208 protein-coding genes, 1 tRNA gene, 1 pseudogene and 1 riboswitch (2 of these 211 cut by a window edge) are annotated in these 223965 nt (G+C 71.0%); of the genes and pseudogenes, 112 read left to right on the top strand and 98 right to left on the bottom strand.

The genetic code is table 11. The features are described 5' to 3' along the window. Together E0493_RS01305 and E0493_RS01300 are read right to left on the bottom strand one after the other, a co-directional pair. Positions 1-925, bottom strand: the 5' portion of a protein-coding gene (locus E0493_RS01305; RefSeq protein WP_160935095.1) for an AAA family ATPase. It extends 8 nt beyond the left edge of the window; 925 of the gene's 933 nt are visible here — the first part of the coding sequence; the start codon lies at positions 923-925; its stop codon lies off the left edge, out of view. A 3-nt stretch (positions 926-928) separates the two neighbouring features. Continuing rightward, positions 929-1672, bottom strand: coding sequence for an SRPBCC family protein (locus tag E0493_RS01300; protein ID WP_160935094.1), 744 nt, complete (start codon positions 1670-1672; stop codon positions 929-931). Positions 1673-1873: 201 nt separating this feature from the next. Between E0493_RS01300 and E0493_RS01295 the strand changes: the two genes are divergently transcribed. The 5 genes from E0493_RS01295 to E0493_RS01275 all read left to right on the top strand — a co-directional run bounded on the left by E0493_RS01295 (position 1874) and on the right by E0493_RS01275 (position 7470). Then, a complete protein-coding gene (locus E0493_RS01295) occupies positions 1874-3328 on the top strand; it encodes a sodium:proton antiporter (RefSeq protein WP_235913521.1) in 1455 nt (484 codons plus the stop codon). Positions 3329-3347: 19 nt separating this feature from the next. Beyond that, on the top strand, positions 3348-4274 hold the full coding sequence (gene prpB / locus E0493_RS01290) for a methylisocitrate lyase (protein ID WP_160935093.1): 927 nt from the start codon (positions 3348-3350) through the stop codon (positions 4272-4274). Between the two features lie 284 nt (positions 4275-4558). After that, positions 4559-5683 carry an ABC transporter substrate-binding protein gene (locus tag E0493_RS01285; protein WP_160935092.1) on the top strand — a complete coding sequence of 375 codons (1125 nt, stop codon included), beginning with the start codon at positions 4559-4561 and terminating at the stop codon, positions 5681-5683. Between the two features lie 3 nt (positions 5684-5686). Continuing rightward, positions 5687-6694: an ABC transporter permease gene (locus E0493_RS01280; RefSeq protein WP_160935091.1), complete on the top strand. Its 1008-nt coding sequence runs from the start codon at positions 5687-5689 to the stop codon at positions 6692-6694. Positions 6695-6726: 32 nt separating this feature from the next. Next, a complete protein-coding gene (locus E0493_RS01275; RefSeq protein ID WP_160935259.1) occupies positions 6727-7470 on the top strand; it encodes an ABC transporter ATP-binding protein in 744 nt (247 codons plus the stop codon). Between the two features lie 39 nt (positions 7471-7509). On the opposite strand, the gene E0493_RS01270 is transcribed toward E0493_RS01275, so the two are convergent. Further along, on the bottom strand, positions 7510-8328 hold the full coding sequence (locus E0493_RS01270) for a glycoside hydrolase family 19 protein (RefSeq protein ID WP_160935090.1): 819 nt from the start codon (positions 8326-8328) through the stop codon (positions 7510-7512). Between the two features lie 209 nt (positions 8329-8537). Here E0493_RS01270 and E0493_RS01265 point away from each other — a divergent pair, with 209 nt between their 5' ends. Next, on the top strand, positions 8538-10253 hold the full coding sequence (locus E0493_RS01265) for a methyl-accepting chemotaxis protein (protein ID WP_160935089.1): 1716 nt from the start codon (positions 8538-8540) through the stop codon (positions 10251-10253). Between the two features lie 25 nt (positions 10254-10278). On the opposite strand, the gene E0493_RS01260 is transcribed toward E0493_RS01265, so the two are convergent. From E0493_RS01260 to E0493_RS01250, 3 genes are all read right to left on the bottom strand, one after another. Further along, complete coding sequence (locus E0493_RS01260) at positions 10279-11280, bottom strand: ABC transporter substrate-binding protein (protein WP_160935088.1); 1002 nt, start codon at positions 11278-11280, stop codon at positions 10279-10281. After that, positions 11277-12035, bottom strand: coding sequence for an ABC transporter permease (locus E0493_RS01255; protein ID WP_160935087.1), 759 nt, complete (start codon positions 12033-12035; stop codon positions 11277-11279). Before E0493_RS01255 ends, E0493_RS01260 begins: the two co-directional genes overlap by 4 nt. Then, positions 12032-12763, bottom strand: coding sequence for an ATP-binding cassette domain-containing protein (locus E0493_RS01250; protein ID WP_202396832.1), 732 nt, complete (start codon positions 12761-12763; stop codon positions 12032-12034). The genes E0493_RS01255 and E0493_RS01250 overlap by 4 nt, the downstream gene beginning before the upstream one ends. Then, positions 12758-12868: riboswitch (TPP riboswitch) on the bottom strand. It overlaps the preceding gene by 6 nt. Before the next feature lie 91 nt (positions 12869-12959). Between E0493_RS01250 and E0493_RS01245 the strand changes: the two genes are divergently transcribed. The 3 genes from E0493_RS01245 to E0493_RS01235 all read left to right on the top strand — a co-directional run bounded on the left by E0493_RS01245 (position 12960) and on the right by E0493_RS01235 (position 15065). Next, positions 12960-14096: an acetoin utilization protein AcuC gene (locus E0493_RS01245; RefSeq protein ID WP_160935085.1), complete on the top strand. Its 1137-nt coding sequence runs from the start codon at positions 12960-12962 to the stop codon at positions 14094-14096. A gap of 8 nt (positions 14097-14104) precedes the next feature. Beyond that, positions 14105-14578 (top strand): DUF192 domain-containing protein, encoded by a 474-nt coding sequence (locus E0493_RS01240; RefSeq protein WP_160935084.1) that lies wholly within the window; start codon positions 14105-14107, stop codon positions 14576-14578. Between the two features lie 112 nt (positions 14579-14690). Continuing rightward, entirely contained in the window at positions 14691-15065 is a 375-nt protein-coding gene (locus E0493_RS01235; RefSeq protein ID WP_160935083.1) for a YciI family protein, read from the top strand. Positions 15066-15343: 278 nt separating this feature from the next. On the opposite strand, the gene E0493_RS01230 is transcribed toward E0493_RS01235, so the two are convergent. Then, positions 15344-16348 (bottom strand): MBL fold metallo-hydrolase, encoded by a 1005-nt coding sequence (locus tag E0493_RS01230; protein ID WP_160935082.1) that lies wholly within the window; start codon positions 16346-16348, stop codon positions 15344-15346. After that, positions 16345-17247 carry an ATP-binding protein gene (locus tag E0493_RS01225; RefSeq protein WP_202396831.1) on the bottom strand — a complete coding sequence of 301 codons (903 nt, stop codon included), beginning with the start codon at positions 17245-17247 and terminating at the stop codon, positions 16345-16347. Before E0493_RS01225 ends, E0493_RS01230 begins: the two co-directional genes overlap by 4 nt. Positions 17248-17365: 118 nt before the next feature. On the opposite strand from E0493_RS01225, the gene yajC reads away from it, so the two are divergent. After that, a complete protein-coding gene (gene yajC, locus E0493_RS01220) occupies positions 17366-17713 on the top strand; it encodes a preprotein translocase subunit YajC (protein WP_160935081.1) in 348 nt (115 codons plus the stop codon). An 82-nt stretch (positions 17714-17795) separates the two neighbouring features. On the opposite strand, the gene E0493_RS01215 is transcribed toward yajC, so the two are convergent. Continuing rightward, positions 17796-18434 (bottom strand): superoxide dismutase, encoded by a 639-nt coding sequence (locus E0493_RS01215; RefSeq protein WP_160935080.1) that lies wholly within the window; start codon positions 18432-18434, stop codon positions 17796-17798. A 156-nt stretch (positions 18435-18590) separates the two neighbouring features. Between E0493_RS01215 and E0493_RS01210 the strand changes: the two genes are divergently transcribed. Then, positions 18591-19430 carry a phytoene/squalene synthase family protein gene (locus E0493_RS01210; RefSeq protein WP_160935079.1) on the top strand — a complete coding sequence of 280 codons (840 nt, stop codon included), beginning with the start codon at positions 18591-18593 and terminating at the stop codon, positions 19428-19430. A 75-nt stretch (positions 19431-19505) separates the two neighbouring features. Here E0493_RS01210 and E0493_RS01205 read toward each other — a convergent pair whose 3' ends face one another. Further along, on the bottom strand, positions 19506-19979 hold the full coding sequence (locus E0493_RS01205) for an Lrp/AsnC family transcriptional regulator (protein ID WP_160935078.1): 474 nt from the start codon (positions 19977-19979) through the stop codon (positions 19506-19508). Between the two features lie 148 nt (positions 19980-20127). Here E0493_RS01205 and E0493_RS01200 point away from each other — a divergent pair, with 148 nt between their 5' ends. Next, on the top strand, positions 20128-21384 hold the full coding sequence (locus E0493_RS01200; RefSeq protein WP_160935077.1) for a D-amino acid dehydrogenase: 1257 nt from the start codon (positions 20128-20130) through the stop codon (positions 21382-21384). A gap of 7 nt (positions 21385-21391) precedes the next feature. Here the strand turns inward: E0493_RS01200 and E0493_RS01195 are convergent, their stop codons facing one another. From E0493_RS01195 to E0493_RS01175, 5 genes are all read right to left on the bottom strand, one after another. Beyond that, positions 21392-22120, bottom strand: coding sequence for a hypothetical protein (locus tag E0493_RS01195; RefSeq protein ID WP_160935076.1), 729 nt, complete (start codon positions 22118-22120; stop codon positions 21392-21394). 148 nt (positions 22121-22268) lie between these two features. After that, entirely contained in the window at positions 22269-23090 is an 822-nt protein-coding gene (locus E0493_RS01190; RefSeq protein ID WP_160935075.1) for a MetQ/NlpA family ABC transporter substrate-binding protein, read from the bottom strand. Positions 23091-23101: 11 nt separating this feature from the next. Further along, entirely contained in the window at positions 23102-23914 is an 813-nt protein-coding gene (locus tag E0493_RS01185; RefSeq protein WP_160935074.1) for a MetQ/NlpA family ABC transporter substrate-binding protein, read from the bottom strand. A gap of 31 nt (positions 23915-23945) precedes the next feature. Further along, the gene (locus tag E0493_RS01180) at positions 23946-24611 is read right to left on the bottom strand and encodes a methionine ABC transporter permease (protein WP_160935073.1); all 666 of its coding nucleotides are present in this window, start codon (positions 24609-24611) and stop codon (positions 23946-23948) included. Positions 24612-24613: 2 nt separating this feature from the next. Next, positions 24614-25702 carry a methionine ABC transporter ATP-binding protein gene (locus tag E0493_RS01175; protein WP_160935072.1) on the bottom strand — a complete coding sequence of 363 codons (1089 nt, stop codon included), beginning with the start codon at positions 25700-25702 and terminating at the stop codon, positions 24614-24616. Between the two features lie 518 nt (positions 25703-26220). On the opposite strand from E0493_RS01175, the gene E0493_RS01170 reads away from it, so the two are divergent. Both E0493_RS01170 and E0493_RS01165 read left to right on the top strand, forming a co-directional pair. Then, the gene (locus E0493_RS01170; RefSeq protein WP_160935071.1) at positions 26221-27894 is read left to right on the top strand and encodes a DEAD/DEAH box helicase; all 1674 of its coding nucleotides are present in this window, start codon (positions 26221-26223) and stop codon (positions 27892-27894) included. 159 nt (positions 27895-28053) lie between these two features. After that, positions 28054-29349, top strand: a complete 1296-nt coding sequence (locus tag E0493_RS01165) for a M20/M25/M40 family metallo-hydrolase (protein WP_160935070.1) — start codon at positions 28054-28056, stop codon at positions 29347-29349. Positions 29350-29362: 13 nt separating this feature from the next. On the opposite strand, the gene E0493_RS01160 is transcribed toward E0493_RS01165, so the two are convergent. Both E0493_RS01160 and E0493_RS01155 read right to left on the bottom strand, forming a co-directional pair. Further along, positions 29363-30133: a FadR/GntR family transcriptional regulator gene (locus E0493_RS01160; RefSeq protein ID WP_160935069.1), complete on the bottom strand. Its 771-nt coding sequence runs from the start codon at positions 30131-30133 to the stop codon at positions 29363-29365. Positions 30134-30292: 159 nt separating this feature from the next. Next, complete coding sequence (locus E0493_RS01155) at positions 30293-31873, bottom strand: ABC transporter substrate-binding protein (protein WP_160935068.1); 1581 nt, start codon at positions 31871-31873, stop codon at positions 30293-30295. A gap of 103 nt (positions 31874-31976) precedes the next feature. Here E0493_RS01155 and E0493_RS01150 point away from each other — a divergent pair, with 103 nt between their 5' ends. Beyond that, positions 31977-33170 carry an amidohydrolase gene (locus E0493_RS01150; protein ID WP_235913520.1) on the top strand — a complete coding sequence of 398 codons (1194 nt, stop codon included), beginning with the start codon at positions 31977-31979 and terminating at the stop codon, positions 33168-33170. Then, positions 33167-34090, top strand: coding sequence for a nucleoside hydrolase (locus tag E0493_RS01145; RefSeq protein WP_160935067.1), 924 nt, complete (start codon positions 33167-33169; stop codon positions 34088-34090). Before E0493_RS01150 ends, E0493_RS01145 begins: the two co-directional genes overlap by 4 nt. 21 nt (positions 34091-34111) lie before the next feature. Here E0493_RS01145 and E0493_RS01140 read toward each other — a convergent pair whose 3' ends face one another. From E0493_RS01140 to E0493_RS01130, 3 genes are read right to left on the bottom strand one after another with little or no spacing between them, the layout of a single operon-like run. Beyond that, the gene (locus tag E0493_RS01140) at positions 34112-37030 is read right to left on the bottom strand and encodes an ATP-binding protein (protein ID WP_160935066.1); all 2919 of its coding nucleotides are present in this window, start codon (positions 37028-37030) and stop codon (positions 34112-34114) included. Position 37031: 1 nt separating this feature from the next. Continuing rightward, positions 37032-38132, bottom strand: a complete 1101-nt coding sequence (locus E0493_RS01135) for a TRAP transporter substrate-binding protein (protein ID WP_160935065.1) — start codon at positions 38130-38132, stop codon at positions 37032-37034. Between the two features lie 51 nt (positions 38133-38183). Beyond that, the gene (locus tag E0493_RS01130) at positions 38184-38447 is read right to left on the bottom strand and encodes a hypothetical protein (protein WP_160935064.1); all 264 of its coding nucleotides are present in this window, start codon (positions 38445-38447) and stop codon (positions 38184-38186) included. A gap of 95 nt (positions 38448-38542) precedes the next feature. Here E0493_RS01130 and E0493_RS01125 point away from each other — a divergent pair, with 95 nt between their 5' ends. Then, positions 38543-39292 (top strand): glycerophosphodiester phosphodiesterase, encoded by a 750-nt coding sequence (locus tag E0493_RS01125; protein WP_160935063.1) that lies wholly within the window; start codon positions 38543-38545, stop codon positions 39290-39292. A 13-nt stretch (positions 39293-39305) separates the two neighbouring features. Here the strand turns inward: E0493_RS01125 and mepA are convergent, their stop codons facing one another. The 6 genes from mepA to E0493_RS01095 all read right to left on the bottom strand — a co-directional run bounded on the left by mepA (position 39306) and on the right by E0493_RS01095 (position 44600). After that, positions 39306-40151, bottom strand: coding sequence for a penicillin-insensitive murein endopeptidase (gene mepA, locus E0493_RS01120; protein WP_160935062.1), 846 nt, complete (start codon positions 40149-40151; stop codon positions 39306-39308). A 12-nt stretch (positions 40152-40163) separates the two neighbouring features. Further along, positions 40164-40460 carry a hypothetical protein gene (locus E0493_RS01115; RefSeq protein WP_160935061.1) on the bottom strand — a complete coding sequence of 99 codons (297 nt, stop codon included), beginning with the start codon at positions 40458-40460 and terminating at the stop codon, positions 40164-40166. An 18-nt stretch (positions 40461-40478) separates the two neighbouring features. Then, positions 40479-41867, bottom strand: coding sequence for an HlyD family type I secretion periplasmic adaptor subunit (locus E0493_RS01110; protein WP_160935060.1), 1389 nt, complete (start codon positions 41865-41867; stop codon positions 40479-40481). After that, positions 41864-43633, bottom strand: a complete 1770-nt coding sequence (locus E0493_RS01105) for a type I secretion system permease/ATPase (protein WP_160935059.1) — start codon at positions 43631-43633, stop codon at positions 41864-41866. Before E0493_RS01105 ends, E0493_RS01110 begins: the two co-directional genes overlap by 4 nt. An 8-nt stretch (positions 43634-43641) precedes the next feature. After that, positions 43642-44070, bottom strand: coding sequence for a hypothetical protein (locus E0493_RS01100; RefSeq protein WP_160935058.1), 429 nt, complete (start codon positions 44068-44070; stop codon positions 43642-43644). Between the two features lie 128 nt (positions 44071-44198). Next, positions 44199-44600, bottom strand: coding sequence for a GtrA family protein (locus E0493_RS01095; RefSeq protein WP_160935057.1), 402 nt, complete (start codon positions 44598-44600; stop codon positions 44199-44201). Positions 44601-44787: 187 nt separating this feature from the next. On the opposite strand from E0493_RS01095, the gene E0493_RS01090 reads away from it, so the two are divergent. The 13 genes from E0493_RS01090 (at position 44788) to E0493_RS01030 (ending at position 60684) form a co-directional block, all read left to right on the top strand. Beyond that, complete coding sequence (locus E0493_RS01090) at positions 44788-46380, top strand: ABC transporter substrate-binding protein (protein WP_160935056.1); 1593 nt, start codon at positions 44788-44790, stop codon at positions 46378-46380. Between the two features lie 578 nt (positions 46381-46958). Continuing rightward, positions 46959-48563 (top strand): ABC transporter substrate-binding protein, encoded by a 1605-nt coding sequence (locus E0493_RS01085; RefSeq protein WP_160935055.1) that lies wholly within the window; start codon positions 46959-46961, stop codon positions 48561-48563. A gap of 8 nt (positions 48564-48571) precedes the next feature. After that, positions 48572-49513, top strand: coding sequence for an ABC transporter permease (locus tag E0493_RS01080; RefSeq protein WP_160935054.1), 942 nt, complete (start codon positions 48572-48574; stop codon positions 49511-49513). Continuing rightward, positions 49510-50436 (top strand): ABC transporter permease, encoded by a 927-nt coding sequence (locus E0493_RS01075; RefSeq protein WP_235913519.1) that lies wholly within the window; start codon positions 49510-49512, stop codon positions 50434-50436. The genes E0493_RS01080 and E0493_RS01075 overlap by 4 nt, the downstream gene beginning before the upstream one ends. A 4-nt stretch (positions 50437-50440) precedes the next feature. Next, the gene (locus E0493_RS01070; RefSeq protein WP_160935053.1) at positions 50441-51433 is read left to right on the top strand and encodes an ABC transporter ATP-binding protein; all 993 of its coding nucleotides are present in this window, start codon (positions 50441-50443) and stop codon (positions 51431-51433) included. Beyond that, positions 51430-52485, top strand: a complete 1056-nt coding sequence (locus E0493_RS01065) for an ABC transporter ATP-binding protein (protein ID WP_160935052.1) — start codon at positions 51430-51432, stop codon at positions 52483-52485. Before E0493_RS01070 ends, E0493_RS01065 begins: the two co-directional genes overlap by 4 nt. Positions 52486-52755: 270 nt before the next feature. Continuing rightward, complete coding sequence (locus tag E0493_RS01060; RefSeq protein ID WP_160935051.1) at positions 52756-53259, top strand: (2Fe-2S)-binding protein; 504 nt, start codon at positions 52756-52758, stop codon at positions 53257-53259. A gap of 82 nt (positions 53260-53341) precedes the next feature. Further along, on the top strand, positions 53342-55747 hold the full coding sequence (locus tag E0493_RS01055) for a xanthine dehydrogenase family protein molybdopterin-binding subunit (RefSeq protein WP_160935050.1): 2406 nt from the start codon (positions 53342-53344) through the stop codon (positions 55745-55747). 13 nt (positions 55748-55760) lie between these two features. Further along, on the top strand, positions 55761-56555 hold the full coding sequence (locus tag E0493_RS01050; RefSeq protein WP_160935049.1) for an FAD binding domain-containing protein: 795 nt from the start codon (positions 55761-55763) through the stop codon (positions 56553-56555). A 90-nt stretch (positions 56556-56645) separates the two neighbouring features. Next, positions 56646-57938, top strand: coding sequence for an NAD(P)/FAD-dependent oxidoreductase (locus E0493_RS01045; RefSeq protein WP_160935048.1), 1293 nt, complete (start codon positions 56646-56648; stop codon positions 57936-57938). A gap of 84 nt (positions 57939-58022) precedes the next feature. Then, on the top strand, positions 58023-58736 hold the full coding sequence (locus E0493_RS01040; protein ID WP_160935047.1) for a cold-shock protein: 714 nt from the start codon (positions 58023-58025) through the stop codon (positions 58734-58736). 154 nt (positions 58737-58890) lie between these two features. After that, positions 58891-59610, top strand: coding sequence for a hypothetical protein (locus E0493_RS01035; protein WP_160935046.1), 720 nt, complete (start codon positions 58891-58893; stop codon positions 59608-59610). Between the two features lie 84 nt (positions 59611-59694). Beyond that, positions 59695-60684, top strand: coding sequence for a Bug family tripartite tricarboxylate transporter substrate binding protein (locus E0493_RS01030; protein WP_160935045.1), 990 nt, complete (start codon positions 59695-59697; stop codon positions 60682-60684). A 90-nt stretch (positions 60685-60774) separates the two neighbouring features. Here the strand turns inward: E0493_RS01030 and E0493_RS01025 are convergent, their stop codons facing one another. Both E0493_RS01025 and E0493_RS01020 read right to left on the bottom strand, forming a co-directional pair. Further along, the gene (locus E0493_RS01025) at positions 60775-61884 is read right to left on the bottom strand and encodes a mandelate racemase/muconate lactonizing enzyme family protein (protein WP_160935044.1); all 1110 of its coding nucleotides are present in this window, start codon (positions 61882-61884) and stop codon (positions 60775-60777) included. A 13-nt stretch (positions 61885-61897) separates the two neighbouring features. Further along, positions 61898-62647, bottom strand: coding sequence for an SDR family oxidoreductase (locus E0493_RS01020; protein WP_202396829.1), 750 nt, complete (start codon positions 62645-62647; stop codon positions 61898-61900). 98 nt (positions 62648-62745) lie between these two features. On the opposite strand from E0493_RS01020, the gene E0493_RS01015 reads away from it, so the two are divergent. Continuing rightward, positions 62746-63357 (top strand): hypothetical protein, encoded by a 612-nt coding sequence (locus E0493_RS01015; RefSeq protein ID WP_160935042.1) that lies wholly within the window; start codon positions 62746-62748, stop codon positions 63355-63357. 4 nt (positions 63358-63361) lie between these two features. On the opposite strand, the gene E0493_RS01010 is transcribed toward E0493_RS01015, so the two are convergent. The 3 genes from E0493_RS01010 to E0493_RS01000 form a co-directional block, all read right to left on the bottom strand. Further along, the gene (locus E0493_RS01010; protein WP_235913518.1) at positions 63362-64438 is read right to left on the bottom strand and encodes a glycosyl hydrolase family 8; all 1077 of its coding nucleotides are present in this window, start codon (positions 64436-64438) and stop codon (positions 63362-63364) included. Positions 64439-64558: 120 nt separating this feature from the next. Further along, complete coding sequence (locus E0493_RS01005; protein WP_160935041.1) at positions 64559-65851, bottom strand: O-antigen ligase family protein; 1293 nt, start codon at positions 65849-65851, stop codon at positions 64559-64561. Further along, positions 65848-67266 carry an aspartate aminotransferase family protein gene (locus E0493_RS01000; protein ID WP_160935040.1) on the bottom strand — a complete coding sequence of 473 codons (1419 nt, stop codon included), beginning with the start codon at positions 67264-67266 and terminating at the stop codon, positions 65848-65850. Before E0493_RS01000 ends, E0493_RS01005 begins: the two co-directional genes overlap by 4 nt. Positions 67267-67724: 458 nt before the next feature. On the opposite strand from E0493_RS01000, the gene E0493_RS00995 reads away from it, so the two are divergent. Both E0493_RS00995 and E0493_RS00990 read left to right on the top strand, forming a co-directional pair. Next, positions 67725-68543 (top strand): UDP-2,3-diacylglucosamine diphosphatase, encoded by an 819-nt coding sequence (locus tag E0493_RS00995; RefSeq protein WP_160935039.1) that lies wholly within the window; start codon positions 67725-67727, stop codon positions 68541-68543. Beyond that, the gene (locus E0493_RS00990) at positions 68543-69553 is read left to right on the top strand and encodes a glycosyltransferase family 4 protein (protein ID WP_160935038.1); all 1011 of its coding nucleotides are present in this window, start codon (positions 68543-68545) and stop codon (positions 69551-69553) included. Before E0493_RS00995 ends, E0493_RS00990 begins: the two co-directional genes overlap by 1 nt. Before the next feature lie 7 nt (positions 69554-69560). Here the strand turns inward: E0493_RS00990 and E0493_RS00985 are convergent, their stop codons facing one another. Continuing rightward, positions 69561-70163 (bottom strand): class I SAM-dependent methyltransferase, encoded by a 603-nt coding sequence (locus E0493_RS00985; protein WP_160935037.1) that lies wholly within the window; start codon positions 70161-70163, stop codon positions 69561-69563. Positions 70164-70398: 235 nt separating this feature from the next. Further along, positions 70399-70620: a NepR family anti-sigma factor gene (locus E0493_RS00980; protein ID WP_160935036.1), complete on the bottom strand. Its 222-nt coding sequence runs from the start codon at positions 70618-70620 to the stop codon at positions 70399-70401. Positions 70621-70782: 162 nt separating this feature from the next. On the opposite strand from E0493_RS00980, the gene E0493_RS00975 reads away from it, so the two are divergent. Next, a complete protein-coding gene (locus E0493_RS00975) occupies positions 70783-71652 on the top strand; it encodes a response regulator (protein ID WP_160935035.1) in 870 nt (289 codons plus the stop codon). A gap of 90 nt (positions 71653-71742) precedes the next feature. Further along, positions 71743-71940: a hypothetical protein gene (locus E0493_RS00970; RefSeq protein ID WP_202396828.1), complete on the top strand. Its 198-nt coding sequence runs from the start codon at positions 71743-71745 to the stop codon at positions 71938-71940. A 30-nt stretch (positions 71941-71970) separates the two neighbouring features. On the opposite strand, the gene E0493_RS00965 is transcribed toward E0493_RS00970, so the two are convergent. Beyond that, positions 71971-73281 (bottom strand): sensor histidine kinase, encoded by a 1311-nt coding sequence (locus E0493_RS00965; protein ID WP_160935034.1) that lies wholly within the window; start codon positions 73279-73281, stop codon positions 71971-71973. 214 nt (positions 73282-73495) lie between these two features. Beyond that, complete coding sequence (locus tag E0493_RS00960; protein ID WP_160935033.1) at positions 73496-74353, bottom strand: glucose 1-dehydrogenase; 858 nt, start codon at positions 74351-74353, stop codon at positions 73496-73498. 285 nt (positions 74354-74638) lie between these two features. Here E0493_RS00960 and pstS point away from each other — a divergent pair, with 285 nt between their 5' ends. The 6 genes from pstS (at position 74639) to phoB (ending at position 80001) form a co-directional block, all read left to right on the top strand. After that, complete coding sequence (gene pstS, locus E0493_RS00955) at positions 74639-75685, top strand: phosphate ABC transporter substrate-binding protein PstS (RefSeq protein ID WP_367614432.1); 1047 nt, start codon at positions 74639-74641, stop codon at positions 75683-75685. Positions 75686-75799: 114 nt separating this feature from the next. After that, the gene (gene pstC / locus E0493_RS00950) at positions 75800-76783 is read left to right on the top strand and encodes a phosphate ABC transporter permease subunit PstC (protein ID WP_160935032.1); all 984 of its coding nucleotides are present in this window, start codon (positions 75800-75802) and stop codon (positions 76781-76783) included. A gap of 4 nt (positions 76784-76787) precedes the next feature. After that, complete coding sequence (gene pstA / locus E0493_RS00945; RefSeq protein WP_160935031.1) at positions 76788-77681, top strand: phosphate ABC transporter permease PstA; 894 nt, start codon at positions 76788-76790, stop codon at positions 77679-77681. Positions 77682-77700: 19 nt separating this feature from the next. Beyond that, complete coding sequence (pstB, locus tag E0493_RS00940) at positions 77701-78525, top strand: phosphate ABC transporter ATP-binding protein PstB (protein ID WP_408888314.1); 825 nt, start codon at positions 77701-77703, stop codon at positions 78523-78525. A 13-nt stretch (positions 78526-78538) separates the two neighbouring features. Further along, complete coding sequence (gene phoU, locus E0493_RS00935; protein WP_160935030.1) at positions 78539-79261, top strand: phosphate signaling complex protein PhoU; 723 nt, start codon at positions 78539-78541, stop codon at positions 79259-79261. A 23-nt stretch (positions 79262-79284) separates the two neighbouring features. After that, the gene (gene phoB / locus E0493_RS00930) at positions 79285-80001 is read left to right on the top strand and encodes a phosphate regulon transcriptional regulator PhoB (RefSeq protein WP_160935029.1); all 717 of its coding nucleotides are present in this window, start codon (positions 79285-79287) and stop codon (positions 79999-80001) included. 45 nt (positions 80002-80046) lie between these two features. Here phoB and E0493_RS00925 read toward each other — a convergent pair whose 3' ends face one another. The 3 genes from E0493_RS00925 to E0493_RS00915 form a co-directional block, all read right to left on the bottom strand. Further along, complete coding sequence (locus E0493_RS00925) at positions 80047-80445, bottom strand: DoxX family protein (RefSeq protein WP_160935028.1); 399 nt, start codon at positions 80443-80445, stop codon at positions 80047-80049. A gap of 88 nt (positions 80446-80533) precedes the next feature. Next, positions 80534-82249 carry an ABC transporter permease gene (locus tag E0493_RS00920; protein WP_235913516.1) on the bottom strand — a complete coding sequence of 572 codons (1716 nt, stop codon included), beginning with the start codon at positions 82247-82249 and terminating at the stop codon, positions 80534-80536. Further along, the gene (locus tag E0493_RS00915) at positions 82236-83240 is read right to left on the bottom strand and encodes an ABC transporter substrate-binding protein (RefSeq protein WP_235913515.1); all 1005 of its coding nucleotides are present in this window, start codon (positions 83238-83240) and stop codon (positions 82236-82238) included. The genes E0493_RS00920 and E0493_RS00915 overlap by 14 nt, the downstream gene beginning before the upstream one ends. Positions 83241-83453: 213 nt before the next feature. Here E0493_RS00915 and E0493_RS00910 point away from each other — a divergent pair, with 213 nt between their 5' ends. Further along, positions 83454-84242 carry an enoyl-CoA hydratase/isomerase family protein gene (locus tag E0493_RS00910; RefSeq protein WP_160935027.1) on the top strand — a complete coding sequence of 263 codons (789 nt, stop codon included), beginning with the start codon at positions 83454-83456 and terminating at the stop codon, positions 84240-84242. 99 nt (positions 84243-84341) lie between these two features. Beyond that, positions 84342-87398, top strand: coding sequence for a D-2-hydroxyglutarate dehydrogenase YdiJ (gene ydiJ / locus E0493_RS00905; protein ID WP_160935026.1), 3057 nt, complete (start codon positions 84342-84344; stop codon positions 87396-87398). Between the two features lie 224 nt (positions 87399-87622). Here the strand turns inward: ydiJ and E0493_RS00900 are convergent, their stop codons facing one another. After that, entirely contained in the window at positions 87623-88507 is an 885-nt protein-coding gene (locus E0493_RS00900) for a LysR substrate-binding domain-containing protein (RefSeq protein ID WP_160935025.1), read from the bottom strand. A 98-nt stretch (positions 88508-88605) separates the two neighbouring features. Here E0493_RS00900 and E0493_RS00895 point away from each other — a divergent pair, with 98 nt between their 5' ends. The 3 genes from E0493_RS00895 to E0493_RS00885 all read left to right on the top strand — a co-directional run bounded on the left by E0493_RS00895 (position 88606) and on the right by E0493_RS00885 (position 91183). Beyond that, entirely contained in the window at positions 88606-89391 is a 786-nt protein-coding gene (locus tag E0493_RS00895; RefSeq protein ID WP_160935024.1) for an SDR family oxidoreductase, read from the top strand. A 23-nt stretch (positions 89392-89414) separates the two neighbouring features. Next, positions 89415-90134 carry a ribonuclease activity regulator RraA gene (locus E0493_RS00890; protein WP_160935023.1) on the top strand — a complete coding sequence of 240 codons (720 nt, stop codon included), beginning with the start codon at positions 89415-89417 and terminating at the stop codon, positions 90132-90134. A 74-nt stretch (positions 90135-90208) separates the two neighbouring features. Next, complete coding sequence (locus tag E0493_RS00885; RefSeq protein ID WP_160935022.1) at positions 90209-91183, top strand: tripartite tricarboxylate transporter substrate binding protein; 975 nt, start codon at positions 90209-90211, stop codon at positions 91181-91183. Positions 91184-91229: 46 nt separating this feature from the next. On the opposite strand, the gene E0493_RS00880 is transcribed toward E0493_RS00885, so the two are convergent. Together E0493_RS00880 and E0493_RS00875 are read right to left on the bottom strand one after the other, a co-directional pair. Then, on the bottom strand, positions 91230-91499 hold the full coding sequence (locus E0493_RS00880) for an HU family DNA-binding protein (RefSeq protein ID WP_160935021.1): 270 nt from the start codon (positions 91497-91499) through the stop codon (positions 91230-91232). 181 nt (positions 91500-91680) lie between these two features. After that, on the bottom strand, positions 91681-92874 hold the full coding sequence (locus E0493_RS00875; protein WP_160935020.1) for an aminotransferase: 1194 nt from the start codon (positions 92872-92874) through the stop codon (positions 91681-91683). 387 nt (positions 92875-93261) lie between these two features. Here E0493_RS00875 and E0493_RS00870 point away from each other — a divergent pair, with 387 nt between their 5' ends. Both E0493_RS00870 and glnA read left to right on the top strand, forming a co-directional pair. Continuing rightward, on the top strand, positions 93262-93600 hold the full coding sequence (locus E0493_RS00870; RefSeq protein ID WP_160935019.1) for a P-II family nitrogen regulator: 339 nt from the start codon (positions 93262-93264) through the stop codon (positions 93598-93600). A gap of 156 nt (positions 93601-93756) precedes the next feature. Further along, positions 93757-95193 carry a type I glutamate--ammonia ligase gene (gene glnA, locus E0493_RS00865; RefSeq protein ID WP_160935018.1) on the top strand — a complete coding sequence of 479 codons (1437 nt, stop codon included), beginning with the start codon at positions 93757-93759 and terminating at the stop codon, positions 95191-95193. On the opposite strand, the gene E0493_RS00860 is transcribed toward glnA, so the two are convergent. Further along, positions 95181-96173 carry a LysR family transcriptional regulator gene (locus tag E0493_RS00860; protein ID WP_160935017.1) on the bottom strand — a complete coding sequence of 331 codons (993 nt, stop codon included), beginning with the start codon at positions 96171-96173 and terminating at the stop codon, positions 95181-95183. The two genes, glnA and E0493_RS00860, sit on opposite strands and share 13 nt — an antisense overlap. A 125-nt stretch (positions 96174-96298) precedes the next feature. Between E0493_RS00860 and E0493_RS00855 the strand changes: the two genes are divergently transcribed. Next, on the top strand, positions 96299-97207 hold the full coding sequence (locus E0493_RS00855; protein WP_160935016.1) for an alpha/beta fold hydrolase: 909 nt from the start codon (positions 96299-96301) through the stop codon (positions 97205-97207). A gap of 84 nt (positions 97208-97291) precedes the next feature. Here E0493_RS00855 and E0493_RS00850 read toward each other — a convergent pair whose 3' ends face one another. The 5 genes from E0493_RS00850 to E0493_RS00830 all read right to left on the bottom strand — a co-directional run bounded on the left by E0493_RS00850 (position 97292) and on the right by E0493_RS00830 (position 101416). After that, positions 97292-97693 (bottom strand): host attachment family protein, encoded by a 402-nt coding sequence (locus tag E0493_RS00850; protein WP_160935015.1) that lies wholly within the window; start codon positions 97691-97693, stop codon positions 97292-97294. Between the two features lie 142 nt (positions 97694-97835). Continuing rightward, positions 97836-98966 carry an enolase C-terminal domain-like protein gene (locus E0493_RS00845; RefSeq protein WP_160935014.1) on the bottom strand — a complete coding sequence of 377 codons (1131 nt, stop codon included), beginning with the start codon at positions 98964-98966 and terminating at the stop codon, positions 97836-97838. 1 nt (position 98967) lies between these two features. Continuing rightward, a complete protein-coding gene (locus E0493_RS00840) occupies positions 98968-99741 on the bottom strand; it encodes an amino acid ABC transporter ATP-binding protein (protein WP_160935013.1) in 774 nt (257 codons plus the stop codon). Positions 99742-99756: 15 nt separating this feature from the next. Continuing rightward, complete coding sequence (locus E0493_RS00835) at positions 99757-100419, bottom strand: amino acid ABC transporter permease (protein ID WP_160935012.1); 663 nt, start codon at positions 100417-100419, stop codon at positions 99757-99759. A 151-nt stretch (positions 100420-100570) separates the two neighbouring features. Continuing rightward, the gene (locus E0493_RS00830; RefSeq protein WP_160935011.1) at positions 100571-101416 is read right to left on the bottom strand and encodes a transporter substrate-binding domain-containing protein; all 846 of its coding nucleotides are present in this window, start codon (positions 101414-101416) and stop codon (positions 100571-100573) included. Between the two features lie 223 nt (positions 101417-101639). On the opposite strand from E0493_RS00830, the gene E0493_RS00825 reads away from it, so the two are divergent. Further along, positions 101640-102929, top strand: coding sequence for an NCS2 family permease (locus E0493_RS00825; RefSeq protein ID WP_160935010.1), 1290 nt, complete (start codon positions 101640-101642; stop codon positions 102927-102929). Between the two features lie 107 nt (positions 102930-103036). On the opposite strand, the gene E0493_RS00820 is transcribed toward E0493_RS00825, so the two are convergent. The 3 genes from E0493_RS00820 to E0493_RS00810 all read right to left on the bottom strand — a co-directional run bounded on the left by E0493_RS00820 (position 103037) and on the right by E0493_RS00810 (position 105053). Next, the gene (locus E0493_RS00820) at positions 103037-103582 is read right to left on the bottom strand and encodes a transglycosylase SLT domain-containing protein (RefSeq protein ID WP_235913514.1); all 546 of its coding nucleotides are present in this window, start codon (positions 103580-103582) and stop codon (positions 103037-103039) included. Positions 103583-103860: 278 nt separating this feature from the next. After that, complete coding sequence (locus E0493_RS00815) at positions 103861-104496, bottom strand: NrsF family protein (RefSeq protein ID WP_160935008.1); 636 nt, start codon at positions 104494-104496, stop codon at positions 103861-103863. Continuing rightward, positions 104493-105053: a sigma-70 family RNA polymerase sigma factor gene (locus E0493_RS00810; protein WP_160935007.1), complete on the bottom strand. Its 561-nt coding sequence runs from the start codon at positions 105051-105053 to the stop codon at positions 104493-104495. Before E0493_RS00810 ends, E0493_RS00815 begins: the two co-directional genes overlap by 4 nt. 184 nt (positions 105054-105237) lie before the next feature. On the opposite strand from E0493_RS00810, the gene E0493_RS00805 reads away from it, so the two are divergent. The 4 genes from E0493_RS00805 to E0493_RS00790 all read left to right on the top strand — a co-directional run bounded on the left by E0493_RS00805 (position 105238) and on the right by E0493_RS00790 (position 107647). Continuing rightward, entirely contained in the window at positions 105238-105519 is a 282-nt protein-coding gene (locus E0493_RS00805) for a BufA1 family periplasmic bufferin-type metallophore (protein WP_160935006.1), read from the top strand. Positions 105520-105582: 63 nt separating this feature from the next. Then, complete coding sequence (bufB, locus tag E0493_RS00800) at positions 105583-106434, top strand: MNIO family bufferin maturase (protein WP_160935005.1); 852 nt, start codon at positions 105583-105585, stop codon at positions 106432-106434. Beyond that, positions 106431-107180 (top strand): HvfC/BufC N-terminal domain-containing protein, encoded by a 750-nt coding sequence (locus E0493_RS00795; RefSeq protein ID WP_160935004.1) that lies wholly within the window; start codon positions 106431-106433, stop codon positions 107178-107180. The genes bufB and E0493_RS00795 overlap by 4 nt, the downstream gene beginning before the upstream one ends. Next, complete coding sequence (locus tag E0493_RS00790; RefSeq protein WP_160935003.1) at positions 107177-107647, top strand: DoxX family membrane protein; 471 nt, start codon at positions 107177-107179, stop codon at positions 107645-107647. The genes E0493_RS00795 and E0493_RS00790 overlap by 4 nt, the downstream gene beginning before the upstream one ends. Before the next feature lie 13 nt (positions 107648-107660). Here the strand turns inward: E0493_RS00790 and E0493_RS00785 are convergent, their stop codons facing one another. Continuing rightward, the gene (locus tag E0493_RS00785) at positions 107661-108344 is read right to left on the bottom strand and encodes a DUF1194 domain-containing protein (RefSeq protein WP_160935002.1); all 684 of its coding nucleotides are present in this window, start codon (positions 108342-108344) and stop codon (positions 107661-107663) included. Between the two features lie 277 nt (positions 108345-108621). On the opposite strand from E0493_RS00785, the gene E0493_RS00780 reads away from it, so the two are divergent. The 8 genes from E0493_RS00780 (at position 108622) to E0493_RS00745 (ending at position 116235) form a co-directional block, all read left to right on the top strand. After that, the gene (locus E0493_RS00780; RefSeq protein ID WP_160935001.1) at positions 108622-110181 is read left to right on the top strand and encodes a circularly permuted type 2 ATP-grasp protein; all 1560 of its coding nucleotides are present in this window, start codon (positions 108622-108624) and stop codon (positions 110179-110181) included. Between the two features lie 4 nt (positions 110182-110185). Beyond that, on the top strand, positions 110186-111136 hold the full coding sequence (locus E0493_RS00775) for an alpha-E domain-containing protein (RefSeq protein ID WP_160935000.1): 951 nt from the start codon (positions 110186-110188) through the stop codon (positions 111134-111136). Further along, positions 111133-111864, top strand: a complete 732-nt coding sequence (locus tag E0493_RS00770; protein ID WP_160934999.1) for a peptidase — start codon at positions 111133-111135, stop codon at positions 111862-111864. Before E0493_RS00775 ends, E0493_RS00770 begins: the two co-directional genes overlap by 4 nt. Before the next feature lie 183 nt (positions 111865-112047). Further along, complete coding sequence (locus E0493_RS00765) at positions 112048-113073, top strand: glycoside hydrolase family 26 protein (protein ID WP_160934998.1); 1026 nt, start codon at positions 112048-112050, stop codon at positions 113071-113073. A gap of 69 nt (positions 113074-113142) precedes the next feature. Beyond that, the gene (locus E0493_RS00760) at positions 113143-114210 is read left to right on the top strand and encodes a ligase-associated DNA damage response exonuclease (protein WP_160934997.1); all 1068 of its coding nucleotides are present in this window, start codon (positions 113143-113145) and stop codon (positions 114208-114210) included. Next, the gene (locus E0493_RS00755; protein WP_202396827.1) at positions 114207-115820 is read left to right on the top strand and encodes a cisplatin damage response ATP-dependent DNA ligase; all 1614 of its coding nucleotides are present in this window, start codon (positions 114207-114209) and stop codon (positions 115818-115820) included. The genes E0493_RS00760 and E0493_RS00755 overlap by 4 nt, the downstream gene beginning before the upstream one ends. A gap of 74 nt (positions 115821-115894) precedes the next feature. Continuing rightward, positions 115895-116068: a DUF1328 domain-containing protein gene (locus E0493_RS00750; protein ID WP_160934996.1), complete on the top strand. Its 174-nt coding sequence runs from the start codon at positions 115895-115897 to the stop codon at positions 116066-116068. Between the two features lie 91 nt (positions 116069-116159). Then, a tRNA-His gene (locus tag E0493_RS00745) sits at positions 116160-116235 on the top strand. Positions 116236-116633: 398 nt separating this feature from the next. On the opposite strand, the gene E0493_RS00740 is transcribed toward E0493_RS00745, so the two are convergent. After that, positions 116634-117800, bottom strand: coding sequence for a benzoate/H(+) symporter BenE family transporter (locus tag E0493_RS00740; protein ID WP_160934995.1), 1167 nt, complete (start codon positions 117798-117800; stop codon positions 116634-116636). Between the two features lie 76 nt (positions 117801-117876). Here E0493_RS00740 and E0493_RS00735 point away from each other — a divergent pair, with 76 nt between their 5' ends. The 6 genes from E0493_RS00735 (at position 117877) to E0493_RS00710 (ending at position 124136) form a co-directional block, all read left to right on the top strand. Further along, on the top strand, positions 117877-118587 hold the full coding sequence (locus E0493_RS00735; protein WP_160934994.1) for a GntR family transcriptional regulator: 711 nt from the start codon (positions 117877-117879) through the stop codon (positions 118585-118587). A gap of 121 nt (positions 118588-118708) precedes the next feature. After that, the gene (locus E0493_RS00730) at positions 118709-120697 is read left to right on the top strand and encodes a PhoX family protein (RefSeq protein ID WP_160934993.1); all 1989 of its coding nucleotides are present in this window, start codon (positions 118709-118711) and stop codon (positions 120695-120697) included. 301 nt (positions 120698-120998) lie between these two features. Further along, a complete protein-coding gene (locus tag E0493_RS00725) occupies positions 120999-121178 on the top strand; it encodes a hypothetical protein (protein ID WP_160934992.1) in 180 nt (59 codons plus the stop codon). Next, positions 121178-121921, top strand: coding sequence for a hypothetical protein (locus tag E0493_RS00720; protein WP_160934991.1), 744 nt, complete (start codon positions 121178-121180; stop codon positions 121919-121921). The genes E0493_RS00725 and E0493_RS00720 overlap by 1 nt, the downstream gene beginning before the upstream one ends. Further along, the gene (locus E0493_RS00715) at positions 121918-122997 is read left to right on the top strand and encodes a toxic anion resistance protein (RefSeq protein ID WP_160934990.1); all 1080 of its coding nucleotides are present in this window, start codon (positions 121918-121920) and stop codon (positions 122995-122997) included. The genes E0493_RS00720 and E0493_RS00715 overlap by 4 nt, the downstream gene beginning before the upstream one ends. Positions 122998-123077: 80 nt before the next feature. After that, positions 123078-124136, top strand: coding sequence for an alcohol dehydrogenase (locus E0493_RS00710; RefSeq protein ID WP_160934989.1), 1059 nt, complete (start codon positions 123078-123080; stop codon positions 124134-124136). Between the two features lie 158 nt (positions 124137-124294). On the opposite strand, the gene E0493_RS00705 is transcribed toward E0493_RS00710, so the two are convergent. Beyond that, positions 124295-125581, bottom strand: a complete 1287-nt coding sequence (locus tag E0493_RS00705; protein ID WP_160934988.1) for an amidase — start codon at positions 125579-125581, stop codon at positions 124295-124297. A gap of 142 nt (positions 125582-125723) precedes the next feature. On the opposite strand from E0493_RS00705, the gene E0493_RS00700 reads away from it, so the two are divergent. Next, positions 125724-126122, top strand: a complete 399-nt coding sequence (locus tag E0493_RS00700) for a polyketide cyclase (RefSeq protein WP_160934987.1) — start codon at positions 125724-125726, stop codon at positions 126120-126122. A 4-nt stretch (positions 126123-126126) separates the two neighbouring features. On the opposite strand, the gene E0493_RS00695 is transcribed toward E0493_RS00700, so the two are convergent. Further along, complete coding sequence (locus E0493_RS00695) at positions 126127-127128, bottom strand: bile acid:sodium symporter family protein (protein WP_160934986.1); 1002 nt, start codon at positions 127126-127128, stop codon at positions 126127-126129. Between the two features lie 108 nt (positions 127129-127236). On the opposite strand from E0493_RS00695, the gene E0493_RS00690 reads away from it, so the two are divergent. From E0493_RS00690 to E0493_RS00650, 9 genes and pseudogenes are all read left to right on the top strand, one after another. After that, positions 127237-128097, top strand: coding sequence for a LysR family transcriptional regulator (locus E0493_RS00690; protein ID WP_160934985.1), 861 nt, complete (start codon positions 127237-127239; stop codon positions 128095-128097). A 97-nt stretch (positions 128098-128194) separates the two neighbouring features. Next, a complete protein-coding gene (locus tag E0493_RS00685) occupies positions 128195-128710 on the top strand; it encodes a hypothetical protein (protein ID WP_235913513.1) in 516 nt (171 codons plus the stop codon). Positions 128711-128786: 76 nt separating this feature from the next. Beyond that, positions 128787-129140: a hypothetical protein gene (locus tag E0493_RS00680; protein WP_160934984.1), complete on the top strand. Its 354-nt coding sequence runs from the start codon at positions 128787-128789 to the stop codon at positions 129138-129140. Next, positions 129061-130380: pseudogene (locus E0493_RS00675) on the top strand (MFS transporter); the annotation flags it as partial. The gene E0493_RS00680 and the pseudogene E0493_RS00675, both read left to right, overlap by 80 nt. A 28-nt stretch (positions 130381-130408) precedes the next feature. Beyond that, a complete protein-coding gene (locus tag E0493_RS00670) occupies positions 130409-131389 on the top strand; it encodes a Gfo/Idh/MocA family protein (protein ID WP_160934983.1) in 981 nt (326 codons plus the stop codon). Positions 131390-131522: 133 nt separating this feature from the next. Further along, positions 131523-131873 (top strand): RidA family protein, encoded by a 351-nt coding sequence (locus tag E0493_RS00665; RefSeq protein ID WP_160934982.1) that lies wholly within the window; start codon positions 131523-131525, stop codon positions 131871-131873. Between the two features lie 442 nt (positions 131874-132315). After that, positions 132316-132942, top strand: coding sequence for a CHAP domain-containing protein (locus E0493_RS00660; RefSeq protein WP_367614431.1), 627 nt, complete (start codon positions 132316-132318; stop codon positions 132940-132942). Between the two features lie 193 nt (positions 132943-133135). Continuing rightward, positions 133136-135439 (top strand): molybdopterin-dependent oxidoreductase, encoded by a 2304-nt coding sequence (locus tag E0493_RS00655; RefSeq protein WP_160934980.1) that lies wholly within the window; start codon positions 133136-133138, stop codon positions 135437-135439. Next, a complete protein-coding gene (locus E0493_RS00650) occupies positions 135436-137031 on the top strand; it encodes a PhoX family protein (RefSeq protein WP_160934979.1) in 1596 nt (531 codons plus the stop codon). The genes E0493_RS00655 and E0493_RS00650 overlap by 4 nt, the downstream gene beginning before the upstream one ends. A gap of 9 nt (positions 137032-137040) precedes the next feature. On the opposite strand, the gene E0493_RS00645 is transcribed toward E0493_RS00650, so the two are convergent. The 8 genes from E0493_RS00645 to E0493_RS00610 all read right to left on the bottom strand — a co-directional run bounded on the left by E0493_RS00645 (position 137041) and on the right by E0493_RS00610 (position 145922). After that, positions 137041-137487 carry a hypothetical protein gene (locus E0493_RS00645; protein ID WP_160934978.1) on the bottom strand — a complete coding sequence of 149 codons (447 nt, stop codon included), beginning with the start codon at positions 137485-137487 and terminating at the stop codon, positions 137041-137043. Between the two features lie 107 nt (positions 137488-137594). Next, positions 137595-138812, bottom strand: a complete 1218-nt coding sequence (gene nhaA, locus E0493_RS00640) for a Na+/H+ antiporter NhaA (protein WP_202396826.1) — start codon at positions 138810-138812, stop codon at positions 137595-137597. Between the two features lie 578 nt (positions 138813-139390). Next, positions 139391-140092, bottom strand: coding sequence for an ABC transporter ATP-binding protein (locus tag E0493_RS00635; protein WP_160934977.1), 702 nt, complete (start codon positions 140090-140092; stop codon positions 139391-139393). Beyond that, positions 140092-140841, bottom strand: coding sequence for an ABC transporter ATP-binding protein (locus E0493_RS00630; protein ID WP_160934976.1), 750 nt, complete (start codon positions 140839-140841; stop codon positions 140092-140094). The genes E0493_RS00635 and E0493_RS00630 overlap by 1 nt, the downstream gene beginning before the upstream one ends. Then, entirely contained in the window at positions 140838-142682 is a 1845-nt protein-coding gene (locus E0493_RS00625; RefSeq protein ID WP_160934975.1) for an ABC transporter permease, read from the bottom strand. Before E0493_RS00625 ends, E0493_RS00630 begins: the two co-directional genes overlap by 4 nt. Positions 142683-142689: 7 nt before the next feature. After that, on the bottom strand, positions 142690-143937 hold the full coding sequence (locus tag E0493_RS00620) for an ABC transporter substrate-binding protein (RefSeq protein ID WP_160934974.1): 1248 nt from the start codon (positions 143935-143937) through the stop codon (positions 142690-142692). 103 nt (positions 143938-144040) lie between these two features. Next, positions 144041-145234 (bottom strand): aminotransferase, encoded by a 1194-nt coding sequence (locus E0493_RS00615; protein WP_367614430.1) that lies wholly within the window; start codon positions 145232-145234, stop codon positions 144041-144043. A 37-nt stretch (positions 145235-145271) separates the two neighbouring features. Continuing rightward, positions 145272-145922, bottom strand: a complete 651-nt coding sequence (locus E0493_RS00610; protein ID WP_160934973.1) for a DNA-3-methyladenine glycosylase family protein — start codon at positions 145920-145922, stop codon at positions 145272-145274. 146 nt (positions 145923-146068) lie between these two features. Here E0493_RS00610 and E0493_RS00605 point away from each other — a divergent pair, with 146 nt between their 5' ends. The 3 genes from E0493_RS00605 to E0493_RS00595 are packed head-to-tail and all read left to right on the top strand — an operon-like array spanning position 146069 to position 149019. Beyond that, positions 146069-146845, top strand: a complete 777-nt coding sequence (locus tag E0493_RS00605; protein WP_160934972.1) for a response regulator — start codon at positions 146069-146071, stop codon at positions 146843-146845. A 7-nt stretch (positions 146846-146852) separates the two neighbouring features. Beyond that, the gene (locus E0493_RS00600) at positions 146853-148205 is read left to right on the top strand and encodes an ATP-binding protein (protein WP_160934971.1); all 1353 of its coding nucleotides are present in this window, start codon (positions 146853-146855) and stop codon (positions 148203-148205) included. A 58-nt stretch (positions 148206-148263) separates the two neighbouring features. Further along, on the top strand, positions 148264-149019 hold the full coding sequence (locus E0493_RS00595) for a hypothetical protein (protein ID WP_160934970.1): 756 nt from the start codon (positions 148264-148266) through the stop codon (positions 149017-149019). A 22-nt stretch (positions 149020-149041) separates the two neighbouring features. Here E0493_RS00595 and E0493_RS00590 read toward each other — a convergent pair whose 3' ends face one another. The 4 genes from E0493_RS00590 to E0493_RS00575 all read right to left on the bottom strand — a co-directional run bounded on the left by E0493_RS00590 (position 149042) and on the right by E0493_RS00575 (position 153282). Beyond that, positions 149042-149815, bottom strand: coding sequence for a DUF6065 family protein (locus tag E0493_RS00590; RefSeq protein WP_160934969.1), 774 nt, complete (start codon positions 149813-149815; stop codon positions 149042-149044). 57 nt (positions 149816-149872) lie between these two features. Next, the gene (locus E0493_RS00585; RefSeq protein ID WP_160934968.1) at positions 149873-150508 is read right to left on the bottom strand and encodes an aspartate/glutamate racemase family protein; all 636 of its coding nucleotides are present in this window, start codon (positions 150506-150508) and stop codon (positions 149873-149875) included. Positions 150509-150645: 137 nt separating this feature from the next. After that, positions 150646-152034 (bottom strand): MFS transporter, encoded by a 1389-nt coding sequence (locus tag E0493_RS00580; protein ID WP_160934967.1) that lies wholly within the window; start codon positions 152032-152034, stop codon positions 150646-150648. Between the two features lie 51 nt (positions 152035-152085). After that, positions 152086-153282 (bottom strand): MFS transporter, encoded by a 1197-nt coding sequence (locus E0493_RS00575; RefSeq protein WP_235913512.1) that lies wholly within the window; start codon positions 153280-153282, stop codon positions 152086-152088. Between the two features lie 304 nt (positions 153283-153586). On the opposite strand from E0493_RS00575, the gene E0493_RS00570 reads away from it, so the two are divergent. Further along, positions 153587-155161, top strand: coding sequence for an ABC transporter substrate-binding protein (locus tag E0493_RS00570; protein ID WP_160934965.1), 1575 nt, complete (start codon positions 153587-153589; stop codon positions 155159-155161). 42 nt (positions 155162-155203) lie between these two features. On the opposite strand, the gene E0493_RS00565 is transcribed toward E0493_RS00570, so the two are convergent. Further along, complete coding sequence (locus tag E0493_RS00565; protein ID WP_160934964.1) at positions 155204-156394, bottom strand: M20 aminoacylase family protein; 1191 nt, start codon at positions 156392-156394, stop codon at positions 155204-155206. A gap of 203 nt (positions 156395-156597) precedes the next feature. Between E0493_RS00565 and E0493_RS00560 the strand changes: the two genes are divergently transcribed. Continuing rightward, positions 156598-157452, top strand: coding sequence for a PhzF family phenazine biosynthesis protein (locus E0493_RS00560; RefSeq protein WP_160934963.1), 855 nt, complete (start codon positions 156598-156600; stop codon positions 157450-157452). 34 nt (positions 157453-157486) lie between these two features. Continuing rightward, positions 157487-157801 (top strand): hypothetical protein, encoded by a 315-nt coding sequence (locus tag E0493_RS00555; protein WP_160934962.1) that lies wholly within the window; start codon positions 157487-157489, stop codon positions 157799-157801. 36 nt (positions 157802-157837) lie between these two features. On the opposite strand, the gene gltX is transcribed toward E0493_RS00555, so the two are convergent. Beyond that, positions 157838-159238 (bottom strand): glutamate--tRNA ligase, encoded by a 1401-nt coding sequence (gltX, locus tag E0493_RS00550; protein ID WP_160934961.1) that lies wholly within the window; start codon positions 159236-159238, stop codon positions 157838-157840. Between the two features lie 78 nt (positions 159239-159316). Between gltX and E0493_RS00545 the strand changes: the two genes are divergently transcribed. After that, a complete protein-coding gene (locus tag E0493_RS00545) occupies positions 159317-161494 on the top strand; it encodes a ComEC/Rec2 family competence protein (RefSeq protein WP_235913511.1) in 2178 nt (725 codons plus the stop codon). Here the strand turns inward: E0493_RS00545 and lexA are convergent. The 7 genes from lexA to E0493_RS00510 all read right to left on the bottom strand — a co-directional run bounded on the left by lexA (position 161488) and on the right by E0493_RS00510 (position 168189). Beyond that, positions 161488-162213, bottom strand: a complete 726-nt coding sequence (gene lexA / locus E0493_RS00540; RefSeq protein ID WP_160934960.1) for a transcriptional repressor LexA — start codon at positions 162211-162213, stop codon at positions 161488-161490. The two genes, E0493_RS00545 and lexA, sit on opposite strands and share 7 nt — an antisense overlap. A gap of 130 nt (positions 162214-162343) precedes the next feature. Then, positions 162344-163549 carry a molybdopterin molybdotransferase MoeA gene (locus E0493_RS00535; RefSeq protein ID WP_160934959.1) on the bottom strand — a complete coding sequence of 402 codons (1206 nt, stop codon included), beginning with the start codon at positions 163547-163549 and terminating at the stop codon, positions 162344-162346. After that, a complete protein-coding gene (moaC, locus tag E0493_RS00530; protein ID WP_160934958.1) occupies positions 163546-164076 on the bottom strand; it encodes a cyclic pyranopterin monophosphate synthase MoaC in 531 nt (176 codons plus the stop codon). Before moaC ends, E0493_RS00535 begins: the two co-directional genes overlap by 4 nt. After that, the gene (gene trpC, locus E0493_RS00525) at positions 164073-164882 is read right to left on the bottom strand and encodes an indole-3-glycerol phosphate synthase TrpC (protein ID WP_160934957.1); all 810 of its coding nucleotides are present in this window, start codon (positions 164880-164882) and stop codon (positions 164073-164075) included. Before trpC ends, moaC begins: the two co-directional genes overlap by 4 nt. A gap of 56 nt (positions 164883-164938) precedes the next feature. After that, a complete protein-coding gene (gene trpD / locus E0493_RS00520) occupies positions 164939-165970 on the bottom strand; it encodes an anthranilate phosphoribosyltransferase (protein WP_202396825.1) in 1032 nt (343 codons plus the stop codon). Beyond that, on the bottom strand, positions 165967-166134 hold the full coding sequence (locus E0493_RS00515) for a hypothetical protein (RefSeq protein WP_160934956.1): 168 nt from the start codon (positions 166132-166134) through the stop codon (positions 165967-165969). The genes trpD and E0493_RS00515 overlap by 4 nt, the downstream gene beginning before the upstream one ends. A 159-nt stretch (positions 166135-166293) precedes the next feature. Next, positions 166294-168189, bottom strand: a complete 1896-nt coding sequence (locus E0493_RS00510) for a peptidylprolyl isomerase (RefSeq protein WP_160934955.1) — start codon at positions 168187-168189, stop codon at positions 166294-166296. Positions 168190-168325: 136 nt separating this feature from the next. On the opposite strand from E0493_RS00510, the gene tpiA reads away from it, so the two are divergent. Beyond that, positions 168326-169063 (top strand): triose-phosphate isomerase, encoded by a 738-nt coding sequence (gene tpiA, locus E0493_RS00505; protein ID WP_367614441.1) that lies wholly within the window; start codon positions 168326-168328, stop codon positions 169061-169063. 18 nt (positions 169064-169081) lie between these two features. On the opposite strand, the gene E0493_RS00500 is transcribed toward tpiA, so the two are convergent. Continuing rightward, complete coding sequence (locus E0493_RS00500; protein WP_160934953.1) at positions 169082-170785, bottom strand: methyl-accepting chemotaxis protein; 1704 nt, start codon at positions 170783-170785, stop codon at positions 169082-169084. Positions 170786-170977: 192 nt separating this feature from the next. Here E0493_RS00500 and E0493_RS00495 point away from each other — a divergent pair, with 192 nt between their 5' ends. Beyond that, on the top strand, positions 170978-172369 hold the full coding sequence (locus E0493_RS00495) for a dipeptidase (protein ID WP_160934952.1): 1392 nt from the start codon (positions 170978-170980) through the stop codon (positions 172367-172369). A 37-nt stretch (positions 172370-172406) separates the two neighbouring features. Here the strand turns inward: E0493_RS00495 and E0493_RS00490 are convergent, their stop codons facing one another. The 9 genes from E0493_RS00490 to pdhA form a co-directional block, all read right to left on the bottom strand. After that, positions 172407-173474: a threonine aldolase family protein gene (locus E0493_RS00490; protein ID WP_160934951.1), complete on the bottom strand. Its 1068-nt coding sequence runs from the start codon at positions 173472-173474 to the stop codon at positions 172407-172409. A 28-nt stretch (positions 173475-173502) separates the two neighbouring features. Beyond that, complete coding sequence (locus E0493_RS00485) at positions 173503-173703, bottom strand: hypothetical protein (RefSeq protein ID WP_160934950.1); 201 nt, start codon at positions 173701-173703, stop codon at positions 173503-173505. 51 nt (positions 173704-173754) lie between these two features. Further along, positions 173755-174246 (bottom strand): type II toxin-antitoxin system RatA family toxin, encoded by a 492-nt coding sequence (locus E0493_RS00480; RefSeq protein WP_160934949.1) that lies wholly within the window; start codon positions 174244-174246, stop codon positions 173755-173757. Next, positions 174246-175253 (bottom strand): lipoyl synthase, encoded by a 1008-nt coding sequence (gene lipA, locus E0493_RS00475; RefSeq protein WP_160934948.1) that lies wholly within the window; start codon positions 175251-175253, stop codon positions 174246-174248. The genes E0493_RS00480 and lipA overlap by 1 nt, the downstream gene beginning before the upstream one ends. 122 nt (positions 175254-175375) lie before the next feature. After that, complete coding sequence (lpdA, locus tag E0493_RS00470) at positions 175376-176770, bottom strand: dihydrolipoyl dehydrogenase (RefSeq protein ID WP_160934947.1); 1395 nt, start codon at positions 176768-176770, stop codon at positions 175376-175378. Between the two features lie 27 nt (positions 176771-176797). Further along, positions 176798-177280 carry a GNAT family N-acetyltransferase gene (locus E0493_RS00465; protein WP_367614429.1) on the bottom strand — a complete coding sequence of 161 codons (483 nt, stop codon included), beginning with the start codon at positions 177278-177280 and terminating at the stop codon, positions 176798-176800. After that, entirely contained in the window at positions 177277-178644 is a 1368-nt protein-coding gene (locus tag E0493_RS00460) for a pyruvate dehydrogenase complex dihydrolipoamide acetyltransferase (protein ID WP_160934945.1), read from the bottom strand. The genes E0493_RS00465 and E0493_RS00460 overlap by 4 nt, the downstream gene beginning before the upstream one ends. Positions 178645-178659: 15 nt before the next feature. Beyond that, positions 178660-180075, bottom strand: a complete 1416-nt coding sequence (locus E0493_RS00455) for a pyruvate dehydrogenase complex E1 component subunit beta (protein ID WP_160934944.1) — start codon at positions 180073-180075, stop codon at positions 178660-178662. A gap of 3 nt (positions 180076-180078) precedes the next feature. Beyond that, positions 180079-181116, bottom strand: a complete 1038-nt coding sequence (gene pdhA, locus E0493_RS00450; protein ID WP_160934943.1) for a pyruvate dehydrogenase (acetyl-transferring) E1 component subunit alpha — start codon at positions 181114-181116, stop codon at positions 180079-180081. Between the two features lie 246 nt (positions 181117-181362). Between pdhA and E0493_RS00445 the strand changes: the two genes are divergently transcribed. Continuing rightward, on the top strand, positions 181363-182559 hold the full coding sequence (locus E0493_RS00445; RefSeq protein WP_160934942.1) for an MFS transporter: 1197 nt from the start codon (positions 181363-181365) through the stop codon (positions 182557-182559). A 3-nt stretch (positions 182560-182562) separates the two neighbouring features. Here E0493_RS00445 and hutI read toward each other — a convergent pair whose 3' ends face one another. The 4 genes from hutI to hutC are packed head-to-tail and all read right to left on the bottom strand — an operon-like array spanning position 182563 to position 187761. Next, complete coding sequence (gene hutI, locus E0493_RS00440) at positions 182563-183768, bottom strand: imidazolonepropionase (protein WP_160934941.1); 1206 nt, start codon at positions 183766-183768, stop codon at positions 182563-182565. Positions 183769-183771: 3 nt separating this feature from the next. After that, on the bottom strand, positions 183772-185274 hold the full coding sequence (gene hutH, locus E0493_RS00435; RefSeq protein WP_160934940.1) for a histidine ammonia-lyase: 1503 nt from the start codon (positions 185272-185274) through the stop codon (positions 183772-183774). Continuing rightward, the gene (gene hutU / locus E0493_RS00430; RefSeq protein WP_160934939.1) at positions 185271-186962 is read right to left on the bottom strand and encodes a urocanate hydratase; all 1692 of its coding nucleotides are present in this window, start codon (positions 186960-186962) and stop codon (positions 185271-185273) included. The genes hutH and hutU overlap by 4 nt, the downstream gene beginning before the upstream one ends. 25 nt (positions 186963-186987) lie before the next feature. Continuing rightward, positions 186988-187761, bottom strand: a complete 774-nt coding sequence (hutC, locus tag E0493_RS00425; protein WP_367614428.1) for a histidine utilization repressor — start codon at positions 187759-187761, stop codon at positions 186988-186990. 45 nt (positions 187762-187806) lie between these two features. Here hutC and E0493_RS00420 point away from each other — a divergent pair, with 45 nt between their 5' ends. After that, the gene (locus E0493_RS00420; RefSeq protein WP_160934938.1) at positions 187807-189186 is read left to right on the top strand and encodes a formimidoylglutamate deiminase; all 1380 of its coding nucleotides are present in this window, start codon (positions 187807-187809) and stop codon (positions 189184-189186) included. Then, positions 189183-190022: a GNAT family N-acetyltransferase gene (locus E0493_RS00415; protein ID WP_160934937.1), complete on the top strand. Its 840-nt coding sequence runs from the start codon at positions 189183-189185 to the stop codon at positions 190020-190022. Before E0493_RS00420 ends, E0493_RS00415 begins: the two co-directional genes overlap by 4 nt. 1 nt (position 190023) lies before the next feature. Here E0493_RS00415 and E0493_RS00410 read toward each other — a convergent pair whose 3' ends face one another. Then, on the bottom strand, positions 190024-191049 hold the full coding sequence (locus E0493_RS00410; RefSeq protein ID WP_160934936.1) for a dipeptidase: 1026 nt from the start codon (positions 191047-191049) through the stop codon (positions 190024-190026). A gap of 254 nt (positions 191050-191303) precedes the next feature. Further along, positions 191304-192389, bottom strand: a complete 1086-nt coding sequence (locus tag E0493_RS00405) for a serine hydrolase domain-containing protein (protein WP_160934935.1) — start codon at positions 192387-192389, stop codon at positions 191304-191306. Positions 192390-192514: 125 nt separating this feature from the next. On the opposite strand from E0493_RS00405, the gene msrA reads away from it, so the two are divergent. Continuing rightward, positions 192515-193072 (top strand): peptide-methionine (S)-S-oxide reductase MsrA, encoded by a 558-nt coding sequence (msrA, locus tag E0493_RS00400; protein ID WP_160934934.1) that lies wholly within the window; start codon positions 192515-192517, stop codon positions 193070-193072. 119 nt (positions 193073-193191) lie between these two features. On the opposite strand, the gene E0493_RS00395 is transcribed toward msrA, so the two are convergent. Next, positions 193192-194676, bottom strand: a complete 1485-nt coding sequence (locus tag E0493_RS00395; RefSeq protein ID WP_160934933.1) for a SulP family inorganic anion transporter — start codon at positions 194674-194676, stop codon at positions 193192-193194. Positions 194677-195230: 554 nt separating this feature from the next. Between E0493_RS00395 and E0493_RS00390 the strand changes: the two genes are divergently transcribed. The 4 genes from E0493_RS00390 to E0493_RS00375 all read left to right on the top strand — a co-directional run bounded on the left by E0493_RS00390 (position 195231) and on the right by E0493_RS00375 (position 198409). Next, the gene (locus E0493_RS00390) at positions 195231-195974 is read left to right on the top strand and encodes a GntR family transcriptional regulator (RefSeq protein WP_160934932.1); all 744 of its coding nucleotides are present in this window, start codon (positions 195231-195233) and stop codon (positions 195972-195974) included. Between the two features lie 114 nt (positions 195975-196088). Further along, positions 196089-196292 (top strand): 50S ribosomal protein L32, encoded by a 204-nt coding sequence (gene rpmF / locus E0493_RS00385; protein ID WP_160934931.1) that lies wholly within the window; start codon positions 196089-196091, stop codon positions 196290-196292. Between the two features lie 110 nt (positions 196293-196402). Then, entirely contained in the window at positions 196403-197425 is a 1023-nt protein-coding gene (gene plsX, locus E0493_RS00380) for a phosphate acyltransferase PlsX (protein WP_235913526.1), read from the top strand. Between the two features lie 24 nt (positions 197426-197449). Continuing rightward, a complete protein-coding gene (locus tag E0493_RS00375) occupies positions 197450-198409 on the top strand; it encodes a beta-ketoacyl-ACP synthase III (protein WP_160934929.1) in 960 nt (319 codons plus the stop codon). Here E0493_RS00375 and E0493_RS23840 read toward each other — a convergent pair. After that, positions 198315-198758 carry a histidine kinase dimerization/phosphoacceptor domain -containing protein gene (locus E0493_RS23840; RefSeq protein ID WP_367614440.1) on the bottom strand — a complete coding sequence of 148 codons (444 nt, stop codon included), beginning with the start codon at positions 198756-198758 and terminating at the stop codon, positions 198315-198317. The two genes, E0493_RS00375 and E0493_RS23840, sit on opposite strands and share 95 nt — an antisense overlap. 826 nt (positions 198759-199584) lie before the next feature. On the opposite strand from E0493_RS23840, the gene E0493_RS00365 reads away from it, so the two are divergent. The 4 genes from E0493_RS00365 (at position 199585) to E0493_RS00350 (ending at position 203252) form a co-directional block, all read left to right on the top strand. Further along, complete coding sequence (locus tag E0493_RS00365) at positions 199585-199776, top strand: hypothetical protein (protein ID WP_160934927.1); 192 nt, start codon at positions 199585-199587, stop codon at positions 199774-199776. A 199-nt stretch (positions 199777-199975) separates the two neighbouring features. After that, positions 199976-200392, top strand: coding sequence for an RNA polymerase-binding protein DksA (gene dksA, locus E0493_RS00360; RefSeq protein WP_160934926.1), 417 nt, complete (start codon positions 199976-199978; stop codon positions 200390-200392). A gap of 422 nt (positions 200393-200814) precedes the next feature. Further along, positions 200815-202902, top strand: coding sequence for an elongation factor G (gene fusA, locus E0493_RS00355; protein WP_160934925.1), 2088 nt, complete (start codon positions 200815-200817; stop codon positions 202900-202902). An 8-nt stretch (positions 202903-202910) separates the two neighbouring features. After that, positions 202911-203252, top strand: coding sequence for a hypothetical protein (locus E0493_RS00350; protein WP_160934924.1), 342 nt, complete (start codon positions 202911-202913; stop codon positions 203250-203252). Here the strand turns inward: E0493_RS00350 and E0493_RS00345 are convergent. Then, positions 203230-203535 carry a hypothetical protein gene (locus tag E0493_RS00345; protein ID WP_160934923.1) on the bottom strand — a complete coding sequence of 102 codons (306 nt, stop codon included), beginning with the start codon at positions 203533-203535 and terminating at the stop codon, positions 203230-203232. The genes E0493_RS00350 and E0493_RS00345 overlap by 23 nt on opposite strands. 78 nt (positions 203536-203613) lie before the next feature. On the opposite strand from E0493_RS00345, the gene E0493_RS00340 reads away from it, so the two are divergent. Continuing rightward, a complete protein-coding gene (locus tag E0493_RS00340) occupies positions 203614-203922 on the top strand; it encodes a hypothetical protein (protein WP_235913510.1) in 309 nt (102 codons plus the stop codon). A 12-nt stretch (positions 203923-203934) separates the two neighbouring features. Here E0493_RS00340 and E0493_RS00335 read toward each other — a convergent pair whose 3' ends face one another. Then, the gene (locus tag E0493_RS00335) at positions 203935-205452 is read right to left on the bottom strand and encodes a YifB family Mg chelatase-like AAA ATPase (protein WP_160934922.1); all 1518 of its coding nucleotides are present in this window, start codon (positions 205450-205452) and stop codon (positions 203935-203937) included. A gap of 56 nt (positions 205453-205508) precedes the next feature. Next, positions 205509-206540: a histone deacetylase family protein gene (locus E0493_RS00330; protein WP_160934921.1), complete on the bottom strand. Its 1032-nt coding sequence runs from the start codon at positions 206538-206540 to the stop codon at positions 205509-205511. Between the two features lie 94 nt (positions 206541-206634). Here E0493_RS00330 and E0493_RS00325 point away from each other — a divergent pair, with 94 nt between their 5' ends. From E0493_RS00325 to E0493_RS00290, 8 genes are read left to right on the top strand one after another with little or no spacing between them, the layout of a single operon-like run. Further along, positions 206635-208221: an ABC transporter substrate-binding protein gene (locus E0493_RS00325; protein ID WP_235913509.1), complete on the top strand. Its 1587-nt coding sequence runs from the start codon at positions 206635-206637 to the stop codon at positions 208219-208221. Between the two features lie 6 nt (positions 208222-208227). Beyond that, on the top strand, positions 208228-209214 hold the full coding sequence (locus E0493_RS00320) for an ABC transporter permease (RefSeq protein ID WP_202396824.1): 987 nt from the start codon (positions 208228-208230) through the stop codon (positions 209212-209214). Further along, entirely contained in the window at positions 209211-210056 is an 846-nt protein-coding gene (locus tag E0493_RS00315) for an ABC transporter permease (protein WP_160934920.1), read from the top strand. Before E0493_RS00320 ends, E0493_RS00315 begins: the two co-directional genes overlap by 4 nt. After that, positions 210053-211666 carry an ABC transporter ATP-binding protein gene (locus tag E0493_RS00310; protein WP_160934919.1) on the top strand — a complete coding sequence of 538 codons (1614 nt, stop codon included), beginning with the start codon at positions 210053-210055 and terminating at the stop codon, positions 211664-211666. Before E0493_RS00315 ends, E0493_RS00310 begins: the two co-directional genes overlap by 4 nt. An 11-nt stretch (positions 211667-211677) precedes the next feature. Further along, positions 211678-212967 (top strand): ArgE/DapE family deacylase, encoded by a 1290-nt coding sequence (locus E0493_RS00305; protein ID WP_160934918.1) that lies wholly within the window; start codon positions 211678-211680, stop codon positions 212965-212967. Continuing rightward, positions 212964-214214: a Zn-dependent hydrolase gene (locus tag E0493_RS00300; protein ID WP_160934917.1), complete on the top strand. Its 1251-nt coding sequence runs from the start codon at positions 212964-212966 to the stop codon at positions 214212-214214. The genes E0493_RS00305 and E0493_RS00300 overlap by 4 nt, the downstream gene beginning before the upstream one ends. Positions 214215-214220: 6 nt before the next feature. After that, the gene (locus E0493_RS00295) at positions 214221-215705 is read left to right on the top strand and encodes a M81 family metallopeptidase (protein ID WP_160934916.1); all 1485 of its coding nucleotides are present in this window, start codon (positions 214221-214223) and stop codon (positions 215703-215705) included. 9 nt (positions 215706-215714) lie between these two features. Further along, positions 215715-216101, top strand: coding sequence for a VOC family protein (locus E0493_RS00290; protein WP_160934915.1), 387 nt, complete (start codon positions 215715-215717; stop codon positions 216099-216101). A gap of 55 nt (positions 216102-216156) precedes the next feature. Here E0493_RS00290 and E0493_RS00285 read toward each other — a convergent pair whose 3' ends face one another. Beyond that, positions 216157-218508 (bottom strand): penicillin acylase family protein, encoded by a 2352-nt coding sequence (locus tag E0493_RS00285; RefSeq protein ID WP_160934914.1) that lies wholly within the window; start codon positions 218506-218508, stop codon positions 216157-216159. Positions 218509-218628: 120 nt separating this feature from the next. Beyond that, positions 218629-219399, bottom strand: a complete 771-nt coding sequence (locus tag E0493_RS00280) for an IclR family transcriptional regulator (protein WP_160934913.1) — start codon at positions 219397-219399, stop codon at positions 218629-218631. Between the two features lie 152 nt (positions 219400-219551). On the opposite strand from E0493_RS00280, the gene E0493_RS00275 reads away from it, so the two are divergent. From E0493_RS00275 to E0493_RS00260, 4 genes are all read left to right on the top strand, one after another. Then, on the top strand, positions 219552-221003 hold the full coding sequence (locus tag E0493_RS00275; RefSeq protein ID WP_160934912.1) for an N-acyl-D-amino-acid deacylase family protein: 1452 nt from the start codon (positions 219552-219554) through the stop codon (positions 221001-221003). A gap of 130 nt (positions 221004-221133) precedes the next feature. Beyond that, positions 221134-222054 carry a Tll0287-like domain-containing protein gene (locus tag E0493_RS00270; protein ID WP_160934911.1) on the top strand — a complete coding sequence of 307 codons (921 nt, stop codon included), beginning with the start codon at positions 221134-221136 and terminating at the stop codon, positions 222052-222054. Beyond that, the gene (locus E0493_RS00265) at positions 222051-223583 is read left to right on the top strand and encodes a mechanosensitive ion channel family protein (protein WP_160934910.1); all 1533 of its coding nucleotides are present in this window, start codon (positions 222051-222053) and stop codon (positions 223581-223583) included. The genes E0493_RS00270 and E0493_RS00265 overlap by 4 nt, the downstream gene beginning before the upstream one ends. A 122-nt stretch (positions 223584-223705) precedes the next feature. Beyond that, positions 223706-223965, top strand: the 5' end (the start) of a protein-coding gene (locus E0493_RS00260; protein ID WP_160934909.1) for a class II 3-deoxy-7-phosphoheptulonate synthase. 1120 nt of this gene lie beyond the right edge of the window; 260 of the gene's 1380 nt are visible here — the first part of the coding sequence; its start codon is at positions 223706-223708; its stop codon lies off the right edge, out of view.

The raw sequence follows: 223965 nt of genomic DNA, 5'->3' as shown, positions 1-223965 counted from the left end.
GCATGGCCGGGCGCGGCGCGGCGGCCTCCTTGGCGGCCTCGACCAGCCGCGCCGCCTCGGCGCCGCGCAGCTTGGCGATGTCGTCCTGGTACTTCAGCAGGGCACCCACCGTCTCATCCACCAGCGCCGGCTCCAGCTCCTTCGCATCCAGCGCGCGCAGGGCGGCGGCCCAGTCGATCGTCTCGGCGACGCCGGGATACTTGAAGAAGTCGCCGGAGCGCAGCGCCTGCACGAAGGCCACCACCTGCGCCGAGAGCGTCTCCGACAGGCCGGGGTGACGGCTGGCCAGGATGGCCCGTTCGCGCGCCGCATCGGGGTAGTCCACCCACTGGTAGAGGCAGCGGCGGCGGATGGCGTCGTGCACCTCGCGCGTGCGGTTGCTGGTCAGCACCACGATGGGCGGGGTGTCGGCGCGGATGGTGCCGAGCTCGGGAATGGTGAGCTGGAAATCGGCCAGGATCTCCAGCAGGAAAGCCTCGAAGGGCTCGTCCGCGCGGTCCAGCTCGTCGATCAGCAGCACCGCCGGCGGGCCGGAAAGGGCGGCCAGCAGCGGCCGCTCCTGCAGGAAGCGGCGGTCGTAGATGCCGCGCTCCAGCGCCGCGCGGCCTTCCGCCGTGTGCGCCTCCCCCGAGGCTTCGGACAGGCGGATCGCCATGAGCTGCTGGGCGTGGTTCCACTCATAGGCGGCGGCCGAGAGGTCCAGCCCGTCATAGCACTGCAGCCGGACCAGCCGCCGCCCCAGCCCGCTGGCCAGCACCTTCGCGATCTCGGTCTTGCCGGTGCCGGGCTCGCCCTCCAGGAAGAGCGGCCGGCCCATGGCGAGCGCGAGATGCACGGTGGTCGCCAGGCTGCGGTCGGCGACATAGCCCCCGGCCGCGAGCAGGCGCTCGGTCTCCTCGACGGTGCGGGGGAGGGTGCCGCTCATGCCTCAGCCCAGCACGAAGAGCAGGAACAGGATCACCAGCCAGACCGCCCCGCCGCCCCAGAACACCACCGGCAGGCCGAAGATGTCCCGCGGCAGCAGCGAGAAGAGCGAGAGCTGCGGCGGCGAGCCGGGAGAGGAGCCGGGCACGGCGGCCGGGGGCGAGGGGCGCGGGCCGGCGGCGGCGTCCACCTTGGCGACCTCGGGGTGCAGCGGGCCGGTCTCGCCCAGCACCTTGTCGCCCATGCGGGGCGCGGAGAGGGTGGCGGCGGCGAAGCGCTCCTCGGCATCGGCCTCGGCGACCGGCTTGACCGCGACGGTCTCGGCGAAGCGGGTGAAGAACTGGTCGGCCATGGACTTGGCGGTGCTGTCGATCAGCCGCGCGCCGAGCTGCGCCATCTTGCCACCCACCTGCGCCTTCACGGCGTAGCGCAAAAGCGTGGCCTGCGGGCCTTCCTCCTCCAGGTTGACGTCGGCGCCGCCCTGGGCGAAGCCCATGGCGCCACCGTTCCCCTCGCCGCCGATGGTGTAGGAGGCGGGCGGGTTGAGGTTGGTGAGCTGCACCTTGCCGGTGAACCGCGCGCTCATCGGCCCGATCTTGACGGCAACGCGCGCCTGGAAGGCATCGTCCCCGACGCGCTCGACCGACTCGCAACCGGGAATCGAGGCGCGCAGAATCTCGGGGTCGTTCAACCCCTCCCAAACGGTTTGGCGGGGCGCCTCGATACGCCGTTCACCGGTCATCTCCATGCGGCATTCTCCCTCTCTGCGGGCTGAAGCTAGGACGTGCGGGCCTCAGGGGGAAGTCCACCCCCCCTTCCCGGCCAGTCTGGCGGGGGCGGGTTGGCGCCCTGGGCTGGGCTGGTGTAGGGCAGGGTGCCGGTTAGCCGGACGGGCCCGCCGCCGCGGCGGCTGCGCTGACGAAGAGGAGAGGCCATGCCAGGAGGCGCGTTGCGGCGATGGGCCGTGTCGCTGGGGGCGATGCTGCCCGTTCTGTTGATCGCCGGACCGGCCCTGGCCGCCACCGGAGCTGCCGCGGGCGAGGAGGCCGCGCTCTCCCTGCTCTGGGGCATTCCCTTCGCCGGCATGCTGCTGTCCATCGCCTTGATGCCGCTGCTGGCCGGCCATCTCTGGCATCACCACTACGGCAAGATCGCGGCAGGGTGGGCGTTGCTGTTCCTGGTGCCCTTCGCCGCGCTGCACGGGCCGGACGCCGCCTGGCACGAGTTCACCCATGTGCTGGTGGGCGAATACCTTCCCTTCATCACCCTGCTCCTGGCCCTCTACACCGCCGGGGGCGGCGTGTTGCTGCGTGGCACGCTGGTGGGCACGCCGGGCGTCAACACCGCGCTGCTCGCAGCCGGCACGCTGCTGGCCAGCATCATGGGCACCACGGGCGCCTCGATGGTGCTGATCCGGCCGCTGCTGCGGGCCAATGCCGGGCGGCGCCGGAAGATGCACAGCTTCATCTTTTTTATCTTCCTGGTGAGCAACATCGGCGGCAGCCTGACGCCGCTCGGCGACCCGCCGCTCTACCTGGGTTTCCTGCAGGGCGTCTCCTTCTTCTGGCCCACCGAGCATATGTTCAGCGAGTTCCTGTTCTGCGCCATCCTGCTGCTCGCGGTGTACTGGCTGATGGACACCTGGCTCTATGCCCGCGAACAGCGCGAGATCGTCGAGGAGGCGGCGGAGGAGGCCGCCGAGCACGACCACGTGGCCGACAGCGACCATGAGCCGCTCGGCATCGCCGGCTGGATCAATGTGGGGCTGCTGGCCCTGGTGGTGGCCGGCGTGCTGATGCAGGGAATCTGGCTGCCGGGCGAGGTGGCGCTGCTTGGCCAGCCGATCGGCCTGGAGCGCATCGCGGCGATGCTGCTCTTCCTGCTGATCACCGCCGCCTCGGTGCTCTGGACCCCGGCCGGCATCCGCGAGACCAACGGCTTCACCTGGGGCGCCATCCTGGAGGTGGCGAAGCTCTTCGCCGCCATCTTCCTGACCATGGCGCCGGTGCTGGCCATGCTGAAGGCGGGGCTGGAGGGGCCGCTGGGCGGACTGGTGGCGATGACCACCGACCCCAACGGCCAGCCGATCCCGGAGGTCTATTTCTGGCTGACGGGCGCGCTCTCCTCCTTTCTCGACAACGCGCCGACCTATCTCGTCTTCTTCAACCTCGCCGGCGGCGATGCCACGCACCTGATGGGCGACGGCGCGCTGACGCTTGCCGCGATCTCCTGCGGCGCGGTGTTCATGGGCGCCAACTCCTATATCGGCAACGCGCCCAACTTCATGGTGAAGGCCATCGTGGAGGAGCAGGGCGAGCGGATGCCAAGCTTCTTCGGCTATTGTGGATGGGCGCTGGTCTTTCTGGTGCCGACCTTCATCCTGGTCACCCTGCTGTTCTTCTGAGGCAAGAAAGGATGCGCCCATGCCCTACGTGATCGCCGACGACCTGCCTGACGCCCCCGCTGGCCAGCGCTTCCGCGCCCTCCTGGAGCGGCCGCAGATCCTGCGCATGCCCGGCGCCCATCTCGGCATCGCCGCGCTGCTGGCGAAGCGCGCGGGCTTCGAGGCGCTCTATATGTCCGGCGCGGCGATGTCCGCCGGCATGGGCCTGCCCGACCTCGGCATGATCACGGTGGATGACGTCGCCTGGCACATCCGGCAGGTGGCGCGCGCCTCGGGCCTGCCGGCCCTGGTGGATGGCGACACCGGCTATGGCGAGGCGCTCAACGTCATGCACATGGTCCGCAGCTTCGAGGAGGCGGGCGCCGGCGCGGTCCACCTGGAGGACCAGCTGCTGCCCAAGAAGTGCGGCCACCTCAACGACAAGAAGCTGGCCGATGCGCGGGACATGGCGGCCAAGGTCGCCGCCGCCCGCAAGGCGCGGCGGCACCTCTACCTGATCGCCCGCACCGACGCTGCGGCCAGCGAGGGCATGGACGGCGCCGTGGCCCGCGCGAAGCTCTACCTGGAGGCTGGGGCGGACGCGATCTTCCCCGAGGCGCTGACCAATGCCGAGATGTTCCGCGAGTTCGCCCGCCGCATGCCAGGGGTGAAGCTGCTGGCCAACATGACCGAGTTCGGCCGCACGCCCTTCTTCACCGCCGAGGAGTTCGAGGCGATGGGCTATGCCATGGTGATCTGGCCGGTCAGCCACCTGCGCGTCGCCGCCAGGTCGATGGAGGAGTTGTACGGCGCCATCAACCGCGACGGCGGCACGCAAAGCATGCTCTCCCGCATGCAGACCCGCGCCGAGCTGTACGACACCATCGGCTACCACGATTACGAGTCGTTGGATTCGACCCTGGTGCGGACCGTGGTGCCACAAGGCATGCCCGACCAGAAGCAGTAAGGCGGCATCCGGCCCGTTCGTTTCCGATAGGGCGGCCAAAGCCCGATCACGCCGCGTTGTTTAGGGAAGCGGCTCCGCCTGTACAGGCGGAGCCGCTTTCGCGTTGAGCAGGCGTCGCCACCCATGCTTCCTTTCCGGTGACGGGGAGTGCCCCCAACACGGAGACCCGTCGTATTTCCCCGATTGACACGTTGAAGATCGTTGTTTCCTATAAACACGAATTCCAACAGTGCTTGACGCGCCGTTCGATCGCTTGTCGCGCGGTGCAGAGCCAGGAGCACATCATGTCCGTCATCGGGAACCCGCAGGACTCCTTGCCTCGCCCGCGGCCGCTGGCTGGCGCCCTGCGCCGCCGCGCCCTGCTCTCCGCCCTTGGCGCCGGAGGGCTGTCGCTCCCGCTGGCGGGCTTCGCGCCGGCCGGGGCCCAGCGCCGCACCTTCGAGGCCTTGCTGGACGCGCCGCCAACCTGCCTGCATCCGATCGCCGCCGCCGTGCCGGCAGGGGAGACGCGCAAGCTGAAGCTGGCCTGGAACGCCACCTCGGTCTGCACTTCGCCGGTCGAGGTGGCGCGGCGCAGCGGCATCCTGGCGAAGCATGGCCTGGAGGTGGAGCTGGTGAATTTCGGCGGCTCGACCGAGATGCTGCTGGAGGCCATCGCCACCCGCAAGGCGGATGCCGGCGTCGGCATGGCGCTGCGCTGGCTGAAGCCGCTGGAGATGGGCTTCGACGTGAAGGTGACCGGCGGCACCCATGGCGGCTGTCTGCGGCTGATCGGCGCCCCCGGCGCCGGCATCACCACCGACATCGAATCCGTCCGCGGCAAGACCATCGCCGTCAGCGACATGGCGGCGGCGGAGAAGAACTTCTTCGCCATGCTGCTGAAGCGCCGCGGCCTCGATCCGGACCGCGACGTGACCTGGCGCGTCTTTCCCGCGCATGTCTTCGCCCTGGCGCTGGAGCGCGGCGAGGCCCAGCTCGTGGCGGCGAACGACCCGATCGCCTGGAAGCTGCGGCGCGACAAGGACCTTGTCGAGGTGGCGACCAACCTCTCAGGCGAGTGGGCCGACCGTGCCTGCTGCATCATCGGCGTCTCCGGCGCGCTGGTGCGGAACGAGCCGCAGGTGGCGGCCGCGCTGACCCGCGCGCTGGCCGAGGCGCAGCACGCCGTGGCCATGAACCCCGAGCTGGCGGCCGATGCCTTCGTCGAATACACGCCGGGCAAGGTGACCCGCGAGGACCTGCTGGAGATCCTCAAGAGCCACACCCACGGCCACAGCCCGACCGGCCCGGACATCCGCCGCGAGATCGAACTTTACGCGGAGGAGCTGAAGTCGGTCGGCGTGCTGCGCGCCAGCACCGATCCCAAGCGCTTTGCCGCGCGCGTCACCGCCGACGTGCTGAGCGCCTGAGCGATGAGTGCCTCCACCGCGCTGAACGCACCGCTGCCCGCCACCGGCGCGGCGGGGCGGCCGGCCGCGCGTCTCTGGGCCGGCGGGCTGCTGGCCGGGGCTGCCTGGATCGGCGCCGCGCTGCTGATCGCGCTGTTGCCGGACGCAATCGAGGTCGGCCGCACCACCGAGTTGGCGGCCTCGGCCGGGCTGATTGGCCTTGCCCTGGCGCTCGGCAGCCTCGCCATGCCGCTGCTCGGGGCTGCCGGGGCGCGGCTGCGGCGGGCCGGCCCCTGGCTGACCGTGCTGCCGCTGGCGCTCGCCGCCTGGGAGCTGGCGACGGCCAAGTTCGCCCTGCTGCCGCTGCCCTTCTTCGCCTCGCCGCAGGGGCTGCTGGAGGTCTATCTGGAGGACTGGCCGCGCCTCGGCGAGAGCACGCTGCGCTCGCTCTGGCTGCTGCTGACCGGCTATCTGCTCGGCGCCGCGGCCGGCTTCGTCGCCGGCGTGGCGCTCGGCTGGTCGCGCGCCGTCGGCTACTGGGTGCATCCGGTGCTGCGGCTGTTGGGGCCGCTGCCGGCCACCGCCTGGCTGCCGGTCGCCTTCTTCGTCTTCCCGACCAGCGGCAGCGCCAGCACCTTCCTGGTCGCGCTGGCCACCTGGTTCCCGGTGACGGTGCTGACCTGGTCGGGCGTCTCCGGCGTCAACAAGGCCTATTACGACATCGCACGCACGCTGGGTGCCAGCCCGACCTTCCTGGTGCTGAAGGTGGCCGTCCCGGCGGCCCTGCCGCAGGTCTTTGTCGGGCTGTTCATGGGCCTCGGCGCCTCCTTCTCCGTGCTGGTCGTGGCCGAGATGCTGGGCGTGAAGGCGGGCCTCGGCTGGTACCTGCAATGGGCGCAGGGCTGGGCGGCCTATGCCAACATGTATGCCGCCCTGCTGGTGATGGCGGTGATGTGCTCCAGCCTCGTGACGCTGCTGTTCAAAGGGCGTGACCGGCTGCTGGCCTGGCAGAAGGGGACCGTCCGGTGGTGAGCGTCGCGCTGCAAGCCACGGCCGCCGCCGGCATGGCGGTGGACATCCGGGGCGTCAGCCACGCCTTCGACCTGGAAGGCCGGCTGCTTCCGGTGCTGGACGGCATCGACCTGCAGGCAGCGCCGGGCGAATTCGTCGCGCTGCTCGGCCCCTCCGGCTGCGGCAAGTCCACCCTGCTGCGGCTGCTGGCCGGGCTGGACCAGCCCAGCGAGGGTGCCGTGCTGGGGGATGGCGCGCCCATCACCCGCCCCGATCCCTCCCGCGTGCTCGTCTTCCAGGACCCGACGCTCTACCCCTGGCGCACGGTGCGGGCGAACGTCGCCCTCGGGCTGGAGGCGCGCGGCCTGCTGAAGCGGCAGGGCCACCGCGCGCAACAGGCGATCGACACGGTCGGCCTGACCGGCTTCGAGCAGGCCTATCCGCACCAGCTCTCCGGCGGCATGGCGCAGCGGGTGGCGCTGGCGCGCGCCCTGGTGAACGACCCGCGCCTGATGTTGCTCGACGAGCCGCTGGGCAAGCTGGACAGCCTCACGCGACTGGCCATGCAGGGCGAGCTGGTGCGGCTCTGGCAACGCTCGGGCATGACGGCGCTGCTGGTGACGCACGACGTCGAGGAGGCGCTGATGCTGGCGCAGCGCGTGGTCATCTTCGGGCCGCGGCCGGCGCGGATCGTCGGTGAGCTGGTGGTGGACCGGCCGCACCCGCGGCACCGCGACGATCCCCACCTCATCGCCCTGCGGCGCGAGGCGCTGGCGCTGCTCGGCCTCTCCGGCTGAGGGGCGCGCGGCGCCGGAACGGGCGCCGCGCCTTTCAACTCACCGCAAACCGAGCGCCTCCATCACGGGGAGGTCCACGCCGCTGCCGTCGGGCAGGTCCTCCTCGGCACGCAGCGTGGCGATCGCCGCCAGGCTGCGGCGGCCAATGATGCCGTCGATCGAGCCGTCATAAAGGCCCCGCGCCCGCAGCGCCGTCTGCACGGCCTTGAGGTCCTTCACCGTCAGGGCGAGCGGGCCGTTCTCCTCCCAGGGGATGCAGCGCTGCGCGCGCTCCAGCCAGGCGAAGCGGTCCTGCAGCCCGACCAGCCCGCCGTTGATGCGGCGCGTGACGGCCGGGAAGTCTCCCTGGTCGCAGAGCGGGTTCAGGCGCTTCCATCGCCAAAAGGCGCAAGCGGCGGCGAGCGCATGGGCGGGGTGGTTGGCGAGGTCCGGCTGCTCCTCCAGCGGCAGGCGCGCGATCTGGCCGACCTGCCGATAGGCATCGCGTCCTGTAAGCTGGATATAGCCACGGCCCCGGTAGCGGAAGCCGTCGCCCGGTCGGTCGTTGCCCATGCGGCCGCCATAGACCGCCTCGGCCAGCTTCTCGGGCGCGCGGGCGAACGGCTCGGCCGCCTCCGGTGTCGGAAAGCGGCCCGGCCAGACCTGCATCAGGCGGGCGGCCGAATAGCTCAAGGCTTCCTCCCGCACCTGCAATCCACAGGACTCGTGGCCGAGCTGGGCGAGAAAGAAGTGGCATCGCTGGCGGGCGGCATCCAGCCTGCTCAGGCGGAACAACGCGGCGGCCTCGGCGGCGAAGGCGGCCAGATGATCCGGGTGGGCGGCGGGATAAAGACGGCGGAGCTGAGAAGCGGACAGCATGGGCGGGGGTTTCCGGGCAGTCAAAGGTAAAAAATCCTATACCGGCGTACGGTACCGCAAGTAAAGGAAAATATTCCGCTTTGGCCGCGGCGCCGGCGCCGCTGGACATGCGCGCGAGCCTGCACGGCGAGCCGTGATCTTCAGCTTTCCTTAGCGCGGCGCAGGCAAGATCAGCGTGATGTCCCGCCCTCACACGCAGGCCAACCGCAATGCTTCACTGGAACCTTCCGGGCCTTAGAAACCAAGGCGTCCTGCAGGCCGCGAATCACTCCCTGGCGATCATCGAGTTCACCCTCGACGGCACGATCGTGCGGGCGAACGACAACTTCCTCCAGGCCATGGGCTACACGCTGGCGGAGGTGCGCGGGAAGAAGCACGCCATGTTCGTAGACCCCGCGGAGGCCGTGAGCGGCCCTTACCGCGCCTTCTGGGAGGAACTGCGGCAAGGCCGCGCCCAGGTGGCGGAGTTTCGCCGCCTGGCCAAGGGCGGGCGCGAGGTCTGGATCCAGGCCTCCTATACGCCCATCCTCGGCCGTGGCGGCAGGCCGGTGGGCGTGGTCAAGTTCGCCACCGACGTGACGCAGGCCAAGCTGCAGGCGATCTCCGACCAGACCCAGGTTGCCTCCATCCGGAGATCGCAGGCCGTCGTCCACTTCGCCATGGACGGGACCATCAAGGATGCCAACGACATTATCCTGCGGATGATGGGCTACGAGCGGAACGAGGTCGTCGGCCGCAACCACCGCATGTGCCTCTTCCCCGAGCAGGCCGCCAGCCGCGAATACGCGAACTTCTGGGAGAGGCTTCGGGGCGGCGAGTACCTGGCGGGGGAGTACAAGCGGTGCGGCAAGAACGGCCGCGAGGTCTGGATCATGGCGACCTACACGCCTGTCCTCGGCCTCGACGGCAAGCCGGTCGAGGTGGTGAAGTTCGCCACCGACATCACCGACAGCAAGCTGCGCAACGCCGACTTCCGCGGGCAGATCGAAGCCATCCACCGGTCGCGGGCGGTGATTGAGTTCACCCTCGATGGCACCGTCCTGACGGCCAACGACAATTTCCTCACAGCCATGGGCTACGACCTGGCGGAGATCCGTGGCCGCCATCACAGCATGTTCGTCGATCCCGACCACGCCGCCACGCCCGACTACAAGACCTTCTGGGCCAAGCTGCGGCGCGGGGAGTTTCACGCGGCCGTCTACAAGCGTCTCGGCAAGGGCGGGCGGGTGGTCTGGATCTCAGCGACCTACAACCCGATCCTCGACCTCGAGGGCAAGCCCTGCAAGGTGGTGAAGTATGCCACGGACGTGACGCTTCGCACCGAGGCGCGCCGCAGGGCTATCAGCTTCGCAGGCGAGACGCTGACCAAGGTCCGCTCCGTCGCCGCCGCGGTCGAGCAGATGAGTGCCTCGTCCACGCAGATCGCGGAAACCATGCGTCAGTCGCAGGGCGTGGTGGAGGAGATCACGCGGCAGACCAGCGACGCCAACCATTCCACGCACCGCCTGCGCTCGGCGGCGAGCGCGATGGACCAGGTGGTGCAGCTCATCCGCTCGATCGCCGCCAACATCAGCCTGCTGTCGCTGAACGCGACCATCGAATCTGCGCGCGCCGGCGAAGCGGGCAAGGGCTTCGCGGTGGTGGCGAACGAAGTGAAGCAGCTCGCCAACCAGACCACCGCCGCGACGCAGCAGGTGGCGCAGGAGATCGAGTCCATGCAGACGGTTTCCGCCGAGGTCGCCAGCGCGCTCGGCGTGATCGGCGCCTCGGTCGAATCCCTGCTCCAGTTCGTCGGGGCCGCCAGCGGCGCGGTGCAGGAGCAAAGCTCGGCGACGCTGGAAATCTCCTCCAACATGCAGGCCGCATCGGATGATGTCGCCGGCATCAACCGCAGCCTGGCCGAGGATTCGGAGAAGGCAGTCTAGGGAGGCCGCCGGCTCCGGGCGGGCCTCAGGCCGGCGGCAGCTCCACCGCGTAGTCCGCTAGGGGCGGCACGCTGCGGATCATCTTCTTCTCCGCCAGGAAGCGGGCGAAGCGCTCGTAGCGGTTGCCGTCGAGCGCCGCCGGGCTCAGCGAGAAGCGGGTCAGCGTGTCCTTGAAGGCGCGCTTGTTCAGCTCGTTGTCCAGCTCCTTGCGCGGGCCCTCGATGAACATCTTCCAGCTTTCCTCGGGGTTGTTGACGAGAAAGGTGGTGGCGCTCTCCAGCGCGTCCATGAAGCGGCGCAGGGCGGCATCCTTGGCGCGGTCACGATGGGCGACGTAGATCAGCTCGTCATAGATCGGGAAGCCGTGCTGCTCCGGGTAGAAGGCGCGGCCGGGGCGGCCCTCCAGCTCCATCTGGTGCAGCTCGAAGTTGCGGAACCCGCCAAGGATGGCGTCCACCTGCCCGGACATCAGCGCCGAGGACAGGCCGAAATTGACGTTCACCAGCGTGACGTCCTTCACCGACAGGCCGACCGTGCCGAGGATGGTGCCGACCGCCACCTCCTCGAAACCGGCCGTGCTGAAGCCGATCTTCTTGCCCTTCAGGTCCTCAAGCCGCTGGATCGGCCCGTCGCGCAGCACGGAGAGGGTGGAAAGCGGCGTCGCCACCAGCGTGCCGACGCGGACCAGCGGCAGGCCCTGGTCCACCGCCAGGTGCAGGCTCTTCTGGTAATAGACGCCGAGGTCGGCCTGCTTCGCCGCCACCAGGCGCGGCGGATCGTTCGGATCGGCGGGCGCGACGATGCGCACGTCGAGCCCCGCGCGGGTGAAGTGCCCGCCCTCGCGCGCGATGATGATGGGCGCGTGGTCCGGGTTGACGAACCAGTCCAGCATCAGGGTCAGCGAGGCCGGCGTGCCGCCGGCGGACTTCGCGGGCGCGGCGGCCTGCGCCCGCGCGGCGGCGGGCAGGGCGAGCGCGGCCAGTGGAAGGGCGAGCGCCGGCAGCGCGCGGCGGGTGAGGCCGGTCATGGGGTTCCTCCGTCGTGTTCGGAAAGGGCGTCGGGCTGCCAGGGCAGCAGCGCCCGCAGCAGCCGGTCGGTGGCGAACCACAGCGCCATGGCCATGGCGGCCAGGATGGCGAGAGCGGCGAACATCATGTCCGTCTGGCTGCGGCCATTGGCCTGCAGCATGACGTAGCCAAGGCCGGAGGAGGCGCCGACCCATTCGCCCACCACGGCGCCGATCGGCGCCACGGCGGCGGCCACGCGCAGCCCGGAGGCCAGCGCCGGCAGCGCGGCGGGCACGCGGATGCGCCAGAGCGCCGCCGTCCGGCTGGCGCCCATGGTGGCGGCGAGGTCGAGCCAGCCCGGCTCGGTGCGGCGCAGCCCGTCATAGAAGGCGGTCGCGACGGGAAAGAAGATGATGATGGTCGCCATGGCGACCTTGCTGGCGGCGCCGAAGCCCAGCCAGAGCGTCAGCAGCGGCGCGATGGCGAAGACCGGGATGGCCTGGCTGGCGATCAGCAGCGGCAGCAGCCAGCGCCGCCCGCCGCGCCAGGCGGTGAGCAGCAGCGCCACGGCGATGCCGAGCAACGTGCCGATCAGCAGGCCGAGCAGGATTTCCGTCGCGGTGGTCACGGCGTGGCCGGCCAGGATGTCCCAGCGCTCCGCCAGCACCGTGGCGACCCGTATCGGCGCCGGCAGCAGGAAGGGCGGCGTGCCGCTCCAGCGGACGAAGCCCTCCCAGGCCAGCAGCAGGCCGAGCGCGGCGAGCAGTGGCCTCATGCGGCCTCCGCCAGCCGTTCGAGCAGCGCCGCCTGGGCCGCCAGCACCGCCGGGTCGTGCGCGGCGCGCAGCGGCGGGGCAGGAGGCATCGGCAGGTCCTCCGGCACCGCGCCCCGCGGACCTGGGCGCAGCACCAGGATGCGATGCGCCAGCCGCAGCGCCTCCAGCGGGTCATGGGTCACCAGCAGCACCGTGCGCCCATGAAGCAATCCGGCGGCGAGGGATTGCAGGCGGTGGCGCGTGGGGGCGTCCACGGCGGAGAAGGGCTCGTCCATCAGCACGAAAGGCCGGTCCTCCATCAGCGTGCGGGCCAGCGCGGCGCGCTGCCGCATGCCGCCCGAGAGTTCCGCCGGGCGCGCGCCCTCGCGCCCCTCCAGCCCGACGGCGGCGATCAGCGCGCGGGCGCGGGGCTGGTCCGGCCGCTCGCCGCGCAGGCGGGCGCCAAGGCAGACATTGTCCAGCAGGGTGAGCCAGGGCAGCAGCAGGTCCTGCTGGCCCATCCATGCGACACGACCAGCAAGCGGGGCGCCGTCAGCGGGCGCGACGCGGGCGCCGGCGGGAAGCGGCAGCAGCCCGGCCAGCAGCCGCAGCAGGGTGGACTTGCCGACGCCGGAGGGGCCGAGCAGCGCCGTCACCTTTCCGCCAGCGAAGTCCAGCGTGGCGGCGCTGAGCACCGCGCGCCCGCCCAGGCGGATTTCAGGGAGCGATACGCCCAGGCCAGGCGCCATGCGGACCTCCGATCCCTTCGCCGGCATGACCCGGATCAGGTTCAAGGGGTCGCGGGGCCCATCCCCGCCTCTCAGCCCACGAATCGGGCTCCCCCCGGACAATGGGCTGCATTAACGACGGGTGGCGGTTCCGCGCAAGATGCGCTCGCACCCCCGCGCCTTGCCGACTTCGCGACCCGCACCCATTCTGCGGGAAATGAGCGCTGCGCCTCTGCTGATCGGGTCCGAGATCTACCGGAACTCCACCTACGGGCCGAAGCACCCCCTGGCGATCCCGCGCGTTTCAACCGCGCTCGACCTGATTCGCGCGCTCGGCTGGCTGGACCCCGCGCGCTATATCGACAGCCCGCGCGCCACGCCGGAGCAGCTCGCGCGCTTCCACCATCCGGAGTATGTCGCCGCCCTGCAGGCCGCCGAGACGGCGCAAAGCGTGCCGCCGGAGCAGCGCGAGCGCTTCCACCTCGGCGCGCGGGGCAACCCGATCTATCGCGAGGTGTTCCGCCGCCCCGCCACCGGCGCCGGCGGGGTGATGCTGGCCGCGCGGCTCACCGCGGAACATGGCGGCATCGTGCATGTGCCCGGCGGAGGCACGCATCATGGCCGGCCGGACCGCGCCAGCGGCTTCTGCTACCTGAACGATGCCGTGCTCGGCCTGCTGCGATGGCTCGACCTGGGCCTCACCAACATCCTCTACCTCGACATCGACGCCCATCACGGCGACGGGGTTCAGGATGCCTTCCAGGGCGATCCGCGCGTCTTCACCCTCTCGATCCACGAGGCCGGGCGCTGGCCCTTCACCGGAGCGCTGGAGGACCGTGCGGGCGGCCATGCCCGCAACATCCCCGTGCCGCCCGGCCTGAACGACAGCGAGTTCAACTATCTCTGGCGGCAGGCGGTGCTGCCGGTGGTCCGCCATCTGCGCCCGCAGGCCATCATGCTGCAATGCGGCGCCGATGCGCTGGAGGAAGACCCGCTGGCCCGTCTCTCGCTCTCCAACAACGCCCACTGGGAGGCGGTCCGCAGCGTCATCGGCCAGGCGCCGCGGCTGATCGTGCTGGGCGGCGGCGGCTACAACCCGTGGTCGGTCGGGCGCTGCTGGGCCGGCGTCTGGGGGGTGCTGAACGGCTACGCCCCGCCCGAGCGCCTGCCGCCCGCAGCGGAGGCGGTGCTGCGTGCCCTGACCTTCCCGCGTGCCGCCGGGCGCAATCCACCGGAGCACTGGTTCACCACCCTGCGCGACCCGCCCAGGCCGGGGCCGGTGCGGGGCGAGCTCCGCCACCTCGCCGCCGCGACGCTGGAAGGGCTGCCGGAACCCTTCCTCGGCGTGGCATAAGGCATGCCATGCACCGCCGATCCCTGCTGGCCCTGCTGGGCCTCGCCGCCATGATCCGCCCCGCCACCGCCCAGGAAAAGGCACAGCCACGCCTGCCCACGGAGCCGCTCACCATCGTCACGCGCGATGGGAAGCGGCACGGTTTCACCGTGGAGATGGCGCTGACGCCCGAGCAGCAGCAGGTCGGGCTGATGTTCCGCCCGGAGGTGAAGCCCAGCGAGGGGATGCTCTTCGACTGGGGCAGCCCGCGCCAGAGCGACATGTGGATGAAGAACACCATCGCCCCGCTGGACATGGTGTTCATCAGCGCCGACGGGCGCATCCACCACATCGCTGAGCGCACCGTGCCGCAGAGCCTGGCGACGGTTGAGAGCCGCGGCCCGGTGCGGGCCACGCTGGAACTGGCGGCCGGCACGGCGGAGCGGCTGAACCTGCGGGTGGGCGACCAGGTCATCCAGCGGATCTTCGGCAACGCCCGCTAGAAGCCCGCGGCCATCCGTGCGGAGATGCCGCCGGGGCGGCCTGCCCTGCGGAGGAGCCTTCCGCAGGCGCCGGGGGCGATCCTGGCCGCCGCCAAGCAAGGGAGGCAATCGGATGCGCGTGATGGTTCTGGTCAAGGCGACAAAGGACAGCGAGGCCGGCCTGATGCCCTCGGCCGAGCTTCTGGAGGCGATGGGCAGGTTCAATGAAGACCTGATCAAGGCAGGCATCATGCGGGCGGGCGAGGGGCTCAGGCCCTCCTCGCAAGGCAAGCGCGTCGCCTTCGATGGCGCGGGCCGCACGGTGACCGACGGACCTTTCCCCGAGACCCGCGAACTGGTCGCCGGGTTCTGGCTGTGGGAGGTCAGGGACATGGCGGAAGCGGTGGAATGGGTCCGGCGCTGCCCCAACCCCATGCCCGGCCCGAGCGAGATCGAGATCCGCCCGCTCTACGAGATGGCCGATTTCGCCGAGCCGCCGCAGCGCTAGAGCGGTTTCCGTTCGCTTTGGCTCACTTCAAGCACTCTAGCCATTTGTTTTGAAGAGCATCTTGACCCGATCGGGTGATTTCACCTGATCGGGATCTGCTTTAGGCGCCGAGGGCGGCTCCAGCCCGCGCGGCGTGTGCGGGCACGGGAGAACGCAGGCAGAACGGGAAGCGGGCGCCACTTATCCCCAGTTTCCGGGGGCAACCCTGTGGATATGCGGGTGGACGGCGCGTTCTTCTCTTTGACTTTGCACGCTCCCTACCTCGCGCCGCCGGCGGGTCAGACAGGCACCAGCACGGTTTCCCCGCAGCCGGGCACGCGGAACTGCGCCTCGGCCAGGCCGGCGGCCTCTCGGGCGGCGCGCAGGGCGATCTCCGGCGCGTCGATCCCTTCCTGGGTCAGCTTGAAGGTGCCGAAATGCATGGCCAGCGCGTGGCTCGCGCGCAGGTCGAGGAAGGTGCGCACCGCCTCCTCCGGGTTCACGTGCACCACCTGCATGAACCAGCGCGGCTCATAGGCGCCGATCGGGATGAGGGCGAGGTCGAAAGGGCCGCAGCGGGCGCCGATCTCCCGGAAATGGTCGCCCCAGGCGGAATCGCCGGTGAAGCAGATGCGGCCACCCTGCGGGCCGGTGATGGCGAAGCCGCCCCAAAGGCTCCGCGCGCGGTCATGCAGGCCACGGGCGGAGAAGTGCCGGGCCGGCGTGTAGCGTAGTGTGCCGCCGCCCGGCAGCGGTGCCTCGTCCCACCAGTCCAGCTCCACCACGTCCCGCATCCCGTGCTTCGCCAGCAGGGGGGCGTTGCCGAGCCCGGTCAGGATGCGGGGGCGGAAGCGGCGGTGCAGCCGCCGCAGGGTGGGGATGTCGCAGTGGTCGTAGTGCTTGTGGCTGAGCAGCACCGCGTCGATCGGCGGCAGGGCGTCGAAGTCGAGCCCCGGCGGGCGCACCCGCTTCGGCCCGGCGAAGCGGAAGGGGCTGCAGCGCTCGCTCCAGATCGGGTCGGTCAGGAGGGTGGGGCCGCCATGGAAGCGGATCAGGAAGCTGGCATGGCCGATGAAGGTGACCGCCGCATGGCCGGGCGGCGGCGGCGCGGGGGGCGGGAAGGCGGGGTTGGCCACCTTCTCCGGCCAGGGCTGGCCCTTGCCCTCCCGCATCATCCGCAGCAGCGCCCGGAAGGGCTGGCCGGGCACCGAGCCGTCCGGGTTGAGGAAGATCTTGCCCCGCCGCTGCGCGCCCTTGGGTGCGGTCAGGGCGGGCTGGCGCGGCTGCGGGGCATGTTCGTTCATCCCGGAAGGGCTACGCCGAGCCGCCCCGCCAGGTCCAGGATGAACTGCCAGGCGACCCGCCCGGAGCGGCCGCCGCGGGTGACGGACCACTCGGTGGCCGCGCGGCGCAGCTCCTCCGCGCCGATCGGCAGCTCAAGCGCCGCCGCGTAGCCCTCCACCATGGCGAAGAAGGTGGGCTGGTCGGCGTTGTGGAAGCCGATCCAGAGGCCGAAGCGGTCGCTGAGGGAAACCTTTTCCTCCACCGCCTCGCCGGGGTTGATGGCGGTGCTGCGCTCGTTCTCGATCATGTCGCGCGGCATCAGGTGGCGGCGGTTGCTGGTGGCGTAGAACAGCACATTGGCCGGGCGGCCCTCGATGCCGCCGTCCAGCACCGACTTCAGCGCCTTGTAGTCCTGGTCCTCGCGCTCGAAGGAGAGGTCGTCGCAGAAGACCAGGCAGCGGCGCCCCCCACGGAGCGGGCCGGACCGGTCCTCGCGCAGGATGTTCAGCAGCTCGGGCAGGGTGCGGATGTCCTCGCGCTGGATCTCGATCAGCGCCAGGCTGCCCGGCCGCTCGGCATTGGCGACGCCATGCGCGGCCTTGACCAGCGAGGACTTGCCCATGCCGCGCGCGCCCCAGAGCATGGCATTGTTGGCTGGCAGCCCCTGCGCGAAGCGCAGCGTATTCTCCAGCAGCAGCGCCTTCTGCCGCTCCACCCCCTGCAGCAGCCCGATCTCCACCGCCGCGACGCGCGCCACCGGGGCCAGCCGCGCCGGCACGCCATGCTCGCCGGGATGCCAGACAAAGGCGTCCGCGCCTTCAAGGCTGGGATGGGCCGGGGGCGGCGGCGCCAGGCGCTCCAGCGCCTCGGCGATGCGTTGCAGGGTGGGCAGGAGCGGGTGGGGGTCGGATGAAGGCAAGGCGGGGACGCTCCAGCAGGGCCGCAGGGGGTTTTACCCCCGTGCAGGGCCGGGTGTTGACGGCAGGGGCCGGGAGGCTAGTTTCGCGCGCCACCCCCGGCAAGACGGAAGCACCGCAATGTTCATCTCGACCGCCTATGCCCAGGATGCCGCAGCCGCCGTTGGCGGCGCCGGCGCCATCGTCATGCAGCTCGCGCCGCTGTTCCTGATCTTCGTTGTCTTCTATTTCCTGCTGATCCGCCCGCAGCAGAAGCGTGCCAAGGAACACCGCGAGATGCTGGGTGCGCTGAAGCGCAACGATCGCGTTGTCACCGCCGGTGGCATCCTCGGCACCGTCACCAAGGTGAAGGAGGGCTCGGAGGAGGTCGAGGTCGAGATCGCGCCGAACATCCGCGTCATGGTGGTCCGCAGCACGATCAGCACGCTGGTGCGCCCGATGGCGGCCAACGACAGCAAGCCGGCCTGACCCGCGCCGCTCCGGCAGCGGGCACGAAAAAGGGCGCCGGGGCCTCAAGCCCCGGCGCCCTTCGCCTATCCGGTGGCCGGGCTTACGCCGACTGGCCGGACTTCATGCCGCCGGCCTCCATCAACGCCTCGACCTGCTCCCAGTTGACCAGCTTGGCCAGGAAGTTGTCGAGATAGCCGGGGCGGACGTTGCGGAAGTCGAGGTAGTAGGAGTGCTCCCACACGTCCACGCCGAGGATCGGGGTGCCCTCGCCGGTGGCGACCGGGTTCGAGCCGTTCGGCGTCTTGGTGACCTTGAGCTTGCCGCTCTGGTCCATGATCAGCCAGGCCCAGCCGGAGCCGAACTGCGTCACGCCGGCCTGCTTGAACTGCTCCTTGAACTGCGCGAGGCCACCGAAGTCCTCGTTGATCTTGGCGCCGATCTTGCCGGGCAGGCTCTCGCCGCCGCCGTTCGGCTTCATCACCTGCCAGAACAGGATGTGGTTGTAGTGCTGGCCGGCCTGGTTCAGCACCGGCAGGCCATCGGCGCCGGCCTTGCCGGCATCGGCGACGATCTGCTCCAGCGACTTGCCGGCCAGGCCCTTGCTCTCGACGAGGCCGTTCAGCGCCGTGACATAGGCCTGGTGGTGCTTGCCATGGTGCAGCTCCAGCGTCTCCTGGCACATGCCGGAACCGGCGAGGGCGGAAGTGTCGTAGGGGAGCGGAGGAAGGCTGAAGGCCATGGGCTGTTCTCCTGAATGGAGTGGAATCGGACGGGCAAGCAACGATCAACGCCGTCACCCGGCGCCACGCGGTCAAACAGCTAGGCGTGCCCCGGGGGAGCGTCAAGCAAGCACCCCCGCTGTCGTTCGGCACGGATCTGTGTTCATAAGCCCGTCATGGCCGATCCCGCCCCGCTTTCTCCGCTCGCCGAGCTGGCCCGCCGCAACGACCCGGACCGCTTCCTCTGCTCGCTCTTCGCGCCCCCCGAGCGGCGCGAGACGCAGTTCCTGCTGATCGCCTTCAACCATGAGCTGGCCCGCGCCCGCGTGGCGGCGAGCAACCCGATGGCGGCGCTGATCCGCCTGCAATGGTGGCGCGAGGCGGTGGAGCAGGCCGGTGCCGGTACGCCGCCGCGCCGGCACGAGGTCGCCGGGCCGCTCGCCATCGCGCTGCGCGAGGGCCGCCTGGAGGCTGCCGACCTGCTCGGCATGATCGACGCGCGCGAGGCGGAGACGGAGGAGGAAATCCCGAGCCGCGGCGCCTTGCTGGCCTATCTTCGTGGTTCGGCCGGCGGCTTCGCCGTGGCATCGGGGCGGGCACTCGGCGCACCGGTGGAAAGCCTGCCGGGCCTGCAGGGAATCGGCGCCGCCTATGGCATGGCCGCGTTGCTGCGCGCCATTCCGGCGCAGGCACGCCAGGAGCGCAGCCTCCTGCCGGCCGACCTGCTGGCCGGACACCAGCTCACCCCGGCCGACGTGGCACGCAACCCGGCGACGGCGGGCGTCGCCGCCGTCGCGCGCAGCCTCGCCGAGGAGGGGCTGGCACTGCTGCGGGAAAGCGAGTCGCGGGTCGGCCGCCTGCCGCGCGGCAGCATCGCCGCGGCACTGCAGGGACAACTGGCACGGCGCGACCTGCGCCGGATGCTGGCCATCGGCTGGGACCCCTCGCAGCCGCCACCGCCGCGCGGGCTGGGGGACCGCCTCGCCGTGATGTGGGCGGGGTGGCGGAGGGGGTAGAAGAACAAGGCCGAGGCGCAGGATCGCCCCTCGGTTCCGGTTCGTTTCTGTTCGCCTGACCTGGCCGATCGCGGCTCAGTCGCCGTTGGCCGCCGGGCGGGGGCGGATCACGGTGCGGATGGCGAAGGCCGACTGGATGCGCGCCACTCCCGGCAGGCGGGAGAGCCGTTCCTTGTGGATGCGCTCGTAATCCGCCGCGTCCCGCGCCTCCACCCGGATCTGGTAGTCCGCCGTGCCGCTCATCAGGTAGCACTCGCAGACCTCAGGGCATTGCCGCACCGCCGCCTCGAAGCGGTTGAAGGCCTCCTCCGTCTGCCGCTCCAGCGTGATCTGCACCATCACCACCGTGCGCCCCTGCAGCGCCGGATCGGCGATCACGGCGGTGTAGCCGCGGATGACGCCGCTTGCCTCCAGCAACCGCAGCCGGCGCAGGCACGCGGAGGGGGAGAGGCCCACGGCGGCGGCCAGCGCCGCATTGCTCATCCGCCCGTCGGACCGCAGCAGGTGCAGGAGCTTGCGGTCGAGCGGATCGAGCACGGGCGGCTGCATTGATGAGACAGCTTTCGCAGAAAATTCGACTTCTGATCGGCGAAATCGCATGTCGTTGCGCGGATCGCAAGCACCTGCCGGTGGTTCACTCCTAGCATGGGGGCTCGCCGCCGCGCTTCGTGCGGCGGCAGGGCGGAGCAGGAAGGCGATGAAGGTTCTCGTTCTCGGCGCCGGCGTGGTGGGCGTCACCTCGGCCTATTACCTCGCACGGGCGGGCCATGAGGTGACGGTGGTTGACCGCCAGCAAGGCGCCGGCCTGGAAACCAGCTTCGCCAACGCCGGCCAGGTCTCCTTCGGCTATTCCTCCCCCTGGGCCGCGCCCGGCATCCCGCAGAAGGCGCTGAGGTGGATGTTCATGCGGCACAGCCCGCTGGTCATCCGCCCCAAGATGGACCCGGTGCAGTGGTCCTGGCTCTGGCAGATGCTGCGCAACTGCACCGAGGCGGCCTACCAGACCAACAAGTCCCGCATGGTGCGGGTGGCCGATTACAGCCGCACCGCCCTGGCCGACCTGCGCGAGGAGACCGGCATCGAATACGACGGGCGGGAGCGCGGTACGCTGCAGCTCTTCCGCACCCAGGCGCAGCTCGACCATGTGGGCGACGACCTGTCCGTGCTGAAGCAGTATGGCGTGCCCTTCGAGGTGCTGGACCGCGCCGGCTGCGTCGCCGCCGAGCCGGCGCTCGGCCGGGTGCGGGAGAAGTTCGTCGGCGGCCTGCGGCTGCCGCAGGACGAGACCGGCGACGCGCACATCTTCACCCAGCGCCTGGCGGCCATTTGCGCCGAGAAGGGCGTCACCTTCCACTACGGCACCCGCATCGAGCGGCTGATGGTGCAGGGCGGGGACATCACCGGCGTCGTCACCAGCGCCGGCGTGCTGACGGCGGACCGCTACCTGCTGGCGCTCGGCAGCTATTCGCCGCATCTCCTGGCGCCGCTCGGACTGAAGGTGCCGGTCTACCCGGTGAAGGGCTATTCCATCACCCTGCCGGTGTTGGACGATGCCGCCGCGCCGGCCTCCACCGTGATGGACGAAACCTACAAAATCGCCATCACCCGGCTGGGCGACCGCATCCGCGTCGGCGGCACGGCGGAGATCGCCGGCTTCGACCTGCACCTGCACGACGAGCGGCGGCAGACGCTGCTGCACTCGGTGATGGACCTCTACCCGCAGGGCGGTGACCCGGCGCGCGCGGTGTTCTGGTGCGGCCTGCGGCCGATGACGCCGGATGGCACGCCCATCATCGGCCCGACCAAGTACCCGAGCCTGTTCCTGAACACCGGCCATGGCACGCTGGGCTGGACCATGTCCTGCGGCAGCGGGAAGCTGGCCGCCGACCTGGTGACCGGGCAGCGGCCCAACATCGAATACGCCGACCTCGCGCTTTCCCGCTACGCGGCCTGAGCGCCGCTCAGACGCCGGGGAGATGGGCGGCGAAGGCCGCCCAGCCCGGCGAGCCGATGGCGAACAGCCGAAACGCCAGGGCGGCGCCGAACAGGCCCGCGCCGAGCGCCGTCGCCCAGTGCAGCCGGCCACGCGTCCGCCAGTCCCACCAGGCGAGCGGCAGGAAGGTGAGCAGGCTGAGCAGGTTCAGCACCGCAAAGGTTTCCACCACCGGCGGCCCGAGCGGCAGGCGGCCGATCGCCGGGTCCATCATCAGCAGTGCGGCGCCCAGCATCAGCCGCTTGTGCGCCTGCGGGTTGCGGCGGTTGCGCCAGCCCAGCCAGACGAGCAGCGCGAAGGGTGGAATGACGAAGAGGGGCACGGCCGTCCAGCCGAGCGGCGTGGCGAACGGCGGCTGGTTGGCGCGCGCCACCTGCCCGACGGAGACCATGTACATCAGCGGCACCAGCAGGAATGCCAGCACCATGCCCGCCTGGCCAAGCCGGATGTGCAGGTCGCGCCTCCCGGCCGAGACCAACAGCGTCTGGGCCAGGAAGATCAGCATCCAGGTGGTGAAGGCCAGCCCGTGCAGCACCACCATGGGCGTCAGCGTCGGGTTGGGGCGGGGAAAGTGGACGTAATCGCGCAGGTAGAAGCTGGGCGCGAAACCGATGAACACGAGCGCCAGCATGAACAGCGCCATGCTCGCGTAGAAACGCCGCTCGGCTGAAAGCCGTGCCTGAACCGCGGTTGTCATTCTGCCTCCGGCACATCCCCGAATGGCAGCTTATAGTCCGTCCGAATTCGAAACGAAAGCGCGGCATTGCGGGGGGCGAAAAGGGCGCCGGGGCAGAAAGGGATGCCGCGGCCGCCCGCGCGAGCCAGCGGCACCCCTTGGCGCCAGCCTAGGCGCCGACGATCACCGCGCCCTTGTACTTCCCGGCGACAAAGTCCTTCACCGCCGGATCCGCATAGGCATGGGCCAGCTTCTGCGCCCACGGCTTGTTCTCGTCGCCCCGGCGCGCCACCACCAGCACGGTGTAGGCGCTATCCTTGTTCTCCACCGCCAGGCCCTCCTTCAGCGGGTTCAGCCCGGCGGGAACGGCGTAGTTGCCGGTGATGGCGGCGGCGTCCACGTCCTCCAGGCTGCGGGCGATCGAGGCCGCCTCCAGTTCCAGAATGCGGATGCCCTTCGGGTTCCCGGCGATATCGGCGACCGTGGCGCGGTAGTCCGCGCCGGGGCGCAGCTTGATCAGGTCAGCCTTGTCCAGCAGCAGCAGGGCGCGGCCGCCATTGGTCGGGTCGTTCGGAATGGCGACGCGGGCGCCCTTCGGCAGCGCCTCCAGCGACTTGTGCTTGCGGCTGAACACGCCCATCACGGTCAGCACGGTTTTGCCGACCGGCACGAAGTCGTAGCCGCGCTGCTGCTTCTGCGCCTCCAGGAAGGGCAGGTGCTGGTAGGTGTTGATGTCGATCTCACCGGCCGCCAACGCCACGTTCGGCTGGATGAAGTCGGAGAACTCCGTGATCTTGACGGCGAAATCCTGCTTCGCCAGCACGTCGCGCACCACTTCCAGCACCTCGGCATGCACGCCGGAGGTGACGCCGACATGCAGCGGGCGCGCGGCGGTGCCGATGGCGGCCGCTTGCGCGAAGGCCGGCACGCGGAGCACGGCCGGCAGCAGCAGCGCGCCGCCGGCGAGGACAAGGGAGCGTCGGGTCAGCATCGTCTGTCTCCTCAGAAGGCGGGAACCACGGAGCCCTGGAAGGTCTCCTTCACGAAGGCCTTGATCTCGTCGTTCTGGTAGGCGGCGACGAGGCGCTTCACCCAGGGGGCATCCTGGTTGTCGCGGTGCACGGCGATGAGGTTGGCATAGGGGCTGTCGGCGCTCTCGATGGCGATGGCGTCGCGCACCGGGTTGAGCCCGGCCGGAATCGCGAAGTTGGTGTTGATCGCCGCCGCGTCCAACTCGTCAAGCGTGCGCGGGATCTGCGCCGCCTCAAGCTCAATGATGCGGATGCGCTTCGGGTTTTCCGTGACGTCCGCGACAGTGGCGCGGAAATCCGCTCCCTCGGTCAACTTGAACGCGCCGTTGGCGGCGAGCAGGGCCAGCGCCCGACCGCCATTGGTCGGGTCGTTCGGGATGGCGATGCGCGCGCCGTTCGGCAACTCGCCGATGGCCTTGAGCTTGCGGGCATAGACGCCCATCGGGAAGACCAGGGTCTTGGCCGCCGCCACCAGCGGCAGGTTGCGGTCCTTCACCATCTGGTCGAGGAAGGGGCGGTGCTGGTAGCTGTTGGCGTCCAGTTCCTTGGCGGCGAGCGCCATGTTGGGCGTGATGTAGTCGGTGAAGGGCACGATCTTCAGCACCAGCCCGTCCCGCGCGGCGATCTCCTGCACCTTCTCCAGCACCTGGCTGTGCGGCCCGGCGGTGCCGCCGATGCGCAGCGGGCGCTCCCTGCTGCCGATTTCCTGCGCGGCGGCGGGCAGGGCGGCGAGGGCGGGAATGGCGAGGGCGCTGCCCAGCAGCGCACGGCGGTTCAGCGACATCGGCGATCTCCTTCTTTCTTCTTCTCTTGGTTCAGCGGCGACGGGCACGGCGGACCAGCCAGTCACCCAGCGACTGCAACCCCTGCACGAACAGGATCAGCACGACGACCACGCTCGCCATCACGTCCGGCATGAAGCGCTGGTAGCCGAAGCGGATGCCGAGATCGCCCAGGCCCCCGCCGCCCACCGCGCCGGCCATGGCGGAGTAGCCGACCAGGCTGACCAGCGTGACGGTGACGGCGGCGATCAGCCCTGGCATGGCCTCGGGCACCAGCACCTTCCACAGGATCTGCATGCGCGTGGCCCCCATGGCACGGGCGGCCTCCACCACGCCGCGGTCCACCTCGCGGAAGGCGGTCTCGAACAGGCGTGCGATGAAGGCGGTGGAGGCCAGCGCCAGCGGCACGATGGCGGCGGTGGTGCCGATCGAGGTGCCGGCCACCAGCCGGGTGAAGGGCACGATGGCCACCATCAGGATGATGAAGGGCGTCGAGCGCACGGCGTTGATGAGCAGGCCAAGCGGACGGTTGACCAGGCCGTTCTGCGCCAGCCCGCCGCGGTCGGTGGCGTGCAGCAGCAGCGCCAGCGGCAGGCCGAGCACCACCGCGATCAGCGCCGCGCCGCCCACCATGGTCAGGGTCTCGATGGCGGCGTCGAGGAAGAGTTGCTGCAGCATGGGGGGAAGCCAGGGGAGCATGGTCAGGCGGCCTCCAGCGTATCGTTGGCGATGGGCGTGACGGCCAGGCCCAGCTCGGCGAACCAGGCGAGGGCGGCCTCGATGCGGTCGGGCGCGCCATAGGCGGCGAGGGCCATGAGGCCGAAGGGCTCGCCGGCGATCTCGTCGATGCGGCCGGAGATGATGTTGAGGTCCAGGCCGAAGCGGCGTGAGGCCTCGCTGATGACCGAGCGCGTGCTGTGCGGCCCGGCGAAGAGCACCTGCAGCAGGCGACGCTCCTCGCCCGCGCCGGCGGCAGGCAGCCGTGCCACCGTGCCGGGCGGGATGGAGTGGCCGATGGTGTCGGCGATGAAGCGGCGCGTGGTTGGATGGGAGGGGCGGGTGAAGACGTCGAAGACACGCCCTTCCTCCACCACCTGGCCCCGCTCCATGACGGCCACGCGGTCGCAGATTTCCTTCACCACCGCCATTTCGTGGGTGATAAGCAGCACCGTCAGGTCGAGCTGGTCGCGCAGGCGGCGGATCAGCGCCAGGATCTCCTGCGTGGTCTCCGGGTCCAGCGCGCTGGTGGCCTCGTCGCAGAGCAGGATGCGCGGGCGCGGGGCGAGCGCGCGGGCGATGCCGACGCGCTGCTTCTGGCCGCCGGAAAGCTGCGCCGGATAGGCCTTCGCCTTTTCCGCCAGCCCGACCAGCGCCAGGACCTCGTCCACCCGCCGCCCGCGCTCGACCGCAGGCATGCCGGCGATCTCCAGCGGAAAGGCGACATTGTCGGCCACGCTGCGGGAGGCGAGCAGGTTGAAGTGCTGGAACACCATGCCGATGCCGCGACGCCGCTCGCGCAGCGCGCTGTCGGAAAGCGCCATCAGCTCCTCGCCGAGCACCCGCACCTCGCCCTCATCCGGGCGCTCCAGCAGGTTCACGCAGCGGATCAGCGTGGACTTGCCGGCGCCGGAGCGGCCGACGATGCCGAAGATCTCGCCCGCCGCCACCTCCAGCGAGACGCCGTCCAGCGCCCGCGTGGCCACGCCGCCCCGTCCGGTGAAGTGACGCTTCAGCCCGTGCAGGCGGATGGCGGCTTCGGCTTGCGCCGAGGCGGCAGGGGAGGCGGACATGGCGGTTCCGTGAATGGGGGTGGCAAGGAAGTGCCGACAAGGCGCGCCGTTCAGGGAGGCGCGGCTCGGCTGAAGCTCAGCAGGGGCACATTCGACAGGGCATGGGCACTCCGTGTTCCCCTCGCGGGGTGATCTCCAACATGGTCGGATGACCCACGAAGCGGCCGGCGGCTGGGGAATGGCTCCCGGCATGCCGCTGCCCGGCTTCCTGGCGCTTTAGCACTTGGTGTCGCGGCGCAAGCTGCATCCGTCAAATCCCCGCGGGAAGGCAAAATCCCCTTCCGCCGCGGAGAATGGGCAAACCACAGCATAGGCGCAAGCATCCAAAGCCTTGAGATATCCATGCGTTTCGCGCATGGCTCTTTCCCGCCTTTCTCTGACTGCTGCAATTTGCGCGCGGAAGCTGTACAACCGGCCCGACCCTGCTGCGCCGGTGCGCTTCGCCGCTCCCGCGCCTTCCAGGCCGTGCCGCCCCGGCGCGCGTGCCATACCCGAGAGTCGCGGAACTTTTCGAACCTATGTCCTTTCCTGTGATGCCCGAAGCGTTGCTGCGCGCCCTGACGGAGCGCGGCTACAGCGAGCCAACAACCGTGCAAGCGGCGGTCCTGGAGCCAGAGACGGCAGACCGCGACCTGTTGGTGTCGGCGCAGACCGGCTCGGGCAAGACGGTTGCCTTCGGCCTGGCCCTGGCTCCCGCGCTGATGGAGGGTGCGGAGCGCCTGCCTCCGGCCAGCCACCCGCTGGCGCTGGTGGTGGCGCCGACGCGGGAACTGGCGCTTCAGGTGCGCACCGAGCTCTCCTGGCTCTATGCTCCGGCCGGTGGCCGGGTGGTGAGCTGCGTCGGCGGCATGGACCCGATGGCCGAGCGCCGTGCCCTGGCCCAGGGCGCGCACATCGTTGTCGGCACCCCCGGCCGCCTCTGCGACCATCTGGACCGTGGCAACCTCCGCCCGCAGGCGCTGCGCGCGGTGGTGCTGGACGAGGCCGACGAGATGCTCGACCTCGGCTTCCGCGAGGAGCTGGAGACCATCCTGAGTGCTGCGCCGGAGGAGCGTCGCACGCTGCTCTTCTCCGCCACCATGCCGCCGGAGATCGCGCGGCTGGCGCGGAGCTTTCAGAAGGACGCGCTGCGGCTGGAGGTGAAGGGAGAGGGCGGCCAGCACGGGGATATCGCGTACCGCGCCGTTATGGTGGCGCCGCACGAGATCGAGCGGGCGGTGGTGAACCTGCTGCGCGTCTCCGACTCTCCGCGCGCCATCGTTTTCTGTTCCACGCGCGCCGGCGTGGCGCGGCTGCACGGCAATCTGGTGGAGCGCGGCTTCTCCGCCGTGGCGCTGTCCGGCGAGCTGTCCCAGGCGGAGCGCAGCCGCGCCCTGCAAGGGCTGCGCGATGGCCGGGCGCAGGTCTGCGTCGCCACCGACGTGGCGGCACGCGGCATCGACCTGCCGGATCTCGGCCTGGTGATCCATGCCGAGTTGCCGAAGGAGCCGGAGACCATGCTGCACCGCTCCGGCCGCACCGGCCGGGCCGGCCGCAAGGGTGTCTCCGTCCTGGTGGTGCCGGTGAACCGGCGCCGCACCGCCGAGCGTCTCCTGACCGCCGCCCGTGTCCAGGCCGAATGGGGCACGCCGCCTTCCGCGGAGGCGATCCGCGCCAAGGATGCCGAGCGGCTCGCCGCACAAGCCGCCGCGCTGCTCGCCGAGGAAGCGTCGCCGGACGACCTGGAGGCCGGGCAGAGCCTGGTCGCCACCGGGGCTCTGCCGGAAGCCATGGCGGCGGCGCTGATCCGCCTGCTGCGCGCGCCGCTGCCGGCGCCGGAGGAGCTGGCGGCTCCCGATGCCACGCGCCGTCCGCAGCGCGAGCGGCCGCCGGGCCTGCGGGACGAGGGCGTGTGGTTCCGCATGAATGTGGGCCGCGATGGCCGCGCCGATCCCCGCTGGGTGCTGCCTTTCCTCTGCCGCCGCGGCCAGGTGGCGCGGGACGAGATCGGCCGTATCCGCATCCTGGGCCGGGAGACGCAGTTCGAGGTCGCGCCGGCGGTGGCGGGTCGCTTCGCCGCCGCGGTGCGTCGCCCGGACGCGGAGGACCCGCATATCCGTGTCGAGCCACTCGCGGAGCAGGGCGCGAGCAACCGCTACCATGCGGGCGGCGAACGTCCACGTCGCTATGCGGCGTCACAACGTTCGGCGTAACATCAGTAGGTTGCAGGGCATTGCCGAGCCACGCTTTCAATAACCTGTTAGCGTGTCAAAACCCGGGCAAGCCCTGGTGCCGAGCAGCAGCAAAGGGTGTAACGGAGGCAGCGTCGCTTGCTGAGTGGCACTGGAGCTGCGTTGAGGAGCCGTTGGGCAATGCCGTGGGATGAGCAGAACACGCTGGAGCGGTTCGACGATTCTCACCTCGACCGGCTGAACATGGCGGCGGCGTTGCTCAACGCCACAGGCTGGATCGACCACCTTGCCCGCCTGGTGGCCATCGACACGGCCTGTCCCTCCGGTGGCGGGCACGCCTCCCTCACCGACGCCCTGCAGGATCTTTTCGCGCCTCTGGGCTTCGCCCTGCGGCAGGCGGAGCCGCAGGAAGGGCTGCGGCACTCCCGGCCTGTTGCCGGCCCCCGCATGGCCCTGGTCGCGAGCCGGCGGACAGGTCGACCGATCTGCACCATCCCCTGCCACATGGACACCGCGCCTCCCGGCCCGGGCTGGACCCGGCCGCCGCTGACGCTGACGCGGCAGGGAAGCCTGCTGTTCGGCCGCGGAACGGTGAACATGAAGGGCGCCATGATCGCGCTCTGGTCAGCCCTTCGCGCGGCTGACGCGGTCGGCCTGCCGCTGCGCTTCGATCCGGTGTTGCTTTTCACCACGGATGGGGGGACCGGCTGCTTTCCCGGTCTCCGTTATCTGGCCGAGCAGCATCGGCTTGAGGGGCACGTGCTCTACCTCAACAGCACCGCCGCGCCCCGCGTCTGGGCGGGGTGCCTCGGAACCTTCGATCTCGAGATCCGTGTCTCGCGCTGCGCCTCGGCGGCGGGCGAACACGGCGCTGCGCGGGCCTTGCGCACGGTTCTTTCGGCGCTGACCGACCTGCAGGCTGAGCTGGCGCAGCGCAGCTCGCGCCTGCCGGCCGAGCCGGAGCGAGGCGGCATGCTGCGCCCAGGCCTCTCCTTCGTTTCCGTCGGCGCGGAGACGGAGCCGGATGGAAAAGAGCCGCTCGGCGTGCTGGTGCTGAAGCGGCGCTTCACCAGCGAGGAGGGCTTCTCCCGGGCCTTGGCGGAACTGCAGGAGCGTGTGGAGCGTGCGGCGCGGGACGCCGGCTTTCCCTGCCTGATCGGTTGCCGCGTGCTGCGGCGGCAGGAGGCGGTGGCCGATCCGGGCGAAGGGCCGAACTGGCCGAGCTGGCAGCGGGCGCTGGGCTGGGGCTTCGGCTTCTCCCCCACGAGCTTCCGGCGGTTGGGCGGCCTCGGCGGAAGGGTTCTGGGGGCGGTGCAGCAGGCTGGCGTCCGCGAGATCCTGCTTGGCGGACTGCTGCGCCCAGGCCAGCGGCCGCATGCTCCCGACGAGCACACGACGGTTGAGGATGTGGAGGCGCTGGCCCGCTCGGTGCTGGCCTACCTCGCCGATCTCCCGGACGTGCCGGACCCCTGCTGAGCGCCGGCTGGTCTCAGCCGCCGGCGTTGACGGCCAGGCGTTCGGCGATCCGCGCATAGCGGTCGCGGCTGGCGGTCAGGTGCCGGCGCATGGCGTTCCGCGCGGCGGAGGGCTGCCCGCCCGCGATGGCGCTGGCGATCCGCGCATGCTCCTCCCGCACCCGCTGAAGGTAGGCGGTGCGGGCTTCCGGCTCCTCCAGATACGGGCGCACCGTCTGGCGCGGGATCAGCATCGGCCCGAGGAACTCCAGGAACCGTGGGAAGAAGCCGTTGCTGGTGGCGGCGAAGATGGCGCGGTGGAACTCGAGGTCCTGGGCCACCGCGTTCTCGCCGGCATCAACGGCCTTGTCGAAGGCCGCCGCGGCCTGCGCGATGCGCTCCATGGCGTCCGGGGTGCGCCGCTCGGCGGCGAGGCCAGCCGCCTCCGTTTCCAGCGCGATTCGCAGTTCGATCACCTGCAGCACGTCGTTGAGCGAGCGCATCTCGCCGGGATCGATCCGCACATGCCCGCGGGTGGAAGGGTCGGCCACGAAGGCGCCGACACCCTGACGGGTCAGCACCAGGCCCTCGGCACGCAGTGCTGCGACCGCCTCGCGCACCACGGTGCGGGAAACGCCGGCCTGGCGCATCAGCGCCTGCTCGGTGGGGAGCCGGTCGCCCGGCCGCAGCCGCCCGGCGCGGATTTCCGCGGCCAGGCGCCGCACCAGCTCGGCGGTGAGGTTGGCTGGTGGCGCCAGCGGCGCCAGTTCGATGCCCGGCACGGGGGCCTCGCTGCGTCCGTCCATGCTTCCGGTGTCTCCTCGCCCGCCCGGCCGCCCCAGCCGTCGGATCACCTGATGAGGTAGGCGTGCAGGCACGCCACCGTCAAGCAGAACGCCGGATGCTGCGCTGCGCACCGCCCGGAGCCGGCGCGGAACGCGCCAGTGCCGGGCAGCGCGCCGCCCTCAGTTCGCGTGGCCGGCGCTGGTCGCCAGCGTCATCTCGTCGGTGCGGGCCTCGTAGGTGATGCCCTTTTTCATCGCCCAGGTGTTCACCGCGAAGTAGAGCGGGATCAGCGCCTGCTGGTCGCGGATGGCGGCGCGGGTCGCCTGCTGCGTCAGCCGCTCGCGCTCGGGGTTGTCCATGGTCTGGCGCGCCTTCTGGATGATGCCGTCGATATCCGCATTGCTGAAGCGGCCACGGTTGGCGGTGCCGAGGCCGAGCGTCGGGTTCCAGCTATGGATCTGCGTCTCCAACATGCCCAGCACCTCGGGGTTGGGCGAGAAGCCGGCGAAATTCACGGAATATTTGAGCTGCGAGGCTTCCGAGAGCCACACGCCACGCGGGCGGGTCTCGACACTGGTCGCCAGGCCGAGGCGGGTCCACATCTGGGCGACTGCCTGCACCACCTGTTCGTCATTGACGAAGCGGTCGTTCGGTCCGTTCACCTGCACGGCGAAGCCCTGCGAATAGCCGGCCTCGGCCAGCAGCTTCTTCGCGCCGTCCAGGTTGTAGGGTTCCGGCTTCAGGTCGGGCGAGGTGCCGAAATAGCCCTCCGGCCCGAGGTCGCCGGCCGGCACGCCCTGGCCCTGCAGAACGCGGCTGGTCAGCGCCTCGCGGTTGATCGCCATGGAGAGCGCCTTGCGCACGCGCCGGTCCCGCAGCGGGTTGGCGATCGGGCTGCCGTCGCGCGCGTGGACATGCGGGCTGCTCTCGCGGTCGCTGTCCAGCGTCAGGAAGAGCAGGCGGTTGGAGGGGCTCTCCGTGACGGTGAAGCTCGGGCTGGCCGAGAACTTCTTGTACTGGTCGGGCGGGACGATCTCGATCAGGTCCACGTCGCCGGCGTCCAGCGCGGCGGTGCGTGAGCCGGCATTGGCCAGCGGGCGGAACTCCACGCGCTTCCAGGCGGGCGCGGGGCCGTGGAAATCCTCGTTGCGCTCGATCACCAGCGGGCTGCCCGGCTGCCAGGAGACGTAGCGGTACGGCCCGGTGCCGACCATCGCCTTGCCCGAGTTGTAGTCCGCCGTGCTCGCCCCCTCTCCATGCTGCCTGGAGACGATCATCACCAGCGAGAGGTAGTTCGGCAGCAGCGGCGTCGGCGCGTTGGTGTGGATGCGGATGGTGGTCGGGTCCAGCGCCTCCACCGACCTGATGGGCCGGGTGTAGACGCGGAAGGAGGAGGGCGAGTTCGGCACGTCGCCCGCCCGGCCGATGGTGAAGGCCACGTCCTCCGCCGTCACCGGCGCGCCGTCATGGAAGCGCGCCTTGGGGTCCAGCTTGAATTCCCAGGTGAGGTCGTCCAGCGCCTTCCATTCGGTGGCGATGGCCGGGCGCAGCACCTGCCGCGCATCTTGCTGCACCAGCGGCTGGAAGACGTGCCGGCTGTAGGCGATGTTGGTGATCAGGCTGGCATAGTGCGGATCCAGGCTGGTCGGGCCGGATTCCATGCCGACCCGCAGCAGGTCCTGCGCCTGCGCGGTGCTGGGGGCGAGCGCGGGCAGGGCGGTGAGGGCGGCGGCGAGCAGGCCGGTGCGCAGGCGCGGCATGGGATAGGCTCCCCTGGTGCGGGTGGTGGTTCGCTGCGTCGCAAACTGGCATGGTGCCCCGCACGCCGCAACGCGGCCGCCATCCGACTGCAACAGGATCGCCATGCCCACGCCCGAGGACCTCGCCCCACTCGCCGCCGCCATGACCGCCTGGCGGCGCGACCTGCACGCGCATCCCGAGCTGGGCTTCGAGGAGCACCGCACCGCCGCCTTCGTCGCCGGCGAGCTGCGCGCCGCCGGCATCGAGACCGTCGAGGGGCTGGCGGGCACGGGCGTGGTCGGCACGCTGCGCGGCACCCGCGCGGGCAACCGCGCCGTCGCCTTGCGCGCCGACATGGACGCGCTGGCCATGCCGGAGATGACCGGCGCGCCCTACGCCTCGTCCGTGCCGGGCAAGATGCACGCCTGCGGGCATGACGGGCACACGGCCATGCTGCTCGGCGCCGCCAAGTGGCTGGCGGCCAACCGCGGCCGCTTCGCCGGCACGGTGCATTTCGTCTTCCAGCCGGCCGAGGAATCGCGCGGCGGCGGGCAGCGCATGGTGGCGGAAGGGCTGTTCGAGCGCTTCCCCGCCGATGCCGTCTATGCCCTGCACAACCTCCCCGGCCTGCCGCTTGGCACCATCGCCGTGCCGAAGGGACCGGTGCTGGCCTCCTCCGACACCTGGGAGACGCTGTTTCGCGGCCGCGGCACGCATGGCGCCAAGCCGCATCTCGGCTCGGACGCGACGCTTGCCGCCGCGCAGTTCATCGCCGCGCTGCACAGCATCATCGCGCGCGAGCTGGACCCGATGGGCGTCGGCGTGGTCAGCGTCGGGCACATGGCGGCGGGCGACCCGGAGGCGCCCAACGTCATTCCCGCCGAGGTGCGGCTGCGCGGCACCGCCCGCGCCCTGGCGTCCGGAACCCGCGACCTGCTGGAGCGGCGGATCGGCGACATCGCGCGCGGCATGGCGGCGACGCATGGCGTGGCGGTGGACTATGCCTATACCCGCCGGCTCGGCCCGACGGTGAACCACCCCGCCCAGGCCGCCGTGATGCACCGCGCCGCCGCCGCGACGGTAGGCGCCGCGCTGGCGCGGGACGACCATCCGCCGATCACAGCGGGCGAGGATTTTTCCGCAATGCTGGAGGTGCGACCCGGTGCCTATGCCTGGCTCGGCACCGGCGAGCCCGCCCATCCCGAGGGCTTCCACCACAACCCGCATTTCGATTTCAACGACGCCGCCCTGCCGCATGGCGCCGCCTTCCTGGCCAGCATCGTCGAGGCCGAGCTGCCGGCGGAGCCCGCGCGGTGAGCCGCCCCGTCCTGCTCGACTGCGACCCCGGCACGGACGACGCCATCGCCCTCTGGCTGGCGGTGGCCTCGCCGGAAATCGACCTGCAGCTCGTCACGGTCGCGGGCGGCAATGTCGGGCTGGAGCTGACCCTGCCCAATGCCCGCGCCGTGCTGGGCCTGGCGGATGCCCGGGTGCCCGTGGTCGGTGGCGCCGACCGGCCGCTGATCGGCGCCTTCCGTTCGGAGACGCGGGTGCATGGCACGGACGGCCTTGGCGGCGTGGCGCTGCCCGAAGGTCCGCCCGCCGCCCCCGGCCTCGCCGCCGATGCCATCCGCGCGCGGTTGCGTGCGGCACCGCCGGACTCGGTCACGCTGGTCGGTATAGGACCGGCCACCAACTTCGCGCTGGCGCTGGCCACCGAGCCGGATCTGGCCGGGCGCGTGGCGGAAATCGTGCTGATGACGGGCGCGGTCGGCGAGGGGAACTGGACTGCCGCCGCGGAGTTCAACGCCGCCATGGACCCGGAGGCGCTGGCGATTCTGCTCGGCTGCGGCAGGCCGGTGACGCTGGCGACGCTTGACCTCACCGCCCAGGCGCTGGTGACGCCGGCGCGCGTGGCGGCGCTGCGGGCGAGGGAAGGCGGTGCCTGCCTGCGCGCCTGCGCCGGCATTCTCGCCGCGCTGCCGCCCTCGCGCCGCTTCGCGCAGCGGGGTGCGCCGCTGCACGACCCCTGCGCGGTGGCGTGGTTGGTGGCGCCCGAGCTGTTCACCCATCGCCCAGCGGTGGCCTCGGTCGTCCGCGACGGACCGGACCGGGGGCGGACCCGCATCGACCGTTGGGGCCGCAGCGGCGCCCCGGCGAATGCCCGCCTGCTGGAAACGCTCGACGCGGACGGCTTTTTCGCGCAGCTCGGTGAGCGGATCGGAGCGCTGCGCTAAGCTCCGGCAGCCAGGCTGCTTCTAGAGACCCGCCCTGGGTTCCACCTGGCCTGCGACCCGCCGCGCCCATGCGCGCAACGGCGGAAGCGTCTCATCCAGGGCCGCCTGTGCGGCGCGGAGCGCGGGCAGCGGCGGCTCGCCGGCAGCGATTGCCTGCTGAAGGGCGTCCAGGGCCTCGGACATCTTCCGCGCCCCCATGGTCCTGGCCACGCCGGCAAGGCGGTGGTTCGCCGCGCGGATCGCCTGCGTATCGGGCGTTGCCAGCAGGGCGGCCAGGCTGTTCCGCCCGTCCTCCAGCTCGGCGACGAACTGCTGCAACACGGCGGGCGCGGCATCGCCCAGATCGGCGATCAGGGCCGCCCCGACAACGGGGTCGAGCGGCACGGCCGGCACCGTGGCCGGCGCGCAGGGCTCGCCGGAGCCGTTCTCGCAGCTCGCGCCGATGCGCTGAACCATGCGCAACAGCGTCTCACGGTCGATCGGCTTCGCGAGATGGCCGTCCATGCCCGCGGCATGGCAGGCTTCCACCTGCTCCGGCATGGCGGAGGCCGTCACGGCGAGCACGGGCACCCGGCTCCGCGGCGCCGGCAGCGCACGGATGCGGCGTGTCGCCTCCAGCCCGTCCATGACAGGCATCTGGAGGTCCATCAGCACCATGTCAAAGGCGTGCTGCTGCACGGCGGTCAGCGCGGCGGCACCGTCCTCGACGCAGGTGACGTGGTGCCCCGCGCTGGTCAGCATGGCGCGCGCGACCAGCCGGTTGGCCGGCACGTCGTCCGCCACCAGGATGCGCAGCGGAACGGTGGTGGCGGGAAGGGGCGGGACGGACGGCCCCTCCTCCTGCGGCGCGGCGAGGCGCCCCGCGGGCGTCGCGGCGGCAAGCGGCAGGTCCACCCAGAACAGGGCGCCCTGGCCAGGCTCGCTGTCACAGCCGATCTGGCCACCCATCAATTCGGCGAGCTGCGCGGCGATGGAGAGTCCGAGGCCGGTGCCGAACGCCATGCCCTCGCTCACCGCGCCCGGTGTCGCGAGCTGGACGAAGTCGCGGAACAGCAGGTGGCGCTGCTCCGCCGGCACGCCCGGGCCGGTATCCTCGACCTCGATGCGAATGCCCACGCCGTCCAGCAGCGGCTTGGCGCGCAGCGTCACCCGGCCGCCTGGAGGCGTGAACTTCACGGCGTTCGAAAGCAGGTTCAGCATCAGCTGGCGGAGCCGGGTGGCGTCGGCCAGCACCACCTCAGGCGTGCCGGGCGCCACCTCCAGGCCGAAGCGCTGCGCCTTCCGCTGCACCTCGGGGGCCAGCAGCGCCGCGCTGCGCTCCAGGAGCGGCAGCAGTGGCGTGGGGGCGGGCCGCAGCTCCAGCCGGCCGGCGGCGATCTTGGAGAGGTCCAGCAGGCCGTTGACCAGTTCCAGCAGGTGGCGCGCCGCCTCATGCAGCGTGCGGAGCTGCTCGCGCTGGTCCGCCGCCAGCCGGGCATCGTTCACCAGCACCTGCGCGAAACCCAGGATGCCGTTCAGCGGCGTGCGCAACTCGTGACTCATGCGTGCCAGGAACTGGCTCTTCGCCTCGCCGGCGGCGGCGGCGGCATCGCGCGCCTCGGCCAGCTCCTGCATGGCGTGCTTCAGCTCGGTGATGTCGGTGCGGATGCCCACCGTGCCGCCGCCAGGCGTGGCGCGCTCCGTCACCAGCATCCAGCGGCCGTCCGGCAGCAGCCGTTCCATGGGGGGGCGGTTGCCACGGTGCCAGTTGCGCATGCCCTGCAGGAAGGCCTCGATATCCTCGCCCGCCTGCGGGTACTGCCCGCGCAGGAAGCCTTCGCGCATGATGTCGTCGAAATGCGCCCCGGGCTGGATGAAAGGGGCGCTCACCCGGTAGAAGTCCTTGTAGCGCGCGTTGCAGGCGACCAGGCGATCGTTCGCGTCCCACATGACGAAACCGTCGGTCATGGAGTCGAGCGCGTTCTCCAGCATCGCGCGCCAGCGGCCGCGCTCGGTCTCGACGCGCTCGCGCTGCCGCAGCGCCAGCATCATCGCAGCCGCCAGCGCCGCCACCAGCAGCGCGAAGCCCGCCGAGACGCTCAGCGCGCGGAACCGCTCCTTCTCCCAGTCCGCAAGGGCGGCCCGGATGGCCGTGCTGGTCGAGATCGCGAGCGTCGGATAAAGCAGGGGGCGCTGCGCCGAAATCACCGGTGACCCGTCGTAGCGGCTGAGGGTTTCCCGCGGAGCGCCGCCGGTTTCCTGCAGCCGCGCGGCGGCGGGCGGAGAAAGGCGAGTGCCGATCAGCGTTTCGTCATGCGGCAGGCTGGCGAGCAGCGTGCCGTCGTCCCGCTCCAGGGTGGTGCGCAGACCGGCGCCGACGCCGCCCGCCGCCAGCAGGGAGCCGAGCACCGGCACCGGCAGCTCGGCCACCGCCAGCAGGGGCCCCAGGTCCGGAAGCGTCACCCGCCGCGCCATGTAGAGCGACCATTCGCCGCTCGCCGGATTGCGGAACGGTCCGCCGATCAGCACCGCGCCTGCCCGCGGAGCGCTGGAGAAGAAGGAGTTGGTGACGGCCGCCGGCAGCCGCCGCCGGCGCGATACCGGCAGCCCGGCCGCGACCGGCATGCCGTCCGCGCCCACCAGCAGCACGTCACGGAAGGTGAAGTTCTGGTTGTTCAGCTCCCGCAGCACCCGGTTGGCCAGGGCCGCGTTCAGCTCGCCGCCGCCGGCGAGCGGGCTGAGGATGGCGGGCAGCCCGGCCAGCATCGCGTCCACCTGGACGAAATTGCGGTTGAGCGACGCCTCCACCGCATGGGCCACGCGCTGCACGGTGCTGGCGGCCGCGGTCAGCGCCGCCTCCCGTGCGCGGCCCACCAGCAGCGAGGTGGCGAACCATTGCGCAAACAGCAGCGCCGCCGCGGCCAGCAGGATGGCGATCCGGATGCGACGGAACTGGTGCATGTCAGGGGCTTTTCGCCATGATGCCCATGGCGGGACCAAGATAGGTGTTCCAGGCGTCGGCGCAGTCCTGGCCGCAGCGGTCGATCCAGCGCGGCAGCACGGTGTCGGTCAGCAGCTTGCGGCGGCGGGCGATATCCTCCGGCGTGACCGGCACGATCGTCATGTTGCCGCGCACGCCGTTGACGCAGGTGGGGCGGCCGGCATTGCAGTCGAGGCCTTCCCAGGTTTCGTGGCCGGCGCCTTCCCAGATCTCGGCCTCCAGCTTGGCGAGGCCGTCGCGGATGGTCTGCCGGATGTCAGGCGGCAGGGCCCTCCAGGCGGCGATGTTGGCGCCGAACACCGAAACCCCCCATGTCACCGCCATGGCATGCACGTGGGTGGTGACCTGGGGCAGGCCGATGTTGTTGCCAGGCAGCGTACCGGTGACGGCGCACTCCACCACCCCGGCCTTCATGGCCGGCACGATCTCGGCGAAAGGGATCACCACCGAGGTGGCGCCAAGCGCCTCGAACATCTCGGCCTGGCCGACCGAGGAGGTGCGGATGCGCCGGCCCGCGAGGTCACCGAGGCTGCCGAAGGGGCGGGTGCACCAGGTAACCTGGGCCGGATAGGTATAGACGGCGAGCAACTCGACATCATAGCGCTCGCGCAGGATTTCGCGCAGGTGAGGGCGATAGAGCCGCACGGTCTCGCGCAGGGTGGCGATGTCGGGGTTCAGGGCCGGCAGGTCGACAGCGTTGAACTCCGGCTCCTCACTCGACACCACCGCGATCAGCGCGGTGCCGAAGGGCGCCACGCCCAGGCGCATGAGCGGCAGCATCTCCTCCGCCCGGAAGCCCGCGCGGTCGAAAGGCTGGATCTCGGCATGCACCCGGCCATGCGTCAGCTCGGTGATGCGGTTGCGCCAGAAGGGCTGTTCGTAGCGTTGGAACTGCGACACGTCGGCCAGGCCGCCGACCACCTTCAGCTCGATGCCGCTTCCGTTTGCGGGGCTCGGCTCCTGTGCCCTTGGGGCGCCGGCCGCAGCAAGCAGCGCCGCGAGCAGGAGCCTGCCGCCAAGGCGCGGCAGCGCCCGCGCGAGCCGTGCGATTCCTTCCGCCATCACTCCTCCCCCCTGGCGCAGCGGCCTTGCCGGCATGTCCGGATCGCAGCCTCACGGCATGCGTGCGCGAATCCACTCTTCAGCATCAGTGGAGAGACCCGCCCAGCTGGCGGTGGTGAGAGGCACGATGAGGAGCGCCCCATCCCGCCCCATACGCCGCAACGCTCCGCGCAGGTGCTCAAGCAGGTATTTCGGCGAAACCGGGCTTTCCACGACCAGCGAGCCCGGCAGGACCAGATGCGATTCCGCAAGCTGCCACACGGCATCCTCGAGTGCCGCTGCACCATCGGGCGCCTGATCGTGGGCGACCAGCAAGAGGGGCATTTCACGACCTCGTGGCGGGGGTTTGCACACTGCGGGTATCGACCAACATTCTTGCGCCACGCTTCGCCCGGAGGCAAGCTTCGCCCATGCCGTTTTCCGCTCGGACCGCCATCGTCAGCCACCGGGGGGGTGCCTTCCTCTGGCCGGAGAACAGCCTCGACGCGTTCCGCGAGAGTCTGGCGCTGCCGATCGAGCAATGCGAGTGCGACGTGCACCTGAGCGCCGACGGCGTTCCTGTGGTGATCCACGACGCGGTGCTGGAGCGGACAACGGAGGGCAAGGGGCCGGTGGGGGCGCAGGATGCCGCGGCGCTTGCCGCACTGCGGCTGCGCGGAGCTTCCGGCAGCCGCCTGCCGCTGCTCAGCGAGGTGGCGGCGCTGTTCCAGGGCCGTCGCCAGCAGTTGCAGGTCGAGGTGAAGACGCTGCGGGATGGCGCGCCGGACCGCGCGCTGGTGCCGCGCACCCTGGCGGCGCTGGACGGTGCCGGCATCCGCGCGCAGTGCCGCATCATCAGCTTCGACGCGCCGCTGGTGGCCGAGGCCGCCGCGGCCGGGGGCCTGGCCGGAACGATCTGGCTGTTCGAGGCCGCGCTGCTGCGCCGCATCGGCGTGGCAGGGGTGATCGGCGTGGCGCGGGCACATGGCTTCGCCATGGTGGAAACCGAGATCGGCACCCTCGACGGAGCTTTGGTCGAGGCGCTGCGGGGTGCGGGGCTGAGCATCGGCGTCTGGGGCGCCAACCACGCCGACAGCATCGGCAAGGCGCTGGCGCTCGGCGTCGATGCCCTGGCGACCGACGATCCGGTCCTGGCCCTGCGCCTGCGCGGCGGCGCCTGAGGGACCCGCAGGGTCAGGGCGCTTCGAGAATGCCGGCACAGGCTGCGGGCATCGGAGGTGGCGGCACGGCGGGTGCCGAGGCGCGCGGAGGCTGACGGGCCTCGGCCGTGAACCACCAGGCGAGGCTGGCATCGCAGCCGTTGCCGGGCGGAACGGCTGCCTGGTCCCGGCATTCCGGCTGACCAGGCGGGCAGCGCAGCCGCACATGCATATGCGAATCGTGCCCGCGCCAGGGTCGCACCCGCCGCAGCCAGGCGGCCTCCGGCTGCGACGCGCACAGCGCCTGCTTGATGGCGGGGTTGACGAAGATGCGGTCCACCGCCGGGTGCTCGGCCGCCAGCCTGATCAGCGCTGCATGGGCGGAGGTGAAGCGGGCGGGGTCCACCGCCATGCCATCAGGCCGCACCACCGAGGCGACCTCGACATGCTCGCGCGCCGCGGCGGCGGAAGGCGGCTTGGGCGAGAGGTCGAGCCAGATGTCGGCATCAAGGCCGATCTGGTGGCTGGCATGGCCCCATGGCAGCGGCCCGCCCCGCGGCTGACCGAGATCGCCGATCCAGAGGGTGGGCAGTCCCGCCGCCCGGCTCCGGCCGGCGAGGTCGCGGAGGTAGGCGACCAGGGCCGGATGGCCCCAGAAGCGGTTGCGCGAGAGGCGGACGACCTGCCAGCCCGGGCCATCCGCCGGCAACATGGCCGCGCCCGCGATGCAGCCAAGGCCATGGGCCCCGACGATGCGCGGAGCGCCGGCCGCCGGGGTGGCGACCGCCGCCCAGGGGCTGGCTTCCGCAGCGCGCGCCGGCCCGGCCAGGACGGCGAGGCCAAGGGCCAGGCCGGCTGCGTGCCAGGGCCGGAGCGGCATGCCGCGCCGGACTCAGCCGGAGAAGCGGAAGGAGCCGGGCGCCGCCTCGGGCGCAGGCTCGGCCGGCGCCGCGGGGGCGGCTCCCTGCTGGGCCTGCTGCGCCTGCTTCACCTTGCTGTCGATCTGCTTCAGCAGCGTCATCAGGCTGTTGGCGAAGGCCGGCAGCTGGACCACGGGAATGACCAGCTGGCCGCAGGGCACCGGCTTTCCATCGCTGCCGCTCTGCGCCAGCGTGATCCGGGTGACACCGTAATGCACGCTGGCTTCCAGCACGCCGTCGGCAAAAAGCACGGAGGAATTCTGGCTCAAGGCAACTCTCCTGAAGTCTTACTGCTCGTGGAAGGCGCGGTGGAAGCTGTCGATGACAGGCTGCATCATGTAGCGGAAGAAGGAACGGGAGCCGATCTGGATCTGCGCCTCAACCGGCATGCCGGCACGCAGCTCCACATTCTCCAGCCGGCGCAACTGGTCCTCGTCCACCGCCACCTGCACGCGATAGTAGCTCGCGCGGGTGCGCTCGTCCTGCGTCACGTCGCTGGCGACATAGGTCACGTGGCCATGCAGGAAGGGAACCAGCCGCTGCTTGAAGGCCGGCAGCCGGATCTCGGATTCGAGGCCCGGATAAACCACGTCGATGTCGTTGGGCGAGAGCTGCACCTCGGCCACGAGGCGGTCGGAGGCGGGCACCAACTCCATCACCGCCTCGCCAGGGCGCACCACCGCGCCTTCGTTGAAGAAGCGGCTGGCGATGATGGTGCCGTTCTCCGGGGCGATGATCTCGCGGCGGGTCTGGGTGTCGCGGGCGGCGCGAAGCTTCTCCTGGGCTTCGTTCAGCTTGGCGCGCACGTCCCGCGCCTCGGTGTTGATCTCGGCCATCCGCTGGTCGCGGGTCTGCCGCATCTGGTTGCGCGCCTCCTCGACCGAGGCCCTGGCGCGCTCGACCTGGCCGTTCAGGTCCACCATGTTGCCCTCAAGCGAGGCGATGTTGCGCTGCAGGCCGAGCAGGCGGGGCATGCGCTCCAGACCCTGCTTCACCAGGGTCTCGACATCCTGCTCCTCGCGCCGGATCAGCGCGAGCTGGCGCCGCTGGCTGTCGATCTGGCCACCCGCCGAGGTGGCGGTAGCCTCGTGCTGGGCGATGCGCGCCTCCAGCACCTGGAGCTGGCTGTTCAGGCTCATCTGCCGGGCGGCGAAGAGGGTGCGCTGCCCGGTCATCGCCTCCAGCGCCCGTGGGTCATCGCTGTTGCGCAGCTCATCGGGAAAGCGGATCTCGGGAGCGCCGGCGGCCTCGGCGGCCAGCCGGGCATCCTGCGCCAGCAGGGCCCAGCGCTGCACCCGCAGGGTTTCGAGCCCGACATCCGACTGCAGGTCGTCCAGGCGCATCAGCACCTGGCCGGCCTTCACCTTGTCGCCGTCGCGGGCCAGGATCTCGCGCACGATGCCGCCCTCCAGGTGCTGGATGGTGCGGCGGTTGCCCTCGCTGCGGATCTGGCCGGGGGCCACGGCCGCCTCGGCGAGAGGCGCCATGACGGACCAAGCGGTGAACCCGCCAACAAAGACGGCGGTGGCCAGCAGGCCGAACACCATGATGCCGCTGGTGCGGGGGCGAGGGCTGTCCAGCAGCGGCTCGGGGGCGGCGAGCGGCGGCAGGCCGGAGCCGCGGACACGATCAACGGCGCCGCTCGTGCCGCTCGGGGGGAGGGTGGTCACGCTCATGCGGCGTCTCCGGACTGGGGCGTATTGAGCCGGGCGGGGGCGGCGGCGGCGACCTGGGCGGGGCGCTGGGAGTTCATCAGGCGCTTGAGAACCTCGGCGCGCGGGCCGAACAGCTCGACCGCGCCGTCCTTCAGCAGCAGCACCTTGTCCACGCCCTGCACCAGGGCCGGGCGATGCGACACCAGCACGACGGTGCAGCCGCGCGCCTTCAGCCCGTCCAGCGCCCGCTGCAGCGCGGCCTCGGAATCACCGTCCAGGTTGGAGTTGGGCTCATCCAGCACCACCAGCTTCGGGTCGCCGAACAGGGCGCGGGCGAGGCCGATCATCTGGCGCTGGCCGCCGGAGAGGTGCTGGCCGCCCTCGCCGATCTCGGTGTCGTATCCGGCGGGAAGGCGCAGGATCATCTCATGGCAGCCGGCCAGCTTGGCGGCGGCGAAGACCTGCTCCGGCTCGGCATTCCCCATGCGGGCGATGTTGCTGAACACCGTGCCGTCGAACAGCTCCACATCCTGCGGCAGATAGCCGAGATGGCGGCCGAAATCCTCCCGCTGCCAAGTGTAGACGTCGGCGCCATCCAGCCGGACCGTGCCGGAGGAGGGGGGCAGGGTGCCGATCAGCAGACGGATCAGCGTCGTCTTGCCGGCGGCGGAGGGGCCGATCACCGCCAGGCTCTCGCCGGCATCCAGGCCGAAGGCGACGCCCTTGATGATGGGCACAGCCTGGCCGGGCAGCGCGTAGGAGACGCGCTCGGCGGTCAGGCGGCCAACCGGCTCGGGCAGCGGCAGGCCGGGCGGGCGCAGGCGCGGCAGGGTCAGGAAGGCCGTCAGCCGCTTCAGCGCCTGCCGGCACTGCACCAGGCCCTTCCAGCCGCCGATCAGCTGCTCCACCGGCGCCAGGGCCCGGCCCATGATGATGGAGCCGGCAATGGAGGCGCCTGAGGTCAGCTCCTGCTGCAGCACCAGGTAGGCGCCGGCGCCGAGAATGGCGAGCTGGACGACAAGGCGCAGGAACTTGGTGACGGAGAGCAGGATGGCGGCGCGCCCGGCCGCCTTCTCCTGCGGTCGCAGGACCTCGGCGGTGGCCTGCCGCCAGCGGCGCATCACCGCCGGGGCCATGCCCATGCTGTCGATCACCTCGGCGTTGCGGCTGATCGTGTCGGCGCGGCGCTGGCCCACCATGGTGGCGGTGTTGGCGCGCTTCAGCAGGTCGGAAGTGGTCAGCTCGTTCAGCAAGGTGAGGCCGAAGAGCAGCACGGCGCCACCGAGGGCGATGAAGCCCATCACGGGGTGCAGCAGGAAGATGGCGGCGAGGTAGATCGGCACCCAGGGCACGTCATAGACGGCCAGCGAGCCGGGCGAGCTGAGCCAAGAGCGGCAGAAGCCCAGGTCGCGCAGCGCCTCCATGCGATAAGGACGACCGCGGAGCTGCGCCTCCAGGGCGCGCTCGAAGCCCTCGGGCGCGACCCGCGTCTCGATCCAGGTGGCGACGCGCTGCATGATGCTGCCGCGCACCGCCTCCAGCAGCGCCAGCAGCAGCAGGGCCGACACGGCGATGACGGTGAGGAAGATCAAGGTGTTGACGTTGCGGGTGGCGAGCACCCGGTCGAACACCTGCATCATGTAGACGGAAACGGTGAGCTGCAGGAGGTTGACGACGCCGCTGAACAGCCCGACCGCAACAAATTCCCGGCGGCAAGCGCCGATCGCCTTGGCCAGGGGGGTGGCCGGGGCGCGGTCGGCGCCAGGAGCTCGGGGGGCGAAGAACATGTTTGAGGTCAGCCTGGCAGTTGCAGATGCAGGTAGGGAAGCAGCCCGAGGCGCAGCGCGCCCCAGGCGATCAGCGCCGCCAACAGCAGCGAGACCAGCCCGGCGAGGACGAGCTTGCCGAAGCCGGGCGGCTGGCGCAGCCCGGCGATCGCCTCGCGGGCGCCTTCGCGGCGCAGCACCTCGGCCTGGTTGTGAAGGTGGCGAAACGCCCACTCCTCCAGCGCACGCTCGGCCTCTGCCCGGCGCGCCGGCGCCTCCTCCGGCCGCGGCGAGCCGGCGGCGGCCGCCAGGCCATAGGCCAGAAGGACGGGAAGCCGGTCTTCCGCACCGGCGGGACGGAAGCCTTCGGGCAGGGTGTCGGCGGAAGCGGGCGGCGGCGCGGCGTCGCTTGCCGCCTCCGCCTCAGCCTCCTTCCGCAGAGATTGCTGTGTCGGCATATCTGGCAGAATACTCCATCAATCGGCCTGAACTCATGACCTCCGGGCGCGGCAACATAGTGCCGACGCGTGGTCAAATAACAGTGTAAACTGCAATATTTTTAAGTAGCATGGTTGTGCCAAACTAATCAGCAGCGAATTTTTTCGATGTTTTCTGCGGAGGGGCGGAAAACATAGCTGCGACTAAGCAGAAAATTGCTCGCCATTCCCGCCACCGAGCCGGCGGCCACGCCGAGCACGGGATGCGCGGCAGCCAGCGGCACGTTCGAGACGAGCACGGCATACGTGCCATAGTTGATAACGAAGCCAAGCAAATTAACCAGAAGAAAAAGCGCCCACTGGCGGCCAGCGGCCTCGCGATGCGCGGTGCGGAAGGTCCAGGCCCGGTTCAGCGCCCAGTTGCCGCTCGCCGCCACAAGATAGGAGAGTGCCCGGCCGGCATAGAGGCCGGCGCCCAGGGCAAGGGCGGCGTAGAGGGTGAGGGTGTCCACCACGAACCCGACGCAGCCCACCACGCCGAAGCGCAGCATCTGGCTGAGCAGCGCGGCCTGCGGGGGGCTGAGCGGGAGGGCGGAAAGCCGGAGGAAGGGCATGCGGCGGTGGATACTGCCCTCTTCCGCCGGCGCCAAGCGTAAGCCTGTGAGATGCCCCCTTGCGCGCCGGGAGGCGCTCGGCTTCCCTCTGGCGCACAGGAAGCCTTCGGGAGAGCAAATCACAATGGACCGACGCCAACTGTTTCGCGGCGCCGCGGGCATCGCGGCCGCGGGTGCGTTGCCGCGCTTCGCGATTGCGCAGGGCAGCACCGCGCGGGTGCTGAAGTTCATCCCGCAGTCGGACCTGGCGGTGGTGGACCCCATCATCACCACCGCCTACGTAACGCGCAACCATGCCTACATGGTCTGGGACACGCTCTACGGCTTCGACGAGAACTACAAGCCGCAGCCGCAGATGGTGCAGGGGCATGTGGTCGAGGAGGGCGGCCGCCGCGTCACCATGACGCTGCGCGAGGGGCTGAAGTTCCACGATGGCGAGCCGGTGCGGGCGCGCGACTGCGTCGCCTCGATCCGCCGCTGGGCGGTGCGCGATGCGCTCGGGCAGGTGATGATGACGGTGCTGGACGAGTTGTCCGCGCCGGACGACAAGACCATCGCCTTCCGCTTCAAGCAGCCCTTCCCGTTGCTGTTCGACGCGCTGGGCAAGCCGGCCACGCCGGTCTGCTTCATGATGCCGGAGCGGCTGGCGAAGACCGACGCGGCGGTGGCGGTGAAGGAGATCATCGGCAGCGGCCCGTTCCGCTGGAACGCCGCCGAGCGGGTGCCGGGCGCACGCGTGGTCTATGACCGCTTCGAAGGCTATGTGCCACGTGCCGACGGCAAGGTGAGCTGGACCGCCGGCCCGAAGCAGGTGCATTTCGACCGCATCGAGTGGAACGTCATGCCGGACGCCGCGACGGCGGCCAACGCGTTGCAGGGCGGGGAGGCCGACTGGTGGGAGCAGCCGCCGGGCGACCTGCAGATCATGCTGCGCCGCAACCGCAACCTGAGCCTGGAAATCCAGGACCCGACCGGGTTGATGGGGATGGCCCGGTTCAACCACCTCCATCCCCCCTTCAACAATCCCGCCATTCGCCGGGCGCTGCTCGGCGCGGTGAACCAGGCCGACTACATGACGGCGGTGATCGGCACCGACAAAAGCCTTTGGCGCGACGGCGTGGGCATCTTCACGCCCGACACCCCGCTGGCCAACGACGCCGGCATGGAAGTGCTGACCAGCCCGCGCGACTACGACAAGGTCAAGCGCGACCTGGCCGCTGCCGGCTACAACGGCGAGAAGGTTGTGCTGATCGCCGCCTCCGACTTCCCATCGCTCAACGCGCTGGCGCAGGTCGGCAACGACATGCTGCAGAAGGCGGGCATGAACGTCGAGTACGTCTCCACCGACTGGGGCACGGTGGTGCAGCGCCGCGCCAGCAAGGAGCCGGTGGACAAGGGGGGGTGGAGCATCTTCTTCACCTTCTGGGCGGGCATCGACATGATGAACCCGGGCGTGCAGCAGGCGCTGCGCGGCAACGGGCAGGCCGCATGGTTCGGCTGGCCGACGGCGCCCAAGCTTGAGGAGCTGCGCAACGCCTGGTTCGAGGCGCCCGATCTGGCCGTGCAGAAGGAGATCGCCCGCAAGATCCAGCTGCAGGCGTTCGAGGAGGTGCCTTATCTGCCCGCGGGCCAGTATTTCCAGGCCTGGGCCTATCGCCGCAACCTGACCGGCGTGCTGAAGGGCCTGCCGATGTTCTGGAACGTGCAACGCAGTTAAGCGGCCTGCCAGCAGGCTGGGCAGGGCAGAGGCGATTGGGCTTGAGCCCGGGTCGTCTCTGCCAGGCCGCAAAAGGTGTGATGGGGCGTTCCCCGACGGAGGGCCAGGCTGGCTAACCTCAGGAGGTTGGCCCAGACCTCCGGGACACAACCCTGGCGCGAAAGTTCCCGCAGGCCAGACGGTTGGAGAGCCTAAGGCCCGCTCTTGCCTTTCAGAAAATTTCTTCGGCGGCATGATTCCCGTTTCGCCGGTCCTGGCGAGGGCGGAAGCCCCTGCCAGGTGGGAGCCTGGCCCCTGCCTCCCCGTGGTCGGCGCTGCCCGTTCCCCGCCTTCCCTTCGTAAATGATTGATCCTCGGGCCCGCGCCGCCTTGAACGCCGCGCGAATCCGCCCGATGCTGCTTCTGGCAACAGGCAACAAGCCGTCACCGAGCCCGGACCATACCGGGCCGGCTGCATTTGCTTCGGCAGTGGCACGCTATGTGCTGGAGCGCCAGCAGGCTCCGCGGAAACAGGGCCGCGGTTTGAACCATGGGCGGCGAGGGCAAGAGCCCCGCCGGGGAGACGAGGGATGACGATAATGGAACGCCGATCCTTCCTGAAGCTTGCGGCAGGGGCAGGCGGCTTTGCCGCCACTGCCGGCGGCCTGGCCGCGCCAGCGCTGGCGCAGGGCGCCGCCGCCCGCACGCTGCGCTTCGTGCCGCAAGCCAATCTTGCCAACTTCGATCCGATCTGGGGCACCCAGTATGTCGTCCGCAACGCGGCGATGATGGTGTGGGACACCCTTTACGGGGTCAATTCCCAGCTCCAGCCGAAGCGGCAGATGGTCGAATCGGAGGAGGTTTCGGACGACGGCCTGGTCTGGACTTTCAAGCTCCGGCCAGGGCTGAAGTTCCACGACGGCGAGCCGGTGTTGGCGAAGGACGCTGTCGCCAGCCTGAATCGCTGGGCCGTGCGCGACCCGATGGGCCAGATGATCCGTGGCATCCAGAACGAGCTGGTGGCAGTGGATGACCGCACCTTCCGCTGGTCGCTGAAGAAGCCCTACCCGAAGATGCTGCTGGCGCTGGCGAAGAACAATTCGCCTTGCAGTTTCGTCATGCCGGAGCGGATCGCCAAGACCGACCCGTTCAAGCAGATCGAGGAACATGTCGGCTCCGGTCCGCTGCGCTTCAAGCGCGACCAGTGGGTGCCAGGCGCGCAGGCGGTTTTCGAAAGGTTCGACGGCTATGTGCCGCGCGAGGAGCCGGCCGACTGGATGGCCGGCGGCAAGCGGGTACTGGTGGACCGTGTCGAGTGGAAGATCATGCCCGATGCGGCGACGGCCTCGGCCGCGCTGCAGTCCGGCGAGATCGACTGGTGGGAAACGCCGTTGCCGGACCTCGTGCCGGTGCTGCGCAACGACCGCCGCATCAAGGTGGATATCGCCGACCCGCTCGGGAACATCGGCAGCTTCCGCATGAACCACCTCTTTCCGCCTTTCGACAACGTCAAGGCGCGCCGGGCGATCCTCATGGCGGCGAGCCAGGAGGACTACATGCGGGCGATCGTCGGCAGCGACGAGAACCTGTTCAAGCTGCTGCCTTCCTTCTTCACGCCGGACACGCCGCTCTACACCGAGGAGGGCGGCGACATCCTGAAGGGCGAGCGGCGGATGGATGCCGCCAAGAAGCTGCTGGCGGAGGCCGGCTACAAGGGCGAGCCGATCACCGTGCTGGTGGCGCAGGACATGGCGATCACCAAGGCGCAGGGCGACGTCACGGCGGATCTGCTGAAGCGGCTCGGGATGAATCTCGACTTTGTCGCCACCGACTGGGGTACCGTCGGTGCGCGCCGGGCGAGCAAGGAGCCGCCTGGCAAGGGCGGGTGGCACATCTTCCACACCTGGCATGCCGGCGCCGACTGCATCAACCCGGCCAGCTACACCGCCATCCGCGCCAATGGCGATCAGGCCTGGTTCGGCTGGCCGAAAAACGAAGAGATCGAGGCGGCGCGCGACGAGTGGTTCGCCGCACCGGATCTCCCGGGGGAGAAAGCTGCCGTGTCTAAGATGAACAAGCTTGCCATGGACTACGGCATGTGGCTTCCAACCGGTTTCTTCCTGTCCTACCAGGCGTGGCGGAGCAACATCACCGGCATCGTGAAGGCGCCGATCCCCTTCGTCTGGAACGTCGCGAAGGCATAAACTGAACCATGTTCGCCTATATCGTCCGTCGTGTCCTGGCGACCATCCCCGTGATGGCGATCGTCGCCTTGTTTGTCTTCAGCCTGCTCTATATCGCCCCCGGCGATCCGGCGGCGGTCATCGCGGGTGACCAGGCCACGCCGGCCGATGTGGAGCGCATCCGCGCCAGCCTTGGCCTTGACCGCCCTTATCTGATCCGGTTCGGGGAATGGGTCTGGCGCATCCTCCAGGGAGATCTCGGCACCTCGATCTTCACCAACCTGCCGGTGACGCGCATGATCGCGCAGCGCATCGAGCCGACGCTCTCACTGATGGTGGTCACCCTGGGGCTGGCGATCGCCATCGCTGTTCCGCTGGGCGTGATCGCTGCTTGGAAGAGCGGCTCCTGGATTGATCGCCTGGTGATGGTCTTCTCGGTGCTGAACTTCTCCGTCCCGGTCTTCGTGGTGGGCTACCTGCTGGCCTACTACTTCGCGCTGCAGCTCGACTGGTTCCCGGTGCAGGGCTACACGCCGATTTCCGAGGGCGTCGGCCGCTGGCTCCAGAACCTCGTGCTGCCGGCGGTTGCACTTGGTGGCGGGTACACCGCGCTGATCGCGCGCATCACCCGTGCCACCATGCTGGAGGTCCTGCAGCAGGACTATATCCGCACCGCACGCGCCAAGGGCGCGGGGCAGCGCACCGTCCTGTTCCTGCACGCGCTGAAGAACGCCGCCGTGCCGATCGTCACCGTCATCGGCATCGGCGTTGCGCTGCTGATCGGCGGCGCGGTGGTGACGGAAAGCGTCTTCGCCATTCCCGGCCTCGGCCGCCTCACGGTTGATGCCATCCTGCGGCGCGACTACCCCGTCATCCAGGGCGTCATCCTGCTCTTCAGCTTCGCCTATGTGCTGGTGAACCTGCTGATCGACCTGAGCTACACCCTGTTCGACCCGAGGATCCGGTATTGAGCACCACCATCCTGCCTCCGGGCGCGGTTTCCCCGAAGAGCGTCGCCAAGGCGGCGCCGATGCCGGACATTCTGGCGACGAGGAGCCCGCCCAAGGGGTTCGTCGGCTATCTGTGGCGCCACCCGACCATCGCGGTCGGCGGCTTCCTGCTGCTGGTGATGCTGTTCATCGCCGTCTTCGCGCCCTGGCTCTGGACCAAGGACCCGACCGCCCTTGCGCCGGTGATGCGTACCCGCAACCCTTCCGCCGCTGCCTGGTTCGGCACCGACATGCTGGGGCGCGACGTGTATTCGCGCGTGCTCTATGGCGCCCGCGTCTCGCTGATCGTGGGCTTCGGCGTCGCCTTCTTCTCCTCGGTCATCGGGCTTTTCATCGGCCTCGTCTCCGGCTTCGTGCGCTGGGCTGACAGCATCATCATGCGCATCATGGACGGGTTGATGTCGATCCCTTCCATCCTGCTCGCGATCGCCCTGATGGCCCTGACGCGCGGCTCGGTCGGCAACGTCATCCTGGCCATCACCGTGGCCGAAATCCCCCGCGTCTCGCGGCTCGTGCGCGGCGTCGTGCTGTCGTTGCGCGAGCAGCCCTATGTCGATGCGGCGATCGCCTCCGGCACGCGCACGCCGGTCATCATCTGGCGGCACATCCTGCCCAACACGCTGGCGCCGATGACCGTGCAGGCGACCTACATCTGCGCCGCCGCGATGATCGCCGAGGCGATCCTCTCCTTCATCGGCGCCGGCACGCCGCCGATCATTCCCTCCTGGGGGAACATCATGGCCGAGGGCCGCGCGCTCTGGCAGGTGAAGCCCTACATCGTGTTCTTTCCCGCCATCTTCCTCTCCATCACCGTGCTGGCGGTGAACCTGCTGGGCGACGGCCTGCGGGATTCGCTCGATCCGCGCCTGGCGAAGCGGGTGTAACCCTATGGCTCTGCTTGAAGTCGAAAACCTCCAGACGCATTTCCGGACCCCCGATGGCGGCGTGAACCGCGCGGTGGACGGGCTGAGCTTCAGCGTCGAGGCCGGCGAGACGGTGGCCATCGTCGGCGAATCAGGCTGCGGCAAGTCCGTGACCTCGATGTCCATCCTGCGGCTCATCCCGGAGCCGCCGGGCAAGATCGCGGGCGCCATCCGCTTCAACGGCCGCGATCTGCTGAAGCTCTCCGACCGCGAGATGCGCGCCATCCGCGGCAACGAGATCAGCATGATCTTCCAGGAGCCGATGACTTCGCTGAACCCGGTGCTGACCATCGGCCAGCAGATCGGCGAGGCGCTGCGGCTGCACCAGGGGATGTCCAGGTCGCAGGCGGAGGCCAAGGCGGTGGAGATGCTGACGCTGGTCGGCATCCCGGCGCCGGCCCGGCGGGTGAAGGAGTATCCGCACCAGCTCTCCGGCGGCATGCGCCAGCGCGTGATGATCGCCATCGCGCTCGCCTGCAATCCGAAGCTGCTGATCGCGGACGAGCCGACCACCGCGCTCGACGTCACCATCCAGGCGCAGATCCTCGACCTGATGCGCGACCTCAAGCGTACGGTCGGCGCCGCCATCGTGCTGATCACGCATGACCTCGGCGTGGTGGCCGAGGTCGCGGAGCGCGTCATCGTCATGTATGCCGGCCGCAAGGTGGAGGAGGCGAAGGTTGAGGAGCTGTTCCGCGCGCCGAAGCACCCCTACACCCAGGGCCTGCTCGGTGCGGTGCCGAAGCTCGGCTCCTCGCTCACCGGCGAGACCGAGCGCCTGGCCGAAATTCCCGGCCTGGTGCCAAGCCTGAAGCAGCGCATCGACTATTGCGTCTTCGCCGGCCGCTGCCCCTATGCGACCGACCTTTGCCGCGAAGTCACGCCCGCCCTGGAGGAGAAGGCGCCTGGCCATGTCGCGGCCTGCCATTATGCGGTGAAGGAGGCCGTGGCGGCATGAGCATGACGATGGGAACCCATCCCCCGCACCGCAGCCATCGCCCGCTGCTGGAGGTGAACGACCTCAAGAAGCACTTCCCGATCCGGGCCGGCTTCTTCGGCGGCACGACCGGCTATGTTTATGCGGTGGACGGCGTCTCCTTCCATATCGAGAAGGGCGAGACGCTTTCTCTGGTCGGCGAATCCGGCTGCGGCAAGTCCACCGTCGGCAAGGCGCTGCTGCGCCTCTTTCCGCCGACCGACGGGCAGGTGGTGCTGGACGGCACGCGCATCGACGACATGTCGCAGGGCCAGCTCCGTCCCCTGCGGCGGCGCATGGGCGTGATTTTCCAGGACCCCTTCAGCAGCCTCAATCCACGCATGCGGGTGAGGGACCTGCTGGCCGAGCCGATCCGCAACTTCGGCCTCGCGAAGAGCAGCGCCGATCTCGACGCGCGCATCGCCAGCCTGATTGATCTCGTGCGCCTGCCGCGGGATTCCGCGAACCGCTGGCCGCACGAGTTCTCGGGCGGGCAGCGGCAGCGCATCTGCATCGCGCGCGCGCTGGCGGGCGAGCCCGACCTGATCATCTGCGACGAGGCCGTCTCCGCCCTCGACGTCTCGGTGAAGGCGCAGATCGTCAACCTGCTGCAGGAGCTGCAGCAGGAACTCGGCCTGGCGATGCTGTTCATCAGCCACGACCTGGCCATCGTCGAGCACATGACGCACCGCGTGGCGGTCATGTATCTCGGCCAGATCGTCGAGATCGCGCCGCGCCGCGCCCTCTTCGGCGCACCGAAGCACCCTTATACCGAGGCGCTGCTTTCCGCGGTGCCGGTGCCGGAGCCGGGGGCCGGCCGGCAGCGCATCGTGCTGAAGGGCGACGTGCCGAGCCCGATCAACCCGCCCAGCGGCTGCCGCTTCCATACCCGCTGCCCCTATGCCTTCGACCGCTGCCGGACGGACGTACCGCGCCTGCAGCAGACGCAGCCCGGCCAGTGGGCGGCCTGTCACCTGCACGACCTGCCGGCCGAGAAGAACCCGCTGGCGCGCAGCCTTCCCGCCGGGGCCTGAAGCTGAATGAAAGCCCGGGGGAGGCGGCTCCTTCGGGCCTTCTGCCACGCGCTCGGGCGGTGATGTGCGCGGAGGCTGTCTGCTCCCCTTGCTTCCAGGCGGAGCAGGTCGCCCGTGTGTTTGCGAACGCATCGCATTCGCGCCATAATGCGCCCCGCTTTTGCCGTCTCGCCGCATCCGCCCGCTTGACGGGCCCTGCCTGCTGGGATGACGTTTGCCGCCAAGGCCGCCGCGCATCGCGGCGGCATTCGCGCATGGGGGAGAAGCGACATGCCGCAAGTCACACTGACGGTGAACGGCAAGTCCCATACGGTGGATGTGGAAGGGCGCACGCTGCTGGTCGAGCTGCTGCGCGAGAAGCTGCGCCTGACCGGTACCCATGTCGGCTGCGACACCAGCCAGTGCGGCGCCTGTGTCGTGCATATGGGCGGGGACAGCGTGAAGGCCTGCACGATCCTCGCGGTTCAGTGCGAGGGCGCGGAGATCGCCACCATCGAGGGTCTCGCCGCCGCTGACGGCACGCTGCACCCGATGCAGGAAGCCTTCCGCGAGTATCACGCCCTGCAATGCGGCTTCTGCACGCCGGGCATGGTGATGAGCGCCATCGACCTGGTGAAGAAGCATCCCTCCGGCCTCTCCGAGCAGGAGATCCGCGACGGGCTCGAGGGCAACATCTGCCGCTGCACCGGCTATCACAACATCGTCAAGGCGATCGCCGCCGCCGCCGAGGTGATGAACGGCAAGCGCAGCGAGCTGGCCCGCGCCGCGGAGTGATCCCGGCCCCCGTGGGATGCGACGACCGGCCGTCATAAGGCCGGCGTGACATGTGCAAGAACGCCTTTGGGAGGCGATTTCCATGAACGTCACGATTCCCTTCGAGGGCATCGGGGCCAGTGTGAGGCGGAAGGAGGATCTCCGCTTCCTCACCGGCCGCGGCCAGTACACGGACGACCTGAACCGCCCGGGCCAGCTCCACGCCTGGGTCCTGCGCAGCCCCCATGCCCATGCGCGGATCGAGCGCATCGACACGGCCGCCGCGGCGGCCATGCCGGGCGTGCAGGCGATCTATACCGGCCAGGACCTCGCGGCGGCGGGGCTGGGTGGGGTGCCCTGCGGCTGGCAGGTCACCGGCAAGGGCGGCAAGGTGATGGCCGAGCCGGCGCATCCCGTGCTTGCCCTCGGCAAGGTGCGGCATGTCGGCGACCCTGTGGCGCTGGTGGTGGCGGAAACCCGCTCCCAGGCGCGTGACGCGGCCGAGGCGATCCTGGTGGACTACGCGCCGCTCGCGGCGGCGACGACCATCGAGGCCGCCATCGCGCCCGGCGCCGCCGCGCTGCATGACGAGGCGCCGGGCAACATCTGCTTCGACTGGGAGATCGGCGACGCCGCCGCGACGGATGCGGCCTTCGCGCGGGCGCACAAGGTGGTGCGGTTCGACACCACCAACAACCGGCTGGTGCCGAACGCCATGGAGCCGCGCGCCGCGCTCGGCGAGTATGACCCCAACAGCGGCGAGCACACGCTCTGGACCACCAGCCAGAACCCGCATGTGATCCGCCTGCTGATGGGCGCCTTCGTGCTGAAGGTGCCGGAGCACAAGCTGCGGGTGGTGGCGCCGGATGTCGGTGGCGGCTTCGGCAGCAAGATCTACCACTATGCCGAGGAGGCGCTGGTCACCTGGTCGGCGGCGCAGTTGAAGCGCCCGGTGAAATGGACCGCCGAGCGCACGGAGAGCTTCATCTCCGACGCGCATGGCCGCGACCACGTCACCCATGCCGAACTGGCCCTCGACGAAGAAGGGCGCTTCCTCGGGCTGCGGGTCTCCACCCTGGCCAATATGGGCGCTTATCTCTCCACCTTCGCGCCGGCGGTGCCGACCTATCTCAGCGCAACGCTGCTGGCCGGCGTCTACACCACGCCGGCGATCCATGGGCAGGTGAAGGCGGTGTTCACCTCCACCGTGCCGGTGGACGCCTATCGCGGTGCCGGGCGTCCGGAGACGACCTACCTGCTGGAGCGGTTGGTGGACGTCGCGGCCCGCGAAATGGGCATGGACCGGACCGAGATCCGCCGCAAGAACTTCATCCGGCCGGACCAGTTCCCGTACCAGACGCCGGTCGCCCTGCAATACGACAGCGGCGACTACGAGGCGACGTTGCGCGTCGCGCTCGAGGCCGCGGACTTCGCCGGCTTCGAGGCGCGGCGAACCGAGGCCAGGGCGCGCGGCAAGCTGCGCGGCATCGGCATCTCCACCTATCTGGAGGCCTGCGGCATCGCGCCCTCCAAGCTGGTCGGCCAGCTCGGCGCGCGCGCCGGGCTCTACGAGGTGGCCAACATCCGCGTTCACCCGACCGGCAGCGTCTCGGTCTTCACCGGCACGCACAGCCACGGGCAGGGGCACGAGACGACCTTCGCCCAGCTCGTCACCGAGAAGCTCGGCGTGCCCTTCGACCAGGTGGAGATCGTGCACGGCGACACCGGCAAGATCCCCTTCGGAATGGGCACCTACGGCTCGCGCTCGCTGGCGGTTGGCGGCACCGCGATGGTCAAGGCGATGGACAAGATCATCGCCAAGGGCAAGAAGATCGCGGCGCACCTGATGGAGGCGGCGGTCGAGGACATCGAGTTCAGCGACGGCCAGTTCCGCGTCGCCGGTACCGACCGCAGCAAGGCCTTTGCCGAGATCAGCATGGCGGCCTACGTGCCGCACGACTACCCGATTGAGGAGCTCGAGCCCGGGCTGGAGGAAACCGCCTTCTACGACCCGAAGAACTTCACCTTCCCCGGTGGCTGCCACATCTGCGAGGTGGAGATCGACCCCGACACCGGCGAGGTGGCGGTGGTGAACTTCACCGCTTGCGACGACGTCGGCCGGGTCATCAACCCGATGATCGTCGAGGGGCAGATCCAGGGCGGGCTGGCGCAGGGCATCGGGCAGGCGCTGATCGAGCACACCGTCTATGACGGGGACGGCCAGCTCCTCTCCGCCAGCTTCAACGACTACGCCATGCCGCGGGCGAAGGACCTGCCGTCCTTCCAGGTCTCGACCAGCACCACGCTCTGCACGCACAACCCGCTCGGCGTGAAGGGCTGCGGCGAGGTGGGCGCCATCGGCTCGCCGCCCGCCGTCATCAACGCCGTGGTGGACGCGCTGCGTGACCATGGCGTGACCCATGTCGAGATGCCGGCGACACCAGCGAAGATCTGGTCCATCATTCATCAGGGCCGCGGCGGGGCAGACCTGCCGGCGGCGGCCGAGTAGGGAGCCCAGCGCGATGTATGATTTCGAGTACCACAAGCCGTCCAGCATCGCGGATGCGGTGAAGCTGCTGGCGGCCGACCCGGAGGCCAAGGCCATCTCCGGTGGCATGACGCTGCTGCCGGCGCTGAAGCACCGGCTCAACAAGCCGAGCTATGTGGTGGACCTCTCCGGCATCGCCGAGCTGCAGGGCGTGCGCAAGGAAGGCGGCAACATCGTCATCGGCGCGCTGACCAGGCACTACGAGATCGCCACCCATCCGCAGATCCTGGCGGCGATCCCGGCCCTGGCGCGCATGGCCTCCACCATCGGCGACACGCAGGTGCGCAACCGCGGCACCCTCGGCGGCAGCATGGCCAACAACGACCCTGCGGCCGACTATCCCGCCGCCGCCCTGGCGCTCGGCGCCACCATCATCACCGACCGTCGCTCCATCCCGGCCGACGCGTTCTTCCTGGGCATGTTCACCACCGCCCTGGAGCCGGACGAGCTGGTCACCGCCGTCTCCTTCCCGGTTCCGGAGAAGGCCGGCTACGCCAAAATGCGCAACCCGGCCAGCCGCTACTCCATGACCGGCGTGTTTGTCGCCAAGGGACCGAGCGGCGTGCGCGTGGGCGTCAACGGCGCCGGGCCCTGCGCCTTCCGGCAGCAGGAGATGGAAGCGGCGCTCACCGCCAACTGGTCGCCCGATGCCGTGGCCAAGGTGAAGCAGGCGCCGGACGAGCTGAACAGCGACATCCATGGCAGCGCCGAGTATCGTGCCAGCCTGGTGACGGTGATGGCCAGGCGCGCGGTGGCGGACGCCGGCTAGGCGGAAATCCGGCGGGCCGGCCCTTCCGCCGGCCCGCCGCTTGCGGCACCCTGTGGCCCTCTGAAGCATGGGTGAGGGCAGAGCGTGCCGATGGACCAGGCCACGAACACAGGCGCCGCGGCGCGCGGCCATGTCGTGGTGATCGGCGCCGGAATCATCGGCGCCACCAGCGCACTTGAGGCGCTGCGCGAAGGCTTCCGCGTCACCATCCTCGATCCCGGCGAGCCGGGCGGCGAGCAGGCCGCCAGCTACGGCAACGGCGCCTGGCTCTCTCCGCAATCCGTGCTGCCGACGGCCGGGCCGGGCACCTGGAGGAAGGTGCCGGGTTTCCTGCGCGACCCGCTCGGGCCGCTTGCGGTGCGCTGGGGCTATCTGCCGCGCGTGGCGCCATGGCTGCTGCGCTTCCTCTGGTCTTCCTGGACGGAGGAGAAGGTGCTGCGCATCGCCCGTGGCCTGCGGCCGCTGCTGCGTGACGCTCCGCTGCTGCACCAGGAACTCGCCGAGCAGGCCGGCGTGCCGGAGCTGATCGCCCGCACGGGGCTGATGTACATCTACCCCGACCGCGCCGCGTATGAGGCCGAGGCGCTGGGCTATCGCGTCCGCAAGGCGGTCGGCCTCAGCTGGCGGGAGATCGCGGCGGAGGAACTGCGCCAGCGCGAGCCCGAACTGGACCGGCGATACACCTTTGGCGCGCTGTTCGAGGAAGCGGGGCATGTCCGCGACCCCGGCGCCTATGTGTCCGCACTGGTGGCGCTGGCGGAGCGGGAAGGGGCGCAGCGCCTGCGCGCCGGCGCCACCGGGTTCCGCATCGAGGGCGGAAGGCTGCGCGCGGTCACCACCAGCCAGGGCGAGGTCGCGGCCGATCGTGCGGTGATCGCCGCCGGTGCCCATTCGAAGCTGCTGGCCGCCATGGTCGGGCACAAGGTGCCGTTGCAGACGGAGCGCGGCTACCACGCGGTGATCGCGAGCCCGGAGGCGGGGCCCCGCATTCCCCTGATGCCCTCGGACGGCAAAATGGCCGTCACCATGACGAACACCGGCCTGAGGGTGGCCGGGCAGGTGGAAATCGCCGCGCTCGGGGCGGCGCCCAACTGGAGGCGCGCCGAAATCCTGCGCGACTACCTGCTGCGCACCTTTCCCGGCCTGCCGCGCGACCTGCCGGCGGAGCGGGTGAAGCTCTGGATGGGCAATCGGCCGAGCCTGCCCGATGCGCTGCCCTGCATCGGCCCCGCCCGCGGCTGCTCCGACGTGGTGCTGGCCTTCGGTCACGCTCATACGGGAATGGTGGCGGCGCCACGCACCGCCCGATTGGTCGGCGCGATCCTGGCAGGGCGCAGGCCGGAGATTCCGATAGAGCCTTACGACCCCTGCCGATTCGGCTAGCTTTCAGGACGCGGGGATGCAAGGATGGAGTCTGCCGGCCCTGCATCCCGTCGGGCCGTGTGTTTTTTACGGATACGAGACGCAGTGTTTCCGGATAACGATTCGCAGGGCGGCACCGGGCCCATCGAGGCCGAAGTCAAGTGGTACAACGCCCGCAAGGGGTTCGGCTTCGTGCTGGGACCCGATGGCCAGGACGTGTTCTTCCACGCGTCCGCCCTGGCGGATGCGAGGATTGAGCCGCCCGAGACCGGTGACAAGCTGGTTTGCGAGATCGGCACCGATCGGCAGGGCCGCCGGCTGGTGACGCGGATCCATGAACGGCAGCCTGGCCCCGGCGCTCCGGCCGGTGGCGACCGCCCGCGCCGTGAGTTCGGTGGCTTTGGCGACCGCCCGCCGCGCCGCGACTTCGGCGACCGCCCGCCGCGCCGTGACTTCGGCGCCGGTGGCTTCGGCGACCGTCCGCCGCGCCGCGACTTCGGCGCCGGTGGCTTCGGCGACCGTCCGCCGCGCCGCGACTTCGGCGCCGGTGGCTTCGGCGACCGTCCGCCGCGCCGTGACTTCGGCGGTGGCCGCGACGAGGGCGGGCCCACCTACGCCGTGAACGGCACGGTGAAGTGGTTCGACCAGGTGCGTGGCTTCGGCTTCGTCACGCCCGATGATGGTGGCCAGGACGTGTTCCTGCACTCCTCCGTGTTGCAGCGCGCCGGCAAGCATGAGGTGCAGCAGGGCGAGAAGGTCAACCTCGAGGTGCGCGACGGCCAGCGCGGCCGCCAGGCCGTGGTGCTGAAGGGCAGCTGAGCCCCGCGCTTCTCCTGGCGAGAAGCAGACCCCAGGAAAGCCCCCGGCGCTCAGCGGCGCCGGGGGTTTTTTATTTGTTTTAGTCAGATCTTTACTCGCTCCCGTTCAAACTCCTTCCCGGTGCCGGCCAGGACCGGCTGAAGGGAAAAATTCCATGGCATTTGGCTCCGCTGCCACGGGCGGACTTTCGCCCGCCCTGCCGCTCTCCACCCTGCCGCTCTCCACCCTGCCGCCCTCCACCCTGCCAGCGACGCCTCCAGGCCTGTTGGCCACCGACAGGCTGCTTGACAGCGCGACCGCCCTTTTCGACCTGGTGCAGCGCCTTCTCGGCACGGTCGTTGGCCGGGTCTGCGGAGCGCGGATCCACATGGAGGCGCTGGCACGCCCTGGCACCGCGCCCGAGGCATGGGCCGAGGCCTTGCTGCGGTACCGGCAGGTGGCCGCCGACATCCAGGCCTCTCTCGTCGCCACGCATGACATCGGCCTGAGCCTTCTGGAGGCGGGGCTGGAGGATGGCTTCGGCCTGGCCGATTCGTTGAGCATGCTGGAGCAGATCGCCACGCAAATGCCGCCTGTTCCTGCCGATGCGGACACAGCACAGGGCAGCCTGGAGGCGCTTGGCGAAATGGTGGCCTCCATCGCCGTGGCGCAGGCGCGCTTCGCCGCGGGCCAACGGCGGGTGGAGGCGCGGATGACCCTCTGGGCCGACGAGGGCGCCGAAATCGAGCCTGGGCCGCTGCTTCTCGGCGGCACCGACCTGCAGAAGGAGGCGGTGCGGCTGCAGGCGCTTCAGGTCCGGCAGCAGCTCGCGGGCCACTCCATCGGCCTCGGCGCGTTGATGCCGCGCTGCCTGCAGGAGCTGGGCGCGGCCTGAAGCGGCATCGTTGCGGTTGCGGGTTCTCGGCGCGTCTGTGGAAAGCTAGCCTAGCCACGAACGCGTCAGAGGACAGACCAGCCGATGCTCATGCGCCGCCTTCTGCTCACCCTCGCCGCCACCTGCCTGCTCACGCCTGCCGCCATGGCCCAGGCGGAGTCCTGGCCCAACCGCCCGATCACCCTGATGGGGGGCTTTCCCAACGGCTCTGGCGTGGACATCTACCAGCGCAAGCTTGCCGAGCCGCTGACCCGCGCCCTGGGCGTGCCCGTGGTGGTGGACAACCGCAGCGGCGCCGGCGGCAACATCGCCAGCGAGTTCGCCGCCAAGGCGCCGGCGGATGGCTACCTGCTCCTGTTCGGCACGGCCGGCACGCATGCCATCAACGCCACCCTCTACCGCAGCCTGCCCTTCGACCCGGTGAAGGACTTCACGCCCGTCACGCATCTGGGCGACGTGCCGAACGTGCTGACCGTCAGTGCCGAGAAGCGCCCGCAGTACAAGACCTGCGCCGACGTCGTCGCGGCGGCCCGCGCCAGACCGGGAGCGCTGAACTATGCCTCGACCGGCAACGGCGCCTCCACGCACCTGGCCGGCGCGCAGTTCATCCAGGCGGCCGGGCTCGACATGGTGCATGTGCCTTATCGCGGGCAGCCCGGCGCGCAGACGGCGCTGCTCTCGGGCGATGTGGACGTGTTCTTCAACCAGTCCGGCCCGGCGATCGGCTATATCGGCCAGGGGCAGGTGACGGGACTGGCTGTCACCACCGCCAAGCGCCTGCCGGCATTGCCCGACGTGCCCACCGTCGCCGAGGCCTGTGGGTTGCCGGGCTTCGACAGCAGTACCTGGTACGGCATCTTCGCGCCGCCGGGCCTTCCGGAAGCGATTCAGGCGCGCATGAACGCCGAGATCCAGCGCGTCATCTCCGCACCCGACTTTCGGAAGTGGCTGATCGAGACGCAGGGCATCACGCCCAGCGCCATCAGCACGCCGGCCGAGTTTCGCGCCGTGCAGGAGCGCGACATCGCCCGCTGGGCCGAGGTGATCCGCCGCTCCGGCGCGCAGGTGGACTGATCGCCCGAGCGGGGGCTGCCGCCCTTCCTGAGGCGCGGCGGGATTGGCGGGGAGGCGTGCCTCCCCACCTGAAGTCCGTGCCGTTGCACACTACCGCACCCCGAAGCGCTCCAGCGCATCCGCCCGCAGGGTCGTGCCCGCGCCGGGCTCCTGCGGCGGACGGTAGAAGCCGCCTTCCACCTCGGCCGGCTCAGTGAAGATCGGCCGCAGCCAGGGAATGTATTCCATGCTGTCGCAGGCCGGGTGGGCGATGGCGGTGTGCAGGTGGATCTGCACCATGTCGCCGGCATGCGACACCACGGGAAGCCGGTGCGCCAGCGCCAGCTCCGCCACCTGCCACCACTCGGTGATGCCGGAGAGCCGCACGGCATCGGGCTGCACGTAGTGGACGGCGCCGGCGGCGATGAAGGCGCGGAAATGGTCGAGCAGGTAAAGCTGCTCGCCGAGCGCGATCGGGGTTGCGATGGCCTCCGCCAGCCGGCGGTGGCCCTCGACGTCGTCGTACCAGATCGGTTCCTCAAACCAGCGCACGTCATGCTCGGCAAGCGCCGGGGCGAGGCGGAGGGCGGTGGGCAGGTCCCATTTGCCGTTGCCGTCCACCATCAGGGCGATCTCCGGCCCGATGGCGCGGCGAACGGCGGCGACACGGCGAGCGTCGGTGCGCCAGTCCTCGCTGCCCACCTTCATCTTCACGCCACGATAGCCGCGCGCCACGGCCTCCCGCATCCCGGCGACGAGCCGGTCGTCCGGGATGGAGAGCCAGCCGTAGTCCGTGTTGTAGGCGGCGATGCGCTTGCTGGAGGAGCCGCCGAGCAACTGCCACAGCGGCTGCCCCGCGGCCTTCGCCTTGATGTCCCAGAGCGCCACGTCCAGGGCGGCGATGGCGAGGTGGGTGATGCCGCCCCGTCCGACCCATTGGGCCGGAGGAAAGCGGCTCATCTTCCACCAGAGGGCGCGCACCTCGCGCGGATCCTCGCCGAGGAGCAGCGGACCATAGGTCTCGCCGATGCAGGAGGCGATCAGCCGGTCGGTCGGCAGGTGGGCATGGGTGCCCGTGTAGCCATAGCCGGTGAGGCCGGCATCCGTGCGCACCACCACCCCCGGCACACCCCAGTGGCTGAGGGTGTGCGTGCTGTCGGCGATGCCATCGCCCGTGACCGGCACATGCAGCACGAAGGGCTCGATGGCGGTGATGCGCATGGCGCGGCCCGCCTCAGCCGCGACCGACGAAGGGCATCTTGGTGGCCATGATGGTCATGGACTGGATGTTGGCATCCAGCGGAAGGGAAGCCATGTGCAGCACCGCCTCGCCGACATGCCGGGCGTCCATCCGCGGCTCCACCATGGTGGTGCCGTTGGCCTGCGGCACGCCCTGGGTCATGCGCTGGGTCATCTCGGTGGCGGCATTGCCGATGTCGAGCTGTCCGCAGGCGATGTTCCACTTGCGCCCGTCCAGGCTGAGCGACTTGGTCAGGCCGGAGATGGCGTGCTTGGTGGCGGTGTAGGGTGCGGAGCCCGGGCGCGGCGCATAGGCGCTGATGGAGCCGTTGTTGATGATGCGGCCGCCCTGCGGGTCCTGCCGCTTCATCATGCGGTAGGCCTCCTGGGCGCAGAGGAAGGCGCCGTTCAGGTTGGCCGCGACCACGCCGAACCAGTCCTCATGCGTGATCTCGTCGAAATCCACGGCAGGGCTGCCGCGCCCTGCGTTGTTGAACAGCAGGTCGCAGCGGCCCCATTTCTCCTTCACGGCGGCGAAGAGGGCGGCGACGGAGGCGGCATCGCTCACATCGGCCGGCACGGCCAGGCAGTTCGCGCCGTTCTCGCCGGCGGCGGCGATGGTGGCCTCCAGCGCGTCGGCGCGGCGGCCCGCCAGCGCCACCTTCCAGCCCCCACCCAGCAGCGCCAGCGCGGCGGCACGGCCGACGCCGCTGCCCGCGCCCGTCACCACGGCGACCTTGTTCATGGACCTCTCCTCCTCAAGTATCTGCTCCATTGCAGCCTGCTTCCGCCCGGGCGGAAGCGCAAGGCATCGCCGCATGGCGCCCCGGCTAAGGAGTTTGCATGAAACGCCTTTCACGCGTGCTGTCCGGACTGCTGGCGCTGGGCGCGCTCTGGACCGCCACTCCCGCCCGGGCCGAACCCGGCCCCGCCCATCTCAGGCCGGTGCGGGATGTGGCGGTGACCTATCGCGTGCAGGGCGGCAACGAAGCGCCGCGGCTGGTGCCGGTGGCCTGGCTTGCGGCCTCCGATCGCATCCGCGCCGAGCCGCCAGGCCTGCCTGGCTGGGTGCTGGTTGACCTGCCACGCAATGAGGCGCTGCTGGTGATCGAGGCGCAGGGCATGGCGGTGCGGCTGCCCGCGGGCAACCTGTTGCCGCTGCTGGGCGGCATTCCACCGGACACGCGTCTCTCCCCCGCGGGCAGCGGCACTGTCGCGGGGCATCGCTGCGAGGTCTGGCAGGTCCGAAGGCAGGATGCCGCTGGCACCGTCTGCCTGACCGAGGATGGCGTGATCCTGCGGGCGGAAGGAGCGCGGGGAGGGAAGCACGGCCGGCTGGAGGCGACCCGCGTCACCTACGGGCGCCAGGACCCGGCACGGTTCCAGCTTCCCGCGGGCGTCCCGGTGGTGAACCTCCCGCCGGCGCTGCTCTCCGGCCTGCTGGGCGGCCGCTGAGTTCTCAGGCCTGCAGGGAGCGCTCGAAGGTGGCGAGGCGCGCCAGCAGGATCAGCGCGGCGTCGTAGTAGTTCTGCGCGTCCCGCACCTTGGGCAGGTCCGTGGGCAGGGCGGCCGGATCCCGCACGAGCTGCGCGATCGCCCGCGTGCCGGAAGCCGCCGGATAGGGGGCGGTGGCGTTGGAAACCAGCTCCGCCCAGGCCGGCATGTCCTGCCGCTGCGTGCTCGCCCAGAACTCCGCCGCCGCCTGCACCGCGGGCTCGTGCGGAAGGCCTGCCCAGGCCAGGTAGAGCGGCACCCGCACGGCGTCGTAGGAGAAGCGGGGCGGCCAGCCCTGGGCCGGCCGCGGAGCCTCGGCAACGCCGTTCGAGGCAAGCTGCAGCCAGTCGGGCGGCAGGCCCCAGCGTCCGAACCGTGCCTGGCGCAACAGGTCGAGCCCATCCCGCTGCAGGCCGAGCCAGTCCCCGCCGGGCATCAGGTTCGCGAACTCGGCGAAGGCGGGAAACACGTAGTAGGACGGGTTCACCACCAGGTAGCCCGGATGCTCGAAACCGAAGGCCGCAGGCAGCAGGAGCCGCTGGCCGCCGACAACGCGCAGGCAGGCCTGCTGCAGGTCCTGAAGGATTCGGAGGCTCAGCTCCCGCAGCTCCGGCCGTCCCCAGCGCCGGGCGGCACGGGCCGCGGCCCAGGCGATGAAGATGTCACCGTCGGTGGCGTTGTTCCGATCCTCGACGTGCACGGGCCGGTCAGGACGCCAGGCCCAGGCGTGCAGGGCGTCGTAGGGGCGGGCAAGCTCGCCCCTGGTCCAGGCCAGGATGCGGTTGAACGAGGCGGCGTCGCCAAAGGCCTCGGCCAGAAGCAGCCCCCAGCCCTGGCCTTCTGAATGTGAGTTGTTCTGGTTCCCGGTGTCCACCACGCGGCCTTCCGGCAGCAGGTAGAGGCGCTTGAACTCTTCCCATTCCTCCACCCCGCTGAGGCAGGGCGAAGGCGAGAACTCCAGGTTGCGTGCGGGAGAGGGGAAGCCGCCGACGAGGGCCGCGCCCAGCGCCATCAGCCCTCGCCGCCTCGTTGTGGCCAACATGGAAGACTCCCGATCGGGCCGGCTTCGAATGCACAGCCACGATGGGAGTGATTTAGCTTCGCCTATAATGCGCGCACAAGTTGAGTAACGGATAATTTACAGTTGCGGAGATCCGTCGGCTCATAGAGCCAGCGTTGTATCGACGCGCCCGTCTGAACGGTCAGGAGGCAGCAGCCCGGCGGCGAAAGCCGCGGCCAGCGCCATTGAGCAAAGCCACCAGCTCTGCCAGACGCCGAAGCTCGCCAGGAAAGTGACGAAGGCCGAGGCAATGGTTCCGCAGGCTGCCGCGGCAGCGGCCAGCCCGCGCGCCGACAGGGCCAGGAGCCATAGGGCAGCGGCGGCCAGCAGGCTGCCCACCCAGCCGAGCTCCAGGCGGATCTGCAGCGGCCCGTTATGCGGGTGCAGCGGCATCAGCTCCAGGTGCGGGGCGGAGAACCAGACCTGAAGGTCCGGCCGGTGCACCCCAAGCCGCGCCAGCCGTTCCGGCTCCGGATGTTCCCTGCCGCCGGGCAGGGCGCGGGCCGCCTCCATACCCCAGCCCCGCAAGGGTTTCTGCGCGGCGGCGTCCAGTCCGAAGTCCCAGATCACCAGGCGGTGGATGGCGGAGGGCGGCAGGCGCTCCACCACCGGCGCCAGATGTGCCAGCACCGCGGGAAGGACGAGCGGAGTGGCCAGCATCGTCACCGCCATCGCCGCGCCGAGCGCTGCGGGCAGGATGCGCGGCCGATGGCGCCAGCCCTCGAGCGAGGCGAGGGCCAGCACCGCGAGCCCTGCCAGCAGGGCGATGGCCGCCGTGTCGCCCGGCAACCAGAGCACGACGGCGGCGCCCAGCACCAGGAATGCCACGCGGAGGCGGGCCGGTAGGAGGGTCCCGGCCAGCAGGGGCAGCAGCAGCGCCAGAACGGAAACGGCCGGCTTCAGGCCAAAGGCCAGTTCGGGAGGGATGGCGCGCAGGCCACGGACGGCCGCGCGCAGACCGGAATTCGTGGCGTGGTCGAGCGCGGCCGCGACAAGCCCGAGCGCGAGGCCGGCCAGCAAGGCCCGGCCAAGCCGGTGGCGATTTCCGGGATGGTCGGCGCCCACGGCGCGCACGGCGGCCCCCGTCAGGAGCACCAGGCCCGCCAGGGAAAGGCCGGAGGTCAGGGCGCGGGACGGTTCCAGCGCCCAGAGGCCGGAGAGCGCCCCCCAGGCGCCCAGCGCCAGCCCTGCCCAGAGGGCGGCGCCCCGCGGCCAGGGCCAGCTTCCCTGCCTGCGCCGCGCCAGCAGCACGGTGGCCATCAGGGCGACCAGCGCCACCGGCGCCATCGCCCTGGATTGCAGGACCGCCGCCAACGGCGCCAGCAGGGCGGCGATGGCGAGCGGCGTCGTCGGCGCGCCCCAGGCGAGGGGCGCGCGCGGCAGGCGATGGGTCAAACGACGGCCAGCCCCTCGCGGCGGAGCTGGGCGGAAAGCGCGTCCACGGCCCGGCCGAACTTCTCCACCATCTCCTCCACCTCGGCCGGGGAGATCACCAGCGGCGGGGAAAAGGCGATGCTGTCGCCCGGCAGGGCGCGCAGGATCAGACCGTTCTCCTCGCCCAGCGCCACCAGGCGCGCGGCGACCTTCCGCCCGGCGTCGTAGTTGCGGCGCGCCGCCTTGTCCTCGACGAGCTCCACCGCGGCGACCAGGCCGACGCCGCGCACCTCGCCGACCAGCGGATGGTCATTCAGGCGCTCGCGCAGGCGGCGCTGCATCAGCGCGCCCACCTCGGCGGCATGCGCCACCAGGTCCTGCTCGTCGTAGATCTTCAGCGTCTCGACCGCGACGGCGGCGGAAACGGGGTGGCCCGAATAGGTGAAGCCATGGCCCCAGGTGCCGATCTGGTGGCTGCCCTCGGCCAGCGCCTCGAAGACGCGCTCGTTCACCATCACCGCCGAGATCGGCAGGAAGGAGGAGGAGAGGGCCTTGGCGCAGGTCAGGATGTCCGGCCGCATCCCCATGGTCTGGCTGCCCCAGTAGTTGCCGGTGCGGCCGAAGCCGCAGATCACCTCGTCGGCCACCAGCAGCACGTCGTGCTTGCGCAGCACGGCCTGGATCTTCTCGAAATAGGTGGCGGGCGGCACGATCACGCCGCCGGCGCCCATCACCGGCTCGGCGAAGAAGGCGGCGACCGTTTCCGGACCTTCCGCGACGATCATCGCGTCCAGTTCCTCGGCCAGGCGGGTGGCGAAATCCTCCTCGGACTCGCCGGGGCGTCCCTCGTGGTAGAAGTGCGGCGTCTCGGTGTGCAGGATGCCGGCGATCGGCAGGTCGAACAGCTTGTGGTTGGCCGGCAGGCCGGTCAGGCTGGCCGAGGCGATGGTCACGCCGTGGTAGCCCTTCTTGCGGGCGATGACCTTCTTCTTCTGCGGCCGCCCCCGCGCGTTGTTGACGTACCAGATCATCTTCAGCGCGCTGTCATTCGCCTCCGAGCCGGAGTTCGCGAAGAACACCTTGCTCATCGGCACCGGCGCGCGCTCGATCAGCATCTCCGCCAGCTCGATCATCGGCATGTGCGAGCGGCCGGTGAAGGCATGGTAGAAGGGCAGCTTGCGCATCTGCTCGGTGGCGGCGCGCACCAGCCGCTCGTTTTCGAAGCCGAGCGAGGCGCACCACAGCCCGGCCACCGTCTCGATGTATTCGCGCCCCGCCTCGTCAGTGACGCGCACGCCCTTGCCGCCCGTGATGATCAGCGGGCCCTTCTCGCGATGGGCCTTCTGGTCCGTATAGGGGTGCAGGACATGGGCGATGTCCCGTGCCGCCGGCGAGTTGGCGCCGTGAGCGGGGGAGGCGGGAGGCGGAGGCGTCATGGTGGAGATCCTGCAGTGACGAGAGATGAACAGACTACGCCTGCGGCAGAGGATCGCAACCATGCCGCGGCGGCCCGGAGGCGAGGACGCGAAACCGGGATCCACGCCGCGCGTCCGGTCATGCTCAGCGGCGCGGCGCGCCTGCGAGGAGCGCCAGGAGCGGCGGCAACAACCGCCAGGCGGCCAGAGCGGCCACGGCGGCGACGCGGCCTGGACCAGCCGGGCATCCTGGAGGCACGGGGCAGGCCTGAGGGCCTGGCGAATGAACCCGCCGCCGCTGGGCGCTGAGGCACGGCGGGGAAGGGCCGCGCGAGGGCCGGCCGGCGAAATTCGTCAAGCGGCTGTCATCCGACGGTCACGGCAGCGTCGCATCCCTCTTCTAAGGGGCAGTCCGGACGCAACCCAACCTGCCGGCGGCAGATTCGCCAAAGGCGGGGGTTCAGCCGAGGGACGCCGGAATGACGCCCAGCCTCGCCCAGCGCCGCTATCGCGCCGTTTTCATCTCCGATACGCATCTCGGCATGCGCGGCTGCCGGGCCGACCTGCTGCTGGACTTCCTCAGCCGGGTGGAGTGCGATCGGCTCTACCTCGTCGGCGACATCGTGGACGGATGGCGCCTTCGCCGCTCCTGGTACTGGGACCCGCTGCATGACCGGGTGATCCGCCGCGTGCTGGAGATGGCCCGCGCCGGCACCCGTGTCACCTACATCCCCGGCAATCATGACGAGGTGTTCCGTGACTGGGCCGGGCCGGAATTCGCGGTGGCGGGCGTCAGTCTGGTGCGGGAGGCGGAGCATGTCGCCGCCGATGGCCGCCGGTTCCTGCTGATCCATGGCGACGAGTTCGACAGCGTGGTGCGCTACGCAACGCTGCTCGCGCATCTCGGCGACTGGGCCTATGACGCCGCGCTCACCGCCAACCGATGGTTCAACGCGGTTCGGCGCCGGCTGGGCTACCCCTACTGGTCGCTGTCCCAATGGCTGAAGCGCCAGGTGAAGGAGGCGGTGAAGGCGATCGATCGCTTCGAGGTCGCGCTGGCGGAGGAGGCCCGCCGCCGCGGCTTCCACGGCGTGATCTGCGGCCATATCCACCATGCGGAGATGCGGGTGGTGAACGGCATCACCTACATGAACGACGGAGACTGGGTGGAAAGCTGCAGCGCCCTCGTCGAACACGCCGATGGCCGCTTCGAGCTGATCGACTGGGCCGCCGAGCAGCGCCGCGGCCATGCCGCGCCGCCGGCGCTGCCGGCCCCCGCCCTGGCCGCGGCGCGCTGATGCGGCTGCTGCTCGCCACCGACGCCTGGGCGCCACAGGTGAACGGCGTGGTGCGCACCCTGACCATGACCACGCAGGCACTGCGCCAGGCCGGCGACGAGGTGCTCGTGCTCGGCCCCGACCGCTTCCCCGGCATGCCGGCTCCAGGGGAGCCCGCCCTGCGGCTCGCCTTCTGCCCGCCCCGCCGGCTGTCCGCCATGGTGGCGGAGTTCGCGCCGGAGGCGGTCCACATCGCCACCGAGGGGCCGCTCGGCTGGGCCATGCGCGGACTTTGCCGGAGGCGCGGCTGGCGCTTCACCACCGCCTTCCATACCCGCTTTCCGGAATACCTCCGGCTGCGCTTCGGCGTGCCGGTGGCGCTTTCCTGGCGGGCGCTGCGCCGCTTCCACGCGCCCGCCGCCGGGACCTTCGTCGCCACCGATGCGCTCCGGCAGGAGCTGGCGGCCCAGGGCTTCGGCCGCCTGCGCCGCTGGTCGCGCGGGGTAGACACGGCGTTGTTCCGGCCCGGCCTGCCGGACGCCTTGCCCGGCCTGCCGCGCCCGATCTTCCTGCAGGCCGGGCGCCTGGCCGCAGAGAAGGGCGTGGAGCGCTTCCTGGCGCTGGACCTGCCCGGCTCCAAGGTGGTGGTGGGCGACGGGCCGGCCCGTGCCGCCCTGCAGCGCCGCTTCCCGCAGGCGCATTTCACCGGCTTCCTGCGCGGCGAGGCGTTGGCGGCCGCCTACGCCTCGGCCGACGTCTTCGTCTTTCCCTCGCGCACCGACACCTTCGGCCTGGTCCTGCTGGAGGCGCTGGCCTGCGGCACGCCGCTTGCCGCGCACCCGCAGCCGGGGCCGCTGGCGGTGACGGCGGACGCCGCCGAGCCGGTCGGTGCGCTGGACGAGGATCTGCGCGCCGCCTGCCTGCGCGCGCTGGAGATCTCCCGCTCCGCCTGTCGCGCCCAGGCGGAGCGCTTCTCCTGGGCGACATGCGCGGCGCAGTTCCGCAGCCAGCTCGTTCCCCTGCGCGGCTGAGCGGCGCTCAAGCCGCGGGCGTGTAGCGCCAGACGCTGGCGGGCGGGATGTTCCAGGGCGTCCAGGCCTCGCGCCTGGCCTGGAGGTTCAGCTTGCGCCAGGGCAGGGGAGAGGTGATGCAATAGCTGTAGAGAAGGAAGCCGCGGCTGCCGGCCACCGACCGCAGGCTGGCCAGGAACCGGCGCTGCCGCTCGAGTGGCAGCAGCACCAGGGGAATGCCGCAGATCACCGTGCCGATCCGCTGCCGTGCCTCCGGCGGCAGGCTGCGGGCAAGGTCGAAGGCATCGCCGCAGACCACCCGCACGCCGGGCAGCGTCTCACGCAGCCAGGCTGCCATGGCGGGCTCGATCTCGACCACGATCAGCCGCTCCGGTGGCACGTGGTGCCGCAGCAGGGCACGGGACAGCACGCCGGTGCCGGCGCCGAGCTCGAGCACGTATTCGTCCGGCCCCCGGGTGACTCGTTCGGCGATGCGCTGGCACAGCACGGGCGAGGAAGGCACAACCGAGCCCATCTGCAGCGGGTTGGCCAACCACCGCCGGAGGAAGAGGGCGGCATTGGCGCCTGGGCGAGGGATCTCCGCCAGAGGGCGGGGCAGGGTATCGCGCATGGCAGGGCTCCCGGGCACGGAAGGCCTTGGTTAGCCGGTGTTCCGAGGCAGGCGCGTGATGGGCCGGTGACGGTCCCGCGAAACGGCGAAGGCGCATCGGCGGCGCGGCGGGAGATGGGTTCCGGCGAGGACGGAAGCCGCCTGGGGAAGCTCGAACCTCAGCGGCGCTGGTGGCGGCCTGACGCTCCTGCGGCGGAAGGCTCGCCGTCCCGCCGGGGCACGCGGCGGCCGGCCTTCAACGGCGCTGGTCGCACAGGCGCCGGATCAAGGCGACCAGGCGCTCTGGCAGGGCTTCACTGGCCGCGTCCTGGTATTGCTCGCGGATGCGCTCATCAAGCCATTGATGGCCGGCTGCCTCCTCCGGCGAGGCCGCCGGGGCGCGCAGCACGGAGGCGGCAGTGCCGGGGCGCTGCGGGCTGTCGTCCGGCGACGGGGGCGGAAAGGCAGGCTTGACCATCGGCGCAATCTTCCAGCGTGGCCACCAGCTTACTGGAACACGCAGCCTCATGACGATGTGAAAAGTGGTCTTCGGGGTAGTCCTTGCCGTTTTGCAGGCACTGTTGCAGGCCTGCTTCAGGACCGGGAAACGGTTGGCGCGATGCGGAAGGGAAGGGTGGCCATGACGCTAAGCCCGCAGGAGGCGGAAGGGCTGCTCGGCGAGCTATGCCGGTTCGCCCGCGCCGCGACGGGCTGCGTGGCGCTGGCGAACCGGGTTGTCGAGGCGGCCTTGCTCGCCCTTCTGGAGAATCGCCCGCGCGCCAGCGACCCTGCGGCCAGACTGCATCTTTTCCGGGCGGTGCAGGATGAGCTCGCCGCGCTGCCGTCGCAGAAGGGAGGGGGGGACGCCTTCGCCGGTCTGGCCGCGCGGCTTCTCGCCGAGGCCTCCGCGCCGCCCCGCAGTCCCGACGCGGCCGGCAGGTTCGCCCATGCGTGGCTCGCACGCCGCCTGGAGAGGCTTTCTCCCCTGCGCCGGACGGTGCTCCTGCTCTATCACATGATGAGGTTCAGCGCGGCCGAGATTGCCTGCATCGTGCGGCGGGACGTCGCCACCGTTGAGGCCATGCTGCGCGCGACCTGGCGGGAACTGGCACCGCCGCGGCAGGCCGAGATCCTGATCATCGAGGACGAGACGCTGATCGCGCTCGATCTCTCGATGCTGATGCGCGACCTGGGCCACCGCGTGCGCGGCATCGCCGCCGACCGCGCGGAAGCGGAGGCGCTGCTGCAGCAGGGCGTACCGGACCTGATCCTCTCCGACCTGCGGCTCGGCCTGCTGCGGGACGAAGGCCGGCGCATCGTGGCCGCACTGGGCGACGAGACCAGCGTGCCGGTCGTCTATGTCACCGCCTGCCCGGAGGATGCGCTGGAGGGGGCGGAGCCCGGGCGCCCCGTCTATGTCGTGCCCAAGCCGTTCTGCAGCTTCCGCCTGAGCCTCGCGGTATGCGACGCCCTGGCCACTGCCGGCCAGCGGAATGGCGGCCTGAACTGAGCCATTCGCCGCTGCAACCCGCTTGGCTTCCAGGGGTTGCTCCTGCATGGCCCGCCTCCCTTCGCCGGGCCCGGTACAGGAGAACGACCAATGTCGGCCATGGAGCCCCGCAACGGCGAACGCGCACCCAGCGAGACGGATGCTGACAAGACGCGGGACAAGAAGAAGACCGAGCAGGAGCACGAGAAGGCGCTGGAGGATACCTTTCCGGCAAGCGATCCGCCGGCCACCTCCGACCCGAGCAGTTCGGTCGGGTGGGATAAGCCGGAAGGCTCCGGCAAAGAGTGAAACCGTGGCCGGCCTCGCGAGGCCGGCCTTCTAGACTTCCGGCTCGATCACGTGCGGAGGAAGGCGGAGTTCGAAGCGCGTCGCCGGCGCCCGCTCGACGACCAGCTCGCCGTCCAGCTGATGCGCGCAGGACTGCACCAGCATCATGCCGAAGCCGGCCGCGCGCATCGGCTCCAGTTCCTCGAAGCCCTTGCCGTCATCCTCCACCCAGAGGCGGAAGCCCTCTCGCACCACCTGGAAGCCCAGCGCGATATGGCCGTCCTCTCCGGGGCGGAAAGCATGTTGTGCCGCGTTGCCGACCAGTTCCACGACCGCCAGGCCCAGTAGCAGCGCGCGGTCGGCCGGCAGCAGGATGCTGTCGTCCTCGACCAACAAGGTGATGGCCGGTCCGCCCTCGTGAAGACGCGCGAGGTGGTCGCGGATCTCACGCAGGTAGCCGCCGAAGGCGATCTGGCCTTCGGTGCCGGCCTGGGAGAGGCTCGCATGCAGCGCGGCCATCCCGTCCATGCGATGGATGGCGCTCTCCAGCACGGGGCGGAGCGCCGGATCGACGCGGCGCGACTGCAGGCGCAGCAGGCTCGCCACAAGCTGGAAGTTGTTTCTCACGCGGTGGGTGAGCTCGCGATAGATCAGCTCCTGGCGCGCCGCCGCGCGGCGAAAGGCTTGTTCCATCCGACGCTGCGGCGTGGTGTCGGTCAGCACCCCGGTGAGGCCGCCGGACTCGTTCTGCGGCAACCCCCGCATCTGCCGCCACTGGGTTTCGCCCTCGGCGGCAGGCACGCGGAACTCCATCGCCAGCGTGGAACGACGGCCGGCGAGGGCAGCGACAACGGTCCCGCGCAGCGCCGCGACGTCGCCGGGATCGAGCATGGTGTAGAACTGCCCGGCGCTCACCGGCTGTGCCTGCGCAGGCTGGCCCAGCATGGCCCAGGCACGCTCCGAGAGCTGCACCGCGCTGCCGTCCGGCAGCCATTCCCACTCGCCGACATCCACAAGCTCGTGGATGCGTTGCAGGCGCTTTCTCAGCGCATGAGCCTCGTCCAGCGCGTGCCGCAGCTCGCCGGCCGCGAAGGCGACCGCCGCACCGGTCACCAGCGAGAGCAGCAGGCCGCAGGCCTCGGCCGGAGCGGAGCCGGTAGCCTGCAGGAGCCAGGCCTGGGTGAGTGCCTCCGCCCCCACCACCGCGAGGCCGGCCGGACGGCCCGCAAGCACGCCGGCCACCAGGACGGCCGGGTAGAACAGCACGAGCCCGGGCGATGGCTGGCAGACATCCAGCAGCGCGGCCCTGCCCAGCAGGCTCGCGCCGGCGCAGGCGAGGGCCACGGCCAAGCCGCCGCACATGGTCGACATTCTGGGAAGCCGAGCGAAGATCTGGATCACGGGTGCTTCACGGTCACAGCGCTCACGAAGGATACCGGGGCAGCGAACGCCGAATGGCGGGAAGCCACCCGGGGCGGCGAGGCCGACAGGTGGCCTAAGCCTATGGCGTAAAATGCGCTCGCCTCCCAGGGAGGCGAGGGATCACGCTTGCGGGACCGTGAAGGTTGCCTGTCCCCTACCCATTCACAACCATGCCGCCATTCGGATGCAGCACCTGGCCGGTCATGTAGGAAGCGTCAGGGCCAGCCAGAAAGATGTAGCAGGGGGCGACCTCGTCCGGCTCGCCGGCGCGGCCGAGAGGCGTGTTCTCGCCGTGCTGGGCCAGCTTCGCCTCGTCATAGCTTGCCGGAATCAGAGGCGTGCGGATCGGGCCGGGCGCAACGGCGTTCACCCGGATGCCGCGCGGCGCCAGCGACAGCGCGAGCGAGCGCGTGAAGCCCACAATGGCCGCCTTGGTCGAGGCATAGTCGATCAGCCTCGGATGGCCCTGGAAGGCGGTCACGGAGGTCGAGTTGATGATCGCCCCGCCCGCGGGGATATGCGTCAGCGCCGCGCGGGTCAGCCAGAACTGCGCCAGGATGTTGGTGCGGAAGGTGCGCTCCACCTGCTCCAGGGGGATGGTGGCGAAGTCGAGATGGACATGCTGCTCGCCTGCATTGTTCACCAGGATGTCGATGCGGCCGAAGCGCGCCACCGTCTCCCGCACCAGCCGCTCGGCCACTCCGGCGTCGCCAAGGTCGCCATGGCAGAGCATGGCCTGACGCCCGGCTGCCTCGATCAGCCGCCCCGTCTCGCGCGCGTCGTCATGCTCCTCGAGATAGGCGATGACCACCTCTGCACCTTCCCGCGCGAAGCCCACCGCCACCGCGCGACCGATGCCGCTGTCGCCACCCGTGACAAGCGCCACCTTGCCCTCCAGCTTGCCGGCGGCGCGGTAGCCCTGCATCGCGGAGCGCGGGGCGGGATCCATCGCCCATTCGCGGCCGGGCTGCCGCGGCTGCACGGCGGGGGGCGGATCCTGCGGCTGGGTCATGGGGTATCCTTCCGGCAAGCCAGCGTCGACGCACCGGTCGCGCCGTGGAAGACGGGTCTGACCAGGAGCGGTGTCGCGGCCGGTGTTTCCGAGAACCCCACCCGCCCCCTGTCGGTTGCAGCCTGTGGCGAATGGTGGTCGCGCCGCATTGGACCCTTGGCCCTGTCATCGAAGCTTCACCGAACTGAAATAGAAGCGTCGCCTCCCTCGCCTAGAAGGCCGCAACCGAGTTCGCCCGCGAGGCCGTGAGCAAGCGGCTGCCGGGCGCAGAAACGGAGAGACACGGTGAGCAATCGGCTTATGGCTTTGGCTGCGGGTGTGGTGGCGACGATCGGCCTCTCGGCCGCCGGGCACGCGCAGCAGGCGAGCATCACCGGCGCGGGTGCCAGCTTCCCGGCTCCGCTTTACCAGAAGTGGGGCGAGGCGGCCCGCGAGCCGACGGGTATCCAGCTGAACTACCAGTCCGTCGGTTCGGGCGCCGGCCAGGCGCAGATCCGCAACCGCACGGTGGATTTCGGCGCCTCGGACGCCCCGATGACCAACGAGCAGCTCGAGGAGAACAAGCTTCTCCAGTTCCCCGCCACCATGGGCAGCCTCGTGGCGGTGGTGAACGTGCCGGGGGTCGAGGACGGCAAGATGCGCCTGACCGGCGAGGTGCTGGCCGACATCTACCTGGGCAAGATCACCAAGTGGAACGACCCCAAGCTGGTCGAGCTGAACAAGGACCTGAAGCTGCCGAACATGGCCATCGCCCCGGTGTACCGGGCTGACGGCTCCGGCACGACCTATGTCTGGATTTCCTACCTCTCGGCCGTCGCGCCCGAGTTCAAGGACAAGGTGGGTGTCGGCACCTCCGTGAAGTGGGCCACCGGCACCGGGGCGCGCGGCAACGAGGGCGTGGCCGGCATGGTGCGGAACGTGCGCGGCGCCATCGGCTACGTCGAATACGCCTACGCCCACCAGAACAAGCTGGTCACCACCCAGCTGCGCAACAAGGCCGGCCAGTTCGTCAGCCCGACCACAGAGGCCTTCGAGGCCGCCGCCTCCCACGCGGACTGGTCGGTGCAGAACTTCGCCGCCAACCTGGTGGACACCCAGGGCGAAAAGTCCTGGCCGATTGTCTCCCCGACCTTCATCCTGCTGCCGATGAACCCGCAGGACGCGGCCCGCGAGCAGAACGTGATGAAGTTCTTCGACTGGGCCTATCGCGAGGGCGACAGCCTGGCCACCCAGCTCGACTACATCCCGCTGCCGCAGGCGGTGGAGGACCAGGTCCGCGCGAAGTGGGCGCAGATCACCGTGGACGGCAAGGCCCTGTGGCCGGCTAAGTAAGATCGGGTAAACACCGGAGCGGCGGACGGGCGGCACCTCACGCGGTGCCGCCCGCTTCGCCCATCCAGGCCGCCGAGGCGGCGCTCGACCATCCCGGCACACGGAGCTCGGACATTGCAGCAGGCCGTACCTGTTCCCGCCCAGGCCCCCCGCGGCCCCACCGCCCTCGGCGGCCGAAGCTCCGGCGCGGCGGGCGACGCCGTCTTCGCCCTGGCCTGCCGCTGCGCGGGCATCTTTGTGCTGCTGCTGCTCGGGGCCATCATCGTCGAGCTGTTCCTGGGCGGGCTGCAGGCCTTCCGCGCCTTCGGCCTCAGCTTCGTCACCTCGACGGAGTGGGACCCGGTGGCGGAAGTGTTCGGCGCCGGCGTCTCGATCTATGGAACCGTGGTCACGGCCGTGCTGGCCTTGATCTTCGCCGTGCCGGTGGCGTTCGGCGTCGCCTTCTACCTGACCGAGCTGGCTCCGGCCTGGCTCCGCCGGCCCGTCGGCATGGCCATCGAGCTGCTGGCCGCCATTCCCTCGATCATCTACGGCATGTGGGGCTTCTTCCTGATCGTGCCGCTGATGTCGATGCACATCCAGCCCTTCTTCATCGACAAGTTCGGCGAGTTGCCGCTGATCGGCGAGCTTTTCGCCGGGCCGCCCTTCGGCACCGGCATCTTCACCGCCGCGCTGATCCTGGCGATCATGGTGCTGCCCTTCATCGCCGCGACGATGCGCGACGTCTTCGAGACCGTGCCCGCGGTGTACAAGGAGAGCGCCTACGGCCTCGGCTGCACGCAGTGGGAGGTGGTGCGCAACGTCGTCCTTCCCTACACGCGCGTCTCTGTGGTGGGCGGCATCATGCTCGGGCTGGGGCGAGCGCTTGGCGAAACCATGGCGGTCACCTTCGTCATCGGCAACGCCAACCGCATTTCCACCAGCCTGTTCGGTCCCGGCAACACCATCGCCTCGGTTGTCGCGCTGGAGTTCGGGGAGGCGCAGCTCGGCAGCCTGAAGCTTTCCGCGCTGCTCGGGCTGGGCTTCATCCTCTTCGTCATCTCCTTCATCGTTCTGGCCGCCTCGCGCTTCCTGCTGCGCACGCGGCTGCGGGGCTGAGCCGATGAGCGCCACCACCTTCTCCCCCGCCACCGGCGGCCCGACCAAGGACGCCAAGGTGGCCGCCGCGCTGGGCCGCCGCCGCCGCCGCGTGGCAGCGGCGGTCAAGGCCGCCTGCTACGCCGCCACGGCAGCCGGCCTGCTGCTGCTGCTCTCGATCCTGGTGACGCTGTTCTGGAATGGCTTCTCGGCGATCTCGCTGAACGTGTTCACCACCGTCACCAAGCCGCCGGGCTCGGGCGGCGGCCTGCTGAACCCGATCATCGGCAGCCTCATCCAGACCGCCATCGGCACCGCCATCGGCACACCGATCGGCCTGCTGGTCGGCACCTACCTGGCCGAATACGCCAAGAACTCGCCGCTCGCGAACGCCGTGCGCTTCGTCTCCGACATCCTGCTTTCGGCTCCCTCGATCCTGATCGGCCTCTTCGTCTACCAGGTTCTGGTGGTGCCCTTCGGCGGCTTCTCCGGCTGGGCGGGCGCGGCGGCGCTGGCGGTGATCGTCATCCCGATCGTCGTCCGTACCACGGAAGACATGCTCCGCCTGCTGCCGGACACGCTGCGCGAGGCTGTGATCGCCCTTGGCGCGCCGAAATGGAAGATGATCACCCTGGTCTGCTGGCGGGCGGCGGCGAGCGGCATCATGACCGGCGTGCTGCTGGCGATCGCACGCGTGGCCGGCGAGACGGCGCCGCTGCTGTTCACCTCGCTCGGCAACCTGAACTGGTCGCTCAGCCTCAGCGCGCCGATGTCGAGCCTGCCGATCACCATCTTCTCCTATGCCGGCTCTCCCTACGAGGACTGGATCGCGCTGGCCTGGGCCGGCGCGCTGATCATCACGCTCGGCGTGCTCGGGCTCAACATCATCGCGCGCCTCGCGCTGCGCGGCAGGAAGTGAGGACACCATGGGCGAGTCCATGACCCGGAACACCCCCACCGACGCCGCCAGCCTCGGTGGCCTGCGCGCCCGCTCCGGCGTGGCACTGAACGATGCGCGCCTTTCCGTGCGCGAGCTGGACTTCTACTACGGTGCCCACAAGGCGCTGAAGAACATCAACCTCGACCTGCCGGACCGGCAGGTGACGGGCATGATCGGCCCCTCCGGCTGCGGCAAGTCCACGCTGCTGCGCGTGCTCAACCGCATGTACAGCCTCTATCCCGGCCAGCGGGCCACCGGGCAGGTGCTGCTGGACGGCAAGAACATCCTCGACGCCGACGTGGACCTGAACGCGCTGCGTTCCCGCATCGGCATGGTGTTCCAGAAGCCGACGCCCTTCCCGATGACCATCTACGAGAACATCGCCTTCGGCATCCGCCTGCACGAGCGGCTTTCCAAGGCGCAGATGGACGAGCGGGTGGAATGGGCGCTGACGCGGGCGGCCATCTGGGGCGAGGTGAAGGACCGGCTCAACACCAGCGCCATGGGCCTCTCGGGGGGCCAGCAGCAGCGCCTCTGCATCGCCCGCACCATCGCGGTGCGGCCGGAGGTCATCCTGCTCGACGAGCCGACCTCGGCGCTCGACCCGATCTCGACGCTGAAGATCGAGGAGCTGATCGACGAGCTGAAGCGCGACTTCAGCATCGTCATCGTCACGCACAACATGCAGCAGGCCGCGCGCTGTGCCGACCAGGTGGCCTTCTTCTATCTGGGCGAGCTGATCGAGGTGGCGCCGGCGGAGCAGATGTTCACGGCGCCGGCGCAGAAGCGCACGCAGGAATACATCACCGGCCGGTTCGGCTGACCGGAGCAGCACCATGGAAAACCCGCAGAGCGAGCATATCGTGCGATCCTATGAGGAACAGCTGAAGCGCCTGCGCGAGCTGGTGGCTCGCATGGGAGGCCTCGCCGAGCGCCAGGTGGCCGATGCGGTCACCGCGCTCATCCGCCGCGACGTCGAGCTGGCCAGCGAGGTGATCGGCCGCGACGGCGAGATCGACGCGCTGGAGGCCGAGATCGAGAACTTCTGCGTCCGCCTTCTGGCGCTCCGCCAGCCGATGGCCGCCGACCTGCGGCTGATCGTCGCCGCGATGAAGATCTCCACCGACATCGAGCGCATCGGCGACTATGCCCGCAACGCGGCCAAGCGCGCCATCGTCGTCGCGCAGCAGCCGCAGCTCGGCAGCCTCAACGGCTTCCAGTGGATGGCGAAGCTGGTGCAGGAGAACCTGAAGGACGCGATGGACGCGCTGGTCAAGGAGGACCCCGCCGTCGCCGAGCGCGTCTGGGGCGCCGACGCGCCCGTGGACGACATCTACAACGGCATCTTCCGCGAGATGCTGACGCACATGATGGAGGATCCGCGCAACATCACCGCGGCCACCCATCTGCTGTTCATCGCCAAGAACCTGGAGCGCATCGGCGACCACGCGACCAACATCGCCGAGACGGTCCATTACGCGCTGCTCGGCAGGAACCTGCCGGAGGACCGCCCGAAGTCGGACGCCTCCGCCTACACCGTCGTCCGGCCGCCGGCCTGAGCGCGCGAGAAAGGCCCGCCCCGATGGCTGAACTGAACACCGGCCTCTCCCGCCCGACCATCCTGGTGGTGGAGGATGAGGCACCGCTGCTGACCCTGCTGCGCTACAACCTGGAGAAGCAGGGTTTCCAGGTGGACGAGGCCGCCGACGGCCAGGAGGCGCTGATGCGCGTGGCCGAGGCGCCGCCCGACCTTGTGCTGCTGGACTGGATGCTGCCGGCGCTCTCCGGCCTGGAGGTCTGCCGCCAGCTTCGCCGCCGGCCCGACACGCGCAGCATGCCGATCATCATGGTCACCGCCCGCACGGAGGATCAGGATGCGGTGCGCGCGCTCGACACCGGCGCCGACGACTACATCGCCAAGCCCTTCGCCATGGAGGCGCTGTTGGCGCGCATCCGCGCCCTGCTGCGCCGTTCCGGCAGCGTCGGTGCCAAGGGCATGCTGAGCTGGCACGACCTGACGATGGACCAGGACGCGCATCGCGTTGCGCGCGACGGGCGCGCACTGCATCTCGGTCCCACCGAGTACCGGCTGCTGGAGTTCTTCTTGCAGCATCCTGGCCGCGTCTTCTCGCGCGAGCAGTTGCTGGACGCGGTCTGGGGGCGTGACATCCATGTGGAGCCACGAACGGTGGACGTGCACATCCGGCGTCTGCGCAAGGCGGTGAACGGGGAGGGCGACGTGGACATCATCCGCACCGTCCGCAGCGCCGGCTACGCGCTCGACCTGGAGGACCGCTGAAGGCGGCGGGGTTGGGCGGGGCGAGCAACCCCGCCCGGCGGCGCCTCAGCGCCGGCGCCCGTCCAGGCTCAGGGCGCCTGGCCCGGCGAAGACCAGGTAAAGAAAGATGAAGCAATACAGGATGGCGGCATCGCCTCCGTTCAGCACGGGAAAGAAGCTGCGCGGCGCGTGCGCCATGAAGTAGGCGACCGCCATTTGCCCCGAGAGCACGAAGGCCACTGGCCGCGTGAACAGGCCCAGCGCCAGAAGCGCTCCACCGGCAAGTTCGAGTACGCCCGCCGTCCAGGCGAGGGTGAAGGCAGCCGGCAGGTTGCCGCCCGGCGGCGGGGCCGGGAAGCCGAGCAGCTTCTGCGTGCCGTGCTCCAGGAACAGCAGGGCGGCGATGATGCGCAACGCGGCCAGCGCATAGGGCGCCAGGCGCTGTGGAACGGGAAACTTCGCCAAAGCGGTGCTCCTTTGGTTCGAAAACGCTTGCGGTCAGGCTAAGAATTGGCTTGGACCGCGAGGAGCACAATGGAGTTCCTCGCGGCGCTCAGGGTCGCCAGGGCAGGGTGCCTGCCGGCAGGCGGCGGCCGAGCAGCGTGGCCGCCCCCATGAGCCCCGCCACCAGCAGCAGGGAGAGGCAGGACACCGCCGCCGCCTGGGGGCTCTGTCCGCCGTCCTGCAGGTTGAACACCAGAACGCCGAGCGTCACCGTCCCGGGGCCGCGCAGCAGGCTGCTGACCGTCACCTCGTTCACCGCCAGCAGCACGACGAGAATGGCACCCGCGGCCAGGGCCGGGGCAAGCGGCGGCAGTTGCACCACCGCCATGCGCAGCAGCGGCCCGGCGCCCATGCCACGCGCGGCGTGCTCCAGCGCCGGGTCGAGCCGGGCCGCCGCGGCAGCCACCGGCCGCAGGGCGAGGGCCTGGAAGCGCGCCAGATAGGCGAAGAGGATCAGCCCCAGCGTGCCGTAGATCGCCCCGCCGCCCGGCAGCCCCAGCACCAGCAGGATGACGGAGACCGCGGTGCAGGCGCCTGGCAAGGCATAGGGCAGGTCCACCCCCAGCGTCGCCCAGCGCACGGGGCGGTGGCGCAGGGAAAGGGCAACCGGCAGTGCCGCGGCGGCGAGCACCAGCGCCGCGCCGCCGGAGAGCAGCAGCGAGTTGCCGAAGGCGGCCCGGGTATGCGCCCCGGGCGCCAGCGTGGCGGCGAAATGGCGCAGCGTCACCGTCGCTGGCGAGACCGGCACGCCCATGGCCGGCACGAGCGAGGAGGTGAGCAGCGAAGCCAGCGGCAGCAGCAGCACCAGCACCAGGTAGAGGCCGAGCGGCACCAGCGCGGCACGGGCCAGGGGGGAGGCTGGAATCGGCTCGAAGGGCCGGCCTGCCGCCCAGCCGGAGCGCCGCGCCGCGACGAACTGCGCCAGCAGGCCGGGGAGGGCGAGCAGCGCCAGCAGCAGTGAAAGCACCGCCACCTGGGAGAGCGCCGCCGGGCCGGTGGCGGAAAGCCGCTGCCAGATGAGCACCGTCAGCAACGTGTAGCGGCCCGGGATGCCAAGCAGCGCGGCAACGCCGAAATTGCCCAGGGCCGCGACGAAGGCGAGTCCCGACCCCGCCAGCACGCCTGGCAGCAGCAGCGGCCAGACCACCCGCCGCAACGCGACGCCGGGGCTGGCGCCCATGCCGCGGGCGGCGGGCAGCAACTCGCCCGGCACGCGCCGCACCAGCGCCGCGATGGCCAGCAGCACCAGCGGGGCGCCCTGGATGCCGAGCAACAGCATCATGCCGCCCGCGCCGTAGAAGGGGTTTGTGGTGCCCAGCGGCGGCGCAAGACCCAGTGCCAGCAGCAGCGGCGAGGAGGGGCCGCCCATCTGGATGAAAGCCAGCGCCAGGATCTGCGCAGGCACCAGCAGAGGCAGGATGCACAGAAAGATCAGCCCGCGCCGCCCGGGCAGGTCGCGCAGCAGGAGCAGCCCGGCCTGGGCGGTGCCGAGCAGCGTGGCCAGCGCGGTGGCGCCGCCGGCGACCAGCAGGCTGCGCCCGGCGGCACGCCAGACGCCCGCATCCCCTGCGAGGCGTGGAAGGGTGGGGCCGGCGGCCTCGGCCAGCAGGCGCAACGCCGGTGCCAACCCCACCAGCGCCAGCCAGAGCAGGGCAAGGGTCGGGAAGAACGGCAGCCGCCAGCGCCGGCGCTGGGCAGCGCCAGGCTGGGCCAGCGGATGCGGGGCCGTCCGCGAGGACGGCGCCGAGGGGTTACTGGCCGACAATCTGGTTGAAGTGGCGCAGGTCCTGCTCCCGGTTCGCCGTCGCCTTGGCCGCGTCGAAGGGCAGCAGCTTGATGGTCTTGGGATCGGGGAAGCCCTCCGGCGGCGCCACGTTCGGGTCGGCCGGCAGGAAGCCCTGGCTGGAGGCCAGTTCCTGGCCCTCCCTGGAGAGCAGGAAGGAGATGAAGGCCGCGGCCGCCTCGGGGTTCTTGCTGGACTTCAGCACCGCCGCCGGCTCGGTGATGGCACTGACGCCCCCCTCGGGAAAGATGAAGCGCACCGGGGCGCCCTTTGCGGCCTCGCGGATCGGCATGTAGTCCACCACCATGCCGAAGGCGCGCTCGCCGCCCGCCACGGCCTGCATCACCGCGCCATTGCCGCCGCGCGGCTGCACCCCTGCCTTGGCCAGCTTCTCCCAGTACTCCCAGCCGAGCGAGGGCGTCTGGGCAACCGCCTGGACATGGATCGCCGCAGCGCCGGAGACGCTGGGCGAGGGCATGGCGGTCATGTTCTGCGCCTCGGGCCGCAGCAGGTCCGCCCAGCTCTTCGGCGTGAAGGGAGCGCGGGTGTTCATCACGATGCCGGTGGTCAGCAGCTTGGTGCCGAAATAGGTGCGGTCCGGGTCGTGGATGCCGGCGGGGGTGTTGCCGGTCTGCACCTCCGGGCTCGGGCGCAGCAGGCCTTCCTGCTTCAGCCCCTCGAAGGTCAGGCTGTCGGCCAGCAGCAGCACGTCCGCCTTGGGCGCGCCGGCGGCGATCTCGGCCCGCAGGCGCGGCATGATCTGGTTGGTGCCGCCGCGGATCCACTCGACCTTCACCTGCGGGTGGCGCTTCTGGAACAGTTCCACCGTCCGGGCGGCGTCCGGCTCAAGCTGGCTGGTGTAGAGCACCAGCGGGCCGGAGGGTTCCGCCTGGGCCATCGCGGCCGTCAGGGGCATGAAGGGGACCGCCAGGGCCGAGAAGCCCAGCAGCAGAAAGCTCGAACGCCGCATCATGGTGTGTCCTTACCCGGGAAGGCGACGTTTCACCTAGCCGTCCTGGCGTGGTTCGGGCAGGGGAAACCGATGAAGTTTCGATGAAGGGCCTACTGTCGAGGCCGGTTTACAGCCGCCAGGGTCGCCCGTAAGAGCGAAGGTGAGGGCGCGGCTTCGCCTGCCCAAGGCGTTGGCCGGTGCGCCCGAGGGAACGGAACCGAGGGAAGCCCGACCATGAGCGACGCCGATGATATCCTGTTCGAGACGCTGGAAGGCGGCATCGCCCGCGTGACCTTCAACCGGCCGCAAGCGCGCAACGCCTTCACCTTCGCCATGTACGAGCGGCTGGGCGCCTTCTGCGAGCAGGTGGCCGACGACAAGTCGGTGCGCGCCATCATCCTGACCGGCGCCGGGGACAAGGCCTTCGCCGCCGGCACCGATATCAACCAGTTCCGCGCCTTCAAGACGCCGGAAGACGCTATCCAGTACGAGGAGCGGATCGGCCGCATCGTCACCAAGCTGGAGTCCTGCCCAAAGCCGATCATCGCCGCCATCAACGGCGCCTGCACCGGCGGCGGCGGGGCCATCGCGGCCTCGTCCGACATCCGTGTCGGCGCGGCCAACGCCCGCTTCGGCTTCCCGATCGCCCGGACGCTGGGCAACATCCTCTCCATGGGCGCCTTCTCGCGGCTGGTGGCGCTGGTCGGCCCCTCCCGCGTCAAGGAGATGATCTTCACCGCCCGCCTCTATGATGCGGAGGAGGCCAAGTCGATGGGCCTGCTGCACGAGGTGGTGCCGGAGGGCGGCGACCTGCAGGCCCGCGCCCTGGAACTGGCCCGCACCATCGCCAACAACGCCCCGCTGACGCTGCGCGCCACCAAGGAGGCGATCGCCCGGCTGCGGCCGCAGATCAGCTCCGAGGAGGGCCGGGACCTGGTGCTGATGTGCTACATGAGCCAGGACTTCCGCGAAGGCATGGATGCCTTCCTGAACAAGCGCACGCCCGTCTGGAAGGGCGAGTGACGCGGGGCGGGGAGGGGGTCTTCCCAGCCTGCCCGCTCCAATCCAGCTTCCGGCAGCCGGCCGCCCTGGCCGGCCGCCCCTGAGAAGGCCGCCTGCCCGATGATTCCGCGCCTCGCCGCATCGCCCGCCCCGGCCACGCCCGCCCTGGCCTTCCTGGACGAGCTGCGGCTGCGGGGCTTCGCCGGCGACATCTCCGCACGCTTCGACGACAGGCTCGTCATGGCGACGGACAATTCCATCTATCAGCGGCAGCCGCAGGCCGTGGTCTTCCCGCGCGACGCCGGGGACCTGGTGCGGATCGCGAAGGTCTCGGCCGACCCGCGCTTCGCCGGGGTGCACTTCGCCCCGCGCGGCGGTGGCACCGGCACCAACGGCCAGTCGCTGACCGATGGCATCGTGGTGGACGTCTCCCGCCACATGAGTGCCATCCTGGAGATCAACCAGGAGGAGGGCTGGGTGCGGGTCCAGCCCGGCGTGGTGAAGGATGCGCTGAACGCGGCGCTGAAGCCGCTCGGCCTGTTCTTCGCGCCGGAATGCTCCACCAGCAACCGCGCGACCCTCGGCGGCATGATTTCCACCGACGCCTGCGGCCAGGGCTCCTGCCTCTACGGCAAGACGCGCGACCATGTGCTGGCGCTGAAGGTCGTGCTGCTCGACGGCACGATCTGGGATTCTGCGCCGCTGGACAAGGCGGCGCTGGCGGAGGCGGCGCGGCGGCAGGACATGGTAGGCGCCATCCACCGCGTCGCCGACGGCATCGCGCGCGAGCAGGCGCAGCTCATCGCCGATCGCTTCCCGGCGCTGAACCGCTGCCTGACCGGCTACGACCTCGCCCATTTGCGCGACGCCGAGGGCCGGTTCAACCTGAACGCGGTGCTCTGCGGCTCCGAGGGCACGCTGGCGATGATCGCCGAGGCGAAGATCCGCGTATTGCCCATCCCGAAGCGCAGCGCGCTGATCAACCTGCGCTACGACGGCTTCGACGCCGCCCTGCGCGACGCGCGCACGCTGATGGCGCTTGGCGCCGCCTCGGTGGAGACGGTGGACAGCAAGGTGCTCGGCCTGGCACGCGGGGACATCGTCTGGGACGGCATCAAGGCGTTCTTTCCGGACGATCCCGAGGGCGCCGCCGCCGGAATCAACCTGATCGAGTTCGTCGGCGACACCGAGGCCGAGGTGCGCGTGAAGCTCGACCCGGTCGAGGCGCTGCTGAAGGCCGAAGGGCGCGCCGCCGGCCGGCGCGGCTACACCATCGCCTGGGACGCCGCGGGCGAGCGCATCCAGACCATGCGCAAGCGGGGCGTCGGCCTGCTCGGCAACATGCAGGGCGAGAAGCGGCCGATCCCCTTCGTCGAGGACACCGCCGTGCCGCCGGAGAACCTGGCGGACTACATCGCCGAGTTCCGCGCCGCGCTGGACCGGCGCGGGCTGGAATACGGCATGTTCGGCCATGTGGATGCCGGCGTGCTGCATGTGCGCCCGGCCATCGACATGAAGGCCGAGGGCGCCGAGCGGATGATCCGCGAGGTCTCCGACGAGGTCTTCGCACTGACCCGCAAGTATGGCGGCCTGCTCTGGGGCGAGCACGGCAAGGGCGTGCGCTCGGAATACGTGCCGGAGGTGTTCGGCCCGCTCTATCCGAGCCTGCAGGCGCTGAAGGCGGCCTTCGACCCGCGCAACCAGCTCAACCCCGGCAAGATCGCGGCGCCAGATGGCGAGGCGCTGCTGGCCATCGACAAGGTGCCGATGCGCGGCCAGCTCGACCGCACCATTCCCGCCCAGGTGCGCGCAGCCTATGACGAGGCGCTGCACTGCAACGGCAACGGGGCCTGCTTCAACTGGGACCCGCTGGACGCGATGTGCCCCTCCTTCAAGGCAACCGGCGACCGCCGGCACTCGCCGAAGGGCCGCGCCAGCCTGTTCCGCGAATGGCTGCGCCAGCTTTCCGACGCTGGCGTGGACCCGGCGGCCGAGGCCGAGCGGCTGCGCGCCGGCACCGCCGAGGGTGGCTTTTGGGCCCGCCTGCGCAACACCCTGGCGCGGGACAAGGGTGAGACGGACTTCTCCAATGAGGTGAAGGAGGCCATGGATGGCTGCCTCGCCTGCAAGTCCTGCTCCGGCCAGTGCCCGATCAAGGTGGATGTGCCGAGCTTCCGCGCGAAGTTCCTGGAACTCTACTACGGCCGCTACCTGCGCCCGCTGAAGGACCATGCCATCGGCGGGCTGGAGCGGCTGCTGCCGGTCGGCGCGCGGATTCCCGGCCTCGCCAACGCGGTGCTCGGCAGCGCGCCCGGGCGGTGGATGTCCGCGAAGCTAGGCGTGGTGGATGCCCCGCTGTTCAGCGGCATCGACCTGATGCGCGAGGCGGCGGCGCGCGGCGTCGCGCTCGCCACGCCTGAGACGCTGGCGAAGGTGCCGGAGGGGGAGCGCGAGGCGCACGTCATTCTCGTGCAGGACGCCTTCACCAGCCACTTCGAAACCGGCCTGGTGCTCGACTTCGCCGAGGCGCTGCGGCGCATGGGCTTCACGCCCTGGCTGGCGCCCTTCCGCCCGAACGGCAAGCCGCTGCACGTGCACGGCTTCCTTGGCGCCTTCCGCCGGCAGGCGCAGGCGAATACCGACATGCTGCGCGAACTGGCGCGGAGCGGCGTGGCGCTGGTCGGCCTCGATCCCTCGATGACGCTGACCTATCGCGGCGAGTATCCCGGCATGGTGCGGGAGGTTCCCCGCGTGCTGCTGCCGCAGGAATTCCTGGCGAAGCGCCTGGACGAGCTGCCGCAGCTTCCGGCGGGCGAAGGCTTCGCGCTGCTGCCGCATTGCACCGAGCGCACCAACGCCGCTGCCTCGATCAAGGACTGGCAGGCGGTCTTCGCCCGGCTGGGCGCGCCGCTGAAGGTGCTGGCCTCCGGTTGCTGCGGCATGGCCGGCACTTACGGCCATGAGGCGGAGCACCAGGAGGTCTCGCGCCAGCTCTATGAGATGGGCTGGCGACAGCATGTGGCGGCGGAGGGCGCGCGCCTGCTGGTCACCGGCTATTCCTGCCGCAGCCAGGTGAAGCGCCTCGAAGGGGTGGCGCTGAGGCATCCGGTTCAGGCGCTGCTGCTGCGCTTACGGGAGGCGTCCGCTGCGATGGAGCCGAGGCGGGCGGCGGCGTAGAGAAGCTCGGGGGAAGGAATTCCCCCGACCCTCCATCTTTTTTCTGGCAGTTCGCGGTCCCGCTGCTTGCAAGGGCTGTCCTGGCGATCGCAGGCGCCGGCGCTGTCGCAGCCCCGGCATGGGCGCATGCAGCCCGCGGGACAGACTGATGAAAAAAGAAAAGGGGGCCTGGGGGAGAATTCATTCTCCCCCAGTTCTGCCCTCCGATGGATCCAAAGGCAGGATCAGGTTTGCGGGAGAACGTCGTTCCCCGGACTTCCCTGTTCGAGAAATGCCCGCACCAGCCTTGCCCGGGCGGCGTTACGCGTCCAGATCAGCCCGAGGCGCCGGGGCGGGAAGGGGCGGGGCAGGCTGTGCTTCGCCAGCACCAGTCCGCTGGGCCAGGGCGGCGCCCAGTCCGGCACCAGCGAGACGCCCAGGCCGCGATCAACCATCACCGCGATGGCGTCCAGCGCGTCCAGCTCGAAGCGGTCGCGCGGGCGGATGCGCGCCTCGCGCAGGTAGCGGTCGGCGAGGCGACCGCCCCACTGGGCGCGGTCGTAGCGGATGAAGGGCTCGTTGCCGAGCAGCGCGTGCGGGTCGGTCTGCGGCAGGGCGGCCGGGGCGAGCACCACCAGGGGCTCTTCGCGCAGCAGGCGCCATTCGCAGCTTTTCGGCGGGGCGAATTCGGGCTGCACGATCAGCGCCGCGTCCAGCTCGCCCAGCAGCACGCGGCGGTAAAGCTCGGTGGAAATTCCTGGAGAGATGTGCATTTCCAACTGCGGGTAGCGCGCCGCCATCCGCGCCAGCATGGCCGGCAGCATGCCGGTCAGGGCGGTCGCGATGGCGCCGAGGCGCAACTCCCCGGCCAGGCCCCCGCCCGTCGCGCTGTCGCGCAGGTCGCGCACCTCCCGCAGCAGCGTGCGGGCGCGATCCAGGATGGCGAGCCCGGCCTCGGAGGCGGCGACGCTGCGGCCGGCGCGTAGCAGCAGCGGAGCCTCCAGCTCGGCCTCCAGCGTGCGGATGCGCTGGGCCAGGGCGGCGGGCGTCAGGTGCAGGCGGCGGGCCGCGGCGGCGATCGAACCCTCCTCGACCACGGCCACGAAGCTCTCCAGGAAGCGCGTGTCCATCGTAGAGGAAAACTATCTTCCGAAAGCGGGAAAGGAAGGGTTTTTCTTTGCCTCGGCCCTCTTCAGACTGGCCGCCGAACCGACTGGGGAGAATGGCCATGGATCTGGGCCTCAAGGGCCGGACGGCGCTGGTGCTGGGCGCCGGCGGTGGTCTGGGCGGCGCCATCGCGAAGGCGCTGGCGGCGGAGGGCGCGAAGCTGGCGCTGGCCGACATCAGCGCCGAGGGGCTGAAGCGCATCGAGGGCGAGGTGAAGGCGCTCGGTGCGGAGGCGATGGCCATCGAATGGGACCTCGCCGACCTCGCCGCCATCGACGGGCACGTGAAGCGGATCGAGGAGAAGCTCGGCCCGGTGCAGGTGCTGGTGAACAACACCGGCGGCCCGCCGCCGACGCCCGCCTCCGGCCAGGACCCGGCGCTCTGGGCCAAGCACTTCAACGCCATGGTGCTCTCCGTCATCGCGCTGACCGACCGCGTGCTGCCGGGCATGAAGGCGGCGAAGTGGGGCCGGATCGTCACCAGCACCTCCTCGGGCGTGGTGGCGCCGATCCCCAACCTCGGCATCTCCAATGCCCTGCGCTCGACGCTGGTGGGCTGGTCCAAGACGCTCTCGCGCGAGGTGGCGCGGGACGGCATCACGGTGAACATCGTGCTGCCCGGACGTGTGGCGACCGACCGCATCAAGTTCCTCGACGAGCAGAAGGCGAAGCGCGAGGGCCGCGCGGTGGAGGAGGTCTCCGCCGAGAGCACCGGCACAATCCCCGCCGGCCGCTACGGCAAGCCGGAGGAGTATGGCGACGTGGTGGCCTTCCTCGCCTCGGCGCGCGCATCCTACGTGAACGGCTCGGTCATCCGCGTGGATGGCGGGCTGATCCCCAGCATCTGAGACTGCAACAGGAACTTCCGACAATGGCCGTGGACGTCCTTCCGCTCGACGCGAAGATCATCGAGATCCTTTCCGGCATCTCCACCGCGACGCTGACGACGGTGCTGCTGAAGAAGGGCCTGCGCAACGTGTGGATGCGTGGCACCCGCCCGCTGAAGCCGGGCCAGCCGCGCCTCGTCGGCCGCGCCTTCACGCTGCGCTTCGTGCCCGCCCGCGAGGATCTGGCGACCCCGGCCTCCTGGTCCAACCCGATCTCCACCCGCTCGGCGATCGAGGCGATGCCGGAGGGCGTCATCGCCATCGCCGACGCCATGGGCGTGACCGATGCCGGCATCTTCGGCGACATCCTTTGCGCGCGCATGGCGAAGCGGAAGGTGGCGGCGCTGATCACCGACGGCGTGGTGCGCGACGGCGCCGGCGTCATCGGCACCGGCCTGCCGGTGTGGTGCCAGGGCAACGCGGCGCCGCCCTCGGTGGCGGGCCTCACCTTCATCAACTGGCAGGAGCCGGTGGGCTGCGGCGGCGTCGCCGTCTTCCCGAACGACGTAGTCGTTGTGGATGACGACGGCGCCGTGCTGATCCCCCAGGCGCTGGTGGACGAGGTGACCGACCTCGCCGCCGAGCAGGAGGCGCAGGAGAGCTGGATCATGGGCGAGGTGGAAGGCGGCGCGGCGTTGCCGGGCCTTTATCCGCCGAACGCCGAGAACAAGGCGCGCTACGAAGCCAGCCGCAAGAAGAGCTGACCCGCACGGCGGCGCCACGCCCTCCGCGAGAGGGGGCGGGCGCCGCCTGGCGCCGGAGGAAAGGAAAAAGAGAGATGAACCTGACGCGTCGCAGCCTCGGGCTGCTGGGCGCCGGCGCGCTGCTGGCCCGGCCGGCGCTCGCCGCCGCCGCCTGGCCCGGCGACCGGCCCATCGTGGTGATCGTGCCCTATCCGCCGGGCGGTGGGGTGGACCAGATGACACGGCTGATCCTGCCCGCCGTGCAGCGGCACCTGCCGGGCGCCACCTTCGTGGTGGAAAACCGGCCGGGCGCCGGCAGCCAGATCGGCATGGAGGCCGCCTTCAATGCGCGGCCGGACGGCTACACGCTGGGTGCCGTTTCCTCCCCTGCGCTGATGACGATCCCCTTCGAGCGCCCCGTGCGCTACAAGGTGGACGAGCTCGCCTACATCGCGAACGTGGTGGACGATCCCGGCGGCCTCTGGGTGAACAAGGATTCCCCCATCAAGGACCTGGCCGACCTGCTGGCGCGTGCGAAGAAGGCGCCGGGCACGCTGAGCCTCGGCACCACCGGCATCGGGTCGGACGACCACCTGCTGATGCTGCTCGTGGAGGAGGCGGTTCCCGGCGCCAGCTTCAGCCATGTGCCGTTCAACGGCGCCGCGCCGCTGCAGACGGCGGTGCTGGGCGGGCATCTCGACATCGGCTGCTTCAACGTCAGTGAGGGGCTGCCCGGCTTCCGCGACGGCCGCTTCCGCTGTCTCGCCCAGGGCGGTGCGGAGCGTGACCCCTCAATGCCGGAGGTGCCGACGCTGAAGGAGCAGGGAGTCGACGTGGTGGCCAGCGCGCAGCGGGGCATCGTCGGGCCGCCGGGCCTGCCGGCGGAGGTGCAGCAGAGGCTGACGGAGGCCTTCTCCGCGGCGCTGGCGGACCCGCAGTTCCTGGCGGATGCGAAGCGGACGCAACTGCCGGTGCAGGGAGCGGTGGGCGCCCGCTACCGCGAGGCGGTGCTGGGCCTGGACGGCAAGCTGAAGGAGATGTGGGCGCGTAAGCCCTGGCGCGACCAGTAGGCCCGCGCGACCGCCGTGGCCGCACTCGCGGCCACGGCAGGCGGGTTCAGACCGCCTTCTTGAGGTTCGGCGACGCCTTGAAGCGCACGGTCCTGCCGGCCTTCACCTTCACCGGCTCGCCGGTGCGCGGGTTGACCGCCTTGCGCGCCTTGGTCTTGCGAACCGAAAAGGTGCCGAAACTCGGCAGCGTGAAGCCGCCGCTCTTCTTCATCTCCTTGATGATCGCCGTGATCAGGTCGCCGGCCGCGCGGTTCGCTGCAACGCCGGTGCAGCCGACGGAATCCTGGATCACCTGGGAAATGAAGGCCTTCGACATGTTCGCGTAACTCTCGTTGCTGGCAGCGGATTTTTCTCGACCGCTGGAATTGTTGGCGGCGGTGCTTAGCAAGTGTCGAAGCCGCTGGCCAGCATTCCCGCGCCGCCGCTGCCGCAAATCCACGGCAGGAGCGGAGGCGAGGGCGGGGTAGGGGCGGGGGCGCACCGGCCCCCGCGCCGCCTCAGCTCGCGGCGGCCAGGCTGCCGGCGCCGCGCGCCGCCTTCCAGGCGCCGAGCCGCGCCAGCGCCTCGTCGAGCACTTCCATGCGCTTGCAGAAGGCGAAGCGCACGAAGTGGCGCGGCGCATCCGCTCCAGCATAAAAGGCGGAGACCGGAATGGCCGTCACCTTCGCCGCCTCGGTGATATGGCGGCAGAAGGCGACGTCGTCGCCGGCGAAGCCGAGTGGCGTGAAGTCGGTGGTGACGAAGTAGCTGCCCTGGCTGGTCAGCACACCGAAGCCGAGCGCCGCCAGCCCGGCGGAGAGCCGGTCGCGCTTCGCCTGCAGGTCGGCGGCGAGATCGGCGAAATAGCCGTCGTCCTTGGCCAGTCCCACGGCCACCGCGCGCTGCAGGTTCGGCGCCGTGGTGAAGGTGAGGTTCTGGTGCGCCTTGGCGACGTTGGGCGCCAGGCTGCGGTCGCAGGTGATGTAGCCGACCTTCCAGCCCGTGAGGTTGAAGGTCTTGCCGGCGGAGCCGATGCGCAGGCAGCGCTCGCGCATGCCGGGCAGGGTCATCAGCGGGATGTGCTTCCAGCCGTCGAAGGTGAGGTGCTCATACACCTCGTCGCACACGGCATAAGCGTCATGCCGCTGGCAAAGCTCGGCGATGAAGGCCAGCTCGGCGGCGGTGAACACCTTGCTGGCCGGGTTCATCGGCGTGTTGAGCAGGATGGCCTTGGTCTTTGGCCCGAAGGCGGCGGCCAGCTCGGCGCGCGGCAGCTCCCACCTGGGCGGCGAGAGGCGCACCAGCCTCGGCACCGCGCCCAGCAGCTTCACCACCGGCAGGTAGGTGTCGTAGAGCGGCTCCAGCAGCACCACCTCGTCGCCCGGGTTCACCACCGCCATCAGGCTGGCGGTGAGCGCCTCGGTGGCGCCGGAGGTCACCACCACCTCCGCGTTCGGGTCGATCTCCAGGCCGTAGAAGCGCCGATTCGCGGCGGCCACGGCCTGGCGCAGCTCCGGCAGGCCGGTCAGCGGCGGGTACTGGTTGCGGTTGTCCAGCAACGCGTCGGCGGCGGCGCGCACCACGTCCTCCGGCCCGTCATAGTCGGGAAAGCCCTGGCCGAGGTTGATCGCGCCGTGCTGCACGGCAAGGGCCGACATCACGGTGAAGACGGTGGTGCCGGTGGCGGAAAGCAGGTCGTTCTGCGGCTTCATCGAAGGATGCACTGTCCCACAAGGCGCCCCGTGGCGGAGAGGCGGGGCTGGCGCGGCCCGACGCTCCGGGGCGGCGAAGCCCCGCGCCCCGGCCTCGGGCGAGGGGCGGATAATGGGTGGCTGAGCCGCGGCATGCAACCATTCCCGGCGCATGGCTGCCACTTCGGCAGGCAGCCTGCCTTTTAGGCAGGCGAAGTCATGTCTCAGCTTCCTCAAAAACCCTTCCCATCCCATTGCCGCGCTGCCCTGCCTCATGCAACACAGCAACTCGAACCGCCCCGGCGCCCGTGACGGTCAAGGAAGGGGCGGCAACCCGGGAGGAGGAAAGGACGGAACGCACCCCGCGGCCGCGACCAGCGGCGGGAGGGACGGGCCGGAACGGAGCCGATGAAGAAGATCGAGGCGATCATCAAGCCCTTCAAGCTCGATGAGGTGAAGGACGCGCTGCACGAGATCGGGCTGCAGGGCCTGACGGTGCTCGAGGCGAAGGGATTCGGCCGCCAGAAGGGTCATACCGAGCTGTACCGCGGCGCGGAATACGTCGTCGACTTCCTGCCCAAGGTGAAGATCGAGGTGGTCTGCTCCGACGACGTGGCCGAGCGCGCCATCGAGGCCATCCAGGCCGCGGCGCGCACCGGCCGGATCGGCGACGGCAAGATCTTCGTCTCCGACGTGCAGGAGGTGATCCGCATCCGCACCGGCGAACGGGGCGAAGACGCCGTCTGACGGCGCGCAGGTTTTTCCGGTCGCCGCCGCCTGGGCGGGCGCGGCCGGCCGAGGCGTTGGCAGGGGAAGCCCCTGTCCATGCCGGAGCGGGGGCGGGGGAGGGCTCCGGTCCCGTGAACTGGTTGAAAGTGTCTTAGGGGAACAGGACCGCACACGATGGCGAAGAAGCCTACCGCTGGTTCCAGCAATGCCGTCTCCAAGGTCATGGAGATGATCAGGGAGAACAGCGTCGAGTACGTGGACTTCCGGTTCACGGACCCGCGCGGCAAGTGGCATCACACCGCCCAGCACGTCTCCACCATGGAGGAGGAGATGTTCACCGACGGCATCATGTTCGACGGCTCCTCGATCGCCGGCTGGAAGGCGATCAACGAGTCCGACATGATCCTGATGCCGGACGCCGCGTCCGCCTGCATGGACCCCTTCGCCGCGAAGCCGCAGCTGATCCTGTTCTGCGACATCATCGAGCCCTCCACCGGCCAGTCCTACAGCCGCGACCCGCGCTCGACCGCCAAGAAGGCCGAGGCCTACCTGGCCTCCACCGGCATCGGCGACACCGCCTTCTTCGGCCCTGAGGCCGAGTTCTTCATCTTCGACAACGTGAAGTTCGGCACCGGCGGCAACTACGGCATCTACCAGCTCGACAGCGTCGAGGGCCCGGGCGCCAGCCTGAAGGACTTCCCCGAGGGCAACATGGGCCACCGCCCGGTGGTCAAGGGCGGCTACTTCCCGGTTCCGCCGGTGGACAGCGAAAGCGACCTGCGCGCCGAGATGCTCTCGACCATGATCGAGATGGGCGTCGCCGGCGAGAAGCACCACCACGAGGTGGCGCAGTCGCAGCATGAACTCGGCACCAAGTTCGGCCCGCTGGTGCAGCAGGCCGACCACATGCAGATCTACAAGTACGTCATCCACAACGTCGCGCACAGCTACGGCAAGACGGCGACCTTCATGCCGAAGCCGGTCTATGGCGACAACGGCTCGGGCATGCACGTGCACCAGTCGATCTGGAAGGGCGGCAAGCCGGTCTTCGCCGGCAACGGCTATGCCGACCTGTCCGACCATGCGCTGTGGTACATCGGCGGCATCATCAAGCACGCCAAGGCGCTGAACGCCTTCACCAACCCGTCCACCAACTCCTACAAGCGCCTGATCCCGGGCTTCGAGGCGCCGGTGCTGCTGGCCTACTCCGCCCGCAACCGCTCCGCCTCCTGCCGCATCCCCTACGCGACGAGCCCGAAGGCGAAGCGCGTCGAGGTCCGCTTCCCCGATCCGACCGCCAACCCCTATCTGGCCTTCGCCGCGATGCTGATGGCGGGGCTCGATGGCATCAAGAACAAGATCCATCCGGGCGAGGCGATGGACAAGGACCTCTACGACCTGCCGCCGGAGGAGCTGAAGGGCATCCCGACGGTCTGCGGCTCGCTGCGCGAGGCGCTGGAGTCGCTCGCCGCCGACCACGAGTTCCTGCTCGCGGGCGACGTGTTCACCCAGGACCAGATCGAGAGCTACATCGAGCTGAAGTGGTCCGAGGTGTACAAGTTCGAGCACACCCCGCACCCGGTCGAGTTCGAGATGTACTACTCCGTCTGATCCCCAGGGGAGTCAGGCGATACGGAAGCGCCTCGGGGGTCTCCCCCGGGGCGTTTTTCGTCCTCGGGCCGCCGCCGGCCGGGGATGTCCCAATAGGGCGGGTCGCCGAAGGCGTCGCGCAGGCAGGCGGCCAGCGCGCGGAGCTTGGCCGAGGGGCGCCGCCCTTCGGCATGCGCGATATAGATGAACTCCGCCTCCGCCTCGGCGCCGACCTCGACCAGGCTCAGCCGGCCGGCCCTGACCTCGGCGCCGACAATGAAGGTCGGCAGCAGGGCGATGCCCAGCCCTGCCACGGCCGCATCCCGCATCATGTCGCCGTTGTTGACCTGCAGGGCGCTGCGCCCCCGCACGATCTGCACGCCGCCCGGCGCCAGGAACCGCCAGTCGGCCACGCCGCGGTTGAGATAAAAGATGCCACGGTGCGTCGCCAGTTCGCCGAGCGTGGCGGGAGCGCCGTATTGGCCGAGATAGCCGGGCGAGGCGACCAGCACGCGCCGGCTGTTCGCCAGCTTCCAGGCCACGAGCCGCGTATCGCCCAGCGGCCCGTGCCGCACCACGGCATCGTAGCCGTGCGCGGCGGCGTCGATCCTGCGGTCGTCCAGGTCCAGCGTGAGCTCGATCTGCCGGTGCGCCGCCAGGAACGGATAGAGCGCCGGGCCCAGATGCATGCGCCCGAAGGTCACCGGCACGGAGAGTCGCAGCGGCCCCGACAATGTGCCGCGGCGCTCCGCCATGTCGGCGGCGGCCTCCTCGACCTCCCGCGCGATGCGCATGGCGCGTTCGAGGAAGGCCGCGCCGTCCTCGGTGAGCGAGAGCCCGCGCGTCGTGCGGTGCACGAGCGGGGTGCCGATGCCATGCTCCAGCTCGGCCAGCCGCTCACTGACCACCGATTTGGCCAGGCGCAGACGCCGCGCCGCCTTGCTGATCGAACCGGCCTGGCTGACGGCCACGAAGGTGGCGATGCCATCGAGCTTCATCATCGTTCGGCAAACCCGGCTTCCGGTTCCGGCATTGGCAGTCTGATGCCATCCGGGAACGAATGCCACTCTTCCCTGGGGAGGGCGAGGGAGCCCGGCGGCGCCTCCTCCCGCAAGGAGACGCATTCATGAAGCCCTTCCTCCCGGGGGCCCTGGCGGCCCTGGCCATGGCGATGCCCGTGATGGCGCAGGCGCCGAGCTTTCCCGCCACCTTCCGCACCGAGGAGATCCAGGTGGAGAATGTGACCCTGCATGCGAGGGTCGGCGGGCAGGGGCCGGCGGTGCTGCTACTGCACGGCTATGGCGAGACGGGCGACATGTGGGCGCCGCTGGCGGCAGAACTCGCCCGCGACCACACCGTGGTGGCGCCCGACCTTCGGGGCATGGGCCTCTCCTCCCGCCCGGAGGAGGGCTACGACAAGAAGACCCAGGGGCAGGACATGGCGCGGCTGCTGGACGCGCTGCGGATCGGGAAGGCCGATGTGGTCGCCCATGACATCGGCAACATGGTCGCCTATGCGCTCGCCGCCCAATACCCGGAGCGGATCACCCGCCTGGTCCTGATGGATGCGCCGCTGCCAGGGATCGGCCCATGGGAGGAGATCCTGAAAAGCCCGCTCCTCTGGCACTTCCGCTTCGGCGGCCCGGACATGGAGCGGCTGGTCGCGGGGCGCGAGCGCATCTATCTCGACCGCTTCTGGAACGAGTTCTCGGCCGACCCGCGCCGCTTCCCCGAGGCCTCGCGCGAGCACTATGCCCTCCTCTATGCCCAGCCTGGCGCCATGCGGGCCGGCTTCGCGCAGTTCCACGCCTTCGACCAGGACGCGGCGGACAACCAGGAATTCCTGGCCAGGGGGCCGCTTGCCATGCCGGTCCTGGCGATCGGCGGCGAGGCTTCCTTCGGGCCAACGATGGAAACCGTGGCGCGGGCGGCAGCGTCCAACGTTCAGGGCGCCATCGTCCCCGCCTCCGGCCACTGGCTGATGGAGGAGCAGCCGGAGGCGACGGTGGCGCTGATCGCCCGCTTCCTTCGCTAGCGCTCAGGCTTCCACCGGGCGGGCGACGCCGTTCAGGACGGCGCCCCCGGCTCCGTCGGCTTGGTCCGCCCGTATCGGTGCCCGCTACTTCGCCAGCACCTTCTCCAGCTCCTGCGTGGAGTGGTTCGTCAGGTCCTTCGGAAGCGTCCGGATGATGCTCGCCTCCACGGTCTTGTGCATCACCGACCGCATCTGGCCCAGGGTCTGCGGATCGGCCGCCAGCACCAGAGCCTCGAAGGCCTGCCGCTCGTGCATCGTGAAGAGGTGCTGCGCGAGTTGCTTCGCGAAGGTGGCCTCGTCGGTCTGGCGGGGCGTCTGGTCCTCGGGGCGCGAACCGGAGGGACCTTCCTCGGCCAGGTTCCTTGGCGACAGGTGGCTCTCCTCGCGCAGCGCGATCTCGCCGTTCCGCCCGGTGTTGCGCAGCAGAACAGCCTTCGCGCCATCGGCAACGACGATCAGCGCATTGTGCGGGATGGTTTCGGACATTGCGGGCATCTCCCCTGACGTGATGGCCGGCGCTCGCGCCCGGCCGTTCCGGTGCAACGCCGGCGGGCCGCGAAAGACACCGGGCCCGGCCAGATAAGTTCCGCGCAGCCGGGGCCATGGGGCGGCGGCGGAACGGGAGGGCTCAGGCCTCCGCGACGTGCTTGGCGCCCGCCCGCAGCGAGGCCTCGGTGACGCGGATGCCGAGGCCCGGCGCGTCCGGCACCACCACCGCGCCGTTCCTGTTCGGAATGCGCTCCTCCAGCACGTCCTCGGTCAGCACGTGGTGCGGCATGTAGAACTCGCAGCCGAGCGAGATGCCGGGCGTCGCGGCGATGAGCTGCGTGCCGGCTGCGAGCGCGATGCCCCCTTCCCACAGCGTGCCGCCATAGCCCGGCAGGCCGGCGGTGTCGGCGATGGCCATCATCGCCTGCGCCTTCAGCAGCCCGCCGCACTTCATCAGCTTCACCGAGATGGCGTCCGCCGCCTGCCGCCGCACCACCTCCAGCAGGTCGGTGGCGTCGAAGCAGCTTTCGTCGGCCAGGATCGGCGTGTCGAGCGCATGGGCGAAGCCGGCCATGGCGTCCAGGTGGCGGCGCGGCACCGGCTGCTCGATGAAGGTGGGGCGGAAGCGGTCCACGTCGCGCAGGATGGTCATGGCGCCGAAGGGCTCCAGCGCCTGGTTGTAGTCCAGCCGCAGATCCACCGTGTCGCCGAAGGCGCCGCGAATGGCCTCCAGATGCGCCATGTCCTCCGCATGCGGCTTCACGCCGGTCTTGACCTTGAACAGCCGCTGCCCGGCGGCAACCATCGCGTGCATGCGCTCCAGGTCAGCGGCGAAATCCGGATCGGCGATGGAGAAGGAGAGGGGGATGGTGTCGCGCACGCGGCCGCCGAGCAGGTCCGCCACGCTCAGTCCGGTGGATTTTCCGAGGATGTCGAGCAGCGCCATCTCCACCGCCACCTTGCTCTCGGGATGGCTGACCAGGGTGCGGTCCATCGCCGCCGTCAGGCTCCGCAGCCGCCGCGCGTCGGCGCCGAGGATCAGCGGCCGCAGGTAGCGGTCGAGCGCCGCGAAGGCGCCCTCCGGCGTGCCGGTGAAGACCTCCCACGGCGCCGCCTCGCCCCAGCCGATGATGCCGTCCCGCGTGGTCAGCTCCAGCAGCACGCGGCGGACGCTGCCCTTCACCGCGCCGACACCCTGCGCGCGGGCCATCCTGATCGGGCTTTCCACCAGGAAGACCCGCATGCGGTCGATGATCGGTGCCTGGCTCATCTCAGCTCTCGCGCTGGCGGTGGAAGTGGGAAAGGAAGGCGCGCGTCGCCTCCTCGCGCGGCGCGTCGATCACCTGCCGCGCCGGGCCGTCCTCGTGGATGACGCCGTCGCGCAGGAAGACCACGCGGTCGGCCACGTCACGCGCGAAGGCGATCTCGTGCGTGACGATCACCATGGTCATGCCCTCGGCGGCGAGCGACTGCATGACGCCAAGCACCTCGCCCACCAGCTCGGGGTCGAGCGCGCTGGTGGCCTCGTCGAACAGCATCACCGCCGGCTCCATGGCCAGGGCCCTGGCGATGGCGACGCGCTGCTTCTGCCCGCCGGAAAGGCGGCTCGGGTATTGCTCCGCCTTGTCCGCCAGCCCGACCTTGGCGAGCAGGCTGCGGGCCAGGGTTTCGGCCTGCGCTCTGGCCATGCGCCGCACGGTCACCGGGCCTTCCATGACGTTGGCCAGCGCCGACATGTGCGGAAACAGGTTGAACTGCTGGAACACCATGCCGGTGGCGGCGCGGAACTTCGCCAGCTCGCCGGCGCCGGGCAGGCTGGCGCTGGCGCCGAAGCGGAAGCTCCGCCCGCCGACCCGCACGGCGCCGCCATCCGGCACCACCAGCAGGTTCAGGCAGCGCAGCAGGGTGGACTTGCCGGAGCCGGAAGGGCCGATCAGCGCGACCACTTCGCCGGGCGCCACCTTCAGGTCCACGCTGCGCAGCACGGTGTGGTCGCCGAAGACCTTCTTCAGCGCCGAAACCTCAATCATCGGAGCGGTGCTCATCGGGGCGGCTCCTTCTCAGTCGGCCCGCGCCAGACGGCGCTCCAGGCGGCCGACCAGCAGCGTCAGCGGGAACAGCACGGCGAAATACAGGACGGCCACCAGCGTGTAGATCTCCAGCGGCCGGTAGCTGTCATGAGCGGCGGCCTGGCCCTGGTAGAGCAGGTCGGGCACCGCCAGCACCGAGACCAGCGAGGTGTTCTTGAGCTGGATGATGGACTGGTTCATCAGCGGCGGCACCATGCGCTTGAGCGCCTGCGGCAGCACGATGCGGCGCATGGCCTGCCCCGGCGTCATGCCGAGGGCGAGGGCCGCCTCGCTCTGTCCCGCCTCGATGGAGGCGATGCCGCCGCGCACGATCTCGGCGTAGAAGGCGCCGCCGTAGAGGGAGAGGGCGAGCACCGCCGCGGTGGTCGCCGTCATCTCGATGCCGGCGAGGATGGGCAGGGCGTAGTAGAACCAGACGAGCTGCACCAGGATCGGCGTGCAGCGGAACACCTCCACATAGGCCTGCGCCACCCAGCGGATGGGCGCGAAGCGCGCGAGGCGCAGCAGGCCCGCGGCCAGCCCGACGATCAGCCCGAGTACCACGATGGCGACGGTGAAGCCGAGAGTGACGAGAAGGCCGTTCCAGAAGAGCCAGCGATAGCTCCAGAGGATCGAGAAGTCCCATTGGTACATCGGGATGGGCGTCCGTCGAACTGCCGGCAGCTTGCGGCACCGGAGCGGCGAACGCGGCTCCGGAACCCTGCCAGGGAATGCAGGGGTCCGGGGAGGCCCAGCCTCCCCGGCGGGGAAGTCCGGAAGGGGCCGCGCCCCTTCTGGCCTCGGCTTAAAGCGTGATGCCCGGCGGGAAATCGGACTCGGAGATGCCGACCAGCTCCATGTTCTTCAGGATCACGGAGCGGACGAAGCCCAGCCCCTTGTTGAACTCGATCCAGGTGTTGACGAAGTCGCGCCAGGTCTTGTCCTGCTCGCGGCGGAACCCGGCGTTGGAGGTGGTGGCGAAGACCGGCTGCGGCACCACGACATGGCCGACATTCGGGTTCTTCTTCACCGCGGTCAGCGCCAGCATCATCACCAGGCACTGCGCGTCCACACGCCCGGCCTGCACGGCCATGGTCGCCTCGTCCACCGATTTGAAGCGGCTGATCTGCGCCTTCGGCAGCAGGCGCGTCGCCACCTGGTCCTGCGAGGAGCCGACATCGGTGGAGATGCGAATCTCCGGCTTGTTCAGCTCGTCCCAGGTCTTGGGCTCGAAGCCCTTCTTGGCGATGAAGCTGAAGGCGTTGCTGAAGCAGGGCACGGAGAAGTCGATCACCAGCGCCCGCTTCGGCGTCGGGTTCAGGCCGAAGAAGATGTCGATCTTGTTGGACTGCAGGTCGAGGACGGCGTTGCCCCAGGTGGTCTCGCTCAGCTCCAGCTCGGCCTCAAGCTCCTCGGCCAGGGCGGTGACGAGGTCGATGTAGAAGCCGCTCCATTTCCCGCTCGCCAGGTCCTTGTGGTAGTAGGGTGCCGCGCCGGCGACCGCGGCGGTGCGCAGCTTCTTGGTGCGGCGGATGCGCTCGAAGGTGGATTCGCCGCCCGCGGCCTGGGCGGCGGCGGGCGTTGTGGCGGCGGAGGCCGCGGCGGCGAGGGCGAAGCCGGCGGCGGTTCCGATCATGCGGCGTGACACCATGGTTCCTGTCTCCTGTTGGGGCGCGCGCCGGGCATTGTGCCGGAGTGTCGCGGCCGGGTCGTGGGGCATCCCTGCTGTTCTGGCGGTGCCGCTTGCGCGGCTTTTCCGCTTCATAGACCGAGTCTGCCGCGTGGGGGAGGGTGCGGCCAAGGCGTGCCCGCTGTTAAAGGGTTCCCGCCGCCGGTAATCTTGCTGCATCACAGGAATCGCGGGAGCAGCCGCTTTGGATCGTTTCTTTGGCCTCGCCCAGCGCGGGACCACGCCGCGCCAGGAAGTCCTGGCCGGTCTCGCCACCTTTCTCACCATGGCCTACATCGTCGTCGTCAACCCCGGGATGATGGCGGCGGCGGGCATTGACCATGGCGCCGCCTTCGTCGCCACCTGCCTGGCCGCGGCGATCGGCTCGACGCTGATGGGGCTGCTGGCCAACTACCCGATCGCCCTGGCGCCGGGCATGGGGCTGAACGCCTACTTCGCCTTCGCGGTGGTCGGCGGCATGGGCGTTCCCTGGCAGGCGGCGCTCGGCGCGGTCTTCATCTCAGGCATGATCTTCTTCGCCGTCTCGATCACCGGCTTCCGCGAGTGGCTCATCAACTCCATCCCGCTTTCCCTGAAGCTCGGCATCGCCGCCGGCATCGGCTTCTTCCTCGGCCTGATCGGCCTGCGCGGCATGGGGCTGGTGGTGGACAACCCGGCGACGCTGGTGGCCATGGGCTCGCTGCACAACCCGGCCACGCTGCTCTCCTGCTTCGGCTTCGTGCTGATCGCGGGGCTCGTCGCGCGGGGCATCACCGGCGGCATCGTCGTCGGCATCCTCGTCACCGCGCTGCTGGGCATTCCGCTGGGACTGACCGAGTTCCAGGGCATCTTCTCCCTGCCGCCCTCGCTGGCGCCGACCTTCCTGCAGATGGACCTGGCCGGCGCCCTCGGCATCGGCCTTGTCGGCATCGTCTTCACCTTCTTCATCGTGGACCTGCTGGACAATGCCGGCACGCTGATCGCCACCACGCACCGCGCCGGGCTGATGCGGAAGGACGGTTCCGTGCCAAATCTCGGCCGCGCCCTGATGGCGGATTCGGGCGGGGCGATGATCGGCGCCGCGCTCGGCACCTCCACCACCGTCTCCTACATCGAAAGCGCCGCTGGCGTGCAGGCCGGCGGCCGCACCGGGCTGACGGCGCTGACTGTCGCCGTGCTGTTCCTGCTGACGCTTTTCCTCGCGCCGCTGGCGACCTCGATCCCCGCCTTCGCCACCGCTCCGGCGCTGGTGCTGGTGGCCTGCCTGATGGCGCAGGGCCTGCGGGACATCGAATGGGATGACGTGACCGAGTACCTGCCCGCCATCATCACGGCACTGGCCACGCCCTTCACCTTCTCCATCGCCACCGGCATCGGGGTGGGCTTCATCGCCTTCGTGCTGGTGAAGCTGGTGGCCGGGCGCGGCCGCGACGTGGGTGGCGCGGTCTGGCTGATCGCCGTCGCCTCGGCGCTGCGGTTCTACCTCGAAAGCTGAGGCCGCCGCGCGTCCTGCGATCACGAAAAAGCCCGGAGGACGTGCTTCCTCCGGGCTTCTTTCCGTCCACGCTCCTGCCGCCCGAGGGCGGCGAGGGGCCTCCGCCCTCAGTCCGGCGCTTCCGCCAGTTCCAGGAGGGCACGCCCGTCGCGCCGGGCGCGGGCCATCGGGGTGCCGCCGCAGGACGGCTCGCCCAGCACCGTGCTGCCCGGCGCCACCACCTGCAGCTTGGCCTCGACGCGGCAGACCAGCCGGTTGTCGGCCGGCCCGGCGCCGTTCCAGCGACGCAGGGCATCCGGCCAGTTGCCGCTGGCCTCGTATTGCTGGCGCAGGTAGCGGGCCGCCCAAGTCGCCGCCTTCTGCGGGTCCAGCGGCCAGTCGCTGCCGTTCGCGGCATGCACCTGCGCGTTCACCTGCACGCAGCCGGCCATCACCGATTGGCGTGCCGAGGCGCCGGCCAGCAGCCGTCGCGCCTCGGCGCGGGAATCGGGATAGTAGGCACGGCCGTCGATGTTCAGCGCGTGCGCGTGCAGCCCGGACTCGGCCAGGGCGATCGCCACCAGCAGCCCGTCAGGCAGGTCATACCTCGCCTCGGCCGCGCGGGCGGCGTCGAGACATGCGGAACGCGGCCCGGCCGAGGCAGGGCTGCTCAACAGCAGCGGCGCTCCCAGCAGGAAGGCGCCAATGGTAAGCCCCAGCCACCGTCCTGGCGGCATCTGCTTGCGGGGGCGTGGCGTGTGGCCTCTCGGGCGAGGCGGGAAGGCGCTCCTTGCCTCTTGGCATTGGAACGCCGCGGGGCTTGGGCGGCGCGGGTGCGCCGTCCTGCGGATCGCGGACGTCATGCGGTTCCGCTAGCACAGCCTCGCCGCCGTTGGGAACGTAAATGTCATGGGCCCCTCCGGAGGAGGGAGGGCGCCGCACCCTGCCGGCCTCACCAGCGCAGCCATCGCCGGCCGATCAGGAAGCCGGCCAGCGCGTCCGCGCCGATGGCCAGCGAGTACCAGGCGGCGACGAACAGCGGGCTGTCGTCCGGGCAGTGCAGGGCGTAGAGCGTGGCGGCGATGCCGCCCGCCGCCACGCCGGCGACAGCCCCCGCCAGGCCGGGCCGGGTCGGTGCGCCATGGCGGAGCGCGGCCAGCAGGCAGAGCAGCGGCCCGGCCGAGATCAGCAGGATCAGCGGCGCGCAGACGGCGGCGTTCTTCCCGAACAGCCGGGCCTCCCAGGCGCCGGGCGGCACCGCCACCAGCTCCGCCGCCACCGCGACCAGAACGCAGAGCCCCGGCAACAGGAAGCTCCAGCGCCAGCCGCCGCCCGGCACGCCGGGCCGGGCCAGCCGGCCGAGCAGCCCGGTGGCGGCGGTCGCGAGGCCAAGGCCGAGCGCGAATTTCGCCAGCACCCTCAGCTGCTCCAGCGCCTCGCCGAGATCCGGTCGCGGTCGCAGGGCGAGCGCGAAGGTCAGCGCCGCCAGCAGGACGCCGCCGGCCAGCCCGGCCAGCAGCACCCGCCCGAGCCGCGGCGCCGGCACCGGGTCCTGCACCAGGGCGCTGATCAGGTCGGAAGTCTTCACGCGGCATCTCTCCCATAGAGTGCGGCGAGGGTGCGCAGCGCCCGGTGCAGCGTGACGCGCACCGCGCCCTCGGTCATCTTCAGTTGCGCGGCCGCCTCGCGCGCCGAGGCGCCTTCCAGCGAGACGGCGCGCACCACGGCGCGCTGCCGGTCCGCCAGCCGCCCGAGCAGGCGGTCGAGTTCCTGCGCCGGGCCGTGGTCGGTGCGGTCCTGGGCGGCGAGGCTGTCCATCACCTCCTCGATGGGCACCTGCGCCCGCGCATGGCCGCCCCGCCGCAGCGCGTCCACCAGCTTGTTGCGCGTGATCGCCGCCAGCCAGGGACCGATCGGCCGGTCGGGGTCCCAGGTATGGCGCTTCAGGTGCAGCGCCAGCAGGATCTCCTGCACCACGTCCTCCGCCTCGCCCTCCGGGCGGCCACTCCGGAAGAAGCGGCGCCGCGCGATCGCGCGGAGGTATGGCGCCACGTCCTCCAGGAAGCGGCGGTAGGCCGCGGCATCGCCGCCCGAGGCGGCCCGCATCCACATCGCCCATTGCATCTCGCGTGCCGCGGTGTTCACGCGCTCTCCTCCGGTTGCGTGACGCTCTTCGTACGGCGAGGCGCCGCCGTTACGGCGGGCCAGCGAAATAATTCCGCCCGCCCGGCATCGAATTCCGCCGCGGCCAGCGTAACGGCCCGCCTGCTGGCCACGAAGAACTGCGTGCAGGCCACTCACGGCCCGCCTCACCAGGGAGATGGACCTCATGGATCGACGCACGCTCGCCCTCGCGCTCGCCGGCTCGGTCACTGCGGCGATGGCCTTCGCCACGCCCGCCGGCGCGCAGGAGCCGACACGGGAGAAGTGCTACGGCGTCGCGCTCGCCGGGCAGAACGACTGCGCCGCGGGCCCCGGCACCACCTGCGCCGGCACCTCGAAGGTGGATTACCAGGGCAATTCCTGGAAGCTGGTCCCGGCCGGCACCTGCACCACGATCTCGACACCGCAGGGGCATGGCTCGCTGATGCCGCTCCGGCGCCCGGACTGACGCCGCGCGGGCGGCGGCGCGCCCCGCCGCCCGCTTTCCCTCCCCAGCGAAGGCACCCTGCCCATGCGCGCCTCCTTGCTTCCCCCCGCGGCCGGGGTCGGCTTCAAGCCGCGGCACTTCGAACACATCCTGTCCGGGCCGCAGCCGCTCGGCTTCATCGAGGTGCATGCCGAGAACTACATGGGCCAGGGCGGCCCGCCCCATGCCCAGCTTGCCAGGCTGCGGCAGGACTACGCGCTGTCGCTGCACGGCGTCGGGCTCTCGATCGGCGGCGCCCAGCCGCTGGACGCCGCCCACCTGCGCCGGCTGCGCGCGCTCTGCGACCGCTACGCGCCGGCGAGCTTCTCCGAGCACCTCGCCTGGTCGAGCCACGGTCCGGCCTTTCTCAACGACCTGCTGCCGCTGCCCTACACCGAGGCGACGCTGGCGCGGGTGGTGGCGCATGTCGCCGAGGTGCAGGACTGCCTCGGCCGGCAGATGCTGCTGGAGAATCCGGCCACCTACCTGGGTTTCGCGGAGAGCCGCATCCCCGAGACCGAGTTCCTCGCCGAGGTCGCCCGCCGCACCGGCTGCGGCCTGCTGCTCGACGTCAACAACGTCGTCGTCGCGGCGGCCAACCAGGGCTTCGCGCCGCGCGCCTACCTCGCTGCCTTTCCGCTGGCGATGGTGGGCGAGATCCACCTCGCCGGCCATGCCGCCGTGCCGGCCGGCGCGGCGACCCTGCTGATCGACGCGCACGGCACGCCGGTGGATGACCAGGTCTGGGCACTCTACGCCGAGGTGCTGGCGCGCACCGGGCCGGTCGCCACGCTGATCGAGTGGGACAACGACGTGCCCGCCTGGCCCGTGCTGCGGCGCGAGGCCGCGCGCGCTGGCGCCCTGCTGCGCCAGGCGGCGCAGGGAGTGGCCGCATGAACGCCGCCGCCTTCCAGGCCGGCTTCGCGCGGGCGCTGCTTGACCCGGAGGCGGCGCCGCCGACCGGCCTCCGCGCGGCACCGGGCGCCGACCTGGCGCGGCGTTTCGCGGTCTACCGCAACAACGTCGCTCACGGTCTGATCGCCGCATTGGCGCTGCGCCATCCGGCCGTGCAGCGCCTGGTCGGGAAAGACTTCTTCGCCGGCATGGCCCGCGCCTTCGTGCAACACCACCCGCCGCGCTCGCCGGTGCTGCTCGAATACGGCGACGGCTTTCCCGAATTCGTTGCCGGCTTCCCGCCCGCGGCGGGGCTGCCCTACCTGGCGGACGTCGCCCGGCTGGAGGCGGCGCGGGTAGGCGCCTACCACGCCGCGGACGTGCCGCCGCTGCGCCTGGAGGCGGTCGCCGACGCGGCGCAGGACGCCCCGCTGCGCCTCGCGCTGCACCCGGCCGCCCGCCTGCTGCGCTCGCCGCATCCGGTCGTCACGCTCTGGGCGATGAATGCCGGCGAGATGCCGCTCGGCCCGGTCGCATCCTGGGAGGGCGAGGAGGCGCTGGTGACGCGGCCGGACCTGCAGGTGCTGGTGCACCGCCTGCCCCCCGGGGGCGCCGGCTTCGCCATGGCGCTCGGCACGGGCGCCGGCCTGGCGGACGCCGCCGCGCACTGCCCGCCCGGCTTCAGCCAGATGGGAACGCTCGCCATCCTGCTGCGCACCGGGGCGCTGGTGGAGGGGGGCGCGGCATGAGCCTCTCCCGCCTCCACCCGCCCCGGCCTTTCCACGTGCTGGCCCGGCTCGGCGGCCGCGTTCCCGACGACCTGCTGCTGCTGGCCGCCCGCCTGTTTCCGGCGGCGGTTTTCTGGCAGTCCGGCCAGACCAAGCTGGAGGGCTGGCGCCTCGCCGAAAGCGCCGTCGAGCTGTTCCGCTACGAGTACCGCCTGCCGCTGCTCGACCCCACTCTGGCCGCCACGCTCGCCGCCATCGCCGAACACCTCTTCCCGGCGCTGCTGGTGCTTGGACTCGCCAGCCGGGCGGCTGCGCTCGCCCTGCTCGGCATGACGCTGGTGATCGAGATCTTCGTCTATCCCGCCGCCTGGCCGACGCACGGCGTCTGGGCGACGCTGTTCCTGCTGACGGTGGCGCGCGGGCCGGGCGCCGTCTCGCTCGACCACCTGCTCGCCCGGCGCTGGCCGGTCCCGGCGCTGCCGCGCTGACCGCCGGGGCCGCTCAGGCGATCTCGCGCACCAGCTTGGCGCGCAGGGCGCGGGCGAAGTCGGCGCGCCCGGTGGCCTCCATCACGAAGGCGCCGGGGCCGCCGATCACCTCGGCCCGGTAGCGCTCCGCCAAGCCCGCGCGGGCCTCCGCGATGGCCAGCGCGTTGACGGTGATGCCGGCCGCCACCGCCGCGTCCCGCGCCATCGGGGCGGGGCGGTGGCTGCGCATGTCCGGGGCGTCGCCGGAGACGTCGATCACCTGCCGGGTTGCCTCGAAAGGCCCGTCCTCCAGCAGCGCCGCCGCATGCGTGATGGCGTCGCCAATGGCGTTCCAGCTCTGGCGGGAGCGCGGCGCCTCGCGCAGCGCCTCGGCAAGGGCGGCGGCGCTCGCGGCGTCCGCCACCCGGTGCCAGGGCACCACGGTCGCCGCCCCGCCGGGTGCGCCCCATTCCACCAGCGTGATCCCGATCGCGCCAACCAGCCCGCCGGTGATGGCGGCGAGCACCGCGGGGTGCGTCACCGCCTCGGCGCAGCCTTCGCGCTGCAGGCGGAACTCCTCCGGGCTGATGCTGCCCGAGGCATCCACGGCAAGCACCAGCGCCACGTCCACCGGCGGGCCCGCAGCGCGGGACGGGCGGGCGGCAAGCAGCGCCGGCGCAGCCAGGAAAGGGGCAGCGAGAAGCGGGCGACGGCGCATGCGGGCACTCCCTGCATCGAACCGCGCCAGCCTCCGGCGCAGGGGCCGCAGGGGTCAAGCACGATCGCGGAACCGCCCGGCACGCGGGCAGGGCTGGCGCGCGCTTGGGCAGATGCCGGCGAAACCGACAGGCTCACGGCGCTTTCAACCGCTGCAGGCGGCTTGCGCCGCCCCTGCTCGCCTTGCTCAACTTGCCGTATCGTTGTTCCCTGGGCGGGCTCCCTTGCGGGACCAAGGCCCCGCCCGCGCAGGGCGACACATCGTGCAACCGCCGAGGATGCCGGATCTGAACGTGGCCGATCGCTCCGCCTCCGCCTTTGACGAGATGAACGCCGATGGCGGCATCCGTCCCCCCTATGCCGAGATGGCCCGTTTCCTGGAGGCAACCGGTCAGGCCGCCCTTGAGCAGAAGCGCCGCGAGGCGGAAGTGCTGTTCCGCCGCATCGGCGTGACCTTCGCCGTCTATACCGAGGGGGGCGACCCGGAGCGGCTGATCCCCTTCGACGTCATCCCCCGCATCCTCTCGCGCGATGAATGGGAGCGCCTGGCCCAGGGGCTGGAGCAAAGGGTGCGGGCACTCAACGCCTTCCTCGCCGACGCCTACGGCGCGCAGGAGATCATCAAGGCCGGCCGGATCCCGGCCAGCCTGGTGCTGGAGAACGAGGGCTACCTGCCCGCCATGGTGGGCTTCACCCCGCCCGGCGGCGTCTACACCGTGATCTCCGGCATCGACCTGGTGCGGACCGGGCCGGACCAGTTCTACGTGCTGGAGGACAACTGCCGCACGCCCTCGGGCGTCTCCTACATGCTGGAGAACCGGGAGGCCATGCTGCGCCTCTTTCCCGGCGCCTTCTCCCGCCACCGCATCGCCCCGGTCAGCCATTATCCCGAGGAACTGCTGGAGACGCTGAAGGGCATCGCGCCGCCGAACTGCCCCGGTGACCCCAAGGTGGTGGTGCTGACCCCCGGCTCCTACAACAGCGCCTACTACGAGCACTCCTTCCTGGCCGACGAGATGGGCGTCGAACTGGTGGAGGGCGCCGACCTCTTCGTGCGCGACGACGTGGTCTACATGCGCACCACCGCCGGCGCGCAGCGGGTGGACGTCATCTACCGCCGCATTGACGACGACTTCCTGGACCCCGAGGCGTTCCGCCCGGATTCGGCGCTCGGCATTCCCGGACTGATGGCCGCCTACCGCGCCGGCAACGTTTCGCTGGCCAACGCGCCGGGCGCCGGCATCGCCGACGACAAGGCGATCTATCCCTATGTGCCGGAGATGGTGCGCTTCTACCTGAAGGAGGAGCCGATCCTGGCCAACGTCCCCACCTTCATGTGCGAGCGCGAGGCGGACCGCGACTATGTGCTGGCCAACCTGGACAAGCTGGTGGTGAAGCTGGCGCGCGGCTCGGGCGGCTACGGCATGCTGGTCGGCCCGCACGCGACGGAGGAGCAGCGCGCCGACTTCGCCGCCCGCATCCGCGCCCGCCCCGGCGACTACATCGCGCAGCCGACCCTGGCGCTCTCCACCGTGCCGACGCTCTGCGAGGAGGGGGTGGAGCCGCGCCATGTGGACCTGCGGCCCTTCGTGCTGTTCGGCCGCACCGTGCGGATGGTGCCGGGCGGGCTGACCCGCGTCGCGCTGCGCAAGGGCTCGCTGGTGGTCAATTCCAGCCAGGGCGGCGGCACCAAGGACACCTGGGTGCTCGACGAGGCGCCGGCGGAAGGGCCGGTGCAGTCGCAGGGACCCGGCGGCATGGTGCAGCGGATGGGCGGCATGGAGCAGCGCATGGCCGGGCCGCCTCCCGCCAACGATTCCGCCCGCGGGGAGGGCTGAGGCCATGCTCTCCCGCACCGCCGACAGCCTGTTCTGGCTGGGCCGCTACTCCGAGCGGGCCGGCAACGTCGCGCGCGGCCTCGCCGCCACGCTGCGCATGGCGCTGCTGGCGCAGCCGCTGAGTGGCGCCGAGAAGGAATGGCGCGCGCTGATGGTCGCCGCCGGCTGCGAGCCCAGCTTCCGCGACCGCTACGGCGGCATGCTGCAGGAGGACGCCGTCCACTGGCTGACGCTGGACCCGGCCAACCCCGCCGGCATCGCCGCCTGCATCGAGGCGGCGCGGCGCAATGCCCGCATCGTCCGCACCGCGCTGACGGTGGACATGTGGGCGGCGATCAACGACACCTGGATCGAGTTCCGCCGGCTCGACGGCAGCGCCATCCGCGGCGACCGGCTGCCGGGCTTCCTGGACTGGGTGACCTCGCGCACGCTGCTGTTCAACGGCGCCGCCGCCGACACCATGCTGCGCGACGACGCCTGGCGCTTCACCCATCTCGGCACCATGCTGGAGCGCGCCGACAACACCGCCCGGCTGCTCGACGCGCGGCACGCCGCCTTCGCCCAGGGCGCGGCGGCCGACGCGGCCTGCTACGCGCAATGGCAGGCGGTGCTGCGCTCGGTGGCGGCGCTGCGCGCTTTCCAGCACGTCTATCACGCCCGGCTGGACCCGCAGCGGGTGGCGGAGCTGCTGATCCTGCGGCCGGAGCTGCCGCGCTCGCTGCTCGCCTGCTACCGGCGGGTCGAGCAGACGCTTCAGGCCATCGCGCTGGCGAGTGGCGGCGCGCAGGGCGAGTGCCACCGCCTGGCCGGCGCCTTGCACGCCCGCCTGCGCTACGGCCGCATCGAGCCGATCATGGAAAGCGGGCTGCATGGCTTCCTGACCGGCGTGATCGACGAGAACATCCGGCTCGGCCAGGAGATCGCCGCCTCCTACCTGAGCGGGCGTGCGGCATGACCTACTGCGTCGGCCTTTGGCTGGAGCAGGGGCTGGTGATGCTGGCCGATACCCGCACCAATGCGGGGGTGGACCACATCTCCACCTATTCGAAGATGTACACCGCCGTGGTGCCGGGCGAGCGGGTGCTCTGCCTGATGGCCGCCGGCAACCTCGCCATCACCCAGGCGGTGTGGAGCCGCCTTTCCGAAGGCGTGCTGCTCGACGGCGAGAAGCAGACGCTGCACGGGGTCGGCAGCATGTTCCGCGCGGCGCAGCTTGTCGGCGCCGCCATCCGCGCGGTCTATGAAGTGGACGGGCCGATGCTGCGGGCGCAGGACGTGCGCTTCGACGTCTCCATCATGCTGGGCGGGCAGATCGCCGGCGGGCCGCAGCGGCTCTACCTCCTCTACGCCGCCGGCAACTTCATCGAGGCGACCACGGACACGCCCTTCCTGCAGATCGGCGAGCACAAGTATGGCAAGCCCATCCTCGACCGCGCGCTGAGCCACGCCACCAGGCTGGAGGACGGGGTGACGCTCACCCTGGTCAGCATGGACAGCACGCTGCGCTCCAACCTGACGGTGGGCCTGCCGCTCGACCTGCTCGTCTATGAGGCCAACAGCCTGCAGGTCCGGCTGCAGCGGCGGATCACCGAGGAGGACCCCTACTTCCATGACCTGCGCGAGCGCTGGTCCACCGCGCTGCGCGAGGCCTACCGGCAGATGCCGGCACCGGACTGGCTCTAGGCGCCGCGCAACCGCCGCGGGCGGGTTGCGGATCTTCTCGCGACCTTGAGCATGCACTCGTCACGTCCGCGTGCTTGGGCGTTCCAAAAGGCGCCGAAATCTCACATTCCGCGGCAAGACCGGCTAGGTCAGGAAGGCCCCGTCCGGCGGGGCAGCCCGGATGCAGGAGAAGCTGGAGCCGAGATGCCGAAGGAAGCGCAGACATCCCCGCCCGCCTGCCATGCCCCGCATGGCACCGTGCCGGCGCCCGCGCCCCGGCGGCCGTCGCGCCGGGCCGCGCGGCTGCTGCCGCTGCTGCTGGCGGCGCCGCTGCTTTTGGCGCCGCCCGCCGCGGCCAAGGAGACCTTCACCACCCTCAGCGCATATTCCGCCAACGACCCAAAGCTGATCCACCAGTTCGAGAAGTGGCTGGGCTGCCCGGTCCCGCACCTGATGGTGTTCACCGACCAGGCGAGCTGGGAAGGCATCGGCTGGCCGCAATGGTTCATCGACCAGTTCCGCGGCCTCAACAAGCCCGTGCTGTGGTCGGTGGCGATGATCCCCCGCCATTCAAGCCTGAAGGCGGCGGCAAGCGGCGCCTACAACCGCTACTACGTCACGGCCGCCCAGGCGCTGGCGAAAACCAAGCCCTGGCCGGACGGGACCATCAAGGTGCGGCTGGGCTGGGAGATGAACGGCGACTGGTTCCCCTGGGCCGCGCGCGGCAAGGAGAAGGATTTCGTCGCCACCTTCCGTCACATCGTGGATGCCTTCCGTTCCGTCTCGGACAAGTTCCGCTTCGAGTGGAACATCAACTACGGCGAGGCGATGGACCCGCTGAAGGCCTATCCGGGCGACAGCTACGTGGACGTCATCGGCATGGATTTCTACTGGAAGCACCAGTACCTGCCGAACGACCCGGTGAAGGCCTTCGAGGCGATCCGCGACAACCGCTACGGCCTCCGCTTCATCGAGGATTTCGCCGCCCAGCGCGGCAAGCCCACGGCCTATTCGGAATGGGGCATCCAGGGAGACAACGCGGGGCCCTTCATCCAGCTTTTCCGCGACTGGGTGGGCCGGCACAACGTGCTCTACACCAACTACTGGAACCACGACGCCGACTACCAGGGGCAGCTCTCCAGCGGCCGCTGGCCGGACAGCGAGGCGGCGTTCCGCGAAGCCTTCTGCCCGGTTCCCGGCGGGCCGGCCGGCATTTCCCGCGGCCCCTGAGGCGCGGCGGGGCGGCAAAATCCGTCAGGGCTTGTGCAGCCTTTTGCCCCGCCCACGCCTTTCAGCAACATGGCCGCGCCACACCCGGAAAGCTGGATCCGCATCACCCCCGAGGGGCTCTATTGCGAGCCCGGGGACTTCCACATCGACCCGGCCCTGCCGGTGCCGCGCGCCATCATCAGCCACGGCCATTCCGACCACGCCCGTCCAGGCCATGGCGCCGTGCTGGCCACCCCGGAAACGCTGGCGATCATGACCGCCCGGCTGGGCGAGGGCCGGGCGGGGGAAAGCCAGCTTCCGCTGCGCTACCACGAGCCGCTGGTGCAGAAGGGCGTCCGCCTCACCCTGGTGCCGGCCGGGCACGTGCTGGGTTCGGCGCAGGTGGTGCTGGAATGGGAGGGCAGCCGCCTTGTCGTCTCCGGCGACTACAAGCGCCAGCCGGACCCGACCTGCGCACCCTTCGAGCCGGTGCCTTGCGACGTCTTCGTCACCGAGGCCACCTTCGCCCTGCCGGTCTTCCGCCACCCGCCGGCGGAGCAGGAGATGCGCCGCCTGCTGGAAAGCGTGGCGCTGTTCCCGGAGCGGGCGCACCTCGTCGGCTGCTACGCGCTCGGCAAGTGCCAGCGGCTGATCGCCGTCCTCCGGCAGGCCGGCTGGGACCGGCCGCTCTACCTCCACGGCGCGCAGGCCAGCATGTGCGCCCTCTACGAACGCTTCGGCATCGGCCTTGGCGATCTGCGCCCCGTACCGCGGCCGCAGAAACGCGGCGAAACCGTGCTGCCCGGCGAGATCGTCCTCGCCCCGCCCTCGGCCGAGGCCAGCCCGTGGGCGCGGCGCCTGGCCGACCCTGTCACCGCCCTGGCCTCAGGCTGGATGCGGGTGCGGCAGCGGGCCAAGGCGCGCGGCGTGGAACTGCCGCTGATCGTCAGCGACCATGCGGACTGGGACCACCTCCTGGCCACCATCGCCGAGGTCGGCGCACCGGAGGTCTGGGTGACGCATGGCCGGGAGGAGGCGCTGATCCACGCGCTGGCCGCGCGCGGGGTTCGCGGCCGGGCGCTGCACCTGCTTGGCCGCGACGAGGACGAGACGGCCGATGACGTTGCCACGCCCGAGGATTCCGAGGCCGCGGCATGAGCCTGCCCGCCTTCGCCGAACTGCTGGAACGGCTGCTTTTCACCCCCGGCCGCAACGCCAAGCTCGCCCTGCTGCGCCGCTGGTTCGCCACCCAGCCCGACCCGGACCGCGGCGTCGGGCTGGCCGCCATCGCCGGCGACCTGGCCTTCTCCACCGCCAAGCCATCCCTGGTGCGGGATTTGGTGGCGACACGGATTGACCCGGTGCTGCTGGCCTGGAGCCACGACTATGTGGGCGACCTCGCCGAGACGGTGGCGCTGATCTGGCCCGAGCCGCCGGCGCGCCCCAACCGCGCGCCGCCCGACCTCTCCGAGGTGGTGGAGACGCTGGAACTGCTGCCCAGGAGCGAGATCCCGGCGCGGCTCGCCGAGTGGCTGGACGTTCTCGACCCCGGCGGGCGACTGGCACTGATCAAGCTCGTCACCGGCGGGCTGCGCGTCGGCGCCTCGGGGCGGCTGGCCCGGCAGGCGCTGGCGGAGTGGTCCGGCCAGCCGGTGGAAGAGATCGAGGAGGTGTGGCACGGCGTGCCGCCGCCCTACCTGCCGCTCTTCGCCTGGCTGGAGGGGCGGGGGCCGCGCCCCGACCCGCGCGACGCGCCGGTTTTCCGCTCCCCCATGCTGGCCCAGCCGCTGGAGGCGCCGGATCTCGCCGCGCTGGACCACGCCGCCTTCCGCGCCGAATGGAAATGGGACGGGGTGCGCGTGCAGGCCGCCGCCGGCCCGGGCGGGCGCCGCCTGTGGTCGCGCACCGGCGAGGACATGTCGGGCGCCTTCCCGGAGGTCCTGGAGGCGATGGACTTCCACGCCGTGGTGGATGGCGAGCTGCTGGTGATCCGCGACGGCGTCGTCGCCCCCTTCGCCGACCTGCAGCAGCGGCTGAACCGCAAGGTGGTCGGCCCCAAAATGCTGCGCGACTACCCCGTGGGCCTGCGGCTCTACGACCTGCTCTTCGAGGCCGGCGAGGACCTGCGCCCGCTGCCTTTCGACGCCCGGCGCGACCGGCTGGAAGCCTGGTTCGCCCGCACCCATCCGGCGCGGATGGACCTTTCGCCGCAGGTCGCCTTCGCCTCGGTGGAGCAGCTCACCGGCCTGCGCGAGGGCGCGCGGGCCGCCGGCATCGAGGGGCTGATGCTGAAGCGCGGCGATGCGCCGTACCTCGCCGGGCGCCCGAAGGGCCTGTGGTGGAAGTGGAAGCGCGCGCCGCTCGCGGTGGATGCGGTGCTGATGTACGCCCAACGCGGCCACGGCAAGCGCAGCAGTACCTACAGCGACTACACCTTCGGCCTCTGGCGCGCTGACAGGGAGGGAGGGCAGGAGCTGGTGCCGGTCGGCAAGGCCTATTCCGGCTATACCGACCAGGAGCTGGTCTGGCTGGACCGATGGATCCGCAACCACACGACGGCCCGCTTCGGCCCGGTGCGGGAGGTGGAGAAGGCGCTGGTGCTGGAGGTGGTGTTCGATGCCGCGCAGCTCTCCTCCCGGCACAAGTCCGGGGTGGCCATGCGCTTCCCGCGCATTTCCCGCCTGCGCCCCGACAAGCCCGCCGCGGAAGCCGACCGTCTGGAAACGCTCATGGCCATGGTCGAAAGCAGCGAGAATAACCTGAGCTGAGCGGGAACTGTGCCGCGCCTGCCGCGTTGCCTTCGCGGAGCCGCCTTGGGCGGGAATCGCAGGAGGATGCCAACATGCTGAAATGGGCCCTGATTTTCCTGGTCATCTCGCTGATCGCGGGTGGGCTGGGCTTTACCGGCGTTTCCGCCGCCACCGGGACGATCGCCAAGATCCTGTTCGGCATCTTCCTGGTGCTGTTCGTCATCTTCCTGATCCTGGCGCTGGTGGGTGGCGCCGCCGTCGCCTGATCGTCCGTCGCGCGTGCCCTGTTGACGGCGGGGCGCGCGCGGACTATTTCCGCCCCGCCCGGCGCCTCTCGGCGCCCGGCATGTGGGTGTGGCGGCCTTAGCTCAGTTGGTAGAGCGCCAGGTTGTGGTCTTGGATGTCACGGGTTCGAGTCCCGTAGGTCGCCCCAGCCTCACCCCTCCTTGAAGCATCGCAGAACATCGCCCTCCATGGCCGCCATGGAGCTTCGATGCCGGTGCCCGAGGCGATGCGCGTCGCCCCAATGCTTCCATCATGCTGCTGGTGATCCTGGATCCGCCGGGACCGGCCATCCTGCTCTCGGCAACACGCCGGACGAGACGCCGGTGGCGCGCCGCCGCGAGGCGCGGCATGCCGTCGGCATCGCTGCGATGTGCTCGTGGCCTTCGCGCTCGCCGGCGGCCGGTTGGTGGCGCTGCTGGCGGCGCCGGTCGGGCGCGTCCCCGGCGCGGCCGGCGGTCAGGTGGCCGGCCGGGTCCTTGGCATGATCCTGCCGCGTCGGCAGTGCAGATCGCGCTCGACGGGCTGCGGGCCAGCCTGTTCTGCGGCTCAGCCCCGCAGCCGGTCCAGCAGCAGCAGCACGCCGCCGGCGATCAGGCCCCAGAACGCCGCCCCGATGCCGAACAGCGCAAGCCCCGACGCGGTGGTGACGAAGGTGAGCACCGCCGGCAGCCGATCCCGCTCATGCGCCATGGCGGCGGTCAGCGCGCCACCCAGGCTGCCGAGCAGCGCCAGCCCGGCCACCGCCTCGATCAGCAGCGGCGGCGAGGCGGCGATGAAGGCCGCCGCGAAGCTCGCCCCGAGCCCGAGCAGCATGTAGCTGATCCCCGTCGTCGCCGAGGCCACCCAGCGCCGCGCCGGATCGGGATGCGCATCCGGCCCGGCGCACAGCGCGGCGGTGATGGCGGCCAGGTTGATGGAATGCGCGCCGAAGGGGGCGATCAGCGCGCTGGCGATGCCGGTGACGGAGAAGATCGGGCCGGGCTCCGGCCGGAAGCCCTGGGAATGCAGCACCGCGAGGCCGGGCACGTTCTGCGAGGCCATGGTGACCAGGAACAGCGGCAGGGCGATGCCGATGGCCGCGCCGAGGCTGGGGTGTGGCGTCACCCACTCCAGGCGCGGCACGATGTCACCCAGCGTGCCCGCAGGCAGCGGCGTGGCGAGCAGGATCATCGCCGCCGCGACCGCCACGGCGACCGGCACGGCATAGAGCCGGGCGAAGCGCCAGGCGAGCGCCCAGGCCAGCACCACCGGCAGGGCTAGAAGGGGCAGGGCCTCCACCGCGCGCACCGGCGCCAGGCAGATCTCCAGCAGCACCCCGGCCAGCATGGCGCTGGCGAGGCTGGCCGGAATGGCGGCGACGGCACGCCCGAAGGGACGCCAGAGGCCCGCCAGCAGGATCAACAGACCAGTCAGCAGAAAGGCGCCGACGGCCACCGGGAAACCACCGGCCGGCGCGCCGGTGGAGACCAGCAGCGCCGCGCCGGGGGTGGACCATGCCAGCACGATCGGCATCCGGCGCCGGAGGCTGAGCCAGAGGCCGAGCGCGCCCTGCACGACGCAGAGCGCCAGCAGGCCGGAGGCCGCCTCGGCGGGGCTGGCGCCCATCGCGCGGAAGCCCTGCAGCACCACGGTGAAGGAGGAGGCGAAGCCCACCACCGCCGCCAGGACGCCCGCGATCACCGGCTGCACCAGCCCCGCCTTCCGCTCCACCATGCGCTGCCCTCTCCCGCGGCTGGATCCGCGGCTGAGGGTAGCGTAATGTTGGATCCAATCAACGGCTGGATATCGGATGAATCCTGCTCTTCCTCCTCCTGCTTCCCCGCTTGATGTCCTCGCCGATGCCACCGCGCCGCGTTGGCGAACCGCCGCCGAGTTCGTGGAGGCGAGGCTGAAGGCTGCGATCCTGGAAGGGCGGCTGGCCGGCGGCACCCCGCTGCGGCAGGAGGAACTGGCCGAGCGGCTGGGCGTCAGCCGCATGCCCGTCCGCGAGGCGCTGCGGCAGCTTGAGGCCCAGGCATTGGTGGAGATGTCGCCGCATCGCGGTGCCGTGGTGGCGGAAATCTCCGCCGCCGACGCGGCCGATCTCTTCGCGATCCGCCGGGCGCTGGAGCCGGCGGCGCTCCGGCTGTCGGTTCCTCGCCTGACGACGGCGCAGCGCGAGTGCGCCGCCGCGTTGATCACGGCCATGGATGTCGAGCCCGATCCCGGACGGATGGGCCTGCTGAACCGGCAGTTCCACATGGCGCTCTACGCCGCCGCAGGGCATCCGCGCCTGCTGGCGCTGGTCGAGCAGCACCTCGCGGCCTTTGACCGCTACCTTCGCTTCCACCTCGCGGCGCAGGGCCGGGAGCGAATGGCGCAGGAGGATCACCGCGCCATGCTGGAGGCGGCCGGGGCTGGTCGCGCCGACACGGCGGCGGCGGTCTTGGAGGGGCATATCGACCATGCGGCCGCGGCCATCGCGGCGTTTTTCTCGGCCCGCCCGGCTCGGCGCCCGTGATCGGACCGCCGCCGCAATAAAACCTTCATGCGGCGGTCATCTGCATGACGCCTGCCTGAAGTTCTCTGCCGTGCGCGGCGGCCTTTCCGTTGCCGCCGCCTGCTGACCGGGACGTGACACCATGCCAGATACCAACCTGCCCAAGGGCCGCCGCGAACCGGGCGGGCACAAGCCGCTGGAAATCGAGGACATCGGCAGCAACCCACGGCCGGAGAACACCATCGGCGCCATGATCGAGCGCCGCCTCTCGCGCCGCGCCGCGCTGCGCGGCCTGATCGGCGCGGCGGCCACCGCGACGTTGGCCGACCAGCTTCTCGCCTCCGGCGGCCGTGCCCTGGCGGCCGAAGCCAGCTCCTCCAGCCTGGGCTTCAAGGAGCTTTCCCATCAGCTCGCCGAGCGTGACGCCGTGCCGGAGGGCTACGAGATCCAGACGGTGATCCGTTGGGGCGACCCGGTGCTGCCGGACGCGCCCGCCTTCGCGCCGCGTAGCCAGTCCGCCGCGGCGCAGGCCGCCCAGTTCGGCTACAACAACGACTACGTGGACTTCTTCCCATTGCCGCGCGGCAGCCGGAACGCCGACCACGGCCTGCTGGCGGTGAACCACGAATACGCCGACACGCAGCTCATGTTCCCCGACATGGGCGAGGACGAAACCGCCCGCCTGAAATCCACTCCGGAGCAGGCGCGGATCGAGATGGCCGCCCATGGCATGTCCGTCGTCGAGATCCGCCGGGAGAATGGCCGCTGGGCGCCGGTGAAGGCGGCCCGCCTGAACCGCCGCATCACCGCCGAGACGCCGATCCGCATCAGCGGCCCCGCCGCCGGGCACGACCGGCTGAAGACCGGCGCCGACCCGAGCGGCCGCCTGGCGCTGGGCACGCTGAACAACTGCGCCGGGGGCAACACGCCCTGGGGCACGGTCATCACCTGCGAGGAGAACTTCAACCAGTATTTCGGCGGCGCGGCGGCCAAGAGCGGCGCGCAGGCCGCCATGTACAAGCGCTACGGCATTGTCGAGCAGGCCAGCTACTCCTGGCCGCGGCATGTGGACCGCTTCAACCTGGACAAGGAGCCGAACGAGCCGAACCGCTTTGGCTGGGTGGTGGAGTTCGACCCCTACGACCCGCAGAGCCAGCCGGTGAAGCGCACCGCGCTCGGCCGCTTCAAGCACGAGGGCTGCACCCACGCCGTCTCCGCCGACGGCCGGGTGGTCTTCTACATGGGCGACGACGAACGCTTCGACTACGTCTACAAGTTCGTCACCGCCCGCCCCTGGAACCCGCAGGACTCCGCCGCCAACCGTGACCTGCTGGACGACGGCACGCTCTACGTTGCCCGGTTCCACGAGGACGGCCGGATGGAGTGGCTGCCGCTGGTGCACGGCCAGGGACCGCTGACCGCCGCGAACGGCTTCATCAGCCAGGCCGATGTGCTGATCGAGACGCGCCGTGCCGCCGACCTGCTGAAGGCCACGCCGATGGACCGGCCGGAGGACGTGCAGGCCAACCCGCTCAACGGCCATGTCTATGCGATGCTGACCAACAACTCGCGCCGCAAGCCCGAGCAGGTGGACAGGGCCAATCCGCGCCCGGCCAACAAGCATGGCCATATCGTCGAGATGATCCCACCCGGCGCCGGCACCGACAAGGTGGACCATGCCGCCACGGAGGGCCGCTGGGAGATCTTTCTGGTGGCTGGCAGACCCGGCGTGGACCCGGGCGCCAGCTACCACCAGGGCACCAGCGCCGAGGGCTGGCTCTCCTGCCCGGACAACTGCACCTTCGACAGCAAGGGCCGCATCTGGATCGCGACCGACGGCGCGCAGAACACCTCCGAGGTTGCGGACGGGCTCTACGCCGCCGACACGGACGGGCAGGGCCGCGCGCTGACGCGCCTGTTCTACCAGGCGCCCACCGGCGCCGAGGTCTGCGGCCCCTGCTTCACGCCGGATGACGAGACGGTTTTCCTGGCCATCCAGCATCCTGGCGACGACAAGGGCAGCAGCTTCGCCAACCCATCGACCCGCTGGCCGGATTTCGACCCGGCCATGCCGCCGCGTCCCTCCATCATCGCCATCGTGAAGCGCGGCGGCGGCAAGATCGGGGCCTGAGCCGCCGGCGCGGCGGCTGGGGCAACGCCCAGGTTCCGCGCCGCTTGATTGCGGGTGGCTAAGGGGCAATCTGGAGGGCATGGAACAAGCCTCTTCCCCGCCGTTGGGCCGGCCGGATGGCCCGGGCATGTCGCCACCGGACGGGGGCGCCGCGCCGCGTGCCGCCGGGCCCGAGCGGCCGGATCCGCGGCTGGATCCGCGGCTGGATCCCTGGGGCCGCAGGGAAGGCCGGAACAATGATTCGGCCAGCGGCCCCTGGGCGGAGCAGCCCGGCCCATGGAACCCGCGCCGGAACGCGGGCATGTCCGCGCCGCGTGGCTGGCACCGCCCGCGCCCTGCCGGCGGCCCGGATGCCGCCCCCGGCTGGCCCGGGCGGGGCGAGACGCTGCGCCGGATCGGCGGGTTCGCCCTGCTGGGCTGTTCGCTCTGGCTCGTCGCCATCCTCGCCTTCTTCCAGGCGCTTGTCGGAATGTTCTCGTGATGGAGACGGGCATCCTGGAGCAGCTCCGGCTGCAGTTCCGCCAGCTTCGCGGGGCGCTGCTGGTGCTCGCCGCCCTGCCGCTGGTGCCGGCGCTGCTGTTCAGCCTGATCGGCGGCGCGCCGAAGCCGATCCTGGGCACGTTGCTGGGGCTCGGCCTGCTCGCGCTCGCCATCCGCAAGCTCCGGCGCGGCCACGCGCGTTCTGCCGGGCTGCTGGTGGGCGCGGCCACCGGAATGATCGCCGGCACGGCGGGGCATGTCGCGCCGGTTGCGGCCGTGGTGTTTGGCGCCATGGCCTATTTCGGCACCCGGCTGCTTTATGCCAACGCCGAGCCGGCGGAAGTGGAGCCGCCAATGCCACAGTCGCCGCCGAAGGCTGCTTCCGCACCCCCTGCCGACCTCCTGGCGACGCCCCGGATGCGTCTCGCCGCGCTGGCGAGCGCCGATGCCCGGCTGCGTCCCGCGCTGGCCGCCCTGCACGAGCTGCTCCTGGAGATGGCACGGCGGCCGGAGGCGGGAAGCGAGGCGCGGCGCTTCCTCAACCTCCAGCTTGACGGTCTGGAGCGCATCGACGCACGCCTCAGGCTTGGCGCCGAGCCGCCGGAAAGCCTGTCCCGGCTGGTGGAGGACATGGCGCGCGGCAGCACCGCGCTGCGCGACCGCATTCGCGCCGAGGAGAGCGCGGCGCTGGAGATCCAGGTGAAGGTGCTGGCCGACCGGCTGCGCGAGGAGGGTTACGCATGAGTTCCGACCAACTGGCCGACAGCGCGACGGATCGCGGCGTGCCGGCGGAGAAGGTGGATTCGCTGGCCTCCTCCATCGACCTCTCCGATCCCGCCACCATCCTGCGCTTTGGCGCCGACGCACAGAACCGCGCCGCCGCCGCGGCGGACGCCATGCTCGGCGCCGCGCGCAACCAGACGACCGGCGAGGCGGGCGAGGCGCTGTCCGGCCTGCTCGCCACGCTGCGCGGCTTCGACGTGACGCAGCTCAGCGAGAAGCGCGGCTTCCTGTCGCGCCTGCTCGGGCGCGGCAAGGCCGAGGCCATGGCCATCATCCAGCGCTACGAGGGCGTGCGCGGGCAGATCGAGACGGTGGGCGACAAGCTCGACACCCACCGCACGCGCCTGCTGGAGGATGTTGAGCGGCTGGAGCGCCTCTATGCGGCGACGCTCGACTGGTTCCATGCCCTCGCCGAGCACATCGCCGCCGGCGAGGTGGTGCTGGCGCGCACCGACGCCGAGGCGATCCCCGCCGCCGAGCGCGCCGCCACCGACCCGGAGGACACCCTGGCGCCGCAGAAGCTGCGCGACCTGCGCGCCGCGCGCGACGAGCTGGACCGCCGCGTGCACGACCTGCGGCTGACGCGCCAGGTGGCCATGCAGGCGCTGCCCGGCCTGCGGCTGATTCAGGAGAACGACAAGGCGCTGGCCGCCAAGATCCTCTCGGTGCTGGCCAATACCGTGCCGCTCTGGCGTACCCAGCTCGCCCAGGCGCTGGCCATCCAGACCATGCGCGAGGCCGGCGAGGCGGTGCGCGCCGCGACGGATTTGACCAACCGGCTGCTCACCGCCAATGCCGAGACGCTGCGCCAGGGGAATGCCGAGGCGCGGGTCGAGCTGGAGCGCGGCGTCTTCGACCTGGCCGCCGTGCAGCAGGCCAATGCCGCCCTGGTGTCCACGCTGGAGGACAGCCTGCGCATCGCCGAGGAGGGCCGCGCCACCCGCCAGCAGGCCACCAAGGAGCTGGCCAGGGCCGAGGCCGAGATCCGCCGGGCACTGACCGCCACCCGTCCCAGCGCCGACGTCACGCGCCGCTGACGCGGGTTTTCGCCACGGTGGTCTTGACCGCGGCCGCCGCAGGGTTTCCCCTTTCCGCATCAAAGGGAAGGAGGAACGCCATGCGTGGCTGGGCCGTCGTGGAAGCGGGAGCACCGCTCCAGAACATCGAGCTGCCGCTGCCGGAGCTGACCGGCGAGGAGGTGCTGGTCGAGGTGACGCATTGCGGCGTTTGCCACTCGGACCTGCATATCTGGGAAGGCAGCTACGACATGGGCAGCCGCGGCAAGCTGTCGCTCGCCGACCGCGGCGTGACGCTGCCGCTGGCCATGGGCCACGAGGTGGTCGGAAAGGTGGTGAAGCTCGGCCCCGAGGCCAAGGGCGTCTCCCCCGGCGACATGCGCGTCGTCTTCCCCTGGCTCGGCTGCGGCAAGTGCGACCGCTGCCAGGCCGGCAACGACAACCTCTGCGCCGTGGCGGCGCGCAGCATCGGCGTGTTCCAGAACGGCGGCTACGCCTCGCACGTGATCGCCCGCAGCCCGCGCCACCTGGTGGCCTTCGACGGCATCAGGCCCGAGGTGGCGGCGACCTACGCCTGTTCCGGCATCACCGTCTATTCCGCCATCCGCAAGGTGATGCCCTTGCCGGCCGACAAGCCGATCGTCGTCGTCGGCGCCGGCGGGCTCGGCCTCAACGCCATCGAGATCCTGAAGGCGCTCGGCCACAAGCGCATCTGCGTGGTGGACGTCGCGGCCGACAAGCTGGAAACCGCGAAGCAGGCCGGCGCGACCGACACCGTGCTGGCCGAGAGCGAGGACACCGCCGCCCGCATCATCGGCGCCTGCGGCGGCCCGGTCGAGGCGATCATCGACCTCGTCAACGGCACCAGCACCGCGCGCTTCTCCTTCGACGCGCTGGTGAAGGGCGGCAAGCTGATCCAGGTCGGGCTGTTCGGCGGCGAGCTGAGCATCCCGCTGCCGATCATGCCCACCAAGGCCATCACCATCCAGGGCAGCTATGTCGGCAACCCGCAGGAGCTGCGCGAGGTGGTGGAGCTGGCCCAGAAGGGCAAGCTCTCGCCGCTGCCGGTGAGCACCGAGCCGGCGAGCGAGGTCAACAACGTGCTGAACCGCCTGAAGGACGGCAAGGTGCGCGGGCGCGTGGTGCTGACGGCGGCCTGAGAAAAGTCGGGGGAAGGAATTCCCGTCGAACGCAGTGCGTTCGACCCCCCAAATTTCTCTTTCGAAGCCCCGCGCCAGCGGCGCGCACGCGCCTGAAACCGACAAACAGAAGATGAAAGTCCGGGGGAATTCCGTCCCCCGGACTCTTTTCATGCGTTTCAGCCGGCGATGACGTCTTCCACCCAACGCGCCCATCCGAGCAGCGCCGCGTCTTCCCCAAAGGGCGCCACGAGCTGCACGCCGAGCGGCATTCCCGCCGCGCCGGTGCCCGCGGGCAGGCTGATGCAGGGGCCGTGCAGGGCGGTCCAGAGCGCGTTGCAGGCCGGGTCGCCGGTGGCGTCCAGCCCGATTGGCGCCTCGGAGGGCGCGGCGGCGGTCAGCAGCACGTCGAAGCTGTCCATCAGGGCGCGGAAGGCCTTCCGACCCTCGGCGAAGGCGGCGCGGGCGGCGATCAGCGCGGAAGCGGGCCGGGCAGCCGCCTCGTCCAGCCGCTCGTTCAGCACGGGGGAGATCAGCGCGCGGGCGGTGGCGCGTTCCCAGGCCAGGGCGTGCACCGTCTCGCCGTTCATCACCACCGGATGCGCCTGCGCCACCGCCTGGAGGGCCGGGGGCAGGGGGATGCGCGTCACCTGCGCGCCGGCGCGGGCGCAGCGCTCCGCCACCGCCTCGATGCGGGCGAGGCTGTCCGGGCTGAGCTCCGCCTCGCCAGGGCCGAAGCAGAGGGCGACGCGGGGCGCGCTCCCGGCGCGGGCGCCGAGGTCGAGCCGCGTCAGGGCGCCGGCGAAGAGCGCGCAATCCTCCACGGTGCGGCCGAACATGCCGATGGTGTCGAGGCTTTCGCTCATCACCTTCATGCCGGCGCGGTGGATCAGGCCGAAGGAGGGCTTGAAGCCGGTCACGCCGCAATAGGCGGCCGGGCGCAGCACGGAGCCGGCGGTCTGGGTGCCGAAGGCGAGCGGAAAGAAGCCCGCCGCCACGCCGGCCGCCGAGCCCTGGCTGGAGCCGCCGGGCGTGCGGGCGGGGTCGTGCGGGTTGCTGGTGGGGCCGGGGTGGCGGGTGGCGAACTCGGTCGTCACCGTCTTGCCCATGACGATGCCGCCGGCCGCGCGGGTCAGCGCCACGGCGGAGGCATCGGCGCGCGGCCGGTGCCCGGCCCAGATCGGCGAACCGTATTCGGAGGGCAGGTCGGCGGTGTCCAGCACGTCCTTCACGCCGATCGGCAGCCCGCCAAGCGGACCTCCCGGCGGACCACCCAGCGGACCGCCTGGCGGGCGGGCGGCGGCGCGGCGGGGCAGGGCGGGGTCGAGGCTGCTGAAGGCGCGGACCACCGGCTCGCGCGTGGCGATGCGGTCCAGGCAGGCCTCCACCAGCTCGGCGGGAGCGAGGCGGCCGGCGGCGATGCGGCGGGCGGCCTCGGCGGCGGGAAGATCGGCGGGGTTCGTCATGCGGAAAGGATGCGCGGAGGTTGCGCGGCCGGTCCAGTGCCCATGGCCCGCCACCATGCGCCGCGCAGCGAGCACCTGCCATTGTCCTGGGCGGCGGATGGGCGACAATGGCCGCCGAAGCAGCGGGAGAGGAGGGCGGCCCATGCTTGAGGCGCGAACCATCAGCATCGCCATCGCGCGGAACTGGCGCGCGGTCTACGAGGCCATCTGGCGGCCGGAGGATTTCCGCCGATGGGCTTCCGGGCTCAGCCAGGCCGGGCTGCGGCGGGAGGGCGACACCTGGCGCGCCGAAGGTCCGGAAGGGCCGGTGCGCATTCGCTTCACGCCCCGCAACGACTTCGGCGTGATGGACCACTTCGTGGACACCGCCACCGGCCCCGAGATCGCGGTGCCCCTGCGCGTCGTGGCGAATGGCGAGGGCGCGGAGGTCATGCTCACCCTGTTCCGGCAGCCCGGCATGTCGGCGGAGAAGTTCGCCGAGGATGCGGCCTGGATGGAGCGCGACCTCGCCGCGCTCCGCGCCCTGCTGGAGGGCGGCTGAGCCGCTATTCGGCCGGTGCCGGCACCGGCGCGGCCGCCGGCCCGGCATGCCGCGCGTAGCGCCGGGCGAGGGTGGCGCAGACGAAGAGCTGGATCTGGTGGAACAGCATGACCGGCAGCACGATCATGCCGACCATGTCGCCGGGAAAGAGGATGTTGGCCATCGGGATGCCGCTGGCGATGCTCTTCTTGGAGCCGCAGAACACCGCCACCACCTCGTCGGCCCGGCTCAGGCCGAGGCGGCGGCTGGCCAGCAGCGTGGCGCCCAGCACCGCCGCCAGCAGCACCGAGTCCAGGATCGTGATGGCGGCCAGCGCGGTGGGCGTGATCTGCCCCCAGATGCCTGCCACCATGCCCTCGCTGAAGGCGCCATAGATCACCAGCAGGATCGAGCCGCGGTCCACCAGGCTGGTCAGCGCCTTGTGCCGCTGCAGCCAGCGTCCGGCGAGGGGCCGCACCGCCTGGCCAGCCGCGAAGGGCAGCAGCAGGTGCAGCGCGATGTCATGGAGCGCCCCGGCGCTGAAGCCGCCATGCCCCGTGCGCAGCAGCAGGGCGGTGAGCAGCGGCGTCAGCACCATGCCGGCGAGGTTGGAGAGCGTCGCCGCGCAGAGCGCCGCCGGCACGTTGCCACGCGCGATGGAGGTGAAGGCGATGGAGGACTGCACCGTGGAGGGCAGCACGCAGATGAACATCAGCCCCAGCGCCAGGGCCGGCGGCATGAAGGCCGCCGCCACGGCGGTGATGGCCAGGCCGAGCAGCGGGAAGAGCAGGTAGGTCGCCAGGAAGACCAGCGCCTGGAGGCGCCAGTGCAGCAGCCCCTCCAGCAGGTTCCGTGGCGCCAGCCGGGTGCCGTAGAGGAAGAACAGCAACGCCACGGCGGCCGAGGTGGCGTGCCCCAGCGCCGCCGCGCCGGTGCCGCGCGCCGGCAGCAGCGCCGCCAGCGCCACCGCCGCCGCCAGCATCACCAGGAAAGGGTCCAGCGGCGGCTTGGGAAGGCGGAGGGCCATGGCGGTTTTTCCGGACTTGCGGGTCCCTCCGGGTTAAGCCCCGCCGCGCTATTCCGCCAGAGAATGACCAGGGATAACAGCCAACATGAATCATGATAACAGGGCGTCATGTTGCCGCCGCTGCCGCTCCGCTCCTTTCTGGCCGTCGCCGAGACGCGCTCCTTCACCCGCGCGGCGCAGCGCCTTGGCCTGCGGCAGTCCACCGTCAGTCAACATGTCCGCAAGCTGGAGACGGCGGTGGGCCGCGCCCTTTTCGCGCGCGACACCCACGCCGTCGCCCTGACGCCGGACGGCGATGCGCTGGTGGACTTCGCGCGCGGCGTGCTGGAGGCGAACGAGCGCATGGAGCGTTTCCTCGCCGGGGCGCATCTGCGTGGCCGCATCCGGCTCGGCGCCTCGGAGGATTTCGTCTCGGCCCGGCTGGCCGAGGTGCTGGCCGAATTCACCCAGGCGCACAGCGGCGTGGACCTGGAACTGACGGTCGGTCTCAGCGGCACGCTCTATGAGCGCTACGACGCCGGCGAGCTGGACGTCATCGTGGTCAAGCGCAGGGCGGGCGATCCCCGCGGCGCCTTCGCCTGGCGCGAGCAGCTTGCCTGGGTGGGGCGCCCCGGCCTGCGTCCGGACCCGGCGCAGCCCTTGCCACTGGTGCTCTTCCCGCCGCCCAGCATCACCCGCGCATTGGCGCTGCAGGCGCTGGAACTGGCCGGCCGCACCTGGCGCGTGGCCTGCACCAGCCCAAGCCTCAGCGGGCTGCGCGCGGCGGCGATGGCGGGGCTCGGCGTGGCGCCGCACTCCACCCGCCTGCTTCCGCCGGGGCTCGCACCGCTGCCGCCCTCCCGCCACCTGCCGGAGCTCGGGCAGATCGAGTTCGTGGTGATCGGCCCCGGGCCGCAGCACCGGCTGCCCTCGGCCCTCGTGGCGGCGCTGCTGCGCCATCCCAACCGCCTGCATGCCGGCCCCGGCTGAGCCGCTCGCGCCCCTCCGGCACGCCCCCCTCCGGCACGCCCCCCTCCGGCACGCCCCCCCTCTGGCAGCGGAATGCGCGCCACCCCATCTTCCGCCAATGTTCAGGTCATCCCATGCCGCCGCCCGCGACGACATTCCGGTCGCCGTGTCGGCCGATGGCGTGCTGCTCTACGCCGTTCCCTGCCGCCCCGAGTCGCTTCCCGCCGTCACGCCGCAGGCCCTCAGCCTGGCCTGGGATGCGGCGCGCGCGGCGGCGACGGCCGAGGCCTGGGGGCCGCGCCGGAGCCTGCAGTTCACGGATGGGCCGGTGCTCGCGCTGGCCGATGCGGACGCCGCGTGCTGGGCCGAGGCGGTGGACCGCAGCGTAGGGCTGACGCATCTCGCCGGGCTTTCGCTTTGCCTGCGGCTGCTGGCGCTGGTGGAGCTGCTGGGGCGGGCGCGGTGGATGGCCGGCCTCTACGCCATCGACTCCGATGGCATAGAGCTGCACCCCGCGCTGCTGGCCGCCGCGGCGAATCTGCCGCTCGACGGCGCGGCCCGGTTCGACGAACGCGGCATGAAGCGTTTATTGTCGCAGCGCATCGCCGGTGCCGGCGGCGCGGCGGAGGAATAAAGGAGCGGAAACCGTTCCCGCGTCCCGGCATGCCGCCTGTGCGGCACCTGCCCCTGAAGACCTGCCGGAGCGCACCATGAAACGCCTCGTTCTCCCTCTGCTGCTGCTGACGGCCGCCTGTGCCGGCATGGCGCCCCGCACCACCGAGGAGCGCCAGCAGGGCGCCGCGCTGTCGGCCTGCCGGCAGGAGGCGGAGCGCGTGATGCGCACCCGCGAGCGGGGCCAGACCATGCGGGTGGACGAGGCCGAATCCCGCCTTGGCGCGGGGCCGTTCACCGGCACCAGCCTCGCGGGTTCGATGAACACCGAGCGGCTCGGCGCCCGCTACGAGCAGGACCAGATGATCCAGGATTGCCTGCGCGGCCGGCAGGAGGGGACGACGCCGGGCACCGCGCCGCCGCCGGCGGGAGGCGCCGGGCGAGGCTCCTGAGCTGCCGCCGTTCCGGTCGCCCTTCGGCGCGCTCACGCGCGCGCTGGCGACCCGCAACGCCCGGATCTTCTTCGGTGCCAGCCTCGCCTCCTGGACGGGGCTCTGGATGCACCGCATCGCCGTCGCCTGGCTCACCTGGGAGCTGACCCACAGCGCGTTGTGGGTCGGCCTCGTCGCCTTCTGCGACCTGGCGCCGGCCGCGGTGATCAGCCCCTTCGCCGGCGCCATCGCGGACCGGGCCGACCGGCTTCGCCTGGCCACCGTCGCGCAGGCGCTGATCGGCCTGGAGGCGGCGACGGTGGCGACGCTGGTCGCCACCGGCCACATGCGGATCGAGTTCCTTCTGGGGCTGGAACTCTGTTCCGGCACCGCCGCCAGCTTCGCCCAGCCGGCGCGCCAGACGCTGATGCCCGGCATCGTCGGCCCCGCCGACCTGCCGGCGGCGGTGGCCTGCAACTCCCTTGTCTTCAACGTGGCGCGCTTCATCGGCCCGGCGCTGGCCGGGCCGGTGATCGCCGCCTTCGGCGTGGCGCCGGCCATCGCCTGCAACGCGGTGGCCTATGGCAGCGCGGTGCTGACCATGCCGCTGCTGAAGGTGGACCCGGCGCATCGCCGCGGGCACCCGGCCACCGCCAGTCTGCTGGGCGAGGTGAAGGAAGGCTTCGCCTATGTCGCGCGTCACCCGGGGCTCGGGCCGCTGCTCGGCTATGCCGCACTGATCGGGGTGCTGCTGCGCTGCGTGCAGGAGCTGCTGCCGCCTTTCGTCGAGCGCAACTTCGGCCGGGGCGCCGAGTCCCTGGCCATGCTCACGGCCTGCTTCGGCGTTGGCGCGCTGGTCGCCGGCCTCTGGTTGGCCGCGCGCGGGCGGGTGGCCGGCGCCACGCGCATCGCCATCCTGGCCGGGCTCTGGCAGGCGGTGGCGGTGATCGGCTTCGTCGCCACCGGCTGGTTCCCCTTCGGCCTGCTCTGCGCGGCGCTGATCGGCGCTTCGGCCTCGTTGCACGGCATCTCCGTGCAGCAGCTCGCGCAGACGGCGGCGGCGCCGGAGATGCGCGGCCGGGTGCTGGCGCTCTGGGGGCAGATCACCCGCGCCTGCCCGGCGCTCGGCGCCCTGATGCTCGGCGCCTCCGGCGAAGCCTTTGGCCTGCGCATCCCGACGCTGGTGGGCGCCGGGCTTGCCCTTGTGGTCTTCGCCTGGGGCTGGACGCGATATCGAACCATCGAGGCGGCGCTGGAAGCCGCACCGGAAGAAGTTGGAGAACATCGAGATGCTGCAGGCAGCGATCATCGGCATGGGCCGCTGGGGGCGCACCCTGGTGGAGAGCGTGCAGGGGAGCAACGAGGCGGGGATCCGCTTCGTGGCGGGGCAGACGCGCAGCCCGGAGAAGGTGAGGGATTGGGCGGCGGAGAAGAAGATCCGCCTGCTCGACAGCTACGACGCCGTGCTGGCTGACCCGGAGGTGCAGGCGGTGGTGCTCGCCACGCCGCACAAGCTGCATGCCGAGCAGGTGATCGCCGCCGCCCGCGCCGGCAAGCATGTGTTCGTGGAGAAGCCCTTCACGCTCGACAAGGCCAGCGCCGAAGCGGCGGTGGCGGCATGCCGCGAGGCGGGCGTGGTGCTGGCGCTCGGCCACAACCGGCGCTTCCTGCCGGCCGTGGCGGAGATCAAGGCGATGCTGGCGGATGGCCGCATCGGCACGCTGCTGCATGTCGAGGGGCATTTCAGCGGCCCCGGCGCCGCCGGCTACAAGCCCGGCATGTGGCGTGCCGACCGCTCCGAAAGCCCGCTGGGTGGCATGGGCGGGATGGGCATCCACATGATCGACATGATGATCAACCTGGCCGGTCCGATCGCGGAAGTCACCGTGCAGAGCACCGCCCGCGTGCTGGAGAACGGCCTGGACGACACCACCGCGATGCTCTGCCGCTTCGCCAGTGGCGCCACCGGCACCTTCGCCACCCTGGCCTATGCGCCGCGCTGCTGGCGCGTTGCCCTCTACGGCTCCGAAGGCTGGGTGGAGCTGACCGACCACGAGCACATGGTCTTCCGCCCGCGCGAGGGCGAGGGCTTCGTGCGCGACTACCCGAAGACCGACATCGAGCGCGCCGAGCTTGCCGCCTTTGCCGCCGCGGTGGCGGGCGGCCCGGCCTATCCGCTGCCGGCGGAACAGGCGATCCATGGCGTGTCCGTCTTCGAGACGATGATTGCCTCCGCCGCTGCCGAGGGCGGCGCCCGCGCGGTTGCCTGAGGGGAGCAGCCGGTGAATCCCGGGCAGGGGTGGTTCCCACCCGGGCCGAAGCCGGGCTAGAAGCGGCAAGCCTCATTCCGGCGCCGGGGCAGGTCCGTGGCGCCGGACCCACCACAGGGAGCGCGTTGAACCCATGGCCAAGATCACTCGCCACGACAGCAACAAGGTTCTGTCCGGCGCCGTCGAGTACCACAACTTCGTCTTTCTCGCCGGCATGACCGCCGACGACCTGTCGCAGGACGTCGTGGGCCAGACCAAGCAGGTGCTGGCCAAGATCGACGCCGCCCTGGAAGGCCACGGCACGGACAAGACGCGCCTTCTGCAGGCGCAGATCTGGCTCAAGGACATCCGCGACCGCGGCGCGATGAACGAGATCTGGTCGGGCTGGCTGCCGGAGGGCGGCGCCCCGGTGCGCGCCTGCGTGCAGGCCAACATGGCGGACCCTCGCCACCTCGTCGAAATCATGGTCACGGCCTGCCGCTGAACGGCCAAGGCCAGGCCAAAGAAAATCCGGCTTTGCAACGGACGGCGCCGCGGAAAGCTTCCGCGGCGCCGAATCTTTTTTCGTTTCCAGAGGGTTGGCGGCTGCTGTTGCAGTTCTGCCGCAACACTGTGACATCCTGCTCGCGATCTCGCGAGTTTAGGATTAGCTTCTCATTAACAGCCTGCTAACGACGCCCGAAACTGCGAATCACATCGCGTTGCGCCGTGTATCAGCCCAGTGGGATTGCCGCTCCCGCAACGCCCTTGCTACCGGGGAGGCGCCGCGACGAGAGCGCGGTGGGGGACATAGCGGTGGGGATCGCATGCGGGGCAGCAGCACAGCGGTGGCGTTCGCGCTTCTGATCGGTTCGTTTTGCGCCGTTTCGACGGCTGCGGACGCGACGACCAGCCGAAAGGCGCGGGAAACGCTCAAGCAGCCCCGCGTGACGCTGCAGCAGACGGCCGCGCGAAGCGTGAAGTCGCAGACGCTGAAGCTGCATGCCGGCCGCCGCGACGCCACCTTCTTCGCGCCCGCCCAGCAGTCCTTCGCCACGCCGATCTCCTGCGTGCCCTACGCGCGCGCCGTGAGCGGCATGGACATCACCGGCAACGCCTATACCTGGTGGGCCAGCGCGGCCGGCGTCTATGCCCGCGGCCCGAAGCCGGAGCGGGGCGCGGTGCTGAGCTTCAAGTCCTCGGGGGGCATGCGCCTCGGCCATGTCGCCGTCGTGTCGCGCATCGTCGACGCGCGCGAGATCCTGGTGGACCACGCCAACTGGGAAGGCCCCGGCATCCGCAAGGGCACGGTGATGCACGGCGTGTCCGTCATTGACGTCTCGCCGAGGAACGACTGGACCGAGGTTCGGGTGCAGATCGGCCGCAGCGACGAGGCCTATGGCCGGATCTATCCGACCAATGGCTTCATCTTCAACCGCGCGCCCAACACGCTGCGCATGGTCTCCGCCGGCGGCGACTTCGACGAGGTGGCGGAAGCTCCGCTCCAGGCCGGCGCGCATGCCGAGCACATGGCTGAGGCCGTCCGCAGCCTGAACCTGGACGCCGCCCGCTAAGGCTCCAGCCGCCGCCTCATGGCGGCACGGCATGACTGCCGATCCCCCTCCATGGGGGCGGCGCGCCGAGGGTGAACCCCCCCCCGCCCGCGCGCGCCATTTGCGCCTCCTGCGCGCCCGGAGCATTCTCCGCGCCTGCTGGGCTGCCCAAGGGCTATCCATGGGGCGGCCCGAGGGGCTGAAGGAGTTGCTGATGGCCGTGATCGTGCCGCATGCCGCGCATTGGGGAAGTTTCGATGCCGTCGTGGAGCAGGGCCGCCTGGTGGGCGTTCGGCCCTTCGCGCGTGACCCCAATCCCGGGCGGCTGATCGAGGCCGTTCCGGATGCCGTTCATGCGCCGAGCCGCATCGACCACCCCCATGTGCGCGCGGGCTGGCTGCGTGGCGAGCGGCGTGGCGCCGAGCGCGGCGACCGCGATTTCGTGCCCGTCTCCTGGGACCAGGCCATCCGGCTGGCGGCGGAGGAGAGCGCGCGGCTGCGCGCCGAGCACGGCCACACCGCCATCTTCGGCGGCTCCTATGGCTGGTCCTCCGCCGGGCGCTTCCATCACGCCAAGAGCCAGCTGCAGCGGTTTCTCGGCCTCGGTGGCGGCTACACCACGCAGGTGACGAACTACTCCTACGGCGCCGGCATGACGCTGATGCCGCATATTCTCGGCACCAACGACGTCATTCAGGGGCCGGTCACGAGCTGGCCGAGCATCGAGAAGCACACGCGGCTGATGCTCTGCCTGGGCGGCCTGCCGCTGAAGAACGCGCTGATCACGGCTGGCGGCGCCGGCGCGCATGAATACCTGCCCTGGCTGCGGCGGGTGGCGGCGGCGGGTGTGCGCTTCGTCAACATCTCGCCCTTCCGCGGCGACGCGCCCGACTTCCTCAATGCCGAATGGGTGCCGATCCGCCCCAACACCGACACCGCGCTGCTGCTGGGCATGATGCAGGCGCTGGTCGCCGAGGGGCTGGAGGATCGCGGCTTCCTTGCCACCCACTGCACCGGCTGGGAAAAGCTGCGGCCCTACATCCTCGGCGAGAGCGACGGCACGCCGAAGACGCCGGAATGGGCCGCCGCCATCACGGACATCCCCGCCGCGAAGATCCGCGCCCTGGCGTGGGAGGCGGCGCGCCTGCCGACCATGCTGACCGCCACCTGGTCCATCCAGCGGGCCGAGTATGGCGAGCAGCCCTGGTGGGCGCTGGTGGCGCTGGCCGCGACGCTGGGCGGCATCGGCAAACCGGGGCAGGGGGTCGCCTTCGGCTACGGCTCGATGAATGGCATGGGCACGCCGCGCCGCGGGCTGCCCTCGGTCTCGCTGCCGGCCACCCGCAACCCGGCGGGCCTCGCCATTCCCGTCGCGCGCGTCACCGAACTGCTGGAGCGACCGGGCGAGGTGCTGCAGTACAACGGGCGCGACATCGTGCTGCCCGACACGCGGCTGATCTGGTGGGCAGGCGGCAACCCTTTCCACCACCACCAGGACCTCAACCGCCTGCTGCGCGCCTGGAACCGCGCCGAGACCATCATCGTGCAGGAGCCCTGGTGGACCGCCGCCGCGCGCCATGCCGACATCGTGCTGCCCGCCACCACCACGCTGGAGCGCAACGACATCGCCTCCTCCTCCGCGGACCGCTTCCTGCGCGCCATGCACCAGGCCATCCCGCCGCAGGGCCAGGCACGCAACGACCATGACATGCTGGCCGACATGGCCGAGCATCTCGGCTTCCGCGACCGCTTCACCGAGCAGCGCGACGAGGGCGCCTGGCTGCACCACCTCTACGAGCGCTGGCGGCAGGCCTGCGGCCGCATGGGCTTCGAAGCGCCGGATTTCGATCGCTTCTGGGCCGAGGGCCATGTCGAGGTGCCGCCGCCGGAGGAGGATTTCGTGCTCTTCGCCGACTTCGCCGCCGATCCGGCGGAGAACCCGCTGAACACGTCATCCGGCAGGGTGGAGCTGTTTTCCGAGACCATCGCCGGCTTCGGCTACGCGGAAATCGGCGGCCATCCGCGCTGGCAGGAGCCGAAGGAGTATCTCGGCGCGCCGCTGGCCGCGCGCTTCCCGCTGCACCTGCTCTCCTGCCAGCCGGCGACCCGCCTGCATGGCCAGCTCGACTCCGGCCGGGTGGCGGCGGAGAGCAAGATCCAGGGCCGCGAGCCGCTGCTGATGCATCCCGGGGACGCCGCCGCGCGCGGCCTCGCGGAAGGCGACATCGTCCGCGTGTTCAACGACCGTGGCGCCTGCCTCGCCGGCCTGCGGGTAAGCGACGGGCTGCGGCGCGGCGTGGTGGCCATGGCCACCGGCGCCTGGTGGGACCCGGCGCGGGAGGAGGGTTCGCTCGACGTGCACGGCAACCCGAACGTGCTGACCCAGGATGTCGGCACCTCGCGGCTCGGCCAGGGCAGCGCGGCGCAATCCTGCCTGGTGGAGGTGGCGCGCTTCGAGGGGCCGCCGCCGCCGGTGAGGGTGCATGCGGCGCCGCGCAGGCTGGAGGTCGCGTCGTGAGGGCGCTCAGCCGCCGCGCGCTGCTCGCCGCCGGTGCGGCGCTGCCCGGCCTCCCCGCCCTGGCGCAGGCGGCGCGTATCTCCACGCTGGACATGCCGGCGCTGCGCATGCCGCTGAAGCTGGACGACACGGTTGCCCCGGGCTACCGCCGCAACGTCCTGGTGCGCTGGGGCGACCGCGTGACCTATGACGCGGCGCCCTGGGATCCGCAGCAACCCACGCCGGCCGCGGCGGCAACCCAGTTCGGCTGGGACGCGCGGATCTGCGGCATGGTGGTTCCGCGGGTGGGCGCCGATGGCGTCGCCCGCGCGGTGCTGGCCGTGGCGCATCCCACGGTGGATCCGGCCATGGCGTTTCCCGGCGGGCAGGACCGCCCGGCCGTCGCGGCGATGATGCAGGGCGCCTCGCTGCTGAACATCGAGCGGCAGGGCGGCCGGTGGGTGGTGGTGGACGGCGGCTATCAGGCCCGCCGGCTGACGGCCGAGACGCTCTGCCGCATCAATGGCCCGGCGGCGCAGGTCGTCGGCGGGATGGTGCAGGGGCTGCTCGCGGTTTCCGGCGGCTGCTCCACGCCCTGGGGCACGCAGCTGCTGGCCGAGGGCGACCCTGCGCCGTGGATGGCCCGCCTCGGCACGCTCGATGAACGCTTCACCGACGCCATGCATTTCGGCTGGGTGGCGGAGCTGGACCCGATGGACCCTGGCGCCGTGCCGGCCAAGCGCACGGCGCTCGCCCGCTTCCCGCGCGGTGATGCGGCGGCCGCGCTGAGCCGCGACGGCCGCGCCGTGGTCTATCTTTCCGACCGGCGTGCCTTCGGCCATCTGTTCCGCTTCGTCTCCGACGGGCCGGCGACCACGCCCAACGCGCTCGACCTCGGCACCCTGTCGGTGGCGCGCCTCGAGGGCGGCCGCCTGCGCTGGGAGCCGCTGCCGCGCAACGTGGACATGCTGGTGAACCCGCTCGCCTACGCCGCCCAGGCCGGCGCCATCGGCTTCGACACGCCGAGCGGCCTGGCCGTGGACCCGCATACGGGATGGCTCTACCTCGCCTGCAACGGCAACGCCGCGCGCCGTCCCGATCAGCTTGACCGGCTCAACCCGCGCGCCGGGAACCGCTCCGGGCATGTTGTCGAGATCATCCCCGAGGGCGGGGACCATGGCGCGGAGGAGGCAGCGGCCGGCGTGCTGCTGCTTGGCGGCGCGCCGCCGCCGCGCCTGGCGAACCTTGCCGGCAGCTGGCCCGACGCGCCCGCCACCCTCGCGGTGGACGGCGCCGGCAGGCTCTGGATCGGCACCGACCATGCCGGGCTGCTCGGCCCGCAGCCCGACATCCTGTTCGGCTGCGACACCGCCGGGCCGGGGCGGGGGCTGCCGCTGCCCCTCTATGGCGCGCCGCGCGGCGCGGCGGTCGGCGGCGCGGCCATGAGCCCGGACGGAATGACCCTTTTCGCGGTGGTCCGCACGCCGGGCGCCGAACCAGGCGCGAGCTATGCCCGCCCCGGTACACGCTGGCCCGCCTTCGACGCCCGCCTGCCGCCGCGCACCACGCTGGTCGCCTTCAGCACCATCAGCGGCGCGCCGGTGGGGGGCTGAGGCGAGGCGTCAGACGCGCGCGGCCTGGAAGGCGGCGGCGGCACGGTCCTCCGCCTGCCCGATGCGCGCGAAATCGCCGCGCAAGGCCTTCAGCGCATGCCGCTCCTGCTCGATCTCGGAGGCCGTGCGGAAGCCGAGCCGCCGCAGGATGGGCAGCGGCGGACACCAGCCCTGGATGGCGTGCTGGAACAGAAAGGCCGTGACCAGCGCCGGCAGCACCAGCCAGCGCCGGTCCAGCGTCGCGCCCAGAACGATGCCGGTGAAGGCGAGGCTGGAGGCGTTCGCCTCCAGGCTGCGCTCGATGTCCCATTCGCGGTCCAGCTCCGCCAGGCGAGTCGGGATCTCGCCGGGATGGCGTGCGAGATAGGCGATCCGTGCCTGCGTCTCGTTGCGGATCTTTCGGCTCGCGGAGGCGGCGCTGTGGAGTGAAACGCGCTCGGTCGTTGCTGGCAGCATGGCTTCGGCTCCGTCCTGGTTCCCCTGCGGGCACTGCTTGCCCAACACCTGGCCGGCTCCGCCGGTTTCGCCGGCGGAGGCTCCCCCCCCCCCCGGATGGGCCGCCCTCAGGATGCGGAGCCGCGGGACGGACTTGCCTCCCGCCGCGCGACGCGGAGAACGAGGTAGCCGAGCAGGCCCGCCACCAGGGAGCCGGCGAGAATGCCGAACTTCACACGATCCTGCAGGGCGGGCGTGTCGGCGAAGGCAAGCAGGCCGATGAACAGGCTCATGGTGAAGCCGATGCCGCAGAGCAGCGAAACCCCGAGCAACTGCCCCCAGCCGGCACCGGCCGGAAGGTCGGCCGCGCCGAGCCGGATCATCACCGCCGAGGCGCCAAAGACGCCGATGACCTTGCCAAGGACGAGCCCGCCCGCAACGCCGAGGGTCAGCGGCTCCATCAGAACGGAGGCGCTGATCCCCTCAAAGGAAACACCGGCATTGGCGAAGCCGAAGATGGGCACGACCAGGAAGGCCACCGGCTTGTGCAGCATGTGCTCCAGCCGGTGCAGCGGCGATTCCGCATCCGTGGCTTCGGGTGTGCCAGGGGTCAGGCGGATCGGGATGGTCAATGCCAGCAGCACCCCGGCCAACGTGGCATGCACGCCCGAGCGCAGCACCAGCACCCAGAGCACCAGACCGAGCAGAAGGTAGGGCAGGAGGGAGCGGACGCCGCCGCGGTTGAGGCCATAAAGCGCCGCCAGCACCAGGGCCGCGCCGCCGAGGTCCATCAGGGAAAGGTCGCCCGTGTAGAACAGGGCGATGATCACCACCGCGCCGAGATCGTCGATGATGGCCAGCGCCGCCAAAAAGACCTTCAGCGACACGGGCACGCGGGGGCCGAGCAGCGACAGCACGCCGAGCGCGAAGGCGATGTCCGTGGCCGAAGGAATGGCCCAGCCGCGCAGCGCCTGCGGATCGCCGCTGTTGAAGGCGACGTAGATCAGCGCCGGCGCCACCATGCCGCCCGCCGCCGCGACGCCAGGCAGCACGCGGCGGCTCCAGCTGGAGAGCTGCCCGTCCAGCATCTCCCGCTTGATCTCAAGGCCGACCATCAGGAAGAAGACGGCCATCAGCGCGTCGTTGATCCAGTGCTGAAGGTTCAGGGGGCCAATGTAGCTGGACATGGCGCCGAAATAGGTCGGTGCCAAAGGTGAGTTGGCCACCAGGATGGCAAGCGCCGCGACGGCCATGAGCACCAGTCCGCCCGCGGCCTCGCTGTCCAGGAAATCCCGCAGCATCGAGCGGATGCGGCCCTTGCCGACGATCCTTGCCATTTCGTCCATCCGCCATTCCCCGTTCTGTTTCCTGCCAGAACCCGGTCCTGCCGAAGAAGGCGCGGCTCCTGGAGGAGAGTACATTAAAATTTAGTCATTTTAGCGTGCAGGCCCCTCAACGGGAAGGCCGGAAAGTCGTTTCAGTTGACACCTCATTTTCCTTGGCAAGGAAGCGGCACTGGAAATGCCTGGTTCGCCGACCCGCCGAGCCCGCCCCGCGCCATCCCTGGCTGTTCCGCGTCGGCAGCCGCATTGGAGTTCGCGTTCACATTTCGTTCTTTTCGGACCAGGGGCGGGATGCGGCCTCTTGCGCCAATGTTCTTTCTATGTTCGCATCGGGCTCATGCCGATGCCGTCCTCCGCCCCCTTCGTCCCGGTCGCCTGGACCTCTCCGCTTTCCCCGGCGGACCCCCCATCCAGGCGGGTGCCGGCCGGTGGAGCGCAACGGCACGGCAGAGCGCGGGCAGGGCGGGTTTCCCTGCCCGCGCTCCCCCGCCTGGCGCGGGAAATCATGCTGGGAACCGTGCTCGGAATCCTGGGCGGCTGGCTGGCGGGCTGGATCGCCGCCTGGCTGCTGGTCTGACCGCTCAGACGGAAAGGTAGCGCGCGCGCAGCGGCGCATCGGCCAGCAGCGCATCCATCGGGCCCTCATGCCTGACCTGCCCGACCTCCAGGATACAGGCGCGGTCGGCCACCGCGCCGGCGAAGGTCAGGTTCTGCTCGGAAAGCAGAATGGAAAGCCCCTCTGCCTTCAGCTCCGCGATGGCGGCAGCCATCCGCTCCACCACCACTGGCGCCAGCCCCTCGGAAGGCTCGTCCAGCAGCAGCAGGCGCGGATTGCCCATAAGGGTGCGGGCGATGGTGAGCATCTGCTGCTCGCCCCCGCTCATCCGGCCGCCGGTGCGGTGGCGCATCGCGCCGAGGCTGGGGAAAAGAGCGAAAAGCTGCTCCGGCGTCCAGGGGCGCAACTGCGGGCGGGCAGGGCGGCGCCCGACCTCCAGGTTCTCCAGCACAGTGAGGTCGGCGAAGATGCGCCGCTCCTCCGGCACATAGCCGATCCCGGCGCGGGCGACGGCATGGGGCGGCCGCCCGGCCAGGGAAGCGCCTTCAAAACGCACCGAGCCCGCACTGGGCGGCACCAGCCCCATGATGGCCTTCATGGTGGTGCTCTTGCCGGCGCCATTGCGTCCGAGCAGGCAGACCACCTCGCCCCTGCCGACCGTCAGCGAAACCCCATGCAGGATATGCGCGCGCCCGTAATGCGCGTGCAGCCCTTCCACCGCCAGCATCAGGCCGGGCCCCCGCCGAGATAGACCTGCCGCACCCTGGGGTCGGCCCGCACCGCCTCCGGCGCGCCGCCGGCGATCAGCCGGCCCCCGTCCAGCACCAGCACCCGGTCGGCGTGGGTGAAGACGACGTCCATGTCGTGCTCGGTGAACAGCACGGCGATGCCGCCCGCGCGGGCGACGGCCGCCGTCTCGGCCATCAGCGCCATGCGCTCGGCAGGGGCCATGCCGGCGGTGGGCTCGTCCATCAGCAGCAGGTGCGGCTGGTTGGCCAGCGCCATGGCCAGCTCCAGCCGCTTCAGATCGCCATAGGCGAGCACGCCGCAGGGCCGCCCCGCCTGGTCCGCCATGCCGACACGGGTCAGCAGCGCCTCGGCCTCCGCCGTGAACTCACGCGCCGCCGGGCGCCAGAGGCCGAGCAGCCGACGGGCATGGGAGAGCAGCGCCATCCGCACGTTGTCCAGCACCGTCATGGAGGCGAAGGTGGCGGTGACCTGGAAGGTGCGCCCGACGCCCAGCCGCCAGATGGCGCGCGGCGGCAGGCCGGTGACGTCGCGCCCCGCCAGCCGCACCCGCCCGGCATCGGGGCGGATCTGGCCGTTCAGCATGTTGAAGCAGGTGCTCTTGCCGGCGCCGTTGGGGCCGATCAACGCCAGCATCTCGCCCGGGGCCAGGGTGAAGGAGACGCCGTCCACCGCGCGCAGGCCGCCCCAGGCCTTGACCAGCCCCTCCGCCGCGAGCGCCGGCGTCACGGCGAACCCCCGCGACGGATGGCGCCGGCCAGGCCACGCGGGAAGAACAGCACCAGCGCCAGGATGACGAGGCCGAGCAGCAGCCGCCAGTAGTCCGTCACGCGGGCGAGCTGTTCCTGCAGCCCAGCATAGGCGATGGCGCCGACAATGGGCCCGTTCAGCGTCTGCACGCCGCCGAGCAGCACCATCAGCAACGCGTCCACGCTGCGGGAAATGCCGAGCACGGAGGGGAAAACGCTTCCCTTGCCGTAGGCGAAGAGCGCGCCGGCAAGGCCTGCCATGGCGGCGGCGAAGGCGAAGCCCAGCCAGCGGATGCGGAAGGCGTCGATGCCGATGGCCTCGGCGCGCAGGCCAGAATCCCGCTGCGCCCGGAGCGCCATGCCGAAGGGCGCGTGGATGGCCCGTCGCAGCAGCAGCACCGCCGCGCCGCACAGCGCCAGCGAGAGATAGAAGAAGGCCAGCCGCCCACGCGCCCATTCGCTCGGCCAGAGGCCAAGGATGCCGTTGTCGCCGCCCGTCACCTCGATCCACTGGAAGGCGACGCTCCAGGCGATTTGCGCGAAGGCCAGGGTCAGCATGGCGGAATAAACGCCGGAGAGCCGCACGCAGAACCAGCCGAAGAGCAGCCCGGCCAGCCCGGCGGCGAAGGGCGCGGCGAGTAGGCCGAGTTCCATCGGCGCGGCGAAATGGCGGAACAGCAGGGCGGCGCCATAGGCGCCGGCGCCGAAATAGGCGGCGTGGCCGAAGCTCGCCAGCCCGCCTGGCCCCATGATGAAGTGCAGGCTGGCGGCGAAGAGCACGAAGGTCGCGAAGTCGGCCAGCAGGATCAGCGGGTAGTCGCCAAGGAAGGGCGGCAGCGCGACGAGCAGCGCCAGGGCGGCCAGCGCGGCGCGGCGCAGCGCGGGCGGCATGGCGGCGGGGAGGGGAGCCGCCACCTCGCTCGCCGGCGGCGCGCCGGAGGGCGCGCGGCCGAGCAGCCCGTAGGGCCGCAGCACCAGCACGACGGCCATCACCAGGAACACCAGCACCAGCGTGATGCGCGGGAAGACCAGGATGCCGAAGGCATGCAACTCGCCGATCAGCAGCGCGGCGAGAAAGGCGCCGGGCAGGCTGCCGAGGCCGCCCACCACCACCACGACAAACGCCTCGACGATGACGGCCATGTCCATGTGCAGCGTCACCGCCTCGCGCGGCAACTGGAGCGCGCCACCAAGACCCGCGAGCGTGGCGCCGAGAAAGAACACGCCGGTGAACAGCAGCCGCTGGTCCACGCCGAGCGCGGCGACCATTTCGCGGTCCTGCGTGGCGGCACGCAGCAGGATGCCGAAGCGCGTGCGGTGGAACAGCAGCCAGAGCAGGCCGAGCACCACCGGCCCGACGGCGATCAGGAACAGCTCGTAGCGCGGGAAGCGCAGGCCGAGGATCTCCACGGCGCCGCGCAGCAACGGCGCGCGCGGGCCGAACTTGTCGTCAGGCCCCCAGAGGAACAGCGCCACGTCCTGCACGATCAGCACCAGCGCGAAGGTGGCGAGCAGCTGGAACAGCTCGGGTGCGCCGTAGATCCGGCGCAGCACCGTCACCTCCAGCAGCGCGCCGAGCGCGCCCACCGCCAGCGCGGCCAGCAGGATGGCGCCCCAGAAGCTCCAGAGCCCGCCCAGACCGGCCAGCGGGCCGAGGCCGGTGAGCGTCCAGGCCAGGTAGGCGCCGAGCATGAAGAGGCTGCCATGGGCGAAGTTGACGATCCGGCTGACGCCGAAGATCACCGTCAGCCCCGAGGCCACCAGAAAGAGCGAGGAGGCGCTGGCCAGTCCGTTCAGCGCCTGGACAGCCAGGTCCTCCAAGGCGCGGTCAGCCCTGCGGCCGCCATTCCCGGACCTGCGCGTCGGAGGGCAGGTAGTTGGCGCCGTCGGCATAGCGCCAATCCACCATCTTGCCGGTGCGGCCTTCCAGCCTGGTGCGGCCGACAAAGGCGCCAAGCGTGGACTGGTGGTCGGCGGCGCGGAACTCAACCTCGCCGGTGCCATAGGCGGTCTGGAAGCGGATGCCCTCGAAGGCCGCCACCATGGCCTCCGTGTCGGTGCCGCCAGCCTTGCGCAGCGTCGCCGCGATGGCCTGCACGATGTCATGCCCCACCACCGAGCCGCAGCGCGGCGGCGCCTCGTACCGCTTGCGGTAGGCCTCGCGGAATGCGGTGTGGACGGGGTTCTCCAGGTCGTCGCGCGGGTAGCCGGTGACGATCCAGCCTTCCGGGCATTCCTCGCCGAGCGGCTCCAGGTATTCCGGCTCGCCGCTCAGCATGGAGGCGACGCTGCGGCCGTCGAACAGGCCGCGCGTGTTGCCCTGGCGGACGAAGTTCAGCAGGTCGGTGCCGAAGGTCACGTTGAAGATGGCCTCGGGCCGCATCCGCTCCAGCGCCTGCACGGTGGCGCCGGCATCGATGCGGCCGAGCGCCGGGAACTGCTCGCCGACGAACTCGGCATCCGGCCGCTTCGCCTTCAGCAGCTCGCGGAACCACTTCACGGCGGACTGGCCGTATTCGTAGTTCGGCGCCACCGTGGCCCAGCGCCTGGCGGGCAGCTTGGCCGCCTCCTCCACCAGCATGGCGGCCTGCATGTAGGTGCTGGGACGCAGGCGGAAGGTGTAGCGGTTGCCCTTGGACCAGACGAGCGCGTCGGTCAGCGGCTCGCTGGCGGCGTAGAGAACCTTGTTCTGCGCGGCGAAGTCGCCGAGCGCCAGCCCGACATTGGAGAGGTAGCCGCCGGCCAGCAGCGCCACCTTCTCGGCGCTGACCAGCTCGCTCGCCATTCGCACCGCGTCCTCGGGCTTGCCGGCGTCGTCGCGGAAGACGGTTTCCAGCGGGCGGCCGTTGATGCCGCCGGCGGCGTTGATCTGCTCCTGCGCCAGCAGCCAGCCGTTGCGGTAGGGGCCGAGGAAGGCGGGCTGCGCGGTGTAGGAGTTGATCTCGCCGATGCGGATCGGGCCGGCTCCTGCTCCGCCCTGGGCACGCAGCACGGCGGGCGCGGCGAGCGTGCCGATGGCGATGCCCGCCAGCAGGTCGCGGCGGCGAACATGCGGGGTGGTGAGGCGGCGGTCCATTATCGGCATTCCTTCTGGCGGCCGGCCCCGGCGGGGGCCTCACTCGAACCTCTTGCCCGGTGTAACGGCCCGGGCCGGTGCTGCAACGGAAAAGGCGGCGTCCTCAGGCGGTGCGGGCGCGCAGGCGCTCGGGCACCTGCGCCAGCGTGGCCTCCGCGGCATTGGCGAAGGCCAGCCGCAGGTGGCGCTCCTGCCCCGGGCCGAAGAAGGGTCCGGGCAGGGTGAGCAGGCCATGGCGGGCGGCCAGCGCCTCGGCGGCGGCGAGCGCGCCGGGCTGGCCGTCCGGCAGGCGAAGATAGGCGAAATAGGTGCCCAGCGCGTCGATCCGCCATTCCGGCGCGGCGGCCATGCTGGCGCGGAACGCCCCGGCGCGCCCGGCCATGATGGCGCGGTTGCCGGCGCGCCATTCGGCCAAAGCGGGCACCGCCCAGGCCAGCGCCGCCTGGGCCGGGCGCGGCGGGCAGATCTGCATGGTGTCCACCACCTTCATCAGCTCGGCGCGGAAGGCGCCGCCGCCGAGGATGGCGCCGACGCGGTGGCCGGGAATGCAGTAGGACTTGGCGAAGGAGTAGAGCTGCACCACGCCTTCCCGCCAGTCCGGGTCCCGGAACAGGTGGTGCGGCGGCGTGCCATGTTCGGGCAGGAAGTCGCGGTAGGTCTCGTCCAGCACCAGCCAGACGCCGCGCGCGCGGCAGAGCGCGGCGATCTCGGCGATCACCGCGGGCGGATAGATTGCGCCGGTCGGGTTGTTGGGGGAGACCAGCACCACGGCGCTCACGCCGGGCACCAGCGCGGCGGCGAGGCGTGAAGGGTCGGGCACGAAGCCGTCCTCGGCGCGGGTCTCGAAGGGCAGGGCGGGGATGCCGAGCAGTTCCAGCGCCATGCGGTGGTTGAAGTACCAGGGGGTGGGCAGCAGCACGGCGCCGCTGCTGCCGGCCAGCACCGTCATCGCCATGGTGAAGGCCAGGTTGCAGCCGGCGGTGATGGTGACATCCTCCGCCGCCAGCGGTGCGCGGTAGAACTCCGCCAGATCGGCGGCGAGCGCCTCGCGCAGCGCCGCGTCGCCCTCGATGGCGCCATAGCCGGCGGCGGCGCGGTTGCCGGAAGCCTCCGCCAGCCGCTCCAGCAGCGCCGGATGCGGCGGATAGCCCGGTACCGCCTGGGTGAGGTCGAGCATCGGCCCGGCGCCGCCGTCATAACGCGCCGCCCAGGCGCGGGCGGCGGGGATCGGCGGGGCGGCGGTTGCGCGGACGCGGGGCGAAAGGGGAAGGCTCGGCATGGCGGCGGAGAGTGTCACGCTCCCGCCCCGCCGCCTACCCGTCCCGCATCCGGTTTCAGCCGCTTTCGCCCGCCGCGCGCCCGGTGACGTGCCGCCAGTGGTGCCAGAGCAGCCGGGCCGCCAGCGAGCGCCAGGGCTTCCAGGCCTCGGCCATGGCAACGAGCTGCTTCGGCCCCGGCCGCGCGGGCAACCCCTTCAGGGCCGCCGCGCCGCCCGCCAGCGCCACGTCGCCGAAGGGGAAGATGTCCGCCCGCTGCTCGGCGAAGAGGAGGTGCACCTGCGCCGTCCAGGGGCCGAGGCCTCGCTGCGCGGCGAGATGGGCGAGCGCCACCTCGTCCGTCATCTCCTCCAGCCGGTCCAGCCGCAGGATGCCGGCCAGAACGGCCTCGGCCAGGCCGCGCAGATGCGCCACCTTCGGCCGGGAGAGGCCGGCGGCGCGGAGCTGCTCGTCGTTCAGCGCCAGCAGGCCGGCCGGCTCCAGCGCCCCGGGCAGGGCGGCGAAGCGCCGCCAGATCGCGTCCGCCGCGACGAAGCTGATCTGCTGTCCCGTCACGGTGCGCGCCAGCCCGGCGAATCCGCGCGGCCGGGTGCGCCAGACCAGAGGCCCCGCCGCAGGCTCGATGCGCGCGAAATCGGGATCCTGCCCGCAAAGGTGGATGATGCCCTCGCGGGCCCAGAGTGGGGGAGGCGGGTCGGCTGTCAGCATCGGGGGCGGGTGTTGCTCGGAGTCGCCGGCGGCGCGGCATGTCCCTGGCGCTCCGCACGCAACGAATTGCAACAGGGCGCGGGCCGGCAAAAGCCTGTAACATGGGTGCAGGGCAACGTCGCCATATCTTCCCTATGGTCGAGAACATGGAACCCCCGCCGCACATCCTCGTCGTCGACGACGACCGGGAAATCCGCGATCTGCTCTCAAAGTTTCTGGAGCGCCAGTCCTGCCGCGTCACCGCCGCGCGCGACGCCCGCGAGGCGCGCCGGCTCTGGCCGCTCGGCCGCTACCACCTGGTGGTGCTGGACCTGATGCTGCCGGGCGAGTCCGGCCTCGACTTCGCCCGCTGGCTGCGCGGCCAGTCCGACGTGCCAATCGTCATGCTGACCGCCATGAGCGAGGAGACCGACCGCATCGTCGGGCTGGAGCTGGGCGCGGACGACTACGTGGCCAAGCCCTTCAACCCGCGCGAGCTGCTGGCGCGCATCCGCGCCGTGCTGCGCCGGGCCGGCGGCGAGGGGAGCGCGCCGCAGCAGCCGCCGGCCAAGGCCATCCGCTTCGCCGGCTGGACGCTGGAGCCCGCCCGCCGCCGCCTGCTGAACCCCGACGGCGTCGAGGTGCCGCTGACCGGCGGCGAGTACGAATTGCTGATGGTGCTGGTGGATCGCTCCAACCGCGTGCTGACGCGGGACATGCTGATGGACCTGCTGCGCGGCCGCCAGGCCGGACCCTTCGACCGCGCCATCGACGTCGCCGTTTCCCGCCTGCGCCGGAAGCTGGAGGATGACGGGCGGAACCCCACGCTGATCAAGACGGTTCGCGGTGGCGGCTACGTGCTGGCCGCCACGGTGGAGAAGGTGAACGACCGGCCGCCAGCGGCGGCGAACGGCGACCATCCGGCCGGCGCGCCGGTCTCCTGAGCCGGGCATGATCCGCCGCCTGCTGCCGCGCAGCCTGGCCGGGCGCACGGCGCTGTTCCTGACGCTCGCGCTGATGCTGGTGCAGGCGGCGGGGCTGACCATCCACGCCCTCGACCGCGTGGACCTGCAGCGCTTCGCCCTCTCGCGCGAGATCACCGCGCGCGCCTTTGGCCTGTGGCGCACCGCCGTGCTGGCGCCGCCCGACCGGCGGCTGGCCATGCTGGAGGACATCGACCTGCCGCCGGGCCTCCTCGCCCAGGTGAGCGACCTGCCGGCGGTGCGGCCGGGCATGCCACACGCCTCCCCGGCGCTGATGCGGCTGTTCCAGGTGGAGCTGGTCGGTGCCGGGCCGCCCCGCTTCCGCCCGCGCCAGGCCCTGGTGGCGAACGGCGCGCGCCCTGGCGTGCTGGTGCTGGCGCTGCAACTCGCCGACGGCCCCTGGCTGAACCTGGAGATGGCCCTGCCGCCGCAGCGCCCCTGGCACTCCGAGACCTTCCTGATCGCCTTCTTCCTGATGACCGGTGCGGCGCTGGCGCTGATCCTCTGGGCGACGCGGCGACTGACGCGCCCGGTTTCCGCCCTGGCGCGCGCCGCCGAGCGGCTGGGCCGCGACGTGAATGCGCCGCCGCTGCCGGAGCGCGGCCCCTCGGAGGTCGCCACCGCCGCGCGCGCCTTCAACACCATGGCCGAGCGCATCCGCCGCTTTGTCGGCGACCGGACGCAGATGCTGGCCGCCATCGGCCACGACCTTCGCACGCCGATCACCCGCCTGCGGCTGCGCGCCGAGTTCCTGGAGGACGACGAGCAGCGCCGCAAGATGCTGGCCGACCTCGACGAGATGGAAGCGATGGTGAACGCCACCCTGGCCTTCGCCCGGGATGATTCCGCCACCGAGCCCTCGGTGCCGCTGGACCTCGCCGCGCTCTGCCGCACCGTGCTCGACGAGGCCGCCGATGCGCGCCCGGAGGTGGAGCCGGAGACGCTCGGCTATGCCGGGCCGGAGCGGCTGCGCATCCGCGCCCGGCCGATCGCGCTGAAGCGGGCGCTGGCCAACCTTGTCGGCAACGCGCTGAACTACGGCGGCTCGGCCCGCATCCTGCTGGACGGGCCGGGGCGGGGCGCGGAGGCATCGCTGGTGCGGATGCGGGTCGAGGACGACGGGCCCGGCATTCCCGAGGACTCGCTTGAAGCGGTGTTCCAGCCGTTCCGCCGCCTGGAGACCAGCCGCAACCGCGAAACCGGCGGCACGGGGCTTGGCCTGCCCATCGCGCGCAACATCCTGCGCGCCCATGGCGGCGACGTGGTGCTGCGCAACCGTCCCGGTGGCGGCCTCACGGCGGTGGTGACGCTGCCGGTCTGAGCGGCCGGCGCGGCGGGGGCTGTGGCCCGCCGCGAGGTTCGTGTAAGCGCATGGTCCCATGCTGACCGCGCTGGCGTTCTCCTCCCTCAACCTGGCCTGGCTGGGTTGCCTGCTGCTGGCGCTCGCGGGGGCGGCCGTTCAGGTGGCGGTCGGGGCCGGGCTGAGCGTGGTCTGCGGCCCGCTGCTGATGCTCTGGCTCGGCCCGGCGGCCGGCGTGCCGATCCTGCTGTGCCTGAACCTGCTGGTCTCCGTGGTGGCGACGGGCCTTGGCGGGCTGCGCCTGCGGTGGGGCGACGTCGCGCTGGCCTCGGGCGCCATCCTGGCCGGCTGCCTCGCCGCCTCGCTGCTGCCGGACCTTTCGCCGCCAGTGCTGAAAGGCATGACGGCCTGCGTCCTGGTGGCGATCGCGCTGCCGCGCCCGCCGGCGCGCGCGGCGCCGCCCTCCGCGGGCTCGGCGCGGGCCGGGGTGGGGCTCGCCGCGCTGGCCACCGGGGCGCTGACGGTCTGGACGGCGACGCCCGGCCCCATCACCCCCGTGGCGCTGGCACGCGCGGGCCGAACGGGCGCCGAGATCCGGCGGGCGATGCAGCCCATCTCCATCGTGGGCTTCGGGGCGGCGCTGGCCTGGGTGGGCCTGCCCGCGGCGGGCACGCCGGGCCTCGCTGTTCTCGCCACCCTGGCCGCCGCGACGCTTCTTGGCACCGGCCTGGGGTTCCGGCTGCGCACGCGCCTCGATCCGGCACGGGTGGTGGTGCTGATCCGGATCGTCGCGGGGGTGGCGGCCCTGCTGCTGGTCGTTTCCCTGCTGCCGTGACCCTGCGGCGCGGCGCCGGCGGTCAGGCCGGCTCGGCGGGCCGGCGCGAGGGTCCGGGAAAGGGCCGGACCTGCACGCGCGTCCGATGGTCCGCCGTGGTGGGCGTTCCGTCCGGGTTCAGGCCGCGGTGGTAGTGGCGCTGCCAGCCCTGGGCGCGGGCCTCGCTGCCGGGCTGGCACAGCGCGGCATTGAAGCGGTTGCGCCCCTCGCGCCACGCGCGGTGCGCGGCCTCCAGCTCCGGGGCCTCGGCCAGCGGGCGCACCTCCGGGCAGGTGTCGGCGGCCAGGCCGCGCTGCAGGGGAAAGAAGAAGCAGACCGGCTCGCCCGGCAGGAAGCGGACCACCTGGTCCGGCCGGGTGAAGCGCCAGTTCATGGTGAAGGTCATCGGCGACCAGTCGCTCTCCACCAGTCCGGCGAGCGGCGCGATGCCGTCCTTCACCGCGTTGGGTGGGCCGGAGACCCAGAGGCCGATGCCCGGATCCGTGCGCAGCAGCGTGGGGATGGGAAAGGTCAGGATGCCGGCGCCAAAATGGCTGGCTGGCGCCAGGCCGCCGGGCTTGAGCACGCGGATGGTCACATCCTCCGGCCGGTCGCCGCCGTTCCACCAGGCCTCGAAGCCGGTCTGGCCCTGCACCTCCCAGCCATGGCCATTGGCGATGGTGAGCGGCAGGCAGCGATAGGCGAAGCCGCCGGGCGTGGCGTCCATCCAGTCCCGCCGCACGCCGGCGGGGCGGATCGGCGGCAGCGGCTGGTCCAGCTCGTAGGCGATCAGCCGGGGTCGCGGCTTCTCCGCCATGCCCATCTCCATGCGTTGACGGCGGCAGGATAGGGCAGGGCGGGTTAGCGGAGGGTTTCAGCCCTCCAGCAGGCGGCGCAGCTTGCGCACCGCGCTGTCGGGCGTGGACAGCACCGGCAGGCCGGTCGCCGCCGCCACCGCCTCCGCCGCGCGCGCCAGGCTGAACTGCGCCAGCGCCACCGCGTCGCAGCCGGCGAAGGCGCGGCGGGCCGCCTCCGCCGCCAGCCGGTCATGCGCGGCGCCGTCCCCGGCGTCGAGCGCGGCCAGGGCGCCCTCGGCGTGGCAGGGCACCAGGGTGATGCCGGGCGGGAACTCCGGCGGCATGGAGTCGAGCGTGGGCGCGAAGCTGGCCAGCAATCCGATACGTCTTCCCGCCGCCGCGGCCTCCTCGATCATCGCTTCGTTGGGCTTCAGCACCGGCATCGGCGCCAGTTCCCGCGCCACCGCCTCGATGCAGGGACCGAAGGCGGAGCAGGTGAACAGGATGCCGCGCGCGCCGGTGCCCGCCGCGTAGCGGGCGAGGGCGAGGAAGCGCCCGGTCATGGAGGGGGTCAGGCGGCCCTCCCGCGCCAGGTCGGCGGAAAGGCTGTCGTCCAGCAGGTTCATCGGCCGTGCGTCCGGCCACAGCCGGGCCAGCGCGGCCTCGATCGGAGGCGGGGAGTGCCGCAGCGCGTGGATCAGGGCGATCCGCATGGCGTCAACAGCACCTGGGCGGCAGGGAAAGGGACATCATGGCGGCAATCTCCTCGTGGCGGGCCCCAGCTTGGCACCGCCGCCCCAACCCTGGCCAGACGGGGCGGCGGTGCCCGCCGGGACCGCCGCCCGGGGCGTCAGCCCGGCACCGGCCGGGTCTGCGGCCGCCGCAGCAGGGCATTGCGGGCGGCCTCGGTGCCGGGGATCTGGTCGCCGCGCAGCGACTGGCCCGCCGTCTCGATCATGAAGGCCAGCGCCACCATGCCGACCAGGCAGGCGGCCATCATGGCGTAGGCCGGGGTCAGCTCGTCGCCGGTCAGGCCGATCAGCCAGGAGTTCACCGCCGGGGCGGTGCCGCCGAACAGCGAGGTGGAGACATTGTAGGCGATGGCGAAGCCGGCGAAGCGCACCGGCGTCGGGAACATCGCCGGGAAGGTGGCCGAGATGGTGGCGAGCTGGGGCGCGTAGAGGAAGCCCAGCGCCGCGAAGCCCAGGATGGCGCCGACGAAGCTCGATTCCATCAGGTGGTAGAGCGGGATCACCAGCACGGTCAGTCCGACCAGCGAGAACCACCAGAGCGGCTTGCGGCCCACCCGGTCGGACAGGGCGCCTGCAAAGGGCAGCAGGATCATCATGAACAGCATGCCGATGATGGGAACGAACAGCGCCTGCTGCGTGCTGAGGCCGAGCCGCCGCTCCAGGTAGGTCGGCATGTAGCTGAGCAGGGTGTAGTTCACCACGTTGAGGGCGATGACCAGGCCACCCATCACCAGCAGCGGCTTCCAGTAGCGGGCGAGCAGGTGCTTCAGCTCGGTGCTCGCGCCGGGCTCCGTGGCGTGGCTCGCCTCCATCTCCTGGAAGACCGGCGTGTCCTCCATCTTGGAGCGCAGGTACATGCCGACCAGGCCCATCGGCCCGGCGACCAGGAAGGGCAGGCGCCAGCCCCAGCTCTGCATGGCCTCGTCGCCCAGCGCCAGGGAGAAGGCCAGCATCAGCAGCGCGCCAAAGGAGAAGCCGGCCAGCGTGCCCACCTCCAGGAAGCTGCCGCAGAAGCCGCGTCGGTCGTCCGGGGCGTATTCGGCCATGAAGGTGGCGGCGCCGCCATACTCGCCGCCGGTCGAGAAGCCCTGCACCATCCGCAGCACGATCAGGATGACCGTGGACCAGATGCCGATGCTCTCATAGGCCGGGATCAGGCCGACGCAGAAGGTCGCGCCCGCCATCAGCAGGATGGTGAGGGCCAGCACCGCCTTGCGGCCCATCCGGTCGCCCAGCGGCCCCCAGAAGAACCCACCCAGCGGACGCACCAGGAAGGAGATGGCGAAGGTGGCCAGGGCGAAGAGCGTCGCCTCCGCCGCCTCGCCCGGGAAAAGGGCGGCGGAGATGTAGGTCACGCCATAGGCATAGATGCCGTAGTCGAACCACTCCGTCGCGTTGCCGACCGCCGAGGCGGCGATCGCTCTTCGCAGCACGCCGGGCGACGGCTGCGCGTCGGTGCCGTGCGCTGTGCTGTGCTGATCCTCCATGGCGTGTTCTCCTGACAGTGCCTGCCGCCAGCCGGGGCGCGGCTCGCGGCTTCAAGGGTTGTCCGATGACAGCGGGTCGAGTCCGGCCGACATTGGGGTGGTATGCGGCAGCGGCTGGTAGGCCTGCTGCAGTTCGCCGGGCGGGGATGGGCGCGCCGTCAGGCGCCAGAGGCCAAAAGCGACGGCCAGCGCGGCGCAGACGGCGATGAAAAGGAAGAGCCCGGCGGAGCCCAGCGCCGACATGCTTGCCGCGCCGAGCAGCGGCCCTGCCGCGGCACCCGCCGAATAGACCAGCACCAGGCCGGCGCTGGCGCCGACCCGCTCCTGTGCCGTGAGGCGGTCGTTGGTGTGTGCCACGCAGAGCGGATAGAGCGCGAAGCTCAACCCGCCGAAGGCGCCGCCCAGAAGCAGCAGGGGCGCCCCGGGCGCGCCCATCAGCACGATGCCGAGGGCGACACCCGCTGTCCCGGCGAAGACGCCAAGGATCACCGCGCGACGGTCGAAGTGATCGGAGAGCCAGCCGAGGGGCCATTGCAGCGTCACGCCGCCCAGGATCACGGCGCTCATAAACGCCGCGGTGGCGGCGAGGTCAAGCCCGATGCGCTGCGCGAGCACCGCGCCGAGGCCGTAGAAGGCGCCGAGCACCACGCCGGCAAGCGCCGCCCCGACCATGCCGAGCGGCGAGGCGACGTAGAGGCTGCGGATGGAGAGCGCCTGGTAGTCGCCGAGCACCGGGCTGCTGGCGCGGGTCATCGTCACCGGCAACACGGCCAGGGAAAGCAGAATGGAGGCCAGCAGGAAGGGACGGCCGGGGCTGTCTCCGCTGAGGTTCAGCAGGAACTGGCCGATGCCCTGGCCGGCATAGAGCGCGACCATGTAGGCGGCGAGGACCGAGCCACGCTGCTCGGGCGTGGCGCGGTCGTTCAGCCAGCTTTCCAGGCAGATATAGACCCCTGCGATGCAGAAGCCGTCCACGAGACGCAGCGCGCCCCACAGCCCCGCCGACTGATAGAGGGCATAGGCGAGGGTGCTGGCGGAAAGCAGCGACACGAAAAAGGCGAAGGCACGGATATGCCCGACGCGGCGGATCACCGTGGCGGCGCGCAGCGAACCGAGCGTCAGCCCGGCGAAATAGGCCGAGGCGACGAGCCCTATCACGGCGGCGCCGGTGCCGGCAGCCTCCAGCCGCACGCTCACCAGCGTCGGCATGAAGCCGCCGCCGGCCATCAGGATGAAAATGGAGATCAACAGGCTCCGCACGGGCCGGATCGCGTTCAGCATGGGGTCGCAACGGGCTTTGGCGCTCCGGGTTCCATGCCTTGGCCGTGCTGCACGGCTTTCAACAGGGAAGATCCGGCATCGCCATGCGTCTCCACCTCAGGTAGCGCCGTGGCCGGGGCGCTTCGCCGCATGCGGGCGATAGGGGATATCCCGGATGGCGTTGACACGCTGCGCCTGGGGCTGTTCTGGTGGAAGGCCTGCAACGAGAACGGCTCACGGGGCCGATAAAGGGCCGGCGCCGCCTTCCTGCGCCGGTGGAGGAGTTTTAGGGATGCGACGAACCGAACGGGCGGCTGCCGCCCTCCTTGCCACGCTTTGCCTCGGGGCGGTCGCGCCGGCGAAGGCGCAGGATCTGACGCTCGCGGTCGCCGCGCCTGCCACGTCCTTCGACCCGCACTACCACACGCTGACGCCGAACGCGTCGCTCACCGACCATGTTTTCGAGGCGCTGGTGGAGCGCACGGCCGAGGGGCGCCCGATCCCCGGCCTGGCGGTGAGCTGGAAAACGATCGACGACCAGACCTGGGAATTCAAGCTGCGTGAAGGCGTGAAGTGGCAGAACGGCCAGGACTTCACCGCGGAGGACGTGGTCAACACCATCAACCGCGTGCCCAAGGTGCTGAACAGCCCAGGCTCCTACGCGGTCTACACCCGCTCGATCGACCGCATGGAGGTGGTGGACCCGCACACCATCCGCTTCCACACCAAGACGGTCTACCCGCTGCTGCCGACCGACCTCACGCAGGTCGCGATCATCTGGCGCGGCCTGGGCGACGAGGTGCCGACAGCCGACTTCAACAGCGGCAAGGCGGCGATCGGCACCGGCCGCTACAAGCTGGAGAGCTACGAGCACGGCACCCGCGCCATCTTTGTCCGCAACGACGCCTACTGGGGCGAAAAGCCGACCTGGGGGCGCGTGGACTACCGCATGATCGCCAACGACGGCGCGCGCGTCGCGGCGCTGCAGGCCGGCGATGTCGCGTTCATCGACAGCGTGCCGACGCAGGATGTCGGCAAGCTGTCGAAGGAGAAGGGGATCCACATCTCCCGCGCCGACAGCCTGCGCAGCATCCTGATGCGCGTCGACTTCCGCGAGCAGACGCCCTACGTCTCCGGTCCCAACGGCGAGAAGCTGGACAAGAACCCGCTGCTCGACCGGCGCGTGCGCGAGGCGCTTTCCGTCGCCATCAACCGCAAGGCCATCGTGGACCGCATCATGTCGGGCGCCGCCAGCCCGGCCGGGCAGATGATGCCGGAGGGCACGTTCGGCTACAATCCGAAGGTCGAGCCGCCGCCCTACGATCCGGCGCGCGCCAAGAAGCTGCTGGCCGAGGCGGGCTTCCCGGACGGGCTGACCCTCACGCTGCTGGCGCCGAACAACCGCTACGTCAACGACTCCCTGATCGCGCAGGCGGTCGGCCAGATGTGGGCGCGCATCGGCGTCAGGGCGACCGTGGACGCGATGCCTTCCTCCGTCTTCTTCCAGCGCACCGCGCAGCAGGACAACTCGGTCTCGCTGAGCGGCTGGGCGAACTCGGTGGGCGAACCCTCGCCGGGCCTGAAGAGCCAGTTCGGCACGCGCGACCGCACCAAGGGCTGGGGCGCGGTGAACCACACGCTCTACTCCAACAAGGAGTATGACGCGTTGCTGACCGAAGCCCTGCAGACCGTGGACGACGAGAAGCGCGACGCGATGTTCCAGGACCTCGCGGCGATCCTCGCGAAGGACTTCGCCTATATCCCGCTGCACCACCAGGTGAACCTGTGGGCGATGCGCGACACGCTGCGGCACGAGGCGCGTGCCGACGAGCAGACCCGCGCGCTGGACATCAAGCCCGCGAAGTGACGCGACAGGGGCCGGGCGGCGCGATCCGCCCGGCCTGCTTCCTCAGGCGAGCTTCAGCTCTTCCTGCACCAGGCTGACCCAGTAGCCGACGCCGTAGGGAATGGCATCGTCGTTGAAGTTGTAGGTCGGCGTGTGCAGGCCCTCGGAGGTCGCGCCACCGGCGCCCTGGCCGAGGAACATGAAGGCGCCGGCCTTCTTCTCCAGCATGAAGGCGAAGTCCTCGCCGCCGGTCACGGGCTGGGCGTTGTCGTCCAGCTTGCCGGCGCCGGCCAGCGCCTCGGCCGCCCTCGCGGCGATGGCGGTCTGCTCGGCATGATTCACCAGCGGCGTGCCCTTGCGGCTGTATTCCACCTCCGCCCTGCAGCCGAAGGTCGCGGCCAGGCCTTGGGCAAGCTCGCGCATCCGCCGCTCCATGGTGTCCCGCACCGCGGGCAGGTAGGAGCGCGCCGTGCCGCCGACGCGGATCTCGGCCGGCATGACATTGGTCGAGCCGAAGGCGCCGCCGGCAATGGCGCCGACGCTGATCACCGCGGAATCCACCGCCGCGATGTTGCGGCTGACGATTGTCTGCAGCGCCAGGATGAACTGCGCCTGAAGCACGGTCACGTCGGTGGAAAGGTGCGGCGTGGCGCCGCCGTGGCCGCCGGTGCCCTTGAAGGTGACCAGCCAGCGGTCCGGCGCCGCCATGAAGGGGCCGGGGCGGATGGCGAACTGGCCGAGCGGAATGCCCGGCTCGTTGTGCAGGCCATAGACGGCATCCACCGGGAAGCGCTCGAACAGGCCGTCCGCCAGCATCGCGAGGGCGCCGCCGCGGCCTTCCTCGGCGGGCTGGAAGATGAACTGCACGGTGCCGCCGAAGTCCCGGTGCTGCGAGAGATACTTCGCGGCGCCGAGCAGCATGGTGGTGTGGCCATCATGGCCGCAGGCATGCATGGTGCCGGGGTTGGTGGAGGCGTAGGGCAGGCCGGTGGCCTCGTTGATCAGCAGCGCGTCCATGTCGGCGCGCAGGCCGATGGCGCGCTGCCCAGGCTGCCTCCCCTTCAGCGTGCCGACCACGCCGTAGCGGCCAACACCCTCGGTGACCTCCAGCCCCCATTCCTTCAGCCTGGCCGCCACCAACGCGGAGGTGCGCGCCTCCTCCATGCCGATCTCGGGATGGGCGTGGATGTCCTGGCGAATGGCGGCCAGTTCCGGCTGCATGGCACGCAGCGCGGCGAGAAGCGTATGGTTCACGTGATGATCTCCCGGTTGCCCGGCGCGCGGCGGGCTTGGCCCGTCCGCGCCTGCGCAGGGAAGTTTACATGCCGCCCGAACCTCTGGTTGGAAAGGGGGCATGGGGCGAAAACCCGGCGCTCCCCCTGCGTTGACCGCGGCCGGAGGCAGCGCTTAGCCTTCCGCCGGCGGCCCGGGCGCCGCGCATCACGCCGAGGACAACCGTGGCCGACCCAACCGGAACCCCTTTTTCCTTTCAGCAGGTGGACGTCTTCGCGTCGCAGCCCCTGCGCGGCAATCCGCTGGCGGTGGTGATCGGCGCGGACCGGCTGGACGAGGCACGGATGGCCGCCTTCGCCAACTGGACCAACCTGAGCGAGACGACCTTCCTGCTCCAGCCCCGCCACGCTGGAGCTGACTACCGCGTGCGCATCTTCACGCCCTCCGGCGAACTGCCCTTCGCCGGGCACCCGACGCTCGGCACCTGTCATGTCTGGCTCGCCTCCGGCGGGCAGCCGCAGGGCGCCGACATCGTGCAGGAGTGCGAAGCCGGGTTGATCCATATCCGGCGGGGTGAGGGCGGCCGGCTTTCCTTCGCCGCGCCACCGCTTCGCCGCAGCGGAGCGGTGGAGCCCGAAATCCTGGAGCAGGTCACCAGCGGCCTCGGCCTGGCCCCCGATGCCATTCAGGCGTCGAACTGGGTGGACAACGGGCCGGGCTGGCTGGCGGTGCTGCTGCGCTCGCGGGCCGAGGTGCTGGCGCTGCGGCCGGACTACGTGGCGCTGGCCGGGCTCCGGGTCGGCGTGGTTGGTCCGTGGGACCGCGCGGCCGACGGCACCGAGGCGCAGTTCGAGGTGCGGGCCTTCACGGCGGGCGGCTTCGAGGACCCGGTGACCGGCAGCCTGAACGCCAGCCTCGGGCAATGGCTGATCGGCAGTGGAATCGCTCCGGCGCAGTATGTCGCCAGCCAGGGAACGGTGCTCGGCCGCGCCGGGCGGGTGCGGGTGGAGCGGGACGGCACCGGGATCTGGGTGGGTGGCGCGGTGGCCACCTGCATCGAGGGGACGGTGCGGCTGTGACGCCGCGTGCGGCAACCGGCAAGGGAGCGGAACGATGACCAAGGACGAACTGACCGCCTGGGCGCTGGCGAATGGCTGGCAGATGCTCGGCGGGCATCCCAGCCTGACCAAGCCCACGGCGCCGAAGGAGGCGATCGTGCGGCTGGTGCTGAAGGCCACGGTGGCCAACCTGGAGGTCAAGAAGCCGGCCGGGAAGTGGGAGAAGGTCGGCGGCGAGAGCTATGCCGGCATCGTGCCGGACGAGGAGGACGGCCTGCCGCGCGGCCTCGGCTTCGAGAAGGTGCCCAGCATCACCAAGCTGATGCAGGACAATCGCGACCGGATGGTCTTCGCCAGGTTCGGCGGCTGAGGCGGCGGCGGGCGGAGGCCCGCCGCCGCCTTCCGCTCACTCGCCGGCGGCCGCCAGCATCCGCGAAACGGCCTCGCGCCGCCCGAGCGCGACCAGCACGGCATCGATCGGCGGCGACTGGGTGCTGCCGGTCAGCGCCGCGCGCAGCGGCTGGGCGATGGCGCCGAGCTTCAGCCCCTTCACGTCGGCGTAGTCGCGCAGCCACTTGTCGAGGTCGGCGCGCTCCCAGGGCGCGTCGGTCAGGAAGATGGCGAGGTCCTTCAGCCGCTCGCGGGCTTCCGGCGTCAGCAGCGCCTCGGCCTTCGGCTCCATGGGCAGGGGCGTGCTGGCCAGGGCGAAGGCGGCCATGTCGGCGGCCTCGTTCAGCGTGCGGGCGCGGGGCATGATGTCGGGCATCAGCAGCCGCACGCGCTCCGCGCCCTCGCTGCCGAAGCCGATCGAGGGGCGCCTGGCCAGGATCTCCAGCACGCGGTGCGCCAGCGCGTCCGGGTCCATCTGGCGCATGTACTGCGCGTTCAGGTGGGTGAGCTTGGCATAGTCCATCCGGCTGGCGGCGCGGCCGACATCCTTCAGCTCGAAAAGCTCGATGGCGCGCTCGCGCGGGACGAACTCCTCGTCGCCATGGCCCCAGCCGAGGCGCAGGAGGTAGTTGCAGACAGCTTCGGGAAGGAAGCCCTGGTCGCGGAACTCCAGCGCGCCCACCGCGCCGTGCCGCTTGGAGAGCTTGGCGCCATCCGCGCCGTGGATCAGCGGGATATGCGCGAAGTGCGGCCGCGCCCAGCCCATGGCGTCATAGACCATGACCTGGCGGAAGGTGTTGGTCAGGTGGTCGTCGCCGCGGATGACATGGGTGATCGCCATGTCGTGGTCGTCCACCACGACGGCGTGCAGGTAGGTCGGCGTGCCGTCGGAGCGCAGGATGACCATGTCGTCCAGCTCGCTGTTGCGCACGCGCACCTCGCCCTGCACGAGGTCGTGGATCACCGTCTCGCCCTCGCGCGGGGCCTTGATGCGGATGACCGGCTTCGCCCCCGCCGGCGCCTCGGCGGGGTCGCGGTCGCGCCAGCGGCCGTCGTAGCGCGGCGGGCGGCCTTCCTTCATGGCCGTCTCGCGCATCTCCGCCAGCTCTTCCGGCGTGGCGTAGCATTGATAGGCCTTCCCCTGCGCCAGCAGCTCCCGCGCCACCTCGGCATGCCGGGCCTCCTGCGCGGTCTGCATGACCGGCGGCTCGTCCGGCGAGAGGCCCAGCCATTCCAGGCTGTCGATGATCTGCCGCACCGCCTCGGGGGTCGAGCGCTGGCGGTCGGTATCCTCGATGCGCAGCAGGTACTGCCCGCCATGATGGCGCGCGAAGAGGAAGTTGAAGAGCGCGGTGCGCGCGCCCCCGATGTGCAGATACCCGGTCGGGGATGGGGCGAAGCGGGTGCGTACGGTCATTGCTCGGCAGTTCCTTCGAGCAGACGCTTTTAACACTCCCCGCCTCGCCTGTAGAGTGCGCGCGTAGGTTGAGAAACCATGAGCGACACAGACATCGACTCTGCCCCCCTGGTGCTGGATGCCTCCCGGGCCTTCTGGCAGCCCGCCGCCTTCATGCAGCGCCTGCAAGGCCTGCTGGAAGGGGAGTGGAGCCGGCTGCCGCTTTGGCTGCCCGTCGCGCTGGGCGCGGGCATCATCGCCTACTTCGCCCAGCGGCAGGAGCCTGGCGCGCTCTGGGGGATGGTTTCCGTACCGTTGCTGCTGGGCAGCCTCGGGCTGCGGGGACGGCCGCTGCCTGCCTGGCTGCTGGCCCTGGCGGGCATGGGCTTCCTGGGCTTCGGCGTGGCGGGGTGGCAGGCGTCGCGCATGCCGGCCCCGCTGGACCTGCCCCGGCGCGCCGTTGTGCTTGAAGGGCGGGTGGAAGCGGTGGACACGCTCCCCAAAGGCCTGCGCGTCACCCTGGGCGAGGTGCGCCTCGGCCCCGGCGAGCCACCCCTGGCGCGGCGGATCCGCATTCGCCTGCGGCCGAACGATCCGCTGCACCCGGCACCCGGCGAGAGCCTCCGCATGCGGGCGCTGGTACGCGAACCCTCCGCCCCGCCCGCGCCAGGCGGATGGGACTTCCAGCGGGACGCCTTCTTCAGCGGCCTCGGCGGTTCCGGCTTCGCCCTTGGCCCTTCCGAACGGCTCGGCGAGGCGGCCCGGCCGCCGGTCTTCGCCGCCGCGCGAGCGTGGCTGCAGCGGCGCGTGCTCGCGGCCTTGCCGGGCGGCCCCGGTGCGGTGGCGGCGGCGCTGCTGACGGGCGGCCAGAGCGCCATTCCCGCCCCCGACATCCAGGCCATGCGCGACTCCGGCCTGGCGCACCTGCTTTCCGTCTCCGGGTTGCATATCGCCATCGTCATGGGGCTCGGCTTCGGCATCCTCCGCTTCGGCGTGGCGCTGGTGCCGGCGCTCGCCCTGCGCTGGGACAGCAAGCGCATCGCCGCGCCCGGCGCCCTGCTGCTGGGGGGCGCCTACATGCTGCTGACGGGTGCGCAGGTGCCGATGCAGCGCTCCTTCGCGATGGCGGCGCTGGTCACCTTCGGCATCCTGATCGGCCGCCGGGCGCTCTCGCTGCGCGCCCTGGCGCTGGCGGCGGCGGCGGTGATGCTGGCGCAGCCGGCCGCGCTGCTCGGTCCCTCCTTCCAGATGAGCTTCGCCGCCGTGCTGGTGCTGATCGCCGGGGCGGAGGCGACCGGCCCCTTGCTGGCGCGCTGGCGGCAGGGCACGGAGTGGTGGCGACGGCCCGCCCTGGTGCTGCTGGGCATGGTGCTGACCTCGCTGCTCGCCGGTCTGGCGACGCTGCCCTATGGCCTGCACCATTTCGGCCGGCTGCAGCTCTACGGCCTGGCAGCCAACATGGTGGCGGTGCCGCTGACCTCCATGCTGGTGATGCCGGCGGGGATGCTTGCCGTGGCGCTGATGCCGTTCGGACTGGAGGCCTGGCCACTCACCGTCATGGGCTGGGGGGTCGAGGGTGTTCTGCGGGTGGCGCACACGGTGGCGTCCTGGCCCGGTGCCGCGCTGACCGCCATGCCGATCCCGGCCTGGGGGCTGCTGCTGACCAGCTTCGGCTTGCTCTGGCTCTGCCTGTGGCAGGCGCGCTGGCGGCTGCTCGGCCTGCCGCTGGCGGCCGCCGGAGTGTTCAGCGCCCTGACCGTGACGCCGCCCGATATCCTCGTCTCGGCGGACGCGCGGCTGATCGCGCTCCGCACACCGCAGGGGGTGGTGCTGCAGCGCGCCAGCGGCGCCTCGAACTTCCTGCGCGACAACTGGCTGCGCGGCTGGGGCGAGGAGGAGGCCGACCTGCTGCCTGCCTCAGGCGAGCACGAGGAGGCCGGGCTGGACTGCCCCGGCCTCGACTGCCGCTTTCAGCCGCGCCCGGACGGCCCGGCGGCGATGCTGATGCGGACGCCCAAGCCGCGCCGGGGAGAGAAGGCGGCACCCGTGCAGGCGGCGCGGGCCTGCGGGCAGGCGGCGGTGCTGGTTTCCGCCGAGCCGGTCCGCGGCCGCTGCCCGGGGACGGCGGTGGTGGACCGCTTCAGCGTCTGGCGGAACGGCCCGCACGCGGTCTGGCTCGGCCATGACGGGGTGCGGGTGGTCTCCGACCGGGACTGGCGCGGCGCGCGGCCCTGGGTGCCGCCGCCGCCCCGGCCCGCCTGGGAGAAGGATCAGTAGCGCCGCAGCAACCCGACGAGGCGGCCCTGCACCTTCACCCTGTCCGGGCCGAAGATGCGCGTCTCGTAGCGCGGGTTGGCGGCCTCCAGCGCGACGGAGTTGCCCTTGCGGCGCAGCCGCTTCAGCGTCACCTCGGCCTCGTCCACCAGGGCGACCACGATGGCGCCGTTGTCCGCCATGTCGTCGCGGCGGATGATGACGGTGTCGCCGTCGAGGATGCCGGCGCCTTCCATCGAGTCCCCCGAGACCTCCAGCGCATAGTGTTCGCCGCCGCCAAGCAGGGCAGCCGGCACCTCGACGCTGGTGCCCTGGTCGCGCAGCGCCTCGATCGGCTGACCGGCGGCGATGCGGCCATAAAGCGGCAGGTGCACCGCCGCCGCGTCATTGGCGCCGCGCGTCACGCCGGGAAGGTTGGAAGCGAAGGTGCCGCGGATGACGTTGGGCGCGAAGGCGGCCCGCGGCGGCGGCGTGGCCTCGGCGCGGGCCAGCGGCGCCGGCGCGGTGCTCTCCGGCAGTCGGATGACCTCCAGCGCGCGCGCGCGATGGGCGCGGCGGCGGAGAAAGCCACGTTCCTCCAGGGCACTGATCAGGCGGTGGATGCCGGACTTCGAGCGGAGCTTCAGCGCCTCCTTCATCTCCTCGAAGGAGGGGGAGAAGCCGGTGTCCCGCAGGTGCCGGTCGATGAACATCAGCAACTCGTGTTGCTTTCGCGTGAGCATGCGGGGCTCCCTGCCTGCGGCGGATGACCGCGAACAAAGCGGCAACCGTCACAGTGTTCTACGAAAGTTCCCGCAGGGCGGTCAACCGGCAATCGCCCTGATTTCCGCGACTTGGGATGTGGAAAACGCGTCAGAGCCCCAGATCGGCGAGAACCACCACCTCGACCGGCTCTCCGGCGGCGAGCGGCGGCGCATGGGGCGCCCTTCGCAGCAGCGCTCCGTTCTCCGCGAGAACGCGCAGCATGGAACTGTCCTGCCGGTTGGCGGCGGTGGCGACCCACTGGCCGTCCGGTTCCTGGCGCAGCCGGGCGCGCAGGTAGTCCTCGCGGCGGTCGTTCTCCGGCAGGTTCGCCCCCGCCACGGCGCGGCGCAACGGCGGTGGCGCGGGCGGCAGGCCGGAAAGCACCGCCAGCGCCGGCCACAGAAAAATGACGCCGCAGACCAGCGCCGAGACGGGATTGCCGGGCAGGCCGAGCAGCGGCGTCTCGCCCAGGCGGCCCCAGATCAGCGGCTTGCCCGGCCGCATGGCGATCTTCCAGAAGTCCAGCGTGAAACCATGCGGGCCGAGAGCCTGCTGCACCAGATCGTGTTCGCCGACGCTGGCGCCTCCGGTGGTCACCAGCAGGTCGCAGAAGCGGGCCGCCTCGGCGGCGGCGCCGATGGCGGCGAGGTCGTCGCGGGCGATCGGCAGCACCAGCGGCTCGGCGCCCGCCGCGCGCACCAGCGCCGCCAGGGCATGCGCGTTGGAGGACACGATGCCCCCCGGCGGCAGCGGCTCGCCGGGCAGCACGATCTCGTCGCCGGTGGCCAGGATGCCGATGCGGGGGCGGCGATGCACGGCGAGCCAGGGATGGTTGCCGGCGGCGGCCAGGCCGATGTCGCGCGCCGTCAGCCGGCGGCCCGGGGCGACCAGCGTCTCGCCGGCCTTGAAGTCGAGCCCGGCGCGGCGGATCCAGCGGCCGGGCTGCACGGTCTCCCGCACCAGAACGCGGCCCTCGGCGGCCTCGGCGTCTTCCTGCAGCAGGATGCCGTCGGCGCCTTCGGGAACCAGCCCGCCGGTGAAGATCCGTACCGCCTCGCCCGCGCCCACGCCGCCGGCGAAGGGATGCCCGGCCGGAGCGGAGCCCGTCACCCGCAGCCAGGCGCCTTCCGTCGCGTCGGCGGCGCGCACGGCATAGCCGTCCATGGCCGAGACGTCGGCCGGCGGCTGCGTCAGCCGGGCGGCGACGGGTGCGGCCAGCACGCGGTTCCAGGCATCGGACAGGCCAACGGTCTCGGTGCCGGAGGAGCGCAGGCCGGCCAGGATGCGACCGCGGGCCTCCTCGACCGAAATCATCGCGCCGCCTCCCAAAGTCCTGATTTTCCACCTTCCTTGCGCGCCAGATGCACTTCGGTGATCTGCATGCCGCGGTCAATGGCCTTGCACATGTCATAGACCGTCAGCGCGGCGACGGTGACGGCGGTGAGCGCCTCCATCTCGACCCCGGTGGGGCCGGTGGTCTTCACCCGCGCCTCGATGGCGACGGCGTCCGGCGCCTCGGGCAGCAGCTCCAGCTTCACCGAGGTGAGCGCCAGCGGGTGGCAGAGGGGAATGAGGTCGGCGGTGCGCTTGGCCGCCATGATGCCGGCGATGCGCGCCACGCCGAGCACGTCGCCCTTGCCCAGGCCGCCCGCCCGGATGGCGGCCAGCGTCTCCGGCGCCATCCGCACCCGACCGCGCGCGATGGCGAGCCGCTCGGTGGCGGGCTTGGCGGAAACGTCCACCATGACCGCCTTTCCCTCGGCATCGAAATGCGTGAATCCGCCTTCGCGCCGTGGGGCTGGCGCGCGCGGCGGGTCGAAGCCTTCGCCGCCCTCGCTCATCCGGCCTCCACCATGGCGCGGGCGGCAGCGGTGACGTCCTCCTGGCGCAGCAGGTGCTCGCCCACCAGGATGCAGCGGGCGCCGGCGGCGGCCATGCGGTGCACGTCCTCGGCGTTGCGCAGCCCGCTCTCAGCCACCGGGATGCGGTCGGCAGGCACCAGCGGGGCCAGCGCCTCGGCGGTGGTGAGCTCGGTCTTCAGCGTGCGGAGATTGCGGTTGTTGATGCCGATCAGGCGCGTGTTCAGGCCGAGCGCACGGTCCAGCTCGCGCTGGTCGTGCACCTCCGCCAGCACCGACATGTCGAGGCTGCGGGCAGCCTCCTCCAGCTCTCGGGCCTGCGCATCGGAAAGGGCGGCCATGATCAGCAGGATGCAGTCCGCGCCCATCGCCCGGGCCTCGAACACCTGGTAGGGATCGATCATGAAGTCCTTGCGCAGGACCGGCAGCTTGCAGGCGCCGCGGGCCACCACGAGGTCGGCGGGGCTGCCCTGGAAGTGCGGCCCGTCGGTCAGCACGGAGAGACAGGCCGCGCCCGCTTCCTCATAGGCGCGCGCCAGAGCCGCCGGCTCGAAGGGATCGCGGATCAGGCCGCCGGAGGGCGAGGCCTTCTTGATCTCGGCGATGAGCCCGATGCGCCCCTCCGCCACGGCCGAGCAGAGCGCGCCGGTGAAGTCGCGCGGCGGCTCCTCGTCACGGGCGCGGTGCTCCATCTCGGAGAGGGGGGTGGCGGCGGCCCGCTCACGCACTTCCACTTCCTTGTCGGCCAGGATGCGCAGCAGGGTGTCGGGCAGGGTATCGGCGTTCATGACCATCTCTCGGCGCAGGCGCGCCTGGGCAACAAAGAGGGGGAGGGGGCCGGGTTTCAGCCCGGCGCCATCTCGGCGGGCGGGCGCGTGGCGCGGCGCAACTGTTCCAGCACCGCAAGCGCCGCGCCCTCATCAATGGAGCGGGCGGCGCGTGCGGCAGCGGCACGGAGATCGGTCGTTTCGCCCGCGACGACAAGGGCGGCCGCCGCGTTCAGCACGACGCAATCGCGATAGGGGCCATGCATGCCGCGCAGGAGGGCTTCCAGCGCGGCGGCATTCTCCGCCGGGTCGCCGCCCTTCAGCGCCTCGACGGGGGCCTCGGGAAGGCCGGCATCGGCGGGGCTGACGGCGAATTCGCGGATGGTGCCGTGATGCAGCTCGACCACCTGGCTGGGTCCTGAAAGGGTCAGCTCGTCCAGCCCGTCGCCATGCACCAGCCAGGCACGCTCGCTGCCGATGCGCGCCAGCGTCTCGGCCATGGGGCGCAACCATTGCGGTGCGAAGGCGCCGGTCATCTGCCGCTTCACGCGGGCCGGATTGGTCAGCGGCCCCAGCAGGTTGAAGATGGTGCGGGTGCCCAGTTCCACCCGTGGCCCGGCGGCATGGCGCAGGGCGGCGTGGTGCCGCGGCGCCGCCAGAAAGACCATGCCCGCCTGATGCAGCACATCCGGCAACTGGGGCAGCGGCACGTCGAGGTTGATGCCGAGGGCCGCCAGCGCGTCCGAGGCGCCGGACTTCGAGGAAAGCGCACGGTTGCCGTGCTTGGCCACCTTCACCCCGGCGCCGGCCACCACCATGGCGGCGGCGGTGGAGATGTTCAGCGTGCCCACCCCGTCGCCGCCGGTGCCGACAATGTCGATGGTGCCCAGGGGCGCCTCGACCGCCGTCATGCGGGCGATCATGGCGCGCACGGCGCCGGTCATCTCCGCCACCGTCTCGCCCCGCACCCGCATGGCCATCAGCATACCGGCGATCTGCGCGGGCGTGGCCTCGCCCTCCATGATCTGCCCGAAGGCGTGCTCGGCCTCGGCCTCGGAGAGGGTCTCGCCCGCCGCGAGGCGGGCCAGCACGGGCTTCAGCGTCATCATGCCGCGGCCACCTCGCGGAACGCCGTTCCCCCGGGGCTGGCGATGCGGAACAACAGGTGCGTCGGCTCGCTCTGCCGGAACATGATGCTGCGATCCTCCTTCGGGGCGCCATGCGCCAGCGTCGGCGAGGCCGGCCGTAGCGGGAGGCTAGCCTGTCCGCTCATCGCACAACAAGGGCAGGAATGGACCCCCTCTGCTGCCCGGCGCCCCGTCCGTCCTTTAGAAGAAAATGCTCTGGAAGCAGTGTTTTGAGGCACGACGCTGATCCGATCAGTCAGCGCCGTGCCTGCGGGAGGCATGCCGACGGGGCCGGCAGGCGCCCTTCATCGCGGGGTGACCTGGCCCAGGAGGGCCTCATTGTAGCTGATCTCCGCCTGCGCGCGCAGCGCATCGAGGTACTGCCCCTCCAGGTCGTTCAGCATCGCCTGCTCCACGGCATCCCGCACCCGGCCGAGGGCCAGCGGATCGCTGTCCGGGTTGAAGGGCACCACCTGCACCGGCTGCGCCACGGCGAAGCCTTCCGGCGTCCCGGCCATGGTGGCCTGGTCCGGCGGCGTGTCGAAGACCGGGCGCAGCAGCTCGGCGGGCAGGGGCGTGCTGGGCTGCGGCTGGCGTCCGAAGGGCCCGATGCGCTGCACGGGGAAGCCAGCCTCGCGCGCCGCCTCGGCCAGCGGCTTGCCGCCCTTCACCGCGGTCAGCAGCGCCGCCGCCTGCTCCTCCTGGACACGGCGGCGGGCATCGGCCGTCCAGGCCTCGCGCACCTGCGCCTCGACCTGCTCGAAGGGACGCAGCGCGGTCGGAACGACCTCCTTCAGGTCAAAGGAGAAAAGAGCCGTCTGCCCGGCCTCGGCGAGGCGCGGGGAGTCGCCCTGGCGGGCGGCGAAGACGGCGCGCAGCGCGATGTCCTCAGCCGCCCCGTTCAGCGGCAGCTCCGCGCGCGCGCCGGCCTGGGTCCGGCCGGAGGCATCGGTGGTGACGTCCACGAGGGCGAGGCCGAAGCGCTGGGCCGCCTCGGCGAGGGTGGCGCCGCCCGCCAGGGCATCCTCCACCTGGTTGGCGCGCTCGTAGGCGAGGTCGGCCGCGCGCTCGCGGCGGACCATGGCGCTCAGCTCGTCGCGCACCGCGTCGAAGCCGCGCACCTGCTCGGGCTGGATGTCGGTCACCTTCAGCACGTGCCAGCCGAAGCTGGTCTGCACCGGCGCGCTGATGCCGTTCTCCGGCAGGGCGAAGGCCGCCTGGGCAAGCTCCTGCACCGGCAGCCCGTTGCGATCGGTGGTGCCGAGCGAGACGGCCTGGCCGCCGGCCTGCTGCGCCGCCGCCTCGATGGCCGCGAAGCCGGCCCCGCCGCGCCACTGCTCGGCGATCGCCGCCGCCTGCTCGCGGCTGGGCAGCAGGGCCTGCTCGATGCTGCGGCGCTCCGGCGTCTCGAACTCGCCGCGATGGGCCTCGTAGGCGGCGTGCAGATCCTCGTCGGACGGCTTGATCTCGGCCGCGACCGTCTCCGGGGAAAGCACCGCCAGGGCGTAGTGGCGGTATTCCGGTGAGGAGAAGCGGTCCGGATTGTTCTCGTGGAAGCGGCGGAGCTGCTCCTCGGCGGGTGTCGCCGGCTCGGGTGCGGCGGCGAAGGGCAGGCGGACCAGGTCGGCCACGCGCTGCTCGCGCTCCCAGGCCAGCAGCGGCTTGGTCAGCGCGTCCGGCCCGGCGGCGCCGGCGCGCACGGCACCGACAAGCTGCTGCCGCTGCAGGTCGGCCCGCAGCAGGTTGAGGAACTCGCCCTCGCTCAGCCCGTTGTTGCGCAGGAAGCCGTCGAACAGGGTGCGGCTGAACCGGCCGTCCGCGCCGCGGAAGGCGGGGATGCCGAAGACGTAGTCGCGCAGCGCCATCTCCGGCACGGCGATATGCAGCTGCGCCGCTTCCTTGCGCTGCACCCGGTCCAAGATGAGCTGCTCCACCGCCTGGCGGCCGATCGCCTGCGCCATGGCCGGGTTCATCTCGAAACCGGCGCCCAGCTGGCGCTGCATCCGCAGCATGTCCCGGCGTGCCGCCTGCTGGGCCTCGGTCAGCTCGATGGGCGCGCCGCCCACCCGCGCGACGGCGGTGTCGGTGCCGATCCGGCGGACAACGTCCTCGATCCCCCAGATGCCGAAGGAAAGGATCAGGAGAAGGAACAGGGCCTTGGCAAACCAGGTGCCGGCAAGGCGTCGCAGCGCAGTGAGCATCGTAATCCGTCTGGATGGAGGCGGGCGGACCATAGGGAAAACGCGCCCGGTTGCCAAACATGGCCGCCCCCTGTAGCGCGGCGGGGAAGGATTTTCGTTCGAATCAGGAAGCAAGGAGCCGAGCATGACCCCTGGTGTGCGCCCGCTGATCGCCGGGAACTGGAAGATGCACGGCACCCTCGCGGAGGCGACGGCCCTGGCGCAGGGTGTGGCTGCCGGGGCCGGGGGTGCGGCGGAACTGCTGGTCTGCCCGTCTTTTCCGCACCTGTCGGCGGTGAAGATGGCGATGGCGGGCAGCGCGATCGGCCTCGGCGCGCAGGACTGCCACGCCAAGCCGAAGGGCGCCCATACCGGCGACGTCTCCGCCGCCATGCTGAAGGATGTGGGCGCGAGCCACGTCATCCTCGGCCATTCCGAACGCCGCGCCGACCACGGGGAGAGCGACGCCGAGGTCAAGGCCAAGACCGAGGCTGCCCTGGCCGAAGGCCTGACGCCCGTGGTCTGCGTCGGCGAGAGCGAGGCGCAGCGGCTGGCCGGCGAGGCCGAGGCGGTGGTGGCCGGACAGCTCGGCGGCAGCCTGCCGGAGGGCTTCGCCAGGGCGGGCGGCGTGGTCGCCTACGAGCCGGTCTGGGCCATCGGCACCGGCCGCACGCCGACGGAGGAGGATGTCGCCGCGATGCATGCCCGCATCCGCGCCGAGCTGGTGCGCGCCTTCGGCCCGGCGGGGGAGGGGCTGCGCATCCTCTACGGCGGCTCGGTGAAGCCGGGCAACGCCAAGGCGATCCTGGCGCTGCCGCATGTGGACGGCGCGCTGGTCGGCGGCGCCAGCCTGGTGGCGGCCGACTTCCTGGCGATCGCCGCCGCGGTCGCCTGACTGCGGCGGCGAGGCCGCTCAGGCGGCTCGCAGGCTGCCGAGGAAGCCGCTGACCTCCTGGCGCAGGGTGCCGAGCTGGCCGGTGACGCCGGCCGCCGCCTCCTGCACCTGCTGAGCGGCGCTGCCGGTGGTGCCGGCGGCGCCGGAAACCCGCTCCAGCTCCTGCGAGACCTCGCCCGTGCGGGCCGCCGCCTCGGTGATGTTCTGGGCGATCTCGCGCATGGCGGCCGTCTGCTCCTCCACCGCGGCGGCGATGGCGCTGGCGATGGTGTCCACCGAGGAGACGGTGCCAGCGATGCCGCGCACCCGCTCCACCGCCAGCGCCGTCTCTTCCTGGATGGTGGCGATCTGGCTGCGGATCTCCTCGGTCGCCTTGGCGGTCTGCGCGGCGAGCGACTTCACCTCGGAGGCCACCACGGCGAAGCCCTTGCCGGATTCGCCGGCGCGCGCCGCCTCGATGGTGGCGTTCAGCGCCAGCAGGTTGGTCTGCCCGGCGATCTGCTCGATCAGCTGAACCACGTCCCCCACCTGGCGGGCGGCGTCGGCGAGCCCCTGCACGGAGGCGTCGGTGCGCTGGGCGTCCTCCACCGCCGCGCGGATCACGCCCGAGGCCTCGCCGACCTGGCGCCCGATCTCGGCGCTGGTGCTGGTCATCTCCTCCACCGCGGCAGCCACGCCATTGACGTTGGTGGCGGCGCTGCCCGCGCTGCGCCGCGCGCCCTCGGTGCCGGCGCGGGCGCTTTCGGCAGCCTGAACCATGGTGCTGGCCACGCCGCGCAGGCCCTCGCCGGCTTCCCCGAGGCGGCCGACGATCTGGCCCACGGAACTGTCGAGACGCGTCGCCAGCGCCTCCAGCGCCGCGCGCTTCTCGGCAGCGGCCTGGTGCTCGCGAAGGGCGCTCTCCTCCTCCAGCCGGCGCTTCGCGAGGGCGTTCTCGCGCAGCACGGCGAGCGCGGCGGCCATTTCGCCGATTTCGTCGCCCCGGCCGGTCTCCGGCACCGTCCCCTCCAGCTCGCCACCGGAGACGCGCGCCATGCCGCCGGCAAGCCGGTGCAGCGCGCCGGCGATGTCGCGTGCGATCAGCCATGCGCCGAGGCCCATCAGGGCCAGAAGGCCGGCCGCGGCGAGGCCGAACTGCAGGATGAGCCTGCCGAACTCCGCATCCAGGTCGTCAACATAGGCGCCGGAGGCGAACAGCATGTTCCAGGGCTTGAACTCCCTGGCGAAGACGAGCTTCTCCAGCGGCCCCTGCTGGCCGGGCTTCGGGTACCAGTAGGAGCCCGTGCCGCCGGCGGGGCTGCTCAGCGCGGCGTTTCGCAGAACTTCCGGGATCAGGTTGCCGTTGTGGTCCCGCGTGGTGCTCACCTTGCCTTCCGCGGCCGGCGTCGCGGGGGAGAGATAGGTGAACCCGTCCATCCCATAGGCGAGGACGTAGCCGGTGCCGCCGTCGAAACGGAAGGTCCGGGCGTCGTCGTGGAACCGGGCGACGGCCTGCTCCCGCGTGAGGCTGCCCGCCGCCACCTGCTTCTCCAGCGCCTCGGCGACGCTGCGCACGATCTCCACGGCGGCGCGCAGCTTGTCCACCCGGTCCTCACGCATGCGGCTCCGGATCACCTCGGCGGAGGCGCCAAAGAGCAGCAGGACGGTTATCGCCGCCAGGCCCAGCAGGAGTCCGAACTTCGCCCGGATTCGCAGGCGATGAAGCAGATGCACGAGGGTCACCTCCAGTTTTGCCCGCGGCGCGGTGCGCCGCTCGCCCGCCATGGTGACCGTGCGGGACTAACGGATGCTTTCTGCCGATGTGACAAGCTGCCTCCGGGCGGCCGCCCGGGCAGGCCGGGGGGCGTGATCACGAAATGGTGCAGGGGCAAGCGGTCTTTCCTTGCCGGCGGCTTGGCGCGAGACTTCGCCGCCATGCCGAATGAAAAGACCACGCAGGCTCTTGCCGCGCTCGACTCCGCCCGTGCCGATACCGAGGCCAGCCTGCTCGAATGGCTGCGCATCCCCAGCGTCAGCGCGCAGCCCGCTCATGCGCCCGACTGCCGCGCCGCCGCCGAGTGGCTGTCCCGCGAGCTGGTGGCGCTGGGCTTCCAGGCGCGGCTGCGCGACACGCCCGGCCATCCGGTGGTGATCGCCACGCATCCCGGCCCCGGCGGCGACGTGCCGCATGTGCTGATCTACGGCCACTACGACGTGCAGCCGCCGGAGCCGCTGGAACTCTGGAAAAGCCCCCCCTTCGCGCCGGTGGTCACCGACGGGCCGCGCGGGCCGCGCATCGTTGCCCGCGGCGCGGTGGACGACAAAGGCCAGGTGATGACCTGGCTGGCGGCGCTGCGCGCCTGGAACACCGCGGCGGGCGCGCCGCCGGTGCGCGTCACGGTGCTGGTGGAGGGCGAGGAGGAGGTCGGCAGCCCCAACCTCGATGCCGTGCTGGAGGCGGAGAAGGCCACGCTGGCCGCCGACGTCGCGCTGATCAGCGACACCAACATGTGGGACCCGCAGACCCCTGCGCTGACCATCAGCCTGCGCGGCATGGTCTATGTGCAGATCGACCTCAAGCTCGGCGACCGGGACCTGCATTCCGGCCTGTTCGGGGGCTCGGCCGGCAACGTGCTGAACCTGCTGACCCGCATCCTCGGCGACCTCAAGGATGCCGATGGCCGCATCCAGATCCCCGGCTTCTATGATGGCGTGGCCGAGCCTGGCGCCGAGCAGCGTGCCGCCTGGGAGGCGCTGGGCTTCGACGAGGCCGCCTTCCTCGGCGCGCAGGGCCTTTCCGTGCCCGGCGGCGAGAAGGGGCGGAGCGCGCCGGAGCGCCTCTGGGCGCGCCCGACCGCCGACGTCAACGGCGTCTGGGGCGGCTACATGGGCGAGGGGTCCAAGACCGTCATTGCCTGCGAGGGGCACGCCAAGCTGTCCTGCCGGCTGGTGCCGGGGCAGGACCCGGAGAAGATCGTCGAGGGCATCCGTGCCTTCGTGAAGGCCCGCCTTCCGGCCGATGCCAGATTCGAATTGCAGGTCTTCGGCACGGCGCCGGCCGTTTCCGTGCCCCTGGATTCGCCCTGGCTGAAGGCGGCCGAGGTTGTTCTGCAGGAGGAATTCGGCAAGCCGGCGGTGCGTGCCGGCGGCGGTGGCTCGATCCCGGTGGCCTCCAGCCTGAAGGGCATCCTGGGGCTGGACAGCCTGCTGATGGGCTTCGGCCTGGACGACGACCAGGTGCACAGCCCGAACGAGAAGTTTGAGTTGAGCTGCCTGCATGCCGGTGCGCGCAGCCATGTCCGGCTGCTCGGGAAGCTCGCGAAGTAAAGGGAAGCTTGGGGGAATTCCTTCCCCCAGCCTTGCTTCAGCCCTTGGCCACCGCCGCGCGAATGGCGCCGAGGGTTTCCTCGATCATCCCCGCCGTCACGTCGAGATGCGTGCAGGCGCGGATGCGGCCGCCCAGCATGGAGAGGTGGATGCCCTGCAGCCGCAGCGCACCCACCAGATCCGCGGCGGTGAGGCCGGTGCCGGCGGGGTTGAAGAACACCAGGTTGGTGTCCGGCTCCTCGACATCCATGCCCGCGATCTGCCGCAGGCCGCGCGCCAGGGTCCTGGCGTTGGCATGGTCTTCGGCGAGACGGTCGATGTTGTGGTCCAGCGCGTAGAGGCAGGCGGCGGCGCAGATGCCGGCCTGCCGCATCGAGCCGCCCAGCCGCTGCTTCCAGCGCCAGGCGTGGCCGATGAACTCGGCGGAGCCGCAGAGCACCGCGCCGAGCGGTGCGCCCAGCCCCTTGGTGAAGTCCAGCCAGACGGAGTCGAAGCCGGCCACCATCTCGGCGGCGGGGATGCCGGCGCCGACCACGGCGTTCATCAGCCGGGCGCCGTCCATATGGGTGGCCCAGCCCTGCTCGCGCGCCACGGCGACAACGGCATCGAGCTGGTCCTGCGGCCAGATGCCGCCACCGCCGATATTGGCGGTCTGCTCCACCTCCAGCAGGCGCTGCGGCGGGCTGTAGCGGCCGCCCGGGCGGATGGCGGCGCGCAGGGTGTCGGCATCGAACATGCCGCGCGCACCCTTCAACGGGTGGATCTGCACGCCGGTGGTGGCGGCATGCGTGCCACCCTCGCTGGACAGGATATGCGCCGTCTCATGCGCCAACACCTCGTCGCCGGCGCGGCAATGGGTGCGGATGGCAATGACGTTGCACATGGTGCCGGAGGGCAGGAAGACCGCCGCCTCCTTGCCCATCAGCGCCGCCATGCGGTCGCAGAGGGCGTTCACCGTCGGGTCGTCGCCGAACTGCTCGTCGCCGACCTCGGCGGCCATCATGGCCTCCTTCATGGCCAGGCTCGGGCGGGTCTGGGTGTCCGAGTAGAGGTTGATGCGGACCGGCGGGGCGCCGACAGGGGGGCGGGACGGGGCATGCACCATCAGGGCGGACCTTTGCTGGGAGACGGGCTCAGTCGGAGAGGTCGGTGATCGAGACGTAGAGCCACCGGGCGAGGCGATAGACCACGAACAGCACCAGCAACCCGGCAAGGGCGGGGAAGAGCCAGCCGGGCAGGCCCTGCAACAGGGCCTGGCCCGTGGACTGCCAGTAGATGAGGGCCGCCAGGGCGGCGAGCAGGATCAGGGCGATCGGCATCGGTGCCGGCAGCATGGCAGGCGGAACCGGTGCCGTCAGCCCCTCGCGGCCGGTGCCTGGCGCGTTTTATTGCGCGGCGGGCGAGTTGCCCGGAACCGGTGCGCCGCTCGCGGCCTGGGCCGCCCCGTTGCGCCCGTAGAGCACCATCGCCCGGCGCTCGAAGGCGCGCACCATCAGCCGCACCGCCTCATTGAAGACCGTGCCGATGACGGCCTGCAGCAGCCGTGACCGGAACTCGAAATCAACGAAGAAATCGACCTCGGTCCCGCCCTCGGCCGCCGTGAAGGTCCAGTTGTTGTTGAGGTAGCGGAAGGGGCCGTTCTCGTAGCGCACGCGGACGCTGTGCGGCCGCTCCAGCAGCACCCGGGAGCGGAAGGTTTCCCGGAACATCTTGAAGCCGATGGTCAGGTCGGCCACCAGCTCCTGATCGGTATGCGAGACGATCCGCGCCCCCACGCACCAGGGCAGGAACTCCGGGTAGCGGCGGACATCCGCCACCAGATTGAACATCTGCTCGGGCGTATAGCGCAGGAGGCGCTTCTCGGCATGGGTCGGCATCAGGCAGCAACGCCGCCGCGGAGCCGGGCGTTGCGTGCGTCCCGCAACGCGGCGAAATCACGGTCGGCGTGGTAGGAGGAGCGGGTCAGCGGCGTGGCGGAAACCAGCAGGAAGCCCTTGCTGCGCGCCATGCGGGCGTAGTCCTCGAACTCGGCCGGCTCCACGAAGCGGTCCACCGCCGCATGCTTCACCGTGGGCTGGAGGTACTGGCCGATGGTCAGGAAGTCGACCTCCGCGCTGCGCATGTCGTCCATCACCTGCAGCACCTCGGTCCGCGTCTCGCCCAGGCCCACCATCACGCCGGACTTGGTGAAGATCGAGGGGTCCAGCTCCTTGACCCGATCCAGCAGGCGCAGGGAGTGGAAGTAGCGCGCGCCCGGGCGGATGCTGGGGTAGAGCTTCGGCACCGTTTCCAGGTTGTGGTTGAAGACGTCCGGCCTCGCGGCCACCACCACCTCCAGCGCGCCGTCCTTGCGCAGGAAGTCAGGGGTCAGGATCTCGATGGTGGTCTCGGGCGCGGCAATGCGGATGGCGGCGATCACGGCGGCGAAATGCGCGGCGCCCCCGTCGGCCAGGTCGTCCCGGTCCACGCTGGTGATCACCACATGCCGCAGCCCGAGCTTGGCCACGGCATCGGCCACGCGGCGCGGCTCATCCGCATCCAGCGTCTTGGGCATGCCTGTCGTGATGTTGCAGAAGGAGCAGGCGCGGGTGCAGATCTCGCCCATGATCATCATGGTGGCGTGGCGCTGCGACCAGCACTCCCCGATGTTCGGGCAGGCCGCCTCCTCGCACACCGTCACCAGCTTGTTGTCGCGCATCAGGTTGCGCGTCTCGTGGTAGATCGGGTGGGTCGGCGCCTTGACCCGGATCCAGTCCGGCTTGCGTTTGATCGGGTTGTCCGGGCGGTGCGCCTTCTCGGGGTGGCGCAGCGGCCTGGGGGCGTTGCCCTCGGCGCCGGCGACGGCGCCGCCGGCCCGGTGATCGATCAGGATACGGGTGGCCATTCGGAATTCTGGCTCCTTGCCGGTCGGCTCGCGCCGGTCGGTTCCGGAGCGGGCCGCTGGCCGTGCTCTATAAAGGCATTCCGGGCGCGAAGGCGAGAGAACGCCCCCGCGCCACGCTCCGCTCAGATGTGGAGCACCTGGCCATAGGCATCAAGCACCGCCTCGTGCATGGCTTCGGAGACGGTGGGGTGCGGGAAGACGGTGTGCATCAGCTCCGCCTCGGTGGTCTCCAGGGTGCGCGCGATGGTGTAGCCCTGGATCATCTCGGTGACCTCCGGCCCGACCATGTGGGCGCCGAGCATGGCGCCGGTCTTGGCGTCGAACACCGTCTTGGCGAAGCCCTCCGGCTCGCCCAGCGCGATGGCCTTGCCATTGCCGATAAAGGGGAAGCGGCCCACCCGGACCTCGTAGCCCATCTCCTTCGCGCGGGCCTCGGTGAGACCGACGGAGGCGACCTGCGGCCGGCAATAGGTGCAGCCCGGGATGTTGCTGATGTCGGTCGGGTGCGGGTGCATTCCCGCGATGGCCTCGACGGTGACCACGCCCTCATGCATGGCCTTGTGGGCCAGCCAGGGGGCGCCGGTCAGGTCGCCGATGGCCCAGACGCCTTCCTCGCCGGTGCGGCCGAGCGGGTCGGTGACGACATGCGTCTTCTCGACCTTAATCCTGGTGCCTTCCAGGCCGATATTCTCCACATTGCCGACGATGCCGACCGCGGAGATCAGCCGGTCCGCCTGGATCTCCTGCACCTTGCCGTTCGCCTCGACAATGGCGGTCAGCCCGTCGCCCGACTTGCGGACGCCCTGCACGCGGGCGCCGGTCAGCACCTTCATGCCCTGCTTGGTGAAGGATTTCTGCACGAAGGCGGAGACCTCGGCGTCCTCAACCGGCAGGATGCGGTCCATCACCTCGATCAGCGTGACCTCGGCGCCCATGTTCAGGAAGAAGGAGGCGAACTCGCTGCCGATCGCGCCGGAGCCGACCACGATCAGCTTCTTCGGCATGATGTTCGGCACCAGCGCCTCGCGGTAGCTCCAGATCAGCTTGCCGTCCGGCTCCAAGCCGGGAATGACGCGGGCGCGGGCGCCGGTGGCCAGGATGATGTTCTTGGCCTGCAACTCGGCGGCGGGCTGCCCCTCCTTGCTCACGGTGAGCTTGCCGGGACCGGCCAGCTTGCCGCTGCCGTCGAACACGGTGACCTTGTGCTTCTTCATCAGCCCGCGCACGCCCGAGGAGAGCTGCCCGGAAACCTGGCGGGAGCGCTTCACCACCGCGCTGAAGTCGAAGCGCACGTTGTCGGCCGCGAAGCCATAGGGGCCGAGATTGTGCAGCAGGTGGTTGATCTCGGAGGCGCGCAGCAGCGCCTTGGTGGGGATGCAGCCCCAGTTGAGGCAGATGCCGCCCAGGTGCTCGCGCTCCACCACGGCGGTCTTCATCTTGAGCTGGGCGGCGCGGATGGCGGCGACATAGCCGCCGGGCCCGCCGCCCACCACCACCAGATCGAACTGCTCGGCCATGCTCTCCGGCTCCCTTGAGGCGGTGTCTCAGCCGGCCAGCGCGCGCAGCGCTTCACCGGAGAGGCGTTGATCGGTCCATTCCTCGCGCCCGACCGCGCCGATCCGCCTGTAGAAGGCGATGGCGGGCTCGTTCCAGTCGAGCACGTTCCATTCCACCCAGGCATGGCCGCTTTCCAGGGCCTTACGCGCCGCGGCGCGGAAGAAGGCGAGGCCGATGCCGTGCCGGCGATGCGCCGGATCGACGAAGACATCCTCGATCCAGAGGCCGGAGCGGCCGGCGAAGGTGCTGAAGGTCTCGTACCACAGGCAGACGCCGACGGCCTCGCCCTCCACCTCCGCCAGCAGCCCCTGGATGCGGCGGGTGGCCAGCGCGCCGTAATAATCCTGCGCGGTGGCCACCACCTCGTGCCCCAGCTTCTCGTAGTCGGCGAGCGCCTGCACGAGGCGGAGAACCTCCTCCGCGTCGCGCGGGCGGATCTCGCGCAGGGTGAAGCCGGGCGCGCCGCTCACAGCATCAGGCTCAGCGGGTCCTCGACCACCTTCTTGAAGGCGGCGATCCATTCGGCGGCCAGCGCACCGTCCACCACGCGGTGATCGACCGAGAGGGTGCAGGTCATCACCGTGGCGATGGCCAGCGCGCCGTCCTTCACCACCGGGCGCTGCTGCCCGGCGCTGACCGCCAGGATGCCGGCCTGCGGCGGGTTGATGATCGCCGCGAAGTCCGACACCCCGAACATCCCCATGTTGGAGATGCTGAAGCCGCCGCCCTGGAATTCCTCCAGCTTGAGCTTGCCGGACTTGGCGCGGGCGGCCAGGTCCTTCATCTCGTTGCTGATGGCGGCGAGGCCCTTCTGGTCGGCCTTGCGCACGATCGGCGTGATCAGCCCCTCGGGGATCGAGACGGCCACCGAGATGTCCACGTCGTGGTACTGGATGATGGCGTCGTCGGTCCAGGAGGCGTTGACGCTCGGGAACTGGCGCAGCACCCGGGCGGCCGCCTTGATGATCAGGTCGTTCACCGAGAGCTTGAAGGCGCCGGGGCCCTCCTTCGGCGCGCGGCCATTGAGGTCGGCGCGCAGCTTCAGCAGCGCGTCGAGCTCGATGTCCATGGTGACGTAGAAATGCGGCACCGTCGCCTTGCTCTCCGCCAGGCGCTTGGCGATCACCTTGCGCATGGAGGAGTTGGGCACGGCGGTGTGCGGCGCCGTGATCGGCGCCGCGGGCGCCTTCGGGGCCTGCGCCGCGGCGGCGGCGGGGCTGGCGGTGGTCGGTGCCGCAGCCGCCGGCTCGGCCCTGGCGGCCGGCGCGGTCTTCGGCTGCGCCGCGGCCGCCTCGATGTCGGCCTTCACGATGCGGCCGTTCGGGCCGGAGCCCTGGATGCCGGAAAGCTCCAGCCCCGCCTGCTTCGCCATGCGGCGGGCGAGGGGGGAGGCGAAGACGCGGTCGCCCGCCTCGGCCGCGCCGGCGGCTGGCTTCGGCGCCGGCTTGTTCTCGTTGGCCGTGGCGGCCTTGGGCTGCTGCTCGCCGGGACCGGAGGCCGGCTTGCTCGCCGGGGTGGTCTCCTGCTTCGGCGGCGCCTCCGGCTTCGGGACCGCCTTCGGCGCGGCGCCGGCGCCTTCGGGCACCGCCTCGCCTTCCTCGACCAGGATGCCGATCGGGGCGTTGACCTTCACGCCCTCGGTGCCGTCCTGCACCAGGATCTTGCCGAGGATGCCCTCATCCACGGCCTCGAACTCCATGGTGGCCTTGTCGGTCTCGATTTCGGCGATGATGTCGCCGGCCTTGACCGGCTCGCCTTCCTTTTTCAGCCAGCGCGCGAGCGTCCCCTCCGTCATGGTGGGGGAAAGCGCGGGCATCAGGATGTTGGTGGCCATCGTCCCGCGTTCCCCTTACTTCCGGTAGGTGGCTTGCTTCACGGCGTCGATGACGTCCGCGATGGTCGGCAGGGCCAGCTTCTCGAGGTTGGCCGCATAGGGCATCGGCACGTCCTTGCCGGCGACGCGCACCGGCGGGGCGTCCAGGTGGTCGAAGGCGTGCTCGATCACCTGCATCGCCACCTCGCCGCCGATGCCGGAGAAGGCCCAGCCCTCCTCGACGGTGACGAGGCGGTTGGTCTTCTTCACCGAGGCGACGACCGTGTCGATGTCCAGCGGGCGGATGGTGCGGAGGTTGACCACCTCGGCCTCGATGCCCTCCTCGGCCAGCTTCTCGGCCGCCTGCATCGCCAGGCCCACCTCGATGCTGTAGGCGACGATGGTGACGTCCTTGCCCTGGCGCTCCACCTTGGCCTTGCCGATCGGCAGGATGAAGTCCTCGGCGGTCGGGCACTCGAAGCTCTGGCCGTAGAGGATCTCGTTCTCCAGCACGATCACCGGGTTCGGGTCGCGGATGGCGGCGCGCAGCAGGCCCTTCGCGTCGGCCGCGGACCAGGGGGCGACCACCTTCAGCCCGGGCACATGCGCGAACCAGGAGGCGTAGTCCTGGCTGTGCTGCGCCGCCACGCGGGCGGCCGCGCCGTTCGGGCCGCGGAAGACGATCGGGCAGCCGAGCTGGCCGCCGGACATGTACAGCGTCTTGGCGGCGCTGTTCACGATCTGGTCGATCGCCTGCATGGAGAAGTTGAAGGTCATGAACTCGACGATCGGCTTCAGCCCGGTGAAGGCAGCGCCCACCGCCATGCCGGTGAAACCGTGCTCGGTGATGGGCGTGTCCACCACCCGCTTCGGGCCGAACTCGTCCAGCAAACCCTGGGAGATCTTGTAGGCGCCCTGGTATTGGGCGACTTCCTCGCCCATCAGGAACACCTTGTCGTCGGCCCGCATCTCGGCGGCCATGGCATCGCGCAGCGCCTCGCGCACGGTGATGCTTTTGGTCTCGCCCCAGTCCTTCTCGGGCTCAGCGGCGGGCATCTTGGGCTCGGCCTTGGCCTCGGGGCGCTCCTGCGCGCCGCGCGCGGCCACGGCGCCATGGTCCTCGGCCTGCTCGGCGATCGCCCCCGTCTCGCCGCCCTGCATGGTGGCGTTGGAGACCGGCTGCTGGGGTCCGGCGGAGGCGTTGCCGCCATCCCCGCCGTCGATCTCGGCGATCGGCGAGTTCACCGCCACGTTCTCGGTGCCCTCGGCGACGAGGAGCTTGGTCAGCGTGCCCTCATCGACCGCCTCGACCTCCATCGTGGCCTTGTCGGTCTCGATCTCGGCGATCACGTCGCCGGCGGCGACGCTGTCGCCTTCCTTCTTCAGCCAGCGCGCCAGCTTCCCCTCGGTCATGGTGGGCGAGAGGGCGGGCATCAGGATCGTCGCACCCATCGGTCAGCGAGCCTCCACCAGAATATCGGTCCACAGCTCGCTCTCGTCCGGCTCCGGCGAGCTCTGGGCGAAGTCCGCCGCCTCGGCGACGATGCGCTTCACGTCGTCGTCCACCGTCTTCAGCCCGGCCTCGTCCTGGCCGCGCTCCAGCAGGCGCTTGCGCGCGGTCTCGATCGGGTCGTGCTGCTCGCGCATCTTCTGCACTTCCTCGCGCGTGCGGTATTTCGCCGGATCGGACATCGAGTGGCCGCGGTAGCGGTAGGTCAGCATCTCCAGGATGTAGGGGCCCTTGCCTTCGCGGCAGTGGGCCACGGCGCGCTCACCGGCGAGGCGGACCGCCTCGACGTCCATGCCGTCCACCTGCTCGCCAGGGATGTTCCAGGGCGCGCCGTCCTTGGACCGGTCCTTGGAGGCCGAGGCGCGCTCCATGGAGGTGCCCATGCCGTAGCGGTTGTTCTCGATGATATAGACGACCGGCAGCTTGAACAGGGCGGCGAGGTTGTAGCTCTCGTACACCTGGCCCTGGTTCGCCGCGCCCTCGCCGTAATAGGTCAGGCAGACATTGCCGTTGTCGCGGTACATGTTGGCGAAGGCGAGGCCGGTACCGAGCGAGACCTGCGCGCCGACGATGCCATGGCCGCCGAAGAAGCCCTTCTCGCGGCTGAACATGTGCATGGAGCCGCCCTTGCCCTTGGAATAGCCGCCCTCGCGCCCGGTGAGCTCGGCCATCACGCCGCGCGCCTCCATGCCGGTGGCGAGCATATGGCCATGGTCGCGGTAGGAGGTGATCACCTGGTCACCCGGCTGCAGGCACATCTGCATGCCGACGACAACCGCTTCCTGGCCGATATAGAGGTGGCAGAAGCCTCCGATCAGGCCCATCCCGTAGAGCTGGCCCGCCTTCTCCTCAAAGCGGCGGATCAGCAGCATGTCCCGGTAGGCCTGAAGCAGACGCTCCTGAGGGAGCGCGGAGGAATCGGCTGGCGGCGCCTTTGCCCTGCCGCGACGCTTGGTGGTGCCCGCTTCGGCGCCTTTAACCATCCGGCTGCTCCATGATTCGTTGGCCGCCGCGCAGGAATTGGCGGCGTTGCAAGGCCGGAGATACGTGGCTCCCGCCCAGTCTGCAAGCTTCGCGCAAGGGCTAACCCTCTGATGCTGCACCGCAATATGTAGATTAACCAGGATCAAGTTTAACCACGGAAAGCATATGAACGGGCGCAATGGGCGGATGGTTCTGCGCCGTTGTTCTGGTCGAATCTTTCGCCTCACTCCTCCGAGGCGAAATCCATGCGTCGTTTGCTCCTGACGAACTTCGGCATCCATGCCGCCGATCAACTCGCCTTGGCGGCGCTGCCGCTGATTGCCACGCTGCTGATGCCGGGCGGCCCTGCGCTGGCCGGGATGCTGGTGGCCGCTCAGGGTGCGGCGTGGCTTCTGCTGTCGCTGCCCGCCGGCGCCTGGGTGGACCGCTTTCCACGGCGCCGGCTCATGGTGGCGGCCTCAGCCATTGCCGCGCTGGCGTTGGTGCCGGCCAGCCTTTCCGTCGCCGCGGCGCCCGTGCTGGCGATGCTGGTGATGCTGGCGGCCGCCGGAACGGTGGTGACGGTGCTGGCCAGCTTCGCCATCCTGCCCGAACTGGTCGGGCGGGACGGCCTGCCGCTCGCCAATGCGCGGCTGGAACTGGCCCGCGCCGCGGCGACGCTGTTAGCCGCGCCCCTGGCCGGGACGCTGGCGGCGCTCGGGCGGCCGGAGGGGGCTTTGCTGCTGGCGGCTGGGCTGGCCGCCCTCGCGGCACTGGGAGCAGGCGGATTACCCACACCGGGTGTGCCGCCCTCCGCCGAACCTCGTCCGATGCTGCACCTTCTCTCGGCTGGCGCCCGCTTCGTCTGGGATCAGCCCCTGCTGCGCGCGGTGGCCACCGCGGCGGTGGCCTGGAACTTCGCCTTTTTCGCGCTCGCCGCCGTTGCCATGCCGCTGGCGCTGGAGGTGCTGCAGCTCTCGCCACGCCTCGCCGGCCTGGCGATCGGCGGCTACGGCGCGGGGCTGATGGCCGGCGCACTGCTGGCGGGGCGCCTGGCGCCACGGCAGGCGCCAGGCCGGATGCTGCTGGCCGGGCCGGCGCTTTCGGTGCTGGCCATGCTGGCCTGGGGCGCGGCCTTGCGGGCCGGGACGCCCGGCGCCCGGCTGGGGCTGGTGGCGATGGCGCAGTTCCTGCTCGGCTTTGGGCCGATGCTTTGGCAGGTGGTGCAGACCAGCCTGCGGCAGGTGGTGACGCCACCGGCGTTGCTCGGCCGGGTAGGGGCGACCATGCAGGTGGCGGTGTTCGGCGTGCGGCCGCTCGGCGCGCTGGCGGGCGGCGCGCTGGCGGCGCAGATGGGCTTCGGCGCCACGCTCTGGCTGGTGGCGCTCGGCTTCACGCTGTCGCTGGTGGTGGTTGCCGCCTCGCCGCTGCGGCGGCTGCGTGCGATGCCGGCGCCGGCGTGAGGCTCAGGCGCTCCGGCCCCCCACCACCCGGCCGACGCAGGGATTGCCGCCGAGCCAGTAGCACAACTCGGCCGGCCGCCCGATGCGGTAGAGCGCGAGGTCGGCCCGCATTCCCGCCCGCAGCACACCACGGTCGCCCAGGCCCAGCGCGGCGGCGGCATGGCGGGTGACGCCGAGCAGCGCCTCGGCGACCGTCAGCCGGAACAGCGTGCAGCCCATGTTCAGCATCAGCAGCAGCGAACGCGCGGGGGACGAGCCGGGGTTGAGGTCCGTGGAGAGCGCCATGCGGACCCCGGCGGCGCGCATGGCGCCGATGTCCGGGTGCTTCGCGTCGCGCAGGAAATAGGTGGCGCCGGGCAGCAGCACCGCGACGCTGCCCGCCTCGGCCATCGCGCGCAGCCCTTCCGCGCTGGCATGCTCCAGGTGGTCGGCGGAGAGCGCGCCATGCCGCGCGGCCAGGGCGGCACCGCCGAGGTCGGAGAGCTGGTCGGCGTGCAGCTTGACCGGCAGGCCCGCGGCCTCAGCGGCCTCGAAGACGCGGGCGGTCTGCTCGGGCGAGAAGGCGATGCGCTCACAGAAGGCATCCACCGCATCGGCCAGCCCGGAGGTGGCGGCGGCTGGAATGATTTCGGTCGCCACGAAATTGGTGTAGGCATTCGCGCCGCCGGGGAAGTCCGGCGGCACCGCATGGGCGGCGAGCAGGGTGGTGGCGACCTCCACCGGATGCGCGGCGGCCAGCCGGCGGGCGACGCGCAGCATCTTCAGCTCGCTTTCGAGCTCCAGCCCATAGCCGGACTTGATCTCGACCGTGGTGACGCCTTCGGCCATCAGCCCCCGCAGCCGGGGTGTGGCGGCGGCCAGCAGCGCCGCCTCGCTGGCCTCACGGGTGGCGCGCACGCTGGAAAAGATGCCGCCACCGGCGCGGGCGATCTCCTCATAGGTGGCGCCGGCCAGCCGCTGCTCGAATTCCGCCGCGCGGTCGCCGCCGAAGACCAGGTGCGTGTGGCAGTCGATCAGGCCGGGCAGGAGCCAGGCGCCGTCGCAGTCCGTGGTGGCAGCGGCGGGGCCGGGCAGCTCGGCGCGGCGGCCGATCCAGGCGATGCGGCCATCCCGCACCGCGAGCGCGCCGTCCTCGATGATCCCGAGCGGCGCATCCGCCGGCCCGTCCATGGTCGCGAGATGGGCGTTCAGCCAGACCTGGTCGAACACCGCTCAGCCCCCTTCGACGAAGCCGGTGAAGGCGCCGCGCTCGACGAGCCGCTTCACCGCGGCGATGTCGGGCGCCATGTGCCGGTCCTCGTCCCAGGGCGCGGCGACCTCGCGGACGCGCGCGATCGCCCCCTCCAGGGGGGTCGAAGAGGCGAGGGGGCGGTGGAAGCCCACCCCCTGCGCCGCCGCCAGCAGCTCGATGGCGAGGATGGCGGCGGTGTTGTCGGCCATCTCGGCGAGGCGCAGGGCGGCACCGGTGGCCATGCTCACATGGTCCTCCTGGTTGGCGCTGGTGGGCAGGCTGTCCACGCTGCGCGGGGTGGCGAGCGCCTTGTTCTCGCTGGCCAGGGCGGCGGCGGTGACCTGGGCGATCATGAAGCCGGAGTTCAGCCCGCCCTCGCGCACCAGGAAGGCCGGCAGGCCGGAGAGCACGGGGTCGGTCAGCAGGGCGACGCGGCGCTCGGCCAGGGCACCGATCTCGGCCAGCACCAGGGCGAGGTTGTCGGCGGCGAAGGCCACCGGCTCGGCGTGGAAGTTGCCACCCGAGAGCACCTCGCCCTCGGCGGTGACGAGCGGGTTGTCGGTGACGGCATTGGCCTCGCGCGTCAGCACGGCGGCGGCGTGGTTCATCAGGTCCAGGCAGGCGCCCATGACCTGCGGCTGGCAGCGCAGGCAGTAGGGGTCCTGCACGCGGGCGTCGCCGGTGCGGTGGCTCTCGCGGATGGCGCTGCCCTCCAGCAGGGCGCGCAGCGCGGCGGCGGTGCGGATCTGTCCGGGCTGGCCGCGCAGCGCATGGATGCGGGGGTCGAAGGGCGTGTCGGAACCGCGCGCGGCGTCCACCGAGAGGGCGCCGGCCACCAGCGCGGTCAGCCACAGCGCCTCGGCGGTGAAGAGCCCAGCCAGGGCGAGGGCGGTGGAGACCTGCGTGCCGTTCAGCAGCGCCAACCCTTCCTTCGGGCCGAGTTCCAACGGTGCGAGGCCGGCGCGGCGCAGCGCCTCGGCGCCGGGCACCACCTCCTCGCCGATGATGGCCTCGCCCTCGCCGATCAGCACAAGCGCCATGTGCGCCAGCGGCGCCAGGTCGCCCGAGGCGCCCACGGAGCCCTTGGCCGGAATGGCGGGCAGGATGCCGCCCTCCAGCAGCGCCAGCAGTTGCGCAATGACCTGCGGCCGCACCGCCGAGGCGCCGCGCGCCAGGGAAAGCGCCTTCATCGCCAGGATCAGCCGCACCACGGGTGCGGGCAGGCATGGCCCGGTGCCGGCGGCATGGCTGCGCAGCAGGTTGCGCTGAAGCTTCGCCAGGTCCGCCCCGGCAATGCGCTGGCTGGCCAGCTTGCCGAAGCCGGTGTTGACGCCATAGAGCGCCTCGCCTTCGGCGATGCGGGCTGCGAGGGCGTTGACGGACGCCTCGACCGGCGCCTCCCAGCCCATGGGCAGCGCCAGCGCCTCGCCCTCCATCACGGCGCGCAACTCGTGCAGCGTGGCGCTGCCAGGGGTGACGATCATCGGGCGCGCCTCCTGTCCTGGGCCAGCATCGGCAGGTCGAGCCCCTGCTCCCGGGCGCAGTCGATGGCGATATCGTAGCCCGCGTCGGCATGGCGCATCACGCCGGTGGCAGGGTCGTTCCACAGCACGCGCCTCAGGCGCCGCGCCGCATCCTCGGTGCCGTCGGCCACGATCACCATGCCGGCATGCTGCGAATAGCCCATGCCGACACCGCCGCCATGGTGCAGCGAAACCCAGGTGGCGCCGGAGGCGGTGTTCAGCAGCGCGTTGAGCAGAGGCCAGTCGCTGACGGCATCCGATCCGTCCCGCATCGCCTCCGTCTCGCGGTTGGGCGAGGCGACGGAGCCGGAATCCAGATGGTCGCGGCCGATGACGACCGGCGCGGACAACTCGCCCCTAGCCACCATCTCGTTGAAGGCGAGGCCGAGCCGGTGCCGCTGCCCGAGCCCCACCCAGCAGATGCGCGCGGGCAGGCCCTGGAAGCGGATGCGCTCGCGCGCCATGTCGAGCCAGCGATGCAGGTGCGGATCGTCGGGGATGAGTTCCCGCACCTTGTCGTCGGTCTTGCGGATGTCCTCTGGGTCGCCGGAAAGCGCGGCCCAGCGGAAGGGGCCGATGCCGCGGCAGAAGAGCGGGCGGATATAGGCCGGCACGAAGCCCGGGAAGCCGAAAGCGCCGTCCAGCCCTTCATCCTTCGCCATCTGACGGATGTTGTTGCCGTAGTCGAGCACGGCGGAACCCATGCGCTGGAAGTCCAGCATGGCCTGCACATGCGCGACCATCGACCTCCTGGCGGCGGCGGCAACGGCCTTCGGGTCGCTCTCGCGCTTCGCCGCCCATTCCTCCAGCGTCCAGCCGGCGGGGAGATAGCCGTTGGAGGGATCATGCGCGCTGGTCTGGTCGGTGACGATGTCGGGCACCACGCCACGCCGCACCAGCTCGGGGAAGACTTCCGCGGCATTGCCGAGCAGGCCGACGCTGATCGCCTTCCGCTCCGCGCAGGCGGTGCGGATCATCGCCAGCGCCGCGTCCAGCGTTTCCGCGCGGTGGTCGAGATAGCCGGTTTCCAGCCGCTTCTCGATGCGCGAGGGCTGGCACTCCACCGCCAGCACCGACGCCCCGGCGAAGACGCCCGCCAGCGGCTGCGCGCCGCCCATGCCGCCCAACCCGGCGGTGAGGATCCAGCGCCCGGCGAGGTCGCCGCCGAAATGCTGCCGCCCGGCCTCGGCGAAGGTCTCAAAGGTGCCCTGCACGATGCCCTGGCTGCCGATATAGATCCACGAGCCCGCGGTCATCTGGCCGTACATCATCAGCCCGGCGCGATCGAGCGCGTTGAAGTGCTCCCAGTTCGCCCAGGCCGGCACCAGGTTGGAGTTGGCGATGAGCACGCGCGGCGCGTCCCCGTGCGTCTCGAAGACGCCGACCGGCTTGCCGGACTGCACCAGGAGGGTCTGGTTCTCCTCCAGCCGCTGCAGCACTGAAAGAATCGTCTCGTAGCATTGCCAGTCGCGCGCGGCGCGGCCGATGCCGCCATAGACGACCAGCTCGCCCGGACGCTCGGCGACCTCGTCGTCCAGGTTGTTCATCAGCATCCGCATCGCCGCCTCGGTGGTCCAGGACTTGGCGTGCAGGGTGCTGCCGCGCGGCGCGCGGATGGCGGGGGCGTTGCGGAAGCGGGTCTGCGACATGGGTCTGTCTCTTCCGATAATCGGTTCAGTCCAGCGCGCCGCCGAGCCGGTAGCGCGTGCCGGGATGGGTCAGCCAGGCGCGCGTCGCCACCACCTGCCAGGACCAGGTCCGGCGATGGATCAGCAGGCAAGGCTCCTCGGCGGGGATGTCGAGCGCCGCGGCCATCTCGGGCTCGGCGCGGATCGCCTCCACCACATGCTCCACCCGCTCGGGCGGGGCGCAGGAGGTCAGGTAGCGGAAGGGCGTGATGCGGGTGAAGTCCTGCTCCAGGAAGCGCGGCGCGATCACCGGGTTGACGACGCGGTCCTCGAACTGGACGGGGGCGCCGTTCTCCCGGTGCACCAGCCGGCAGCGGAACAGCTCGGCCCCTTCCGGCAGGCCGAAGGCGGCGGCCAGGGCCGCGTCCGCGCGGCAGCGGCCGAGGGAAAGCACGCGCGCCTCGTGCCTCCCGCCGCGCTCCTGCATCTCCTCGGCGATGTCGCGCAGCTCCAGCATGCTGGACTGCGGCTTGGCGCCCGCGACGAAGGTGCCGACGCCCTGCACCCGCACCAGCAGCCCCGCATCGGCCAGCTCGCGCAGCGCACGGTTGACGGTGACGCGGGAGACGCCGGTCATCCGCACCAGCTCGTTTTCCGAGGGCACGCGGTCCTCCGCCGACCATTCGCCGCTGGAGACGCGGCTGAGGATGAAGGCCTTGATCTGCTGGTAGCGGGGCGTGGCCGGGCTGGGCGAGGGCAGCAGGCCGGGAGCGGCGTCGGGCATGGGCGGGATGGTGGTTGTCTTGACAAGTCTCGTCAACCGGAATCACGATCCCGCATCCAGACCGGAAGGACGATCCCGGCCATGACCCTTTTCTTCACCGCCGAAGCCCTGCTGCCCGGAGGCTGGGCGAGGGATGTGCTGATCGAGGCCGATGCGGTGGGCACCATCCGCGCCGTCACGCCCGGCGCTGCCCCCGGCGCCGCCGAGCGGCTGCCAGGCGTTGTCGTCCCCGGCGTGCCGAACCTGCATTCGCACGCCTTCCAGCGCGCCATGGCCGGCCATGCCGAGCGCCGCTCGCCGCCCGAGGCACGCACCGCCGAAGGGGGGACGGATTCCTTCTGGACCTGGCGCAACACGATGTACCGCTTCGTCCACCGCTTCACGCCGGAGGATGCGGAGGCCGTCGCTGCCCAGCTTTACGCCGAATGCCTGGAATGGGGCTTCACCGGCGTCGCCGAGTTCCACTACCTGCACCACCAGCCCGACGGCACGCCCTATGCCGAGCCGGCGGAAATGGCGCTGCGGCACCTGGCGGCGGCGCGCCGCGCGGGCATCGGCCTCACCCTGCTGCCGAGCCTCTACCGGCATGGCGGAATCTTCGGGAAGGAGCCGGCAGCGGGGCAGCGCCGCTTCCTGAACGACCTCGACGGCTTCTGGCGCATCGTCGAGGACATTCGGGCCGCCATCGCCGGCGATCCGCAGGCCGGGCTGGGCCTCGCCCCGCATTCCCTGCGCGCGGTGACGCCCGCCATGCTGGCTGAGGTGGCGCGCTTCGGCGGCCCCATCCACATCCATGCCGCCGAGCAGGTCCGCGAGGTGGAGGAATGCCTCGCCGCCACCGGCGCGCGGCCCGTGCAATGGCTGCTGGAGAACGCGCCCGTGGACGCGCGCTGGTGCCTGATCCACTGCACCCACATGACGGAGGACGAGGCCGTGCGCCTCGCCCGGACCGGCGCCGTGGCGGGGCTCTGCCCGAGCACTGAGGCGTCGCTGGGTGACGGCATCTTCAGCCTGCCGCCCTATCGCGCGGCGGGCGGGCAGCTGGGCTTCGGTACGGACAGCCATGTGGGCACCTCGCCGCGCGACGAGATGCGCCAGCTCGAGACCAGCCAGCGCCTGGCGCAGCGCCACCGCTCCGTGGCCACCGACGCGGCGCACCCGCATCCCGCGCGGAACCTGCTGGAGGCGGCGGTGGCGGGCGGCGCGCAGGCCACCGGACGGGCGGCCGCCGGCATCGCCGCCGGGCAGCGCTGCGACCTGGTGGTGCTGGACCCGGAACACCCCACGCTCTGCGGCCGGGAAAGGGATGAGCTGCTGGATGCCTGGGTGTTCAGCGGCCAGGGCAATCCGGTGTGGCAGGTGGTTGTGGGCGGCCGGACGGTGGTGCGCGAGGGGCGCCATATCCATGCGGCGAAGATCGCGGCAGGCTTTCGGGCCGCGATGAGGAGGCTTGCCCGATGACCCCGACCATCCGTCCCGCCCGTCGCGCCGAGATGGGCCTGCTGGCCGATTGGGCGGCCAACGAGGGCTGGAACCCCGGCCTGCACGACGCCGACACCTTCTTCGCCGCCGATCCGGAGGGCTTCCTGCTGGCCGAAGCCGGCGGCGAAGCGGCCGGCTGCATCTCCGCCGTGCGGCAGGGCAGCGGGCACGGCTTCATCGGCTTCTACATCGTGCGTCCGGACTGGCGCGGGAAGGGCGTCGGCCTCGCGCTGTGGCGCGCGGGCATGGCGCGGCTCGCCGGGCGCGTGGTGGGGCTGGACGGCGTCGTCGCGCAGCAGGCGAGCTATGCTCGGTCCGGCTTCGTGCTCGCCTGGCGCAACCTCCGCTTCGCCGCCGCCGCGCCTGTGCGGCTCGGCGGCGGCGAGGGCGAGGTGCTCCCCGCCGGGAACGTGCCCTTCCAGGACGTCGCGGCACTGGACGCCGGCGTCTTCCCGGCCGAACGCGAGGCCTTCCTGCGCGCCTGGATGGCGGCGCCGGGCCATTGCGCGCTGGCGGTGCGCGGGGCGGGCGGGTTGCGCGGCTTCGGTGTGGCGCGGCCCTGCCGGGAGGGCACCAAGCTCGGCCCGCTGACCGCCACCGACCCCGCCGCCGCCCGTGCCCTGTTCAACGCGCTGGTGGCGGGCGCGCCTGGCCCGGTTTTCCTCGACCTGCCGGAGAGCAACCCGGCGGCGGTGGCGCTGGCCCGGGAAGCCGGCATGGCGTCCGCCTTCGAAACCGCCCGGATGTATGCCGGACCCGCCCCCACGCTGCGGCAGGAGCGGATCTTCGGCGTGGCGAGCTTCGAGCTGGGCTGATTCAGCCCGCCGCCGCCACCGCCTCCGCCGCGCGCATCACCCGCAGGAAGTTTCCGGACCACAGCAGGCCGATGGCCTCGGCGTCGTAGCCGCGGCGCTGCAGTTCCGCGGTGAGGCCGGCGCTTTCGGCCGCGTTCATCCAGCCCTGCACGCCGCCGCCGCCATCGAAGTCGGAGGAAAGGCCGACATGGGCGATGCCGATGCGCTGCACGGCATAGTCCACATGGTCGGCCATGTCGGCGACGGTGGCGCGGACCTTGCCGTCCGCTCCCGGCCCGCGCAGGAAGCCAGGGACGGCCGTGATCTGCATCAGCCCGCCGGTGGCGCGCAGGGCGTCCATCTGTTCGTCGTCGAGGTTGCGCGGATGGTCGCGCAAGGTGCGGCAGCAGGTATGCGTGGCGACCACCGGGGCACCCGACAGTTCCACCGCCTGCATCATGCTGGTCTTGGCGGCATGCGAGACATCCACCAGCAGGCCCAGCGCGTTCATCTCCACGATGGCGGCGCGGCCGAGGGAGGAGAGGCCGCCATGCAGCGCCGGGCCGTCACCCAGGTCGGGGCGGGGAATGGCGGCGTCGGCCAGCAGGTTGTGGCCATTATGCGTGATGGTGACGTAGCAGGCGCCGAGGCCGCGCCAGAGCGCGAGGCGGGAAAGGTCCTCGCCCATGCCGTAGCCATTCTCCACCGCCAGCAGCACGCCCAGAGCATCGGTGCCGCGCAACGCATCCAGCTCCGCCGCGCGGGCGATGATGCGGCGGTTGCCGCCTCCGGCGCTGCGGCGGATGACGCGCAGCATGGCCTCGGCGCGGCGCGCGGCATCCCCATGGGCCTCCGGCGTGCGCGGGCCCTGCGGCAGATAGGCGGCGAAGACCACCGCCCGCAGCCCGCCGGCCTCCATCTTCGGGAAGTCCACGCAGCGCTCGGTGGCGCCGCGGGGGTCCGGGGTGTGCGGCCAGGGGATGTCCACATGCGTGTCCAGGGTGAGGGTGGCCGCATGGACGGAGGCAGGGGAAAGGCTGTCGTTCATTGCTCACCGGGATACAGTGGAGGCCTCAGGGTCCGCTCCCTTGTGCACCGCGTCAACGGGGCGGCGCAGAAGCAGTGCGGCGCGGCGGGGGAGGGCGGATGCGGTCATGCCATTCTCTCCGGCGGCGTCCCGCGGGCAGGGTGCGGCGCCCCGGCCGGGGTGGCAAGCCCGGACCTGACCGGACCGGACCGCGCCCCCGCCGCGAGGCGCCGGACCCCGCCGGCGGCGCCGCTCCGGAGAGGGAACGGCCTCTGTCAGGCCTTCGCCGCCATCACCATCGCCAGCAGCTCCGGCAACGCTGTCGGCGCCAGCCAGCGGAAGGCGCCGACGATGCGGTTGCGCGGGTCCACCCAGATCACGTTGCCGCCCGCGCCCTGGGCGAAGAAGCTTTCGCGGCTGGCGGCGGGGTAGCGCCCCTGGCCGTTCAGCCACCAGAGCAGGCCGTAATCGGCGTTCAGCGCGCAGGGGGCGGTGCAGGCGGCGACCCAGCCCTCCGGCAGCACGCGCCGGCCCTCCCAGACGCCGTCCTGCAGCATGAGCTGGCCGATGCGCGCCTGGTCCTCGGCATGGGTGAAGACGCCGCCGCCCCAGTGCCCGCCGCCGGAGACGGACTGGATGCGCTGGCCATCAATCTCCACGAAGCTGGTGCGGTAGCCCTCCCAGCGCCAGTCCGCGCTGGCGCCGATGGGGTGCATGACGCGCTCGGCGAAAACCTCGGGCAGCGGGCGGCGGAAGCGGTGCAGCAGCGCGAGCGACAGCGCGTTCACCCGGACGTCGTTGTATTCCCAGTAGGTGCCGGGCGCCTTCAGTGGCCGGTCGATGCCCTTGGGCCCGGCGCCTTCGCGCTTCAGGTCGCGGCCGCGATCGATCCGGTCGGCCTTGCCGAACAGGGTGCCCTCCCACTCGCTGGTCTGCTGCAGCAGCATCCGCCAGGTGATGGCGCCGTTCTGCGGCCCCTCGAAGGCAGGGTCCCGCACGCTGGCCGAGACAGGGGCGTCGAGGTCGGCGATCAGACCGTCCCCCAGCGCCAGGCCGGCGAGCAAGGCAAGGTAGCTCTTGGCCACGCTGAAGGTCATGTCCACCCGGCGCGTGTCGCCCCAGCGCGCGACGAGGCGGCCCTCGCGCAGGATCAGCCCGTTCGGAGCGCCCCGCGCGGCGGTGTTGCCGAGCACCTCGTTGTCCGGCGGCGGCTCGAAGAAGCCACTCTCCAGATGCGCCAGCAGGTCACGTGGGAAGGGGCTGTCGCTCGCCTCGGCGAAGGCGACTGCCGCGGCGAGCCGGTCGGGGTCGAAGCCGGCCTCGGCCGGGGCGATAGGCGGAAAGGAGGATGGCGATTCCATGCGCAGGACGGTGCCCGCGCCGCCCGCGCCACGCAAGCCGGGGAAGGCCCAAGGGCGCGGCGAGGGGGAGGGATGCGGAACCGCCGCGCCCACCCCATCTCTGCGTCCGAACAGAGGAGGCTCGCATGCCTGAACCCGCGAACCGCGAAACCGCCATCCTGGGGGGCGGCTGCTTCTGGTGCATCGACGCGGCCTATCGCGACCTGCAGGGCGTCGAGGAGGTGGTCTCCGGCTATGCCGGCGGCCATGTCGAGAACCCGACCTACGAGCAGGTCTGCGGCAAGAAGACCGGCCATGCCGAGGTGGTGAAGGTGGTCTTCGACCCCGCCGTGCTCTCTTATGCCGACCTGCTGCGCATCTTCTTCACCCTGCACGACCCTACCACCAAGGACCGCCAGGGCGCCGATATCGGCCCGCAGTATCGCAGCATCGTCCTGACCACCTCGGACGCCCAGGCGGAAACGGCGCGGGCGGTGATGGCGGAGATCGAGGCGGAGGGGATCTGGGGCGCGCCGCTGGTGACGGAGGTGGAGCCCGCCGGCGCCTTCTGGCCGGCAGAGGCGGAACACCAGGACTACTTCAAGCGCAACCCGTGGTCTGGCTATTGCCGCGCGGTGATCGCGCCGAAGGTGGCGAAGTTCCGCAAGCGCTTCAACGACCGGCTGAAGGCGCGCGCGGCCTGAACTTGGACAGGGGGCGCCGCCCCCTGGATCCCCGCCGGGGTGCCCGCTGGGGTCCCGCTGGGGTGCCCGCTGGGGTGCCCGCTGGGGTGGCAGTGTCACCCCGGACCCCGCCTTCCGCTTCAGTGCCCGGCGGCCAGCGCCGCGTCCGGCTTGTCATGCACGCCAAGGCGCTCCACCAGCGTGGCGCTGGCCGCATTCAGGCCCACCACCTCGGCCGCGATACCGCGGGCGCGCAAGCCCAGCACCACCCGGTCCAGCGCGCCGATGCCGCTGATGTCCCAGAGATGCGCGCCGGAGACGTCGATCACCACGCGCTCCACCTCCTCCTTCAGGTCGAAGGCTGCCAGGAAATCCTCGGCGGAGGCGAAGAAGACCTGGCCCTGCACCGTATAGGTGCGCTGGCGGCCATCCTCCGAAAGCTCGGATCGCACGCTGAACATCCGCCGGACCTTGCCGGCGAAGAAGATGCCGCTCAGCAGCACGCCGACCAGCACGCCCTTGGCCAGGTCGTGGGTCAGCAGCACCACGGCCACCGTTGCCAGCATCACCACCGAGGAAGAGCGCGGGTGCGTCACCAGCGTCCGCAGCGAGGCCCAGCTGAAGGTGCCGATCGAGACCATGATCATCACCGCCACCAGGGCCGCCATGGGGATGCGGCGCACCAGGTCGCCCAGCACCAGGATCAGGAACAGCAGCACCACGCCGGCGGTGAAGGTGGAAAGCCGCCCGCGCCCGCCCGAGCGGACGTTGATCACGGACTGGCCGATCATCGCGCAGCCCGCCATGCCGCCGAGAAGGCCGGTGAAGAAGTTGCCCAGCCCCTGGCCGACGCATTCCCGCGAGCGGTGGCTCGCCGTGTCGGTCATCTCGTCCACCACCGCCGCCGTCATCAGCGATTCCAGCAGGCCAACCGCCGCCAGAGTCGCCGAGTAGGGCAGGATGATCCGCAACGTTTCCCAGTTCAGCGGCACCTCGGGGATGAAGAAGCTAGGCAGCGCGTCCGGCAGCGCGCCCATGTCGCCCACCGTGTGCAGCTGGCCGAAGCCGAAGCCGGCCGAGATCGCTGTCAGCACCACGATGCAGACCAGCGGCGAGGGCACCGCCTTGGTGAAGCGCGGCAGGATGTAGATGATGGCGAGCCCCAGCGCGACCATTGGGTAGGTCAGCATCGGCACGCCGATCAGCTCCGGCAACTGCGCCGAGAAGATCAGGATGGCCAGCGCGTTGACGAAGCCCGTCAGCACCGAGCGCGAGACGAAGCGCATCACCCGGCCCAGCCTGGCGAAGCCGGCCAGCATCTGCAGCACGCCGGTCAGGATTGTGGCGGCGAGCATGTATTGCAGGCCGTGGTCCTTCACGAGGTCCACCAGCACCACCGCCATGGCGCCGGTCGCGGCCGAGATCATCGCCGGGCGGCCGCCGGCGATGGCGGTGATGACCGCCATCGAGAAGGAGGCGTAAAGGCCGACCTTCGGATCGACGCCCGCGATGATGGAGAAGGCAATGGCCTCGGGGATCAGCGCGAGCGCGACCACAAGGCCGGACAGCAGGTCGGCACGGATATTGCCGAACCATTCGGCGCGCAGCCGGGATGGTGAGGACATGACAGGGAGTTTCGCTTTCGGCAGGAGGGACGGAGGGGAGCGCCAGCCACGCACGGCGTCAGCACGCCGGAGGCCGGCGCGGCTGCAACGCAGTGAATCGTTGGGTCTGGCGCAGGCCTACATCGGACCGTTCGGCTTCCTGGCGGGGGAGGCGTGGCGAGGGCTTATGCCGCAGCGCAAAATTGACAGCACCTCCTCTAACCCGCCGCCACAGCGGGTGACAAGCACGAAGATCGCCTGGCATGCTGCGGTAGCCGCATCGCTTCCAATAGAAGCAAGGCCAAGGCGGTCGTGCGGAGGGCTTGGACGCGGTTGTGGAAGGCCAGAGTCAGCGGACGGCGCCTGGACTTGGCCAGACGCCGTCAATACGCTGGGTTCCTTTTCGGAACTGTTCCTCCCCAAACTCGGCCTGCAGAGCAATCCCGAGAGCCCGCACCCTAGCAGGTCTTGTATAAGACACAAGTCTCCCTTTGCAGGATCTTGATCCCGTACCCAGGATAAGGGAACACGCCCGCGTGTTGTCCGACCCCCCTCCAGGAGCCGTTCCCCCCGTCATGTCCACCCCGCTCTCATCGCCACCTGCCCGGCTGGACGCCCGCCCGTTGTACCGGCAGGTGGAGGAGATCCTGCTGGGGCGAATCGTGGGCGGCGATTGGCCGCCGGGTCATGCGTTGCCTTCCGAGCCGGAACTCGCGGCGGAACTTGGGGTTTCGCAGGGCACGGTCCGCAAGGCGCTGACTGTGCTGGAACGGCGACACCTGATCGATCGCCGGCAAGGCCGCGGCACCACCGTCACACGGCACAACAGCGAGACGGCGCGCCACCATTTCTTCCGCGTGCGTGACCTCAGCGGCCGCTCGGTCGTGTCGCGCATCATGGTCGTCTCCTGCGCCACGCGGCCGGCGGAGCCCTGGGAGGCCGCCGCGCTCGGGCTCGCCGAAGGCGTGCCGGTCCACCATCTGCGCCGCGTCCGGCAGCTCGACGGCAGTCCGCGCATCTTCGAGCGCTGCACCCTCTCCGGTCCATTGCTGCCGGGCTTCCGACTGGAGCCAGGAGAGCTGCATCAGGAGCTCTACGTGCACCTCCAGCAGGCGCATGGCGTGACGATCGGGCGGGCGGAGGAGGAGCTTTCCGCCGGCGCCGCCGATGCTGAGACGGCCGCCGCCCTGGGCAAGCCCGCCGGCGTGCCGTTGCTGCGGGTGCAGCGAATCGCCTATGACGTCGCCGACCGCGCGGTCGAGGTGCGGCTTTCCATGATCGACACCGAGCGCCACCGCTACGCGGTGAAGCTCGACTGAGACGGGTCCCGGGGCGCGTGACGCTTGCATGCAGGGGGGGGCGGTGGTAATGGCCGCGCCTTCCTGATTGACCGCTGACTCTATACAGCACGACGAAAAGAGAGGCCCGGCGCCATGGCCGTTCCGAAGAAGAAGGTTTCGCCCTCCCGCCGCGGGATGCGTCGCAGCCACGAGGCTCTGTCCGCCCAGGCGCACCACGAGTGCCCCAACTGCGGCGAGCTGAAGCGTCCGCACCATGTCTGCGCCTCCTGCGGCCATTACGACGGCCGTGAGGTCGTGGCGGCGGGCAAGCCCCTGAAGTCCGCGGTCCGCGTCTGAGCCTTCCGGCACCGCCGAGGGAAATGGACACCTTGCCGCAGGTCACGCTGCCGCAGGACGGCGCCCCGCAGTCATCGCTGTCAGGGGGCTTCGCCCTTGCCATCGACGCGATGGGCGGGGACCACGCCCCTGAGTCCATCCTCGACGGTATCGAGATCGCGGCGGAGCGCCATCCAAAGGCGCGCCTGCTGCTGGTGGGCGACGAGGTCCGGCTGGGCGCGCTGCTCTCCCGCCGGTCCCGTGCCGCGCGCATCTGCGCCATTCGCCACGCCCCCGACGCCATTCCTGGCGACATGAAGCCGACCGCCGCGCTGCGCGTCCGCCATTCCTCCATGCGCGTCGCCATTGACGCGGTGGCGGCGGGCGAGGCGGCGGGCGTGGTCTCGGCCGGCAACACCGGGGCGCTGCTGGCGCTCGGCAAGGTGGTGCTGAAGACGTTGCCGGAGATCGACCGGCCGGCGCTGGCCGCCCTCGGACCCTCCGCGCGTGGCGACGTGGTGCTGCTCGACCTCGGCGCGAACGTCGCCTGCGACGCGCGCAACCTGGTCGAATTCGCGATCATGGGCGACTCCTTCGCCCGTGCCGTGCTTGGCCTGACCGATCCCAGCATTGGGCTGCTGAATGTCGGCAGCGAGGAGCTGAAGGGCGACGACCGCGTCCGCCAGGCCGCGGAGATGCTGCGCGAATCCGTGCTGGGTGCCAACTTCCGCGGCTTCGTGGAAGGACACGACATCACCGCCGGCACGGTGGACATCATTGTCACCGACGGCTTCACCGGCAACGTCGCGCTCAAGACGGGCGAAGGCGCCTTCAAGCTGTTCGGCAGCCTGCTGAAGCAGGTTTTCACCTCCTCATTGACGGCCAAGCTCGGATACCTGCTCGCGCGTCCCGCGCTGGAGCGGCTGCGCGAGTTCATGGACCCCCGCCGCTACAACGGCGCGGTGCTGGTCGGCCTCAACGGCGTCGTCGTGAAGAGCCATGGCGGCACGGATGCGCAAGGCTTCGCCCATGCCGTCGACACCGCGATGGACATGGTGACCCATCGCTTCAACGAGCGGATCCGCGAGAGCGCCGCGACCCTGCCGCCGCGCGGGCGCGTGGCCGCCGCCGAGCCCGGCGTGAACGCCCGCTGACGGCCGCTTCTGGACATCTGCCGCATGACCCTTCGCGCCTTGATCGCCGGTTCCGGCGGCTACCTCCCGGAACTGGTGCTGGATAACGACGCGCTGGCCGCGCGGCATGGGCTGGACACCTCGGACGCCTGGATCCAGGAGCGCACCGGCATCCGCCAGCGGCACCTGGCTGCCCCTGGCGAGCAGGCCAGCGACATGGGCGCCGCCGCGGCGCGCGCGGCGCTGGAGCAGGCCGGATTGCCGGCCACGGCGGTGGATGGCGTCATTGTCGCCACCGCGACGCCCGATGCCGTGTTCCCCTCCACGGCCGCCCGCTTGCAGGCCAAGCTCGGCATCAGCACCGGCTTCGCCTTCGACGTCGCCGCGGCCTGCAGCGGCTTCGTCTATGCCCTCTCCGTTGCTGACGCGATGATCCGGACGGGGCAGGCGCGCTGCGTGCTCGTGATCGGCGCCGAGGTCTTCTCGCGCATCCTGGACTGGACCGACCGCGCCACCTGCGTGCTGTTCGGCGATGGTGCCGGCGCCGTGGTGCTGCGCGCCAGCGACGAGGCCGAGGCGGAGGGGAGGGGCCTTCTTTCCTGTCACCTGCATGCCGATGGCCGGCATGGCGATATCCTGCAGGTGGAGGGCGCTCCGGGCCTGGTGCGCATGGCGGGGCGCGAGGTGTTCCGGCACGCCGTCAGCAAGCTTGCCGCCGTGGTGGACGAGGCGCTGGCGCATAACGGGCTGGACAAGTCGGCCGTCTCCTGGCTGGTGCCCCACCAGGCGAACCTGCGGATCATCGAGGCAATGGGCCGCAAGCTGGGCCTGCCGCCCGAGCGGGTGGTGGTCACCGTGGACCGCCACGCCAACACCTCGGCCGCCTCGATCCCGCTGGCGCTGGCCGAGGCTACGCGTGACGGGCGCGTCCAGCGAGGTGACCTGGTGCTGATGGAGGCCATTGGCGGCGGCCTGACCTGGGGCGCGGCGCTCGCCCGCTTCTAAGCCGATTCGCATCGGGCCGGCGTGGGAGAGCGGTAGCCTCTGCCCGGTCGTGCAGGGGCGCCGGAGGCTTCGCGACGCGCGGCCAGATGAGGTCGCCTGATGGGATAGGCAGGGTCGGCCTCGGCAGGAGGCCCGGGCAGAGCGCATCAGGATAAGTCGCGGCTCCGAGGACGCTCTGCTTACGCTCGGTGCTCAGGAGGTCCTGGGCCAGGCCCGTCGCCGCGACCCGCTCCCTTACTTCGGCGTAGTCTCCCCGGACCTGTTCGCTGGCCCCCTTCCGGCTGCGGCGCGCCAGGACCGCTGGGATCATCTGGAAGGGGTTCCGCACCCGGCGGTTCTGCGCATGCATGGAGGCGCCGGCCTGGATGAGGCGCCTCTTCCGCCTTGCGCTCGCCGCCGGCCTGGCCCTGGCGATGCCAGAGAGCGAGCGCCAGCGTGACGGCCAGCCGGAGCAGGAACGTTCATCATCCTCCTCGAAGGCATCGGGGGTGGTGCCGTCCACTTCCAGCACGCCCCGGACCGCACCGTTGTTGGCGATGGGCGCCTTCAGCACGGCGGCAACGCCGTGATCCCTCAGCAGGGCGGAAGAGCGGAAGGCCGGCTCAGCGCCGGTGCTGCCGCAGAGAAGGGATTAGCGCGTCTGGCGGCTCTGTTCGGGCGAAGACATCCTGTCGGCGCCCAGCCTGGCATGGCCGGCCGGACCAGGCTTCCACCTTATCCTGCCACCCTCAGCAGATCCCCCGTGTCGGGGACAGCAGGCCGGGAGGCCAGGTCCAGCAGGCGCTTGGCTGCAGTCGATTCTGTAGCGAGAGGGGTGAGGTCCAGCAGCATGGCCTGATGGCGGCGTACCCGCTCCAGGATGTGTTCTGCAGCCATCTTCAAGGAACGGCTGTGTGGCATCATGGGGTTGTTCTACCGTGAATGTTTCCAGTCCTGGCCCGACCCAGTCGCCCCGGCGTGGTTCCGGACGGAATGGTTGCGGCGCCTTGCCGCGGAGCGGGAGCGTTGCTGTCCAAAAGGCTTACTTCTTTCTGCTTGGCTGCCGCTAAGGTTCAGAAACTGGTCACTTCCTTGTGGATTGTGCAACGGCGGCCCGCTCCGCAGCGTATGGCATGAAGGGCAGCGAAGGCGTTGCCGTTGCGCCAGCGGGAAGGGTTCGGGCCTTGAAGGCAAACATGCATCCTCTTTCGGAGCCGCCGGCGACTCCGGTTGCCTCCTCCGGCCAGGCCTGGCGCAAGCGCCAGCGTCCGGCTTACCACCCCGAGGAGGGCGGTGCCGACCGCTCGGAATGGACGAGCCTGGTTAAGGCCGCCGTCCTGATCATCCTGCTGCCGGTGGCGGTGATTGCGCTTCTGCTGAGCCACTGAAGCCGGTGGACGGCCAGCGGCGCTGCCCTGGCCGTCGCCACTCTGCCGGAGTTTGCGGCACTGGCGGACGCTAATCTAAAAATTCATGTAAGGTGCTCCCTATGCGCCTCTTGGCGTGAGACGGGGCGTCCCTGTATGGTCCGGCCGCCCTTGGGGGCGCAGCGTTCCGCTGCGCCCCCTCGGTTGGGGGATCGAACCAATGCTGGTAACTTTGCCGCCCGACTATCGGCCGTCCGAAAACGAAGAGTTCATGAATCCCCTGCAGCAGGAGTACTTCCGCCAGAAGCTTCTGCGGTGGCGGCACGACTTGCTGCGGGAAGCGGGCGATACGTTGGCCAGCCTCAGCGAGGGCGGAATTGCCGAGGCGGACCTGACTGACCGCGCCAGCGTCGAGACGGACCGGGCGCTTGAGCTGCGCACCCGTGACCGGGCTCGCAAGCTGATCGCCAAGATCGATCAGGCGCTGGAGCGGCTGGAGAACGGCACCTACGGCTATTGCGAGGAGAGCGGCGAGCCGATCGGCCTGCGGCGCCTCGAAGCCAGGCCCATCGCCACCCTCTCCATCGAGGCACAGGAGCGCCACGAGCGGATGGAGCGCGTCCACCGCGACGACTGAGAGCGCCCGGGCGGCGCTTCCACCCCGGCCTCCGCCGGGACGGAGCGGCGGGCGCCGCCGGCATCCTGGCCGGCCGGTGGAGAGACGGGTTTGAGCCGGGTGCCCTCCCGCCTAATTTCGTCTTAGCGCTTGCATTCAGGGCGCATCCGGTGCATCTGCCGCCCAACGGTGGGTGCGGTGAATCGCTCCGGCGATTGCCGCCGGCCCGCTGCGTTCCGGGAGCTGTTCGGCCATTCGGCGGCAACGAGGCGGGAAGGGGTTAGCTCCTCCCCGCACTTCGGATTTGGGCCGCGAGCGGCGTGAAGGCTCTCCCGGAACGGCCCAGTCAAGGTTCTGGCGAGCACGCGGGACGGGACGCCGCGCTTCACTCGCATCGCTTTGTTCCCGCGCGGCTCGCGCCGCGACGCGTATGGAGGCCCCCCGTGGCGCGCACCCCGCTCGAAAAGATCCGCAACATCGGCATCACGGCGCATATCGACGCCGGCAAGACGACGACGACCGAGCGGATCCTGTATTACACCGGCAAGTCCCACAAGATCGGTGAGGTCCACGAGGGCAACACCACGACCGACTACATGGAGCAGGAGCGTGAGCGTGGCATCACGATCACCTCCGCCGCCGTGACGGCCGAGTGGAACGGCCACCGGATCAACATCATCGACACCCCGGGCCACATCGACTTCAACATCGAGGTGAACCGCTCGCTGCGCGTGCTTGACGGCGCGGTGTTCGTGATCGAGGGCGTGGCCGGCGTGCAGCCGCAGTCCGAGACCAACTGGCGCCTGGCCGACCGCTACAACGTCCCGCGCATCATCTACGTCAACAAGCTGGACCGCACCGGCGCCGACTTCTACCGCGCCGCCGCCACCCTGACCGAGAAGCTCGGCATCCCCTGGGTGACGCTGCAGCTGCCGATCGGCATCGAGGACAACCTCAAGGGCATCGTCGATCTCGTCACGATGAAGGCGCTGATCTGGGAAGGCGACGAGCTCGGCGCCAAGTACCACGAGACCGAGATCCCGGCCGACCTGGCCGACAAGGCCGCCGAATACCGCCAGATCCTGCTCGACACCGCGCTCTCCATGGATGACGCGGCGATGGAAGAGTACTTCGACAAGGGCGACGTCTCCATCGAGACCCTGAAGAAGTGCATCAAGAAGGGCACCATCTCCGGCGCGTTCCGTCCGGTGCTGTGCGGCTCCTCCTTCAAGAACAAGGGCGTGCAGCCGCTGCTGGACGCCGTGATCGACTACCTGCCGAGCCCGGTGGACGTCGAGGGCATCAAGGTTGCCCCCGAGGAGGGAGAGGAGGACGATCCGAACGCCGACCGCCGCGTGATCGAGGTCTCGGAGACCGCGCCCTTCTCGGCGCTGGCCTTCAAGATCATCAACGACAAGTACGGCAACCTCACCTTCATCCGCGTGTACTCGGGCGTGATCAAGCAGGGTGACACCATGCTGAACACGACCAAGGGCCACAAGGAGCGCATCGGCCGCATGTTCCAGATGCACGCCGACAAGCGTGAGGAGGTCAAGGAGGTCGCTGCCGGCGACATCGTCGCGGTGGTGGGCATGAAGGACACCGGCACGGGCGACACCCTGGCCGACCCCGCCGACCCTGTCGTGCTGGAGCGCATGGCCTTCCCGGTGCCGGTCATCGACATCTCCGTCGAGCCGAAGACCAAGGAAGGCGTCGAGAAGATGACGCTCGGCCTGCAGAAGCTGGCCGGCGAGGACCCCTCGCTGCGCCTGAAGACCGACCAGGAGACCGGCCAGACCATTCTGTCCGGCATGGGCGAGCTGCACCTCGAGATCATCATCGACCGCCTCCGCCGCGAATACGGCGTGGACGCCAATATCGGCGCCCCGCAGGTGGCCTATCGCGAGACGATCACCAAGCCGCACACCGAGATCTACACCCACAAGAAGCAGTCGGGTGGCTCGGGCCAGTACGCCGAGGTGAAGATCACCTTCGAGCCGAAGGAGCGGAACGAGGGTGTCGAGTTCGTCAACGCCGTCGTCGGCGGCTCGGTGCCGAAGGAGTACATCCCGGCCGTCGAGAAGGGCATCAAGGTGCAGGCCGACACCGGCGTGCTGGCCGGCTTCCCGACGGTGGACTTCAAGTACACCCTGACGGACGGCAAGTACCACGACGTCGACTCCTCGGCCCTGGCCTTCGAGATCGCCGCCAAGGCCTGCTTCCGCGAGGGCATGAAGAAGGCCGGCCCGGTGATCCTGGAGCCGATCATGGACGTCGAGGTGACCACCCCGCAGGACCATGTCGGTGACGTGGTGGGCGACCTCAACCGCCGCCGCGGCATCATCCAGAGCCAGGACATGGCGGGCACCTCCGTCATCGTCCGCGCCCATGTGCCGCTGAAGGAGATGTTCGGCTACATCTCCAACCTGCGCGGCATGACAAAGGGCCGTGCGTCCTTCTCCATGCAGTTCCACCACTATGATCCGGTGCCGCGCAACGTCGCGGAAGAGATCATGGCGAAGAGCGCCTGAGACATCGGATGCGGCTCCGCTGGCAGCGTGGCCGCATCGGAGACCCGGAGCCCGGCGCCGAGGCCAGCCGGGCCCTGGAATGGATTGGTTGTGACGACGCGGGCGATCCCATCGCCCGCGTCGTTCGCGTTCAGGGGCCTGTCTGGTTCCGCTGGCGGCTGCGCCATGCGGTTGCCCTGGACGCCGGAGGGCGCGTGCTGCAACTGCGGCCCGCGGTGCCCGCGAGTCGGTGGCTGGTGGTGGTGCGGGAGCGGGTGGTGGGCCGGACGAAGCTGCCCATGGACGGGGTGCGCCGCGCCGAGGCGCTTCTCGGGCAGGGTGGCGCCGTCACTCCGGCAGGCAGCGAATGATGTCGCGATGGCCACGCGCCAGGACCGGCCGGGTGCCGGCGGGGCAGGCAGCCACGGCTTCCCGCTGAGCGGCGGGCAGGCCGTTATCCCAGGGCGTGCGATCCAGGCCACGGTCGCAGCGGCCGGGCACCCCGCGCACCGGGGCGCCGCCATTCGGGCAGAGCCAGCGCCGGATCGCCTCAAGCTGCGCCGCGCTGGGCCGGCGCGGCGGGTCGGCCAGGGCGGGAGCGGTGCCCAGGACCAGCAGGGCCAGCGCGGCCGCGGCGATGCGACATAGCCTCATGGACAGGTCCGTAGCATCATTGCGCTTCCGCGTCGCCCGCGGGACACGCCCCTTGAAGTCCTGCCTGGATGCCGCAACATGGAGGCCATGGACCCCCGAGCCGACCAACGCCCCGTTCTGGACATGACGCCCGAAGGCGAGTTCCGCGACCCTGCGCCGCGGCAAGTCACCTGGCTGGACCGTATCCTGGCGCGGCTTGGCGGCATGGCCGCCTTGGTGGCGCTGATTGCGGCCGGGGTGGTTGTGGCGGGCGTGGCGGTGGCCTTCCTGGCGCTGGCGCTGCCTGTGGCGGTGGTCGCCGGGCTGATCGCCTTCGGCAGCCTTTGGTGGCATGCGCGCCGTGGCGGCACGCGGGGAAGGACCTTCAGCTTCGTCATGCGCCGCTAGCGCGGGCGCGGCCTAGCCGTTGTTGAGTTGAGTTCCGCGCTGCCGGTAGGTCAGCGCCTCCGCCATGTGGACGCGCAGGATCTGCACTTCGCCCGCAAGGTCGGCGATGCTGCGGGCCACGCGGAAGCACCGGGTGAAACCGCGATTCGATAGCCCCAGTTGTTCGGCGGCGCGTTCGGCGAGCGCCAGCGCCTCCGGCGCGGCGGTGGCCGTCAGAAGGTCGAGCGGCGCCTCGGCATTGCTGCGTGGCGCCTGGGCTCCTGCGCGCTCCGCCTGCCTTGCCCGTGCCGTGGCAACCCGGCGCGCCACCACGGCGCTGGGTTCCCCGCGCGGCGCACGCGCCATCTCGCCCGGAGCGATGGGCGCCATGCCGATGCACAGGTCCATCCGGTCCAGCAGCGGGCCGGAGATGCGCGCCTGGTAGCTTTCCCCGCAGCGGGGCGCCGAGCCGCATTCGCGCGCGGCATTCCCGAGATGGCCGCAGCGGCAGGGGTTCATCGCCGCCACAAGCTGGACGCGGGCGGGATAGGTGACGTGCGCGCTGGCACGGCTGATGACGCATTCACCGCTTTCCAGCGGCTGCCGCAGCGCTTCCAGCGCCGGGCGCTGGAACTCCGGCAGTTCGTCCAGGAACAGCACGCCGCGATGCGCGAGGCTGACCTCGCCCGGCCTGGCGCGGGGGCCCCCGCCGATCAGCGCGGCCTGGCTGGCTGAATGGTGCGGATTCCGGAAGGGCGGCCGGGTGGAGATGCGGCCACCTTCGATCAGCCCGGCCACGCTTCGCACCAGGCTCACCTCCAGCGCCTCGGCGGGCGTGAGGTCCGGCAGCAGGCCCGGCAGGCGGGCGGCGAGCATGGACTTGCCCGCTCCCGGAGGCCCGCTCAGCAGGAGGTTGTGTCCGCCCGCAGCGGCGATCTCCAGGGCGCGCTTCGCGCTTTCCTGGCCCTTCACCTCCGCGAGGCAGGGGCCGGTCGCCGCCTCGGGTTGCAGCCGGGGCGGCAACGGCGCGCCCATCACCTGTCGCCCGGTGAGATGGGCGATCAACTGCCGCAGGTCGGTGGCGGCCAGGATCTCCACCGAGCCTGCCCAGGCCGCCTCGCCGCCCTGCGCGCCGGGGCAGATCAGGCCGAGTCCGCGCGCCGCCGCCCCGAGTGCCGCGGGCAGGATGCCGGCCACCGGGCCGATGGCGCCGTCCAGCGCCAGCTCGCCCAGGGCGGCGAAGCCGGTCAGCTCCTCGGCCGGAACGACCTCCATGGCGGCCAGCACGGCGAGCGCGATCGGAAGGTCGAAATGCGAGCCCTCCTTGGCGCGGTCGGCCGGCGCCAAATTCACCAGCACCCGCTTCGGGGGCAGGCTGAGGCCGAGCCCGTTGAGCGCCGCGCGCACCCGCTCGCGGCTTTCGGCCACCGCCTTGTCCGGCAGGCCGACCACGGTGAAGGCGGGCAGACCGTTGGCGATCTGCACCTGCACCTCCACCGGCAGGGTTTCGATTCCCGAGAAGACGAAGCTGGCAAGGCGCGCGATCCGCATATCGCAGCGGCGTAATGAGTCCCGTGCGGCTTTTCAACGAATAGTTGAGAAAACCGTCAGCGCCCCCACGCGGTCAGGAAGCGCTCCAGCAGGCTGCCGATCACCCCGACATTGTAGCCGCCTTCCTGAACGACCACGGTCGGCAGCCCAAGGGCGGAAAGCCGCTCGGCGGCACGGGCGAAGCCCTCGGCGGTGACGCGCAGGAAGCTCAGCGGCTCGTGCTCCGAAGGGTCGAAGCCGAGGGGCACCACCAGGGCTTCCGCCCCGAAGCCACGCGCGCGGGTGACGGCGGCGTCGATCGCCTCCAGCCAAGCGGCATCGCTGCTGCCCTGCGGCAGGGGCAGGTTGAGGTTATAGCCCGCTCCTGCGCCGCCGCCCTGCTCGCTGGCATGACCGACATACCAGGGATAATAGCCGGAAGGGTCGCCATGGACGGAGGCCGTCAATACGTCGTCGCGCTCCCAGAAGATGCCCTGGGTGCCGTTGCCGTGGTGCGCGTCGATATCGATCACCGCGACCCGCGAGGCGCCGGCCCGGCGCAGCGCCTCGGCGGCGAGGGCACTGTTGTTGACATAGCAGTGGCCGCCGGCCCGGGCGGCATAGGCGTGGTGCCCGGGCGGCCGGCTCAGCGCATAGGCGCAGCCGCCCTGCGCCACCACATCCGCAGCGGCCAGCGCGCAACTCGCGGCTGCGTGGATCGACTCCCAGCTGCCGGGACCGATCGGGCAGGCGGTGTCTGCCGTGTACCAGCCGGTGCGGCCGACGATCGCCTTCGTGGGCGTCGCGCCCTGCGCCAGCATCTCGGGTGAGGGATGCATGTTGGCCACCACCTCCGCCCCCTTCTCGGGCAGGGCGGCCCAGGCTTCCGCCGCCTCGGCCAGGAAGGCGACGTAGCCGGCGTCATGCACCGTTGTCAGCGCCTCGGGCGCCACCAGGGGCGGTGCTTCGACGCCGGCGCCCATGCGGCGCAGGGCGGCAAGCAGCGCCTCGGCGCGCTCCGGCACCTCGAAGTTCCGGCGGACCTGGCCGCGCTGGAGAAAGAACTGCGGCGTATGCCGCGACTGGTCGGGGTGAGCGAAGGCGCGCATGGGAGATGAGGCTAAGCCCGCGGCGCGGCCTTGTCGATCCGCCGGAAGCAAGGCTAGCGTCCATCCCAGGGAAGCTTCACTGGGAGCCAGAAGAATGAGTCTTTCACGTCGTGGCCTGATGGCCGCAGCGGCCGCAACGCCTTTCCTGATGCGCGTCGAGGACGCGCTGGCGCAGGGCATCCAGCCCAAGCGCGGCGGCACCCTCAACACCATCGTCAATCCGGAGCCGCCGATTCTGCATGTCGGCGTCAACAACCAGGGGCCGACGCTGATCGTCAGCAGCAAGATCTTTCAGGGACTTCTGCGCTACGGCCCGAAGCTGGAGCCGATGCCGGAGCTGGCCAAGAGCTGGGAGGTCAGCTCGGACGGCCTGGAATACACCTTCCGCCTGCAGGAAAACGTCAAGTTCCACGACGGCAAGCCCATGACGGCGGATGACGTCGTCTTTTCCATCATGAAGTTCCACATGGAGCTTTCGCCGCGTGCCCGCGGGGTCTTCGCGCGCATCAAGGAAGGGGTGGCGGTGGACCCGCAGACGGTGAAGTTCACCCTCTCGGCGCCTTTCGAGCCCTTCCTGCTGATGTTCGACGTCACTGCCTCGGCCATTGTGCCGAAGCACCTGTTCGAGGGGCAGGACTACCGGCAGGCGCCGGCGGTGCAGAAGCCGGTCGGCACCGGGCCGTTCCGGTTCGCGGAATGGCAGCGCGGCAACTTCGTCCGTCTGGAACGCTTCGACGAGTACTGGAAGCCGAACCAGCCCTACCTCGACGCCATCATCTACCGCGTCATCCCCGACAGCCAGTCGCGCCGCCTGGCGCTGGAGACCGGGCAGGTGATCCTGACCCAGGCGAACGACATCGAACCCTTCGACGTGCCGCAGTTGCGCGCGCTGCCGAACCTGGAGGTGCAGACCAAGGGCTGGGAGTATTTCGGCCCGTTGATGTGGCTGGAGCTGAACCACCGGGTGAAGCCGCTGGATGACGTGCGGGTGCGCAAGGCGCTCGCCCATGCGGTGAACCGCGACTTCATCGCCCAGCGGCTTTGGTTCGGTATCGGCAAGCCGGCGACCGGACCGGTGGCCAGCACCACGCGCTTCTACGACGGCAGCGCCAGGATGCCGGGGCATGACGTCGAGGCGGCCAAGAAGCTGCTGGACGAGGCCGGGCTGAAGCCGAACGGGCAGGGGGTGCGCTTCACCATCAAGCACATGAGCCTGCCCTACGGCGAGGTGTTCACCCGGCTTGGCGAGTTCCTGCGGCAGTCGCTTCGCCAGATTGGCGTGGACCTGCAACTCGAGAGCGTGGATGTCGGCACCTGGGCGCAGCGCACCGCCAACTGGGACTTCGACACCACCATCAACTATCTCTACCAGTATGGCGACCCGACGCTGGGCGTGGAGCGCAGCTACGTCTCCACCAACATCAAGAAGATCCTGTTCTCCAACGTTTCCGGCTACGCCAACCCGAAGGTGGACGAGCTTTTCGGCCAGGCGCGCGACGCCGCGGACCCGAAGCAGCGCCAGGAGGCCTTCAGCACGGTGCAGAAGATCCTGGTGGACGACGTCCCGCTGGTCTGGCTGCTGGAGATGGCCTTCCCCACCATCCACGACAAGAAGCTGCGCAACGTGATCACCTCCGGCACCGGCGTGCACGCCTGCTTCGACGACGTGTTCCTGGCCTGATCAGGCATGGAGCTGTCTCGACTGCCCGCATTCCTGCTGGGCCGTGTCGTGAAGGCGGCGATCGTGATCCTCGCGATCGTCGTCTGCAACTTTCTGCTGATCCATGCCGCGCCCGGTGATCCGGCGAGCATCATCGCCGGCCAGTCCGGTGCCGCCGATGCCCGCTTCCTGGCGCAGCTTCGCGCGCAGTTCGGGCTGGACCAGCCGCTCTACGTACAACTCTGGCTCTACCTGAAGGGCGTACTGACGCTCGATCTCGGCTTCAGCCACCGCCAGCAGATGCCGGTCGCGGCGCTGCTGTGGGACCGGCTGCCGGCGACGCTGCTGCTCACCGGCGTGGCCTTTGTCTTCGCCATCGGTGTCGGCGTCAGCATGGGCGCGCTGGCGGCGCGGCGGGTCGGCACCTGGTGGGATTCGCTGATCACCGTGCTGGCGCTGGCCTTCTACGCCACGCCACTGTTCTGGGTGGGCCTGATGCTGGTGCTGCTGTTCAGCGTGACACTGGAATGGCTGCCCTCCTTCGGCATGGCCTCGGTGGGCGTCGAGCTCTCCGGCTTCGCCGCGGTGCTCGACCTTGCCCAGCACCTGATCCTGCCGGGCCTCACGCTGGGGCTGTTCTATGTCGCGGTCTATGCCCGGCTCACCCGCGCCACCATGCTGGAAGTGGCCGACCAGGACTTCGTCAAGACGGCGCGCGCCAAGGGCGTGCCGGAGGGGCGCATCCTGCGGCGGCACGTGCTGCGCAACGCGCTGCTGCCGGTGATCACCTTCGCAGGGATCCAGGCCGGGCAGCTCATCGGCGGCTCGATCCTGGTGGAGACGGTGTTCGCCTGGCCGGGCATCGGGCGGCTCGCCTTCGAGGCGCTGCTGGCGCGCGACTACCAGGTGCTGATGGGAGTCTTCTTCCTGACCAGCGTGATGGTCGTTCTGTTCAACCTGATCACCGACCTGCTCTACGCCATCGTTGATCCACGCGTGGAGGTGTCGCGATGAACAGCTTCTGGCGCAACTTCGCGCGCAACCACGGCGCGGTGGTCGGCCTCGTCATCCTGCTGCTGGTCATCGCGCTCGCCATCCTGGCGCCGGTGCTCTACCCCGGCAGCCCCTGGGACATGGTGGCCGCGCCCTTCGCGCCGCCGGGCGAGATGGGAATGCTGCTCGGCTCCGACAGCCTGGGCCGCGACGTGGCCGCCGGCATCGCGCATGGCGCGCGCGTCTCGCTGCTGGTGGGCGCCGTCTCGACCGTGGCGGCGCTGGCCATCGGCGTCACCCTCGGCGCCGTAGCCGGCTATCTCGGCGGCATGGCGGATGAGGTGGTGATGCGCTTCACCGAGTTCTTCCAGACCATCCCGAGCTTCGTGCTGGCCATCCTGCTGGTGGCGATCTTCACGCCCACCATCCAGTCCATCGTGCTCGCCATCGCGGTGGTCTCCTGGCCGCCGGTGGCGCGCGTGGTGCGGGCGGAGTTCCTGTCGCTGCGCTCGCGCGAGTTCGTGCAGGCGGCGGAGGTGCTGGGCAAGTCCCGCCTCGCCATCGTGCTGGGCGATATCCTGCCCAACGCGCTCTCGCCCATCGTCGTGCTCTCCTCGCTGATGGTGGCGACCGCCATCCTGCTGGAAAGCGCGCTCTCCTTTCTCGGCCTGGGCGACCCGAACATGATGTCCTGGGGCTTCCTGATCGGCTCCGGCCGCAGCGTCATCCGCATCGCCTGGTGGATGAGCGTGTTTCCCGGCATCGCCATCTTCCTCACCGTGCTGTCGCTGAACCTGGTGGGCGAGGGGCTGTCGGACGCGCTGAACCCGCGCCTGGCGCGCAACCGCGGAGGCGCGGCATGACCCGGCTGCTGACCGTCGAGAACCTCACCGTGGGCCTGCCGCGCGGTGCCGACCGGCCGAACGCGGTGGAGGAACTTTCCCTGCATCTCGATGCGGGCGAAATCCTCTGCGTCGTCGGCGAAAGCGGCTCCGGCAAGTCCATCACCGCCAACACGGTGATGGGCCTGCTGCCGAAAGGCCTGCCGGTGCGGAGCGGCCGCATCACCTTCGAGGGCGATTCGCTGCTCGACCTCTCGGCCGAGGCGCTGCGCGAGCGGCGCGGCTCCCGCATGGCCATGGTGTTCCAGGAGCCGATGACGGCGCTCAACCCGCTGATGCGGGTGGGCGACCAGATCGCCGAGGCGCTGGCCGTGCATGGCAAAGGGAGCGAGGCCAAGGCTCGGGTGCCGGAGCTGCTGTCGGCGGTGAACCTGCCGGACCCCGCGGCCATCGCGCGCATGCACCCCTTCCGCCTCTCGGGCGGGCAGCGCCAGCGCGTGATGATCGCGATGGCGCTGGCGCTGGAGCCGGCGCTGCTGATCGCCGACGAGCCGACCACCGCGCTCGACGTCACCACGCAGATGCAGATCCTGCGCCTGATCCGCGAGATCCAGGAGCGCAAGGGCATGGGGGTGATGTTCATCACCCATGACTTCGGCGTGGTGGCCGAGATCGCCGACCGCGTGGCCGTCATGCAGCATGGCCGCATCGTCGAGCAGGGGACGGCTGCGGAAATCCTGAACGCGCCGCAGCACCCCTATACCCGCGCGCTGATCGCCGCGGTGCCGCATGGCGCGGCGCCGGAGCGGCAGGCCATCCTGCCCGCGCCGGTGCTGGAGATGAAGGGTGTCACCAAGACCTACCAGCGCGGCGGCTGGTTCGGCGCCAGGGCCGTGGTGAAGGCGGTGCACGCCGCCGACTTCACGCTCAACAAGGGCGAGACGCTGGGGCTGGTCGGCGAGAGCGGCTCGGGCAAGTCCACGCTGGCCCGCTGCGTGGTGCGGCTGGTGGAGCCTGAGCGGGGAGAGATCCTGTTCCACGGCGCCGACCTGCGGCCGCTCTCGCGCCAGGGCTGGCTGCCCTACCGCAAGCGCATCCAGATGGTGTTCCAGGACCCCTATGCCTCGCTCAACCCGCGCCGCAGCGTGGGCCGGGCGATCACCGAGGGGCCTGTCACCCATGGCGTGCCGCCCGCCGAGGCACGCGCCCGGGCGCTGGAGCTGCTGCGGCTGGTGCGGCTCGATGAATCCGCCATGGAGCGCTTCCCGCACGAGTTCAGCGGCGGGCAGCGGCAGCGCATCGGCCTGGCGCGGGCGCTGGCCATGCAGCCCGAGCTGCTGATCGCCGACGAGCCGGTCTCGGCATTGGATGTCTCGGTGCAGGCCCAGGTGCTGGACCTGCTGGCCGAGATCCGCCAGCGGCTCGGCCTCACCATGTTGTTCATCACGCATGACCTGCGGGTGGCCGCGCAGATCTGTGATCGAATCGCCGTGATGCAGCACGGCGCCATCGTCGAGCAGGGGCCCACGGCGGAGGTCTTCGGCGCACCGAAGCATCCTTATACCCGAGCCCTGCTGGACAGCATTCCCGGACGGGGCTGGACTCCGCCCGTGCTCACCGAATCCGCCTGAAGGAGCGATCCATGCCTCAACTCGACCCCGGCGTCCGCCGCGCCATCCTCGATGCCGTCGCGGCGCTGGAAGGGGAGGCCGTCGCGGCCCTGGAGCGGCTGGTGCGCTGCCCCTCCACCCTGGGCAACGAGGCCTCGGCGCTGGAGGAGATGGCGCGCAACTACGGGGCGCTCGGCCTCGAGCCGGTCCGCATCCCGACCGTGCCGGAGAAGCTGGCCGAGCATCCCGGCTTTTCCCCGCCGCTGATCTCCTACGAGGGGCGGGACAACGTCGCCGCCGTCTTTACCCCACGCGAGAAGCGGGGCCGCTCCCTGGTGCTGCAGGGCCATGTGGACGTGGTGCCGGAGGGCGCCGCCGATATCTGGCAGACGCCGCCCTACGAGCCTTCCATCCGTGATGGCCGCATGTATGGCCGCGGCGCCGGCGACATGAAGGCGGGCGACATTTCCAACGTCATGGCCTTCCGCGCGCTGCGGACGGCCGGGCTGCAGCCCGCGGCCGAGGTGCAGTTCCAGTCTGTCATCGAGGAGGAATGCACCGGCAATGGCGCGCTGGCCTGCATGCTGGCGCTGCCGAAATGCGACGCCGTCATCATTCCCGAGCCCGGCCCGGGGGTGGAAGGGCTCTACACCGCCGAGGTCGGCGTCATCTGGGCCTGGGTGACGGTGACGGGCCGCCCCGCCCATGTGCGGGACATGCAGGCCGGCGTGAATGCCATCGAGGCCGCCTACGTCATCTCCCAGCGCTTCAAGGAGTACGAGGCGGAGATGAACCGGGCGGAGAACATCCACTCCTCCTTTTTCGGCGTGAACCACCCGGTGAACGTCAATTTCGGCACGGTGCAGGGCGGCGAGTGGAACAGCTCGGTGCCCACCCGCGCCAAGATCGGCCTGCGCGTCGGCATCATGGTCGGCAACACGGCGAAGCGGGTGAAGGCCGACATCGAGCGCATCGTCGCCGAGGCCGGCGCGGATGAGCGGATGCGTGGCGCCAAGCTGCAGCTCGAATTCGCCGGCTTCATGGCCGACCCCTGCGTCTTCGACAAGGAAGCGCCGATCGTGCGGATGGTGCAGCGCCACTTCGCCGAGGCCAATGGCCGCGAGCTGCGCGACTACCCGGCTTCCGGCCTCACCGACGGACGGTTCTTCACCCTCTACCAGGACACGCCGGTGGCCTGCTTCGGGCCGGACGCGGATTCCATCCACGGCATCGACGAGAGCGTCAGCCTGGAGAGCTTCCACGCCACGACGCGCACGATCGCGCTGACCATGGCCGAGTGGTGCGGGGTGGAAAAGGCATGAGCGGCGGCAACCTGCCCGTCTCCGGCGCCCGGCTGTGGGACAGCCTGATGGAGATGGCGCGGATCGGCGCCACGCCGAAGGGCGGCTGCAACCGGCAGACGCTCACCGACCTCGACGGCGAGGCACGCGCCCTGCTGCGGCAATGGGGCGAGGCGCTGGGCTGCACCGTCACGGTGGACCGCGTCGGCAACATGGTGCTGCGGCGGGAGGGGCGGGACCCCTCGCGCCCGGCGGTCGCCATCGGCAGCCATCTCGACACCCAACCCACCGGCGGCCGGTTCGACGGGGTGCTGGGCGTGCTGGCCGGGCTGGAGGTGCTGCGCGCCCTGCATGAATCCGGCACCGAGACGGAGGCGCCGGTCGTCCTGGTCAACTGGACCAACGAGGAGGGCGCCCGCTTCGCGCCGCCGATGATGGGCAGCGGCGTCGCCATGGGCCTGCTGGACGAGGCCGAGGTGCTGGCCAAGGCCGACCCGGCCGGCGCGGTTTTCGGCGAGGAGCTGCGGCGCATCGGCTGGCAGGGCGAGGCCGATCCCGCGGCGCTGCAATCGCTCGGCGCCTATTTCGAGCTGCATATCGAGCAGGGACCGCTGCTGGAGACCGACGGCATCCCTGTCGGCATCGTGGACAAGGCGCTCGGCCAGCTCTGGCTCGACGTGACGGTGACGGGCGAGGAGGCGCATGCCGGCTCCGCCATGGGGCCGCGCCGGGATGCCATGGTGGCCGCCGCCATGCTGGTGCAGGTGGTGGAGGAGATTGCCCTCGCCGCCGGCGGCGACGGGCGGGCCACGGTCGGGCGGCTCACCGTGGCGCCGGACAGCCGCAACGTGGTGCCCTCGCGCGTCTGGTTCAGCGTGGACCTGCGGCATGGCGACCCCAAGGCGCTCGCCCGCATGGGCGAGGCGCTGGAGGCCCGCGCCGAGTCCCTGGCCGCCGAGCGCGACCTCGACATCGTCGTCGAGCGCTTCTGGGAATCGCCGTTGATCCCCTTCGACCACAAGCTGGTGGAGGCGTTGCAGCAGGCGGCGCAGGGCCGCGGCCTGCCCTACCGCGTGATGCCGACCGGCATCGGGCATGACGCCGTCTACCTGGCGCGGCGGGTGCCCACCGCGATGATCTTCTGCCCCTGCGAGGGGGGCATCAGCCACAACGAGGCCGAATCCATCACCCCCGAATGGGCCGAGGCCGGGCTGGTGGTGCTGGCCGACGCCGTGCTGGCCACCGCCGGCCGGGCAAGGGGAGAATAAGGACCGATGCGCATCGCCCTGGGCGGCTTCCTGCACGAAAGCCATTCCTTCGCCCCGCGCCCGACCACCTGGGCCGAGTTCCAGCACCCCGGCGGCTTTCCGCCCTTCCAGCGCGGCGCGGGCCTGCTCGACGCGCTGCGCCCGACCTCGGTGCCCGCCGCCGGCGCCATCGCCGAGGCGGAGAAGCGCGGCTTCGCGCTGGTGCCGCTCGCCTGGTGCTTCGCCAATCCCGCCGGTCCGGTCACCGAGCAGGCCTTCGAGCGGATCAGCGCCTGCATCGTCGCCGACCTCGCCGATGCGCTGGATGCCGGGCCGCTGGACGGCGTCTACCTTGACCTGCACGGCGCCATGGTGGCGGAGGGCCACCCGGATGCCGAGGGGGAGCTGCTGCGCCGCGTCCGCGCCGTGGTCGGGCCGGACATGCCCGTGACGGCCAGCCTCGACCCGCACTGCAACCTGACGGCGCAGATGGTGCGCATGGCCGACGCGCTGGTGCCTTTCCGCACCTATCCGCATGTGGACATGAAGCAGGCCGGCGCCCGCGCCATGGCACTGCTGGCCGAGCGCATCGCGCGCAAGGCGCCCTGGGCCCGCGCCTTCCGCCAGCTCGACTACTGGATGCCGCTGACCGCGCAATGCACCCTGGTGCAGCCGATGGCGGGCGTGATGGAGGCGCGCGCCCGCCTCGCCGAGCGCGAGGGCCTGGCGGAGCTCGCGTTCTGTTTCGGCTTCCCCTACGCGGACTTTCCGGACTGCGGCGTCGCCCTGGCCGCTTTCGGCGAGGACCCGGCCGCCGCCGAGCGTGCCGCCGAGGCGCTGCTGCAGTATCTCCAGCAAAGCGAGCAGGACTTCGCCGGCGGCGTTCTGCCGGCCGCCGAGGGCGTCGCCGAGGCGATCCGCCTCGCGCAGTCGGCCAGCCGCCCCATCGTGATCGCCGATACGCAGGACAATCCCGGCGGCGGCGGCCATGGCGACACCACCGGCCTGCTCGCCGAGCTGGTGAAGCAGCAGGCGCCCGCCACCCTCGGCATGATCAACGACGCCGAGAGCGCCGCCGCCTGCCACGCGGCGGGCGAGGGGGCGGAGGTCACGCTCCGCCTCGGCGGCAAGTCGGACGGCGCGCCGCTGGAGGTGACAGCCAAGGTGCTGCGCCTCTCCGATGGCCGGTTCACCTGCACCGGGCCGATGGCCGCGGGCAACCCGGCCGATCTCGGCCCCTCGGCGCTGATCGGCGTCGGGCCGGTGAAGGTGATCATCGTCAGCCGCAAGATGCAGGCGCACGACCAGGCGCTGTTCCGCCATATCGGCGTCGATCCGGCGGCGGAGAAGATCGTCGTGGTGAAGAGCAGCGTCCATTTCCGCGCCGACTTCCAGCCGATGGCCGAGAAGGTGCTGGTGGTGGCCGCGCCGGGGCCGGTCCTGGCCGATCCCTCCTCGCTGCCCTTCCAGCATCTCCGCGAGGGGTTGCGGACCAGGCCGCGCGCGGGCTGAGGTGGCGCCGTGTTCAGTCATGTCACCGTCGGCGCGCGGGACCTGGATGCGGCCGTCCGCTTCTATGACGCCGTGCTTGTCCCGCTCGGCCTCAGGCGGATGACCTATGAGCCGAAGATCGGCTGGGCCTCATGGCAGAAGCCGGGGGATCCCGCCGAGTTCTACGTCTGCCGCCCCTTTGATGGCCGCCCCGCCACCTGGGGCAACGGCGCGATGAACGCCTTCTTCGCGCCGGACCGCGCGGCGGTGGAGGCCGCCCATGCCGCCGGTCTCGCCGCCGGCGGGATGGACGAGGGGGCGCCGGGGCTGCGGCCGCTCTACAGCGCCGAGTACTACGGCGCCTATCTGCGCGATCCGGACGGGAACAAGCTCTGCATCGTCAACCGCAAGGTCTGAAAGGAAGGGTCCGGGGAAAGGAATTCTCCCGGACCCCCATCTTCTTCCCGTCAGTTCACGTCGCGGGCTGCAGGTGGATGCGCCGCATGACCTTCGCGTCCACGGCCTCCCGCGTGTAGAGCAGCGGCACGTATTCTCCTCGCGCCCAGTGCGGCGCCAGGTCGGCGTAATGTGGCGAGGCCGGGTCGCCTGACTGGCCGGGCGCGTTGATGCAGAGGCTGTTGTCCCAGGCCCCGACATCCATCACCAGCCGCACCGATGCGCCATAGTTGCAGCGGAAGTCGCTCGGGCGATAGCCGGTGTGCATCGGCGTGCTGGCGCTGCCGCCGACCGGGAAGGAGCCGACGTCGAAACTCGCCGTCTCCGGCGCCAGGTCGGCGAGGGCATGGCTGAAATAGCCCTTGTGCAGCCGGCCCCAGGACCATTCCGACGGCGACAGCCCCATCCGCTCGCCGCAGTCGCGGACGGCGGCGACCAGGCACTCGGCCAGCAGCGCATCGCGTGCCGCGGCGGGATCGGTGCCGAAACGGGCATCCGGCTCCTCCAGCACGCGCAGCAGGCTTTCGGTGTCCTGCGGCACCAGCAGCGGGCGCAGCGCGGCATCCGGCACCAGCGCCGCCAGCAGGCGCGGCTTCAGGTGCTTGGTCATGAAGACCTCGAACAGCGCGGCGGCCGGGCTGTCGGCCTCCAGGCGATGGTCCCAATCCTCCAGCAGCAGCTGGGCCGCCCAGAGTTCCGGCGCGCTGCCGCGCGGCAGCGCGCCCAGCAACGTGCAGAGGCGGCGGGCGGGCAGGGAGGTCACGTCGGTCTGCAGCGCCGTGCTGTCGGCCAGCGTCAGCAGCGGCCCCCGCGTCAGCGCCTCGCGGATGCGGCGGGCGCGGGAGGCCTCGGTCCACTCGTAGCCGTAGGTCTTCTCGGCATGCGGCCAGTCCGGCGGCAGGTTCATCTCGTTGGCGCTGTGGACGAAGCCTTCCAGCGGGTCCACGCGCCAGGGGTGCTCGGCCGGGTTCAGCAGGCCGGACCACTCGTAGCGGCCGTCGCCCGGCACTGGCAGCAGCCCGTCCCAGTTCGGCCGCTGCGGGGCATAGCCGGCCGGAGTCCAGGCGACGGTGCCGCTGGTGTCGGCATAAACCTTGTTCACCGAGGGGGTGCCCCAGCGCGCCACGGCCGCGCGGAACTCCTCCAGCGAGCGCGAGCGCATGGTGGAGAAGCTGGCGAGATAGGGCGCCGAGCCCGGCAGCGACCAGACCGTGCGGATGGCCACCGCCCGCCCCGCCGCCGTGTCCCGCGCGATGACCGGGCCATGCCGGGTGAAGCGCAGTTCCAGTTCCTGGTCCGGATGGCCCTTCACCGCGAAGCGCTCGGTGACGACCTCCATCGCCGCCCAGTCGCCGCCGTAGCGGTAGCGGTCACCCTCGGTCTCGTAGACGTAGACGTCCTCCTGGTCGGCACCGTGGATGGTCAGCGCGAAGGCGGCGGTGCCGTTGTGGCCGATGGAGATGCCGGGCACCGCCGGCTCGCCGGCCCCGATGGCGTTGAAGCCGGGGCTGTCGAGATGGACGATGTAGCGCAGCGAGGGCGCGGCATGAGCGCGGTGCGGGTCGCTGGCCAGGATGGGGCGCCCGGTCTCGGTGCGGCTGCCATGGATGGCCCAGTTGTTCGAGCCCTCCATCTCGGCGCCCTGCACCACCTCGCCGAGGTCGGTCAGCGTGCTCCAGCGGCGCCAGTCCCCCAGTGGCGCGTCGAGGCGCTCGGGCGAGAAGGTGACGCCGGCGGTGGCCAGCTTGAAGGTGGCGAGGCACTCGATGCCAAGGGTGGAGAGGTCGAGCCTTTCCGCCCGCACCGGCTCCTTCATCGGCTCCAGGTTCTTGCGCAGCAGGTCGGTGGCGAGGTCGGCGCGGGAGAGCACCACCGCGCGCAGCACTTCCGAGAGGGCGTTGCGCGTCAGCGAATGGCTGCGGATGCGCACCACGTCCTCCGCCACCCAGCGTGACGGGCGGGTGCCGAGGGCGCGGAACTCGGCGGGCAGGCGCTGCGGCTCGGCCTCGGTCAGCGCGACATAGGCGTTGATCCCGGCGGCGAAGGCCTCGCAGATGGCGCGGGCGTCGGGCGCGTAGGCGTCGAACTCGGCCTGCATCTCGCCGCGGTAGAGGAAGAGGCGGGAGGCGCGGTCCTGCGCCAGGTAGCCTGGCCCGAAATCTGCGGCGAGCAGGCCGAGGCCGCGCTTGCGCCACAGGTCGATTTGCCAGAGCCGGTCCCGCGCGGCGTTGAAGCCCTGCAGGAAGAAGAGGTCGTGCTCGTTCTCGGCGCGCAGGTGCGGGATGCCCCAGCGGTCCACATGGATCGAGGCCGCCTGCTGCAGCCCCTCCAGCGCGATGGTCTCTTCGAGGGGGGCAGGCTCGGTCATCGGGCAGGGCTCTTCCTGGTGGCGCAGGCTGGCGAGGCTAGAAGCCGCGCCTTTGTGGCGCAATCCGGCCGGCCATGTTTCGCGGCGGGGAGACCGCGGGCTCGCCGCCCGGTGCCGCGCTCAGCCTGCTCCTCGTCCGCCCGCGAGCGCGCGTGCCGCCTCCAGCGCCAGGGGCGCGAACCGCGCCGCGAAGCGCGTGGCCGGCCATTCGGCAAGCGAGCCGGAGATGTGCATCGCCGCGACGGGGCGGCCTTCCTGGTCCACCACGGCCGCGCCGACCACGACCTCGCCCAGCAGCATCTCCTCCTGCGCCAGCGCGAAGCCGTCGCGCCGGGCGGTCTCGATGCGGGCCAGGAGGGCGTCGGGGTCGAGGATCGTCTTGGGCGTGGCGGGAAGCAGGTCGGCGCGGGCGAGCATGGCCTCGACCTCCGGGCGCGGCAGATGGGCCAGGCAGGCGCGGCCGCCGGCGGTGTTGAAGCTGGGCAGGCGGCGGCCGGCCAGGGTGGCGTAGAAGGTCTCGCGCTTGCTCTGCCGGCGCACGGCATAGACGATGCTATGCCCGTCGAAGAGGCTGAAGTCCACGCGCTCGCCCGTGCTGCGCTGCAGTTCGATCACGAGGGGCGTGGCGCGCTCGATCAGCGGCCGGCTGCGCAGGAAGTCGAAGCTGCGGTCGAGGATGCGGCGGCCCGGCGTATAGCCGCGGCCCTGCGCGCCGCGCTCCAGGTAGCCGAGCTTCAGCAGGGTGTGCGCCATCCGCTGCGCCGCGCTGCGGTCCATGCCGGCGAGGGTGGCCAGCTCGTTCAGGCTCAGCTCGCCCGGGCGCTTGCCGAAGGCTTCCAGCAAGGCCAGCCCCTTCTGCAGGGATTGCACGAACAGTCGGTCCCCCGGCATCCATCGCCTCCATGTCCGGCTCCGGTTTGCGGTGGCGGCGGGGCCGGCGCAAGTCCGGCTGGGGAAATCGCGGGCCGTGGCTTTATCGCGCCGCGGCTTCGGCGCATGATCCCCGGCCTGTTCGCCTCGCTTTCCGAAGGACATGCCGGCCCATGGCGCTCCGCTGCGACCTCATCATCCGTGACGCGACCATCTTCGACGGCACCGGCGCCCCGCGCCAGCTCGGCGATGTCGGCGTCGCCGGCGACCGCATCGTGGGCGTCGGCGACCTCGGCGGCGCCAGCGCCGACCGCGAGGTGATCGGCACCGGCAAGGCGCTGGCCCCCGGCTTCATCGACGCCCACACACATGACGACCGCGCCGTGCTTTGCGGCCCGCAATGCACGCTCTGCAAGATCAGCCAGGGCGTCACGACGGTGGTGGTGGGCAACTGCGGCATCAGCCTTTCGCCGATGCGGCACACCGCCAAGCGCCCGCCGGCGCCGCTCGACCTGCTGGGCGACGAGGCCTGGTGGACCTATGACAGCTTCGGCGACTACGCCCATGCCCTCAAGACCAAGGGCAGCGAGGTGAACACCTACGCGCTGATCGGCCACCAGACGCTGCGCGTGGAGGCCATGCAGGGCGACGTGTACCGCCCGGCGAAGGATGTCGAGATCGCCCGCATGCAGGCGCGGCTGAAGCAGTCGCTGGCGGAGGGCGGCTCCGGCTTCTCCACCGGCCTCTACTACCCGCCCAACGCCCAGGCGCCGACCGAGGAGGTGATCGCGGTGGGCGAGGCGCTGCGCGGCTCGGCCGGCATCTACGTCACCCACATGCGCGACGAGGCCGACCGCGTCTGCGCCTCGATCGAGGAGACGCTGAAGATCGGCCGCCGCATCGGCGTGCCCGTGCATATCAGCCACCACAAGTGCTCCATGCCGGAGAACTACGGCCGCTCCGTGCAGACGCTGGCGCTGATCAACGCCGCCGCCTCGATGCAGGAGGTGGCCTTTGACGTCTATCCCTATCCCGCCGGTTCCACCGTGCTGATGCCGGAGAAGCTGCGCGACGACACCCGCGTCATCATCACCTGGTCCGTCCCCTATCCGGAAATGGCGGGCAAGGACCTTTCCGAGATCGCGCGCGGCTGGAACACCGACCTGAGGGCCGCCGCCGAGCGGCTGACCCCGGCCGGCGCCGTCACCTTCCAGATGGACGAGGAGGATGTGCGCCGCATCATGCGCCACCCCCTCTCCATGATCGGCTCGGACGGGCTGCCGCATGACGAGAAGCCGCATCCGCGCCTCTGGGGCACCTTCCCCCGCGTGCTCGGCCTCTACACCCGCCAGCTCGGCCTGTTCGACATGGAAACCGCCATCCACAAGATGACCGGCCGCGCCGCGGGCGTTTTCGGCATGGTGGACCGCGGCGTCATCCGCGAGGGCGCCTATGCCGACCTGGTGCTGTTCGACCCCAACACGGTGATGGACAACGCAACCTTCGAGGACCCGATCCAGATGAGCGTCGGCATCGAGCAGGTCTGGGCCAACGGCGTGCCGACCTTCGCCGGCGGCAAGCAGACGGGCGAGAAGCCGGGCCGGCTGGTGACGCGCGGGCGCTGAAGCACCCGGCGCGGGCGGCGGCACCGGGCCGCCGCCCCGGCCATCGCCACGGCCGCCGCGCTGAAGCCTGCCTTGCAACCCCCGGCCACTTCGCGGAAAGTCGCGGGGTTGCAATTGCGGAATGGTCGCCTTGCAGGTTCCCGGTGTCAGGAGGACGGTCTCCCGCATCCTCATTTCCGTCTTCCTTGTCGGGCTCCTGGCGGGACTCGGGGGGTTCTACTTCCTCCTGCAGGAGCGTGCGCTGCGGCAGGCCGCTTCGGAGGCGCGCATCCTGCTCACCTCCGCCCTCGCCATCCGCGGCTACACCGCCAAGAACATCTTCCCCAAGCTCTCCCGCCTGCCGCTGGACGAGTTCCACGAGGAAACGGTGCCCTCCTTCGGGGCGCAGACCGTCTTCCGGATGGTGGCGAGCGACTACGGCGCCTACACCTACCGCGAGCCGGCGCTGAACCCGACCTCCCGCGCCGACCTCGCCACCCCCTTCGAGGTGGAGCTGATCCAGCGCTTCCGCGCCGACGCCGCGCTGCATGAGCTGAGCGGCGTGCGCCCAACCGAGACGGACCGGCTCTTCTACCTCGCGCGGCCGATCCGGGTGACCCAGGAGGGGTGCCTGACCTGCCACAGCACGCCCGACCGCGCCCCGCCCGCCATGCTCGCCAAGTACGGCGGCAGCAACGGCTTCGGCTGGCAGATGAACGAGGTGGTGGGCGCGCAGGTCCTGACGGTGCCCGTCACCGAGGGGCTGAAGGGCTCGCTCGAACTGGTGGGGATGCTGGGGCTCGGCCTCGCCGTGATCTTCGGCGTCGCCTATGTGGCGCTGGTGCTGGCGCTGGACACCATGGTGATCCGGCCGCTGGGCGCGCTTTCCCGCGCGGCGGAGGCAGCCAGCCAGAGCCATGACACGCGGCTGCGCCTGCCACGCGCCGGCGCCGGCGAGATCCGCAGCCTGGCCGAGGCCATCGAGCGGCTGCGCACCTCGCTGGGCAAGGCGCTCGGCCAACTCGGGCGCGGCGAGCGGCCCGCGCCGCAACGCGATGAGGAGGGCGCATGAGCACGGGCGGGGTGCGGCGTGGCCCCGGCGCGCTCTGGTCGCTGTCGCTGCTGGCGTTGCTGGCGGCGGCTCTCTGGGCTCTCTACTGGGCCAGCGCGGACAATCTGCTGCTCGGCAGTGGCCCGGTGCATGGCGGGGTGCGGATCGCCGCGACGCTGCTGACGGCGCTGCTGGTGGTGCTTTCCGGCGGCCGGGCGGTGCTGGGCCTCGGCCTCGCCGCCGGGCTGGGGGTGGAGCCGACCGGCCTGCAGCGCGCCATCGCCTATGGGCTGCTCACCTTCGCCGCCTCGGCCGTGGTGCTGGCCTCCTTCGGCTTCGACATCAGCGCCGTGCTCACCACCTCGGCCATCCTGACCGCCGCCGTCGGCCTGGCGCTGCAGCCGACGCTGGGCAGCCTGGTCTCCGGCGTGGCGCTGCACATGGACCGCGTGCTCCATGTCGGCGACGCCGTCATGCTGGACGGCCAGCGCGTTGAGATCATCCGGCTGGACTGGCGCACCGCCGTGGGCCGGCGGAAGGACGGCATGCTGGTCGTGGTGCCGAACGCGCGCATCAGCAACGAGATGCTGATGGTCAACACGGCCGGCGAACCCTCCCGGCGGGACACCGCCTTTCCCGCCCCCGCCGCGGTGCCGCCGCAGCGTGTCACCGACCTCGTCACCGCGCTGCTGGTGGATTTTCCGCAGATCGACGTTTCCCACCCCGCCATGGTGATGGTCGCGGCCTACGAGCCGGAGCACGCCGTCACCCGTTACCTGGCGCGCTACTGGGTGCGCAACCTCTGGGACATGCCGGAGGTGGAGAGCGAGGTGCTGCGCCGGATCTGGTACGCCTTTCAGCGAGAGGGCATCCCCTGGCCGGTGTCGCGGCTCTACGCCGAGGAGCAGCGCGCCCTGGGCGCCGCTGCGCTGGCGCCTGGCGGGCAGCCGCTGGCGGAGGCGGTGGCGACGCTGCTGCCCGGGCCGGACCGCGCCGTGGATGCGCGGCGGCTGGCGGGGGAGGGCGAACTGTTGCTCTACGCCCCGGACGAGCGCCTGGTCCTGCCGGCCCGCTGCGCCGGGCGGGCGCTGCTGATCATCTCCGGCTGGGCGCATGAGGAACTTGGCGGCAGCGGTGTGCTGGCCGACGCCACGGCGCCGCCGCTGCTGCGCATCCAGCGGCTCGGGCGCGCCGCCGCGCTGCGAAAGGTGGCCGACACCCTGGCACGGCATATCGGCCCCTACGCCGAGCACGCGGTCCGGCGCACGGCGGCTGAGGCGGCCGGGCTGGAGGACCTCTGCCGCCTTGTGGCGGGGGAGATCGAGGATCCCCGGCGCCGGGCCCGGTTCCTGGCCGAGCTGGAGCAGCCGGCGGAGCCGGAGCTCGGGCCGGGGTGTGTGATGGCCTCGCAGCGGGATGCGACCGGGCGCTGGGTTTCCGACCCGCCGGCGCGAGCGGCGGAGGAGGTGGCCCTGCTGGCGATCCGCCCGGATCTGGCGGTGCTGCTGCGCCCCCGGCCCTTTCCGCAAGCCGCCGCCGCGGCCGGCTGAGCCGCGCCGGACTCCTGGCGGGACGCTGCCATGTGGCGCGGGCGCGCATCGGGCGTAGCCCTCCGTGCCCGGCTGTTGCTATCCTGCGAGACCAAAAACTTCTGCTGAGGAAACTGAGTGTCATGACGGTGCGCGGGTGGCAGCCCGGTAGTTGGCGGGAAATGCCGATCCGGCAGGTTCCGGACTATCCGGACCAGGCCAGGCTCAAGGCAATGGAAAGCCGGCTCGCGAGCTTTCCCCCGCTGGTGTTTGCCGGCGAGGCGCGGCGGCTGCAGCAGGCCCTCGCGCGTGCCGGGCAGGGGCAGGCCTTTGTTCTCCAGGGCGGCGATTGCGCCGAGAGCTTCGCCGATTTCCGCGCCAACCCCATTCGCGACACCTTCCG

This window comes from Teichococcus coralli (genome assembly GCF_009829925.1).
Taxonomy (GTDB): Bacteria; Pseudomonadota; Alphaproteobacteria; order Acetobacterales; family Acetobacteraceae; genus Pseudoroseomonas; species Pseudoroseomonas coralli.
This window is presented reverse-complemented; position numbering and strand designations above follow the sequence as displayed.

Bases quoted from the DNA above. Each gene is read 5' to 3' on its own strand.
- E0493_RS01195 (WP_160935076.1), bottom strand. From the start codon at position 22,120: ATGACAACCGCGGTTCAGGCACGGCTTTCAGCCGAGCGGCGTTTCTAC.
- E0493_RS00585 (WP_160934968.1), bottom strand. From the start codon at position 150,508: ATGCGGATCGCCCTGATCCACGCGCTGCGGCACTCCCCGCCTCCGATC.
- rpmF (WP_160934931.1), top strand. From the start codon at position 196,089: ATGGCCGTTCCGAAGAAGAAGGTTTCGCCCTCCCGCCGCGGGATGCGT.
- E0493_RS00655 (WP_160934980.1), top strand. From the start codon at position 133,136: ATGGCCGTGATCGTGCCGCATGCCGCGCATTGGGGAAGTTTCGATGCC.
- dksA (WP_160934926.1), top strand. From the start codon at position 199,976: ATGCTGGTAACTTTGCCGCCCGACTATCGGCCGTCCGAAAACGAAGAG.
- bufB (WP_160935005.1), top strand. From the start codon at position 105,583: ATGCGCGCCTCCTTGCTTCCCCCCGCGGCCGGGGTCGGCTTCAAGCCG.
- E0493_RS00415 (WP_160934937.1), top strand. From the start codon at position 189,183: ATGACCCCGACCATCCGTCCCGCCCGTCGCGCCGAGATGGGCCTGCTG.
- E0493_RS00755 (WP_202396827.1), top strand. From the start codon at position 114,207: ATGAGCCTGCCCGCCTTCGCCGAACTGCTGGAACGGCTGCTTTTCACC.
- trpC (WP_160934957.1), bottom strand. From the start codon at position 164,882: ATGAACGCCGATACCCTGCCCGACACCCTGCTGCGCATCCTGGCCGAC.
- E0493_RS00875 (WP_160935020.1), bottom strand. From the start codon at position 92,874: ATGAAGCCGCAGAACGACCTGCTTTCCGCCACCGGCACCACCGTCTTC.
- hutH (WP_160934940.1), bottom strand. From the start codon at position 185,274: ATGATCGTCACCCCTGGCAGCGCCACGCTGCACGAGTTGCGCGCCGTG.
- E0493_RS01175 (WP_160935072.1), bottom strand. From the start codon at position 25,702: ATGTCCGCCTCCCCTGCCGCCTCGGCGCAAGCCGAAGCCGCCATCCGC.
- E0493_RS00860 (WP_160935017.1), bottom strand. From the start codon at position 96,173: ATGATGAAGCTCGATGGCATCGCCACCTTCGTGGCCGTCAGCCAGGCC.
- E0493_RS00460 (WP_160934945.1), bottom strand. From the start codon at position 178,644: ATGGCCACCAACATCCTGATGCCCGCGCTTTCCCCCACCATGACGGAG.
- E0493_RS01285 (WP_160935092.1), top strand. From the start codon at position 4,559: ATGTCCGTCATCGGGAACCCGCAGGACTCCTTGCCTCGCCCGCGGCCG.
- E0493_RS01055 (WP_160935050.1), top strand. From the start codon at position 53,342: ATGAACGTCACGATTCCCTTCGAGGGCATCGGGGCCAGTGTGAGGCGG.
- lpdA (WP_160934947.1), bottom strand. From the start codon at position 176,770: ATGGCCGAGCAGTTCGATCTGGTGGTGGTGGGCGGCGGGCCCGGCGGC.
- E0493_RS00715 (WP_160934990.1), top strand. From the start codon at position 121,918: ATGAGTTCCGACCAACTGGCCGACAGCGCGACGGATCGCGGCGTGCCG.
- E0493_RS01280 (WP_160935091.1), top strand. From the start codon at position 5,687: ATGAGTGCCTCCACCGCGCTGAACGCACCGCTGCCCGCCACCGGCGCG.
- E0493_RS00275 (WP_160934912.1), top strand. From the start codon at position 219,552: ATGGCGCTCCGCTGCGACCTCATCATCCGTGACGCGACCATCTTCGAC.
- E0493_RS00890 (WP_160935023.1), top strand. From the start codon at position 89,415: ATGGCCGTGGACGTCCTTCCGCTCGACGCGAAGATCATCGAGATCCTT.
- E0493_RS00620 (WP_160934974.1), bottom strand. From the start codon at position 143,937: ATGGACCGCCGCCTCACCACCCCGCATGTTCGCCGCCGCGACCTGCTG.
- E0493_RS01300 (WP_160935094.1), bottom strand. From the start codon at position 1,672: ATGGAGATGACCGGTGAACGGCGTATCGAGGCGCCCCGCCAAACCGTT.
- E0493_RS00295 (WP_160934916.1), top strand. From the start codon at position 214,221: ATGCGCATCGCCCTGGGCGGCTTCCTGCACGAAAGCCATTCCTTCGCC.
- E0493_RS00880 (WP_160935021.1), bottom strand. From the start codon at position 91,499: ATGTCGAAGGCCTTCATTTCCCAGGTGATCCAGGATTCCGTCGGCTGC.
- E0493_RS00735 (WP_160934994.1), top strand. From the start codon at position 117,877: ATGAATCCTGCTCTTCCTCCTCCTGCTTCCCCGCTTGATGTCCTCGCC.
- E0493_RS01125 (WP_160935063.1), top strand. From the start codon at position 38,543: ATGCCGTTTTCCGCTCGGACCGCCATCGTCAGCCACCGGGGGGGTGCC.
- E0493_RS01110 (WP_160935060.1), bottom strand. From the start codon at position 41,867: ATGAGCGTGACCACCCTCCCCCCGAGCGGCACGAGCGGCGCCGTTGAT.
- E0493_RS00990 (WP_160935038.1), top strand. From the start codon at position 68,543: ATGCGGCTGCTGCTCGCCACCGACGCCTGGGCGCCACAGGTGAACGGC.
- E0493_RS01015 (WP_160935042.1), top strand. From the start codon at position 62,746: ATGAAACGCCTTTCACGCGTGCTGTCCGGACTGCTGGCGCTGGGCGCG.
- E0493_RS00760 (WP_160934997.1), top strand. From the start codon at position 113,143: ATGGCCGCGCCACACCCGGAAAGCTGGATCCGCATCACCCCCGAGGGG.
- E0493_RS00895 (WP_160935024.1), top strand. From the start codon at position 88,606: ATGGATCTGGGCCTCAAGGGCCGGACGGCGCTGGTGCTGGGCGCCGGC.
- E0493_RS01045 (WP_160935048.1), top strand. From the start codon at position 56,646: ATGGACCAGGCCACGAACACAGGCGCCGCGGCGCGCGGCCATGTCGTG.
- E0493_RS00720 (WP_160934991.1), top strand. From the start codon at position 121,178: ATGGAGACGGGCATCCTGGAGCAGCTCCGGCTGCAGTTCCGCCAGCTT.
- E0493_RS23840 (WP_367614440.1), bottom strand. From the start codon at position 198,758: ATGCATGCGCAGAACCGCCGGGTGCGGAACCCCTTCCAGATGATCCCA.
- E0493_RS00835 (WP_160935012.1), bottom strand. From the start codon at position 100,419: ATGTACCAATGGGACTTCTCGATCCTCTGGAGCTATCGCTGGCTCTTC.
- ydiJ (WP_160935026.1), top strand. From the start codon at position 84,342: ATGATTCCGCGCCTCGCCGCATCGCCCGCCCCGGCCACGCCCGCCCTG.
- mepA (WP_160935062.1), bottom strand. From the start codon at position 40,151: ATGCCGCTCCGGCCCTGGCACGCAGCCGGCCTGGCCCTTGGCCTCGCC.
- E0493_RS00595 (WP_160934970.1), top strand. From the start codon at position 148,264: ATGCTGACCGCGCTGGCGTTCTCCTCCCTCAACCTGGCCTGGCTGGGT.
- E0493_RS00495 (WP_160934952.1), top strand. From the start codon at position 170,978: ATGCCGAATGAAAAGACCACGCAGGCTCTTGCCGCGCTCGACTCCGCC.
- E0493_RS01050 (WP_160935049.1), top strand. From the start codon at position 55,761: ATGTATGATTTCGAGTACCACAAGCCGTCCAGCATCGCGGATGCGGTG.
- E0493_RS00310 (WP_160934919.1), top strand. From the start codon at position 210,053: ATGACCCGGCTGCTGACCGTCGAGAACCTCACCGTGGGCCTGCCGCGC.
- E0493_RS01035 (WP_160935046.1), top strand. From the start codon at position 58,891: ATGGCATTTGGCTCCGCTGCCACGGGCGGACTTTCGCCCGCCCTGCCG.
- E0493_RS00265 (WP_160934910.1), top strand. From the start codon at position 222,051: ATGAGCACGGGCGGGGTGCGGCGTGGCCCCGGCGCGCTCTGGTCGCTG.
- E0493_RS01030 (WP_160935045.1), top strand. From the start codon at position 59,695: ATGCTCATGCGCCGCCTTCTGCTCACCCTCGCCGCCACCTGCCTGCTC.
- E0493_RS00765 (WP_160934998.1), top strand. From the start codon at position 112,048: ATGCCGAAGGAAGCGCAGACATCCCCGCCCGCCTGCCATGCCCCGCAT.
- E0493_RS00850 (WP_160935015.1), bottom strand. From the start codon at position 97,693: ATGTCCGAAACCATCCCGCACAATGCGCTGATCGTCGTTGCCGATGGC.
- E0493_RS00300 (WP_160934917.1), top strand. From the start codon at position 212,964: ATGAGCGGCGGCAACCTGCCCGTCTCCGGCGCCCGGCTGTGGGACAGC.
- E0493_RS01250 (WP_202396832.1), bottom strand. From the start codon at position 12,763: ATGGCGCCTGGCCTGGGCGTATCGCTCCCTGAAATCCGCCTGGGCGGG.
- E0493_RS00855 (WP_160935016.1), top strand. From the start codon at position 96,299: ATGAAGCCCTTCCTCCCGGGGGCCCTGGCGGCCCTGGCCATGGCGATG.
- E0493_RS00740 (WP_160934995.1), bottom strand. From the start codon at position 117,800: ATGGTGGAGCGGAAGGCGGGGCTGGTGCAGCCGGTGATCGCGGGCGTC.
- E0493_RS01090 (WP_160935056.1), top strand. From the start codon at position 44,788: ATGGACCGACGCCAACTGTTTCGCGGCGCCGCGGGCATCGCGGCCGCG.
- E0493_RS01260 (WP_160935088.1), bottom strand. From the start codon at position 11,280: ATGACCGGCCTCACCCGCCGCGCGCTGCCGGCGCTCGCCCTTCCACTG.
- E0493_RS01200 (WP_160935077.1), top strand. From the start codon at position 20,128: ATGAAGGTTCTCGTTCTCGGCGCCGGCGTGGTGGGCGTCACCTCGGCC.
- pstA (WP_160935031.1), top strand. From the start codon at position 76,788: ATGAGCGCCACCACCTTCTCCCCCGCCACCGGCGGCCCGACCAAGGAC.
- E0493_RS00635 (WP_160934977.1), bottom strand. From the start codon at position 140,092: ATGCTGGCGGTGGAAGGGCTGCACGCGCATTACGGGCGCGCGCATATC.
- E0493_RS00960 (WP_160935033.1), bottom strand. From the start codon at position 74,353: ATGACCCAGCCGCAGGATCCGCCCCCCGCCGTGCAGCCGCGGCAGCCC.
- E0493_RS01170 (WP_160935071.1), top strand. From the start codon at position 26,221: ATGTCCTTTCCTGTGATGCCCGAAGCGTTGCTGCGCGCCCTGACGGAG.
- E0493_RS00570 (WP_160934965.1), top strand. From the start codon at position 153,587: ATGCGACGAACCGAACGGGCGGCTGCCGCCCTCCTTGCCACGCTTTGC.
- prpB (WP_160935093.1), top strand. From the start codon at position 3,348: ATGCCCTACGTGATCGCCGACGACCTGCCTGACGCCCCCGCTGGCCAG.
- E0493_RS00750 (WP_160934996.1), top strand. From the start codon at position 115,895: ATGCTGAAATGGGCCCTGATTTTCCTGGTCATCTCGCTGATCGCGGGT.
- E0493_RS00320 (WP_202396824.1), top strand. From the start codon at position 208,228: ATGGAGCTGTCTCGACTGCCCGCATTCCTGCTGGGCCGTGTCGTGAAG.
- E0493_RS01205 (WP_160935078.1), bottom strand. From the start codon at position 19,979: ATGCAGCCGCCCGTGCTCGATCCGCTCGACCGCAAGCTCCTGCACCTG.
- plsX (WP_235913526.1), top strand. From the start codon at position 196,403: ATGGGCGGGGACCACGCCCCTGAGTCCATCCTCGACGGTATCGAGATC.
- E0493_RS00870 (WP_160935019.1), top strand. From the start codon at position 93,262: ATGAAGAAGATCGAGGCGATCATCAAGCCCTTCAAGCTCGATGAGGTG.
- moaC (WP_160934958.1), bottom strand. From the start codon at position 164,076: ATGAGCGAGGGCGGCGAAGGCTTCGACCCGCCGCGCGCGCCAGCCCCA.
- E0493_RS00555 (WP_160934962.1), top strand. From the start codon at position 157,487: ATGACCAAGGACGAACTGACCGCCTGGGCGCTGGCGAATGGCTGGCAG.
- E0493_RS00350 (WP_160934924.1), top strand. From the start codon at position 202,911: ATGCGGCTCCGCTGGCAGCGTGGCCGCATCGGAGACCCGGAGCCCGGC.
- E0493_RS00730 (WP_160934993.1), top strand. From the start codon at position 118,709: ATGCCAGATACCAACCTGCCCAAGGGCCGCCGCGAACCGGGCGGGCAC.
- E0493_RS01190 (WP_160935075.1), bottom strand. From the start codon at position 23,090: ATGCTGACCCGACGCTCCCTTGTCCTCGCCGGCGGCGCGCTGCTGCTG.
- phoB (WP_160935029.1), top strand. From the start codon at position 79,285: ATGGCTGAACTGAACACCGGCCTCTCCCGCCCGACCATCCTGGTGGTG.
- E0493_RS00515 (WP_160934956.1), bottom strand. From the start codon at position 166,134: ATGAGCGGACAGGCTAGCCTCCCGCTACGGCCGGCCTCGCCGACGCTG.
- E0493_RS00335 (WP_160934922.1), bottom strand. From the start codon at position 205,452: ATGCGGATCGCGCGCCTTGCCAGCTTCGTCTTCTCGGGAATCGAAACC.
- glnA (WP_160935018.1), top strand. From the start codon at position 93,757: ATGGCGAAGAAGCCTACCGCTGGTTCCAGCAATGCCGTCTCCAAGGTC.
- E0493_RS00480 (WP_160934949.1), bottom strand. From the start codon at position 174,246: ATGCCGACCCATGCCGAGAAGCGCCTCCTGCGCTATACGCCCGAGCAG.
- E0493_RS00685 (WP_235913513.1), top strand. From the start codon at position 128,195: ATGTTCAGGTCATCCCATGCCGCCGCCCGCGACGACATTCCGGTCGCC.
- E0493_RS00280 (WP_160934913.1), bottom strand. From the start codon at position 219,399: ATGCCGGGGGACCGACTGTTCGTGCAATCCCTGCAGAAGGGGCTGGCC.
- gltX (WP_160934961.1), bottom strand. From the start codon at position 159,238: ATGACCGTACGCACCCGCTTCGCCCCATCCCCGACCGGGTATCTGCAC.
- E0493_RS00780 (WP_160935001.1), top strand. From the start codon at position 108,622: ATGCCGGATCTGAACGTGGCCGATCGCTCCGCCTCCGCCTTTGACGAG.
- E0493_RS00795 (WP_160935004.1), top strand. From the start codon at position 106,431: ATGAACGCCGCCGCCTTCCAGGCCGGCTTCGCGCGGGCGCTGCTTGAC.
- E0493_RS01270 (WP_160935090.1), bottom strand. From the start codon at position 8,328: ATGCTGTCCGCTTCTCAGCTCCGCCGTCTTTATCCCGCCGCCCACCCG.
- E0493_RS01180 (WP_160935073.1), bottom strand. From the start codon at position 24,611: ATGCTCCCCTGGCTTCCCCCCATGCTGCAGCAACTCTTCCTCGACGCC.
- E0493_RS01135 (WP_160935065.1), bottom strand. From the start codon at position 38,132: ATGGCGGAAGGAATCGCACGGCTCGCGCGGGCGCTGCCGCGCCTTGGC.
- E0493_RS00695 (WP_160934986.1), bottom strand. From the start codon at position 127,128: ATGGCCCTCCGCCTTCCCAAGCCGCCGCTGGACCCTTTCCTGGTGATG.
- E0493_RS01185 (WP_160935074.1), bottom strand. From the start codon at position 23,914: ATGTCGCTGAACCGCCGTGCGCTGCTGGGCAGCGCCCTCGCCATTCCC.
- E0493_RS00980 (WP_160935036.1), bottom strand. From the start codon at position 70,620: ATGGTCAAGCCTGCCTTTCCGCCCCCGTCGCCGGACGACAGCCCGCAG.
- E0493_RS00285 (WP_160934914.1), bottom strand. From the start codon at position 218,508: ATGACCGAGCCTGCCCCCCTCGAAGAGACCATCGCGCTGGAGGGGCTG.
- E0493_RS00845 (WP_160935014.1), bottom strand. From the start codon at position 98,966: ATGAGCCAGGCACCGATCATCGACCGCATGCGGGTCTTCCTGGTGGAA.
- E0493_RS00830 (WP_160935011.1), bottom strand. From the start codon at position 101,416: ATGGTGTCACGCCGCATGATCGGAACCGCCGCCGGCTTCGCCCTCGCC.
- E0493_RS00665 (WP_160934982.1), top strand. From the start codon at position 131,523: ATGGCCAAGATCACTCGCCACGACAGCAACAAGGTTCTGTCCGGCGCC.
- E0493_RS00975 (WP_160935035.1), top strand. From the start codon at position 70,783: ATGACGCTAAGCCCGCAGGAGGCGGAAGGGCTGCTCGGCGAGCTATGC.
- E0493_RS00785 (WP_160935002.1), bottom strand. From the start codon at position 108,344: ATGCGCCGTCGCCCGCTTCTCGCTGCCCCTTTCCTGGCTGCGCCGGCG.
- E0493_RS01210 (WP_160935079.1), top strand. From the start codon at position 18,591: ATGGCCGATCCCGCCCCGCTTTCTCCGCTCGCCGAGCTGGCCCGCCGC.
- E0493_RS00510 (WP_160934955.1), bottom strand. From the start codon at position 168,189: ATGCTCACTGCGCTGCGACGCCTTGCCGGCACCTGGTTTGCCAAGGCC.
- lipA (WP_160934948.1), bottom strand. From the start codon at position 175,253: ATGGCCACCCGTATCCTGATCGATCACCGGGCCGGCGGCGCCGTCGCC.
- pdhA (WP_160934943.1), bottom strand. From the start codon at position 181,116: ATGGTTAAAGGCGCCGAAGCGGGCACCACCAAGCGTCGCGGCAGGGCA.
- E0493_RS01240 (WP_160935084.1), top strand. From the start codon at position 14,105: ATGCACCGCCGATCCCTGCTGGCCCTGCTGGGCCTCGCCGCCATGATC.
- E0493_RS01155 (WP_160935068.1), bottom strand. From the start codon at position 31,873: ATGCCGCGCCTGCGCACCGGCCTGCTCGCCGCCGCCCTCACCGCCCTG.
- E0493_RS00590 (WP_160934969.1), bottom strand. From the start codon at position 149,815: ATGGCGGAGAAGCCGCGACCCCGGCTGATCGCCTACGAGCTGGACCAG.
- E0493_RS01060 (WP_160935051.1), top strand. From the start codon at position 52,756: ATGCCGCAAGTCACACTGACGGTGAACGGCAAGTCCCATACGGTGGAT.
- E0493_RS00445 (WP_160934942.1), top strand. From the start codon at position 181,363: ATGCGTCGTTTGCTCCTGACGAACTTCGGCATCCATGCCGCCGATCAA.
- yajC (WP_160935081.1), top strand. From the start codon at position 17,366: ATGTTCATCTCGACCGCCTATGCCCAGGATGCCGCAGCCGCCGTTGGC.
- msrA (WP_160934934.1), top strand. From the start codon at position 192,515: ATGCCTGAACCCGCGAACCGCGAAACCGCCATCCTGGGGGGCGGCTGC.
- E0493_RS00545 (WP_235913511.1), top strand. From the start codon at position 159,317: ATGAGCGACACAGACATCGACTCTGCCCCCCTGGTGCTGGATGCCTCC.
- phoU (WP_160935030.1), top strand. From the start codon at position 78,539: ATGGAAAACCCGCAGAGCGAGCATATCGTGCGATCCTATGAGGAACAG.
- E0493_RS00680 (WP_160934984.1), top strand. From the start codon at position 128,787: ATGAAACGCCTCGTTCTCCCTCTGCTGCTGCTGACGGCCGCCTGTGCC.
- E0493_RS00915 (WP_235913515.1), bottom strand. From the start codon at position 83,240: ATGATGCGGCGTTCGAGCTTTCTGCTGCTGGGCTTCTCGGCCCTGGCG.
- E0493_RS00805 (WP_160935006.1), top strand. From the start codon at position 105,238: ATGGATCGACGCACGCTCGCCCTCGCGCTCGCCGGCTCGGTCACTGCG.
- E0493_RS00535 (WP_160934959.1), bottom strand. From the start codon at position 163,549: ATGATTTCGGTCGAGGAGGCCCGCGGTCGCATCCTGGCCGGCCTGCGC.
- E0493_RS01080 (WP_160935054.1), top strand. From the start codon at position 48,572: ATGTTCGCCTATATCGTCCGTCGTGTCCTGGCGACCATCCCCGTGATG.
- trpD (WP_202396825.1), bottom strand. From the start codon at position 165,970: ATGATGACGCTGAAGCCCGTGCTGGCCCGCCTCGCGGCGGGCGAGACC.
- E0493_RS00710 (WP_160934989.1), top strand. From the start codon at position 123,078: ATGCGTGGCTGGGCCGTCGTGGAAGCGGGAGCACCGCTCCAGAACATC.
- E0493_RS00490 (WP_160934951.1), bottom strand. From the start codon at position 173,474: ATGGTGCATGCCCCGTCCCGCCCCCCTGTCGGCGCCCCGCCGGTCCGC.
- E0493_RS01275 (WP_160935259.1), top strand. From the start codon at position 6,727: ATGGCGGTGGACATCCGGGGCGTCAGCCACGCCTTCGACCTGGAAGGC.
- E0493_RS01255 (WP_160935087.1), bottom strand. From the start codon at position 12,035: ATGAGGCCACTGCTCGCCGCGCTCGGCCTGCTGCTGGCCTGGGAGGGC.
- E0493_RS00670 (WP_160934983.1), top strand. From the start codon at position 130,409: ATGCTGCAGGCAGCGATCATCGGCATGGGCCGCTGGGGGCGCACCCTG.
- E0493_RS00605 (WP_160934972.1), top strand. From the start codon at position 146,069: ATGGAACCCCCGCCGCACATCCTCGTCGTCGACGACGACCGGGAAATC.
- lexA (WP_160934960.1), bottom strand. From the start codon at position 162,213: ATGCTCACGCGAAAGCAACACGAGTTGCTGATGTTCATCGACCGGCAC.
- E0493_RS00705 (WP_160934988.1), bottom strand. From the start codon at position 125,581: ATGACGAACCCCGCCGATCTTCCCGCCGCCGAGGCCGCCCGCCGCATC.
- E0493_RS01245 (WP_160935085.1), top strand. From the start codon at position 12,960: ATGAGCGCTGCGCCTCTGCTGATCGGGTCCGAGATCTACCGGAACTCC.
- E0493_RS00985 (WP_160935037.1), bottom strand. From the start codon at position 70,163: ATGCGCGATACCCTGCCCCGCCCTCTGGCGGAGATCCCTCGCCCAGGC.
- E0493_RS00345 (WP_160934923.1), bottom strand. From the start codon at position 203,535: ATGAGGCTATGTCGCATCGCCGCGGCCGCGCTGGCCCTGCTGGTCCTG.
- E0493_RS00690 (WP_160934985.1), top strand. From the start codon at position 127,237: ATGTTGCCGCCGCTGCCGCTCCGCTCCTTTCTGGCCGTCGCCGAGACG.
- E0493_RS00885 (WP_160935022.1), top strand. From the start codon at position 90,209: ATGAACCTGACGCGTCGCAGCCTCGGGCTGCTGGGCGCCGGCGCGCTG.
- E0493_RS00580 (WP_160934967.1), bottom strand. From the start codon at position 152,034: ATGGAGGATCAGCACAGCACAGCGCACGGCACCGACGCGCAGCCGTCG.
- E0493_RS01095 (WP_160935057.1), bottom strand. From the start codon at position 44,600: ATGCTGCGCTTCGGCGTGGTGGGCTGCGTCGGGTTCGTGGTGGACACC.
- E0493_RS00330 (WP_160934921.1), bottom strand. From the start codon at position 206,540: ATGCGCGCCTTCGCTCACCCCGACCAGTCGCGGCATACGCCGCAGTTC.
- E0493_RS00700 (WP_160934987.1), top strand. From the start codon at position 125,724: ATGCTTGAGGCGCGAACCATCAGCATCGCCATCGCGCGGAACTGGCGC.
- E0493_RS01165 (WP_160935070.1), top strand. From the start codon at position 28,054: ATGCCGTGGGATGAGCAGAACACGCTGGAGCGGTTCGACGATTCTCAC.
- E0493_RS01065 (WP_160935052.1), top strand. From the start codon at position 51,430: ATGAGCATGACGATGGGAACCCATCCCCCGCACCGCAGCCATCGCCCG.
- E0493_RS01230 (WP_160935082.1), bottom strand. From the start codon at position 16,348: ATGAACGAACATGCCCCGCAGCCGCGCCAGCCCGCCCTGACCGCACCC.
- hutU (WP_160934939.1), bottom strand. From the start codon at position 186,962: ATGTCGCAGACCCGCTTCCGCAACGCCCCCGCCATCCGCGCGCCGCGC.
- E0493_RS01010 (WP_235913518.1), bottom strand. From the start codon at position 64,438: ATGTTGGCCACAACGAGGCGGCGAGGGCTGATGGCGCTGGGCGCGGCC.
- E0493_RS00395 (WP_160934933.1), bottom strand. From the start codon at position 194,676: ATGTCCTCACCATCCCGGCTGCGCGCCGAATGGTTCGGCAATATCCGT.
- E0493_RS00725 (WP_160934992.1), top strand. From the start codon at position 120,999: ATGTCCGCGCCGCGTGGCTGGCACCGCCCGCGCCCTGCCGGCGGCCCG.
- E0493_RS00600 (WP_160934971.1), top strand. From the start codon at position 146,853: ATGATCCGCCGCCTGCTGCCGCGCAGCCTGGCCGGGCGCACGGCGCTG.
- E0493_RS01025 (WP_160935044.1), bottom strand. From the start codon at position 61,884: ATGCGCATCACCGCCATCGAGCCCTTCGTGCTGCATGTGCCGGTCACG.
- E0493_RS00375 (WP_160934929.1), top strand. From the start codon at position 197,450: ATGACCCTTCGCGCCTTGATCGCCGGTTCCGGCGGCTACCTCCCGGAA.
- E0493_RS00910 (WP_160935027.1), top strand. From the start codon at position 83,454: ATGAGCGACGCCGATGATATCCTGTTCGAGACGCTGGAAGGCGGCATC.
- E0493_RS00995 (WP_160935039.1), top strand. From the start codon at position 67,725: ATGACGCCCAGCCTCGCCCAGCGCCGCTATCGCGCCGTTTTCATCTCC.
- E0493_RS01235 (WP_160935083.1), top strand. From the start codon at position 14,691: ATGCGCGTGATGGTTCTGGTCAAGGCGACAAAGGACAGCGAGGCCGGC.
- E0493_RS00420 (WP_160934938.1), top strand. From the start codon at position 187,807: ATGACCCTTTTCTTCACCGCCGAAGCCCTGCTGCCCGGAGGCTGGGCG.
- E0493_RS00315 (WP_160934920.1), top strand. From the start codon at position 209,211: ATGAACAGCTTCTGGCGCAACTTCGCGCGCAACCACGGCGCGGTGGTC.
- E0493_RS01160 (WP_160935069.1), bottom strand. From the start codon at position 30,133: ATGGACGGACGCAGCGAGGCCCCCGTGCCGGGCATCGAACTGGCGCCG.
- E0493_RS00410 (WP_160934936.1), bottom strand. From the start codon at position 191,049: ATGAACGACAGCCTTTCCCCTGCCTCCGTCCATGCGGCCACCCTCACC.
- E0493_RS01105 (WP_160935059.1), bottom strand. From the start codon at position 43,633: ATGTTCTTCGCCCCCCGAGCTCCTGGCGCCGACCGCGCCCCGGCCACC.
- E0493_RS01140 (WP_160935066.1), bottom strand. From the start codon at position 37,030: ATGCACCAGTTCCGTCGCATCCGGATCGCCATCCTGCTGGCCGCGGCG.
- E0493_RS00305 (WP_160934918.1), top strand. From the start codon at position 211,678: ATGCCTCAACTCGACCCCGGCGTCCGCCGCGCCATCCTCGATGCCGTC.
- E0493_RS00840 (WP_160935013.1), bottom strand. From the start codon at position 99,741: ATGAGCACCGCTCCGATGATTGAGGTTTCGGCGCTGAAGAAGGTCTTC.
- E0493_RS00965 (WP_160935034.1), bottom strand. From the start codon at position 73,281: ATGTGCGGCGGCTTGGCCGTGGCCCTCGCCTGCGCCGGCGCGAGCCTG.
- E0493_RS00610 (WP_160934973.1), bottom strand. From the start codon at position 145,922: ATGCTGACAGCCGACCCGCCTCCCCCACTCTGGGCCCGCGAGGGCATC.
- E0493_RS01000 (WP_160935040.1), bottom strand. From the start codon at position 67,266: ATGACGCCTCCGCCTCCCGCCTCCCCCGCTCACGGCGCCAACTCGCCG.
- E0493_RS00770 (WP_160934999.1), top strand. From the start codon at position 111,133: ATGACCTACTGCGTCGGCCTTTGGCTGGAGCAGGGGCTGGTGATGCTG.
- E0493_RS00775 (WP_160935000.1), top strand. From the start codon at position 110,186: ATGCTCTCCCGCACCGCCGACAGCCTGTTCTGGCTGGGCCGCTACTCC.
- nhaA (WP_202396826.1), bottom strand. From the start codon at position 138,812: ATGGACGAAATGGCAAGGATCGTCGGCAAGGGCCGCATCCGCTCGATG.
- E0493_RS01215 (WP_160935080.1), bottom strand. From the start codon at position 18,434: ATGGCCTTCAGCCTTCCTCCGCTCCCCTACGACACTTCCGCCCTCGCC.
- E0493_RS00485 (WP_160934950.1), bottom strand. From the start codon at position 173,703: ATGCTGCCGGCACCGATGCCGATCGCCCTGATCCTGCTCGCCGCCCTG.
- E0493_RS01020 (WP_202396829.1), bottom strand. From the start codon at position 62,647: ATGAACAAGGTCGCCGTGGTGACGGGCGCGGGCAGCGGCGTCGGCCGT.
- pstB (WP_408888314.1), top strand. From the start codon at position 77,701: ATGACCCGGAACACCCCCACCGACGCCGCCAGCCTCGGTGGCCTGCGC.
- E0493_RS00645 (WP_160934978.1), bottom strand. From the start codon at position 137,487: ATGCTGCCAGCAACGACCGAGCGCGTTTCACTCCACAGCGCCGCCTCC.
- E0493_RS01265 (WP_160935089.1), top strand. From the start codon at position 8,538: ATGCTTCACTGGAACCTTCCGGGCCTTAGAAACCAAGGCGTCCTGCAG.
- E0493_RS00790 (WP_160935003.1), top strand. From the start codon at position 107,177: ATGAGCCTCTCCCGCCTCCACCCGCCCCGGCCTTTCCACGTGCTGGCC.
- E0493_RS01085 (WP_160935055.1), top strand. From the start codon at position 46,959: ATGGAACGCCGATCCTTCCTGAAGCTTGCGGCAGGGGCAGGCGGCTTT.
- E0493_RS00365 (WP_160934927.1), top strand. From the start codon at position 199,585: ATGCATCCTCTTTCGGAGCCGCCGGCGACTCCGGTTGCCTCCTCCGGC.
- E0493_RS01150 (WP_235913520.1), top strand. From the start codon at position 31,977: ATGCCCACGCCCGAGGACCTCGCCCCACTCGCCGCCGCCATGACCGCC.
- E0493_RS00390 (WP_160934932.1), top strand. From the start codon at position 195,231: ATGTCCACCCCGCTCTCATCGCCACCTGCCCGGCTGGACGCCCGCCCG.
- E0493_RS00900 (WP_160935025.1), bottom strand. From the start codon at position 88,507: ATGGACACGCGCTTCCTGGAGAGCTTCGTGGCCGTGGTCGAGGAGGGT.
- E0493_RS01100 (WP_160935058.1), bottom strand. From the start codon at position 44,070: ATGCCGACACAGCAATCTCTGCGGAAGGAGGCTGAGGCGGAGGCGGCA.
- E0493_RS00455 (WP_160934944.1), bottom strand. From the start codon at position 180,075: ATGGGTGCGACGATCCTGATGCCCGCCCTCTCGCCCACCATGACCGAG.
- E0493_RS00970 (WP_202396828.1), top strand. From the start codon at position 71,743: ATGTCGGCCATGGAGCCCCGCAACGGCGAACGCGCACCCAGCGAGACG.
- E0493_RS01070 (WP_160935053.1), top strand. From the start codon at position 50,441: ATGGCTCTGCTTGAAGTCGAAAACCTCCAGACGCATTTCCGGACCCCC.
- E0493_RS00325 (WP_235913509.1), top strand. From the start codon at position 206,635: ATGAGTCTTTCACGTCGTGGCCTGATGGCCGCAGCGGCCGCAACGCCT.
- E0493_RS00405 (WP_160934935.1), bottom strand. From the start codon at position 192,389: ATGGAATCGCCATCCTCCTTTCCGCCTATCGCCCCGGCCGAGGCCGGC.
- E0493_RS00340 (WP_235913510.1), top strand. From the start codon at position 203,614: ATGGAGGCCATGGACCCCCGAGCCGACCAACGCCCCGTTCTGGACATG.